The following is a 163,589-nucleotide window of genomic DNA, read 5'->3' as shown; positions in this document are numbered from 1 at the left end:
TGGGGATCAAACAGGATTAGATACCCTGGTAGTCCACGCCCTAAACGATGGATACTCGACATACGCGATATACAGTGTGTGTTTGAGCGAAAGCATTAAGTATCCCACCTGGGAAGTACGACCGCAAGGTTGAAACTCAAAGGAATTGACGGGGGTCCGCACAAGCGGTGGAGCATGTGGTTTAATTCGATGATACGCGAGGAACCTTACCTGGGCTAGAATGCAGTCTGACCGTGGGTGAAAGCTCATTTAGTAGCAATACACAGATTGTAAGGTGATGCATGGCCGTCACTCATATAATATACTGATACACATATATTTATACAAGATTAGTGAGGTTTGATGTTATAAAAAAGTTTTAAAAATAGTATGGTTTGCATAATTACTGACTTACAGATTATTTTATGGCATAAAATGCCACAATATAAGTTATTCATATAATCTCATTCTAAATTATGTTACTTTAATTGGTCGTATATTAAGAATAAATGTACATTTTAAGGATAGCTGCTTATATTTACATTTAAAATTTATATCTTTGCATCAAATATAAAATAATATCATGTCTTTATTAACAATAACCATTTGTATCGTTTTCGTATTCGGTTATCTTTGCATAGCATTAGAAAGCGAAATAAAAATCAACAAAGCAGCTATTGCTCTACTTATGTGTGTTGCTTGCTGGAGTCTATATATGGTAAATCCTTTAGGATATATAGCTATGTCCGGAGCGACAGACATTACCAAAGCGACAAACGTTTTCGACAAAGTAGGTGAAATACTAAGGTCGCATCTGGGAGATACAGCAGAGACACTTTTCTTCCTTATGGGAGCAATGACAATAGTAGAAATCGTGGACTCAAACGGAGGATTCAACTTTGTTAGAGATTCTATGAAGACAAAAAGCAAGAGAGCCTTGCTTTGGCGAATTACATTTATGACATTCTTCCTTTCTGCTGTACTCGACAATCTTACTACCAGTATTGTAATGATTATGGTTCTGCGCAAATTGGTAAGCGACCATAAAGACCGTATAATATATGCCTCTATCGTAATAATAGCAGCCAACAGCGGTGGTGCCTTCTCGCCCATCGGCGACGTTACTACTATCATGCTCTGGATAGGTAATATGATTACGACTCAAGGTATAATAAAAGAAGTATTCATCCCGTCTGTAATATCGATAGTATTACCGGCGTTTGTATTACAGTACAGTCTTAAAGGAGAATTGCCGGCTATAACAAAAGACTCTGACGTGAAATCTACTGATGCATCTAAGTTACAGCGCCGGGTTATATTCATTCTTGGCGTATGCGGTCTGATGTCTGTTCCTATATTCCGCTATTTTACAAACCTTCCACCTTTCATGGGAATACTTCTTGTGTTAGGTTTGCTTTGGACTGTAACAGAAATTTTCTATCGCGGTGATGAAAGCACATCAAAGAGAGTAGCAAAATTACTATCCAAAATAGACATGACCACAATTCTTTTCTTCCTCGGCATATTAATGGCTGTATCTTGCCTTGAAGAAGTAGGTGTACTAAAAGGCATAGGTGTATGGCTAAATGTAGCTTCGGGTGGCAATCACTACATTGTAACAGGATTTATCGGAGTAGTAAGCAGTATTATTGATAACGTACCTCTTGTTGCAGGTTGTATAGGAATGTACCCTATCTCGCCAATAGGAGACATGGCTACTGACGGCATTTTCTGGCAATTGCTGGCTTATTGCGCAGGTGTTGGCGGATCAATCTTGATTATTGGTAGTGCAGCGGGTGTTGTAGTAATGGGACTTGAACGTATAACCTTTGGATGGTATATGAAACATGTCAGTTGGATAGCTTTATTAGGATACCTTGGAGGCATATTTGCCTACTGGATAGAAAAGACTTTTATATTCTGCTAACAAGCAAAATCACAAATTCCAATATATATTGTTCCGCACATGAGCCATATATATTGGAATTAATTATATGAATAATAAGTAAGAGTATACAGTAACAATAAGAATATAAAAATAGAGTCTTTTATTTTATATTTCGGATTTTATTTGTTACTTTTGCAATCACATAATCAAGAAATAATATAACAATAATGGGAGAATACATTGTTTCAGCCCGTAAGTACCGTCCTAACTCGTTTGATACTGTAGTGGGACAAGGTGCACTTACCACTACACTGAAGAATGCAGTAAAGAGTGGCAAATTAGCTCACGCTTATCTATTCTGCGGACCTAGGGGTGTGGGTAAGACTACATGTGCCCGAATATTTGCAAAGGCAATCAACTGTTCCAGTCCTACGGCCGAAGGTGAGGCTTGCAATGAATGCGAAAGTTGCAAAGCTTTTAATGAACAGCGTTCTTATAACATATTCGAACTGGATGCGGCTAGCCACAATTCGGTTGAGGACATCAAGAACCTGATGGAACAGACTCGAATTCCTCCACAGGTTGGTAAATACAAGGTGTTCATTATTGACGAGGTACACATGTTGTCTACTTCGGCTTTCAATTCGTTTCTCAAAACTCTTGAGGAACCACCAGCCCATGTGATATTTATTCTAGCCACCACAGAGAAGAACAAAATATTGCCAACCATCCTTTCTCGCTGCCAGATATATGACTTCGAGCGAATGACTGTGGCAAATACCATAAATCATCTTAAAAAGGTAGCAGAAAAAGAAGGTATCAAATATGAGGAAGAGGCGCTTAATGTTATGGCCGAAAAGGCTGATGGAGGAATGCGTGATGCCTTATCAATATTCGACCAGGCTGCCAGTTTCTGTCAAGGTAACATAACATACAAGAAAGTGATAGAGGATCTTAATGTACTTGATTCTGATTATTACTTCCGTATAATAGACTTCAGCCTTGAGAATAAGGTAAGTGAAATAATGCTTCTTCTTAATGATATTCTGAATAAAGGTTTTGATGGTGGTAATATGATGTTAGGACTTGCTAAACATGTAAGAAACCTCATGATGGCTAAAGACGAATCTACCATCAAGTTATTGGAAGTAAGCGAAACGCTGAAGCAGAAATTTACCGAACAGGCTAAGAAATGCGATACCAAGTTCCTCTATCAAGCCTTGAAAATATTAAATTCATGTGACATCAATTATCGTCAGAGCAGTAACAAACGTCTACTTGTGGAGATCACACTAATACAGGTAGCTCAAATTACACAGGCTGATGACGATGAGGCAAGTGCGGGGCGCAGCCCCAAAAGATTAAAATCCCTGTTCAAACAAATAATAGTCAACACCGCTAACAGCAAGGCTCAGCAGGTAGCCACAGGCGGTAACAGTATGCAGCGTCAGGCACAGGCGCAGCAGTCTGAGACTATGCACGTGCAACAAAGACAGACACAACAGCCTAAAGATACAAATTCGGCATCTACTTCTCGTATTAGTTTTGCAAATGGAAGACCTAAAATAAAATCAGGAATGACCTTCTCGGAGTTACGCAACAGTGGTAAACCGAAGAACAAAACTAACGAAGAGGAATCTGTGGTTATAGATGAGAAGAAGTTATTCACTCAAGAAGATCTTTCTTTTCAGTGGATGCTGATGTGCAACCGAATGCCGAAGCAATATATAGCAATCGCATCTAGAATGAAAAATCTAATGCCGCGTATTTCCGAATTTCCTAAAATTGATATTATCGTAGACAGTCAGGATATGCTATATAATATAAATATATTGCAGGGGCGTATAAGAAGTACATTACAGAGAGGACTGCATAATGGACAGATCACTCTAAGCATACGTCTGGCTAAGGCTGAAGAATTCAAAAAGATTCCATCAAGAGCAGAACAATTGGCTAATTTATCTGAGACATATCCGGCTTTCGGGAAACTTCGGGATGCTTTGGGACTAGAATTGGCATAAAATAAAAAAGGCAAGTTCACATATTGTGAGAACTTGCCTTTTATATTTTTATATTATTGCACTAAATAAGTGGCATGCCCAACTTTTCACATTCATTTATCATATCTTCAGGCCATATAGAAGCCTGTATCTCGCCAATATGTGCCTTATGAAGCAAAACCATACACAAACGGCTCTGTCCTATACCACCACCTATGCTAAGAGGCAATTTACCTTCTAGCAAATGTTTGTGAAAAAAGAGCTTTTTTCGATCTTCCTTGCCTTCTAATGCAAGCTGTCGCAATAAAGAATCTTTGTCTACACGTATCCCCATTGAAGACAACTCAAAAGCACGGTTTAGAGTGGGATACCATATCAAAATATCTCCATTGAGACCTGTCTGGCCATTTTCAGCCACCGTAGACCAGTCATCATAATCAGGAGCACGTCCATCATGTTTTTCGCCATTACTCAGTTTTCCACCTATGCCCATAATGAACACAGCTCCATACTTCTTACATATCTCATCCTCACGTTCTTTAGGTGATAGATTAGGATACATCTGGAGTAAGTCTTCGCTATGAATGAAATGTATATTCTCAGGCAAAAACGGTTTTATCTCCGGATATGTTTCGCAAGTAAGATATTCAGTACGCAGAATAGCGGCATATATTCGCTTAACAATATCTTTCAGAAAAGAAATTGTACGCTGCTGTCTTACGATTACAGCCTCCCAGTCCCACTGATCTACATACAGAGAGTGAAGATTATCAAGTTCTTCGTCAGCACGTATAGCATTCATATCTGTATAAATTCCGTATCCCGGTTCAATCTTGTATTCTGCCAATGTAAGTCTTTTCCATTTTGCAAGAGAATGAACTACCTCAGCCTGAGCCTCATTAAGATCCTTTATTGGGAATGCAACTGGTCGCTCCACTCCATTAAGATCATCATTAATACCAAGTCCTTTAAGAACGAAAAGCGGTGCTGTAACACGACGCAGACGAAGTTCTGTTGAAAGATTCTGTTGAAAAAAATCCTTTATCAGTTTAATACCCTGTTCGGTCTGCTTCATATCTAGCAGAGCTTTATAGTTTTCGGGTTTTATTAGATTACTCATAATTATATTATTACCTTTATTAAATACTCTTTGTCATTTGATATTAAGTGCAAAGGTAGACAATAAATATTCATTTGCAAGAAAAACAGTTATAAATTTTACAAAATGTAATATTTTTGCACGTTTTAATATCATTTTGAATAATAATTCGCAATTATAAAACAATTTATTTACAGAATTCTATTTATATGTATATTCACAACATAGCGAATACCTATAGTGTCACATATATTAAAAAGAATGAATTCTTTTTGTATTGTATCTTATTTGCAGTACCTTTGCAAAAATTTTGATACGATATGATTTCATTTGAATGTGATTACAATAATGGTGCACATCCTGAAGTATTAAAGCGACTCATCGAGACTAATAATGAGCAGACACTGTGCTACGATAAGGACTGTTATACAAAAAGTGCAAAGGATAAAATAAAATTAGCTTGTGATGACGACCAAGCTGATGTTTTCTTTCTTACTAGTGGAACTCAGACAAATGCGACAGTAATTAGTTCATTACTAAAATCTTATGAGGGCGTAATAGCTATCAATTCAGGGCACATCAATGTACATGAATCGGGTGCCGTAGAATATACAGGTCACAAGGTTATCGCTATTGAGGGCAAAAATGGCAAGATGGAGGCTAAGGCCCTTCGTTCATACATGGAAGATTTCACAGCTAATTACAATGACGGACATAGTGTTTATCCCGGTATGGTCTACATTTCCTTGCCTACAGAATTAGGCACAATATATAATGCTAAAGAATTAGAATTATTATATAATGTTTGCCGTGAATATGATCTTATCTTATATGTAGACGGTGCTCGCCTTGGCTATGGTATGATGTCTCAAGAATGTGATATTACATTACCATTCCTCTCAAAACATTGCGACGTTTTCTATATCGGAGGTACAAAACAAGGCGCCTTATGCGGCGAAGCTGTTGTCTTTACTCATAATAATGCACCAAAAAATTTCATTGCTATACAGAAGCAACATGGAGCATTGCTGGCTAAAGGAAGACTTATCGGAATACAGTTTGACACACTATTTACCGACAATCTTTATTTTGACCTATCACGTCACGCTATAAATATGGCTATGAAAATGAAGAAAATGTTTGCAGAAAAGGGATATAAGTTTTTTATAGATTCTCCTACCAATCAGCAGTTTATTATAATAAACAACGATGAAGTGGAAAGAATATCACAAAAGGTTATTTTCACCCATTGGGGCCCTGCGGATCAGAATAATACTATATGTAGATTTGTAACCAGTTGGGCTACAACAGAAGAGAGCCTTAAAGAATTGGAGAAAATATGGGAATAGAAAAAGGTATCTTTAGACGCACAGAATTGCTGCTAGGCAATGATGCACTTACTGAAATAGAAAAGAAGAGAGTTATAGTTTTCGGCGTCGGTGGCGTTGGGTCATGGTGCGCAGAAAGTCTAGTACGCTCAGGAATAATGCATATTACCATTGTAGATTCTGACCGTATTTGTATCACGAACATTAACAGACAGTTGATGGCTACAACCAAGACTGTAGGTCAGGTAAAAGTTGATGCTCTTAAAGAACGTCTTCTCGAAATAAATCCTACCGCAGAAGTCAATGCCATGCAGGAAATTTATACTGAAGAAACCGCTGAATCTTTCCATATAGAAGAATACGACTATATAGTTGATGCAATAGATAGTTTGAAGGATAAAGTCTTGCTCATACTCAATGCCACTAATACTGATGCGGTATTGATTTCGGCTATGGGTGCAGCTCTTAAACTAGACCCTACAAAAATAAAGGTAGCCGAATTCTGGAAAGTCAGAGGATGCCCTTTAGCGGCAGCTTTAAGAAGGAAATTCAAACATAGCAAGACGTTTCCGAAGAAGAAATTCAAATGTATATTCAGTGAGGAGTTGATTAAGAACAGAGGCGTAAACAAATCATGTGGTACTGAGAAATGCCTATGTCCAAAAGCTGCGGGAGGTCCTGGTCGTGAAGATTTGCTTAACCACGAATGGTGCTCTACAAAAGCCCAAATTAACGGAACACTTGCACATATCACTGCTATATATGGTTTTATGATATCAGGACTAATTATACAAGACATCTGTGAAAAAGTGTCTGAATGACTTTTATGTAGGCATAATTTTATATCTCTAAAATATTATTTGAATTTTAAAGCAATGGTTTTTCTTTGTTTTAATTTATTTTTTGTATATTTGCAACACAAAAGGCCTCGTAGTTCAGCTGAATAGAATGTCAGATTCCGGTTCTGAAGATCATGGGTTTGAATCCCATCGGGGTCACTTTATTTTCATATAAATCTAAAATTTTATTCTTATTATGGAAATTGCAGAAAGATTTTTAAATTACACTAAGTTTGATACCCAATCATCAGAGGAAAGCGAAAGTGTACCAAGTACGGCAAAACAACTAATATTTGCCGCATTTTTAAAGAAAGAACTTGAAAACGAGGGTTTTGATGATGTAGAACTCGATGATATGGGATATCTGTATGCAACGCTGAAGGCTAATACAAAAAAAGATATACCAACAATAGGTTTTATATCTCATTACGATACAAGTCCGGACTGTAGTGGAGCAAATATTAAACCACGAATAGTTCATAATTATTATGGTGGTGATATACAACTGTCTGATGACGTAATATCTTCTCCTGAAAAATTTCCAGAACTCCTCGAACATAAGGGAGAAGACCTTATTGTAACAGATGGCCATACGCTGCTTGGCGCAGACGACAAAGCTGGTATTGCTGAAATAATACAGGCTATGTGCTGGATACGTGACCATAAAGAGATGGAGCATGGAAATATACGTATAGCATTTAATCCCGACGAAGAAATAGGCATGGGTGCTCATCATTTTGATGTGAAAAAATTCGGATGCGAATGGGCTTACACTATGGATGGAGGTGATCTTGGCAACTTGGAATATGAAAATTTCAATGCTGCATCTGCAAAAATCAATATAAAGGGAATGAGTGTACATCCGGGATATGCTAAAGGTAAAATGATCAACGCAAATCGTGTTGCCACAGAATTTATCAACATGATTCCTGCAAGCGAGACTCCTGAGGAGACTGAAGAATATGAAGGATTTTATCACCTGATTGGCATTAAGGGTAATATAGAAAACGCTACTCTATCGTATATAATACGTGACCACAATAGAGAGAAATTCGAGAAGAGAAAGAATTTTATAGAGAATTGCGCCAAAAAAATTAATGAGAAATATGGTGACGGAACAGCTACAGCAGTTGTAAATGACCAATATTATAATATGAAGGAGAAAATTGACCCTGTAATGCATGTCATTGATATCGTATTGAGAGCTATGCAAGAATGTGGTGTTCCTCCTAAAGTAGAACCAATAAGAGGTGGTACTGATGGTGCACAACTGTCGTTCAAGGGTTTGCCTTGTCCTAATATATTTGCAGGTGGTGTAAACTTCCATGGACCATATGAGTTTATCTCAATACAGACAATGGAAAAAGCAAAAGAGGTTATAGTAAAAATATGCGAAATCACTGCTAAATATAACGATTAGTAAAAACCAAAAACTTTAGGCTTATGGCGGAACTGCCTCATCTCATAAAAGACCTAGCACTGATATTAGTTGTAGCAAGCATTGTAACACTGATATTCAAAAAACTAAAGCAACCATTAGTTTTGGGGTACGTTGTAGCCGGGTTCCTTGTTAGTCCACAAATGCCTTATACTATGTCTGTATACGATAAGGCTGACATTCAGACATGGGCCGACATAGGCATTATGTTCTTGCTTTTTGCGCTGGGATTGGATTTTTCTTTTAAGAAGATACTTAAGATGGGGGCGTCGCCTATTATAGCGACAGTCACCATCGTATTTTTTATGATGACTCTTGGCATAATTGTCGGCAATGCTTTCGGATGGAATAAGATGGACTGCATCTTCCTAGGAGGAATGCTGGCAATGAGTTCTACAACAATTATTTATAAGGCATTTGACGACATGGGTCTCAGACAACAGAGATTTGCAGGTCTGGTAATGAGTGTTCTTATACTAGAGGATATACTTGCTATAGTTATGATGGTAATGCTTTCTACTATCGCAAATGGAAACAACCCTGACGGTGGTCAAATGCTGCAAAGTGTGTTAAGAATTGCATTCTTCCTTATTCTGTGGTTCGTTATAGGAATATTTCTTATACCATGGATTTTAAGATCTTCGCGTAAACTTATTAACAATGAGACTTTACTGATTGTATCATTAGGTTTGTGCTGTATGATGGCTGTCATTTCGACTCAAGCAGGATTTAGTAGTGCATTTGGGGCTTTCGTTATGGGATCTATTCTGGCTGAAACTATCGAAGCTGAAAAGATTATAAAGTTGGTCGAACCTGTAAAAAACCTTTTTGGAGCCATATTTTTTGTTTCGGTAGGCATGCTCGTTGATATCAACGTGCTTTTTGAATATGCTTTACCTATTGTTATACTTGTTCTGACAATAATATTCGGACAAGCAATTTTCGGTACAGTAGGATTCATGCTAAGCGGTCAACCACTTAAGACAGCTATGAAATGTGGATTTTCAATGGCACAAATTGGTGAATTTTCTTTTATCATCGCCTCTTTGGGACTGTCATTAGGTGTTATCGGCAATTTTGTTTATCCTGTGATAGTTGCAGTATCAGTAATAACGACATTTTTAACTCCATATATGATAAAGGCTGCAACACCATGTTATGTTGTAATGGAACGACATTTACCTCGAAAGTGGATACGTGCACTTAATAACATTACGATTAGTCAGCCTTCTTCAAACAAGAGTAAATGGAAAAGCCTCATCAGACAGTTGATTAGGCAGACGGTAATCTATTCAATACTATCATCTGCTACAATAGCAATTATGTTTACATTCTTTCTACCATTTGTCAGACAAATATTGCCACATTATTGGGCTAATGCAGTATGCGGACTTATTACTATTCTTATAATATCACCTTTCTTAAGAGCTATGGTAATGAAGAAGAACCACAGTGAAGAACTTAAGGCACTATGGAGTGAGAGTAGGCTTAATCGCCTGCCGCTTGTGTTCACAATGCTCTTAAGGCTCGTTATTGCGGTATCATTTATATTCTATATATGCAATTATCTTACACGCTTCAAGGATGCTTTAATTATAAGCATCGCTATTGCAGTGGTAGTACTTATGTTGCTATCAAGAAGACTAAAAAGAAATAGTATAATGATGGAAAGATTGTTTGTACAAAACTTACGTTCACGTGATATTGAAGCTCAAGTACTTGGAAGAAAAAAGCCTCTTTATGAGAGACATTTACTAGACAGAGATATCCATATAACAGATTTTACGATTCTAGATGATTCAAAATGGGCTGGTAAACAACTAAAAGAATTAGAACTAAGACAAAAATTCGGTGTTCACGTAAGTAGTATTCTACGAGGGAAAAGACGATTGAACATACCAAACGGCCATGATGTTGTTTTTCCTGGCGACGTTATACAAGTAATCGGAAGCGATGAGCAACTTACGTCTTTTAAGAACTCTCTTGATAACGAAACTTATGAAGAAGATCACAAAATAGAAGAACGGGAAATGAAACTGCGACAAATAATCGTAACCGGAAAATGCAAATTTATTGGTAAGACTATAAAAGAGAGTGGCATACGCGACGAATACAACTGTATGGTTATTGGTATAGAAGAAGGCAAAGAAAACCTTTCTGCAATAGACCCTTTACGTGAATTTCAAAAAGGTGATATAATATGGGTAGTTGGTGAGATTGCTGATTTGGAAAGACTTACAAATTAATACCACTGTATTGCATTTGAATAACTGCTACGCTTATCATATTTCAGAGCATCTGTAAGTGTAGCTGCATTGCAACGGAAAGAGAAGTTATAACTTGTATATGGACGGAGGACAACCGAACAGCTCATATTAAAGCAATGTAAATCGCGTTGTAAAGAAGCGGTAGTCATACTCATATCATGATTTTCGAAATCATAACCTGATGAAAAACTTATATTCCAACCATCACTAATACGTATATTTCCACTAAAATTAAGCGTCTGTGAAAATTTATATGGATAACGCATTGTATTCGTGTTGAATGTGCCTTGAGTATTCTCACGCATTACAATACCATAACCTACACTCACAGACCATGGTATAGAGAACTTCATAAAACCATCGGCATCAGTTTCTGCCTTACCTGCATTCTTTTTCGAAGCTCCATGCTGACCTTTCATCATAGTTTCATCTACATTTGTTTCTACACCAGAATCACTATCATCATTTGAGGCTTTCTTATCATTATTCTTTTTGTTATCATCCTTGTCTTCAGGATGAAACAGATTATGTATTTTTGTTAGTATTGTATTATCGAATGTGAATGAGAGGTTCTGAGACATGCCTTGGAATCTACCAAAACGCCCTTTACTGTACTCCGTATGGGTACCTACATAAGGTTTACCGTCAGCATCCAACTCGTATGCGTATGTTGCAAAAGTAGCAGCCATATTAAATGTATAGTGTTTCCACCATTTCAATCTTAATGTAGTATTCAAATCACTCCATGGACGAGTCTGTGCAGCCATATTATAACTCATGCTGGCGCCTAATTCGTCTATTATGCTTATTTTCTTAAATCCGGTAGAGTCATTATCTGAACGGAATTTAGCTTCTATATTATTGGAGACACTCATAGAAATACTTCCAGTTTTCCCCTTACCTGGAACGCCATAAAGCCCTGTTGAATAAGGTGAATATTCAACAACAGAAACATTTCCTTTATCGTCAGTTTTCTGATATGTTTCATAATAACCATAACGAGATGATCCGAAATCTGGAGCATAGCTAAAACTTACTGTTGGTGTAAACACGTGGCGGATAGCAACCATTTTTCCATTGAATAAGGCCTTATTAAAAGCTTTCGCCGGTACCCAGAATCCATATAGTTTTGTGCTAGCACCTACACTTAAATCCCAATTGTAGACATTATGAAATCCATAAGTTGTATCAGAGACTTCCTTCTGCGCATTAGTATCCCAAGAATGCATTATCTTATTAGAATACATACGGTCTGTAAAGTTGAATGATGGATTAACATTAATATATTTGAAAAGCGTAAAATTACCACTGATAGGGATTCTATGATTCATACCATTACGCCAGTCCTTTATCAAACTTGAATGCATCAATTTATCTTCTTTAGTAGAAATTGAATTGCTCAACTGACCAGTATAACTCATTGATATTTTTTCATACCAACGTTCTTTACCAACCGCCTTCTTACGTTTAAACGGATAAAAACGACTCAATGATACATTAAGGTCAGGCATCGTCATCGCGATAGTAGAATCACTCATATTCTGAGACAAGTTCATTGTTGAACTCAGTGACAATCCAATACTTGAAAACTGTGTACCCCAACTTACTGAAGATGTACGTGTGGTCTGAGTAAGACTTTGCGGATTATACATACTAGTAAGGTTGTTGCGCTCATAACTACTTGTTGCAAAATTGACACTAGCAGACAAAGAGCTAAACGGATTTGCCTTCGAATCCTGCCTATGGCTCCATTGTATCTTGAAACTTGTTGTTTTAGAATAATCAGGCATATTTTCTTCACCGCTCCTAGTATCCTGATAACTGAAATAGAAACTTCCACTGTAACGGTATCGCTTTCGATAATTGCTAGCTGCCGAGATACCCCACGAACCTTTTGTGTAAATTTCGCCAAGGAGCTTTAAGTCTATTTTATCGTTTATAGCAAAATAATATCCTCCGTCGCGCAAATAAAAACCGCGGTCGCTCTCATCTCCATAAGTAGGCATTATAAATCCACTTGAGTAACTCTTCGTAAAAGGAAAGAAACCGTAAGGTATTGCAAAAGGAAGTGGCACATCAGCTACAACGAGATATGCAGGGCCAAAAATGACATCTTTACCTGGACGAACTTTAGCACGTGAAAGGGCAAGATAAAAGTCAGGATGTGGCTCGTCACATGTAGTATAACGTCCATGCTGCAGGAACATGTCTCCATTTTTACTTCTTTTTGACTTAGCACTAGTAAGAAATCCATCTTGCTGTGCTGTATATACGTTATTTATAAGTCCTTTTTTTGTCTTAAAATTAAATGCCATGGTATCACTCTCATACTTATCCTCCCCCATCGTGAATACAGGCTTACCTTTAAGTACACCAGCAGTGTCCTTAGAACCTGTAGCATGAACGAGACTACTATCCATCGACATACGTATTTTATCACTCAGAAGATCCATATTTTCATATTTTACTTCAGAACCTCCATAAAGATGAGCCAGTTTACTTTTAGCATCGTAAACAATAGAATCTTTTGCTGAATAATCTACCGGGGCATCTATGCCATTTTTCTTTTTGCGATTAGTACTGTCAAGAGAAAGGGAGTCGTCTATAGCCTTATTATGATGGTATATAGCCAATTGCATTGAATCCATCTTAGTAGTATCATTACGTGCTATTGAATCCATGCGATTTTCTTCAGCCAATTCAACAGAATCATTGGCTACACCTTGCTTATTCTTCTTTTTGAAAAAAGGAATATTACTACTGGCCATCATAAAAATGAAGGCAAACAATAAAAAAAATATGACGGTTCTTTTTCTCACGGATGCAAAATTAGTGATAATATGCATAAAATCGGCCTATTCTCAAGAATTTATGCGTTTTTTTAACTAATTATTCGAACAATTTTATCCATTCCATAAATCTAAGCTTGCCATCTTCTCCGAATCGTGATATACTTTTAAGAGCCTGGTCTACTGTTTTTTCTCTATCCAGATGTGTTTTAGAGTAAAATTTATCTGCATAACATATAAGTTTTTCCTCCATTGTTTCTGGCAGAAAATCATGATGCGGAAGAGGTAGATTGTTTTTTTCTATCCCTTCAAGTGATATTCCTGCTCCTGTATGGCGCTCACATACACGTGCATGGGCCGTAAAACCTTCATTGCGTAAAATTTCCGCACCAATAATACCATGACGAATATAATGTTCTGTACCGAAACACTTTATTCCAGGTGCATTAGTATATATTATGCCTATATCATGAAGCATAGAAGCTTCTTTAATAAAATTTACATCCAAATGCAGTTCAGGATGAAAAGAAACAATCTGTAGCGCCTTTTGCGCTACAGATTGACTATGTGTTAGTAGGATACGCTTTAATTCATTATCCTCTTTATAATACTTATCAATAATTGCTTTCCAATCCATTATTCGTGGTTTCTTTCTATATAAGCAATAACTTGACCTTTCTGAACTTTAGAACCTTGTTTTGCATTAATCTCAACCAATTTGCCGCCAAGATCAGCTTTAACAGAAACAAATTCACCCCATGGTGCCTGAATATAACAGAAGTTATCACCTTCTTTGTACTCCTGACCAATATATGGCTCTACGCTTGCGGCACACTCACCGTCTCCATTAAATTCCCAATATATCTGACCTTTAACATGAGCGACAATAGCATCAGCTTTAGCATGTTTAAATTCAGTTAGTTGCTGAGGTGTGAGAGATGTTCCAAGTTTTGCATCTTTTGCTTTCTGCAAGTCCGAAAGGAAACGCTTTTTAGCAGCTCCACTCTTATAGTCACGATACTGTTCCGGGTGCATTGCAAGTTCAAACAGTTCTTCATCATCCTGACCAAAATCCCAATTATTCTTTTTCATCTCTTCTTTGAAACTATCAAGTGCATCGGGATAATAGCTCTGAGGATCTGCATCAACAAATTTACGGCCCTGTTTTTCAGCCAGTGCAACAAGTACCGGATCTATTGTTCCTGGTATGCGCCCACTCTTGCCAAGAATCATTCCCCACATAGAGTCGTCCATCATTACGAAACGTCCTTTGCCTTGAGCTAATGTAAGAAGGTTCATCAATGAAATATTCTTAACATATTGAGAAAATGGAGTAACCAATGGAGGGAAACCTACTCTTGGCCATACGTAAGCTACCTCGTCAAACAACTTTACAAGCATATCGTCAATAGAAAGTTCTGCTTCTCCCTTGCCTTTAAGAATAGAATTGATTGAACGCTGTATGCCACCTAGGTCGGCCATCATAGAGCCCATCATTCCACCAGGAAGTCCACAACCAAGAAGCAAAGAACTCATGTGTTTGTTTGCCGGATTTATAAAATATCCTAACCATTCGTCAATGAATCCCTGAGTTAGAGAACGGGCTTTCATGTATGCATTCATATTGATTTCAGGAACATCAAAACCTTCATTCTTAAGCATACTTTGTACAGAGATAATATCTGGATGAACCTTACCCCATGATAATGGTTCGATAGCTGTATCTATTATGTCAGCACCATTATTACAAACTTCAAGTATTGAAGCCATTGACAGACCTGGACCTGAATGACCATGATACTCTATTATAACCTCAGGATGACGCTCCTTTATCGCTTTGGTCAATTTTCCAAGGAATGCAGGCTGCCCTATTCCGGCCATATCCTTAAGGCATATTTCAGGTGCACCAGCTTCAACAAACTTATCAGCTATAGCAGTATAATACTCAACAGTGTGTACAGGAGAATTAGTGATACAAAGGGTTGCCTGTGGAATCATTCCACCTTCCTTTGCCCATTTAATACTTGGTACTATATTTCGAACATCATTCAGTCCACAGAAAATGCGGGTTATATCAACACCCTGAGCATGTTTTACCTTATACATCAAACGTCGCACATCTGATGGAACAGGATACATACGCAATGCATTAAGACCACGATCGAGCATGTGCGTCTTGATACCAACCTCATTGAAAGGCTTACAGAAAGCGCGAACAGCATCGTTCGGGTTTTCACCGGCAAGAAGATTTACTTGTTCAAAAGCTCCTCCGTTAGTTTCAACTCTAGAGAAGCATCCCATTTCGATAATTACAGGTGCGATGCACGCTAACTGATCTTTACGTGGCTGGTATTTACCAGAAGACTGCCACATATCTCTGTAAACGAGACTGAACTGAATTTTCTTTTTCATTTCTTTTTATATTAATTCTAAAATTAATTTTAAACAACAAACGCCTACTGCTTCTTGTACCGTAGAAACAGTTGGCGATGTTATATTGTTTATTCTTTCCTAAGTCGCAAAATTAACTAAAAAAATTCAATTATGTAGATTTAAGTATATATTTTTTGCAAAAAATCACTATATTTATAATCTTAATATATATTGATCAAATAAACTGAGAATATAAAACTTTATATTACCTGCTCTAATAGTATTTAAATAGAATTCAGAATTATAGAATGACACTTATTAACGGTATATACTGATTATTTAAAACATGCTTATAAGAGCCACACTTATATGTCTAAAACGCTGTAAATGAATAACATTCGTATATATGCGGCATGATCTACGCAATTAGACAAAATAATTCTACCAATTTATGAAAGAACTTTACTTTTGATATAAAATACGGTTAAATGACATTTATTTATGATGTCTTTTGAAGTATAATAGCATGACTAACGAATGTAAAAACGATAATAAACAGTAAAAGTGCGAGAATAAGTTGTAAAATAAAACAAATACCAGAGTATACTAATAATCAAAATCAGATCTATTGAGTATCAAAGATGAGCGTCTTAAAAGACATATCCAAGATTAATATAAAAATATGGTTCATTAGTGCGACTTGAATAACCAAGACTAGCCCCTAAAGGCCCAAAAAGACTATTATAGGCATAATCAATCCGGTAGCCATGTATAAAAGAATCAAACACACTACCTAATTTGTCTCCATTAGTAGCAAATGTGCCTGTAAAAATGACATAGTTATTATCTGCTATCCTCTGTTGAACTTTTATACTCGCAGCTATAAAATCATTCCTTACGTATTCCATATTCCCGATCCCAACAAATGGCATCTGCTGGTCCATATAATGTCCGAACCATTCACCTCCAATCACATTATAATAACAAAAGGGTATATCTTTTCCAAAAATCATGCGTCCATATAAACTCGGCTGCAATACAAGTTTACTATTCAATCTAACTGAATATCTCCAACTAGCACTGGCTATATTGAATGGTGATTCATTCTTGTATTTGACAAAATTATCAGTATACAATCCATACTCAGCAAGGAAACGCGCGCCTCTGGTACTAAAGTACGGGTTGTCTTCTGAGTCGTAATGCATCTTAAAATGATAACTATAATAGTGCTCATGCTTATCATTTGCAAGAACTATATTTTTCCCAGTCAATATATCATTGTAATCGAAATATTCCCAGCGTGCAGTAAAATCCACAAAATAGTTTTTACCACTTATATTTAGTAATGAGAGATCAACATCATGGTAATTGAATGTAAAATTGAAATCTCTATTCCCTTTGTTATAAACATTGATATCATTTCTTTTGAACATGTACGACAATGTAAACTTTTTAAAACGTGAAGGATTGAAATTTGCATCAATACGTGCCATCATACGTTTACCCAAACGTCCTGTAAATTCAATATTTATAGGCAACTTGGTATGCAATTTAAACATAGCATTTGCCTGCATTGCTACAGTCTCTTCGGTATCAAAACGGACTCCAAGATTTATTTGACTTAACTTTTTTTCTTTAGCCCCTATCTTTAACCAATATCCACCAGGCATTTGACGTAACACATATTCAGCATCTGCATAAAACAGATCACCACGCAATGCAGTAATAGCCTGTTCTATCTGGTCAGAACTTATACTGTCACCTTCATTCAATCTATATCTACGTATAAGAAATTTTTGATCATTTGGAGATATATTACTAAAATCCAATGCAAGTAATTTTATTTTTTCATTAAGTCCAGATGAATGCCAACGCAGAATTTTTTTGGGTCGGAAAGTAGAATCCAAGCCTATCTTTTGCTTTAAGGCAATAAGATCATTCCATTTGACCATTGCGGCTCTCTCTCCTCTCAAAATAAGGGTATCGATAGCTTCATGTGCAAAACTTGTAGACGAATAGCCTTTCACATTAACACGTATAGGAATATCTGTGATATACATATTCTCATCATATTTGTTTTTGCAGTTCACATCAACAAGTTGCCCGATAATATCTCTGCTTGAGTGCAACTGATTAGCTGTTTTGGCTTCACTCTGCACCACTACACCTATTATAATATCAGCACCCATTTTCTTAGCTATATCTGCAGGGTAATTATTACGTAAGCCACCATCTACGAGAACCATCGAATCCATACGGACAGGAGTAAAGAATGCAGGTATCGACATACTGGCACGCATCGCCGTTGTCAACCATCCCCCATGAAAGTCAACTTCACTGTTGTCTACTATATTGGTAGCAACACATGCAAAAGGTATAGGTAAGGTATTAAAATCTATAGAATCATGATATCCTACCGTCAATTTAGAAAATAGGTTCGTCAAATTCTGACCATAAATAAGTCCACCGGCCTGTTCACTTCTCATTTTGCTTATTGCCAATGGTTTTGATATAATATATGTATTTTGTTTTTGTCTCTCCTCCAGACTCTGATGACGTGTGTCTATCCTATCTGAAAGTAAAAAGCCCCAATCCTGAAAACGGACCATTGAATCAAGAGCTGCCGCATCATATCCTATTGAATATAAACCACCAACAATAGCCCCCATGCTTGTACCTACTACGTAATCAATCGGAATACCGGCTTTTTCCAAAACTTTAAGGACCCCTATATGCGCCATGCCTTTTGCACCTCCACCTGAAAGTACTACTGCTACTTTCTTACGATGCAACGATTGTTGTTGAGCTGACAACGTAAGAGTAAACAACAGACATACTATAATAAGAATCCTTCTTTTCATAAATTATATAATTTTATAATATCTGATGTTGCGAAAAACGAGCCTCAGCCATATGATCATATTTTGTACCTGGCATACCATAATTTGCATATGGGAATATACTAATACCTCCTCTTGGAGTAAATAGCCCAACAACCTCTATATATTTGGGATGCATCAACCTTACCAAATCTTTCATTATAATATTTACACAATCTTCATGAAAATCACCATGATTGCGAAAACTAAATAGATACAACTTCAGACTTTTGCTTTCGACCATCTTTTCAGCAGGTATATACATTATTTTTATCTCTGCAAAATCAGGTTGACCAGTTATTGGACAAAGGGATGTAAATTCTGGACAATTGAACTGTACCCAATAATCATTATCAGGATGCTTATTATTGAATGTTTCCAATACTTCAGGAGCATAATCCATACAATATTTAGTTTTAGCCCCAAGAGATTTCAAACCTTCTTCTTTTCTTGTATCTGCCATATCGTTTTTTATTGAGAATTAAGTTTAAATATATTGTAACTTATATCTTTATCATAGACATCTTCACCTTCTATTTTTTTAGTCTTTTCAACTACTTTTATTGTAACAGGAAGAATTAACACCTCATACAACGTCTTAAGTATCACTTGTGATATTATCAGCGGCAGCATCTCATGCGTCGGTATTACCCCAAAGAGTGCCAACGGGAAAAATATAATCGAATCAGCTGATTCACCAAAGACTGTGCTAAGTATAGCTCTCAACGAAAAGTTTTTACCCTTAGATTGAATCTTCATTTTGCTCATTACATAAGCATTTATAAAAGAACCAGCCAAAAATGCCAAAAATGATGCGAATGCTATTCGAGGTGCGAGACCAAACACCGCATGAAATCCTTGTTGATTATGCCAATATGGGGCTCCTGGTATTAGATCTGCTATTGACCCAAACATTACGAACAAAAAATTCATTGTGAATCCCGTCCAAATAATGAGTCTTGCTTTACGATATCCCCAAACCTCACATACACAGTCATTAATGATGTAAGAAATAGGAAATACAATTAACCCACCCGTCAAACTAATTGGTCCAACTGAAATTTGCTTTGTTTCCAGAACATTCGCCGAAATAAGACAAACGCAAAATAGTATGCAGAAAAGCATAAACAGCACACTAACTTTGTTGTTTTTAACTTCCATTTTCTTGTTTTTTAAGAGGTTTACCAAGCACTCTATTTCAAATCTGGTGCAAATTTAGCAATATTTTTTTAACTTTTATGCATATAATTATAAAAACATATATTTTTAACTCATTATGTCATTATAAGAGTGATAGTCATATTAATCATACTATTTGTTATCTAAATACAAAAGACCCTGAATACATCACGCATTCAGAGTCTAAAACTAACAATCACACAATTAATATCTATAACAAACCTATTGATTTTTGAGCTATAATATAGGTTTATCGCCTATACTATTGCAATCTGTCGTGCAACTTTTGACTGTGCCTTCTCCATTTTTGGTAATACGATAGTTAAAACACCATCATTTACTTTTGCTTCAATTTTGTCTTTTTCAACATCATCAGGCAGAATTAAAGTTTGTTCAAATTTTGAGTAAGAAAACTCGCGACGCAGATAATGAGACTTCTTATCTTCTTCCTTTTTGTTTTGTTTTGTCTCCATTTTGATCATTAAGTCGCCATCGTCATTAAGATTAATTTCGAAGTCTTCTTTTTTCATTCCAGGAGCCGCAAGTTCCACTTCATAATCTTTTTCAGATTCTTTTACATTGATCGCCGGTGCCGTTGCATTTGCTTTAGGCATGAAGTCTGTATCAAAAAAGTCATTGAACACTTCTGGTAACCATGAATTTCTACGTGCTGTTGGTAACATAATCATAATCTCCTATTTTTAAATTGTTTATTTAATGTTTTTTTGATTGCCTCTGTTTTCGCTTTGGCTTTCAATTAAGATAATGCAAGTTGTATACCAACAAAAGAATAATGCCATTCTGACATTATTCATGTCAGAATGGCATTACGATAAAATTAAAGATTGTGTTTTTAATCTTCTATTCGATCATCAACATTATCACCTTCAGTAGGTTTCATGTCTTTTTCAAAATCAGTAATTTCATTTTTGATAAGAACATTATACCATGAGAAAAGTTTCTTAATATCACTATCGTGCACACGGTCTTCGTCAAAATTAGGCAAGACCTCTCCGAAATATGCACGCAATTCTTTGCTGCTGCATTTTTTAAAATTCAACGAGCATTCCTTTCCAGCTTCTTTATCACGTATTGAAGCAAGGATAGTCATCAAAGGTACATCTTCTGCATCTGTATACATAGCTATATCTGCGAGACTAGTTACGCGATCTGTTGCAAAAGCAGGTATGCGACGATGTGTTTCGTCTAATGCTTCCACGATTAGGTTCATTTTCCCTCTTGAGACGAGTTTGTAAAGTCCGGGCTTACCGGAAATTGATAAAATTGTCTGTAACATAGTTTTTACTGATTATTTTTAATTTTAAGTAATATTTTTTTTAGTTGAGTATCTATCCCAACTGTTCCATCATTAATTATTTCATAGTCTGACATCTTTAGCACACTATCTTGTGGAAATTGCTTTGACATCCACTGCAAAACCTGTTCACGTGATATTCCATCACGTTTCATAACTCTCGACACCCGAAGTTCTTCCGGTGCAACTACACAAACGACTTTATCTACAAGCATGTTAAAACCACTCTCAAATATTATTGCGCACTCCATCCATTGGCATCCGCTAGCCTTGTAATCCTGAGCAACTACAGGATGAACTATAGCATCTATTTTCCCGGCATTCTCTTCTGAAGCCAAAAGAAAATCAGCAACAACCTTTTTATTTAAAATGCCATTCTCATCATAAGTTTCATTGCCAATTAAACTGCACATTTGTTTTTTCAGAGAATAGGATGTACGAAGTAGTCTTTTTGCTGCCTCATCGCAGTCATATACATCTATCCCCATGAGTTTAAGTTGCGAACAAACATAGCTTTTACCGCTACCTATACCGCCAGTAATCCCAATCTTCATATCATTCTTCTTCAATAAGATAATCCACGCTGTTGGCACTAAGTTTTACACGACTTATTCCATGAGGAACACTACGCAAGTGCAAAGAACACTTATCTGACGGATGCTCTTGCAAATCATTGTAGTCTGCAACTACTGAAAAATTCTCAGGACGCAAACGCCTATAATTGGCTACACCGGTTATAAAACTTACTGTAACATGAGAAGGGAAAGTACGCAAGACCTTACCCATTGGGAGATTTTCACCGGTTATCGGTACATCAAGACTTTCTTCTGTAAGTATATCCGTAAACAAAGTAATCTTAACAGCAGATGGATTAATCTTTGCCCCACGAATTTTTTGCAGATGCGCATTCACTGTTATAGTATCAGCAAAATGTGAGTAATGCAACTCTTCTGTACTTACATAATGAATTTTATCTAATATCTCGGGCGAAGCAAAAACTGTTACACTATCAGGCTGTATTAACATCCTGGCCAAATAATAAGTCTCATCTGGAGTAACCTTTCCGATAAACTTTACGGGAACGCGTTTTGATTCACCATAACTGAAAAAGAATTCGATTTTATCTGGTTTTGCTGCTGTAATACGAGCTGAGCCAGACAACATCTGTACGACCTGCTTGATTAAATCTAACGTCGGAACAGAACATTCACCATTACTATTTTTTGAATATGTGGTGAAATCAATGTAAACAGGACGAACACGATTGCCATAAATCAGGGCAGCAATAAACCATCCCTTGTCTCTGACTGTCACACGCATTGTGTCAACAGCATCGCTGACTACTACATTTTTAGGCACATTAACAATACGCACAGGTATTTTTATCTCTTTCTCGTATGTCTCATTAAGAGCCATCAACAACCAGAAGACTCCTGAAAGAGCAAGGAAAAATAAAAAAATCAGAAATTCTCTATTCACCGAACTGAACAGAAAATTCCTGACTAAGCGTATTGTCCGCTGCATTTCTCTCATTTACTTATTCTGTACAGCCTGCATAGAAGAAGCATCATTGAATACATAAGACTTGTCCACACGTATTACTACACCATGAGCTACTTCAATTTCTACTAGGTTTTTTTCAAGATCAATACGTTTTACTGTTCCATATACACCACCACCAGTTACTATATTAGAACCTTCTTTAAGTGAATTCTGGAAGTTACGTATTGCCTTCTGCTTTTTCTGCTGAGGGCGAATCATGAAAAACCACATGATAGCAAAGATTGCCACCATAATTATTATAAAACTCATATTTCCGCCTGCACCTTGTGCCTGAGCGGCCAAAATCAAATTCTGCATAATTTTCTAAATTTAATGTATCTATTATTGTTATTCTTTTATTTTTTTATCCGCTGTTCGCGATCCGGGATTGTCTTCAAAAGTTTTCCCGTTTGGATAAGATTTCTTGCAATATTATCAAGCATGCCATTAATATAACTACCGCTCCTTGATGTGCTATACAATTTTGCCATATTAACATACTCATTAATAGTAACGTTAACAGGTATATTAGGGAATGTCATCATTTCTGCAAGTGCAATCTGCATAATGACAATATCCATATATGCAAGACGTCCAAAATCCCAGTTACGGCTAGCTTCGCTCATATATTTCTGATAGATATCTGCATTAATTATAGTTGCTCTAAAAAGCTTACAAGCGAAATCTCGGTCCTCTATGTCATCATATTCCGGCAACAATTCTTCTTTCGACTTTGAGGCAGCTTCAAAACGCTTTATTGTCTTAATAACAAACGTATCAACAACTTCCTTATCATCATTCCAATACAAGCTCTGTTCTTCTAAAACAGCATCAAGATCTTCATTATACTGAACAAATGTTTTATACAATTTACGCCACAATTCCTTGTCTACATCGTAATTATCCACAAGATCTGCCATATAATCAGCATATATTGGTGACGCTACTATCATATCATAAAGTTTGCTTACGAATTCAGGCTCGCTATCCCATGTTTTTTTCTGTGTTTCCAAAAAAGAAAGTAACATTTTATTTTCTTCTAGTTGCACAGCAAACCTATTATACGCAAATCTTTGCGAAGGCATTTCAGAGCCTTCACGTTGAGCACGCGCCGTCTCAACATCTAGATGCTTTCTTGCTTCGTTTGTAACCGCTACTATTAGCGCAAGCATATAATTATATAAATCATAAGCTTTTGAAAGGCTGAAGAGCAGTTCCTTCTCGGCAGCATCTAAATTCTTATTTCCGTTCTGATAGTACGCATAGGTTAACTGAACTATCTTTATTCTTATTATTTCTCTGTTTATCATCAGCTGTTGACAATGTTTTGTTTATCCTCTCGGTATGTTTACTCTGCAAAGATAGCTAAAAATACTCTACTGAACAAGAAAACGAGCAATTTTATAAGTTTTTTTTAATAAACTATTGTTTGTTTAGAGAAAAAGCCTTACCTTTGCACAGCAATTTTAAGCACATCGATGAAGAATATTCTCGTGTGATGGCGAATTAAGCAAAATTCAAATTAACAACTTAATTTAGAGTAACACATTATGAAAGAGATTAATGTTTCAGGTAAGAAGCGTACAGACCTTGGAAAAAAAGCTTCTAAAGCGTTGAGAAAAGAAGGAATGATTCCTTGTAATATCTACGGCGAGAAAAAAGACGAAAATGGTAATCCAATAGCCCTTTCTTTTATTTCTCCAATGAGTGAACTTCGTAAGATTGTTTATACACCTCATATCTATGTGGTAAATATTAACATTGACGGAGAAAGCCACACAGCAATTCTCAAAGAATTACAGTTCCACCCAGTTACAGATGCTTTATTACATGTTGACTTCTTTGAGGTTAACGATCAGAAGCCTATCACTATTGGTATTCCTGTAAAATTAAACGGTCTTGCACAAGGTGTACGCGATGGTGGTCGTATGAACCTTTCTATCCGCAAAATAAACATAAAAGCTTCATACCAGCAGATTCCGGAACATTTGGATATAGATGTTACAAGTTTGAAACTCGGAAAGAGCATTAAAGTTGGAATGTTAAAATTCGAAGGTCTTGAAATAGTTACAGGCAAAGATGTTGTCGTATGTTCTATTAAGTCAACACGTCAGGCTACAGCATCTTCTAGTGATGAAGACGAAGCAACAACAGAATCTTCTGCAGCAGAATAAAGCAACAATATTTTTCTAATTATATAAATGGATAAATATTTGATTGTCGGTTTGGGCAACGTCGGTGATGAATACGACGGAACCCGCCACAACACAGGATTCATGGTATTGGACGCTTTTGCAAAAGCGTCCAATATTGTTTTTGACGACAAACGTTACGGATTCGTTAGCGAGACAAGTATAAAAGGACGTAAAGTGATTCTATTAAAGCCTAGTACGTACATGAATCTGAGTGGTAATGCTGTGCGTTACTGGATTAACAAAGAAAATATATCGATTGAGCATCTACTTGTTATCGTTGATGATTTGTCGTTACCGCTTGGTTCTCTTCGACTAAAGCCAAACGGCAGCAACGGTGGGCATAATGGTCTTGGCAATATACAGTCTGTATTAGGAACTCAGCAATATGCTCGACTTCGTGTCGGCATTGGCAACGAATTCCCTAGAGGAGGACAAGTAGATTGGGTATTAGGAAAATACAATGCTAAAGATATGGATATACTTAAACCTAATATCGATAATGCTACAGAAATTATAAAAAGTTTTGTTCTGACTGGAATTGATATAACTATGAATGCTTTTAATAAGAAGCATTAGTAATAATAATTATGGAAGAAGCAAGAATTGACAAATGGTTGTGGGCTTCCCGCATATTTAAGACGCGTTCGATAGCTGCAGATGCATGCAAGAATGGACGTGTCACTATTGCCGGTGTTAATGTAAAACCGTCTCGTAATATAAAGGTAGGCGAAACAATTAGCGTAAAGAGATCTCCTATTACATATTCTTTTCGCGTTTTGCAATGCATTGAACAAAGGGTTGGTGCTAAATTAGTACCTCAAGTATATGATAATGTGACAGACCAAAAACAATACGAGCTATTGGAAATGAGCCGAATTAGTGGCTTCGTAGACAGAGCAAGAGGAACAGGTAGACCAACGAAGAAGGAAAGGCGAAGCCTTGACTCTTTTACTGAGCCTGCTGAATTCGGATTTAATTTTGATGATACAGACTTTGACGAAAATGATTAATATAACCACATAAACTCTAAATATCATAATGACTAACATCGCAATTTTTGTTTCAGGTCAAGGCTCCAACTGCGAAAACATCATAAAGCACTTTTCCAAATCAAAAGACATAAAAATATCATTAGTTCTTAGCAACCGAGCAGATGCTTACGCTCTAGTACGTGCTAAAAAATACAATGTACCTACAGAAGTTGTTTCAAAAGATGAATTTAAGAATGAGAATACCTTGATGGCTATAATGAAGAAATATGAGATTGATTTCATTGTGCTTGCAGGGTTTCTTCTTATGGTTCCAGATTTTCTTATTAATAGATACCATCATAAAATCATAAATATCCATCCTGCCCTACTTCCAAAGTATGGTGGTAAAGGCATGTATGGTCATCGTGTACACGAGGCGATAAAGGCTAACAGGGAAAAAGAAACAGGAATGACTGTACATTATGTAAGTAATGTATGTGACGGTGGTGATATTATAGCTCAATACCGCACATCCATTAATCCAGAAGACACTCCATATGATATTGCAGCAAAAGAAATGTTACTAGAACAGAAATATTTTCCTTCTGTAATTGAAAAACTTATAAAAGAAGACAAGAATAAAAGATCTTTATAAAAATAATTTGAATAGAGAATACTTCAACGCCAAAAGTGTTTTAATATAAATTATATAAAGAAATTCACCATACACTAAGTAGAAAAACAAATTTCTAAACCTAGTATATGGTGAATTTTTGCATTCCCTATAGTAGTTTATTACATCATAGGACCGCCGAAGCCTCCGCCGCCATGATGACCTCCACCATAACCGCCTCCAGGTCTGCCGCCGCCGAAGCCACCTCTATTACCGAAACCTTGTCTACCGTCAGGACCGCTATTCATTCCATTATGCATTCCTTTACCGCCAAACATATTCATACGATATATAACATGTACCATTGCATAACTGTTTACACTATTATACTCAGTATCACTACGCATCATTGAAGATATTGTACGGCTGAAGTTACTCTGTTTCTTCAGTATATCATACAATTGTACAGAAACGGTAAGTGGTTTACCTCTTAAGAAACTCTGGCTCAATTGTGCATTCCATACCAGTTCATTAGTATTCATTGACGCCTCATTATATCCCCTTCTACTATTCTGATGAATGTCTGTACTTAGTGATGCTCCCCAAGGAGTATAAAAATTCAGATTCATACCATAAGAAAACTGCCATGTATCCAAATTGCTTGTGCTTTGCAAGTCATTACGAGCATGAGTATAGTTAACACTACCATTCGGTTCTATCTCTATCCAATCGTTACGGTAACTAGCCGCAAGTCTTTCCGACACAGAAGTGCTGAGAGTCGTCATCTCTGTTGATGATTTTAAGGCCTGCTGATAAAGATATCCTACATAATGATTATAGTTAAGTGTCGTGAATGTATTGACATTCCAATAGCCCGTACTGTCAATGGATGTATTATACATTAACATACCCATTGCCGTCCAGTTTCCATTTATATTCTGAGGTTGGCTTATTCTTCCACCTGTTGTCTCATTATATGTAACCATATTACTAATACTGTTACGTGTTGAAGTAAAGTCCAGATTCGCCATAATAGCCCTCTGATGACTTTGAATATAATTATTATAGAAGAATCTCAGTTCATTAGTAAACGAAGGCTTTAATCCAGGGTTACCTTTGGTGATATTCAATGGGTCACTATCATCAGTAATATCAAGAAGGTCAGACATTCCTGGCTGAGTAGAACTTCCACGATAATTAATTCTCAGTTGACTGACATCAGAAAATTTATATCTGAAATCAAATGTTGGTGTTATATTAGTCACTGTACGAGTTGTATCAGTCTGTACGCCCTGATATTTCTGGATAAACTTATTATTCTGAGGTTCAACCTGAACGCCTATATTGAAATTATATTTTTGTTTTATAACACGTAGCATCAACTCTATATCCTGTATATAATTCTTATATTCAGAATATCTACTTAGATTTTTATCCTCATAATTTTCTATTGGATTAGAAGTAGTTACAAAACGATTGAAATAGCTGTCCCAACCGCCATAAGATGGAATTATATCTTGGAAAGATATACCATTCAGATGACTAAAGTCGTAAGTTGCTCGATCACTTTTACTATATTTATATTGAAACTGGTAACTCATCTGCAAGAATATAGACTTTGCAATCGGCTCACTGTAAGTTCCCTGTACACTATAATTCCAATTCTTCGATGGAGTTACATTATATCTATTTGTTTGATATAATGAATCAAGACCTAAAGAATTCTTCAACTGATACAAGGTCACATTAGATGAAGATATTGATTTGCTGTCTGATGTTGAATAACCACCAGATGTAACAAGAGTAATACTTCTACCTTTATCATTAAGTCTTCTGTTTATCTGTAAAGTACCACTTACATTTTTGCTATTACTGTTGCTCACCGAATTATTAAATCGGGTATTGACCATCATACTGTCAGAAGCTAACTTTTGTATTGACTCCAAAGCGAGAGGGTCTGTAACATAAAGATATGGATCTACATTGTATGAAGCAGAACTACTGACAGACCTACTATCACTTGTAGTATAACTAAAAGTTGGTCTGAACAATATATCTGTCATCGAATCAGGTTTCCATTCTAAACGTGCATTACCATTCCAAGTGTCGCTTCTTGAATATTGTTGAGACAAACTATTGGAGAAAGCTCCATTAGCGGTCACAAAGTTTTCAGTAGACTGCCTTATTCTTTGATCACCATCGCTATGATTCCATCTGATGCCTCCATTAAGAGAAAATGTTTTTCCATTATCGTAATTTATATTAAGTCCTAACATTTTAGAAGAGTTTAGACCTTGCTGATTTCCACCACCAAAAGCACCTCCTCGACCACCGCCAGGGAATCCCATATCGTTTGTATTGTTAGCATTAGAAAACATCATATATCGCATATCGTCCTGCATTTTTGCACCCATTACTCTACCAGAATAACGATCATGAGTTCCATCAGCAACATCAGCATTCATAAAAAATCCTTTCTTCATGCCTCTTTTTACACCAAAGTCAAGAACAGTCTGATCATTGCCATCATCTATTCCAGTAGCTTTAGCTAAATCACTCTTTTCATCGTACGCTTTTATTTTCTCAATAATAGAAGTAGGAAGATTCTTAAGAGCTGTTTTGGTATCACCTGTGAAAAATTCTTTTCCGTCGACCAGTATTTTTTTGACTTCTTTACCATTAATTGTTATTTTCCCGTTATCGTCAATCTGAGCACCTGGCAATTTTTTAACCAATTCTTCTATAGCAGAACCTTCTGGCGTACGGTATGCATCTGCGTTATACATGAAAGTATCTTTCTTAACTTGTACCTTTGCCATATGTGCCGTAACAACAGCCCCCTTAAGCATTATCGTTTTAGCCTTATACACAATAGTCCCCATATCTATATTTTTATCACCAGCCATGGTTATCTTCTTATATATAGTAGGATATCCAACATTAGATATTTTAATAAGATACCTTCCATTAGAAGGTGCTGCGACATTGAATATTCCGTCATCTGATGTCACACTGCCACCAATAAACGTACTGTCAGATTTAAGCAGCTGTATTGTCGTCTGCATTATTGCTTCATTTGTATCCGCATCTATCAACTTTCCGGATATTTTACGCTGTTGAGCGGATGTATAGGCCGACGAGATAAAGACTATCACAATCAGCAAAAGGATTCTTCTCATATTTATATAATTATTTGATTTTCTCTTTTATGACGCAAAATTAATCAAATGGTTTAACACAGCAAATAAGAATAAGTGGCAAAAATACATTTTTTATCTTTTTTGTTCATACACATATATCATTCAATGGATGTATCATCTCCTTATAACATATTTTAGGAAATATAATAATTATTGCGAAGAATATTATTACACAAAAAATAGTGACTTTATCAAATATAGTATAAAAAATTTGGTGTTACATTGTAAAATAAGTACTTTTGCATAACAGCAATTATGAAAACAATATGAAAAATAATCAAAGAATTATCATCTCTGATAATTTGGAACAAGACTTAACAAACGCCATAAACCAGTGCGAACATGACAAGATTTTTATTCTTATAGACTCTTCTACAGAGCATTTGTGTTTACCATTAATAGAAGGTTACCAATGCCTTAATGGTTATGATACAATAACAATAGGTACATCAGATACCGTAAAAAATCTAGATACGCTTGATAAAGTATGGACAAATCTTGGCAATGGTGGAGCTTCAAGACATTCTCTGCTTATAAATCTTGGTGGTGGAATGGTTACTGACCTAGGTGGATTTGCAGCATCTACATTCAAACGAGGAATTAATTTCATCAATATACCGACAACCTTACTCGCTATGGTTGACGCTTCTGTAGGTGGAAAAACAGGTATAAACTATAATGGTTTAAAAAATGAAATAGGTGTCTTTAACGATTCAAAATTTGTCATTCTCAATACTACATTTCTCAACACTCTTGATAACATGAATATATGCTCAGGATATGCAGAAATGCTAAAACACGGATTAATAAGTAACGAAAAGATGTGGGCCGAGCTTATCAGCTTCGATCTAGTGAATCCTGATTTAGCAAAACTCCAAAGAATGGTTGCCGACAGTGTCAGCGTGAAAGAACAAATTGTCGATAAAGATCCATTAGAACAAGGCATAAGAAAAGCTCTTAATTTTGGTCATACTGCTGGTCATGCTTTCGAATCATTTGCACTTAAACAAGGTAGACCTATACTCCATGGCTATGCTGTTGCTTATGGAATGATTTGTGAGCTATATTTAAGTGCTGCATTGGTAGGATTCCCAACAGACAAGATGCGTCAAACTGTAAAATTTATAAAAGAATATTACGGTCTTTTCGATTTTACTTGTAATGACTACGATCATTTACTAGAACTTATGACACACGATAAAAAAAATACTGCAGGGATTATCAACTTTACTCTACTTAGTGGCATAGGTGATATTAAAATAAATCAGACAGCAACAAAAGAAGAAATTTTTGATTCACTTGACTTTTTCAGAGAAGGATAATACAATTGGAATTCAATATCAATATATCAGAAAAGACCTTGCATTTTAAACAACCTGCAGGTACATCGCGTGGAATTTACACCACACGTCATTCATGGTTTATTACTATAACATCTCCTGAAAAGCCAAATATTAAAGGCATCGGAGAATGTGCACCGTTGCCCAATCTTAGTTGCGATGATATTCCCGAATACGAAAATATTCTTAAGGCACTATGTCAACACTTCTGTCTATCTGGTAATATCAACTATGATATAATGCGTCCTTACCCTTCTATGCTTTTTGGACTAGAATCAGCTCTGCAGCAATTCAACAGAGGTGGTTCAGAATGCCTTTTTGATACTCGTTTTGGGCTAGGAGAAGAAGGCATCCCTATCAATGGACTTGTATGGATGGGATCATTTGATGAAATGCTGGTCAGAATTGAGGATAAAATGAAGTCTGGATTCCGTTGCATCAAACTAAAAATTGGTGCAATCGACTTTGAGAAAGAAATAGGACTGATAAGACACATACGAGAATATTTTACGACTGAACAGATTGAACTACGTGTTGATGCCAATGGTGGTTTTACTCCTGATAATGCAATGAACAGGCTTGAACGTCTAGCGAAATACGACATTCATTCCATCGAGCAACCAATTAAACAGCATCAATGGAAAGAGATGGCTATGCTTTGCAAAGATTCACCATTACCAATAGCATTGGATGAAGAACTTATCGGTATAAATATGCCTACAATGAAAGAAGCACTTCTTGACTCAATACATCCTGCTTATATAATATTGAAACCATCTTTGCATGGAGGCATGAAAGGCTCTAAAGAATGGATAGAACTTGCTAACCAACGAGGCATAGGTTCATGGATAACAAGTGCGCTTGAAAGCAATATTGGCCTTAATGCTATTGCCCATTTTGCAGCAAAGACATATGGCTCCAATATCAAGATGCCTCAAGGACTAGGAACTGGTCAATTATTTACAGATAATATAAAAATGCCAATTGAAATAAGAAAGGATGCTTTATGGTTCTCTCCGAATTCTTAACAGAGTGGAATAATTCAGAAGATAGAATTTTAGTACACACTAGCGGTTCAACAGGGCAGCCCAAACCGTTATTGGTAGAGAAACGTCGTATGGAGGCCAGCGCCAAAGTAACCTGTTCTTTTCTTGGATTAGGAAGTGGAGATACAGCCCTACTATGTATGCCTCTTGATTATATCGCAGGTAAGATGGTTGTTGTTAGGTCTATTGTATGTGGCATGCATCTTATCGAAGTAGAGCCATCTGGCAATCCACTCAAATCATTAGACACAGCCCCATCATTTGCCGCGATGGTACCTATGCAGGTTTTCAATAGTCTAAATAATGCTCACGACCGCAAATTACTAATGCAGATTAAGCAACTTATAATAGGTGGAGGTGCTATTGATGACGACATGGCAAAGATCTTAAAAGAATTTCCAAACGCAATATGGAGTACATATGGGATGACCGAAACACTTTCTCATATAGCTCTTCGTCGGTTGAGCGGAAATAATGCTAGTGAATGGTATACGCCATTCGAATCTATCAACATAAGTATTGGCACAGATGGATGCCTTGTTATAAAAGCGCCCGATATCTGCGAAAGTATTCTAAAGACAAATGACCGTGCAGAAATATCAACAGATGGTAAAAAATTTAGAATAATTGGTCGTAAAGATAATGTTATAGACAGCGGAGGAATTAAAATACAGATAGAAGAAGTTGAAAAAAAATTAAGACCTTATATACATATACCTTATATAATAACGAAAAAGACAGATAAAAAATTTGGTGAAATTGTTGTGATGCTTATTGAAACATCAGACTCGAACATTAACAGCATAAAAAAGACATGCAAACAAATATTACCAAAATATTATATGCCAAAACTTTTCATCAATGTTGAACACATTCCTTTGACTGAAACAGGTAAACCAGCTCGTTTAGAAGCCATGAAAATTGCCAAACGAATAAATAAATAATCCATAAAATATTAATATAGGTATTGGTTGTGCATTCTATTGCTGCACAACCAATATTATTTTACGGCAATTTGGGATATTTTTTAAAGTCTGGTTTACGTTTTTCCAAGAAAGCTTTACCTCCCTCTTGTGCCTCATCCAGAAAATAATATAGCATTGTTGCATCTCCGGCCAATTCCTGAATACCAGCCTGTCCATCTAATTCTGCATTAAGGCCAGCTTTAATCATTCTCAATGCCAACGGACTACGCTCCATCATTGTCTCAGCCCACTCCACACAAGTATCTTCAAGCTTATCAAATGGGACAACAGCATTTACCATACCCATTTTTTCAGCTTCTTCTGCAGAGTATTGTCTGCACATAAACCATATCTCGCGAGCCTTCTTCTGTCCTACTATACGAGCTAGATAAGAAGCACCAAAACCAGCATCAAACGATCCAACCTTAGGACCTGTCTGTCCAAATATGGCATTTTCGCTGGCAATAGTAAGGTCACACATAAGATGTAACACATGTCCGCCACCAATAGCATAACCATTAACCATAGCAATGACAGGTTTTGGCAGAGAACGAATTTGTTTCTGTACATCAAGCACATTAAGACGTGGTACTCCATCATCGCCAACATATCCTCCACGCCCTTTAACATGCATATCTCCACCAGAGCAGAAAGCCTTATCACCTGCTCCTGTCAATATTACAATACTTATATTCTGAGCTTCTCTACAATAAGAAAAAGCCTGACTCATTTCCCAAGTTGTCTTAGGAGTAAATGCGTTACGGTATCTAGGACGATTAATCGTAATTTTAGCTATACCGTTATATTCTTCGAACAGGATCTCTTCAAAATCCTTAATCGTTTTCCAAACTCTTTTTTCCATATCCAATTTATTTCAATTTTATATTTTAATAGTTATAGTATTCCTTATAAACTCTAGCATCTTCGTCTGGATCTGTAAAAACTTCAAACAAAAGGGGACGACTACTGCCTGAATTCATAAATTTACACATATTTTCTTGCAACTCTTTTTCATTATGGGCACAAATATAACCGATGTTATTTTCATCACATATACCATGTGCGCTAGTTCTATGACTTGCTGCAACCATTGTTTTACAAACAGGGCTATCAGATAATCCTTTTAAATTTTTAAAAATTCCACCACTATTATTATTTAGAAGTAATATTCTTAAGTTTCCTCCTATATTTTGATTCCACAAAGCGTTTTGGTCATAAAAGAAACTTAAATCACCTATCACGCAAAATACCATATCCTCAGAAACTACCGAAAAACCAGCAGCAGTAGATAAACTCCCTTCAATACCATTAACACCTCTGTTTACATACAGATAATCACTTTCTGAATATATAATACCTAAACGAACAGGCATACTATTAGCATAATGTATCTTATAATCATAATCGACATCTCCCAACTGCATCTCAAACTGATATACAGCCATCATCTCTGAATATCGAGGTATATATTCCATCATATGCTTTACAGCATAATCTATTTGCTCTTGCCACCTTTGTCTGAATGCTAACGGAGAATTCTCTAGTAAATCAGCTGCATCAGTATCATCAGCCATACAACTATTTTTTATACTATTATCCAATATTGTAAGAACATCAAAAGGGTCTGCCTCAATAATTCCTGTAAGGTTCATAAAAGTATCATGTACCTCACCATCTTCAGTAACCTGCCAGCATTCCGCATTTTCAGCTTTACGCAAAAATTTTTTTATACGTTTGCTTACAAGAGTACCTCCAATATACAAGATAAAATCTGGCATATAATCTTCATTAGCTCCAATTTTATGTAATACCTCATCAAATGGCAAATTAGATTGGAATGGAGACAATGGTTCCCTTATTACCATTGCATATTGTTCTATATTGGCAAGCTGTATTCCCTTACCATTGCAATAAGGCAACTGCCCAATCACGACCATCGGGCTCCTTGCCTCAAAAAAGTCAGTTATCATATCTCTAGACACTATCTGTGTGTCTACGATAGAAGGTATATATGATATTTTTCTTTCTTCTGACAATTTATCTGTATTAAAAGAAAACAAAGGTTCTGTTATCGGAACATTAATATGTACTGGGCCACCACCTTTCATTTTCATTTTAATTAAGGCCTCATTCACTAATCTGTTACAGTACCAATGTTCCTCTTTGTTATGCGGTTCTGGTAATGATACGCACCCAATTACAAAATGGCCAAACGCACCAGGTTGAGGCAATGTCTGTCCATCCAGTTGTCCTATCCAAGCCTTTGGACGATCTGCTGAGATTACAATAAGAGGCAAATGCTGATAATAAGCTTCAGCTACAGCAGGGGCGAGATTAAGCAACGCCGTACCGGATGTAACACAAACAGCCACAGGTTCTGCAGAAGCCAAAATCATGCCCAAAGCATAAAATCCGGCACTTCTTTCGTCCGTAACCGGATAGCATACAATTCCGTCACATTCATTTAGATTATGAACAATTGCAGCATTTCTTGATCCAGGGCATACTACAGCCCTTTTTACTCCGTGCGCTTTCAGTAGCGACGTAAGTATGTTTATATTTTCTTTGTCACTAAACATTTTCCCATTGTTTCAATTTTATCTTCTGTTTCCTTCCATTCCATAGCCTCTTCACTATTCTTTACAAGACCTCCTCCTGCATGCAATTTATAAGTACGTCCCTCTATATTCATACATCTTAAAGATACGTATAGATGAGTTCCATACTGAGTGTTCAGAGGTCCCATAAATCCACTATAATAATGTCTAGGAACACTTTCATTTTTAAGTATAAACCTACGTGCTGTATCTTTAGGTAGTCCGCATACAGCAGGAGTTGGATGTAGAGAATTTATAAGTTCACCAATATTATCAGAGGTCTGCAAAGTAAAATCAAAATTACTTCTCAGATGCACTAAATTACCGGCACGTACTGTAAAAGGACCTTCCTCCACAACATTATTAGAGAACTTGTCAAGACATTCCTTGATATATTTAGCCACGTATCCTTGTTCCTGTATGTTTTTATCACTCCATTTTATCATGTCAGAGTCACACATTTCATTAGATGCATCGAAATTGAGCTGACAACCTTCCAATTTCATTGTTCCTGCCAAAGCAATTGTACGCCAATTTCTTTCATGTCCTTCCAACAGAATCTCAGGCGACGCAGTTAACCATGTTCCACTGCGTTCAGTATGTACAAGAGCAATAAACATACGCGGGTATAGCTTGCATGCTCTTTTGAAAAGCTCCTCAGGGGCTATTTCCAATTTACTTTTAACTACCTTACGACGTGCTAAAACTATTTTACTAAACTTTCCACTTGCAATCTGCGAAGAGAAATTCTCATAGTCGACCGTATATTTCAGTCTTTCAGCCCCTTCGTATACTGCATCAAAATAGTTTTCGCTATCAGAGTTACTATTCTTAAAAGTATAATCAAAATCGCTTAACAGAATTTTTTTAGTCTTTTCTGATTCGAGCAACAATATTGGTTCATCCTTTGATGCATTAAAAGGTGCTATAACGAACCCCTCTTTTCCACTTAAATCAGAGTATGACAACAACTCAATAGGCTGTCGCATTTTCTGACTCAGCAATGTGCAGTAGTTTTCATGTGGAAAACGATATAAAGCAAATGACGACATTATTTGTTCTTATTAATTATATAATTAGTAACACTAACAGTAGAGATTAGTTCACCGGCCGAATTTTTTACTTCCACATCCCATACATGAATAGTGTTCCCCTTGTGTTTAAGAGTAGCCTTCGCTATAACGGTATCACCCTCAACAGCAGCTTTTAAATGCTGTCCACTTACATTTATGCCCATAGATATCTGATCAGGACAAAGGCACGTAGATCCAAATCCAGCCAAAGTTTCAGCCAAAGCCAAAGTAGCTCCTCCACTTAAGAAGCCAAAAGGTTGACGGTTACGTTCATCCACATGCATACGCGCCATACAAATATCGTCCTCGGAAGTTGGAACAAATTCCATTCCGAGGGCGCTAGACAAATCAGGCTTTTCAGCCATTTGCTTTAATAAATTATCTATCTTCAATTATTTTTATTTCTTAATTAGTTAATTACTTAAATAAAGAATACTCCTTTACATTCCAAGCAAGGGCACTAGCACCAAGAACATCCCTCTCCCGGTCATTCAAAGCCGAACGTATCAATTTAACTTTACCCCTTATATTATGGAACAAATGTTCCTGAAAACTCTGATAAGTAGGTTCTACCAACCATTTACCGGCATGAACGATACCACCAGCCAGTATTATTGCTTCAGGGTCTATTATTGCGGCAAGATTAGCAAGAGAAATACCAAGGATATATCCTGTTTTACGGTATACCTCTTTAGCCATCTCATCACCCTTGTTACAACAATCTGTTATCTCCTTAGGCGTAAGTTTTGTTATACTGTAGTTCCTCATCAATGAAGGTCTGTCACTCCCCTCCATAAGTTCACGGGCAGTTCTTAATATACCTTTTTCAGCCACATAAGTTTCAAGACATCCTTTCAGTCCACATTCGCATTTTCTTCCGTTGTCTACCACACACGTATGTCCCAATTCGCCGGCAAAACCATTATTACCACCTACCAGTCTTCGTTCACTGAATATAGAGCATCCAAGACCATGACCAATAGTGACAATTGCAAAATTAGTCAATCCATGAGCACTTCCAAACGACAATTCACCGAAAGCTATTGCCACACTATCATTTGTTATAGCTACAGCTAGTCCTAGTCGGTCCCTCACCATTGCGGCTATTGGTATTGACCCTTTCCATGGCATATTAGGAGAATTCTCAACACTACCTGTTTTGAAATTTCCGCTAGGACAACTCATACCGACAGATCTTACCGTTTCGAAACCACCATTATCATCTACAAGTTTGGTAATCGCATCACAAAGTGCAACTATAAAACCATCTATTTCAGGATAATCCTGAGTACATATATCAGAACTGGCTATGACATGACCCCTAACATCGACAATCGCGAAAGACGTGCGTTCCAGACTTATGTCTACCCCTATTACACGTGTCTTATTTGTATATAAATCCATAGCTTATAGTATTTTATAAATCCAGTAACTTATTTTCCTCTCGTAACATTTTTATTACATCACAAATATAATATATTTTCTTTATCCGCATGTCTTTTTTAGCTAATTTTAACAAAAACAATAATAATACATTTACATTTAAAATATGTGTTTGTAGAGCATCGTAATATAAAAAAGCAAAAATAGTATGTCCTTTCAAAATTATTTATTAATTTTGCACCCATCAAAGTGAATATATTCAATAAAAATGAACGTTTTAGAATTAAGTGAACAGGAAATTGTAAGACGCCAAAGTCTTCAAGAACTGCGCAATATGGGTATTGACCCGTATCCTGCTGCTGAGTATCCAACCAATGCTTTTTCTACGGATATAAAAGCAGACTTCAAGAATGACGAGAAACGCGAAGTATGCATAGCCGGACGACTCATGAGCCGCCGTGTAATGGGAAAGGCATCTTTTGCTGAAATCCAGGATTCAAAAGGTAGAATTCAAGTTTATGTTACCCGTGATGACATTTGTCCAGACGATAACAAAGATCTATATAATGCAGTATTCAAACGTCTGCTTGATATTGGTGACTTCATAGGTATCAAAGGTTTCGTATTCAAAACACAGACAGGTGAGATTTCTATACATGCACAAAGCCTTACGCTATTATCAAAGAGTCTTAAACCATTGCCAATTGTAAAATACAAAGATGGCGTGGCATATGATAAATTTGACGATCCTGAGCTCCGTTTCCGTCAGCGCTATGTAGACCTGATTGTAAACGAAGGTGTAAAGGATACATTCATGAAACGCGCAAAGGTATTAGAAACTATGCGCAACTATTTTAACGAAGCAGGCTATACAGAGGTAGAGACACCTACTCTTCAGTCTATCCCAGGCGGTGCCAGTGCACGTCCATTCATAACGCATCACAATTCTCTTGATATTGACCTATATCTCCGAATAGCAACAGAGCTATACCTCAAGCGCCTTATCGTAGGCGGATTTGAGGGAGTATACGAAATAGGAAAGAACTTCCGTAACGAAGGAATGGACAGATTCCACAATCCTGAATTTACGTGTATGGAACTTTACGTCCAGTATAAGGATTACAATTGGATGATGTCCTTCACTGAAAAGTTACTTGAGACTATATGTATCGCTGTAAACGGCAAAGATGAAAGCGTATTTGACGGTAAGACGATAAGTTTCAAAGCCCCATTCCGCCGTTTGCCTATTCTTGACGCAATAAAGGAAAAGACAGGCTATGACCTTAATGGCATGGAAGAATCTGAAATCCGCGAAGTATGCAAAAAGCTGAATATGGAGATTGACGACACCATGGGCAAAGGAAAGCTTATTGATGAGATCTTCGGTGAGTTCTGCGAAGGAACCTACGTACAGCCAACCTTCATAATAGATTATCCTGTTGAGATGTCTCCACTAACAAAGATGCACCGTTCTAAACCGGGACTTACAGAACGTTTTGAACTTATGGTAAACGGTAAAGAACTTGCCAACGCATACTCAGAGCTTAACGACCCAATTGATCAGGAAGAGCGTTTCAAAGAGCAGATGGCCCTTGCAGACAAAGGCGATGACGAAGCAATGCTCATTGATCAGGACTTTTTACGTGCTTTGCAGTATGGTATGCCTCCTACTAGCGGTATAGGTATTGGTATAGACCGCCTTGTAATGCTAATGACCGGTAAATCTACAATTCAGGAGGTTCTTCTGTTCCCACAGATGCGCCCTGAGAAGAAGATGCCCAAAAGCAGCATTGCAGAATGGGCCAAAATCGGTGTATCAGAAGATTGGGTAGCTGTATTAAACAAAAGCGGTTACAATCTCATATCAGATATTAAAGATGTCAATCCACAGAAACTGCAGATGGATGTCTGCGGCATCAACAAAAAATATAAATTGGGCTACGACAATCCTAAAGTTGACGAAGTAGCTCTTTGGATAGAGAATTCTAAACTCTAAAACAAAAGAAGTGTACGATTGCGGTAAAATAGCGATAATCGGAGGAGGTAGCTGGGCAACAGCAATTGCAAAGATTGTAGTTCAGCATACGCACCAATTGGGTTGGTATATGCGTAGGGAAGACCGTATAGACGATTTCAGACGTCTTGGTCACAACCCGGCATATCTTATTGGTGTACATTTCGATGTCAACGAACTCTCTTTCTCAACGGATATTAATAAGATAGTAGATACTTACGACACACTGGTGTTCGTAACACCTTCACCATATCTAAAAAATCATCTAAAAAAACTAAAGACCCGCATAAAGGACAAATTTATCATTACAGCTATCAAGGGTATTGTCCCTGACGAAAATCTAGTCTGTAGTGAATATTTTCATCAAGTATACGATGTGCCTTACAGCAATCTAGCTTGCCTTGGAGGTCCATCTCATGCAGAAGAGGTAGCCCTTGAACGCCTCTCCTATCTTACAGTGGGATGTTCTGACAATGAAAAGGCTCAAGCATTTGCAGACATATTGACCAGCGATTATATAAAGACAAAGACAAGCAGCGATGTTGTCGGAATTGAATACGCATCCGTATTAAAGAATGTGTATGCAATAGCCGCAGGTATATGCAGTGGACTGAAGTATGGAGACAATTTCCAGTCCGTCCTTATGTCTAACTCTATACAAGAGATGTCAAGATTTCTACGTACAGTGCATCCAATAGACCGAAATGTAGACGATAGTGTATATCTTGGCGACCTTTTAGTAACAGGGTATTCCAATTTTTCACGAAACCGTGTATTTGGAACGATGATAGGCAAAGGCTATAGCGTAAAGAGTGCACAGATAGAAATGGAGATGATAGCAGAGGGGTTCTTTGGTACTAAATGTATGAAAGAGATCAACCGCCACTGCCATGTCAATATGCCTATATTAGATGCGATATACAACATATTGTATGAGCGTATATCACCACAGGTAGAGATAAAACTCCTCACCGACTCTTTTAGATAAAACATTACAATACTCTAAATAGTAAACATTATGAAAAGTATCAGCTTAGACATTACTAAAGCCGCCCAATTTCTAAACGAGGGCGCTATCAAATCGTATGAGCCACATGTTAAAGCCGCTCAAGAAGCTCTTGAGAACGGTACATGCCCAGGCAACGACTTTCTGGGATGGCTTCATTTGCCATCATCAATAACTTCTTCGTTCTTAAAAGAAATACAGGATTGTGCCAACGTACTGAGAGCAAACTGCGAAGTTATAGTTGTAGCAGGCATTGGTGGCAGCTACCTTGGAGCCAGAGCCGTTATTGAGGCATTAGGAAACTCTTTCTCATGGCTCGTCGGTGACAAGAAAAATCCAACTATTGTTTTTGCAGGCAACAATATAGGCGAAGACTATCTCTTTGAACTGACTACATACCTTGCCGGAAAGAAATTCGGTGTGATAAACATATCCAAATCAGGTACAACAACAGAGACTGCTCTTACATTCCGCCTACTTAAGAAGCAGTGCGAGGCACAGAGAGGAAAAGAAGAAGCTAAAAAAGTTATCGTAGCAGTCACAGATGCACATAAAGGTGCTGCACGTGCTGCTGCCGACAAAGAAGGATACACTACATTTATAATTCCAGACAATATAGGAGGCCGTTTCTCTGTTCTTACTCCGGTAGGTCTGCTCCCTATTGCATGTGCAGGTTTTGACATTACAAGCCTGGTAAGTGGTGCTACTGGTATGGAGAAAGCATGTGGCAAAGATGTTCCTTTCGCAGAAAATCCAGCAGCAATCTATGCAGCTGTTCGCAACGGTCTGTATTCTCAGGCAGGCAAGAAAATTGAGATTATGGTCAACTTCCAGCCTAAACTCCACTTCATCAGTGAGTGGTGGAAACAGCTTTTTGGCGAAAGTGAAGGAAAAGAGAATAAAGGTATCTTCCCTGCATCATGCGATTTTACTACTGATCTTCACTCTATGGGTCAATGGATACAAGAAGGCGAACGCACTATATACGAAACTGTTATTAGTGTAGAAGAGACCAATGAAAGACTTCTATTCCCGAAAGATGAGGAAAACCTTGACGGCCTTAACTTCCTTTCAGGGAAGCGTGTTGATGAAGTCAATAAAATGGCAGAATTAGGTACTCGTCTTGCTCATGTAGACGGTGGTGTACCAAACATCCGTGTATCTGTTCCTAAGTTGAATGAGTATTATATCGGTCAGTTGATTTACTTCTTCGAAATAGCATGTGGTATCAGTGGTAATCTCCTAGGCGTTAACCCATTCAATCAACCTGGAGTAGAGGCATACAAAAAGAATATGTTTGCCCTTCTCGACAAACCTGGTTATGAGGCAGACAGCAAAGCGATAAAAGAACGCCTCTCTAAAGAAGCATAACAATATTATAAGATAATAGGAATGCCAAAGGCATATCTTTAAACGTTTATTATAAATCCCGGACTAGACACAGCCCGGGATTTATTTCATTATGCAAGGCTGTATATTACCTTATAAATTAATAATCTGGTCAAAATAAGATGACAGTCCCTTATGGTGTGTAACAAAAACGATTGTAACATCATGTTTCAAACGTGAAAGACAATTCATAATTATCATTTCATTATTAGTATCTAAAGCAGATGTAGCCTCATCAAGTAATAGTAATTTAGGGTATCGAAGCAATGTTCGCGCCAAAGCTAATCGCTGTCTCTCACCACCCGAAAAATGATATTGATAATTTATTATCTCAGTATCAAGGCCCTTTTCTTCAGATTTTACTAGATCATAAGCATTTACAGATTTTAAAATGTCCCAAACAACCTGATCGTCAATATTTTGTTTCGAATCCATTATCAAATTATCACGAATGGTTCCATCTAAGAAAAAAGAATCTTGAGGAAGATAACCAATCATGCTTCTCCATGCAGGCATAAAATATTCTGTTATCTTCTTCCCATCTACCAGCAATTCACCGGAAAAAGGCTGTTGTAAACCTGATAGGATATCAATAAATGTTGTTTTTCCACAACCCGACCGTCCAACTATTCCTGTTATTTGATTAGCTTTAATAGAGACAGAAAAATCAGAAAACAAGTTGTGACCTTTATGATAACCAAAACTAATATGACTTAATTCTATTGTTTGTTTAAAATTAATAGAGGAAGGAACATTCTCAATTGAAAATTCTTTCTCATCCATCTCTCCATCTAAATCAAGTACTAACTTTGCAGAACTTGATAAAGAGTACACCATATTTACATCTCCATTAATGCCAATGAACTGAGGAAAGATACGTGCAAAAAGTAAAATCAAGATAAACAAAGATTGAAATGGTAAATGAACCTGTCCATAAGCGATATAAATTATCATTACCAACGCTATAACTCCAGTACATGTAAATATGAAAACAGGTGCAGCACTATTCTTTGATTGTTTATTTTGATAGTGCAACATTTGAGTATTTGACTCTGCAAACTTCTGATAGAAGAATGATTCTGAGTTATGAACTTTTGCTAGTTTTACAGTTGTCCAGAAATCATCAATACGCTTTAGCATATTACGGAATGCCTGTACATTTATACTACCATATTTTCTGGCATTTAGCAAGTATCTGCGAAGTATAAAAAGTAAAGCCACTCCAATAAATGTTACATATAGCGTAAACTGTACAGAAATAGACAACGCAACAATAATATGAGCTACAATAAAAAGAGCTTTAGATGACAATCCTAGATAATAGTAATAATATGTCGTCATCTTTGGTATTTCAGTTGTTAGTATCTGTATATGATTATGTTTACTTTTACCATTAAGAAATTGCCAATCACTCATAATTATTTTTTTAAAAAGCTTTTTTCTCATTTCATAAGAAAATCCTTGCTGGTATGTTGATTGCAAAACAGATTGTAAATAATTTAGTAATGCCACAAAGAAAAGGCACAAAACAAAGAAAATGATAACTACAGTCATATTAAGGTTAACGCCAAAAGTTTGCAAAAACTTTTTCAAAAATTTTGTCCACCCGTTTCCATTTCCTGCTGATGGATCAAGCATACCCATTAATGGTATAAGAAGCACAATAGATATACCTTGAGTAAAACCCTGCAAAATAGTAATAGAAAAAAGCGTAACCATTTTCAAAGGGTTATAACTCCAGAATAGTCTGAAACTATGAGCTATGAAATGTTTATCAGACATGTAGTATCCTCCTTCTAATTAAACTGACAGGTCGATATAGATAATATGCCAACTGTGATGAGAATTTGAAATTTGCCACATCATTCATACTTAAAAATATAGCTTTGACACACTTCAACTTATATGATACCTCCGGAAATAAGAAAAATAGATATCTAAAATGTTTATAAGATTGAAATAAAGACTCAGGTTCTACATTTTTTCTATTTATTGAATATTCGGCATATTTAAATATATATCCAAGAGGCTTATTACTTGTCTTAAATGGCAGATGACGATGAAAATGCAAATTAAGCAACTGATCTGTCTGTTTTACAACTTTATCAGCAGAAAATCGATTTACCAACGTATAGAATAAGTCCATATTCAAATCATCCATAGGATAATAAGCAATATCGATTAACCATTTAAGCCTACACCACCCATGCCTTGCTCCATGTAGAATCAGATAAACCAACTCCATCTCTTTATTAAGCACTACAAATAAACGCCCTGCAAAGTTTATCTGGATTAGATTTTTATGAACGATATCCATAAGTTCATCATTACTTATAGGAGTCATACAAGTCAGCGTCCAATGCACTTCCACACAAAATTGCAATTTATCATTATAAAAAGCCATATGATGTGAATTCTTTATAATCAGCTTTCGGCGAAAATCGTCTGCTGTACAAGAACAGTCAATTATACGGAAGCCACGACCCAGCAACAAATCAAGGACTTTTGTTAAGTCATCCAATAAAATAAGCAAATCTATATCATGAGAGAAACGCACTGCCGGATCATTGTAAATTCGGTATGACAGTATCGGACCTTTTATCGGCACAAAAGGTATTAACTCTTTTCTAAAAAGATCTGTTACAGTTATAAAGTTTTTTACATTCCGTAATATTTTCATTTTATCATCCGCAAAACTAGAAGAATTATTTTCTCCTAAAAGCATATCAATTTGCTGATGACTCAGTCTATGGCGATAGTATAACGTTTCACGATTTAGATTCATAATATAATTTAGTTTAAAGAAATCGTTATTTATTTTCACAAAAATAAGTTCAATTTGCAGTAAAATTGTTATATAATCAGATAATAATAGTTAAAATTAACATTAAATACATAAAATAAGAAAACAAAAGCAACAACTCATTGGAAAATAAAATATATTTACGGTGTAAACCAAACGTTTACATATATCATTATCCCATAATAAGCCAAACGACTATAACCATGATAAAATACTTAGGATTTGGACTTAATATTAATTCAGAAATTGAATTTCCTGAATTATTGGAGGCTGATTTTATGACTCCGGATATAGAAATTTTATTGGGAAAGGTACCTGAAATAAAAGATTCTATCAACTTTTCATCGCCGAATTTTGAATATAACATAAACGATAATGAGTTTGCCTTCAAAGTTAAAAATACAGCTTTTTACTATGCAACATCAGGAAGGAAAATCATTGTTGAGCCTATCGGTGAAATAAAAAAGATGAGAGATATCCGACTCTATATTCTAGCCACTGTAATGGCTGCTATATTACTGCAAAGAAGATTAATGCCGCTACACTCTTCTGCCATATCATACCACGGCGAGCTATACTGTATATGCGGAGATTCGGGGGCAGGAAAGACTACTACCGTCTCTTATTTATCAAATAAAGGGTATGACATATTCAGCGATGATATATTAGTGCTAAATAAAGATAAATCAAATAGCATCACAGCTTGCGCTTCTTATCCGATGATCAAATTATGGAGCGACACATTAGACGACATGCATTGTTCAAAATATAGCGAAAAATCTTTTCCTATAATGTCAGGTATGGACAAATACGGATTTTTCTTTCATAAAAGATTCAATACAAATAGACTCATGATTAAAAAGATTTTTATTATAAAGAGACAAGAATGTCATGATATTCTAATTAAAGAAATCAAAGGATTTGAGGCATTCACCTCTTTGATGAAACAAATTTACCGACCGATGCTCATACAAAGCAATTCTCTTAAGCAATTATGTTTTATGATAATTAGTAATTTGGCAAAAGACAGCAAGATATACGAAATAAGTAGACCTATAAACTGCGTACCCAAAACATTATCGAATCAAATCGAAAGCATAATATTAAATTAAACCAAAAATGTAATAATATGAAACGGGATATACGCACAAAAGATTACATTTTATTTATTGAAGCTTGGTGCTTACTTGCATTGGCAAGATTCTTTATATATTCGTTCCCTTTTAAATATATTGTAATAATACTTGAGAGGAAACCTAATAACAGTAAAGCTAATAAAAATGTGAATCCTTTAATTTTAGATGAAATAAGCAATGCTATAAGAAGAGCATGTAACCATAGTTTTTGGAAAACCAAATGCTTTGAACAGGCACTTGCGGGGAAAATCATGCTAAATCATAGACAAATCAATAGTTCTGTATATTTCGGAGTTGCTGATAACGGTGTATTTATGGCACATGCATGGCTTGAATGCGAAGGACGAACCATAACAGGAGGTAGAGGAAAGGATAAATTTGCTGTAATAAATAAATTTCAATGAATTATGAGTGCAATATTCGGAATCATAAATAAGAAGCAGGAATATGTAGACAGTTCCTTAGTCGGTAAAATGCTTGAAGCACTCAATCATAGAGCTCCCGACGGAAGTCAAATCGTTGTAAATAAAAATATGGGAATGGGCAATTGTCGTTTAAACGTATATCCGCAACAAATATACGAAAAACAGCCATTAAAAATTGGACAGTTCACCATTACCGCAGATGCAAGAATAGATAACAGGCATGAACTAGCCAGACACTTCAACATAGATAATGATATGCTAAGTGTGACACCCGACTCCACACTAATTCTTATGGCTTATCAGGAATGGGAAGACATGTGTATAAATCACCTAGAAGGTGAATTTGCCTTTGCCATTTGGGATGAAAAATCTGAAAAACTATTTGCAGCTACAGACCATATTGGATTTCGCCCACTATATTATTATGATACTCCCGACGCATTCATATTCTGCAGTGAAATAAAAGGAATCACAGCAATAAAAGCGACACCCAACTATTTCAATGAAGAATACCTGATTGAATATTTCTATAAGCATGGTAACTTTCAACAAACATTCAACAAAGAAATACTTGCTCTATATGGGGGAAACGTAATGATTATGAAGGATGGAAAATTATCCATAAAGAAATATTGGACATTGGAACCAGCCAATCGTTATCATTTTACAAAAAATGAAGAATGGTATGAATGCCTCAAAGAATTAATGTACAAAGCTGTTGAGAAAAGATTGAACTATGACGTACCAATTGGGTTGACACTTAGCGGAGGGTTGGATTCTGGAAGTATCGCATGTATCTTGTCTGAATTGCTCATGAAAAAGAACAAACCCCTATACACTTTTTCTTCGGTATTGCAAAATGATTATAATGGAACTGAAAAGGATGAACGCGAATATATTGAAATAATCGGCAAACATTGCCCGAACATCATACAAACATATGAAAGTGGACCGGGATTAAACTCTTTCACAAATTTAGAGGAATCATTCAACCGATATGAATCATTCCCAAGTTCAACATCGTATATGGACATCGCTTTATTGAAAGCTGCTCAAAAAAAAGACGTCAAAATATTATTTTCTGGATTCGGGGGTGATTATTGGGTATCATGGAGCGGAAATAGTGTAATTTATGAATTAATAAAACGAGGAAACTTACAGACAGCCTTCAAATTGATTAAACAATTTATGAAAAACGATAACAAGTCATTTACACAAGTATTTCGTGAAATGTACGCCTCGAGAACATCATTATATAAAACTGCCAGATCTATAATTAAAGGAAACAATAACGACAAAGAGAGTGAGGTGAATCTTCTTAATGAAAAATTCATTGAAAAATATGTTTTTTTTCGTAAAGAACAAGAATTAAATGAAACGGTTGTAATGAGAAAGTTAACAAATAATGGATCAATAAGTCAAATGTCAAATATAATACTTACGATGAACGAAACGATGGGTATGACATCAGCCCTTCCTTTATTTGATAAAAATATCTTTGAGTTACTCAACGAGTTACCTATACATTTATTCGTTAATGGAGGATGGAAGAGAGCTTTGATAAGAAATGCAATGAAAGATGTCAATCCTTCTGAAATAAATGAAAGAAAGAATAAATTACCATTTTCACCCGAATGTATTAAACGAGCTTATGATTGCAAAGAACATATACAAAATCTAATAAATGATCCAGATTCTCTATTTATTCTAGATAAATATATTGATAAAAACAAAATGATCCACTACATGGAAAAAATGTCCTTGACATATTCTTCCACGAATACTTCAATAATACCATTAAGAATCTTACAAGCCGGAATAGTGACCGAAATAATATTATATCTAAAAGATAATAATTATATCTTTAATTAATGTTTAACTTTTAAATTAACTAAAATGGAAAAAGGAAAAAAAAGACAAGAAAAGTGGAGTACGCCAAAAGTGGAAATTATCTCTATTAAAGAACAGACCTTAGGTGCTATCGGCACAAATTGGGATCAGCAGGACAATACTCTAAGTTAAATAGAAGTGTAAAAAACAAAGAGGTTATTCTAACGAATAACCTCTTTATTTATGTCCAAATTAAGTTATGCTCGTTCATTCTATCCAAGCAAGATAGAGTTTCATTTTGGCATTGATCTTCATTTACAAGGAATCGAGTTTCTAAATATTTTATTAACTGGTTAACTGAAAGAGGTTCTTTTATTTGTTCCCAAATAATATTTGCCATTTTATTCAGTTTAATATAATTACCGTTTTGAATATCCATCATCACTAATTCATCATCAATCTGTGTGGAAACAAAACGCTCATCATTACGTTTAATAGTAGTGTTAACTGTTATTTTAGACATATTTATTTTGTTAAAAATTATTTACCAATTATAATACCTTTAACTATCCCATAATAACGGCAGTTATATGAAGGTACATAACTGTCACTATAGAAAATCATATTCACATTAATATTAAGATTATCACATGTTCTTATTGTCAATAATTCATTATCTCCAACAATTTCACCAGCAACAGCCTCATCCTTAGGTTTGTTAATGCTGATTATAGCATCAAGGAGTTTTATTTCGTGTCCATTTAAACATGTAATAGCTCCTCTATTCCAAGGATTACAAGCCCTAACCAAATCACATATTTCTTTTGCGCCCATTTTATCCCACTGAATAAAGATATCATTTAAAATAGGCTTATGGTAGTATGCTTGATGCTGTGAATTCATTTTTTTTCCAACAACAGGTATATGATTAGCCAATAAATTCAGAATAAAAAAGACCCCTTCAATACAAACGTTGCTCAGATATTGATTAGCTGTTTCACAATTAAAATAATCTTTATTCTGGATTTCTTTATTCCAAATAACAGGTCCATCATCGAACTTAGGCGAAAGCTGATGAATAGAAACCCCTAGATGTTCTACACCTTTCTTCAACTGCCAGAACACAGGAGAAGGACCTCTATAATCTGGCAAAAGGCCAAAATGTATATTAAATATTATCGGCAGCAAGCTACCCAACTTATCAGTATTCAACAAATGGCCATAACCAAGAATAAAACAAGCATCAAAGTGATGATTATCAAGCCACTTATATACATCTACATTTACATTTTTCTCTTCAGTATAAGGAATCTTTACATGCGATAAGAATCCCATCACACGCTGATTAACATTTTGATCATGACTCAGCGAATAAAAAACCTCAACTTGCAGTCGATTGGCTGCAAGTTGATATATCAGAGGAAACATTGAAGCAGAGTTTGCAATTATACCAATATTCATATTGCTTATTGTGGAGAAGGGTAAATTCCCTCTAATGCTATAATATAATTCATGACAGTATATGGCATCATGTTGTTATGCGGCATGCTGTTCCCTTGCGCTTGAATGGCGTTAGCATTCAATGGAGAATCAGGTTCAGTTGTACCAGAAGGCAGCGTATCGTAATTTTTCACGTTTGCATATACTGTATTGTCTTTAAGTACAGATTTTGCTAGAACTTTATTACCTGTTGGATCGCTGGTAGTGCCATTCACTTGAACAGCATTCAACAAATGAGTATGTGGTGGATTGTTAGTAGCATTCAATTGAACTTGAGAAGTTCCACCTTTAGCAGCTAACACATAATTAGCTCCACCAAGTAGTTGCCCTTTTCCAACCGGCACTTTACCACGCAAATCAGGCAAGTTAAAATTCACTGAGTCTCCACCATAAGTTGTCCCAATAAGTGAATACAAAGCTTCGTTTTGAGAAATAGGCAGCGAACTGCCATCACAGATATGCCAACCTTGAGGAGCATAGTTACCTGCGAATAATCTAATTTCACCTAAAAATGGATCCATATTATTATCTATTTATGTTTATGATTTATGATCTTGGCGGATAATATCCAGTCGTTGCAATGCAATATGACAAAACGAGATAAGGCATTCTATTTTCATGAGGTACAGAACCTCCAGAAGATCCAATACTTGACGGATTCATGTTAACAAGAGCAGCAGCGTCAGAAGGAGCATATCCATAAGATGGTGCAGCATTATTCGCAGTTTGACTACTGTTAGTTTTCACATTAGGATTTCCTAAATAATCAGCTTTTGGAAGAATCGCATCATAAGAATTCACGACATTCATATTATGAGAATGACAAGGCAAATTAGTAGTCAAAAGTGTCACAAACTCACTACCGCCTGCAGTCCCAACACCAGAAGATCCAGGATAAATTCCCAACAAAGTACGACCATTCATATTTGGAATACAAAATGTAGTACTCCCGTTTCCTCCGAATTTTATTCCCAAAAGAGAATATAAAGCAGTAAATTCACGAATATTTAAAGTTCGTCCATCACACGGTACCCAACCAGAAGGAATTAGATTGTAAGGAAATAACCTTATTTCACCTAAATAACTATCCATAATATCATATTTTATATTAAACATTTTAATTTCTAACCGGATATGTTCCATAGCAGCAAATGCAAAAACGAAAGGCCAAATATGGCATCATATTATTGTGTGGAACAGGTGAATCAACACCACAATTGGAACTAATTAGAGCCGTATTGATAAAAGGTTGCCCAACAGAAGAATATGCATATAGTCCGACTGGTTTACCCGAAGATGGAGTAGCAAGAGAATTAGAAATAAATACATTATTACCTGGAGTATCCGTTCCTAAAGCGACATCAGCACCATATCTTAAATCACCATAAAGTTGATGATTATGTTGTCCTAACTGGGCTATTGATATCGGTTCTTGAGTTGTTCCACCGGTTTTTCCTACTTGAAATAAAGAGTTTCTCGAATCAGCACATACAGGAACTCTTTGACGCAGATCTGGAAGGGTAAAATAAGTATTACTATACCCACCATAAAGACCACAAATAACACTATAAAGAGCCTGGTACTGAGTAGCAGAAACCTGTGATCCATCACAAAATAGCCAGCATTCTGGCACAAAGTCATAAGGGAATGCTTTAATTTCACCAACAAAAGGATCCATAATAAAAAGATTAAGTTAATTATTAAAGTTAATTATAACATTTTGTAAAAATAGATAATAGTATTAGACATTATTCTCGCAAAGGCCTTTTTAACAAAATATTTAACATTCCAAATAATATTATACTAATAAATATATGCTATTTTATTATTTATATCGATGTTACACATAAATTTCACACATAAAACAGGCATTTAATATTTATTTCTATTATTTTTTCATAACTTTGCAGCCAACATTCAGGTGTATGACAGCCTTGCACAAAGTTATAAAAGGAAGAAAGTTTAAAACTTTATGTGGACTATTTCTAATAGCCCTCTTTATCAACTATTATGCATGCTCCACCTTATTTCTTCATACCCATTATACACGTTATGGTATAATAGTGCATTCACATCCTTACAAAGGAGCACATACACATACATCAGCTCAATACGAGACAATTGCTATTCTTACTAATTTATTATTCTGCACAACTTTCACATTCTGGAAATGCTTTATTACAAAGATAACAAGAATAATACAATTTAGTTTACATTTAATACATTCCACAAAACTTTCACAGTTCATTTTTTTACGTGCACCACCAACTATCTATTTGTAAACATACATCATAAACACACAAATAGATAAATTATAATAAGCATCAAAACGTAAAAGATGAAAAGATATTATTACATAATAATAGCTGGTGCTATAGCTATGTCTTCATGTAAAGGTACAAACAATTCTGCAAAAGAGCAAGATCATACCACCAATGGAGATACAGTAAGCATCTCAGCCCATTCACCACTGACTAACAAGATAAGAACGTCAGCAGCTACTCTAAAAGACTATCAGCAGATATTTACAGCATCTGGTGTAGTCAAAGCCATACCTAACAAGTACGCAGAAGTGGCATCACCTTTTGCCGGACGTATCATCAAATCTTATGTACATTTAGGACAAAAGGTATGTGCAGGCAGCCCTATTTTTGAAATAAGCTCTGCGGACTTTTTTGAGTCAGTAAAGAATTTCTATCAAGCAAGACAAGAAATGAATGCCGCATACATAAGGTTGAAAAGACAGAAAGACTTATTTAAGAATAAAGTAGGCGCAAAAAAAGAGGAAGAAGATGCCCAACTGGAGTATATGCTGAAAAAGAAAGAAGTTGAAAATGCAAAAGCGGCATTAGCAGTTTATCATATCTCACCCTCACAGATATCACTAAGAAGACCACTCATTGTCCGTTCTCCTATATCCGGTGATGTTGTAAAGAGCGACATTGTAACAGGCCAGTATCTTAAAGACGACGCCAGTCCTGTAGTAACGATAGCCAATCTGGAAAAGGTATGGATGGTAGCCCATGTTAAAGAGAAGGATATACATCTTATCAATAATCTTTCAACAGTAGGGATATCACTTATATCTATGCCCGATAAAGATATAAGAGGCAAAATATACTATATCAGTCAGATGATGGACGAAGATACACACTCTGTAGAAGTAATCATCGAATGTAGTAATGCCAGTCGTATGATGAGACCTGGTATGTATGGCTATGTTAAACTGGCTGACAAACCGATTAAAAAGATAATGATACCCTCATCTGCTGTTTTGCAAGAAGAGACCTCACAGTATGTATTTGTAAAAATAGGCAAAAACAAATATATAAAACGTGAAGTCAAAGCTTCGTCAGCGCCCCATAACATGTCAGTTATTCTCTCAGGTCTAAACCCAGGTGAAGAAATAATAACGCAAGGAGCTTTTTATTTAAATAATATCCTCTGACACCTATGAAAAAGATTATAGATTTTGCTTTCCATCGGCGAGGGCTGATGATTGTAGCATTTTGCTTTATTGCAGTCATAGGATATTACTCATGGAAACAACTGTCAATAGATGCTTATCCTGATATTGCAGATGTTACTGTCGAGGTCTCCACACAGGTTCCGGGACTGGCTTCCGAAGAGATAGAACAGCAGATTACCATACCTATCGAACGTTCTTTGAATGGGCTACCCGGTACAACTGTAATGCGTAGCCGAAGTTCGTTCGGTATCTCGACCATTACTCTTGTGTTCGAAGATGGTGTAGACGATTATTGGGCACGTCAAAGAGTACAGGAGAGATTATCAGATGTAGAACTACCATATAATGCAATTCCAGAATTAGAACCGCTTACATCACCTATAGGCGAGATATATCGCTATGTGATCGAAAGCAAGACTCACAGCCTGCGCGAACTTACAGACATCAATAAATGGGTCGTAATTCCTCGTCTGAAACAAGTTGTAGGAGTAGCAGATGTAAGCAACTTCGGAGGCATTACCACCCAATATCAGATAGAAATCGACCCACATAAGATGGAACAATACGATGTTACACTATCTGATATAAAAGATAAGATAGAAAAGAACAATGTCAATGCAGGCGGAAGTCTGCTCAAGCAAGGCGATCTCAGCTATGTTATTAGAGGTATAGGATTGATAAAAAACATCGATGACCTTGGTAAGATAGTGATTAGTTCTAAAGATGGCGTACCGATATATCTTAATGATATAGGAACATTAAAATATGGCAATTTAGAGCGAAAAGGAGTCTTCGGCTTCTGTGATAATTCGGCTAATATATCAGATGGAGTTGAAGGTAGTGTACAAATGTTGAGGTTCCAAAATCCATCAAAAGTATTAGACGGCATACATCAAGCTGTCGACGAGCTCAACAAGGGTGCTCTTCCTCCCGGCGTAACTATACATCCATTTATGGACCGCACCCAGTTGGTTGATACTACCCTTAACACCGTATCCCATACACTTTTTGAAGGTATGCTACTTGTACTCGCGGTTCTATTCATATATCTTGGCAACTGGAAGGGAGCTTCAATTGTAGCGTTGACCATTCCTCTGTCACTTCTCATATCGTTTATACTGATGCACCTGACAGGCATTCCGGCCAACCTACTGTCTCTTGGTGCTGTCGATTTTGGTATATTAGTAGACGGTTCGATAGTGATTATGGAAACAATCTTGAAGAAAAGGGAGAGTAATCCTCTGGCCAGACTTGAAGAAGAATCTATTCTCAAGCGAACACTTGAAGTTGTACGCCCGATCCTCTTCTCCACACTTATAATCATCACGGCATATCTACCGCTTTTCACTTTCGAGCATATAGAGAAAAAGCTATTCACCCCAATGGCATATACTGTAGGTTATGCCCTGATTGGTGCCATGTGCGTTTCTTTCTTCCTCACACCGGGGCTGTCATATATGATATACCGTAAGCCATTCAAAATATACAAAAACAAATGGCTAGAAAGACTGTCAGATAGCTATCACCATCAAATTATAAAGATATTAGGCAAACCTAAAAAAGTACTGATACCACTAGTTGCAATCCTCATTATGGCTGTAGGACTAAGTTGGATGATAGGAAAAGACTTCCTTCCACCTCTCGACGAAGGTTCTATATGGGTGCAGATGGAACTTCCCCCGGGAATATCCATGGAGAAATCCAAACAGATGTCTGTCGACTTCAGAAAAGAAATAAAGAAATTCGATGAAGTGTCGTATGTAATGACTCAAGTTGGCCGAGACGATCAGGGAACAGATGCTTTCTCACTCTCGCATGTAGAATGCTGTATCGGACTTAAACCTTATAGTACATGGAAAAGCGGACTTACTAAAGCCCAACTTATAGAAAAGATGTCTGAATCCATAAAGAAGATGCCTGGTTACACCATCGGATTTTCACAACCTATATTGGATATGGTAATGGATCAGGTAGCAGGAGCACACAGTGATCTCGCATTGAAAATATACGGAGATGACCTTGGCGAGATACGCCATGTGGGAGAGCAGGTAGTTAAGAACCTACAACAGGTGAAAGGAGCTAAAGACGTAACCATAGATGAGGAGCCGCCTCTACCACAATTGCAAATCATTGCCAACAGAAACAAGATTGCGATGTACGGATTAAATATATCAGACGTAGCAGACGTTATAGAAATGGCCATCGGAGGAGCGCCTATCTCTGAGATTTTCAAAGGCAGCAAATCATATGATGTTACATGCAAATACAATGAAGCTAGCAGAGACACCCCTGAGAAGATAGGCAATCTAATGCTGACTACAAATACAGGTGTGAAGATTCCGTTATCACAAGTAGCAACAATCAAACTTACATCAGGTGCCAGTTGCATATCACGAGAGATGAATAAGAGACACCTTACCGTAAGAGTAAACTTGCGTGGAGTAGACTTGACGACATTCCTTCGTAATGCCAATCATCGTATAAACAAAAATATCTGTTACAACCGCCAGAAGATAAATCTACAATGGGGAGGGCAATTCCAAAACCAGCAAAGAGCATACTCCAAACTCGCTGTTGTTATCCCTCTCACATTAGGAATCATGCTATTACTGCTGTTTATCGCATTTGGTAAATTCCGCCAGGCCATATTACAGATGAGCGTCATACCGTTAGCCCTGTTTGGAGGAATGCTTGCACTCAACTTGCGTGGAATGACATTCAATGTCTCTTCTGCCGTAGGTTTTATTGCATTAATAGGTGTAGCTATACAGAACGGAGTGATTATGGTATCGCACATCAACGACTTGAGAAAAAAAGGCAAAAATCTGCACGATGCAGTAGCAGAAGGCTGTATGCATCGTTTCCGTCCTATCATCATGACCGCAACCGTTGCTGTTCTAGGTCTTTTCCCGGCCTCTATCACAACAGGTATTGGTTCTGATGTACAGCGCCCCCTTGCCACAGTCATTGTATATGGACTGTTGTTCTCTACCATAATAACACTGTATATGCTCCCTGCATTATACTTTATGATGGAAAAGAGACATGAGAAGAGTGATTTTAACAACAATATTCAACAATTGCCAAATGATGAAAAATCAGATAAATAGACTTTTACTATTAGTAATTCTAATCATAGCATTAGTACAGTCGGGATATTCTCAGACAGTAATTAGCCCTATAACATACTCACGTTTCATCAACAAAGTTGACTCCGGTAATTTGGATTTTGCAGCTCAGAAATTGAATGTGAGCATTGCAGAGGCACAAGTTATAGCAGCAAAAGTAAGAAACGACCCACAATTAGGCATTAATTACTTTAATAATGAACAACCGTCAAAACAGATGGGTTATGGCGGTTCGGTATCAATATCCCAGACTGTCACCTTTGGAAAGAGATCAGCAGCCATAAAACTGGCAAAGAGTGAGAATCAACTGTCCCAATCTCTTTTGGCCGATTACCTAAGAAATCTACATGCAGATGCCGCCATATCTTTCTATAGTGCGCTGAAGCAAAAGATGTTGTATCAAGTCAAGCAGCATGCATATCAAAGCATTCTAAGTCTGGCAAAATCGGATAGCATACGTTATGCTAAGGGTGAGATAATGGAGATAGATGCCATTCAGAGCAAAGTAGAAGCGGGCGTAGAATATACCGATTTACTTCAAGCAGCTACAGACAGAGACAAGGCGTATTCAGACCTGTCACTTTATACAGGTACAAAAAAGGTATCTCTTATTTATCAACCCGATGCAGACTTGCGGTTGCCATACAATAGTTTCAATTTGTCAGATCTCATACAACGGGGTATCACCGAGAGAGCTGACCTTGTAGCAGCCATGCAAAATGTTGATGTAGCAGGCAAAGCACTCGTTGTAGCCAAAAGAGAGAAGAACATCGATCTTACAGTATCTCTTGAAGTGCAGCATAGTGCCGAAGTAAAAAACGAGATAGCTCCTGCCCCTTCATACAACAGTTATAATGCAGGTTTATCTATACCTATCCCGTTTTCGAAATTGAATAAGGGTAATATAATGGCTGCTCAGAGACGTGTAGAACAGGCATCTCTGCAATACGATCAGGCTGTACTTCAGGTTCAGAATGATATATTAAAATCATATACTCAATACGAATCGGCCGCCAAACAAGTACGTCATTTCGAAGATGGACTATTAAAGCAGGCTAAAGATGTATTAGATGGCAAGATATACAGTTATAAAAGAGGAGATATATCTCTTCTTGAGGTACTTAATGCGCGTAGAACTTACGATGATGTACAAAGTAAATATATCGAGACCCTTTTTGATTACGATTCTGCATTAGTAGAGTTGCAAAGGAGTGTAGGCAGTGAGAATCTGAAATAAGCAATTAATAAAAAAGGGGATACTTCAATACTTGGAATTGAATATCCCCTTTTTTAATAGAAAGTTAAAATCAAAAGTGGACAATTAAGATCACACGATCTCCAACTTAAAATATCGTTTTCTGATAATCCATATTCTTAGCAGCCAGATAGCAAAAAAACCATTACTGACTATTTCATAAATGCTATCAAAAGGATTTGGAATAGTAATAAACCTTTTAAGAATCCAAAGAACAAGATCGATATTGAACAGCCAGTTCCAGAATTTTTCACGATCAGAGAAAACTACTTTCTTAGATTCCTCATTACCAATATGAACTGTAATCTTGCTCTCAATAAACTTATAGGTACTTCGTATTGTGATTTGATAAATACCGGCTTGCAGTTGTATATCTACCGGTTCATCTTTTATAAACCCCAATAATTGTCCGTTAATATACAGATAGTGGGGAATCTTTATAATTTGTTTCCTTTTTGGAGATATTGTAAGAATTGACATTTACTATTCTTTAGTAGGTTTTAACCCTAACACTTTGTCTTTACAAAGTTATTTTATTTGCTTGTTTACGATAAGTGCAAAAATAAAATTAATATATAACATAAACAAACTTTCAATAGAATAGATAATGATTTTAACATTGATTGCAATAATGTCAAATCGAGCAAATTCAGCATCTAAACAGCATACATGTTATTAATAATGAGCCCTACAAGATACAGGACTCATACAAATACGAATAATTGATCGTTCAATATTCCGTGTTCTCTTTATTTAGCCATATTATAGACCATTCTATATAACGAGTGAATAGTTAGTGCTTCGTCCCCCCTCTTCATTTTTGACAAGAATGCCTTTTGCCAATAAATCTTTTAGATCATTTAGGGCTGTATCATTAGAACATTTAGCGATCTTAGCCCATTTACCAGATGTAAGCTTTCCAAAGAAATCATCAAATAGCATATTGATTATTTTTCGTTGCCGTTCATTAAATTGAACGTCCTTATTTCGCTCCCAGAATCTATTTTTTTCGAGAACAGATGAAATAGAGGATTCTGTCGACGCTAGAGCTTTCTCAAAACATCTCAAAAACCACAATAGCCACTCTGTTATATCACCGTTACCCCTTTGAGTGCGTTCAAGAACTTCGTAATATTCTTTTTGCATCAGTTTTATTTCAGTAGACATACTGTAAAAACGACGATTAGAGTTTTCCGAACGAGCTAATAGCATATCAGTTATAGCCCTGGCAATTCTTCCATTACCATCGTCAAAAGGGTGGATAGAAACGAACCAAAGGTGAGCTATCGCAGCTTTAATCACGGCATCAAGTTCTATATTTTCATTGAACCACTTTATAAAAATGCCCATTTCTTCTGCCAGTCGTTCCGGTTTGGGAGCCTGATAATGCACCTGCTCTTTACCCATAGCTCCAGAAATCACCTGCATCTCACCGGTCCTATATTTACCAACTTCTATTTCATATAAGCCACTTCTTCCTGTTGGAAAAAGGACATTATGCCAACCAAAAAGCCTCTCATCCGATAAAGGCTTATTATAATTTTGTGTAGCATCAAGAAGCATTTCAACGACACCTTCAACATAACGAGAAGAAGGAACCAACCCAGCTGCATTAATGCCCAGACGACGTGCAATTGACGAACGCACCTCAGAGAGATTCAAGATTTCGCCCTCTATCTCCGAAGAGCGTACAAGTTCCAACGACATGGTGGTTAACATAGCATCATCTTGAAAGTCAAATCCTATAGAGGTCATGCGGCCAAGCATTAGGCCTTGTTGAGCTCTAACTTTTCCAAGAAGATTTAATATCTTTTCATTATCGTATTGAAATCTCCACCAATTTTTTCTTTCGTGCAAATACATAACTATGTTTTTTGCAAAAATACAACTTTTCGGCGAATAAACAATCTATTCGCCGTTTTTTTTCGGCGAATAGATTTATTAATTACCGAACAGACATGCAATTGTTCAGTTTTCTACGTAAATCTTTTATTCCCTTTCACAGAGGCTCCCTCCCCTACGAAGAGAATGAGCTGCCGGTGATCACACCGAGCACGGCTGTTGCCACGGTGATCACGATCTTCAAAATAAGGCTCCAGGTGGAGGTTAGAATCTTACTCATATTTGTTCCTCCTTTAAGATGCAACAAGTCAACATTCTTCACCTGAAAAAGTAAAGAGCCGCAGGTTATTCTTCTTCACCTGCGGCTCTCTTCTCCTTCTATATCCTCTTACGGATTAGTCGTTTTCTCTGCTACAACTGCGTTTTTTGGAGCTTCGGTGACAGTCGCACCCTCAAGGAATTTCTTGTTACGGGTACCGTTGCTGTCGGTAGAACGTTCCGGTTGGAAGTTCACGCGAAGGCCTTTCACGTTCTTTGCTACCGAGTAATCCTTCACAGTTGCACTGCCCGTGCCCTTGATTCCTATCTTGAAGCTGCCGAAACCGTCCAGTTTCACACGAGCTGACTGCTGAAGCTGGTCGGTCATGGTCTCTACAAGCTCTGCAAGTACCGCTAGGATATCACTTTTCTTCACCGTACAGTTACGCTGCATGATCTCTGCAAGGCCGTTAGTGTCGATCATGTTCGTTACGATTGAACGACCGAACCACTTCCCTTTAGTTGCACTTGTCAAACGCTTATCCTGAGATAATTTGTAAAATATTGGCATGTTACATACATCATTTTTAAATTGTTAAACACTCACGGATTACTAGCTTCGCCCACTCACGGTTTCGGTCGTACGCCCGGCTTCGCCGAGGCTCTGCCTTCCATGGCTCAGGACTTTCCTGAACACTCTTTTGCAATTCCTGATTGGAACGCCATATACAATGGCAGCGTAAGCAAGACGCCTGTCCTACCCACATTATAATCACTCAATTTAATGGCATGATAGACATGATATTTATCAGAAAATTTCAAAATAGTATTGGTACTCTTGGTATTTCCTTATTTGGCTTTTACTTCCAGCAACACATATCCATCCTTATAGCGTATCACAAAGTCAACTTCTAGGCCGGAATCTTTGTTTGATCATTTTTTGATGGCAACTTTTGTTAATTCATTTATTTTCAACATGTTAATTAATTATTAAACGATGGACTGTGATTAACTACTAAACATAAAATACTCCGCTAACTTTAAAGAAGATCCCCAAAAGTGTAATTTTTCTGATTTAGCTTGTTTCCTTTCATTTTTTTTCTTATTTTTGCATCAAACAAAGTTAATTAGTAATATGGTGATGGACAATAAATATATTTTCGGAAGACTAGGATTTTCCGATACAGATCTAGACGAGAGAGAGCTTTCTTTCTCTTCTGAAAAATTTTTGTCCAAAAAAGAAAAGAAAAGAGTTTTTTATTATGGCAAGGGAAAAACTGAGCAAGTAAAAACTCGTTTTTATTGGGTTGAGACAAATGGTATGTCAACCGAAGATATTAAAGCTATTCATGAGAGGATTTGGAATGAAAACAAAGCAGATTTACTTATCTTAGAGACAGCTAATTCTATTGACATTAAATATGTTAGTACTTCCCCCAAAGAGGATTTATTGAATATCGTCAATATCCCTAAAAATATAGAAGATTCTGCTCTTCTTAATAAAATTAGCAAGGAACATATTACAACAGGTGCATTTTGGATTGAATATAGTGATGCCCTTGAAAGGATAAAACGGCAACACAAAACTGTAGATCAGGCTCTTGTGGAAAGCCTTAGTATTCTGCGAAAAAGATTGGAGGAAATTTATTCAATGACTGTTGTAGATAAAACTTCAAGTGGAAGAATTGTGCAAGCTCTGATTGACAGAACTCTCTTCATTAAATTTCTAGAAGATAAAAAAATCATAAATTCTGTATTTTATCAGAAATATTTTGGCGATAAAAATATTCATTATAAGAACCTACTATTAAAACAAAATGCCAAATTTGTCAACGAACTATTCTGTCGAATTAATGAGGTCTTTAAAAACAAATTGTTCGAAACACCTGAAATAAGAGAACAAGATTTATTAGCTACTGCTATGACAGCCATTGCACATACAATTGATGGTACAACTCAGAATGGTCAATTAAGCCTTTTTGATTTCCAGTTTGATATTATTCCCATCGAATTCATCAGCCATATATACCAAATTTTTCTCGATGACAAGAAAGCAAAACAGGGCATTTTTTATACTCCAGAAGGACTGGCTAAACTATTACTTGAGAATGTAATAACAGACACAGGAACGATTCTCGATCCTTCTTGTGGATCAGGGATTTTCTTGGTTCTTGCCTTCCGTAATATGTATAAAGCCCCAAATGTAGAGATGTCCACATATGATAAGATTCAGCATCGTCTTAATTTTATAAAGGACCATATCTTTGGTATAGAAATTGAAAATACGGCAGCAAGACTTGCTGTCTTTTCTCTTTATTTGGAAGTACTAAATGGCATTACTGCGGAAGACTTAAATACTTTGATTACGAGTATAATCCGAGATGAGAACGGAAAATCTTTATTCTCTATTGACTTTAGCGATAATATACAGGAAAAGAATGCATTAATAGAAGGAAAAGGAAGCCCTTTTTATGGTAAACATTTTAAATATATTGTAGGTAATCCGCCTTGGTTCCTTATCAAAAAAGGAAATTTAGATGTAGATTACAAGAATAATGACTTTTATTGGAATAAATACAAATTGTTTTTTTCAAAAGAACGACAAATTTCCCAATGTTTTTTACATAGAATTATTGCATGGAGCTCTAAAGAAACTCGTTTTGGATTTATAGTAAATAGCAGTAATTTTATTAATGAGTCAGATAATTTTCAGAAATTCATATTATCGACCTATAAGATAGAAAAGATTTTTGAATTATATCACATAAGAGAAATTCTATTTGATTATGCAACAGAACCTGCTTGTCTTCTCGTTTTTAATCGAAATAACTCCATAAAAGGTGCGATAGAATACTATTTACCTAAATTAAATAGCTTTGCAAAAACATTCAGAACCATTCTCCTAAACACCAGTGATGCCATAACCATAAAGCAAGAAGATCTTCAAGAAGGAAAAATCCGACTAAGAGATTTTCTTATTGGAAACCAGAATGAAATTTCTTTGGCTGACAAGATAGAGAAAAACACTATACCTATAGAGAAAATCATGCTTAAAGATAGGAGGCCTAGTTTTCGTGGATTTGAAGATTGGGGATCAGATGCTTTAAAAAAAGAATTCGGAAAGGATAAAAGTACACTTTCTGATGAAGAGTACAAAAGGTATGAGGAAACCTTTCGTAACAGATATTATAGCAATTCAAGAGATACTAATCACCCTATTCCCTTCTTAAAATCAGCTCAAATAAGTAGATTTAGAATTGAGAAAGTAAGTTCTTACTGTAGAGAAAACATATCTTCATTTCATAGACCAAGAGCATCTCATATTTATGAAGGAGAAAAAATTTTATGTTCTCGGATAGGAGATGAAATTTGTACTTTACTTTCCAATAGTAAGTTATATTTCGGATCCGATGTTTACTCTATAAAACTTCAAAAAACAGAATTATATAATGTGATAAACTGTTGTCTTAATTCTGATTTAATAAACTTTTTCTCCCAAGTGAAACTAAGGAAGCGTATTGGGGGATCCCTATCCCGTCTAGATTCTCCCGATTTAAAAAGGCTCCCTGTCCCCAAAAGGTTTGATAAAAATATTATTGAAAAGTTAGATATATTATCAAGAAACATAACAAATGGTATTTATTCTTTCGAAGAAAAAAGGAAAGAAATGAATAATTTAGTCTTCGATCTATATGATATGAACTATATTGAAAGACAACGCATCTCTGATTTCTTTATCAGAAACATAAATACGGAAATCACGATGAAGATGTTTGAAGATTATTGCATTACTTTCCTTAAAACCATTAAAAGGGTCATTAAGACAGGAATAGTCAAAATTGAATATACCTATAATTTAAAAACCCCGTTTGATATTGCTGGCGTAAGAATCACTTTTGGAAATAAACCAACAGAATTACCAACAATAGACAAAGTTCAGCTTTCTATCAATTATGAAATGTTGAAAAGAGTAGGAAACTCTCTCTTAATTTCTTTGAAAGAAAGAATTTACACAGAAGACAGTATTTTTATTATAAAGGACAGAAATCCCCAAAATTGGACAAAATCAGCAGCATATGATGATGCCACAATTGAAATTTGCAAACTACTACAGAAATGAGTGATATAAAATTTCAATACATATCGACTTCTAACAATGAAACAGAAGCATTCCAATGTATGCGTAAAAAACATATACTGGAAGCGTCTTCGTTTACAGACAATTTTTTTTTGACACATATATTTGACTATCTGGCAAAGGCATATGATAGTTTTTCTCTTTCCATAAAAGTGGGTCTAAGATCAAAAAAAGAAGAGGAAATTACAGATCGTATTCGTAGAAGTCTTCAATGTGATGAAGATTTCATATTGGAAGGATTTAAGGTAAATTCAGAGCCAAGGAACCAAGATATTGCAATAGGATATTATGACTTAAAATTTGAGCATAGCGATTGGCTAAATGAATATTTTGTATTAGAATGCAAACCTATAAATACGACGAAAAGCAAGATAGATGCTTATATTCATAAAAAAATAAAAAGTGGAGATGATGGTGGAATCTACCGTTTCCTAATTAATAAGTATGCAACAAACAAAAGTTTTGGAGGAATGTTAGGATATATAATCTCAGATAAACCAGAAGATGTTTTGACTAAATTAAAAGTAAATATCTCATCATTAAAAATTTCTACAAGTAATTTAATTTTTGGAACTTTAGAGGATGAACAGTTGCTCGAACAACCTATCAGTCAGTTTAAATATAGCTTTCAATCAAAACATACGCGAATATATCAAAATCATTTGATAACACCTATTCATATTTTTCATCTTTTTATGGATTTTACATAATAATATAATACTGCTTTATTTCATTAGAAATACGTTGATTGGAACATTGTATAATCTTATAAATATCTTTATTTTTTGTTTTTGATTTTTTTTCATCAAAGCAAGACCTAAGATCATTTATATTTTTCTTTTTCAAATCATCCTTTTGCGTCGTATATTCAATAAATACGATCCTATTTTTATCATCTATTATAAGAGTATCTGGAGTTCCTTTTTTTGTTTTAATTTTATTTACTACGCTCCCTCTAGATTCTATTTCATTAGGTCTTAATTCATAATTGAAGAACAAATCACCCATTTCTTGAAATAGAACTTCATTCATATTGAGGATCTTGTTCCTTATCTCAGATAATATTATATTATCACTCATATCTATTATTCATTTTTGTTTATATATCAGATTTCTCTTTAAAAAACAAGCAAAAATAATAAAATTAAATTATGAGCGCTAATAATTGTACATTATTCTTCACTTTAAAGATAAAATTATCCATTAAAATTATTACCTTTGTACCTTTATTATCTTTTAATTCAGATGAAATCCAGCAACAGCATACTAAAGTTAAAGATTTTGCCGCTAAAAACTTTTCAATATCCGACAAGTGTGACGATACTGATGAATATGAAGAGACGAGCTCTTTATAGTATCTAGTTTAAATACAAAACAAAGAATGTCAGAAGACCTAATAAAACAAGCCACAACAGTTGACGAACAAATAGAAAAATTAAAGTCACGAGGAATGACAATCGAAGATGAAGAGAAAGCTAAAGAGAATCTGATGGATATTGGCTACTTCAGATTAGGATTCTACGCATTTCCTTTCGAAAAGACATATCCAAGAATAACAAAAAGAAACCATGAATACGCAAAAGAATCCAAATTTGAATATATCATTCAGTTGTACTATTTTGATTTTGACTTACGTAATATCTTTCTAAGATATATTAGTCGAATAGAAATCAACCTTAGAACGACATTAATATACTTAGCCTCTAACAAATATAAAGATGATCCTTTTTGGTATGTGAATTCAAAAGTCGTAAAGTCTAGTTTCATCCATAACGACAAGTACAAGCAAGCTATTGCCGATACGAAAAAAGAACGTGTAGTAAAAGAAGATCTTAAAAATCATGATAACAGAGAATATGCACCGGCATGGAAAGTTATAGAATTCTTCAGCTTCGGTATTATCATAAAACTCTACGAAAATCTGATTGACTGGAATTTAAAGGTAAATATTGCCCAGGTGTATGGAACAAGTCCAAGTCAATTCTTAGATTATATCAATGTAATTAGACAATTACGAAATTATAGTGCACACGGAAAGGTGCTTTTTGACATGAACTTCCCAAAGCCTATAGGTAATGGACCTGCAGGAGAAATGGGAGCAAGAAAGAGCATGTTATCAGGAGCATATATGGTATTTAAATATTTTCTTGGACGAGTCTCCAGCAATAGGGTTGACGAAATGATTGAACTACTCAAAGCCGCTTTCAATAAAGTATCATGCAAATGTGTAAAAGAAAAGATTGAAAGTAATTCAGGATTTAGATTAAATGATTTATAAGCTAATCAATAAAAAGTAAATAATTTATAAATAATCTATTATATAATACTGTTATTCCAATTATTGTGTTACCTTTGTAACCGCTTTAAGCTAGTGCACTTGCGGACTATATGTCTTCATACTGCACTTTAAAAGGAACATATAAGGTCTGCCTCTAATGAGACAGACCTTTTTCATTGGTTCACCTTTCGAAATCATTGGGGAGAGGATTCTCCTCCCCCTTTCACTCTCACAAATTCCAGATCCTTATACAGATCCTTCTGTCCGTCAGTGACGTGGACGGTCGGCGAGAATATGTAACAAATACGCTCCAAAAATTGTAAAATTCGCTAGTTATTCATATCTTCGCAGCATCAAACTTAATTATAGCATGAAACTTAAACACATATTAATTACAATAACGCTGTTAATGGCTGGCAATTCCTTGCCCGCCCAGTCTCAAAAACAACTCTTCGACGATGGTTGGACGTTCACCCGCAACGGCAAATCCACCCTTGTTAACCTGCCACACGACTGGGATATCTATGAAGGCCCCAATCCTAAGACAGGTGCGACAGGCACTGGTGGAGGATGGTTTCAAGGTGGAAAAGGCGAATACCGAAAAACGTTCGCCACCCCTAAGAGCGAACTGGTAAAAATCCATTTCGAGGGCGTATATCAGAAGGCCGAGGTATTTGTCAATGGCAAAAAGGCAGGTCAGCATGCGTATGGCTACACCCCTTTCACTGTAGACGTCACGCCTTTTCTCGTCAAAAAAGGCAAAAATGAACTTTTGGTCAAAGTGAACAACAGTGAGCAACCCAACTGCCGTTGGTATTCCGGTTCGGGAATTTATCGCCATGTGTGGCTACAGACCATGCCTAAAGTACATGTGGCCGAAAACGGCATTTACGTCACCACCCCTAAAGTATCTCCTCAAGAAGCTACCGTACGTGTGGAAGTGACTGTGCAGAACGAATCAGACAAACCACAGCAAGCACATATTGAATATCAAAAAGAACAGCAGACAATAGACTTGAAGGCTGGCGAAAGTCGGCAAGCCGTCTTCACCTTTACCGTTCAGAATCCCAAGCTCTGGTCACTCCGCGACTCTGGCATCACTAGATCATACCTGACGGTGAATGGTGTAAAAAGCAGTTTTGAATACGGTATTCGCTCTATCTCGTTCGATGCTGAAAAGGGTTTCCTGCTCAACGGCGAGGCGATGAAAATCAATGGTGCATGCATGCATCACGACAATGGCATACTGGGAGCTATGGCCTTCGATGCTGCTGAGGAGCGCAAGGTGCAACTTATGAAAGATGCGGGATTCAACCTTATCCGCACCTCCCACAATCCTCCATCTGAAGCTTTTCTACGCGCCTGTGATCAATTAGGTATGTTAGTCATCGACGAGTCATTTGATGGATGGCGTCAATCCAAGACTCCACACGATTACTCCACCCTCATCGACTCTTGCTATGAGGAGGATATCCGTGCTATGGTGATGCGCGACCGCAATCACCCCTGTGTCATCGCTTGGAGTATCGGCAATGAGGTGATGGAGCGCAAGGATATTCGTGTAATCACCACTGCCCGCCAACTCAAGCAGGCCATTATGAAATATGATACGACTCGTCCTGTAACCGAAGCACTCTGCTCCTGGGACCACGATTGGGAAATCTACGATCCTCATGCCGAAGTACTGGATATTGTGGGCTACAACTATATGATCTTCAAGCATAAGAGCGACCACCAGCGCGACCCTAAGCGCATCATGTGGCAGACAGAGAGTTACCCTCGCGATGCATTCCGCAACTGGGCCGTGGTCAACGACTATCCATATATCATTGGCGACATCGTGTGGACCGGATTAGACTATCTGGGCGAATCGGGCATCGGAAAATATTATTACGAAGGACAGGAAAAACCGGGCGAGAGTTACGTCAGTGGTGGTCAGCCCGAATGGCATGGAGCCTATTGTGGCGATGTCGATGTGACAGGATGGCGCAAGCCTATATCTCATTATCGAGAGATACTTTGGGCAAATCCAGGTCACCGACGGATCATTCCGGACAGTCTCTATATGGCGGTACGTGAGCCAGATGGATACAAAGGAACCATCAAAGAAACATCATGGAGCGTATGGCCCACCTGGGAATCGTGGACATGGCCAGGATGGGAAGGAAAAGACATACAGGTGGAAGTATATACCCGCCAGCCGGAAGTAAAACTGTTCCTCAATGACCGCCTTGTGGGAACTAAGACCGTTGACCGCTCCACTGAGTTCAAGGCCGTCTTCACCATTCCTTATTCCCCAGGTAAATTGCGCGCTGAAGCTGGAGGCAAATCTGTACGTCTCGCCACTGCCGGGGTTCCGCATCACCTCTCAATAACCTCTGAAGAAAATCTCCATTTTCTCCAATATGACGGACAGGATCTGGCCTTTTTCATACTCGAAGTGCGCGATGCAAATGGCAACATTGTTCCTGATGCCGAGGTGCCTTGCGAAGTCAACGTGAAAGGCGATGCCCAACTGCTGGCTGCAGCCAGTGCCAACATGAAGGATCCAGAGCCTACCACCTCTCCTAAGTTCACCACCTGGAAAGGTCGTGCTCTCATCGTTGCTCGTACTTTGAAGAAAAGTTCAAAGGGTAGTTTCAGCCTTAAAGTCACCTCTTCCGGCCTTCCTCGTTGTATCTACAACGTAAAAAAATAGAAATCTGAAAATATCAATTATTGGGCGTTTATCCAAGCTGATAGACGCCCTGATTTGATTGATAAATGGTCATTTCAGAGGAAAAACACATGTGGCCAGTTCCCAAACTGCTTGTCTAAACCTTTTTATAGCAGTGCTCGAGAGCACTAAAGCCGATGACATACTTAAGACATCAATGGCTGTTCCGTCAGACTTTGATTATATAAAACGAAAAGAACTATTTAATGATTATCGCAGAGTATGAAGCAGCCGCAAACAATTCTAATGCATAGGAGAGTATAGACGATGTACTTACATTGCGTCCGCAATGCAACTCAGCAAATCATAGATTTCGACGATTGACACCTTATATGATAGACGTCATAGAGATTATCTCAAACGAAATGAGATAAAACGAGCTACAGGCTTGAAAAAGCAATGTATGATGAAGTGCGATATTCACTCGCTTCTTCTGCATAAAGACTACAAAATCAACTATTCGACCATATACAAGTATATTACTGATAAAAATAAACCTAACACGGAAGCCTTTATACGCCAATCATATGCCCACAGTTATGGAGTAGAGTTCGATTGGGGTGAAGTGAAACTCTATATCAGAGGCAAACTGACTCGTTTTTATATTGCCGTTTTTACTTTCCTATGAATATTTGAATAAGTTCCATTTTTACTATTTCCCAAAAATAGCAAAGGGATTTGTTCAATAGGATGATTCTCGCATAATTTTCATTACCCTAATAGTTTTAAAACCACTTTGCAATGACAATTCTGCACCTGTTAAGGAATATAATTTTCTTCATCGCGAAGAAACTCTATAATTTATATTATGCAAATATACATATTTCTTTGTATTAAATTATTTAAATATAAAATTGTCATTTAATCAATAGTAATTATTGCACTGATATTTGAAACGCAAGTCTTTCTGTTCCGTTATGTGTATGTATTATTCCGCAATATTCAAATCCAGTCTTGTCTAGCAAACTTTGCATTATTTTATTGTCAGCATGAGTATCTATTCGAATATTTTGAATTTGTTTTAAGCACCATTTAATACAATTTTTTGTAATACCATGAGTAGTTCCATCTGATACAAGTCTGTGAATTACGCCGTAAGGTTTATCATTTAACCATTGCCCTTTATATATTTTCCCATAAGTAGGGTCTTCGCCTATCATAAAAGTAAATGCACCGATAATACTTCCCTCTTCATTTTTGCAGATAAAACAATTACCATTACTTATGTCTTTTGCAATAATTTCACGTGAAGGATAACCATCAATCCATTGATTTGGATTTCCATTATCTGCCATAAATTTCCGTGCGTAGTCATATATTGGAACTAGCAGTTCTATATCATCGTATAATGCTTTTTTTATAATCATAGTATTATAGAAAACATGCAAATACAGAGGCCCCTATAACTGTCAGTATACCGCATACCACAATAGAGAGTCCACTCATGGCACCCTCTACAGATCCCATCTCCATTGCTTTTGCCGTACCTATGGCATGAGACGAACTGCCTATGGCAACCCCCTTCGCTATGGGTTCTTCTATTTTTAGTATCTTAAGAAATTTCTCGGCGAAAATATTGCCCAATACACCCGTGACAACAATTACAACAACAGTAACTGATACAAATCCTCCAAGTTCCTCACTCACACTGATGCCGATAGCTGTTGTGATAGATTTTGGTAGGAATGTTACATAAGCCCCATGGCCGAATCCGAACAGCAGAGCCAACAGCAATACCGACAGAAGACTTGAGAGCACTCCTGCAGAGATGCCCGCTATCACTGCCTTGTAGTTTTTCTTAAGCAGTTCCACTTGTTGGTAGAGTGGCACAGCCAGGCAGATGGTGGCAGGAGTGAGCAGATAGCTTAGACAATTGGCTCCTGTGTTGTACGACTTGTAGCTAACCCCTGAAATCAGAAGGAAGCAGATGATGAGAATTATAGACACCAATAGCGGATTCATCACCGCCCATCCGGTCTTCTTCTTCAGCCACATACCGAAGAAGTAAGCCCCTAAACTAATGAGCACACCAAAAAACACTGAATTCTGAAACATCTCTTTCATTCCCTTTTCCCCTTTCCTTTACGAATCACATATTGAGTTACTAACCCAGCCGATGCCATAACCACAAATGTTGTCACCACGGTAATAATAATATATGCCAACCAGTTGTTACCAATGCTACCCCATGAGTCGACAAGTCCTACAGCAGAAGGAATAAACATGACTGGCATGATAACTATTAAAAACGAACTTGCCTCAAAGATGTCCTTCACCTTAATCCATTTCAGTTCTAAAGCCGTAAAAAGCAGTACAATACCATAAATGCTCGCCGGAATAGGCAATGGCAGTAAGTGATGAATCGCCTCACCTAAGAAAGAGAATGTTATAATAATGAGAAATTGTATCAGATATTTCATAGATGTGAAGCCTTTTTACTACCGGTGATGTCAATATACCGTTCTATCATTTCCGCAGTCTGCTCAGTACCCAGTCGGCAGCTGTCTAAACAGATGTCGTAGTCAGAGGCATTTCCCCAACTCAATCCCGTATAAAATTTATGGTATCTCACGCGGCAATCATCGGCATCCTCTACAAATTCCCTTGCATCTGTCAATGACAGGTTCTTTTCCTTCTGTATATTCTCAATACGTGTGCCCAGATCACCTTTCAGAAAAACAGATATGAGGTCTGTACGATTACGGAAGATATAATTGCCGCATCGTCCGATGATTATACAATCTTTGGTTCCAATCAAGTCTAAAAGAATCTTTAGCGGTTTTTCAGTTGTGCCTGTTCGAGCGTCTGACAACTCAGATGAGATGGCAACAAGCAATTCGTTAACCGGCCTTTCCTCAAAGAAATCATCCATTTCTGTGAGCATACCTTTGTCCCGGGCAAGCTGCATCAGCGTCTGTCTGGTATAAAATGGTATCCCATAGTGTTTTGCGAGATTTTCGCCCACGTGGAGCGCCCCACAACCACATAGTCGAGCAATTGTTATTATCATCAGAACCTATTTGTTATTTATGAATACGGGTGCAAAGGTAGCTATTTTTTCTGGAAACAAAAACTTCGGTCTCAAAATAAATGCCCAAGGGTCATTCCTTAATATAAATGCGAATCTCTGTTTATGTAATCTATTTTTCTAAAATAGCAAAGTATTATAACACTTCCAATGGCAATAATAATGTTGTATCTAAAATATATACAAAGATTATTATCCACTAATAAAAAATCCCCACTAAATTTCTAGTAAGCCTTTATAGGCAAAGAAGGACACGCCTTTTTTTTAAAAAGAAATGCCACTTTACCACTACTTATGGTAAATGATTCATTATAAGGTATATAACGTCTCACAAAGATGCACTTTACTACCACAAAATGCCACTATAATACCACCATTATTTAATACAGAAAAGTGTACTATAATTTTAAAGTTAACCATCCTATGATGATAATAAAATAAAAAAGGATGTGCCTGATACAGCTTTGTTATCACAACAAGACTAAATCAAGGCACATCAAAAATGACATTATGTTATTTTGAAAGAGGTGTCTCTGAATTCTTATCCATCTTAATACCGGCATAACCTTCTATGCCCATTTCAGGAACATCAAGTCCACCAAGTTCGGCATCAACGTCTACTCTCATTCCATGAGTAATGAGTCCAATAATCTTAAAGACAACCCATCCTATGGCAGCGACATAGATAAAATTGGTGATGACACCTATAAGCTGTGCAAAAAATTGACTCGGGTCTCCATAAAAAAGCCCTGTTACAGTGCCTTTTACACCGTTCCAACCACTGCCATATGAACCATCAGCAAAGAGACCTAATGATAATACTCCCCAGGCTCCGTTCACACCATGTACAGAAATTGCTCCTACAGGATCGTCAATCTTTAGTTTTCGCTCAAAGAAAAATGAGGCTTCAATTACTAATACGCCCGAAATAAGGCCAATTATAGCAGCACTTCCGACATTGACAAAAGCACAGGGAGCTGTAATTGCCACAAGGCCGGCTAACATACCATTGATCATCATTGTTGGATCCGGTTTCTTGGTCTTAAACCACCACATATACGCCATGGATGAGAAAGCTCCGGTTGCTGATGCTATCATCGTATTAACGGCAACAACACTGATTCTCAAATCACCACCGGCCAATGATGAACCCGGATTGAATCCGAACCATCCGAAAGCCAAGATGAAACAGCCGACAATCGCCATCGGTATGTTATGACCTGGAATAGCATTAGGTGAACCGTCTTTATTATATTTTCCAACACGCGGACCAAGCATTGCCGCACCAACCAATGCTAACACGCCACCGGTCATGTGGACCACTGAAGAACCAGCAAAGTCGACTACACCATGTCCAAGTCCGAACATACTTCCAAGTTGTGAAAGCCAGCCTCCACCCCACACCCAGTTTCCGAAAATAGGGTAGATTAAGGCACCGACAACAACACCATAGATAGCAAACGAAGAGAATTTCCAACGTTCAGCCATTGATCCGGTAGGGATAGTGGCCGTTGTATCCATGAAGACCATCTCAAATAAGAAAAGGGCAAATACAGCAACATCGTAATTTCCTCCACTTAGGAAAAATCCACTTGTTCCGAAAAGTCCAAAAGTATGACCGAACAAATTGATTGAGAATTCGTGGGCTAAACCTCCGAATCCACCTAATGTGCCAAGGCTTCCAATGCCACCAAACATTAGGGCAAATCCACTCATAAAGAATCCCAACATACCTAAGGCATAAACCATAAAGTTCATAGCCATCGTATGGTTGGCATTCTTTGCCCTTGTAAGTCCTGTCTCAACCATTGCGAAACCGGCCTGCATAAACATTACTAAGAATCCTGTTATAAGTGTCCATACCATATTGATGGCCACTTTATTATGACCTACCTGATCTTCAAGTTCACCCTGTGTAGGTTTTCCTTGTTTCACGGCTGTGATATCATTTACAGTTCCTGTGGCCGTTCCGGCCGGATCCGCGGCTTTTACCGTACCCGCATACGCATAATCCGTTACTGAAACTGTGAGTATCATCAGTAACACTAATAAAAACTTTTTCATAACATTAATCGTTTATTATTTATTATACAATGAGTCATCTCCCTCTTCACCTGTCCGTATACGATAAGACTCTTCTAACGTAGAGACAAAGATCTTGCCGTCGCCGATAACCCCTGTCTTTGCAGATTTTAATACAGCCTCAACGGTCTTCTTCGCATTGATATCACGAACTACTATTGTCAACAACTGTCGCGGAATATAGCTGGTATCATACACTGTACCACGGTATGATAATTCACCTTTTCTAATTTCATTCCCTACTCCTGTTACATCTGAGTAAGAAAAAAATTCAATACCAGCCTGCCGTAAGGCTTCTTTCACCTCTTCAAATTTTGAGGTTCGGATAATTGCTTCAATTTTTTTCATAACAACTTACAATTAAATGAATAAAAATATATTACGAATATTATAGTATAATATCTATTTTACATGTTATGACTCTTATATATGATAGTATATGAAAAACTTCTTTGCGAATTCAATCAAATTGTTTAAATATCGATGCAAAAATATACAATATGACAGTATATCCTGCATTATTATGACATTTTGTTTGTTATTTTTTAGTTAATGTATCATTTTGTCATAAAAGATGTCTTATTACATATCAATGTGAAATGTTTTTTTTAATAATAGTATCAAATTGAAAGTTTACTCCCATATAATAAAAAATGGTATATATGTACTTAAAAACACATGCCATATTTAGAAATAAAAAGAAGTCATTTTGGATTTTCACTATCTTTGAAGACTTTACATCTATAACAGCTTAACAAACTATTCTTGTCTTTTTCATTGGTTTCTTATATATAAGGTATTATATTAAACTGTGCAAACATAAAAATACCTTCAGAATAATATGTAAAATATCTTTTCTGTGTTAAGCAAATCAGGAATGATTTTATGTTTCTGTAAAGTGTTTCAGTAAAGTTATCAATAATTTGTATAGTAAATCAGTAAGTATAACAAAAAAGATGTATGCAAAACCCAATTCATAGTCAAATATCTAACAGATAAAGTCAAAGAATAGCTTTTACCTTGCCGGAGCTATGCTTTAGAAGGGTAAAAGCATAGGTTTTACTAGACTAATGCATACCTTTTACGGAGCTAAAGCATACCTTTTACACTAAATGTAGGGCTACTTTTTTGTCTAAAGCATAGCTTTTCTACATTAAAAGCTATGCTTCAGAGTGGTATTATAGTGGCGTTTTGTGGTAGTAAAGTGCATTATTAAGATGCGGTAAATATTTTATTATCAATCAGTTATCACTGATAGTGGTAAAGTGGTATTATTTTAAATAAATAATAAAGAGATGTACTGATTTATCCGTAAAAAATATCAGTATTAGTTAATAATAGTTACAAAAAGTATTAAACAACAGTTTTAATATTCATGATATAAAAAAGAATGGTACTTTTGCCGCCCACAAAAAATTGAATAGATAATAAAATTAACAAACAAAAGGTATGAGTTACAATTTACTAAAAGGAAAAAAAGGAATAATATTCGGCGCATTGAATGAGCAATCTATTGCTTGGAAAACAGCTGAACATGCTGCTGCTGAAGGAGCAGAATTTGTACTTACCAATACTCCTGCAAGTATGAGATTTGGTACTATTGATGCTCTTGCAGAGAAATATAATACGATTGTAATACCCGCAGATGCTACTAATATTGAGGATCTCGAAAACTTGATATCAAAGACAATGGAGCATTTCGGCGGTAAAATAGACTTCGTATTGCACTCTATAGGTATGTCTCCTAACGTAAGAAAAGAGAATGCTTATAATGATATCAACTATAACTTGTATCATCAGACTCTGGATATTTCGGCTATATCGTTCCATAAAATATTGCAGGCTTGCTACAAAATGGATGCTATCAACGAATGGGGCTCTGTTGTAGCGCTGAGCTATATAGCAGCTGAACGTACCTTCTGCAACTATAATGACATGGCTGACGCTAAGTCTATGCTTGAGTCTATAGCCAGAAGCTTCGGTTATATTTACGGACAGGAAAAGCATGTACGTATCAACACTATATCACAGTCGCCAACCAAGACAACAGCAGGAAGCGGAATTACCGGATTTAATAATCTTGTAGATTATGCTGAAATGATGTCCCCGTTAGGAAATGCTTCTGCTGACGATTGTGCTGACTATATCATAACTCTCTTCAGCGACCTTACTCGTAAGGTTACTATGCAGAATCTTTTCCACGATGGTGGATTCTCTAATATGGGAATGAGCATCAAGGGTATGGAAGCTATCTCTAAAGGGCTGTCTGAAAAGAAATAAAAACAATTCAAGGTGTTAACTTTGAAATCAAATGGAGCAGGAATATTTAATATATATTCTGCTCCATTTTTTTTGCGATAAGGCGTACGCTTAATATCACCTATTCAGTTATAATATTTAATTGTCTATTTTAAAGACTACTGATGTGGAATATGGCATCTTTGAAGGACAATTTATAATCAGACCGTTTGCTGTCTGCTCCCATTTGATTTTACCTTTGTATCCCAATAAGCTAACTTTTTTAATTGGATTACTCATATAGCCTGATTTCTCCCCAAGCGATTTGATGATGACTTGACTGTTTGGCTTAGGAACAATCATTGTAAAGGCATACAGAGAGCCATTGTCACCTACAGTGAATCTGATATCATGAGAATTGAAATTAAAGTCTCTATGAACCTTGGTTAATGCTCCGCCGGGAAGCATCTTAAGTTTGCCATTTATAATCTCTCCTTCTCCGGGAATTTTCCATGCGTAGCTTCCATATACAGCTTCACCATTTCTCTTCATCCACACTCCTACTTCATTTAGCATCTTGACACAGCCTTCGTCTATTGACCCGTCGGGATGCAATGCTATGTTTAGAGCGGCATTACCATCACGAGCAATGGCTTCTATTATATAATGTATCATCATGCCCGAATCGTATGTGAAATTCGGAGCATAGAACCAGTCTCCAACAGGAGCTTCGGCTATCCATGGCTGGTCACTGATAGTTTCATCCGGAATGGCGAACTCTCGGGTGGTTACTGTTCCATTTGTTTTATTCTTGAACTTCACAATGCTAAAGGTATTTACCTTTCCACGTCTACTTAGAGTTCTATTATAATAGTCGGCTATTACGGTTTGCATAGCATCACACTTATATCCTGTGCCTGTACCATTTCCTGTAAAAGGCCCCTGCGCAGTTCCGTCGGTGTATATAAAGTCTGGATCATAATTGTTTACCACATCCATCATGCGCAAAGCCCATTGGGTGGCATACCACCTACAATAATCGAGGTGACGAGAAAAGATACCGGCCTTTGGCGGTGACCATCCTGTATGGGCCATAGAATCTACTGTCTGATATTCACGCAAGTCTATTCCATATAGTCTTCTAGGGTCATAGCCTTCCCACCATTTACCCTTGCCATCAGCAAGTGTGAGATTACCGTCGTAAGGCACACCTGCATATTTGCCTGTTTTATCACTTCCGAATGCAGTCTGCCACCACCACCATGTGTATTCATGATGAAATGTAAAGCCATAGTGCATATGATTTTTATGGCAGGCATTTACCCACTCCCTTAGTAGATCACGTTTTGGACCTATATTTACAGAGTTCCAGGGCTGATACTTAGAATTCCAAAGGTCGTAGTTATCATGGTGCACTCCCTGTATCATAAGAAACCTGGCACCGGCTTTCTTGTAGAGTTCTGTAAGCTTTACCGGGTCAAGTTTAGTGGGATTCCAGCTTTTAAGTACATCTTTATATCCTACTTCTGATGGGTGTCCAAAATTTTTAAGGTGGTTCTTGTATGCACGCGTACCTTCCTTATAAAGATTACGGGCATACCAGTCGCCACTTTCACCGGCAGCCTGAGGACCAAAGTGAACCCAAATTCCAAATTTTGCCTGACGAAACCATTTAGGCTCGCCTGGATAGTTTGCCTCTATAGACTTCCATGTAGGTTTAAAAGGACCTTTTGCAATAGGTATATCCAATTTTACTTCTTCAAAACTATCGCTTTTACCCATTGGGACACTGTTTATTGGCAACGGTTTCGGAATTTCGGGCATTGGCGGCAATGCAGGTAATTCATTTTGTGCTACTATACTACATGATGAAAGCATCATTGCAAATAATAGATAGTTTTTTATATTCATAGTCTTTAAAAGTTATCAGATATAGTATATTAAATAATGATACAAAGATATACAAATTACCGGTTATGTACGATAAATTATATCGGGATATTTATTGTACAATATCGACATTCTATGTTTTTATAATGACTTTATATCAAAAATAAATAAAAAACATTGATCATTAGTTGTTGCTTATCAAAAAAAACATTTTCTTTGCAGAAAAATAAAGAATGAATTACGCTGAAAACGAATTCAATTTACTTACTATAAATATTGGATTTGCACACCATCAGGCTGATTGGAATTGGAAAAATGTGAGAAGTCCTTTTGCAAGAATCTATTTAGTAACAGAAGGAGAGGCTCAAGTAATAATTGAAGATAGGTGCATTCTACTAACTCCAGGGCATCTCTACTTTATTCCTGCATACACTACCCATAGCTATGTATGCACAGGACTATTCTGTCACTATTACTTACATATATATGAAGATAATATTTCGGATACAAACGCCGTTGAAGAATGGATTTTTCCAACTGAGATTGACTCTGCACAAATGGACGAAGCTCTATTGAAACGGCTTTGTGACATAAATCCGTTACTGAAATTACCTGAATCTAATCCGGATAGCTATGATAATCATCAGACACTGATTAACAATATACAATTAAATAAGCAACAACCATTATGTTACAAGATAGAATCAAATGGTATCATAACCATTCTCTTTTCAAAATTTATAAGATTTGCTAAACCCAAGAACTATGTGGATGATGCAAGAATACAGCGAGCAATAAGCTACATATGCAATCACCTGAATGAAAAGATACAACTGTCAACATTGATAGATAAGGCGTGTATGTCTAAAGATCACTTTATCAGAATATTCAAAAATGAAATGGGGACAACACCTAATGCCTATATTATAAAGAGAAAAATAGAAAAAGCAGAACTATTGTTGGTCACAACTAAGTTGCCAATTAATATTATCGCAAAATCATTGGGATATGAAGACTATCCCTACTTCAACCACACATTCAAGAAAACTACAGGTGCCACACCAAATCAATATAGAAAAAATCATTTTTAATAAATGTTTTGGACATTTTTAGCAGATATCAATAAGAATGTAATAAAAGGAATCAGCTATATATCGCTTACGCAATATATAGCTGATATTGTAAATAGAAGGCTCTACGCCTTGATTATTCTTAATCGTCTTGATCTTTAAATAGATCCTCACCTAAATGGGTGATTGCTTCGCGTGCTTCACGGTCACGTACCTCTTTGGCTTTCTTAGGATAGAAAATCATACGAAGAGACTGGTTATAGTTGAAGTAATTCCATATCCAGTTGAGTAAAACAATAACCTTGTTACGCACACCTAGAATAGAGCGTAGATGAACTACGAGCCATAGCACCCATGCGATGAAGCCTTGTATTTTGATTTTGCTGAATTCGGCTACTGCTTTGTTTCGTCCTATGGTAGCCATAGAACCGAGATTCTTATATGAGAATGGTTTCAAGCTCTTGCCCTTTACCAAACGACGAAGGTTCTTAGACAATAGTTTGCCTTGCTGTATGGATACCTGCGCGAGCTGTGGATGACCGTTAGGATAGTTTTTATCCCCTGTCATGATGCATTGGTCGCCAATGGCGAAGACACCATCCATATCAGGTACACGGTTATACTCGTCTACCTTGATACGTCCGCCTCTGCCAAGGAACGATTTGTCCATATTACCAATGTTAACTCCTGCTATACCGCTCACCCATATGAATGTACGGGTGGCAATCTCGCTTCCGTCGGCTAATACTACCTTATGGTCGCGATAGTCGGTTACCTTCTTATTCAACAGAATATTAACGCCCATCTTGCGCAAGAACTCTTCTGCCTTGGCAGATGACTCCGGCGACATGGCTGCAAGAAGACGGTTGCCTGCCTCAATAAGGTATATGTTCATCATACTAGGATCCAAATCCGGATAGTCGTGAGGCAGTATGGTACGTTTCATCTCTGAAAGCACTCCTGCTACTTCTACACCGGTTGCTCCACCGCCTACAATGACGACATTAAGCAACTCCTGGCGCTCTACATTATTAGCACATGTTATTGAGCGCTCCAGATTGGAGAGGATAGCATTCTGAAGGCCCATAGCCTCAGCTACGTTCTTCATTGGCATAGCCTCTTCTTCAATGTGCTTGTTACCATAAAAGTTGGTTGTGGCCCCTGCGGCAAATACAATATAATCGTATTCTACCTTGCCTATGGATGTCTGTATAATCTTCTTTTCAGGGAATACAGCTCTGACTTCGGCCATACGAAAATAGAAATCCTTGCGATTCTGAAAGATTTTTCTGAATGGGAAGGATATTGAACTTGGCTCCATTCCGGCTGATGCTACCTGATAAATAAGTGGTGGGAACTGATGGTAATTATTCTTGTCAATCAAGATAATTTGCATACCTGAATTACACAGGCTTGTGGCTAGTTTTAAACCACCGAAACCTCCGCCAACAATTACTACTCTTTTCTTGTTACCTTTTTCAATGTTTAAACTCATAAGGAATAATGATAATAAAATGAACTCTTAAAAAAACGTATAAGTTATGAAACTTCTGCAAAGGTAACATTTTTATATTAAACATGCAATAGGCATTACGTTAATATAAAAAAGATTTTTGTATTATATGCCTTATATCAATTATTCTTTTTGTAACTAACCACAGCCCATATATTAATGAATGCGGCAAAACCCGTAAGAGCATACAGTTGTGTGGCTATACCTGAGATACCGGCTCCACGAACAAAGACTGTACGCATGCCGTCTATAAAATATTTTAGAGGATCAACGATAGTTATGGCACGAGCCCAGTCGGGCATACTGCGTACAGGTGTGAACAGTCCGCTTAGCAAGAGTACACAAACCATAATAAACCACATCACGAACATAGCCTGCTGCATTGTGTCGCTATAATTTGATACAATAAGTCCGATACCGCTGAACGTCAGTGCAAGAAGCATAGCAAGACAATATAGGAGTGCTACATTTCCGGCGGGACTTATACCGTATATAGCCCATGACAGGATAAAGCATATTGTCATCACTAGCATTCCTATCACCCAATATGGAATCAATTTTGCCAATATAAATGAGCCTTTGCTTACGGGAGTGACATTTATCTGTTCGATAGTTCCTTTTTCTTTCTCACCGACGATATTAAGAGCCGGCATAAAACCGCATAACATGACTATGAGGATGGCCATAAGTGCCGGTATCATATATACTTTATAATTCTGGTGTGGATTATAAAGATTAAGGGTATACAGCTTTACGGCCTGAACTTTAGCTGATGTGGATATATTAGTTTCTGATATATTATCGTTTACTATATTTGCCATGTATGATGCACCCATGCCTCCTTTTGTTCCATTAACAGCATTGGCAGCAATAAGTATCTGTGGATTTTTGCCATTTACGAGGTTACGCTCATAATGATACGGTATTTCAAGAATTATATCGGTATTACCTTTTTCCACTTCACTCAAGGCATCACTATACGAATACGAAATGCCCTTGAATACAAAATAGTTAGACGCTTCTACACGATGCACAAGTCTACCGGATATAACAGAGTGATCATTATCTACCACCCTTACATTGATGTTTCGCACTTCAAGATTGGTTACCCATGGCAGTATGCACATTATCATCAGTGGGAACATTATTATCATCTTGGGCAGAAACGCGTTGCGGCGTATCTGGATGAATTCTTTCTGTATGAGGTATTTTATTGTCATATTATTCTAAACGTTTTTTGAATTTCTTAAGTGACACTACAAGGAGCAGAACCGTCATTATTGTCATGACTGCTACTTCTTTGCCTACTTTGTCTATGCTTACTCCCATTATCATCAGTTTTCGCATAGCTGATATATACCATCGGGCGGGTACTATATCGGCTACATACTGTAATGCCTGTGGCATACTCTCTACCGGATATATCATACCTGAAAGCATTATACTGGGCATAAGCAATATCATACCGGATATGAGCATGGCTGCGAGTTGGGTCTGTGATGCCACACTGATCAATAGACCTAGCGAGAGAGCCAGCAATATGTACAGCAGAGACACGGCAAAGATGGCAATAAGGCTGCCAGCTACAGGTACGGCCAATACAAATCTTGATATCAGTAGAATACTTGTAAGAATTATTATTGAGAGTACCAAATAGGGTATGGCTTTAGCCACAATTATCATCAGAGGGCGTACAGGCGATACAAGCAGTACTTCCATTGTACCTCTTTCTTTCTCGCGCACAATACTTACAGATGTCATCATGGCGCAAATTATCAACAATAGCATGCCCATAATACCGGGCACAAAATTGTAGGCGCTCTTCATCTGGGGGTTATATAGCAATTTAGTGTTAATATTAGATGGTGAAATATTTACGCCCATACTTGATATTATAATCTGTGCGGCATAAGTGACCTGCTGTATTGATGTATTGGGGTCGGTAGCATCCGCTATCAACTGTACTGCTGCGCTGCCGTCATAGCGATGGTTGGCAAAATTAGGCGAGAAAACTATAGCCATGTCTGCCTTTTGGTTGCGCATAAGTAGTTCAGCCTCTTTTGAGGAACTGACCACATCTGTTACATTGAAGTACTCGGATGCGTCGAGACGATCTACTATCTTATGAGTGAGGTCGTCTGTAGATGAAGACACTGCTACAAGACGTACATTCTTGACATCTGTAGAGATGGCAAAGCCAAACAGGAACATCATTACTACAGGCATACCGAAGAGTATCATCATGGTACGACTGTCACGCAATATGTGACGTGACTCTTTTAATATAAATGATATAAATGTCTTCATTGTTCTAATCGTTTCTTGTGGCTTTGCGAGCCAATAGTGTAAACACCTGATCCATATCCTTGCAGCCATACTGAACTTTAAGTTCGTCGGGCGAGGCAAGGGCTTTTATCTCGCCATCTACCATTATGGAAATTCTGTCGCAATATTCAGCCTCATCCATATAATGGGTTGTAACAAATACGGTGATGCCTCTTGAGGCCGCATCGTATATCAGTTGCCAGAACTGTCGACGGGTGGCAGGGTCTACTCCGCCTGTTGGTTCATCGAGGAAGACAACTTCGGGTTCATGGAATATGCTGACAGAGAACGCGAGTTTCTGTTTCCAACCCAAAGGGAGGTCGCGCACCATCGTATTCTTGTGTTCAGAGAAATTGAGTGTATGCAGAACTTCATCTGTCTTACGTGCAATCTCAGAGTCTGCCATGCCATATATACCGGCGAAAAGACGGATATTCTCTTTTACAGTCATATCTTCGTATAGTGAGAACTTCTGACTCATATAACCGATGTGCTTCTTAATCTGTTCGTATTCTGTAGATACATCATAGCCTGCGACAGTGGCTTTGCCGCTAGTGGGCTGGTTTAGGCCTGAGAGTATGTGCATGGCGGTTGTCTTGCCTGCTCCGTTGGCTCCAAGGAATCCGAATATTTCACCCCTGTGTACACTGAATGATATATTATTAACAGCACGGAATGTACCGAAAGCCTTAACCATATTCTCTACAACAATAACATCATCAGGAGTACCGCTCTCTGTCTTTTCCTGCTCAGCAGATATGTGATGATGCAATGACGGAGGGTTAAAAATATCAGCGAACTGATTTAGTATAGTATCAGGCTTGCCTATTCCTTTTATTTGTCCGTTGTTCAGAAAGGCAATGCGATTACAGTGATTTATCTCGTCTATATATGGAGTTGAAGCTATAATGGTGATGCCTCTCTCTTCAAGGCTGTCGAGCATCTGCCAGAATTCTTTACGGGATACAGGATCTACACCGGTTGTGGGTTCGTCGAGGAAAAGTACACTTGGCGAATGAACAAGTGAACAGCATAATGCCAGTTTCTGTTTCATTCCTCCGGAGAGGGCTCCTGCCTTGCGGTCTTTGAAACGTTCGATCTGACTGTATATATCTTTTATGCTGTCGTAACCTTCTTCTATAGTTGTGCCAAATAGTGTGGCAAAGAACTTGAGGTTTTCTAATACAGTAAGATCTTGATACAGGGAGAACTTGCCCGGCATATACCCTACCCTGCGACGAATGTCTTTCATCTGACTTACCGTGTCAAAACCATCGACGGTGGCTTTGCCTGTTTCGGGTATCAGTAGTGTTGTGAGAATGCGGAACATCGTGGTCTTTCCGGCGCCATCAGGACCGATAAGTCCAAATAGTTCGCCTTTGCCAACACTAAACGAGACATCGTCAAGAGCGCAAACTTCACCATAATGTTTGGAGACATTATCTACAACAACAGAATATTCCTTTTCCATCAGTTTAACTTTACTCTACCGTACATTCCTATTTTAACATATCCATCATTCTTGACTGCTATTTTCACTGCATATACAAGGTCGGCACGTTCGTCTTCATTAAGGATGGTCTTAGGGGTAAACTCTGAGCGTGAGGATATCCATGTTACAGTTCCCTGATATTGTCTGCCTTTGTTATCTCCATAGTCACTGTACACTTTAACATGTTGTCCGAGTTTGACCATTGATAGTTGTGCGGATGTAATATAGGCACGCAAAAACATATTATCGGTATCTGCTACTTTAAATAATGGCTTACCTGTGGTGACAAATTCGCCTTGTTCTACATACTTGTCTAATACAACACCAGTGATAGGTGTGGTGATATGGCACTTCGACAATTGGTCTAGTACTTGATACTTCTGTATCTCTGTAGCACTCATCTGGCTGTTAAGGCTTTGCGTACTGTTACCTAGACTTGATACTTGCGCTTCCAACTGTCTCTGAAGCACGCGTACATTACTTAGCGCATCGTCGAGTTGTTTGCGATTAGCGGCATCGTCTTTAACCAATGATTCAAAACGGTGCTGTTCTTGTATGGCTTTGGCTAACTGTTGGCGGGTAGCAGCTATCTGTGCCTGAGTATTGGGACGCTGCGATGCAAAGCTCTGTCGGGTAGCGCCCAACTGACGTGCTTTCAACTGCAGTTGAACAGTGTCTATCAGTCCCACCTGATTGCCTACAGACACTTTTGATCCCTCATCAATATTGAAAGACAGCAAGCATCCGTTTTCCTGAGCAGATACAGTAACTTCGGTAGCTTCGAAAGTGCCGGTGGCATCAAACTTATTTTCTTTATCTGAGCATGCAGTCATTATCAATGCTGCTGCTAAAATTATCAAACAGTTGGTTTTCATATTCTTATATTTTCAATTTTTCAATAAATTCTTTAATCTGTATACTTCATTAAGCAGTTGAATCTCATGATTAGCCTTTGTCTGCCTGGCTTCACTAACAGCATTTATATCGCGTAGCATCTCATTCACAGTCTCTGTACCATTCTGAACTTTCTTCTCTGATTTACTGCGAATATTGTCTCTCAAGGTTATTATATCGTCATCTTGTGATATCTGCTGTTTGAGATTTTCTATATTACCGTTATACTGTTGATTTTGAAGCTGTATATTAAATAAGAAAGTATTACGGTCGTTTTCTATCTGCTGATGCTCAATATCCAGTTTTCGTATATCATTCTTGCGTGTATACAACGAACCTATACTCCAGCTCATAGTTATGCCTGCACCAAAAATTGCATTATTTACTAATGATGTCATTTGATGACTATAAAGGCCAACTGCAAATGCGCTGAACTTAGGCATTAAGGCTACGTCAAGAGCTTTACGCTTAGCGTTCAACAGAGAATTCTGTGATGAATAGAAATCCAGTTCAGGACGGTGATTCTCGGCACTTACAGAGACCAATTCAGGTCTTTCCAATTCTGTTTTTTCATCTATTTGCGAACCTATGAATGTGGCTAACATTGAAAGATATGTGCGCCGTGATACGCGCAAACTACTTTCTTGTTGCTGGGCTTTTATCTCTTCTACTTTTATAACGTCTGCATCTGTCTGATTAGCCATACCGCCCTTTATCATACTCGCAATTGTCTTTGAACTTATGCCAAGGTCTTTCTGCAGAAGCATGTTCTGCTTGATCTGTTCGTCTATTATAAGTACGCCAAAATATATCTGGTCTATTCGCTCGTTTATATCATACATATTGACATCAAGTTGCTTATTCTGTACTTCAGACTGCGCTCTTGCAATCCTTTTATTAGATGATATGTAGCCGCCATCATATATCGTCTGGTTGACTTGTACATTAACACCGTACATGTTATGTCCCATATCAAATGCTCCCGACTTGAGATTGGCAGGTAAATCAACGACATCACTTATATAAATGGAATTAGCGCCTAACTTGATTTGAGGCAAATAGCCTGTTGTGGCATTTGAAAGTGTAAAATCACGACTCTGTTCTACAAGTTTATACCTACGTATCAAAGGATAGTTGTCGTGAGCCATCTGATGACACTTCTCTAACGTGAGTTGAGCACTGCTAATAATTGCAATCTGCACAAATGCTAATAAAAATAGTAATCGTTTCATGTAATACTTCTTTTTGTTTTATTTCTGGCGGCAAAGATATAACTTTTATACATTCCAACTGTTATCTTCTTTTGGCCATTAATGTTCTTTTTGTACTTTTTTCGTAAAAAAAGGACATCTGATTAATTTATTTATTACCTTTGCAGGAAATTTATGTAGAATAATGAAAAAAAAAGAGCCTATAAAACTTAACTTCCCGCGACTCAGTGACATAATATCAGAAGGTCTGCTACTAAGTACCAAAATCACTTATATTACATCTGAATTCGCAATGATGTATTTACTACATCCGGAAGAGGACAAATTGTTTTCACTTAACCAACCATACAGGTTGGCTGAACCAAGAGTAGGACTTGTATTAAACGGTAATGCGAAAATGCAACTCAATCTGATTGATCACCAACTGGAAAAGGGCATGATGATATATCTGGGAAGTAATACCATTATGCAACCTTACTCTTTCTCACCAGATCTGAATATGATTGGCATAGCTATTACAGAAGAGTTTATGCAAATGATATTCAACGGACGCATACCACAGACATTTATCGGTGACTTTTCTTACAGACTGTTGTTTCCTACAGAAGAAGAACACGGCATGATGTTCAGAATGATGAAAATATTATGGGACTTTGTACATTGTGGTGAATACAGCAAAGAAGTAACAGAAAATATCATAGCTGCAATTTATTCTGAACTAGACTATGTGTCAAGAAAGAATGCAGAAGAAACTAAAACAAAAACAACAAGAGAAAGGGAAATATTTAACAACTTCATGGTTCTATTACACAAATATAGTAAAAAAGAGCGCAACATAAGTTTTTATGCTGATAAGATGTGCCTTTCAGAGAGATATATTGGTAGTCTGATAAAAGAGGCAAGCGGCAAAACAGCAAAAGAATGGATAGAACAATCGGTGATAGCTGAAGCAAAGGTTATGCTTAAGCATACAGACATGCAAGTAACACAGATAACTGACGAGCTCAATTTTCCAAGCGCAAGCTTCTTCTGCAAGTTTTTTAAGAGACTTACATCAATGACACCTCAAGAATACAGAAATAAATAAGAATATAACTAATTATCGTTATTGGGAGTGATGACATCTGTTGGAATCCATGCCCAGAACGTGCTGCCTTTTCCTTTTTCAGAATCAACACCTATTCGGCCATCCATATGTTCAACAATGGCCTTGCATATTGAAAGTCCTAAACCAGTACCTTGCTTATGACTGCCCAACTTCTCAAATCGGGTAAAGACACTGTCCTTTGTATTTTCCGGAAGCCCTTTACCGGTATCCTCTACATATAACCTTATGCCATTTTTCTCTTTTTCATAGCCGATTAGAATGTGCCCCTCTTCGGTATACTTGAATGCGTTTGTAACAAAATTAGTAAGAATCTGCAATACTCGTCTGCGATCTGTACTGACAATACATATGCTATAAGGTAGAGACATTCTGAAATCGACCTTGGAATCATCGGTATGAGTGCTTTTTATTGATAGGTAAAGTCCCCTTACTGCATCGGTTAGATCAAACTCTGTATTTTCAATATCTAACTCGCCACTCTCTATACGTGACAAATCAAGAATGTCATTAATAAGATTAAGAAGCATGTCGCTATTCTTATGTATAAGGGCGCTACACTCTTCAATATCCTTCTCACTGACTATTTTCTGACTTATCACATCAGAGAATCCAATAATAGCATTTAGCGGAGTCCTTATCTCATGACTCATATTGGCAAGAAACTCAGACTTTAGATAATCGGCTCTTTGAGCTTTCTCTTTCTCAACCTTTAATGCCATACTAGACAATACACGATCAGTTATATCCATATGTGTACCAATAGTCCTAACTATGCCACCATGGGAATCTCTTATATTTGTAAGGTAAATCTGTATATACCGCCACTGATTCCTTACCGCTATATTGAAACGGAATACCAGAGGATCTTTAGGAACCAAACCCCTTTGTACATTTTCCATCAGTCTGGAGAATCGTTCTTTATCATCTGGATGTACATGATTGATGATATAATCTACTGTCATAACAGTTTTTTCGCTGTAGTCACCTTCAAGTACGGTACACTTATTTGTTTTCCTGTTATATTCCGTAATCCGTATTCCACCAACCTTCAAAGCCAGTTTTATACGGCGGTCTTTCTCTAATAACCGTGCATTAGCCTTCCTTATCTTATTGGTTAAGATACGAACTACTATAACAGAAACCACAGCTATTATTAGAAGGCATATTAGCACTGCATAAAGAGGAGTTGGTATATTGACACCCTGATAAACATAAAACCACTTCTTTGATAGATTTGTATAAGTACCGTCTACAGACATCTTGAAAAGCATATCAGATATGGTAAGTACAAGATTCTCATTATTACCAACAATACGATTTTCCTGCTGTATAAGTCTTACTGGTCTGCATTCAAGATTATCAAGTTTTAAATTCTTTATATAATATTCTAATGTAAGTTTGTTAGCGAAACAAGCATCATATTGACCTTCATTGAGTTTGACAAGGTTTCTTGATATTGTAGTATCGCCTATGATATTACATGATATGTTCTTTTTTTTCAGGATGCCATTAATTATACTACCTTTCCTAACTATAACATTCTTGCCGTTGAGGTCTTCTATATTATGTATGTCGCGATTATTCTTACGACAGACTATATAAAAAGGAAGCTGTTTGATGTTTTCACCAAAGAATAACTTTTTATTCTGATTGGATGTGTCAAACGAACAGGTAACATCGGCTTTACCAGACTCCAAATCTGCAAGACTTTTATCCCAACTTTCTACTTTAACAACATATTTTACCCCAAGTTTGTCCAAGGCAGTAGTAAGTAAATCAAGACAATATCCTTTAGGAGTACCATTTTTTTGGTCGATAAAGAAAAAAGGAGGTTGGTTCCAATCAGCAACAATAACTATTGGACGTCCTTTGGGAATTCCTAAATCTAAACTTTTGTTTTTTGCTGATAAGCAAACACTTATCAAAAATATGGCTGCCAGAGCAATAAAATGCTTCATCCCTTGCATAACGTAATCTTCAATGATGATATAAGGTGCAAATATAGATAAAAAATCAACAACTATAAAGATTTTATCAAATAGTTAATAATCTTTAACATCGCAATTTTACTATAGACTTAGGTAAAGTGGAATAAAATCAGTAACTTCGCAGCTCTGTAATAAAGCTGAAATATGTACGAAAAGAATATCAAGCAATATCTTATTGAAAACGGGTTTAATAAATTTGAGCCAAAAGCAGTCCTCTTTGACATGGACGGTGTGTTATATGATTCAATGCCAAATCACGCTCAAAGTTGGCATAAGTCAATGGCCAAATTCGGTATCGAGATGTCGCCAGAAGAAGCTTATCAATACGAAGGTATGAGAGGTGTTGAAACAATAAAGCACATAGCCGGCAAACAATGGGGAAGAGCTCTTACTGACGCTGAAGCAGATAAAATATATGCTGAAAAATGCCATTTCTTCAGTACTTGTCCTAAAGCCCATAAAATGGAAGGCGTTGAGGAGCTGATGAGAAAGATTAAAGCCACTGGAATGAAAATAGTAGTTGTGACAGGCAGTGGACAAAAATCACTATTAGGGAAACTAGAAGAAGAATTTCCGGAACTTATCAGAGAAGACCTAATGGTAACAAGTTTTGATGTAAAAAGAGGAAAACCAAATCCAGAACCTTATCTTAAGGGACTAATGAAGGCTGGAGTAGAACCATACGAAGGCATAGTAGTTGAAAACGCACCTCTAGGTGTCCGAGCTGCTGTTGCTGCAAAAATATTTACCGTAGCTGTTAATACAGGTCCCCTACCCGACAGTATGTTGGCAAAAGAGGGAGCGGATATTATCTTTGATAAGATGACAGAATTAAGAGATGCTTGGGAACTGTTCTCTTCTAATTGGATGAACTATTAGTTAGAATCATCCTGTTCGTCAGTTGCAATATCGCTTCCTGTATCGAGGTCTGTATCTTTCGATATAGATAATGTACCTGTCTTTGAAAGTTTTACAACCAGTGGAATAAATTCGTCACTTATTTTATCCGGTGAACCAATACTAGCACCAAAAATCAAATTCTGTCCGTCAACTCTATCGAAAACGACCCCAAGCAAAGCACCCTTTTTGCTTACGCCGTCATCTATATATTGTTTAAAATCTGTTTTATAAAAAGTCTTTTTGAAAAAAACGCTGCCATCACTTCTAGATACTACCAAATCTATTTTATTATCATAATACTTTTGGCCATTTTCATCCTCAGCAGTAGATAGCGATTTATCAACAGTTCTGCTAAGTGATACTATATATGTAGAACCGGCCCAATTCTGATTGGTCGTATTCTTATAATTTTGCATCATAAGAATTTTATCTGAATGCTTCTCTATAGGTTTCGGAGCTATTATATCCCCATTATTTTTTTTGCTTCCGCATGATGCCAACATCAAAACACCAATCATCAGCAGTCCAAGTACATTAGTATTTGCCATCACATAAGTGGTTTTATATTTGAGCTACAAACTTACACAAAATATTTGAACTATGAGCAAATCTAGTGAAAAAAGTATAAAAAAACAGTCATTTAGTGCTTGCTAAATGACTGTCTGGTGTTATCCGTTTTACGTATCTTTTTACTCTACAGAATGCTGTTTAAAATTTCCATGCATCTTAATTTTAGAGTCTTGATAAGCCTTAAACTGATCAGCAGTTAAAATTCCCTGTAAAGCTGTTTCATAAGATTTATTATTTGCTTCAACCTCTTCACGCCATTTGTTCATTCTAGCTTTCTGTTCTTCAGTAAGTTCTGGGCGATTCATGCGTGCCTTTGTTGAATCAGGACCGAATTTATTATTTCCACCCTGAGGACCACGACCAAATCCGGGTCTTCCAAAAGGACTCATCATATGAGGGCCTACCAATTTATCAGCATAAGCAGTATTCAGTTCCAGTAGTTTTTTTGCCTGATTATTATCAAGTCCAAACTCTTGAACCATATGCTCAGTACGTCTCTGTATCATCTCTTTTTTATCAAATCTTCCATGTTGTGCATTATTGTAATTTTCATCTTGTGCATAAGTTGCAGAAGAGATCATCAATGCGGCTGCGATAGCTATAAATAATTTTTTCATTTTACAGTTTTTTTAGTTGATATTATTGTTTTAATTTTGTGTTGCAACTATCAATATGACGTAAACAGCAGCTAAAAGTTTAACTAAAATCGAAAAAATAAATACACTAACCAACAATACGGCATTTTTTTACTATCTTTGCCATAAATATCAAGCGAAATGAAAAAGGTAATACTATTTTTAACTTTTGCAGCACTCGCATTAGGTTCCTGCTCAGAAAAGAAAACCTCTGCAGATATACATAAGCAGCAAGACACGATACCGATGATGATAATGCAGATACAAAAATGTTCAAAATTGTATACTGCAGAATACCATATACACAAGATTATTACCCACGATGATATAATGAAACTAAAAGGTTCGTTTCTGAGCCACGACTTCAATATTAATCTTCCTCTGGGGAAACGAAAAATAGCAATACCAATGGATGCTACGTTAAAAGCGTATATTGATTTCGGTAAATTTTCAGAATCAAACATAAAAAAAAGTGGCAATAAAATTGAGATTATACTGCCAGATCCAAAGGTTATTCTCACAAGTAGTAAAATAGACCACAAAAATGTAAAAAAGTTTGTAGCTATAACCCGCAGCAACTTCAGTGATGAGGAGATGACAAACTATGAGAAACAGGGACGTGCCTCAATAATACAAAGTATACCTTATCTTGGAATTATAGAATTGGCACGGGATAATGCTGCCAGAATATTAATACCGATGTGCAGACAGATGGGATATAAAGAACAAGACATAACGATCACTTTCCGTAAGGAATTTAAAATAAATGACCTTCCTGGACTGTTAGATAAAACGACTATAGGAAATGAGAATACCCAAAATTAGTACCTTAAGATGGATGGCTGTGGTATGTGCTCTTGTCATTACCATTATAATACTTGTATACTTTATAAGTTGTTCGCACCACAACTCAGTTAAGATCAGTACTGACGATAAAATAAACATAACGCCTGAACAAATAGCTGCCATAAAGAATATCGGACAGTGGGAATTTCTTGCTGTAAGTGATGAAGAAATGGTGGATACCATAAGGAAAGGTATATTTAGTGATGACGAACTGATAAGAATATATTACGGAACACTACGCATGGGGATTGATATGCATAAGGTTGGACCGCATTGGATAAAAATAAAGGATAAAGATATTGAAGTGATTTTGCCACCAATTACATTACTAGACAATGATTTTATTGATGAAGCAAGAACGATATCGTTCTTCGAAAGTGGAAGATGGACTGAGAATGATAAGCAGGATATGTATAATAGGGCTTACCTCCTGATGAAGGAAAAATGTCTTACGCATGAAAATAAAAAAAGTGCGGAATATAACGCCGGCAGACAATTATACAGTCTATTTAAAAACATGAGATATGAAAATATAAAAATTAGATTTTCAGATAAATAGATAATCTTGCTTATAGGCACACTCATGTTTTTCTTATTAATCCGAATAAATTATCCCAAGAAGTTGTTTACAGCTATCAAATTGACTTTGAATAAAATAAAAATCTACCATATAAGTTTCACTGTTTGAAGATTATATGGTAGAATCAAGTGCTCTTAATACATTAACACTAGTTATTTTACTCTATTATAATCTTGACATTATTCTGTTTTATATTATTAGTATAAGTTTCGGTATAACCTTTCTTCGCGGTAATAGTAATATTAGAAAACGTTACATCCTCAATTGGCATCTCTGGTAATCCGGCCAACCTTATCGCTTGTTTGGCACCGTTGCAGAATACGTTTTCTATTTTAAACTTACAGAAATGTGGCGTCTTATCAGTAACAGTCTTAATTTCAGGTTTTCCTATCTCCTTATTCTCATAATATGTATCGAAGAGTATAGCCTCATTCTGAATATCCTTCATATATATTCCGTTAACAAATATATTATCAACCAATCCACCACGGTCGCGAGCACTCTTGAAACGTAGACCGACATCGGTATACATAAAGTTGCAGTTGCTTACATAGATATTATGCATACCTCCATCTGTATTACTTCCTATTACGAATCCTCCATGAGCATGGTATACAGTACAATCTGTTATAACAACGTTTTGCAATGCAGGTTGAATACTTTTTCCACTAGATTTCATACAAATACCGTCATCACCAACATTGAGTATACAGTTGGTTATGTTTACGTTCTTACATGAGCATATATCTATGCCATCACCATTCTGAGCAGACCATTCATTAAGAACCTTACAATTACGAATAGTAAGATCTTCGCATGTACGTGGAACGATAACAAACTTAGGAGAATTCTGGAATGTAGGTCCATCAAAGAGCACTTTTTTACACTTATTAAGTAATACCATATATGGACGTAGATCCTTTTGTGGGTCTACACCATTTGGCCATAATATTCCATTATTATCCAAAGTACCAGTAGCAGTCATTTCTTTCCACTGACTGTCTGTATACTTGTCCCTCTTTGCTGGTCGCCATGTATCTCCTACTCCATCATATATACCTTCACCAGTAAAGGCTATATTAGTAAGTTCGTTCCCATTTATTGGTGAAACCGCATTACGTGCATTATCGCCAATGAAATAATCAGAATGGTTCTTACTAAATATTATCAATGCACCCTTGTCAGCGTGCAGATTTATATTGCTCTTCATTGTGATAGGGCCTGTAAGCCATAAGCCACGTGGCATAACAACAGTTCCACCACCATCGGCAGCACATTTATCTATAGCATCACGTATTGCACCGGTATTAAGTGTCACTCCATCGCCAACAGCTCCGAAGTCTTTAATATTAACAATGCGCTGAGAAAAAGCAGGCAATTGGACATCGGGCATATCAAAAGGCAATTTTTCTTGTGCCATAACAGAAATGGAAATGGATACCGCAAATAAAAGTACGGTCATTCTTAATTTTTCTAATTTTTTCATTGTTAGTTTATTAGTTATTATATAGTATTTTGATTTATTATTCTAATCAAATGTATAACATAAAAGACATAAATGGATGATATTGCAATTCACAAAAATAATAATAAAATATGATGATTCAATCGCTTTGCAGATAAAGTTTAACATATTTTCCATATGTCAACTATACAATGTTACATAAAAAGCCCTGATAACTACCACAGCCACCAGGGTTTTATCGAAATCTCTCGTAAAATAAATCTAATAGATAATTAATCATTTTAAAAATTATATTTATCTCGTTTTGTATGTGGCAAATATATGGATAATAAAAATAACCAACAAATATTTAGGCAAAAAAAATCTCAAAACTTTAATGCAAACGTTTGCATTGAAGCTTTTATTTGGATTTTGCGCGAAATCGGCACAAGAAACCGATATTTAGCACAATGGCACAATGTTAAAAAAGCAGTTTTGCTTAATATTTATCTTATAACTGTCTTTACATATTTATCACCTGGTTTATAGATCAGCCCTGTACACTTGGTAGCTGATGCTTTATATTCTTTCATTTCTACTTTAGTCCAATCTATCTGGTCAGTGCTTTGAGCTAAAGGAACATGTGGAATAAGACTTCCATCCCTTACAAGTATCACTGCTGGTATTTTCCCTACTTTTATAGTTTGATATCCGCCATCATATACGGTTCCATTCTGATAGTCTATCCACTTACCCTTTGGTAGATAGCAAATTCTTGAATCACCACTCTCTAAAAGAGGAGCTACTAATATTTGACTACCGAACAGATATTCATCTTCGACAAGCCATGCGCCCGGATCATCTGGAAACTCAACAAACAAAGCGCGAACCATAGGGAGGCCTTTCTCAGTACAGTCCTTTGCCTGAGCATAAACATAAGGCATAAGTTTATATTTCATCTCTGCACAATCACGGAAAGCATCTGTAAAACTATCGCTTATCAACCAGGGTTCTTTAGGAGGTGCACCATGGGCACGTGTATGGGATGACAAAAATCCAAAAGGCAACCATCTACGGTATATATCTTCTGGGGATGCGGTAACAAAGCCGCCCATATCATGACTCCAAAATGAGAATCCGCTAAGGCCAATACTTAATCCTCCATGCAAGTCACCAATAAGCCCTGTATTTGTAGTAGCTGCATCACCTCCCCAATGAATGGGATAACGTTGAGAACCGGCCCATGCACTTCTTGCCCATATTACGCCATCACCTGAATACTGCTTAACAGCTTCCCATAGTGCTTTGTTATATCTTAAAGGATAAAGGTTATGCTCGTATAGTCCACCTTTACCACTATAGTATATCCCATTTAATGGAGCTGCTTCTCCGAAATCACATTTTATAGCACTCACCCCTTGTTTGATAAGACCGGCGATCTTATCCTGATACCATTTTACAGTAGAAGGGTTTGACAGATCAAGCACAGCATCTTCGTAAGGCATCCCTCCTGCGGCATTTTTAACTTCCATATTATTATCTACTAATTCTTTAAAGAATTTATTTTTGGGAGTAAAATATGGTAGTTGCCAGAGATCAACATGGAATCCCATTTCTTTCATCTGCTTCAACATCAATACAGGATTTGGGAACCGGTCTTTTGCAAACTGATAGTCGCATTGCCAATCTGTACCAAACCATCCTGTATCAAAATGGATTACGTCTGCCGGAATTCGGTGAGACCGCAGGTTTTCTGCTACATCTAATCCCTCTTTTTGTGAGAAATATGTGATCCTGCTCATCCATGTACCAAATGTCCATAATGGTAACATTGGACTTTTACCTGTTATATCAGTATACTCGTTAAGAATATCTTTAGGTTTGCCAAAGAAAATAAAAAGATCCATTTTCTCATCACCCATAAACAGTCGATCGGCCCCTATATAACTGGAACCAAAATCACACGTTACAGGTGCAGATGTATGCATGAATATACCATACCCTCTATTACTGAAGAAGAATGGTACTGGTTTGTATTGTCCATCAGATTCAGGACCTTGAGGATCAGTAACAAACAGTTGAACTTTCTGACCTACTTTATTTAAGGATGTAAATGATTCGCCACAACCAAAAATCTTTTCCTCAGGTGACAATGTGAAAACTGGATTAATGCTTCTGGAATTATCAGAGCCTCTCTTTATAAAATTGAAAGGAAGAAGTTTAATCTGTGAAGAGTCGTCATCTGCATAAGTTCTAGTCTGGGTCAATACTTTCCCAGTACTATCTTTTAAGACAATTCGCCATGGGTATTTATTTATTTCAATTGTACCGTACTGACTGCTGTATATTATAGTCTTTTCTGTCTGTGACATTTTCCATGTGTGGTCTACTGTAGGCACCTTACAGAGCATCAAGTCATTAGCATCATCATCTTTCGGTTCAACTGGTGTTGTCAGCATCTTTATTCTGACTGTGCGTGGCGTGACAAACTCTATAGAGAACTTAAGTTTTGGGTCGTTGTCATATGCCGTATTGGGGAAATCTAGCATCTGTAGACGTTGCGGCCAATAAACATTAGTATTGAATGCCTGACGTGGTACAAGACGATAGCGTTTCCATTTCACAGTACCATTCGCTGTTGTTGGATTGAATTGAGAAAGGCTGTCTGCAAAGAAATAGGTATTGGATAGATCACAAAAATCAGTACTCATATCTTTAGGCTGTGACAAAAGATATTGAACACCATTATTGGTTTGTATCTGTGCATTAGTAAGACAGCAGTAAAATAACAATAATGAAGACAATAATATGTTTTTTCTCATGGTATATGGTATTTAAAAATGGGTAGGCATGATATGCCCACCCATATAATTCTTATTTAAAACTGAATTCAGAAATACCTCTTATATCTGTTTCAGATGCACAAACATAAGCTTTGAATTTACCCGGTTCAACTGTCCATGAATGCTTTTTTGCACTGAAAAACTGCAGATCTTCTGGAGTAATATCAAATGTAACAGTTTTTGTCTCACCAGGATTTAATGATATTTTCTTAAATCCCTTAAGTTCTTTCAAAGGACGTTCCTCACTACATTTTTCTTGTCCGATATACAACTCTACGATTTCTTTTCCAAATCGTTTTCCTGTATTAGTAACCGTTGTGGTCAATGTTATCTTACCATCATTGGATATCTCGGCAGATGAAAGTGAAGGTTTTCCATACTTGAATGTCGTGTAACTAAGTCCATATCCAAATGGGAAACGTGGTTTTACATTTTTAGTATCAAACCATCGGTAACCTACAAAAATACCTTCTTTATAATATACCTGTTTGTTAACTCCAGGATATGACTCTTTACCAAACTGAAAACATGGATAATCTTTCTGATTAACAGCAAACGTTACAGGTAATTTACCACTGGGATTTGTCTTACCTGAAATTATATCTGCAAGAGTTTCACCAGCCATTGAACCTAGGTACCAACAGTGCACGAGAGCCTTAACATTACTGACCCAAGGTGTAGCATAAGCGTTTCCACCAAATGTAACTACTACAATATTTTTCTGAATCTTCGCAAGATCAGCAATGAGTTGATTCTGACCATATGAAAGATTATAGTCAAGACGATCACCGTCTTCACAATCTTGATTGGTATTTTTATTCATACCACCAATATATATTATAAGATCCGCTTTACGTGCTTTTGCTAAAGCCTCGTTACGTAGCAAGGCCAAAGTATCTGCAGATAAAGGATCGACTCTGTCATAAAGAGCACGGCCTGAGTAATATCCTTTTGCAAATTCTATATTGTCTCCATATATAGCCTTTAATCCTTGTAATGGAGATATATCAAATTTGGTTTTAAGCTCTGAAGATCCTCCACCTTCGGTAAGACTGCGAGTTGCATTTTCTCCAACTATAAGTATGTGTTTATATTTACCTTTGACAATCGGAAGTATATTGCTATTCTTTAATAAAACAACGCCTTCCTCTCCAATCTGTTTACATGCTTCATAATGAGCTTCTGAACATTGAGAACCGATAACTTTATCAGGATTCATAGATGTACGGAATATTGTTCTTAATACTCTTGAAGCCTTATCATTGAGAACACTCATCGGTATGCGACCTTCATTGATTAGCTCTTCGAATGGGTCAGCAAGATAATAATTATTATATCCAAATTTTGACTCTTTTGTTTTACCATTTGTATATGATCCCATCTCAATGTCCATTCCTCCTGTTGCAGCCTGCCATGTATCAGTTACGCCACCCCAGTCACTAACTACAGCACCATCAAAACCCCATTGCTTTTTTAATATCTTATTAAGTAATGAATCATTCTGACAACAATGTACATTATTCCAAAGTGGGTATGATCCCATTATAGTCCATAATCCACCTTTCTGCACACATTTTTTAAATGCGGGTAGATATATCTCGTTTATGGCACGCTCATCTACATTGACATTTACAGCAAATCTATCTATCTCTTGATTATTCAAAAAGAAGTGTTTAAGACAACAGGCTACACCATTTTTCTGAGCACTCTGTATATAAGGTGTTGCCATCTCTCCAGCCAAATATGGATCTTCACCCATATATTCAAAGTTACGGCCATTTAATGGTACACGTGCTATTGTAGTACCGGGACCTAACATTACATCTTTATTGCGAAAAGCGAATTCTTCACTTACTGCATTACCATAGAGATGACTGATATCTGTATTCCATGTTGAAGCAAGACATGTCAATGATGGAAACGCAACTATGGAATCGTTATTCCAATTAGCGACATTCCATGAATTCCAATCAACTTCGGCACGTACTCCGTGAGGGCCATCACTATAATGCAACTCACGAATTCCTAAGCGAGGAACACCTGGGGTTGTAAACTTGCTCTGAGCATGTAAAATAAGGATTTTCTCGTGTGTTGTCATTCTAGACAATGCATCTTGAACTCTCTGCTCTAATGGTGCTTTTGCATCTAGATAAACAGCTTTTTGAGCTTTAGATGCAGTAAACGCAGACATAAGTGCGAATGCTAATAATGTTAATTTCTTCATTTGTATATGTACTATCTTATTTGTTAGTTAATGTTATCATCCCATCCTTAAGATCTACGCTTTTAGCTGTTAGTTGTATCGTGCCTGAAGTACTAGTAGACTGTAAAACAACAAGACATTTTCCAAAAAAGGCTTTACGATTATTCGCCTTAAATCTTTCCATTGATGTTTGGTTTCCGTTATCAACTCCTGCTATTTTTGCAGAACCTTGTACAGTAAAGAATACTTGATTGTCGGCATTAGGACAAACATTACCATCTTTATCTACAATCTCTACTGTAACAAAAGCTAAACTTTTACCATCAGCTTTCAATGAACTTCGGTCGCTTATAAGACGTATATGATCAGGAGCACCTGCTGTATTTATAGTCTGACGACCGATTTCCTTTCCTAATTTTCGTGCCACAACTGTAACGTTGCCAGGTTGGAATATGACTGGCCACATTACATGATATTGATGATCTGTATCTTTTCGGCGTATGCCTTGTGATATTCCATTTATATATAATTCAACTTCATCTGCATTATTATAATAACACCACATATCTATTTTCTGACCCGGAATCCAATTCCAATGAGGGAACAAATGCAAAACTTGTTTGTTGGTCCATTCACTCTGATACATATAATATATATCTTTAGGAAAACCTGCCAAATCTATTATTCCAAAATAACTGCTACGTGCAGGAAATCCATACGGTGTTGGCTCACCAATATAGTCAAATCCGGTCCATATATATTCTCCACTTATAAATGGAGTATGCTTTATTAAGTCCCATGTTTCTTCATGAAGATTTCCCCATGAAGCACGACAATTATCATAGCTGCTACACATAAAAGATGGATCCGTATAAGGAAGCCACCATTGTTTTGGCGCTTTTATGACCGAATCACTCGGCATCTGATAGTAATCTCTTGTAGCAAAAGCAGAAACTGATTCAGTGAAAATAAAAGGTTTGCCAGGAAAGTTGACAGGAACATCTTTTGCATTCTGATTATGATAGTTGTATCCTATTAAATCCAATGCCCCACTCTTGAAAAGATGATTATTGGGACTTGATTCATTACATGCTGCCGTAACCGGACGAGAATCATCAAGACTTTTTACTATATCAGCCAACCGTTTAGTAAGCATTGAATTGACACTCATTTCTCTATTTTGAGAGAGCGTTGATGATGAATGACCAAAATTAAGTATAAGATTAGCCTGTTCTATACTCAATGTATCTGAACTAGCATCAGACCATTGCTCAAGTACTTCATTTCCTATACTCCAAATAAATACTGAAGGATGGTTACGGTCACGGATAACCATATCAGTTAAATCTCGTTCAAACCATTTATCAAAATATTGAGAATAATCATATTGTGTCTTTTTTCTATGCCACATATCAAAAGCCTCATCCATGACTATAAATCCCATTGTATCACACATATTAAGCAATTCTGGCGCAGGCGGATTATGTGAACAACGTATTGAATTACATCCCATGTTCTTAAGCATCAGCAATTGTCTATGAAGTGCATCTTCATTAATGGCAGCTCCAAGACATCCTAAATCATGGTGATTACATACGCCTTTTATTTTCATAGGTTTGCCATTCAAATAAAAGCCGGTATGAACATCAAACTTAAATGAACGTATGCCTATTGTTGTAATATATGAATCTATTTGTTTATGACCATCTGTTATATCTGTTTTTATTTTGTAAGTATAAGGATTATCAACGTACCATAGTTTAGGATTTTCGAGCGTTATCGTTTGTTGATTCAACACCTTGTCGGAAGAACCAGGAACCATTACAGTTTGAGAGCTCTTCGCAAGGGTTTTTCCATCTGCGCCAAGCAATGAATTCGTTACTTGTACACGAACAGACTTTCTAATACTATTACTCAATCTTACATCAACTTTTAGAATAGCTTTTTTATCTGTCACAGATTCTGTTTTCACGAATGTTCCCCAATTGGATATACGTAAACTATTGGTTTTAAGCAGATAAACATGTCTATATATTCCACTACCACTATACCAACGACAATTAGGCTGCTTACTGTTATCTACTCTAACTGCAATAATATTCTCTCCATTGACTTTAAGAAAAGGAGTAATATCATATTCAAAAGAGCTGAAACCGTAAGGTCTATTACCAAGCTTATGACCATTGATATAGACGGTTGAATTCATATAAACGCCATCAAAATGAACATAAAAACGAGAAGACTTATCTTTTTCATTTATCTCGAAATGCTTTCTATACCATCCGACACCTCCGGGTAAAGCACCGCCTCCGGCACCAGAAGGGTTGTTTTCATTGAAGTCGCCCTCTATAGACCAATCATGTGGCAAATTCAACTTTCGCCATCTGCCGTCATTATATTGGGGTGAAGACATTTGTACACTATCTGCCAAAACAAAGCTCCAATCTGCATCAAAATTTTGTTTTTGGCGTGCTTCTGCACTCGTAAAGAAACAGATGAATATAAAAAAAATAAATATCTTTTTCATTTTCCTATAGCTTTATAGTTATCTTATTCCCCGTATATTTAATCATCTTACCATCAGGATTTACAAGGTTTAATGATTTTTGCCTATCTTTTGAAACAACAACGACATTGAACCTTCGTTTGTTTAACATTCCATCAAAAGAACCATTACGTTTACCTATTGTAAGAGTCTTATTACTCTCTATATATTTGATATCTATAGTAGAGTACTTTCCTTTCTCGTAATTATAATTTACACCTTCATCTTCATACAGTAGAAAATCAGCATCCGCACCTTCATATACATAAAGATTTATAAGTTCAGGCTTCTTCTGATCACTCCATTCCATATCAGGACCAAATGGAATAATAGAACCTTCACGTACAAATATAGGTATACGTTCATAAGGGGCATCAACTATTAGATTTTGTCCTCCACTGATATAACGACCTGTGTACAAATCATACCATCCACACTGTTTAGGAAAGTAAACATTGCGATTACGGGCTTTATAATATCCTACCGGACAGGCCATAAAAGCAGGTCCAAACATCCATTGGTTGCCTATATTATTGACATTTGCATCATTAGAGAAATCCATTACCAAACCACGTAACATAGTATAGTCTTTAATGTTAACCCAACCTGTCATTGAATATAGGTATGGTATAAGATTATAACGCAGTTTGTCATAATAAAGAATACTCTTATATGCAGGATGATCATCAGGTGCTATATTCCATAATTCACGTAATGGCCATTGTCCATGTGTACGATAAAGAGGTATGAAACATCCAAATTGATTCCAGCGTGTCTGCAACTCACGCCATTCTTTTAAGTCATCATTTTCGATCCCTGTCTTATCATATAACTTTTGTGCTGCAACATATCTATTTTCAACACAGAATCCACCTTGGTCCATTCCCCAAAAAGGCAGACCACACATAGAATAATTGAGTCCGGCTGTCATCTGAGCGCGCATATCCTCCCAACGTGTTCCGATATCTCCACTCCATGTAGCTGTACTATAACGTTGCTCTCCTGCGAATCCGCTACGAGTAAGAAGGAATACACGTTTGTTAGGTTGAACAGAGCGTTGTCCGTTATATATAGCATCAGCATTTACAAGAGAATAGGCATTAAAATATTCAGTACTGGAACCAAGAGCCGTTGGACCGCTAAGCGCCTTACGGTATCCAATAGGAGTACAGTCACGAACATTGGGTTCACTGGCATCCATCCACCATGAATCTATTCCACAATTGTATTTCTTATACATATTCTCATTCATCTGTTTCCAAAACATTTTACGGGCTCCTGCAGAATATGCATCATAAAAAGAACCCATATATCCTAGCCAGTCATAAATAGAATCCTTTACAGCTTGGTGATACATCCACCCATTACAATCTAGTTCTTTATAGTTTTCTGTATTACAATAGAATTTAGGCCATACCGAAATCATAAATTTTCCATGCATAGCATGCACACTATCTAGCATTGCCTCCGGATTGGGATAACGCGTTTCGTCAAACTGATGGCTACCCCATTGATCATTCTTCCAATAATTCCAATCTTGTACTATATTGTCAATTGGTATATGACGCTTACGAAATTCAGAGAGTGTACTTTCTACTTCTTCAGATGTTTTATATCGTTCACGACTCTGCCAAAATCCGAGAGCCCACTTTGGATATACAGGGGCTTTACCTGTCAATGTACGATAGCCACTTATTACTTGATCCATGTTATTACCTGCAATAAAGTAATAATCCATATCACGATTCATTTCGCTCCATATTGAAAGCATATTCTGTTCATCATCTTTCATTGGTTTAGCTACACGCAATCCACAATAAGAAACCCCACCATCAGGTTGCCACTCTATTCGGACTTGTGTTTTAACACCTTTATCAAGATGGTAGACAAACTTATATGCATTAGGATTCCAAGCTGTACGCCAACGTTCTGGAACAACTTCTTTTCCTCCAATATAGACTTTTGTATATCCTGCGTAATAAAGAATGAAATGATAATCACTACTTTGTGATGCTTCTAGATAACCTTCATAAACAACGTTAGATCCGTTTAAGGGGAACCCTTTTGGGAGATTTCCAATAACTGAAGAATTCTCAAAATATAAAGAATCTTCACCCCTTAAAAGTTGGTTGCCATCTGCTGCTGTATATATACCAGTCAAATTACCAGGATTTCCATTTTTGTCATATAGTCTGAAAGCGTGGTTGAGTTGCTCATAATCATCAGGATTTCCCCAGCGGCAAAGAGAATAACTATCCCACAAAAGACCGTAGTTCTTATTACTCATTACAAATGGTACAGATACTTTTGTGTTATATTGAAAAAGTTCCTCATTTTTTCCTTTGTAATTAAACTCTTCAGACTGGTGCTGTCCAAGTCCATAAAAGGCTTCATCAGAAGGACTCTCAAAAAGAGCTCTCCATGACCATCCCTTCTTTTGGTTATCTGTCAGAGTGCCAATACCGATATTAGACTGTGGTACAGTATACGGTTTAAAAGTTTTACCGTTAACAGCTTCTTTAAGCAGCAATTTACCTGTACTATCAAAGAAGGTTATACGACCAGAAAGTTTATCTATATCTGCTTCAACATTTTTAGCCTTTATTTTGATAACAGAACGATCTTCGTTAACAAAGAACTGCGGTTTGGCTGTTTGTGGAACTATTATAAGACTGGTTTTAACTGGAAATTGGTTTTCAGCTGTAGCCTCTACACGTATGATGTTGTCGTTTACGACCTGCAAGCGTAATAGTTTTGCTCCATTTCCATTTACGTTAATATTTACGGTAACCACATTACCATTCTTAATAAAATCAGCTGCGGTTGCAATCGATGTTGTACAAGCAAGCAGAATAGTTGAAATTAGTATTTTTGCGCTCTTCATAAAATTTTATATTATTCACAATGCAAAGATACTATTTCTATCCAAATATAATAATATAAAATGTTACTAAGATGTGTATTATTTGTTATATATTATGTTATTTACCATTTTTCTCCTTATAATGAGAAGGCATATCACCATACATTTCTTTAAAGTACTTCGAGAAATAGCGAGGATTGTTAAACCCGACTTGATAAGAAATTTCACTTACACTCAATTGACTTTCACAGAGTAGGCGTTCTGCATATCTTAGTCTTATAGTTCGAATGAATTCAGAAGGTGTATTTCCTGTTATTGAAAGCATTTTTTTGTATAAATGCACACGTGACATATTTAAGATACTGCTAAGTTGCTCAACAGTAAGGTCTGTGTCTGATAAATTCTGTTCTACATAATCAGTCGCCTTCTGTATCAGTTTTTCATCAAGAGATGTGATATGTACATCCTTAATATGAGGTTGCAGATGCGCCCTATTATGGTTAGAAGAATTATGCCATTTAATAAGATTATTTATTCTTAAATTCAATAGATCAAGATTAAAAGGCTTTGTAATATAATCATCAGCTCCACTCTCCATACCTTGAACTTTATGCTCATCTGCAAGGCGAGCTGTAAGCATCATAAATGGTATGCCTTCTGTATCAGGATCAGCCTTTAGCATCCTACACAATTCATTTCCATTTATCTCTGGCATCATTACATCACTAAGAATTATATCCGGTTTTTTAACTTTAATCATTTCATACGCTTCTCTACCATCACGTGCTAGTCTCACTTTATAGTAACGACTTAATTCTTCGTTCATAAACTCCAAAAAATCATCGCTATCATCAGCAATAAGTACTTCATATTCTTTATTTACTTGCGAAACTTCCTCTTTTGCCTTATTTATATCATTATCATCAAGCTTGTTCTTAATAGATATTAAAGGAGTATCATTGATAATCTCTTTGAGTGAAGAATCATGCCTTATAGGAATCTCGACAAAGAACAAACAACCTCCACCAGGATTATCTTCTACATGCACACTACCACCATGCATTTCAACAAAGTCTTTTACAAGATTCAAGCCTACCCCACTACCACCGAAAGAATTCTCATGGTTACCATCTACTTGATAGAATCTGTCGAAGATATGCTGTTTATCATTATCACTAACGCCAATGCCTGTATCCATAATCTTTATTACAAGAATACCAGCCTGCTCTTTTTGAGTATCAGAAAGAGTTTTTATATTAACAGTCACTGAAACAGAACCACCTTCAGGAGTAAATTTGAAAGCATTAGACAATAAATTATTCATTATCTTACTTATCTTATCGTCATCAAAAGACATCCTTAGAGATGGTATGGAAGACTTGAATGAAAAATGTATCTTTTTCTCTGCCAGCAACAAAAAGGAGTTGCAAATATTGCTTAAGAAATTTATTATATCGCCAGTTAGTAAATTAAGTTGCAGTTTGTTCATATCAGCACGTCTGAAATCAAGCAATTGGTTAACTAATGTAAGCAATCTCTCTGAATTTCGATGAATCATCATCAATTTTCTTCGTTTATCATCGTCTGTTTCATCCTTTATCATTGATATTATAGGTGAGATAATTAACGTTAGAGGTGTCCGTAGTTCATGACTTACATTTGTAAAGAAACGAAGTTTCATATCATCTATTTCATGTTTTTTTTCAGACTCAATACGGACTTGGCGTATTTTATCTTCAGCCTCTTGTCTACGCATTCTAAACCGTCTTATATACCATAGTATTATAGCTATTAATATTGCATAAAGCATATAAGCCCATATCGTACTGTAAAAAGGAGACCTTATGGTTATATCTAGAGAACTTACTTCTTTATTGACATATCCATCACCATTAACAACCTTTACAAGCAACTTATAAACACCTGGCGAAAGATTTGTGAATGAAATACCAGCCTGAGATGGAACAGTTTGCATCCATTTATCATTGAAACCTTCTAATTTATAAAGGAATCTTGTATTTTCCGGTAAGGTGCAATTATTTGATGCCATTTGTATTGTAAATGCTTTGTCATCGTAGTTTAATACAAGTTTTTTACTTTCATTCAACGCTTCTTTTAGAATGACATGACCATTGAACTTTTCATTTACATTGATTAGATGATCAAAGACTACTAATCCGCTGAAGACAGCCCTACTAGGAGTTTTACCCAGGTGCAGAATATTGGGTGATACAACATTCACTCCATCCTGACCACCAATATAAATATCTCCATTTTTTGCCTGCAATATAGAACGCTGATTAAATTGTCTATTCTGTAATCCATCTATTTCATTAAAACTATACACAGTAAAATCCCATTTACCTTCATTTCTGTATACTTTAATATTAGAAACGCCCTTATCTGTTGATAACCAAATATTGTGATTTACGTCTTCCGTTACTGAACATATTTCTGATCCGCTTAATCCTGAGGTTCTATCCAAAATAGTAAGTTGGTCTGTACGAAGATCGTAAACATTCATACCAGATGATGTACCATTCCATATCAAGCCACGACTGTCAACAAATATCTGGTTTACAAACCCACTTGAGAACTCCTCATTACCTCTCGTTGAAGAATAATTTTTTATCTTATGAGTATTAAGATCCATTATTGAAAAATTAACAGAATGACCTATAACAATATCATGGTTTTTACCAATCGAGAGTGATGACAAATAATCAGAAGCTAAACCTGAATTATGACTATTATAAGTTGTAAACGTTCCTGTTTTAGGATTAAGACATTGAAGTCCTGAACCTAAAGTACCTATCCATATATTTCCTTGGCTGTCTTCCTCTAATGACCAAACACTTTTGTTAGCCAGTCCATTTGTTTTACCGGTATACCTATATGGAGTAAATTCACCATTTTTATAACGCGTTAGACCTCCATTATAGCTGCCGAACCAAATAGAACCATCGCTTGTTGCCTTGCAACATACTATAATATCCGACTGCAACTTATTTTCTTTCCGTCCATAGTGTTTTGTCTCATTTGTGATCGGATTATAAGACAATATGCCATTATCATTACTTCCACACCAGATAAGTCCACTCTTATCTTGAGACATTGATGTTATATCTCCCAGTGCAAGTAGCTGGAACTTCTTTATGTAATCTGAATAATATGCTACACCGTTTTTATATGTTCCAATCCACACAGTATAATTGTTATCTATGAATATAGACTGTTGGGTATTGTCCGGAATACTATTTATATTATCCTTATCATAATAATATGACTTCAAATATCGACGTTTAAGATTAACAACTATTACTCCTTTATGATCAGTTGCAATCCATAAATTACCATATTTATCCTGCTTTACATTCTTTACCAAAATATTTTCAGATGGAGGAATAATATCAAAATTCCTTAACATATCAGACAAGGAGCTGTACCATTTGCGGGTTTTCTGCATATAAACATAAAAATTCCCATTAGTACATATATAATAATTACAGTCTCGATCAGTAAAAATATTATATCCCTGGGTTATACCAACTTTTTTGCTTATATATGTATCAGTCCACTGCCTTCTATGTTCATGTCCATTCAGACTTATAAATTTACCATCATTATAACTCATCAACACGCTATTTCTAAATTCTGTGATAGAATTAATATTCCCCTCTGGTATCGTTTTTGCTCCATTCTTACCATATTTGAACAAAAATACAGATTGATCTCTTTTTGATATGAAATAACAGCCCTGGCCATATATTATGATCCATATATTTTTAAACTTGTCTATATATACGTTATTAATATTGCCATGAATATTATACTTTTTAAGCCAAACATTCATATCTCTCTCAAAAGTTTCAGTTCTTGGATTAAATACGCAATAGCCCCGTGATGTATGTATCCACAAATAACCTTCAGCATCCTCACAAATATTATCAACATTATTATCTAATATTGATTTTAGATTTTTATGCTGAGAATAAAACGTTTTAAATCTAAAACCATCATAACGGTCCAATCCTGAAGCTGTAGCAAACCACATAAAGCCATGAGAATCTTTAAATACATAATTTACTTGACTATTTGACAAGCCATCAGTAGTATCAAGTCTCCTGAATTTAATATCTCCGATATTTGCATTCGCATCACATCCAAAGACTATAATAAATATTATTGTCAATATATATATTTGTTTTCTCATATATCTATTTGTAGGAATAACATTTGCAAATATAGTACAAAAGTGTGATTTAAGGAAAAAACATGTCGTTTTTTTATAAATATTCAATCCAAAAAGAGCCGCCTTTTTATATGGCAGCTCTTTTATCACATATCAAACAATCATTATCACTACTTACTTGATACCCCTAGAAGAGCATCTACTATTTCACTCTCATACCAAGTATTCTTATTACGATCATAAAGTCCCATCCACCAAAGGCCTGTTGTATCTTTTGCGCGCATCTGAGTAATCGCATATTTTGCGTATTTAATACGTTCACTCATGCTCTTTTTTTCGTCTATTGCTCCGAACTCTCCAAAAAAGAATGGAATGCCAAGATCATCAAAACGATTAGAGGTACGTGTTATAACATCTGAGACTTCTTTTTCACAGGATGAATCAAATACTGAAATATTATTTGTGCCTGCATCATTGCAGAAGTTATAAGGATCATAAGAATGAATAGAAGCTACTATATGATTAGGATGCTTATCGTTTGGAACAGCAAAACCTTTCAATTTAGGAATAGTACTACCCGCACCATATGGATTACAAACAAGATTTCTATATTCATTTTTACTACCTGTAGCTCTTACTGCATCAACAAAATCCTGCTCTAGCTTATTCACTATCATGCAAGCATTTGCATCTGTAGGATCACCCCACTCGTATTTCGAATCAAGGATTTCATTAAAGGCCTCGAAAATCAGTTTTTCATCATAATCTTTAAAACGAGTTGCAATCTGTTTCCAAAGTGATTTTAACCTTGTACTTATAGCACTATATCTGTTGGCATCACACACGAGCCACCCTGCGTCATCTTTACGACTCGCATCCTTTGCTCCGCAATCATGTTGAACATTCAATATACAATATGCACCTGATTTTAAGACATACTTTACAACATCTTCAACGCGGTTCATCCAAGCCTCATCTACATTGCCATCTGTATCAATATGTGGATACCATGTTACAGGAACACGAATAATATTAAATCCTTTAGTTGTTATCGCATCGATCATTGCCTGTGTTGTTATTGGCTGTCCCCATGATGTTTCCCAATCGTACACCGTTTTTGGATTAAACCATGACTGGTTAATATCAGGATTTGCATCAAGTGTATTACCTAAATTATAACCAAGTTTGATGTTACTTACAAGCGAGTATGCACTTTCAAAAGGATCTCCTGAATCCATAGTTGCTCCATTTTGGTTTATTTTTACGACTTTAGATAAATTACCTGAACTAATTATCAGTTGAGTTGAACGTTTTGTTGTTGCATTTCGAGATACTGCTACTTTTATATAAGACCATTTGTCTGCATATCCATAACCGGCATGGTTAGATATATTAACCCATGATGTATCAAGAACCTCTGCATTCCAATCTGCGTCGCATTTTATTCCTACAACTGCAGATCCTGATGATATTGGGAAATCAAGGGTATTTATAGATACACTATCCTTGTAAACGTCAAGTTCAGATGCAGTAACAGTATCATTGCTAGTGCTACAACTCTGAATGGTCATAGCTTCAAGCAATATTAGAATAATTGAAAAAACACTCCTAATTTTCATAATTCATTATTTTTTATAATATATTCGGATATTGTCAAAGCAGACATCAATATTACCCTTCTTTGTTCCTTGATTATAATCCATAAGTCGTATCTGATTAATTCCTGTAGCAACAATATCTTTATATGTTTTATCTTTAAAACATGCAAAATTGCTAAGTTTAATAACATGACGGTACCACTTACCTTTTACGTTATTACCATCAATATCACCAATAACTGGCTGTGAAAAGGAGAAAGTTCCCTGATCTGTATTTATCCAGGCAAATCCATTATCATAATAATTTTCTGCATCTCCCACAGTTTGTATCAGATATCTCAAATATCCTGTATAACCAGCAGTGTTATAAGCAGAGTTATTGTCATAGACTTCCATAGCAAGATATATATCGTCTGCTGATGCATTTGAAGGAATAACATCATAACCAGGAAGAGGAAATGGTCCACTCCAGTCTTTACGGAAATATATCATAGTACCCCACCAATTTGAGCCATTGTCCATGACATTAATACGAGCATAAGATCCATCACTTGAATAAGGAGCTGCACCACTTGTAGCTGACTCATAAATGGCATTAGGTCCCCACCCATTATCTGTAGCATTTCCATCAAAATTAATAAGAACAGAAGCAGGGTTGAAGAAATTTTCATAATTTACCTGTCCACCTGGTGTTGTTATAGTCAATGTAGTTCCACTACCTGTTGCTGGTTTTTTATTAAATACGAACGATAACTCATCTTCCGAACTAGCTACTTTTAAATCTTTACTCGTCAAAGTTACATCGCCATAAGTAATACTTCCAACCTGAACAAATTCAGAACCTTTAATTGTTACCGTTTCACCTATTTCAGGATATTCACTACTTACTGATTTTATTTTCGGTATTCCAGGCTTCTTAGAATAAGCAATATATGAATATCCCGTTGCTGTTTTCACTACTAATGTACCTGATTCGTAAGGTATATCAGGCAATACTAATCCTAATTCAGATGAAGTAACATAAGAATTTGTTTGGGGATCAAGGTAATGATCTTTAACAAGACTTGAATACTTTGTAACATCAACAATACTACCAGTTATATCTTTCCATTTAGTTGTATCAAGCTTAGCAGCAGGGATATCAGTAAAATATATTTTTTCTATGTCAATAAGATTCTTACCATATACGTAAAGTGAATCACCCGCATCACGTGGATATAATCCCTGTATGCGACCAATAGAAGGATTTGGTGCTAAAATTTTGAATGCAAAAGTAGCCGTACCATGACTTGTCTCCAATCTTATTTCATCTTTTAATGTACTGTCAAAAGCTGTAAGTTTAAAGCCATTTTCCTCTTTTGGTATTGTGCACATAACACTATGGTCTGTATTCATAGTAGAGTTAAACGAGACTTGCTGATCATTAATATATATTTTGAGTACATTACTTAGATTTGTACCTGTAATCGCTATAAGTTGACCTGTACTGGATTTTGTAAATAAGCTGTCAGCATAAACAGGGTCAGGAACTCTAACACCAGTAATTTCTGGCGTCCCATAACCTTCTTTATTATCTTCACTGCATGAGATTAAGGACAATTGCATAAATGCGATAGTCGATAACACAAGAAGATAAAATATATTGATTTTATTTTTTTTCATAAGTCATAATATTGTTTAGTTATTTATCATTTCCAAAATTATAAGCCTGTGGAGACTCTTTTAGATAATGGTTCTGTAAAACGTCTGCTTCTGGATAAGGCATAAAAATATTTGTTTCGGTCAATTTAATAGGTAATAAATTAGATTGTGCACGTACTAATGAGTCTACATTATACACATAGCCATGTGCTTTATCCATTTTTATTCCATTAACGACAGCAGTAGAATTATCAGTTTCAGAAACAGCAAGGTGATCATTCCAATATACGTGGTTGGCTGCATCTTTAAAGTACCAGCAATTTGTACCATTATTCAAAAAAGCACGGTAACTTATAGTTCCATCATTATTCATCAAAACATCTCCTTCACGGTACTCAAATGCACGATGCTGCTTGTTATTGAATATGTCTAACATATACTGAGGTTTCCATCTGTACCAAGTAACCATATCAAACCAATTCTTATACTCCATGCAGAATTCTATTCTGTGTTCTCGAATTAACGTAGCCAGATCATATGTGTTTAGCAGACTAACATGTGCACGTGCTCTCACAGCATTTATTGCTGATAAACCTTCTGCATCTGTACTATTCGTATTATTGCCAAGTATAGCTTCTGCCTTAATCAGATATACTTCAGCAAGGCGTATAATGTATGTATTCAATGGAGAAGCCATTTGAGCAAGATGTCCACCTGCATCTGCTTTCGTTCCAAGAACACCTTTTTTGCATTGCATCCATTTGTGTTTATACGTATAGCCTCCATCAGCCTGAAGTATATATTTATAATATCTTTGTGGAGTAAAGAATGTACCACGAATACGGAATGTATCAGCAGGCTCTTGGTTATAGAGGTCTATCATATCAACAGAAGCAATAAGACTTCCACCCCATACGTTAACATCAGTTACTTCTGGAAATGCCAAATCTGAATATAACGCATTAATAGCCCCCCAACCTGAAGATGTTCCAAGATTGGCATCAGCCCAACGCATGGCTAAAACAGTTTCTGAGTTATCATTATTCTGAGCCTTAAATAAATCTTCATAATTACTCATTAGAGAATATGGTCCTTTATTTATGACATCATCACACAGACTTATTACTTCTTTAAGCGTTGCTTCATCTCTTGTAGCCTTATTCCATCCACTTTGTGCCAATAAAGCCTTGGCTAGAAGAGCCTTGGCTGCATAACTTGATGGATGACCTTTACCTGGGTTGTCAGACATCAAACTAACCGAACGCCTATAGTCACGAATAATAAACTTTAGTACATCATCTTCAGTATTTAAAGGCTTTACAGGATTATTAATCATATCCTGATTATCCTCATATAAAATATTAGCGCCCCATCCACGAAGTAGATAAAAATATGCTGTAGCACGCATAAGATAACATTCACCAAGAGCCTGATTCTTTACAGATTCAGAAACTGCATCTGAACAATACTTATTAATATTATCTATAGTTGCATTTGCCATTGTCACTACATTGTAAAGTGATGACCAGGCAAGACTCATGTCTTCTGTAAGACTTGTTATCTGAAAACGTGCAAACTCAGCACTGACATAAGGGTTCCAGGCATCATTGGCACGATAAGATCCCATACCTACTATAGCACGGCGGTTAAAATCGAACCATGCACGGTTATATAATGGTTCTACTCCTTTCATTACAGCATCATCAGAAGAGTAGAATGTCTTTGATGTATAATTGCCTTGAGGAGACTTATCCAGAAAGCTATCACTACAACTACTTAAAGCTAATAAGATCAGTAAAACTGATAAGATGCAACTAGTAAAAGCTTTTAAGTTGACCATATTATTATGAATATTTATTTTTTCCATTTCTTTTAAATTTTAAAAGCGTACTTTTATTCCAAAATTATAAATGCGCTGTGATGGATAACGATAATTATCTATACCATGAAGGATAACACTCTGGCCTATTGATCCTACTTCCGGATCATAACCATCATAGCCTGTAATAGTAAATAGATTCTGAGCATTAGCATATATCTGCACCCACTCAAGTTTTAATGGTTGAAGCCATTTATCAGGTAGATTCCATGCAAACGATAACGATTTTAATCTAATATAACTACCGTCCTCTACAAAACGGCTGCTTATACGATTGTTGTCATTCATACTTCCTCCGCTTACATATATACGGGGATAAGAAGCCGTTTCTGCATTTGTGATATATACATTTGAAATATCTAAAGCAGAACCATTCGGATTAATTAGACCTATTTTAGCATAGTTGGTAGCTTCTTTCAAAAGATTGCTATACTTTGAAAAATTTGTGGAATTTTGTTTTACTATATTATAAATATCATTACCGACACTACCATTTAGGAAGAAAGATAATTCAAAATTTTTATATGTAATTGTATTACTTATACCAAATGTATAGTCTGGGTTAGGATCTCCAATATACTTACGGTCTGCTTCTGTTATTTTTCCATCACCGTTTACATCCTCAAATATATAATCTCCAACCCAAATACCTGTCTTAGAAATATCATATAGATTACCGGATGAATCAACAGGTCTAGCCACAGGTATTTTGTTTCCATTGTGGTCTAAAAGGAATTCTCCTAGTTTATTTTTCTGATAGAAGTCAGACTCTTTAGTATACATACCTATTACGTTATATCCATAAAATCGGCCTACTGCATCCCCAACCTCTGACATTGTATATGTCTGAGAACCAATAGTGCCAGACAAGGCAGAAGAACTGCTGTTTGTCTTCGTTAGTTTATTGCGGTTGAACGAAATAGTAATACCTGTGCGCCATTGCCAACCATGAGTATTTATGTTTATCGTGTTTAGTGTAAATTCAATACCTTTATTTTCCATCGAACCTGCATTTACCCATGGAGACGACATACCCATATAGTCGTTGTTGATAACGTATGAAGGCAACTGTGCCTGCATAAGCAAATTCTTAGTTTTCTTATAATAAGCGTCTGCAATAAATTCTATTCGGTTATTAAACAAATTAAGGTCTAATCCTATATTCAATGAATTAGTACTTTCCCACTTTAGGTCTTGATTTGAGAAGTTGCCTGGATAATAGCCTGTGCCCCAAGCTGTAGGAGTATTAGCCATTGTTGCTCCATAGGCATAACTTCCTGCACTTTGATTACCTACAAGACCCCATCCTAAACGAATTTTCATATTATCTATCCAATGAATACTTTTCATAAATTTTTCATTGCTTATACGCCATGCTATAGCAGCAGAAGGAAACCATCCCCAGCGGTTGTTCTCACCAAAACTAGAAGAACCATCTGTACGTACAGTAGCTGTCAACATATATCTATCCAGGATATTATAGTTTAGACGTCCATAGTATGATTCAATACTCCATGGCGTTCCGCCATCACCTGTATTTGTAGCCGTAGAAGAATCGCCTACATTAAGACTATGCAAAGCATCTGAGATATAACCTTTACGTGAAGCGGAAAGATTCTGCCATTTGCCCCATTGTGCTTCATGTCCAAGCATTATCTGCATATGTTGATTCTTAAATGGATCTATATCATATGTTGCGTATTGCTTGAACGAGTTATACTCATTCTTAGAACTGCCACGTGTTGATAATGACTCTACTCTTACTGTTCCATAAGAATATGATGGCTGAAAATAATAGGTATTGCCCCATCCATAACTTCCGCCATATTCAACGCGTAAAGTCAAACCTTTGATGGGTGTTATATTGGCAAAGAAATTATAATCTAATGAAGAGTTTTTACTATTATTTTCTCTCATCTGTGCTTCAAAAAGAGGGTTTGAATAGTATGTTGCAAAGTCATTAACTTGAGGGAACCCATAAGTACCATCCGGATTGACAGGAGCTACATCCGGAAATTGATTTAAGGCTGTTTGTATAGCATTTGATTGATCAAATGTTGTAACTTGTTTTGTGTTTGCAAAGTAACCGTTCATACCTAACTTTATATATTTATTTACATCAATATCAAAGTTCGCACGAAATGATGCTCTATTGAATGACGATCCGACTCCTACGCCATCCTGATCCAGATATCCTCCTGAAAGCGAATATGCAATATCTTTTGCTCCACCACTTACATTTACTTGATGGTTATCCATGAATGCCGTCCTAAATAAAACATTCTGCCAATCTGTACCATTCGTAAGCAAACTAGGATCTTTGTAATCAGATCTAACACCCCAACCGAGAATGTTCGCACGTTCATTATAAAATGATGCATAATCTTTCAGATTCATCATATCAAGAGTTTTGGGCAACTGCTGCCAACCTATATAACCTTCATACTGTATCTTTGCTTTTCCATCATGGCCTCGTTTGGTAGTAATTAACACGACACCATTTGATGCTCTGGAACCATAGATAGCAGTTGCAGATGCATCCTTCAATACTTCTATATTTGTTATATCAGATGGGTTAATAGATGATAGAGCACTTGTATTATCCGAGGAGCTTCCTGACATTGCTATGCCATCTATTACATATAAAGGCTCGTTACTGCTCAAAGAATTTACACCACGAATCTGAACAGAGATACCTCCACCCGGTGCACCTGAGTTTTGTGTAACAGCAACACCGGCAATTCTTCCTTGCATTGCCTGCTCAATAGTAGTGTTTACTCCTTGCTTGATTGCCTTCTCATCAATAGATGATACAGAACCTGTGAGGTCACTGCGTTTCATTACGCCATAGCCTACTACGACCACTTCATCTAGCGATTTGTGGTCTTCTTTTAGTACAACATTGATGTTATTTTCAATACCGACTTTAACAGTTTTAGACAAATAGCCTACATAAGAGAACTGAAGTATCTGTCCTGACTCAACATTGATAGAATATTTTCCGTCCACATCGGTTACAGAACCATTAGGAACGCCCAATACTTTGACGGTGACGCCAACAAGTGGTTCGTGGTCAATAGCAGACGTAACAGTACCTGTAACGGTCTTTGCATCCAGCGAACTCGCCTCAAGAACATTCATTGCAGTGAATAGCAGAAATGCTATTAAAGTGACATTGCAGAGTAATGAACTCTTGCATAACCTAAGAAGTGTTTTTCTCATAGTTACATTGTATTAAATTTATTAAGGTAAATTACTATTCATGAAATTTAAATAAATATTTGTTCATGCTTTATAGATGGCAAAGATATTAAATAAAAAAACAAGTAATGTTAGTTAAATGTTATCTTATTATGTCGCAAATGTTATCAACTTTAAAAACATAGCAAGACGTATGTATGAAATGTTTCATACAAATGTATTTTTTGATAACAAAAAAAATATCAATCGATAAAATGTTTATGAAAGCAACTCATAAACAATAAAAAACTATCTGTATTATTATTTTGTAAATAATCAATTAATAATTTGCAAAATAAATAGCCTATTTGTTTTTTACACTACTTTCGTTTATTTGCAGTATCATTGGTACAACTTCGTGATAAATATGCTTATCACCTTTAATATTCTTTAGTAAAAGTTTGCAGGATAAGGCACCTGTCTCATGTGCTTGATCTTTAATAACAGAAAGCCTTGGAGTCATAAACCTATCATATTCAGCATCAGTAAATCCTATTAAGGCTACATCACTAGGGATATCCAAACCCACATTACGTATTGCATCAAAAGATGCATAAGTAATGATATCATTAAATGCAATTATTGCGTCTGGGCGATCTGGTCTTTTTAATATTTCAATGACATTATTACGAGCCATCTCATAATCTATTCGTTGACAAGAAACGAGAGTGCGATCTATCGGTATACCGTTAATTCTCAAAGCCTCAAGATATCCATGCTTACGCCTGCGTACCATATCCAAATGGTTTGGACCACCAATAAAAGCGATCCTCCGACTTCCTGTATCTATAAGATGTTGAGTTGCTTCTTGGGCAGCCTCATCACCATTTGCGGTAACAGTAGAAAATATATCAGGCAAACAAGTACGGGCAAAAAACACCAATGGGATACCCATATTATTAATTTCCTGAAAGTGAGCATAATCCTCAGTATCTTGAGCCAGACAGGCAATAATACCTTCAACATGCATATTGATGAAATTGTCTATGACACGAGTTTCTATAATATGATTTTCATGACTATTCGCACTTATTACCGAATATCCTTCACGAGCTGCAAAATCTTCTATCCCTTCTAACACAGAAGCATAATAATGAGCTACAATGTTCGGAACTACTACACCAATTACACGAGGAGCCTCCCTCCTTAAACTCTGTGCAAATGGATTTGGACGGTAATTTAATTGCTTAGCTAATGCTTTTACACGTACTTGCATCTCTTTTCCTATTTCAGGGCTTTCTCTGAGCGCACGAGAAACAGTCGCAATACTCACTCCAAGTTCACGAGCAAGATCTTTAAGGGATGTACGATGTTGTTTTTCCATTGTAAGCAATAAATAGTATATACAGTTTCAGCAATGCCGAAATTATGGCAAAGTTATAAAAAACTAATGAATTCGCAAACGTTTACGTACATTTTTTGAATAAATTTGATATCGTCTGCACAAAAATAACGTATCTTTGCAATACGAATAAAAGAATGAGTAATGAATAGTTGATAATAAGTTAGTTAGAAACTACGGATTAAGACAGTCGAGAGACCCTCTTAATCCTTTTTTTATAAATATATATTAAATATAATATTCAGCAGAATCTATAAGACCAGCTCGCAAGGCATATTTTGTAGCTTCGTGCACATTATTTACTGACAATTTTCTGAATATATTTTTTCTATGCGTATTAATAGTATGGAAACTGGAGAATCTCTTATCTGCAATTTCTTTTGTTGTCATCCCCAATGCTATATCTTTAAGAATATCTGTTTCTGTTGGCGTTAATTTAACTCTTTCGGTCTGTTCTGATGAGGGAGCAAGCAACTGTTCTGTAATACGCTGGCAAATATATCTGTGTCCTTGCATTGCAAATGCTATTGACTCTTTTATTTCAGGCAAAGGCGATTCTTTAAGAACAATACTAACACATGGACATAATGCGATGACCTGATGTACCATATCTATACTCAAATCTTCACTAAAAAGTATCCAATGCACATTACTGAATCTCAATGTTAATATCTGTAATTCTTCAACATCATTTATATCAAAAAGAGTATAGTCCATAATTACAACTGATTCAGGAAACAATTTAAGTTGTTCCATCATTTCACTTTTGTCTTCTACAGACTTATATTCTGCTCCATCAAAAGTCTGGCATATATACATTAGTCCAGCTCTCGTTATGTCTTGTTTGTCTGCGAAACAAAAATGTAATTTCATATTTTCAGTCGTTTTTGTTTATGACGCAAAGTTAAACATTTTATGGAAAAATCAAAAAAATATCTCTTTTTATATCGTTTAATTTATATTTTTTGTATCTTAGCTGAATAATAATATAATACAACTATGGAAATAAACAGTAAAGCTAAAAAAATAAGAATATACGTCAGCAATACGGATATGTACAAACATGAGCCTTTATTCCAATATCTTGCTCGTACAGCACGAGAGTTAGGTCTGGCTGGCGCTACTATATATAAAGGTATAATGGGATATGGAACTAGTAGCGATCTTATTCCGCCTTCTTTCTGGGAATTCGCAGAGAAAGTTCCTGTCACTGTAGAGATTATTGACGATGAAGAACCTATTAATGATTATTTATCAACAATAAAGCCTCTTCTTGAGAAACAGCCTAAAGGGTGTCTTATTACGATTCAAGATGTGGATGTGAAATTCATAAAACACGGAGAGGAACATTAAATGTTCCCCTTCTTTCTTTCTACTTTTCCATAAATTTTTTAGCCGCACGCAACTGATGTCTCATTATGCTAAGAAATTCTTGGCTCTCTTGCAGTATATTTAAATAGACCAATGATACTTCAAGTTTGCTGTCATCACCATCATTCTGCATACGGTCTATATGATGTTTACGAAGTGCCGACATTTGGTTTTTAAGATTGTCAGCTTCTGCCAGTACCTGGTCATATTGATCATAGCGGTTCGTACTAATCATATGTTCACTATTTTTCATTAAGCCCTCTATTTCACGACGAATCGGTTCAAACTCTTCAGAGTATTCTATAGGTAAAGGGGTAAAATTATTATCGATATGCTCCTTTACAGGTTCAAGCATACGTGTAAGGCAATATATAAACTGTTGGTCGCTGTTTGCACCGAGGTGAAACCAAGTATTTCTTTCCAATGCTATTTTTTTGGGAGTACGACGCAATGCTAATAGCTCTTTACGACGGAACTTTTTAAGTTTGTCTCTTTCATCCTTTAGTTCTCTACTGCAGCGCCGTAAATCTCGCAAATTCTCATCACGTAATCCTCCTAATATTGAATTATACTGGTCAAGTGCAAAACGGGCTACAAAACTCTGTGTACGTGAAACATACTTAGTAAGCAAATCCCATACTATTTCAGGATCACGTGTACGCATCATAAGTCTGAATATATCGTCCTTTTTTTCTTCTTTTACCTTTTTACCATATTTGATATTACTATGCAACAACAAAAAGACATCAAGAGCCATAAATAAGAACATTGCAACAAAACCTCCAAAATGCATTAGTATACATACAATTGCACATATTGCAAACGCTACACCTGCTGTAATAAACCATCCTCCTATTACAGATATGACTCCTGTAACCCTGAATACAGCACTTTCCCGACTCCATGCATGGTCGGCCAACGATGCACCCATAGCCACCATAAAGGTTACATATGTAGTAGATAATGGCATTTTATAGTTTGTACCAATAATTATAAGTATACTGGACAATACCAAGTTGACGGCAGCCCTTATCATATCAAACGCAGCACCATGAGCAATTATAGCGTCATCTTTATTAAAACGACTCTCTATCCAGTCTTGTGCTTTTTTGGGTATCACTCCTGCCACTGATTCACCAATATCTTGTGCGGCACGCACGATGCTCCTTGCTGCACGTGATGAACCGAACATTTCTTCACCCTCATCCTGACGCGAGAGATCTACACTCGTCTTCACTACATTTTGGGCCTTCTTTGATGTTGCCATTGAAATGATCATAATAATACCTGCCATCATAAGATATGGAGCAGGAGTCTTGGCCGATTCCATAAGTGATGTCATCATAAATGTTTTATCATGACCAAGACCATTTGCAATGAAATCCTGAAAAGAAGATAGGCCCGCTAGTGGCACACCTATAAAATTGACAAGATCATTTCCTGAAAATGCCATAGCTAATGCAAAGGTTCCAACAAGGACTATTATTTTAAATACATTTACTTTAAGAAGATGCAAGACTTCTACAAAGATAGAGGACCCCAAAAAGATGCCCAACATGATGACCGTCGTATTATTTTTTATCCATTGCTTATAAAACTCGCTGATATAAGGGGATTTGGCAAGCCCTTGTATGAAAATAAAATAAGCAAGAGTTGTAAATGCGATGGCTCCAAAGACTGCTACTGTATACCGAAGGTGCTTTGTATAATTGAATGTAAAGATTAAACGTGAAATCCATTGAACTATAGTTCCAAAAAAGAAGGCAATAGCAACACTTACAAAAATAGCTATAATAACACTTAGCGCCTTATCACTATTAAGTAAATCATTAAAACCTAAATTGGGATTTGCACCCATCTTAAGTAACGCAAGTACAAATGTGCCCCCAAGAAGTTCGAATACCAATGATACTGTTGTTGATGTTGGAAGCCCAAGTGTATTGAACACATCCAATACAATAACATCCGTTATCATAACAGCAAGAAAGATTGTCATACATTCATTGAAAGAAAAATTTGATGGATTTATTATTCCATGCCTAGCAACATCCATCATTCCGGCACTCATCACCGCACCTATCACGACACCAAATGAAGCAACTATCAACACAGTCCTGAATTTAGCAACTTTGGCACCTATTGCAGAATTCAGGAAGTTTACGGCATCATTACTGACTCCCACAAAAAGGTCAAACACAGCCAAGATAAGCAAGAAAACGACAATAACCAGATAAATTGATTCCATATAATGATTGTTACATCTTAATTTAGGATGCAAAATTAATATATATATATTACAGGACTTTTAAACAGATGTTTCATTTTTGTTACAAAGACAAGAAATGCATATAAAATCTGATATTTTTATCTATTTATATTACGAATATCATTCTATGGGTATATTTATGTCAACAAAGGGAATATGAAATACTGAAAATCAGAAACAACAAAATGCAATATATGTAATATTAAAGACTCATAATTATGAGTCACCCCCTAACCATTTACAGCATTAGTTTTTAAGTTTACGACTGAGGGTGACTGCAAAGTCGTTATAGGTTCTTTGTTTTCAAAAAAAAACGTTTTCAAACCTCAACCTCACTAATACTGTGTAAATATATACATATCAACATATTAGATGAGTGAGGTCTGTTTTTAAAACCTCACTAAACCTCACTATGTCTTTTTCCAAAGGTGGTTGACTGTTTAATTGTTAATTGACAATATAAGTTGTCTTAAATAATTACTTTTTTAAAATTATTATTTCAGGTTGACTGCGGAACTTATTTCCGCACAAGAGATGGATAATCTTATTTTGTATATTCTATAATATTGCAGATAAAAAACGGTATAATTTCCCCTTTATTTTCGAAACGTATTCAAGTAAATATTTTAATAATTTGTATATATAGAAAGTCATTTCTGCAACAAATATATAAATTAAATTCATCATATTAAAAGCATAAATGCAACGACACAAATCAACTTATTTTGTTAGACAAATCAACTTATTTTGTTGAGTAAAACAAGTTGATTTGCATATTGAAATAAGTTAATTTTTAAGGGTATATATGTATGATTTAATCGTTAAATATTAAGGTTTGAGGTTAGTGAGGTTTGAAAAACAAACCTCACTCGTCTAATATGTTGATATGTATATATTTACACAGTATTAGTGAGGTTGAGGTTTGAAAACTTTTTTTTGAAATAACGATTAGTTAAACTGCTTTTTACAAGTTTTTCTGTGATATACACAACGTTTATTTAATTCCGCCAACGATAAACACAATTAGTATACCCAATAAAACTATAACATTAACTATACAAAGACTGACACCAATTTATCTTATATTAAAAAATGAGTATATTAAAACATACTCTGTTAACTAAAAAGCCGTTTTAATTTACGCTGAGTTACATAAAAAAACGAAAGTGCAAAGAAATAATCAGGAATATTTGTGATTTTAATCAGGATTTATTGTATATTTGCAACCTAAAATATTGATACTTTTCTAAATGGACAATATTGATACGACCCACGTTCTTACACAAACTGTAGACGAATTGTCTTCTAAAGAATCGTTAAAGGGCCTCTTTCATCAACATAGGGAAGGTTACCCATTACCTTCAAGCAAAGCTCTAGAAGAAATTATAGAGTTAGCTCGTGCTATCCTTTTTCCTGGATATTTCGGCAAGTCAACAGTTAACATAAGAACAATACGCTACCACATAGGTGTAAATGTTGAAAGGTTACATAAATTGCTTACTGATCAAATATTAGCAGGACTGTGTTTTCAGAATACAGAGAATTCTGAAGATTGTGAATCAACATTCAAGTCAAAGAGTAATAACGCTGAGTTTATAGCTACAGAACTAATAGGCAAATTACCACAAATAAGAAAAATACTTGCTACAGATGTAACCGCAGCATATAATGGAGATCCTGCAGCTAACAATTTCAGCGAAATAATAAGTTGTTATCCTGTAATAAAAGCTCTTACCAACTACAGACTTGCTCACGAGTTAGTCTTAATGGGTGTACCTCTTATACCTAGAATAATGACAGAGATGGCTCATTCAGAGACTGGCATTGATATCAATCCTGAAGCTAAGATAGGACATCATTTCACAATAGACCATGGCACAGGTGTTGTAATCGGTGCTACATGTATTATCGGGAATAATGTCAAATTATATCAGGGCGTCACTCTAGGAGCTAAAAGTTTTCCATTGGATGATAAAGGCAATCCTATAAAGGGAATTCCACGCCACCCAATATTAGAAGATGATGTTGTAGTTTATTCTAACGCTACAATTTTAGGGCGCATAACTATAGGTAAGGGCTCTATCGTAGGAGCAAACATCTGGGTAACAGAAGATATGAAACCACAAACAAAAAAATACAAGAAATTATAACCACAAGATGGAACAAGAATTTGAATTGATTGCCAAAACATTCATGGGACTGGAACCTGTATTGGCAAAGGAATTAACAGAAATGGGTGCCAACGCTATTCATATAGGACGGCGTATGGTTTCGTTTAAAGGAAACAAAGAGATGATGTACCGTGCAAACTTCCAATTGCATACGGCGATCCGTATTTTAAAACCTATCAGGAATTTCAAGGCAAATACAGCCGATGACGTTTATGATGAAATAAAAAAGATAGACTGGGATGAATATCTGACACTGGACAAAACATTTTCTGTTGATTCAGTTGTCTTCTCAGAAGAATTCAGACATTCTAAGTTTGTGGCATACAAAGTTAAGGATGCGATTGTCGACCAATTTAGAGAAAAGACAGGTAAACGCCCCAATATTAGTATTACCAATCCTGATATAAGACTCAATATTCATATTGCAGATGATAAATGTACACTAAGTCTAGACTCAAGTGGAGAAAGCCTGCACAGAAGAGGCTACAGGCAAGAGTCTGTAGAGGCACCACTAAACGAGGTTTTGGCTGCAGGCATGATTCTTCAAACAGGATGGAAGGGTGAGACAGATTTCATAGACCCGATGTGTGGTTCTGGAACTCTGCTTATCGAGGCTGCGCTTATTGCTCACAACATGAATCCAGGTGTATTCAGAAAAGAATATGCTTTTGAAAAATGGCCTGATTTCGATAAAGACCTTTTCGACAGTATTTATAATGACGATTCGCACGAACGAGAGTTTGAACACCATATTTATGGCTACGATATTGATATGAAGGCTGTAAATACAGCTAGAATAAATATTAAAGCAGCAGGTTTGTCTAACGACATAACTGTTGAGATGGCAGATTTCAAGGATTTCAAACAGCCTGCTAACAAGAGTATCCTAATTATGAACCCTCCTTATGGTGAACGTATTTCTACACCAGATCTTCTTGGTACTTACAAGATGATAGGAGAACGCCTTAAACATCAATTTATGAATAATGATGCTTGGGTTCTTAGTTATAGAGAAGAGTGTTTTGAACAGATTGGATTAAAACCCTCAATAAAAATACCTGTATACAATGGTTCTTTAGAATGTGAATTCCGCAAATATCAGATATTTGACGGTAAATTCAAAGAGTTTAGAAGCGAAGGAAATATTCTTAAGACAGATGAGGAAAAGAGGGCCATGGCTGAGGCTCACCGTTTTAAGAAAAATCGTGAATTCAAAAAGCGTATCGGAGAAGAGGAAGAAAACGAGGAGGGCGATATTCGCTCATTCAAGTTCCATCATTCTTTTGAAGATGCAAGAGATGATAGAAGGTTTGGCGGTAGAGATGAACACAGGTTCGGTGATAGACGCGAAAGAAGATTTGGAGATAGAGGTCCTAGAAAATTTGGAGACAATGTTAAAAGTAAATTCGACGCAGATAAAGGCAGCAGCAAGTTTGGTGCTAAACGTAAACGTTTTAACAACAATGGCAAAGATTAAAATTTTAATTTTATTATTGCTATCAACCATAACTATGAGTGCTCAGAAGCATTTTACCCTAGAAGATCTTAACTTTGGAGGTAACAATTTTCACAACATGCGCCCTGAAAACCGTTTCAGCACGTGGTGGGGTGATGAATTGGTAAGGACTGATGTCGAAAAATGCTACATAATAGACAAAGATAACGGCAAGGAAAAAGAACTACTTTCTTTAAACGATGTAAATAGATGGATTGGAATTAAAGACAGTTCAAATATAGTACGTTCTCTATTATATGCATCCTTTCCATATCCTAACAAAGATCTATTACTTGTTAAGAACGAGAATAGCCGGTTCCTTATCGACTTCAAGAGGCACAAACTTGTATGGCAACAGTCATGCAAAGATGAAAGTAACACTGACTGGAACTCGAATAGTCGTGCTACAGCTTTTGTAAAAAACAATAATCTTTTTGTTAATGATTGTAATGGAAAGACGGCACAGATTTCTACAGACGGAAGCTATGATATAGTGTACGGACAAAGTGTCCATCGTGATGAGTTCGGAATATATAAAGGTACTTTCTGGAATAAAGCCGGTAATAAATTGGCTTTTTATAGAATGGACCAAAGTATGGTCACTGATTACCCACTTGTAGACATAAATACGCGTATTAGTACAGAGACGCCGATTAAGTATCCGATGGCGGGTGAAAAAAGTCATAAAGTAACCGTAGGTGTTTATGACCTTAAGACTGGCAATATAGTTTACCTTGATGCAGGCGACCCTACAGACAGATATTTTACGAATATAGCCTGGGGACCTGACGACAAGACTATATATATGATAGAACTGAACCGTGACCAAACAGATATGGCCTTAACCTGCTATAATGCTGAAAACGGTAAAAAGACAGGCGTATTATATACAGAACACGACGATAAGTACGTACATCCTATGAATCCTATTGTCTTTCTGCCATGGGATAATAGCAAGTTCTTGATAAGAAGTCAAAAAGATGGATATGACCATCTTTATATATTTGATACTGCAACTAAGGAATTAAGACAGTTGACAAAAGGGAAATGGGTAGTAATGGATTTGCTTGGCTTTGATTCTAAAAACAAGAATGCAATAATACTATCAAGAGAAAAGAGTGCTATTCAGGTAAATGTTTTTGCTGTTAATATCAAAAGTGGTAAAAGAACATTACTTGATAACGGACGTGGATACCATTGTACAAATACAGATGAAGGTGGTCACCACTCAATCAACCTAAGTTATAGTGGAAGATACGTTTGGGACAATTTTTCGGAACCTAATGTTCCACGCCAAATCAATATTATTAATACAGAAAGTGGTAAGAACACTGTATACCTTAAAGCTGCAGATCCATGGAAAGGCTATAATGTACCTGACATAACTTGCGGCACTATAAAAGCAGCTGATGGTCGTACAGACTTATTTTACAGAATGGTAAAACCCATTGGGTTTGATTCAAAAAAGAAATATCCTACTATAGTATATGTATATGGTGGTCCGGGTATCCGCAATGTAGATGCTACATGGCACTACAACACACGTGGATGGGAAACGTATATGGCTCAAAAAGGTTATTTGCTATTCATATTAGACAACCGCGGTAGTTGTGACCGAGGCCGAGATTTCGAACAAGCAACGTTCCGCCACCTTGGTGTAGAGGAGATGAAAGACCAAATAAAAGGTGTAGAATTTCTAAAGAGCTTAAGTTATGTAGACTCAACAAGAATGGGAGTACACGGCTGGAGTTTCGGAGGGTTCATGACAACATCACTTATGACAACATATCCAGATGTCTTCAAAGTCGGTGTAGCAGGAGGCCCTGTAATAGACTGGAAATGGTATGAGGTAATGTATGGTGAGCGTTATATGGATACTCCTAAGACAAATCCTGATGGATACGCAGAAACAAGTCTTCTTCATAAAGCAAAAAATCTTAAGGGTAAGTTGCAGATTATTATAGGTCTGAACGATCCAACCGTTGTACCACAACATGCCCTTTCATTTATAGAGGCATGCATAGAAGCCGGAACACAACCGGATTTCTTCGTATATCCAGGAGAACCACATAATATGCGAGGCCATAAAAGTGTACATCTACACGAAAGAATTTCACAATATTTCGATGATTACTTAAAATAGGAATTAATTAAAATATAAATAAGGATGAAAATACTATTGTTAGGAGGCGGCGGAAGAGAACACGCCTTAGCTTGGAAAATAGCACAAAGCAAAAAAATAGAGAAATTATACATTGCTCCAGGAAATGCAGGTACAGTAAACCTAGGGGAAAATGTAAATATCAAAGCCGATGACTTTGAAAAATTAAAAGACTTTGCCGTTGACAATAATATAGATATGGTCATAGTAGGACCAGAAGATCCTTTAGTGAAAGGTATTTATGACGATTTCAAAAATGATGAACGAACAAAAAACATTCCTGTAATAGGACCATCAAAGCAAGGTGCTGTTTTAGAGGGATCCAAAGATTTTGCAAAGAGTTTCATGCAACGCCATAATATCCCTACAGCAAAATATCACACTTTCAATGGAACAAGCATAGACGAAGGACTGGCATTTCTAGAAACATTAGAACCTCCATACGTATTAAAAGCTGATGGACTATGTGCCGGTAAGGGTGTACTTATATTACCTACTCTAGATGAAGCCAAGAAAGAGTTTAAAGACATGCTTGGCGGTATGTTTGGCAATGCTTCTGCATCTGTAGTAATCGAAGAATTCCTAAGTGGAATAGAATGTTCTGTCTTTGTACTTACAGACGGAAAGAATTATAAGATTTTACCTGAAGCTAAAGACTACAAACGTATAGGAGAACATGATACAGGTCTCAATACCGGAGGTATGGGTAGCGTAACCCCTGTACCATTTGCTACTAAAGAATGGATGCAGAAAGTTGATGAAAGAATCATACGCCCAACTGTAGAAGGACTTGCTGAAGAAAATATTGATTATAAAGGATTTATATTCTTCGGACTTATCAATGTAAAAGGCGAACCTATGGTAATTGAATATAACTGCCGCATGGGTGATCCTGAAACAGAAAGTGTAATGCTTCGTCTCAAAAGTGACATAGTAGACCTCTTTGAAGGTGTTGCCAAAGGTGACCTAGACAAACGTTCAATCGAATTTGATAAACGGGCAGCCGTATGCGTCATGCTGGTAAGTGGAGGCTATCCGCAGGAATATGTAAAGGGATATACAATAAAAGGCATCGACCAAGTTGAAGGCAGTATTGTATTCCATTCAGGTACTGCAACAAAAGACGGACAAATAGTAACCAACGGCGGACGTGTGATAGCAGTAAGCAGTTACGGAGATAATAAAGAAGATGCCTTAAAAAAATCTTTTGAGGAAGCTCAAAAAATACAATTCAAGGACAAATACTTCAGGAGTGATATAGGACAAGATTTATAATGGTAGTAAAAAGATTACAAAATAGAGTTGCAGAGAGCCGTTTAGCGCTCCCTGCAATTGCAGTTTATGCAATAATAATGTGGATAACATCAGGATTATTCACCAAAGGACTATGGTTGCAATTTGCTCTATTCGTAATATCAACATATCTTATTGTTGAGATGAACAATAAGTATGCACTAATACGTACATATAGTCGTATGGTTTCTTGTTCTTTTCTTGTTATGACCCTTGCAGCTTCAGGACTATTATATTCTGTAAGTGGAAATATTGTACAGTTGTGCTTTGTTGCATTCTATACCCTACTATTTAATTGCTATCAAAATAAGAAGTCGGCAGGATGGACATTCTATGCATTCTCATGCTTAGGTTTGGCCAGTCTATTGTTTGTACAAATACTATACTTTATACCTGTGTTATGGTTAGTAATGTTGTTTAATATTCAATCACTGAGTTTCCGCACCTTTTGGGCATCTATATTTGGAATTATTGTCCCATATTGGATTCTTGGTTGTTATTATCTTGTAAATGGGGATTTGGCAAACATAGCTACTCACTTTGCAGCGCTGGAACAATTCGGAACCTTTGCACAATTCACCAGTCTTACTGTAAATAAAATTGCAACATTCGGATATGTCTTAATATTGGCCCTTATCGGTAGCATACATTTCATGCGCAAAAATTACAACGACAAGATTCGTATCAGAATGATTTTCAATACATTCATAGTGATGGATCTACTGTCTGTAGTATTCATCATACTACAACCACAGCACTACGATATGCTCATCCGGCTGATGATTATCAATACATGCCCACTTATAGGACATTTCATAACACTTACAAAAACATGGATAACCAACATCGGATTCTACATTATCCTAATTTCTTCTATTCTCCTAACTATATTTAACATATGGGCTCCATCATTCAGTTTTTAACAGAATATGGATATACTGGCATGTTCGTTGCGGCTTTTCTAGCAGGTAGTTTTGTCCCATTCAGCAGCGAAGCTGTTATGCTTGTTCTATATGCGACAGGGTTACATCCATGGACTCTTATAATCAGTGGTACGATAGGCAATGTGGCCGGTAGCATGTTCAATTACAGTATAGCCCGCTTCGGTAATATAGACTGGATATCCGAACATCTACATGTAAAACAGGAAAAATTGGACAGAGCAAAACAAATTATGTCTGGCCGTGGAGCATGGATGGGGTTCTTTGCATTTTTACCAATAGTTGGACGTCCTATTACAATTGTACTAGGACTTATGCGCTCTAACATTATAATATCAATAACTAGTATATCAATCGGAAAGATACTGAGATACATTATACTTATTTTTGGTGCTACCTTAATTTTCGGTTAAAAAAACCTATTAGTTTTGGTATGTTTTATAAAAAGACTATCTTTGCAGCATAGTATCAAAACAATAATACATAATTAATTCTTATAATGAAAAAGTTTAAATTGGTGGACAATACACTGGGATGGGTTGTATTTATTATTGCAGCATTCGTTTATTGCTCCACGATTGAACCGACAGCCAGTTTCTGGGACTGTCCTGAGTTTATTTCTACAGGGTATAAGATGGAAATAGGTCACCCACCTGGCGCACCATTCTTTATGCTTACAGCAAATCTATTTTCACATTTTGCAAGCGACCCTTCACAGGTTGCGCGAATGGTGAATACGATGAGTGCACTACTCAGTGCTACCTGTATAATGTTCTTGTTCTGGACTATCACACATCTAACACGTAAACTGATTCTGAATGACTGGAGCGAAATCACTACAGCCAAAACGATAGCAATAGAAGCATCTGGACTTGTTGGTGCTCTTATATATACATTCAGTGATACATTCTGGTTCAGCGCAGTAGAGGGTGAAGTTTATGCTTACTCTTCTGCGTTCACAGCAATAGTGTTCTGGCTTATTCTTAAATGGGAAGATCATGCCGACGAACCTCACAGTGACCGTTGGCTAATTCTCATAATGTATATGACCGGTCTATCTATCGGTGTACACTTGCTCAACCTGCTATGCGTACCAGCTATAGTGCTTGTTTTCTATTATAAGAAATTCCCTAATGCGAACCTTAAAGGTTCTCTTATAGCATTAGCTATTTCTATAGTTATATTAGCATCTGTACTTTACGGCATTGTGCCTGGAATTATAACAGTAGGCGGATGGTTCGAATTGTTCTTTGTAAACGTATTAGGTTGTCCATTCAACACCGGTGAGATAATATACATACTATTACTTATTGGCATCGTAATATGGGCTATATATGAGACTTATAAAGATAGCAGTAACAAACGCCAGAACATAGCATTCATACTCTCAGTGGGTATGTTAGGTATACCATTCTACGGCTTTGGCACATCATGCGTCATCATCGGTATCGTAATTCTTGCTGCACTATGGTTCTTATTAGGTCGCAAACGTAATCAGCAACCATTGATAAGTGCCCGTATCAAAAATACCGCACTCCTATGCATGTTGATGTTAATGGTAGGATATTCAAGTTATGCACTAATCGTTATCCGCTCTGCAGCCAATCCTCCTATGGATCAGAATTCTCCTGAGGATATATTCACATTAGGAAGTTACCTTAGTCGTGACCAATACGGAAGTCGACCATTACTATACGGACAGGCTTACACCTCACAGGTAGCCCTCACAAAAGACGGCGACATGTGTAAACCGGAAATGACAAAAGGCGCTCCCGTATATAACAGAAAAGAGAAATCATCAAAGGATGAAAAAGACTCTTACTTCGTAGTACGTACAGATGATCAATACAAATATGCGCAGAACATGATTTTCCCGCGTATGTACGACCAGTCGCACGCACAATCTTATGAAGACTGGATGGGTGGAGTTGACGGAACAGAAGAGCATTACGACCGTTGCGGTGAAGATGTTACTGTAAAGGTTCCTACACAAATTGAGAACATCCGCTTCTTCCTGTCGTATCAGTGTAACTTCATGTACTGGCGATATTTCATGTGGAACTTTGCCGGTCGTCAGAATGACTTGCAGGGCAATGGTGAACTAGAGCACGGTAACTGGATAACAGGTATACCGTTCTTCGACAACTGGCGCCTTGGTGACCAAAGCAAACTACCTGACGAACTACAACAGAACAAGGGACATAACGTATTCTATTGTATGCCTCTTATACTGGGTATTATAGGACTTTTCTGGCAAGCATACCGCGGGCAGCGCGGCATAAGACAGTTCTGGGTTGTGTTCTTCTTGTTCTTCATGACAGGTCTTGCTATTGTATTGTATCTTAACCAGACACCTATGCAGCCACGAGAACGAGACTACGCATATGCGGGATCATTCTATGCCTATGCAATATGGTGCGGTATAGGTGTGGCGGCTATAATAGATTTATTGAAAAAGTATAAACTGAAAGGAACAACCGTTGCGGCAATAGTAAGCATTTTATGTCTTCTTGTTCCTATCCAGATGGCATCACAGACATGGAACGATCACGATCGCAGCAATAGATACACTTGCCGTGACTTCGGTCAGAACTATCTGATGTCTCTACAGACTAAAAATAGCCCTATTATATTTACAAACGGAGATAATGACACATTCCCATTATGGTATAATCAGGATGTAGAAGGTGTACGAACAGATGCTCGCGTATGTAATTTGAGTTATTTGCAGACTGACTGGTACATAGACCAGATGAAACGCCCTGCATACAATTCACCATCTGTACCTATATCATGGCCAAGGCTGGATTATTGTGCTGGTACAAATGAGTACGTGGAAGTTCACCCTGAAGCTAAAAAGACAGTACTTGACTTCTATAAGCAAAATCCGGCACAGGCTAAAGCTACTTATGGTGACAATCCATTCGAATTGAAGAACGTTCTAAAGTATTGGGTAAGAAGCAAAAATGCTGACATGCATATTATTCCTACAGATACAGTGTATGTAACTATAGATAAAAATGCTGTTAGACGCAGTGGCATGATGATGGCTAGCGATACTATACCTGACAGAATGGTAATCTCTCTAAAAGGTAAGAATGCTCTTTATAAGGGAGACCTCATGATGCTTGAAATGATTGCTCAGTGTAATTGGACAAGGCCACTTTACGTAGCACTTACAGTAGGTCAGGAGAACTATATGAACCTTGGCGACAACTTCATACAAGAAGGACTCGTAAATCGTATTACTCCATTCACTACGAATGCAAATGGTGCGAAGAACTTTGATACTGAGAAAGTATATAATAACTTGATGCACAGATTCAAATTTGGAGACATTAATAGAAAAGGTATATACATAGACGAAACAGTTATGCGCATGTGCTTTACACACCGCCGCCTGTTTACTCAACTAGCTCTAGGACTTATCAACGAGAAGAAGTTTGCAAAAGCTGCACAAGTATTGGCATACTGCGACAAAATGATACCTTCTTATAACGTACCCGTAGACTATCAGTCCGGTTCAATAGACGAAGCTAAGGCTTATGCCGCATTAGGTAACAAAGCTAAATCTAAAGCGCTTTTCAATGCACTATGGACAAAGTCTCAACAATACCTTAACTGGTATACGTCTCTAAACGGTTCACGTTTTGAACAAGCACAGCAAGACTGTCTGTTACATTTCTACATCATGCAACAAATTGTACAATATGGACAACTTGTAGATAAAGGATGGGCCACTCAGAAACAAAACAATCTAAGTATGTTGCTTTCACGCTATCAAGCAAAAGGCGGGCGACTTCCAAAACAGCAATAAGACAGAGATGATAATAGAGCAACCTGCAATGTGGTTGCGCTGGTTATATCCCAGAGCGACTTGGAGAATGGACCGACACGAAAAGTCAGTATATCTGACTTTCGACGATGGTCCGATCCCCGAGTCGACTCCATTTATACTAAAAATACTTGCCGAATATAATGTTCATGCTACATTTTTCATGGTTGGCGACAATGTGAGGAAGCATCCTGAACTATACCGGGAAATTGTAGATGCCGGTCACAAAGTAGGCAATCATACATTCAACCATCTTGGGGGGCTGAAACATTCTATTAAGATGTACAGTTACAACACAGAAAAAGCGAATGCACTTATACACTCGCATCTATTTCGCCCTCCACACGGATGGATGCGTCATGACCAATACATATGGTTGGGTAGAAAATATAAAATAGTAATGTGGGATCTTGTTACGCGCGACTATAGTAAATGGATGACATCCGTTGGAATATTAAACAATGTAAAACGTTACACTAGAAACGGAAGTATCATAACTTTTCATGATTCACTTAAGAGTATTGACAAATTGCACTACGCATTGCCAGAGTCTATAAAGTGGTTAAAGCAGCAAGGATATGAATTCAAAACTTTCGAATAATACAATTTCCGAACGTTCGGAACTATCGCAAAAAATAAAAGCCGAGGCGTTAAGTCTCGGCTTTTCTGCTTGTGGAATAGCAAAAGCAGAACCTGTATCAGCAGATGTTGCGGATCATCTAAAAAAATGGTTGTATAACAAGTACAACGCTGATATGGACTACATGAACAATTATACAGACAAACGTCTTGACCCACGCCTTCTGATGGACCGACTGAAAAGTATTGTATGTGTAGCATTGAATTATTATCCACAAAAACGTATACCAGACAATGAATTACAATTTGCAGCCTACGCTTATGGCAATGACTACCACGACATTGTAAAATCCAAACTGAAATTACTAGCTAAAAAATTAGGAGTCACTAACTATAGAGCTTTCTGTGATAGCGCACCTGTATTGGAAAGATACTGGGCTGTACAATCAGGGATAGGTTGGACAGGGCGTAATCACCAACTTATTATACCAAAAGCAGGGAGTATGTTCTTCCTTGGAGAATTGTTTCTTGATATAGAACTAGATTACGATAAGCCACAAATAAATAGATGTGGAAAATGCAAAGCTTGTATAGAAGTATGCCCTACTCATGCTATTACTGCGGATAAAGAAATTGATGCTAATCTATGTTTATCATATCAGACAATTGAGAATCGTGGACCAATACCACAGAATATTACCACAGCCATGGGAGATACAATATATGGATGCGACAAATGCCAAAAGGTTTGCCCATGGAACAGATTTGCGGTGCCTACAAAAGAACCGGAACTGCAACCCAAAGAAGAACTTATGGCAATGACCAAAGACAAATGGTATAGTTTATCAGAAGATGACTATAAACGCCTTTTCAAAGGAAGTGCCGTAAAGAGAGTAAAATATACGGGATTAATGCGGAATATACAAGCTGTAAAAGATAAATAATTACAACGTTATCTCGCCACTGCCAAAGCAACGATGATGATTATCATCATATACTACACAAAACTGCCCAGGAGCAACACCTTGTATCAAATCTTCTGCATGCACCATATATGATCCCTCACCTGTTGGTTCTATTACAGCCTTATGATACTCAGGTGTATGACGTATCTTAAATGTAACATTCACCGGATTTTCGCCCCATTGTTTTTCTGTTAGAAAATGGAAATCATGTATTGGAAAATCTTTCTTATATGCAGTAAGTGGTTCATAACCTTTACTCACATATAATATATTACTACTTACATCCTTCTTTACAGCATACCATGGTCCACCTCCGAAACCAAGACCATGACGTTGCCCAATGGTATGAAACCACAGACCTTTATGCGTCCCTATCTTTTTACCGGTTTCAAGCTCCAATACATCACCTGGATTTTCACCAAGATACCTGCGTATATAGTCGTTATAATTTATCTTGCCCAAAAAACAAATACCCTGACTATCTTTCCGCTTAGCATTAATAAGATGTTCGCGCTCTGCTATTTGCCGAACCTCATCCTTAACATAATGACCTATTGGGAACAGAGCCTTATTCAACTGCCAATCGTATATCTGAGCAAGAAAATCAGTTTGGTCCTTTACAGGGTCAGGACTTGTTGTGAGCCATTTTTTACCATCTATAATTTCAGTTTGAGCATAATGACCTGTAGCAATCAAATCATATTCATGCCCCATTTTTTCATCAAAAGCGCCAAACTTGATTAAGCGGTTGCACATAACATCTGGATTTGGCGTAAATCCTGCACGCACTTTATCCATTGTATACTTAGTTACCTCGTTCCAATATTCGTGATGACAATCTATGACCTGTAATTTGCAACCGTACTTTGCAGCAACAGTTGTAGCCATCTCCAGATCCTCCTCAGAAGAACAGTCCCATTCTTCTTTTTCTTCCGGACCTATTTTAATATAAAAACAATCCGGATGCAAACCTTTACTGGCCAGTTCATAAACGACTACCGAACTGTCTACTCCTCCTGAGAGTAAAACAGCTATTCTCTTATCACAAATATTTTCAATCATGGGTGCAAAGATAGTGCAAATCAGAAACACTACAAAACAAAAGACACATAAAATATATTTGTCTTATCATATTTGGATTATAACAGACTAGTAGGCTTCTCTGTATTTACATTCATCTTTATCATGCAACATACTAAGATATGACTGATACCTGCTCTCTGAAATATAATGATCTTCCAAAGCTTTCAACACTGCGCATCCCGGCTCATGTGTATGTGTACAATTACTAAACTTACAACCTTTAGAAAATTCAAATATCTCTTTAAAATAGCTACAGACCTCCTCTGGTTCTATATCGAACGTACCAAAGCCCTTTATTCCGGGGGTGTCAATAACATAGCCGCCACCCTCTAAAGGTAACATTTCACTAAAAGTTGTAGTATGCATACCTGTGTTGTGAGCATCAGATATTTCTGAAGTGCGCAAATTAGCATCAGGTATAATAAGATTAATTAGCGTACTCTTCCCTACTCCGCTGTTGCCACTCAGAAGAGTTATTTTCCCATTCAGCATTGGACGCAGTTTTTCTATTCCATCGCCAGTAGCAGCCGAAACAGTAACACACTTGTATCCTATCTGAGTATACAGAGTACACATCATTTCCTGATAACGAAGTTCCTCGTCAGAATACACATCATTCTTGTTGAACACCAGAACTACAGGAACTCTGTAAGCCTCTGCCGAAGCCAGAAAACGGTCAATAAACGTAGTAGAAGTATGGGGATAGTTCACAGTAACTATCAGAAATGCCTGATCTACGTTAGCTGCGATGATATGACTCTGTTTAGAAAGATTCTGCGATTTACGTATAATATAGTTACGGCGATCATCAATTGCAGTGATGAACGCCGTACCTTCCTGATTCTCGATAATATCCACACGGTCACCCACAGCTACAGGATTTGTGCTACGGATACCTTTAAGGCGGAAATTACCTTTTATTTTACTCTCAATAGTTTTGTCATCATCAGTCTTGACGGTGTACCAACTACCTGTATTTTTTATTACAAGTCCTTTCACGCTCGTTATACGGTCATGATTTCCTTATTCTTATCAGCCAGCGTGGCGTCAAGCTTTTTCATAAACTTGTCGTGCAAATTCTGCAGTTCATCCTCGGCATCCTTTTCGTTATCCTCAGACAGACCGTCCTTAATTGCCTTTTTCAGTTTTTCCTTATAGTCAGCACGCACATTGCGTATTTCGACTTTAGCTTTTTCTGCTATTTTATTACACTGCTTTACCAGTTCCTTACGTCTTTCCTCTGTAGGTTGCGGTATACCAAGACGTATTATCTCTCCATTATTTTCTGGTGTAATACCTACATCAGAATCCATAATTGCTTTTTCTATATCTTTTATCTGCTTTTTATCCCACGGACGGATGGCAATAGTACGCGCATCAGGGGTGGAAATATTTGCTACTTGGTTTAGCGGAACTCTTGATCCGTAAGATTCCACTTTCACTCCATCGAGGATAGCCACGTTAGCACGCCCGGCACGGATATGAGACAGCTGGTCTTCAAAATACATAGCTGCCATCTCCATCTTCTCCTCACTTGCATTTAATGTTGCTTTTACGTCTATCATAGTTAATATTTTATATTCTGCTTACAAAATTAGGTATTAAATTCGGAATACACAATATTTTAATGATTTTTTTAATGTCAAGAATGTATTAGATAATGCATATACTCACAATAAATGAGTATCTTTGCACAGAATTTCACAAATAATAAAATACAAAATGGAAAAATTAATTATCAATTCTTACGATGATTTCGCATCACATCTAGGTCAGGAGCTCGGTACATCCGAATGGTTGCAGATTAACCAAGACCGCATCAATATGTTTGCAGACGCCACGCTTGATCACCAATGGATTCATGTAGATACTGCTAAAGCAAAAAAAGAAAGCCCTTACAAGAGTACAATTGCTCATGGTTACCTTACATTATCACTTTTGCCATATATGTGGGATCAGATAATCGAAGTAAGAAATTTAAAGATGCTTGTCAACTACGGTATGGACAAAATGCGTTTTGAGCAACCAGTAATTACGGACAGTCGTATTAGGTTAGTAACAAAACTTTATGCCATAGCTAATCTACGTGGCATATGTAAAAGCGAAATAGAATTTAAGATAGAGATAGAAGGTCAGCGTAAACCTGCTTTACAAGGCATAGCTTCTTTTCTATATTATTTTAACTAACATAAAAGAAGTTTGCTTTCAGCCGGCACTTAACCTGCTGGTTATCAACATGTTTGGCTGAAGGCAACTTTGATACGGATACAATTATTAGCTATCGCCCATAATTATATCCAAACAATTTTACAAGTTATCTTTAAACATCTATATTGTAATAATAATTAGTTATTACAATAAGATAATAAATACTTTGCATTAGTGGTCATTTTAATGTATAAAAGCAATTGTATCTTCTTCTAATAACAACTCTTTACAAACTTTCGACCTTGGTCAAACGATCATTCGACGTAGGTCGCACGATCGTTTGACCAAGGTCGAAAGTTATAAGAGGATCGTTTATACTATTTATTAGTTATGCATTTAGTAATGATTTGCATAGCTATTCTGGTTAATTTGTAGTAAATATTTTTCCACGGTCATTGATTTGCTGTTCAGAATTTAATTGTTATCATTAATCAGACATGCATATATTAAGTAAGCATGCACAAAGTATAAAAGTTGCCTTCAGTCGAACAGACTGAAAATCAGCATATTAAGTTGTGGCTGAAAGCAAAACGAAATTTTACTTACATATTATTATTAAGATTGTCCTCCCTAAAAATAAAACATAATATAAAGACATATTATATTTATCTAAATTTCATGGCATATTATAGTTTAATTTAAGACCTATTAGATTATGTAAATTGCTTGAAATTTTAGAATGTAAAAGTAGAAATTATACGCTTAATTTATTCAATAATGTGCAATCTGAACTTTGTCTTATACAATAACTTCTAGATTATCAAAAGTATAATTATCAAATTAATAATTTTGATTTAATGATAGAGAAACTTTCATAACAAATATTTGTGGAATTAGAAAGATATATGTAAATTTGTTCCATAAAATATCTTAACCATGAAAACTTTATTATTAGCAAAACGATATAATCGCATAATCACATGGAGTGTTGTTTTCATGCTATTATTTGTTTTCTTACAGATAATGGCTCAATACCATTTTTTCTATATGGAACAATGGCAGACATTCTTTTATGAATCATCTTTTATAAAGGGCGTGTTACTGCAACCTGGCGGATTTGCTTTTTTATCTGCAGACTTCCTTATTCAATTTTTCTGCATCCCATATTGTGGCGCACTCTTATTAGCCTTGGTTCTTTTAATAATAGCTTTTTTCACAGGCAAGATTATAGATAACATTATTCCAAATCTACATATCTCTTATTTGGGTATAATTCCGGCAATATCATTATTATTCATACAAATAACTAATGTGAATTATCATATGGCTGGAACTATTGCATTTATGTTTATGATATTAGCTCTATACTATTATACGCGAATTAAGTCATTAAAAGCTCAGATTGTTTATTGCATAATACTCTCTGTTGCATTATTTATATTAGCAGGTCCCATCGCTACTCTTTTTTCGATTAATGTTCTTTTATTTGGTTTATTCCGGACTACACGTCGTTCTTATTATTTCATATTGCCAATATTACTTGTCTGTATGATGGCTCAGATAAGTGCTCATCTTGGTTTTTCAGGCGATTATATTAATTTTATTTTGCAAGACTATTATTTTAATCAGTCAGGAAATGCTCCATCTTTTGCTTATCAGTCTTGGATAATTCTAATAATAATATTTACTATATGTCTTTTGTTCAGAAATAATAAAAGCCTTAACTCAAAAACCTTTAAAACAATTCAAATATTGCAGATTATATTAATCTTCGTTTTTGGTTGTTCAACTTACAAGCTGGTATATAGGCCAAAAGATGAGACTTTTAAACAATTTACATATTACCTTAGAATGCACAAATGGGATAATATTATACAGTTAAGTAATAATGTTGAGATGTCAAACTATATTTATCAGATATGTCTGAATATAGCTTTAGCAGAGAAAGGTGAATTGGCAGAACATTTACTCGACTATCATGAAGAAGGATTGGCTAGCATATACCTCTCAGATGAAATCACTAGTCCGACCGTAGCAATGATTGTAAGCGACGAATACTTCTCTATGGGATGTATTGCTATGTCCCAACGTTGGGCTTTCGAAGCTAATGAAAGTATGGATAATAATAGTACATACGCATTTCAAAGACTTGCTCAGACAAATATACTTTTTGGAGCATACAAAGTAGCCGATAAGTATTTATCAATTCTTGATAACACTTTATTCTATAGAAATTGGGCTGAGTCGCAACGTCAGTTTTTATATAACGACAAGGCTGTAGAAAAAGATGCTTTTATGGGATTAAAAAGAAAATGTATTTTTCCGGAGAACTGTTTCGGTGGACAATATGGGATAGATAATGATCTTAAACATATAATAGATCACAATCCAGAGCATAAAACGACTATACAGTATCTTGGTTCTATGTACATACTAATCAATGATATTGATAAATTTAATTCAATGATAAAGCGATATTATAGAACAAAAGCCTTACCATCATTGCCTAAATCATTTAAGTTGATAGTCGATAAATATAATATTAATAAAAAGGATTGTATTAATAATTAAAATAAGAAGGTCTGTCATCACGACAGACCTTTCCATTAACCTAATTTTCCTAATGTATGAACTTAAATTTATATAGTCATAATATAGGTCGAACTATTATTAGATAAAAAGGGTGCATTATTACAACACACCCTTTCTTTCTAATTTAATCAATACCCCACTTTAATATGTATTCATACATATTTATTTTAAATAAGAGTTATTTTAATACCCAGGGTTCTGGTCACAGAGTTTATTCTTTATTATCTCTTCTGAAGGTATAGGCATATCCATCTTACTATCTTGATAATCGAAAGTACGGTTTGACCAAGGTGTATTTGTCAAATCAGATTCGTTGCGTTTGGGATAGTTATGTTCAATATGATCAGCCATATAACCTGAACGTTGCATATCAGGACGTAAACACCATTCGCAGTTGAATTCTTTACGACGTTCCTCATTTACAGCTACCTTCCAAACTTCAGATGCAAATCCCTTTTTAGCCTTCAACGCTGTGTAGTAATCCTTAGCCGGAGTTACATTTACTAAAGTTGTATCAAAAGGAATAGGGTATGCAGTCGGGATTTTTGTATCAGCTTGGCCTTTATCAGCGTAGAATTTTATAGTAGATTGAATACCCGGCAGGTACTTAGCTTTCAATTCATCTGCATGGCCAACCTCAAGATTACCGAATGCACGGTTACGTAACTGATCAATCAAACCCCATGCAGTAGCATCATCACCTCCGTTGAGGATAAACAGACATTCAGCATAGTCAAGCATTACGTTAGGAAGACGTTTCCAATAAATCTGAGTTGGGCACCACGTATCTCCATCCCATCCTGCACGTGCATTACGCCAGAACTTTATACTCCAAATTGAAGGAGCATACTCACCATTATAGAAATGGAAGTTTAATGTCTTGCTATCAGCTGTTCCATTACCTACATTCTGCTGAGTATAAGGATTACGACCATAAGTCGGGCTTTGGGTGATACCTGGGAAATAGCTCTCATAATCTGCTGCATTATGAATTTTACCTGTACAGCAAGAACCGTCACGGCGCTTATCACCCTTTTCATAGCTTGAATACCATTCCCAAGAGAGGAATAATGATCCCCAGCCACCATTTTCAGGACATGCAGAATAGTATTTTGTAAACATGGTTGATGTGCGTTTAGAGTTATCATTTGTACCCCAATCAGACCCTGCATCAAGAACTTCTTCCCAAATAGCTTCCTTATCCCAAACTCCATTTACATCCCATAGAGTTGTAAAAGAACGGTTCAGCTGATATGGGCCTTTATCAAGAACTTGCTTATAAGCGGCAGCAGCTTTTGTGATTGATTCTTTCTGAGTTTCAGGACAACGATATGCCTTCCACATGTATGCATCGCCTAAGTATGTCAGAGCCATGCCTTTAGTGCAACGTCCGTATTGACTATTTAGAGGAGTCCAATCTAGCAATGGAACTGCAGCCTCAAGGTCAGCAATGATAAAGTCCCACATATCCTGATATGTCTTTGCACGTGCCTTCTGTGGAGTATTTTGATATGTTTCACCAGTAGCTAACATAGGAACACGCCCAAACGTTGTAGCCAACCAGTTATAGAAAAAAGCACGAGCTGCTCTACCTTCGCCTTCAAGAGTCGTTTTAACACTAGGAGTCAATTTATCAGCTGTCTCCAAACCGGCTAGGAAGTCGTTGGCACGTGAGATACCCATATAACACTGCTTCCAACCATCAAGTAACTCTTTGCTATCTGGACCCCATTTCTGGATGTTCCAGTTTTTATCCCAAGCAGTAGCTTGTGTATCCATTGTTGGATGGCAACCTGTAAATAAGTTTGGTTTGAAGCCCCAGTCTCCATCACCGTTACCATCTTCATCAGGTTGCATCAAATCATACACGCCATTCATACCAGATATAGCATTGGCATCAGTTTCGTACAGAATGTGACTTGGATCCTTATCGTACTGCGTAACATCCAAAAAATTGTCATTGTTACAAGAGGTAAATGCAAAAATAGCAAATGAACCTGCAACTATATATGCTTTATTTAAGTTTTTCATATTGTCTTTAATTAATAATTAGAATGTAACATTTAAGCCAAACATAAATATACGTGGCATTGGATAACGACCTGAGTCAAGACCAGAGAAAAGCACGCTGTTCTGGCCACACTCAGGGTCTCCATACTTGTTATAACCAGAGATTGTTAATAGGTTCTGAACTGCTGCATAAACACGGGCTTTTGTAATACCGATTTTATTTATAATCATATTAGGTAATGTGTAGCCAATCTGAAAATTACTTAATCTTAAGAAATCACCATTTTTAACCCATGCATCACTACAACGTACATTGTGGTTGTTATCAAGTACTGTTAGACGAGGAAGTGTCGCATTAGCTTCATTGCCACTGCGCCAAACCCTATCATAACTGTCTTTTAATATATTAGGGAATGTTTGGTCATCTGCAGAGAAAACAGTAGAAAGACGCATTGCTGAATATGATAGTATCTGCTGGCCTAGTACACCATACATATACATACTGAAATCCCAATTTTTGTATGTAGCACCAAGTGAAATGCCATAATTTAATTTTGGAATACCATTGCCTAAGATTACCCTATCGTTTGCATCAACATGACCATCACCGTTGACATCCTCATATTTGAAGTCTCCAGGAGCGTAAGAAGCTGATATGGCATCGTATGCATTAAAATTTTTTGCTTTTGCTGCTGCATTAGCTGCATCAATTTCAGCTTGATTTTTCCAAATGCCCGCTACTTTATATCCATAGAATGAACCTACAGCTTCACCATTCATACAGATTGAGTGACCACCCCAATAGAATGAAGCAGCAGCACCTACTGCACCTACGTTACCATTACCAGTGCCACCATCATTAGTAGAATATAATGGATAACCCATATTTTTAACTTTGTTCTTCAAAGATGAACCATTCAATGTTGCATTGATTGACCAATCTTTGTTTAGACGCTTGTTGTATGTCAGGTTAAACTCCAAGCCGTGGTTGTCTATTTCACCATAGTTAGTATAAATAGATGTGTAACCTGTGGAAGGACGTATCTGTTGGTCAATAAGAAGGTTCTTAGACTTACGGATAAAGTAATCAAGAGTAATATTCAAATCTCCATTCAAAATTCCGAAATCAACACCTATATTAGTCTGCTCATTAGTTTCCCACTTTAAGTTTGTATCTACGAGAAGTTGCTTAAAGCCAGATGATACAGTACGATTACCACTTATGCCCATTGTACCTCCTTGTGAATAAACATTATAGTTAACGTCGCTAGTGCTTAAAGCTGGTACAGCTCTACCTGCCATGTTACCGGCGTTACCAGTCTGACCCCAACCAATACGGAGTTTCAAGTTGTTTATTATCTTAACGTCTTTCATAAATGGCTCTTCAGAAATACGCCAAGCCAAAGCTGCAGATGGAAAAGTACCCCAACGGTTGCCGGCACCAAAGTTAGAAGAACCATCACGACGGACAGTACCTGTGAAAATGTAACGATCAAAGAGATTGTAAATAGCACGACCATAGTATGAAATAGTACGAGAGTCTGCATTGAATCCGCCATTACCCTCACGAGAAGATGGATTTATAGAAAGACTCATCACGCGGTTATCTGGTGAAGCGAATGTATTAGCATTTGCGCTAACATAAGAACCATAGTATTTGCTTACTGAGTTACCTACCATCAAAGTTAAATCGTTGAAACTTGTTTTCCAATTATATGTAAGATAGGTCTCAATTCCGAGATTGTTGCCATGATTCTGATTCAAACTGAAAGAATAACGATTATCAACACCTGCAGCAGAAAGGTCCATTTCTGTTAGATTACCATTTATATAGTTATAGCGCTTAGAACCACCGGTGAAGTCTCCTCCTTCAAATGTATTTACAGTGTAAGATGCGATAGAGTGCAAATTTAATCCTTTCATGAATTCGATATCAAAAAATGCACTGAGGAACATCCTGTTTCCGCGGTTTATCTGGTTCGTTTTCTCCATCTGAGATGCGTATGGGTTAGCAGAATTTTTTGTCATACCTTCCCAACCATCTGATGTTCCAAGATAGCCACAACCATAAGATCCATCAGGGTTAACCAAGTTGACACCTACATAAGTACCGTTAGCTGCATTGTTAACAAGATAATCAAGTGTAGGAGTCCAGTAAGCCAAATCACGAAGTGAAGATAGGTTACCGTTGTTATTGAAACCTGCATTTGAACCATGTGCCTCTGTATGAACAAAGTTCATATCTCCGCCAAATTTCAACCACTTAACAGGCTGAACATTTACGTTAGCGCGAGCTGATAGACGATTGTAGTTTGAGTTAACGACCAAACCGTCGTTGTCTAGGTAACCTAAAGAAAAGTTATACTGACTCTTATCGTTACCACCAGATGCTGTAATACCATACTGCTGTTTGACAGCTGCATGTGTCATTTCTTTCTGCCAGTCAATATAATTACGTTTGCCATCATACTTCTGATCCCATATGTTATTATAGATACCTGCACCATCATTAGCTTTTGCCTCACGAACTGAAGAAGCGAACTCATCAATGCCAAGAGTCTTTAATTCATTAGGCAGAGTCTGAACACCAAAGTCTGCTGTTACTTGTATTTGTGTATGGCCCTTAGTTCCTTGACGTGTCGTAACCATAATCACACCATTAGCACCAGCAGAACCATAAATAGCAGTTGCAGAAGCATCCTTTAGAACCTCGATCTTCTCGATATCAGCTGGATTAAGGAAACTAGCATCTGTACCAACCTGTACACCATCTACCACATAGAGAGGGTCTGCAGAACCATTAATAGTTCCGATACCACGGATACGTACTGCTGCGAAACCATCAGGAGTACCGTCATTCTGTGTAACCAGCACACCTGCTGCTGCACCCTGAAGAGCCTGACCAATATTCGTTGGAGCCTTCTTCAGCATAGCGTCACGGTCGACTGTAGCAACAGAACCAGATATGTCACTTTTCCTCATTGTACCATAACCTACAACTACCAATTCATCCAATGTCTTACTGTCTTCTTTTAAGATAACATTTATTTTGGATTTACCTCCGACAGAAATTGTTTCTGGTCGGTAGCCTATAAAAGAGAATACAAGTTTTGCATTTGGTGGAACTGTAATTTTATAATTACCGTCAAGATCGGTAATAGTTCCATTTGATGTTCCAACTTGCTTGATACTTACTCCCGGAAGAGCGTCACCGCCAGCTTCATTTACACTACCCATAACTGTGACGTTTTGGGACATTGCCCATAGAGGTATCATCATAAAAATTAACAATAGCCCCATAGACTTTTTTAAATTAATGCATTTCATAGATAAAAATTAAAATTAATTTTAAACGTTATTTTGTTAAATAGGAACTTTTAATTCGGTATTAGATCGGTTAATTAGTGTTACACGGTTGCAAATTTATAATTTATCTCAAAATATTTGCAACGATAATGTAACATATACTTTATCCTATGTAACAACTTGTTAAAATTAGTTACTTTTTGTGTTAAATTGTAGGTTTAGAGGGCTTTTACGCTTATTAAGTTTCCGTATCGGGCCTCTTTCATTATTAGATATGAATTTATTTTTACAGATCCTTTTACAAACTCGGGTATATTATATGATTTCTGTAATAAATTATAATAATTAATATCATCTTGTGGAAGTAAGAATGGCTTCGAAACCTTACCATTGTTATTAATATGAGCTATAAATGGACGAGTATAAAGACCGTCAATTCTTCTGCTGCTGAATATGACCCAGCGACTATTACTACTCCACGAATGATAACTTTCTGCTTCATTACTGTTCAGAGCATCTATGTTAATGTCCTTGCCTGTACGCAGATCTATCATACATAAGTTTGCCTCTCTATGCCATATAGAGAAGTTTCCATAATTGGAAAGTGTAAACATCAGAAATCTGCCATCAGGTGATACTCTAGGGAATGAAGCACTTTTATTTTTAGTTTTTGCATTAAAAATTGTATCTATTCTATTCCCGAATTGCCTTGTTTTCTGATTAAATGATATTGAACAGATACTATATTTAACTTTGTCATAATCAGCAGGAATATTCATGCTGTCAGCAGTACAGAAATATAAGGTATTGCCATCTGCAGAGAATGTTGGAAATGTTTCAAAAGATGTCTTGGATGATAATAAAGGAGATGTAACAATCTCATGCTTATTGACATCATAAACAACAACATCTGATGCGCAATCAAAAACTTCAACGCGATTCCGATTAGTTGTATGGAACATTTGTTTTGTAGTATTAACCGAGAAAGCTACATAATTGCCCGATGGATGCCAAGATGGATATACCAATGGTGAAATTGTCTTATTTGTCTTCGTGTTAAGTTTTTCTATATCATTGCCATTAATAATATAAGTACCACCAAAATCTTTACGCATGTGAAATAACATTCTATCTGGCGATTGCTTGCAGAACGAATGACAATTCATACAATTGTGCCCCGTCGCTTTGTTTGTTATTATTGCTTTCTCATCATAATTTCTAAGGCATCTTTGGTATATTCCCATTTCAGACCATCTTTCATAACCAGGCTCTATCAAACGGTATGCTATATATCCATCAATAGCATCCTTTGATATAAAGAAATGAAATGGAGCGTATGCAATCCATTTATTTGCTTTCTTTACGGCTATTATTACAGATATTGTCTTGCTTTGTTTTTGAAGTTTATTCCATTTGGTTTTGCTGATCTTAAACTGTTTTCCTTCTTCGCTTACTGTTATTTCAATATTCCCGGCTTTAAATATAGCACATGCATCATCATATTTCGAATTATCAAGTAATTCAAAGTGTAATGGAGCTAAATCAGGTGGTATAGTTACATTTTTATAATCAGGGAATATTGGGGGTAATTCCGTCAGAGTATTATCAATATGAACAGTCTTCTTACAGGATGTAAATAGTATTGCTGTAATAAGGATGAATACAAATTTAAGGTAATGTCTTATTTTCATGATTAATAATTATTTTGTTGTTGAAAAGCGTTATCGCATGATTATATTCTTTTCTTAAATATGACCATTATCCATACAAAACAAACGCCATATTTACAGCAGAAATCTATGATGATTGTAAAATACAAATAAGTAGTAATAAGTCTTTGATTTTAATTTGATTATATCTGAATAATATCTGTTGTTTCATTTTAATATCTGTATTGGTTATTTACTCTGGCAAAACTAATAATTTATATTCAATTTTCATAATTATTTTGTTTGTTTTTTTCACCAAAAAGTCATTAACATGATATTATTTCAACTTATACTAGTCATCAGTAAAATAAAAAGGATACTTATCATTATAAGTATATTGATATCACGCTTACTTATCATAATATCAGAAAAGTTCACAATGATAACAACAATGAATAGTTACCTTAAATAAGTAATAAAAAAAGACATCCGTTAAATACGGATGTCTTAATAAATAGTTTATTTTTCCCCTTTAAATATATTGCAAACAAATTGCTTAAGGCATCTGCGCCATGTAAGCCATTCGTGAGCAGTTCCCGGTGAAACGAAATAATGATATTTGATACCAGCTTTCTTTAAATTTTCTGCTAAAGCTGCTGTACCAATATTTTCTTCACTTCCACAACCTAGGAATAAGTAATGTACCTTATTATTGAATTCTGCTGAGCGAGATAATATACCATCATAGCTCTTGTTTACATCCAAACCAAAGATAGCTCCACTGAAAGCTCCTATGTATGAGAACTTATCAAGATGATTAAGAGTTACATCAAATGTCTGATGTCCACCCCAAGAAAGTCCGGCCATTGCTCTATGATTACGATCAGTCTGAGTGCGGAAAGTCTTTTCTATTGTTGGGATAAGATCATTAAGCATAACTTTGTAGAATGAAGCGCCATATGAACTTTGACCAACATTGTTACTACCACCTCGTGCATAATTAAAAGGTTGTTTAACATCGCCGCTCTCCATAACCACGATCATAGGCACAGCTTTACCTTCTGATATCATGTTGTCCATAATATTCTGCATAAAGCCTTGTTTTGACCATCCTGTTTCGTCTTCGCCCATACCATGCTGAAGATAGAGTACAGGATAGCGTTTGGTATTATTAGTTTCGTATTCTGCAGGTGTGTATACCATTGCACGGCGCCACTCACCTTTTGCTTTAGAATAATACTGAACTGAGCGTACTTGTCCGTGTGCAACGCCTTGCTGTGGACGATAATAATTGCCTTCAACACCCTCAGGTATCTCAATACCACTAGACTGGCGACAGCAACCAAAATACGTATCAGTAGCAGGATCGGTTACCTGTACTCCGTCTACAAAGAAAAAGTAATAATGGAAACCTACAACTAGAGGATTGGTCTTAACAGTCCATAGTCCTGTGCTGTCTCTTAGCATGTCATACTTTTTACCACAGCAATCAACAACGACTTTATTAGCTTCTGGTGCACGCAGACTAAAATAAGCACAATTGTTTTTGTCTATTCGTGGAAAATCATTTCCAGGTTCTGCTGTTATAGACAGTTGTGTGTCGGCCGGTATTTGGGCGCACATAGTCATCGGAATAAAAGTGATGGCCAATAATGATAAAACGATTTTTTTCATGTTATTTGTTATTTTAAATCTTTAAAGCATTTTCTAATTTATCAACTATAGAATTTTCAAATATAGCTCCAGTTTGACTATAGATGTATTTTCCGGTTTTGTCTTTTATAATATATGATGGCCAGCCAAAAAACTTAAACTTTTCAAAGATTTCATGTGTTTGTTTACTGCTCAAACGGTAATGTTCACCACTGATACCACCACACATATTGTGCCATGCCCCTTCAGGAGATTTATCGTCTGTTACATAAACAAATACGACACCTTTTTTATTCAATTCTGATTTATATGGCTCAAAGTATTTTATTGAGCTACGACAAGCTCCACACCATGTTCCCCATAGGTCAATCATCACAACCTTACCTTCATAAGTCTTTTCAATTTGGGCAAGGAAATCTTCTCCACTATTATATTTTTCAGTATGTATAATATAATTTTTATTATTCTTTCTCTTTTCGAGAAGTACCTTTAATTCATTATTCTTTTTAAGAAAATAGTTCTTTATCACATCGTTGTCCATAGAGTTCAGCTCAACTAACTGCTTATCATTGAATGGGCTATACGAATCTAGTATATCTGAGAAATATTGTCCTTCTATTACATCGAAAACAGGTCCTGAAGAAGTGCCAAGAATGCTAGCAGCATATTCTTTTCTATATTTTCTTTTATATTCATTTATTTGTTCGAAAGTTGAGCCATTTTCTTCCATCTTTTTTGAGCTAAAATTAAACGTTTTTACAGCAACAGTGTCTAGTCCAATAGCACAATCCACATAATTTGAAAGAGTACTAAACCTCCCGGTATACGCCAACATCATATTATTCAAGTAAAGTTTACTAATACTCTTCATTACGTCATTACTACGATGAGCCATACGATCATTTGGATTTATTTTTATATAAGACCATGAAGGATACAGAATATTAATTGCTGTGTTGCTCTTTATTAAAGATGTCATATATTGGCGTGCAGATGTGATGAGATGAAGAGAATCCAATGTACATAGATTTTTCTCCATACATTTAAATATAACATCACGATATTCCTCTGATGTAAGATTATCCCTTTCGGGCTTTGGCATATTACGAGATAAAGATTTCAAATCACAAACATCTGGTTTTGTTATCTGATTATTAACATCTGACATTGCGCCTGAGAAATATATAAAAGCACACTCATTTTCATCTCTATAACTATCAACTTCTTTAATTCGGTCTGTAATATAATGACTGCTTTTCACCAAATCGACATATAAGTCACATTCTTTACCATTTTCCAATATTATTGAAACAGAATAGTCACCTATCTGAATATATACTGCCTGATGAGATGCATATAGAGGAACAACAGCTGAAAATGAACCGTCATCAGAAATTGTTGATTTTATAGATGCAGTATTTAAGTCGAGCGGACATTCCGGAAAAATCTCTATTTTCGACCTCATATGAGGATTGTAGCCAACAAGTTTACCCCTAACAGTTGCAGAACCATTTTCCCATTTAGGCATTGGTAACAGTTTGTTATCATCTAATGGATGCATCGCTGCCTTACGTACCATTTCAGGTATCGCTTTACTGTCATAAAGCAGTTTTTTATTTTTGAGATTAATACCAAAGATCTGAAATGCACCATCAAAATCTCCTTCTAAAAAATCTATACTATTTGTTTTTGCAGAAATGGCGGGAAATATAAGGGAATAACGACATTGCCTTGTAGAATCAACGGTAATATTGGTATCCATCTTTATACCTTCTGCGCTATTAACTTTTATTTTTTTACCATCAGCCAAAAGATAACTACTAGAAGCGATCTTAAACCACCATCCTGGATGATTATAAGAAACACAATGTAATACAGTAGACTCCTTCTTGATGTCGACCTTTTCTATTTGAAACATATACGTAGAACTAACGGTAAACGAAGGATTATTTATCGTTCTAATATTTTTAGCTCCAACAACAGTCAGCATCGTAAGAAACACTAATAATATCGTGATCTTTTTCATTAGATTCAATTTAATTAACTCTATAGAAACAGTACATAATGTTTTGATTTCAGCAATACATCAATCAGACAAGAATAGTTATACGAATAACGTAAACATTTTACTGTTTACATTATTCGTATTTTTCCTATTTAAAAATCTTCTGTGCAAAAAGGTATAAGTCCTCTCTCCATACAGGCCAAGTATGTCCACCTGCTTTTGAATCAAAGTATTCAAACTTAATACCGGCCTTGTTTAGATGTTGCATCATTATCTGGCAATTTCCATAAGCAATGTCTTCTTTACCTCCTATGGTTATAAAGAAATTCTTAAGATTATTATTCATTAATGATGAGTTATTATCCATATACGAATAGTTAGCATCGCGTTCTTTATCAGCACTCATAAATGATGTTCTCTGGGCAAACCAACCAGAACTGAATACTCCTAAATGATGGAATTTATCTGTATTGGGTACTCCTACATACAGAGTATACATGCCTCCCATTGATAAACCGGCCAGAGCTCTGCTGTCTGCAGAAGCATCTGCCTTGAAATTATTTTCAACAAATGGGATTACATTATCAAGTATTTCTGATTTTACATTATCAAATCCCCCAACATTAGCATCAAAGCTTACAAGCATCATCGGTTTCGCCTTGCCTTCTGCAATAAGATTATCAAGTATGATATCAGAACGTCCTTGTTGAACCCATCCACGGGCATCCTCACCTCCTCCATGCATTATATAGATTACAGGATATTTCTTATCCATATTCTTATCATATCCTGCAGGGGTATATATATACATTACTCTCCAGCTCTTAGTCACATTAGAATAGTATCTTACAATACGTATATCTCCATGTGCCACATTTTGAACCTGAAAACGTGTATCTTGTTTCACATAAGGAATTTCTATACAACTCATCATACGACCACACCCGTAAAAAGATTCGCTTGAAGGATCGGCAACAGACAGACCGTCTACGATAAGACTGTAATAATGTATGCTTGGACTTTGAGGTGTAGTGGTAACAGTCCAAATGCCATCAGCACTCTTAACCATGTCAAACTTTTGTCCCAAATCCACTTGAATTTTATGAGCTTCAGGTGCTTTAATACTAAATTCGACACTGTTGTCGGGCATAATCTTTGGATAGCCCGATTTGTTAATATTAGTTTCTGCTGGTGTCTGTGAAAACGTTGCGGCAGAAAACAGAATACATAAATTAAATAATAAATACTTTTTCATGTCTTTTGATTATTAATTGTTTGTAACAAATGCGTTTTTAATTGCTTCGATAAGAGCTGGACGCCAATAATCCCAATTATGATTACCTTCTTTTACTCTAAACTGATACTTTATACCATGGCTGCGAAAGGCTTTTATAAGATCCATATTGGCCTCTAAAGTAAAATCATCATCACCACAGTCTACAAACCAACGAACAGTATTATACCTTTTGGCATCGTATTCAGAACAATTTGATACTGTCTTTATGGGATTGTTGTCTTCAACAATCTTTTGACGCCATTCACCGGACGGATCATTCTTTAGGAAATCTAAAGGTTGACGCCTTAAATAACAGCTCATTCCATATACCATGTTAAACAGTTCCGGATGATGCACTCCATATACTATCGAGGCTCCCCCTCCCATCGAGAAACCGGCTACAGACCTACATGCCTTATCGGTGTAGGTTCTGTAATGAGACTCAATATAAGGGATAAACTCTTTGAAGAAAAAGTCTTCGTATGTCCAATTGGGAGCGTTAAACCATATCATATTATTTTTATTGGCTTCTGGACATACTATTATCATTGGCAGTATGATATCATTATTTATCAAACTGTCTGCTACATTACCTAAACGTCCCTCTGTAGCCCAGTCTGTATTGCTGCACCCGCCACCATGAAGAAGATACAGAACAGGATATTTGGCCGTATTATTATTGTAGCCCGGAGGCAGATATAATGTGTAATCACGTTCTGATATTCCTTTAAGCATAGTACATGGCATCTTTGTAAATAGCACTTTGCCTTTAGGCTGACTGCAAACCAAGCAGCATATAAGTAGAAACAGTAATGATAATGTATATTTTTTCATCTCATTATTTATTTTCGCGCGTTTCAATATCCTTTATAACAAATCCGCCATTACAAGGTATTGATATTGTGAGTTTTTTAAGACCTTTTCGGTTAAAGGTTTTTACACTGCCTTTTAATGAAGCATCATCAGTATACATCATAAAAGATTTGGCATTAGATAGCATTGGAACATTCAATGTCAATTTAAGTGTTTTATTCTCTGCATTTACGCCTGCCAGAAACCATTGATTTCCGTGTCTTCTTGCCAATACAATATATTTGCCTGGATAACCATCTATATATTTAACTTCATCCCATGTTGATGGAACGTTCTTCATAAAGTCTATTGCCCATGCAGGTGCATCAGTGATATTATTAGGAGCCAGAGCAAAATGTTGAACTGCACTTTGGAATAAAACAGCTGTAGCCAAAGCATATACATCCGAAGTTACTCTGTGAGTACCACTCTTGTTGTCTGAACTATAATGCTTATTAAGTGCACTTCCACCAAAATCCATGCTACCTATTGTATTACGTATAAATGGATATAGACAAGCATTTACGGCTTCATGATTACAGAAATCTTGAGAGAAATGAAGATTTTCACTGGCCAATACAGCTTCACTCGCTACATAATTAGGATACATGCGCTCCCACCCTCTAGGAATAGTACAACCATGGAATATAACTTCTAGCCCATAATCATTGGCATCACATAATATTGACTCATAAAGATGCATCATTATCTGTTTGTCTCCAGCAAAGAAATCTACTTTTATTCCTTTTATACCTATAGATTGCATCCACTTCATCTCTTTACGTCTCAATATAGGATCGTTCATAATACCACGTGGTGACTGCGGTGCATCGTTCCAATATCCATTGGAATTATACCAAAGATATAATGAGACTCCTTTTTCTGCACCATATTTTGCCAGATCTGCTATTTTGTCTCTTCCTATCTGAGTATCCCAAAGTGCATCAATTAGTACTGACTGATATCCCATAGCTGCAGAAAAATCAATATAACGTTTCTGCTCGTTATAATTGCAACTTGGATCCATTCCAATAATCCAACTCCAAGAACCTTTGCCATATGTATAAGACTTAGATGGCTCATATTTCTGACTAACGAGGTCAAATGGTACTGTAGTTTCTACTATATTTGAAAGTGTTGAACCTAGGGTTATTGTTCTCCATGGAGTTGCTCCTGGAAGTGCCATTCCCGGCGAAACCATTCCGTTACCATTACATTCACCACTCTGTGGAAAACCTATATTATAGGTTCCATCAGTCTGTCCTATTAGTCTACTTGCGCAATAGCCGCCATCAACACCAGTCTCTGATATTAGCATCCAACCGGCATTATTATTCTTAAAGAGACAGGGGAATGTATATCCTTCTCCCCAGCCGTTCTTTCCCATAGCTTCATCAACAGTATATGATGTCTCATAACTTGGTGATGTACCTGCAAAGCCACCCATCGGTTTTGCCTGTGGGCATAAGAATGTAGTAGTACCGTCAACAGGTTTAAACTGTGTTGTCTCTTTCGTTATTGTGCAACTCAATCTGGCACCGGCCTGATGTAATATATATCTGAAAGCTACATCACGATTACTTACCCGGAATACGATATCCAATACATTTGTAGAATCACGGTAATACTTATAGACAGCTTCGCTTGCTAAATAATGAACATGGCTTTGCTTAATATTAGCCACAGAATAATCATCTTCGACTTGTCTGGTAGTAACATCTTTAAGATGAAGATCCTTTGAATAATCACCATAGTTAGTAACTATTCCCAATTGTGACGGTTGAATAAACTCTTTATCACCATACATAACCGAATATTGTGGTTTTCCATTATCATCAGTTACAGTAACGCTTATTTTTCCATCTGGGCTTTTTATAACGTTATCATTACCATAAGCAGAAACTGTTCCTAAAGAGAAGAGGACATAACCTATAAAGAGAATCGTCTTTTTCATATATATCTTATTTATTATTATACTATTAAAATCTAACTGTTATTTTTTTCCCTTCATACATAACAGTTTTTGCATTTTGTAAATTACTGTCTTTGCCATTTATACATACCAGTTTCAATTTACGATTTTGGCACATACCTTTAAAATAGCCTTTGCGTGGACCTATAATCAAAGTATGCTGTTTATCATTCCATGATATACCATATGTAGAATAGGCACCTTTTTCGTAATTATAAGTTGTTCCATCGTCTTCGTATACTTTAAAAATGCCGTCAGCTCCTACAAAGATACGTATTTCCCATGAAGAATGCAAGGATAATTTAGAATCTTTTTCGGCTAAACACAATGGAATAATAGAACCTGCTTTTGCATATACAGGAATTTTCTTTGTATCAGTTTTTACTAAATAAGTTTTTCCTCCTATATATGGTTCATTTGTCCAAAAGTCATACCACTTTTCTTTCGAAGGAAGATATACAGACCATTCTTTGACACCTTGTTCCAAGATAGGTGCAATCAATAATGACTTACCGAACATATATTCGTATTTCTGACTCAAAGCTAATTTATCATAATAGAAGTCCATAACCAAAGGTCTCATTAGAGTTGATCCTTGCATAGACACTGCAGCTGCATTTGAATATATGTATGGAAGTAAACGATAACGCATATCAAGACACATGTGTGCATCATCCACTACCTGTTTACTGTAGTTCCAGAATTCTGTATTCGTCATGTATCCATGTACACGCATTAAAGGAAGAAAGACTGATGTCTGCATCCAACGCATAAAACGTTCTTGATAAAGTGTATCTGTATATTGATTAGAAGGCCGGAAAAATCCTCCTGCATCATAAGTCCACCATGGAAGTCCTGCTGACATTTGCCCAAGTCCTGCTGTTATTTGCCTGCGCAAAGTCTCAAAATCATTGCCAATATCTCCAGACCATGTTGCTACTCCATAGCGCTGTATACCAGGGAAAGCACAACGTGTAAGAATCATGGTACGCTTATCCGGTTCATCTTTTCGACAACCTTCATATACAGTTTTATTTACCAATAATGGATACACATTTCTAAAGTACTCGCCTGGATATTTACCATTCATAACTTTACGACCGGCTAAATCGTCATTCTCGGGTTCTGTGGCATCCTGCCACCATGCATCAATACCATATGGCTTCAACAATTTATTACTGAAATTAGTCCAATAAAATGATGCTGCATCCGGATTAAAGAAGTCAACCCAAGTAGTATTTGGTATGAAATATCCTTTTTTTTGCATTTCAGTTCCAACAACAGTAGATGGGTCTACTTTAGACCATACAGAAAGCATAAATTTAATATCCATTCTGTGAAGACTATCAACCATCACTTTAGGATTAGGATAAAACTCTTCATCAAACTTCATGGCATTCCATCCATATTTACCCCAATATTGCCAGTCTTGAACGATCACATCAATTGGAAATTTTTCTTTATGAAAACGGTTTGCTGTTTGGAGTATCTCATCCTGCGAATGGAAACGTTCACGACAATGAATGTATCCTAAAGACCAAAGTGGCATCATTGGAGATTCACCTGTTTGCTTACGATATGATGATATAACATCATCTGGTTTTCCGACAAACACCGTATAATCGACTGATTGCGCAACAGGAGAACGGAAAGTAGTAGTATTGTCTACAATTCTGTAGTAAACTTTAGGCTGGTCATTATTTGAAAGTATGGCATGTAATTTATGTTTACCTGCATTAAGAGAAACAATTACAGATGCTGTAGGAGGTAACCAAAAGTTTTGGAAGTCGATAACTTTTTTACCATCAATAACTAAGGAATGTTTCCTAGCCATTTTCTGACCTACATCAAGCATCAATGCATACTTACCAGATTGTTTTATATCCAGAACAGCATCGAATTCATTACTTTGACGTATTTCTCGACCATTACCTTCTGCTGTTGTTATATTAACAGCCTGACTATCACCTGAAACAGCTGTTTTCTGAAGAGTCACACAACTATCTGCAGGGTTGAAATCTGTTAGTCCATAATTATTCCAAAGAATTCCGTAACCTTTATTCGAAATAATAAGAGGTAATGATATCTGAGTATTAACCTGTGTTAGGCGACGAGTTAGTCCTTTAACATTAAGATAGCCATCCTGAAATTGACCAAGTCCATAAATAAATTCATCTGGAGATGACACAAAACTTCCTTTAGCAACATAATTATTAAAACCATAACAAGCACTTGGAGTAAGCGTCCGGTCTGACTCTGCTAATAAATTATGACCATTCTTATCAAAGAAAGAAATTTTTCCCGTGCCTTTTTGCACTTTTAGTGATAAATCTTTTAGATTTACAATAAGGCTATTGTTACTTTCTTCAATTTGATATTTTGGAATATTAGATGATTCAGTTGTATAAACCCAGTCTGGTAAAGACTGAGATTCTTTATACATATAACGAACTCTTACTGCATTATCTGAAAGTAACTTTAGATATAAGTCGCCTCCACTCAAATGATATACTAACGTATTACCTTTGCACGTGTAAACAGTTGAGGAACTGGCATTAAGAGAGAACAACATAGAGACAACTATACAGAAGGCCCTTATTATATTTATGCAGTACGACTTATTAATAGTTTTCATACTATGATCTAAATATATTACTATTTATTAATTTTCCAATAGTCTAAGCTGAACAATTCTTTATTATCAACACCTTTGAATATAAGGTATAAATTATGCACTGAAAAGCACTTCTTTATTTGAGTCTGGTATATCTTCCAATGATTATCATTTTTTGATATATTACAGTTTCCAAGTATTGTTCCATTCAGACTATCAACTCGTAATTCAATTGAGCCACCTTCTATTGCATTGGCTGCTATCTGGAATGTTTTTCCACCTTTACTGAAATTTACACCTTTAACTAAAATATAATCTCCATTATTGATGTTATTTACAACTATTCCTCTACCATTCTCATTACAGGTCTTTACACCATGACCCCATGCCATAGTCTCAGCCTCAACCCTTTTATAAGGATTCAAATATTGTACTTGTTTTACTCCTTCTTTTGACCAATATGGAACTTCCTCTATTGTTCCGTCCGGTCTATAATTCATTTGTGCTACAGAAACAGAACGACGTTCATGATGCTCCATTGTAGTCGTAATATGCATTAGATCATAATTAAGTCCAAATACATATGATTTTCCTTTGTAATCCATAATGCCAGGATGATTACCCCTACTCTTATCTGTTGGAGCCATTATATATCCTTTTGTTGTCCAAGGTCCTTCCGGTCCTTTACTCATTGCATATCCAATACCTTCAGGACAGCAAGTTGATGCAAATGCAAGATAGTACTTGCCTTTACGCTTATAGAACCAAGGACCTTCCTGATAATGTTCAGGACGAGCCACCTTATGTATTTCTCCTGAATATGAAATCATATCTTTATTAAGTTTTACATAATATGGATCTGGATTTCCCCAATACATATATGCTTGACCATCGTCATCAATATATACAGTAGGATCTATATCGTTCCAATTCTCTTTCTGCCATACTAAAGGTTTTCCTATTGGGTCTTTGAATGGTCCATATGGTGTATTAGCAACTAGTACGCCTATTCCATTTCCATGAATAGGACAATACATATAAAACTTACCATTCCTTTCCACAACCTGTTCTGCCCAGGCTCCATTATCTTTAGTAACCCAACTAAAACTTTTTAAAGAGGCTACAGCTCCATGATCTGTCCAGTTTACCATATCAGTTGAACTATAAAGCAACCAGTCTTTCATCAAAAAATTGTCTGCGTTATCCTCATCATGTGTAGTATAAAGATATACAGTATCTTTATAAACCATTGGGGCAGGATCTGCCGTATACTTTGTTGTTATTATTGGATGCTGAGCACAGATATCTGCACTGATCATTGAACAAACAGAAAATATTAGTAATGCTTTTTTCATTGTCTTAATTATAAATAATATTAATTATCTTTGTACGGTGATTCATTCATAATATTCACATTAACAAATTATTTTAATATGCTAACTGTTACTGAAATTGCCACCAATCAAAATTAAATAATTTTGCGCCTTGATTTCCGCGGAAAAGGAAATACAAATTATGAACACCTTCAATCTTTTGGTTAAGATCTACATTCACAGTCTGCCACTTTTCCCAACCACCTGTATGAGGAACAGTAACTGTACACAGTAATGGACCATTAGGGGCATCTGAATGCACCTCCATTTTTCCACCTTGCAATGCGCTTGCCACTCTTGCTGAAAAAGAAGTTGGAGATACTGTACCAAAATCTAAGACTCTTACTACGATAGAGTCGCCACTATGAATATCACTAACATAAACTCCTGTTTCATCGTTTGATTCTACTTTAACACCTTTTGAAAAAGCCATAGTCTCTGCTTCAACCCTCTCTTTTGGATTAAGTGTAGCTATTGGATCTGCACCTTTATCTGTTGGTAATATTGTAGGAAATGTTCCATCTGGGTTATATTTAAATTCCTCTATGGCTACACTTCTATCAAATCCGCCTCCATTAGGAAGTTTTCCTGTATGATAAAAAAAATAAGAATGTCCTTTGAAATCTGCCACGCCGCAATGATTAGTAAAACTATTAGTATTAGACAAAGGCATTACCTCTCCCATATACTTCCATGGACCACGTGGCTTTTTAGCTATCGAATATGATATATGCTCAGGAACTCCGCCTGCTGCATATAATAAATAATAACGTTTGTTGCGTTTCATAATCCAAGGTCCTTCCACATAAGAATCCTTATATTTCACACCTTTCTGTCTTTCACGGAATGTTGGACCACCAAAACCTTCGGTTGTCATCGGAATGTTTTCAACTTGTCCATCAATACTTATCATATCTTTATTAAGTTTACAGAAATATACCCTTGGATTTCCCCAATAAAGATAAGCCTGACCGTCATCATCTATCATTACAGTAGGATCTATATAATCCCAGTTGCCATCCGCTAGAGGTTTGCCTATAGCATCTTTGAAAGGGCCAACTGGACTATCTCCTACAGCTACGCCAATAGCCATTGCATTACTTAATTTAGAATGTGCACATACATACCAATAATATTTGCCATTGCGTTTTATTGTCTGTGCTGCCCATGCACGGCCATCTGCCCAAGCAAATGAAGACTGTGACAATGGACTGCCATGATCTGTCCAGTTAACCATATCTGCACTTGAATAAACGCGCCATTCATCCATCCAGAAAAAACTGGCGTGGTCCTCATCATGGCCCGTATAAACATACATTCTATCTCCATCTACCATTGGAGCCGGATCTGTAGTATAATTAGTTTGTACTATCGGATTTTGTGAAAAGCATGCAGCTGAAGCTGTTGCCATTAGCATAGATAAAAGTGTTCTTTTCATTTAAAAATATAGTATTAATAAAACATTTGCAAAATAACATAAAATATTTTAGAAACAAAAGTCACTATGTTTCTAAAACTTTACATCTTGTATCATTTATTGCATTTATTGTCCTAATACGGTAAATTTTGAAATTTTAATGCCATTTTTACAACTTATCTTTATAAATCTAGCTGTTAATGGTTTTCCATCAAAGACGTTCCATTCCTCACCATTTAGAGAGGTCTCTACTTTATAATCTTTTACTTCTGATTCAGATACCAACTTTATATTAACGTCAGTTCGATTAATTTTAATTAAATGATTCTTCGGAAAATAAATATATTTATTGTACCTTTGAAAAATAAAAAAGCGCAAAAGAGAGAAATGACTAATAATAATTTTACATGGATATTACTCAAATGGTTTGAGGAGAACGGGCGCGACTTACCGTGGCGTGAAACGAAAGATCCGTATGCTATATGGTTGAGCGAGGTTATTCTGCAACAGACACGCATTCAGCAGGGTTATGCTTATTGGGAAAGGTTTATGCAACGCTTTCCGACGGTGAACGACCTTGCAGAGGCGACAGAAGACGAAGTGCTACGCTATTGGCAGGGATTAGGTTACTATAGCAGGGCACGTAATCTACACACTGCCGCCCAGCAGATTGTAGCGTTAGGTCATTTCCCTAACACTTTTGAGGACCTCCGGAAACTAAAGGGGGTGGGCGACTATACAGCTGCGGCCATTGGCTCCATAGCTTTCGGCCTGCCCGTTGCCGTAGTGGATGGAAATGTATACCGTGTATTGTCACGTCATTATGGAATTGAAACACCTATCAATTCGACCGAAGGGAAAAAAGAGTTTGCTGCGTTGGCGCAATCACTATTGCCAATAGACCAACCTGCGGCTTT

The 163,589-nt window shown here is 36.5% G+C and carries 122 protein-coding genes, 1 tRNA gene, 1 pseudogene and 1 other annotated feature (1 of these 125 running past the window's edge); of the genes and pseudogenes, 50 read left to right on the top strand and 74 right to left on the bottom strand.

Going from position 1 to position 163,589, the window contains the following annotated elements; all coding sequences use genetic code 11:
- Positions 1 to 105 (top strand) — a sequence feature (16S ribosomal RNA rRNA prediction is too short).
- Between the two features lie 457 nt (positions 106 to 562).
- Positions 563 to 1,906 (top strand): sodium:proton antiporter NhaD, encoded by a 1,344-nt coding sequence (nhaD, locus tag XYLOR_RS01205; RefSeq protein WP_036876246.1) that lies wholly within the window; start codon positions 563 to 565, stop codon positions 1,904 to 1,906.
- 188 nt (positions 1,907 to 2,094) lie between these two features.
- Positions 2,095 to 3,888, top strand: a complete 1,794-nt coding sequence (locus XYLOR_RS01200) for a DNA polymerase III subunit gamma/tau (RefSeq protein WP_036876244.1) — start codon at positions 2,095 to 2,097, stop codon at positions 3,886 to 3,888.
- Between the two features lie 61 nt (positions 3,889 to 3,949).
- On the opposite strand, the gene asnA is transcribed toward XYLOR_RS01200, so the two are convergent.
- Complete coding sequence (asnA, locus tag XYLOR_RS01195; protein ID WP_036876242.1) at positions 3,950 to 4,987, bottom strand: aspartate--ammonia ligase; 1,038 nt, start codon at positions 4,985 to 4,987, stop codon at positions 3,950 to 3,952.
- A gap of 299 nt (positions 4,988 to 5,286) precedes the next feature.
- Between asnA and XYLOR_RS01190 the strand changes: the two genes are divergently transcribed.
- The 5 genes from XYLOR_RS01190 (at position 5,287) to XYLOR_RS01170 (ending at position 10,817) form a co-directional block, all read left to right on the top strand.
- Positions 5,287 to 6,315: a threonine aldolase family protein gene (locus XYLOR_RS01190; protein ID WP_036876241.1), complete on the top strand. Its 1,029-nt coding sequence runs from the start codon at positions 5,287 to 5,289 to the stop codon at positions 6,313 to 6,315.
- Positions 6,306 to 7,115, top strand: a complete 810-nt coding sequence (locus XYLOR_RS01185) for a tRNA threonylcarbamoyladenosine dehydratase (protein WP_036876240.1) — start codon at positions 6,306 to 6,308, stop codon at positions 7,113 to 7,115. Before XYLOR_RS01190 ends, XYLOR_RS01185 begins: the two co-directional genes overlap by 10 nt.
- 103 nt (positions 7,116 to 7,218) lie before the next feature.
- A tRNA-Arg gene (locus tag XYLOR_RS01180) sits at positions 7,219 to 7,292 on the top strand.
- 37 nt (positions 7,293 to 7,329) lie between these two features.
- Entirely contained in the window at positions 7,330 to 8,553 is a 1,224-nt protein-coding gene (gene pepT / locus XYLOR_RS01175; RefSeq protein ID WP_036876238.1) for a peptidase T, read from the top strand.
- Positions 8,554 to 8,576: 23 nt separating this feature from the next.
- A complete protein-coding gene (locus XYLOR_RS01170) occupies positions 8,577 to 10,817 on the top strand; it encodes a cation:proton antiporter (RefSeq protein ID WP_036876237.1) in 2,241 nt (746 codons plus the stop codon).
- Here XYLOR_RS01170 and XYLOR_RS01165 read toward each other — a convergent pair.
- The 12 genes from XYLOR_RS01165 to nusB form a co-directional block, all read right to left on the bottom strand.
- Positions 10,814 to 13,609 carry a putative LPS assembly protein LptD gene (locus XYLOR_RS01165; protein ID WP_245601931.1) on the bottom strand — a complete coding sequence of 932 codons (2,796 nt, stop codon included), beginning with the start codon at positions 13,607 to 13,609 and terminating at the stop codon, positions 10,814 to 10,816. The two genes, XYLOR_RS01170 and XYLOR_RS01165, sit on opposite strands and share 4 nt — an antisense overlap.
- A gap of 118 nt (positions 13,610 to 13,727) precedes the next feature.
- Positions 13,728 to 14,264, bottom strand: coding sequence for an HDIG domain-containing metalloprotein (locus XYLOR_RS01160; protein WP_036876231.1), 537 nt, complete (start codon positions 14,262 to 14,264; stop codon positions 13,728 to 13,730).
- Positions 14,264 to 16,039: a hydroxymethylglutaryl-CoA lyase-like TIM-barrel protein gene (locus XYLOR_RS01155; RefSeq protein WP_036876229.1), complete on the bottom strand. Its 1,776-nt coding sequence runs from the start codon at positions 16,037 to 16,039 to the stop codon at positions 14,264 to 14,266. Before XYLOR_RS01155 ends, XYLOR_RS01160 begins: the two co-directional genes overlap by 1 nt.
- Before the next feature lie 611 nt (positions 16,040 to 16,650).
- On the bottom strand, positions 16,651 to 18,861 hold the full coding sequence (locus tag XYLOR_RS01150; protein WP_036876227.1) for a patatin-like phospholipase family protein: 2,211 nt from the start codon (positions 18,859 to 18,861) through the stop codon (positions 16,651 to 16,653).
- A gap of 13 nt (positions 18,862 to 18,874) precedes the next feature.
- Entirely contained in the window at positions 18,875 to 19,342 is a 468-nt protein-coding gene (gene queF, locus XYLOR_RS01145) for a preQ(1) synthase (RefSeq protein WP_036876225.1), read from the bottom strand.
- An 8-nt stretch (positions 19,343 to 19,350) separates the two neighbouring features.
- Positions 19,351 to 20,040: a queuosine precursor transporter gene (locus XYLOR_RS01140; RefSeq protein ID WP_036880462.1), complete on the bottom strand. Its 690-nt coding sequence runs from the start codon at positions 20,038 to 20,040 to the stop codon at positions 19,351 to 19,353.
- A gap of 275 nt (positions 20,041 to 20,315) precedes the next feature.
- Positions 20,316 to 20,747 carry an Hsp20/alpha crystallin family protein gene (locus XYLOR_RS01135; protein ID WP_084608502.1) on the bottom strand — a complete coding sequence of 144 codons (432 nt, stop codon included), beginning with the start codon at positions 20,745 to 20,747 and terminating at the stop codon, positions 20,316 to 20,318.
- A gap of 164 nt (positions 20,748 to 20,911) precedes the next feature.
- Positions 20,912 to 21,355, bottom strand: coding sequence for a DUF5606 family protein (locus XYLOR_RS01130; RefSeq protein ID WP_036876222.1), 444 nt, complete (start codon positions 21,353 to 21,355; stop codon positions 20,912 to 20,914).
- Positions 21,356 to 21,360: 5 nt separating this feature from the next.
- Complete coding sequence (gene coaE, locus XYLOR_RS01125; protein WP_036880460.1) at positions 21,361 to 21,927, bottom strand: dephospho-CoA kinase; 567 nt, start codon at positions 21,925 to 21,927, stop codon at positions 21,361 to 21,363.
- Between the two features lies 1 nt (position 21,928).
- Positions 21,929 to 22,906, bottom strand: coding sequence for a CdaR family protein (locus XYLOR_RS01120; protein WP_036876220.1), 978 nt, complete (start codon positions 22,904 to 22,906; stop codon positions 21,929 to 21,931).
- Entirely contained in the window at positions 22,907 to 23,233 is a 327-nt protein-coding gene (yajC, locus tag XYLOR_RS01115) for a preprotein translocase subunit YajC (protein ID WP_036876219.1), read from the bottom strand.
- A 38-nt stretch (positions 23,234 to 23,271) separates the two neighbouring features.
- Positions 23,272 to 24,225, bottom strand: a complete 954-nt coding sequence (gene nusB, locus XYLOR_RS01110) for a transcription antitermination factor NusB (protein WP_036876217.1) — start codon at positions 24,223 to 24,225, stop codon at positions 23,272 to 23,274.
- Positions 24,226 to 24,465: 240 nt separating this feature from the next.
- Between nusB and XYLOR_RS01105 the strand changes: the two genes are divergently transcribed.
- From XYLOR_RS01105 to purN, 4 genes are read left to right on the top strand one after another with little or no spacing between them, the layout of a single operon-like run.
- A complete protein-coding gene (locus XYLOR_RS01105; protein WP_036876215.1) occupies positions 24,466 to 25,089 on the top strand; it encodes a 50S ribosomal protein L25/general stress protein Ctc in 624 nt (207 codons plus the stop codon).
- A gap of 27 nt (positions 25,090 to 25,116) precedes the next feature.
- Positions 25,117 to 25,686, top strand: coding sequence for an aminoacyl-tRNA hydrolase (gene pth / locus XYLOR_RS01100; RefSeq protein WP_036876213.1), 570 nt, complete (start codon positions 25,117 to 25,119; stop codon positions 25,684 to 25,686).
- A gap of 8 nt (positions 25,687 to 25,694) precedes the next feature.
- Positions 25,695 to 26,120, top strand: a complete 426-nt coding sequence (locus XYLOR_RS01095) for an RNA-binding S4 domain-containing protein (protein WP_036876212.1) — start codon at positions 25,695 to 25,697, stop codon at positions 26,118 to 26,120.
- 28 nt (positions 26,121 to 26,148) lie between these two features.
- A complete protein-coding gene (gene purN, locus XYLOR_RS01090; RefSeq protein WP_036876210.1) occupies positions 26,149 to 26,736 on the top strand; it encodes a phosphoribosylglycinamide formyltransferase in 588 nt (195 codons plus the stop codon).
- Between the two features lie 140 nt (positions 26,737 to 26,876).
- On the opposite strand, the gene XYLOR_RS01085 is transcribed toward purN, so the two are convergent.
- Positions 26,877 to 29,873 carry an outer membrane beta-barrel protein gene (locus XYLOR_RS01085; protein WP_036876208.1) on the bottom strand — a complete coding sequence of 999 codons (2,997 nt, stop codon included), beginning with the start codon at positions 29,871 to 29,873 and terminating at the stop codon, positions 26,877 to 26,879.
- A 287-nt stretch (positions 29,874 to 30,160) separates the two neighbouring features.
- Between XYLOR_RS01085 and aroB the strand changes: the two genes are divergently transcribed.
- Genes aroB through XYLOR_RS01070 form a run of 3 tightly spaced genes read left to right on the top strand, consistent with a single transcriptional unit; the run spans position 30,161 to position 33,224 of the window.
- A complete protein-coding gene (gene aroB / locus XYLOR_RS01080; protein WP_036876207.1) occupies positions 30,161 to 31,216 on the top strand; it encodes a 3-dehydroquinate synthase in 1,056 nt (351 codons plus the stop codon).
- A 5-nt stretch (positions 31,217 to 31,221) separates the two neighbouring features.
- Positions 31,222 to 32,262: an o-succinylbenzoate synthase gene (locus XYLOR_RS01075; RefSeq protein WP_036876206.1), complete on the top strand. Its 1,041-nt coding sequence runs from the start codon at positions 31,222 to 31,224 to the stop codon at positions 32,260 to 32,262.
- Positions 32,241 to 33,224, top strand: coding sequence for an AMP-binding protein (locus XYLOR_RS01070; RefSeq protein WP_036876204.1), 984 nt, complete (start codon positions 32,241 to 32,243; stop codon positions 33,222 to 33,224). Before XYLOR_RS01075 ends, XYLOR_RS01070 begins: the two co-directional genes overlap by 22 nt.
- Positions 33,225 to 33,285: 61 nt before the next feature.
- Here XYLOR_RS01070 and menB read toward each other — a convergent pair whose 3' ends face one another.
- From menB to XYLOR_RS01045, 5 genes are read right to left on the bottom strand one after another with little or no spacing between them, the layout of a single operon-like run.
- Complete coding sequence (gene menB, locus XYLOR_RS01065) at positions 33,286 to 34,107, bottom strand: 1,4-dihydroxy-2-naphthoyl-CoA synthase (protein WP_036876203.1); 822 nt, start codon at positions 34,105 to 34,107, stop codon at positions 33,286 to 33,288.
- Between the two features lie 25 nt (positions 34,108 to 34,132).
- A complete protein-coding gene (menD, locus tag XYLOR_RS01060; RefSeq protein ID WP_036876202.1) occupies positions 34,133 to 35,824 on the bottom strand; it encodes a 2-succinyl-5-enolpyruvyl-6-hydroxy-3-cyclohexene-1-carboxylic-acid synthase in 1,692 nt (563 codons plus the stop codon).
- Positions 35,800 to 36,894: an isochorismate synthase gene (locus XYLOR_RS01055; protein ID WP_036876201.1), complete on the bottom strand. Its 1,095-nt coding sequence runs from the start codon at positions 36,892 to 36,894 to the stop codon at positions 35,800 to 35,802. The genes menD and XYLOR_RS01055 overlap by 25 nt, the downstream gene beginning before the upstream one ends.
- Positions 36,894 to 37,280: a PaaI family thioesterase gene (locus tag XYLOR_RS01050; protein ID WP_154655642.1), complete on the bottom strand. Its 387-nt coding sequence runs from the start codon at positions 37,278 to 37,280 to the stop codon at positions 36,894 to 36,896. Before XYLOR_RS01050 ends, XYLOR_RS01055 begins: the two co-directional genes overlap by 1 nt.
- A 52-nt stretch (positions 37,281 to 37,332) precedes the next feature.
- A complete protein-coding gene (locus XYLOR_RS01045; RefSeq protein WP_036876199.1) occupies positions 37,333 to 38,319 on the bottom strand; it encodes an ROK family protein in 987 nt (328 codons plus the stop codon).
- A 247-nt stretch (positions 38,320 to 38,566) separates the two neighbouring features.
- Here XYLOR_RS01045 and lysS point away from each other — a divergent pair, with 247 nt between their 5' ends.
- Genes lysS through XYLOR_RS01030 form a run of 3 tightly spaced genes read left to right on the top strand, consistent with a single transcriptional unit; the run spans position 38,567 to position 42,689 of the window.
- Entirely contained in the window at positions 38,567 to 40,294 is a 1,728-nt protein-coding gene (lysS, locus tag XYLOR_RS01040) for a lysine--tRNA ligase (protein WP_036876197.1), read from the top strand.
- 10 nt (positions 40,295 to 40,304) lie between these two features.
- Entirely contained in the window at positions 40,305 to 41,300 is a 996-nt protein-coding gene (locus XYLOR_RS01035) for an NAD(P)H-dependent glycerol-3-phosphate dehydrogenase (protein WP_036876195.1), read from the top strand.
- Positions 41,301 to 41,330: 30 nt separating this feature from the next.
- Positions 41,331 to 42,689 carry a glucose-6-phosphate isomerase gene (locus XYLOR_RS01030; RefSeq protein ID WP_036876193.1) on the top strand — a complete coding sequence of 453 codons (1,359 nt, stop codon included), beginning with the start codon at positions 41,331 to 41,333 and terminating at the stop codon, positions 42,687 to 42,689.
- 111 nt (positions 42,690 to 42,800) lie between these two features.
- On the opposite strand, the gene XYLOR_RS01025 is transcribed toward XYLOR_RS01030, so the two are convergent.
- A complete protein-coding gene (locus tag XYLOR_RS01025) occupies positions 42,801 to 44,489 on the bottom strand; it encodes an ATP-binding cassette domain-containing protein (RefSeq protein WP_036876191.1) in 1,689 nt (562 codons plus the stop codon).
- Positions 44,482 to 45,492, bottom strand: a complete 1,011-nt coding sequence (locus tag XYLOR_RS01020; RefSeq protein ID WP_154655641.1) for a nucleotidyltransferase family protein — start codon at positions 45,490 to 45,492, stop codon at positions 44,482 to 44,484. Before XYLOR_RS01020 ends, XYLOR_RS01025 begins: the two co-directional genes overlap by 8 nt.
- Before the next feature lie 221 nt (positions 45,493 to 45,713).
- Here XYLOR_RS01020 and XYLOR_RS01015 point away from each other — a divergent pair, with 221 nt between their 5' ends.
- Genes XYLOR_RS01015 through XYLOR_RS14085 form a run of 4 tightly spaced genes read left to right on the top strand, consistent with a single transcriptional unit; the run spans position 45,714 to position 49,093 of the window.
- Entirely contained in the window at positions 45,714 to 46,622 is a 909-nt protein-coding gene (locus XYLOR_RS01015; protein WP_051508811.1) for a hypothetical protein, read from the top strand.
- 17 nt (positions 46,623 to 46,639) lie between these two features.
- Positions 46,640 to 47,050, top strand: a complete 411-nt coding sequence (locus tag XYLOR_RS01010) for a lasso peptide biosynthesis B2 protein (protein WP_051508810.1) — start codon at positions 46,640 to 46,642, stop codon at positions 47,048 to 47,050.
- A gap of 3 nt (positions 47,051 to 47,053) precedes the next feature.
- Positions 47,054 to 48,943, top strand: a complete 1,890-nt coding sequence (locus tag XYLOR_RS01005; RefSeq protein WP_036876188.1) for an asparagine synthase-related protein — start codon at positions 47,054 to 47,056, stop codon at positions 48,941 to 48,943.
- Positions 48,944 to 48,967: 24 nt separating this feature from the next.
- Positions 48,968 to 49,093, top strand: a complete 126-nt coding sequence (locus XYLOR_RS14085) for a hypothetical protein (RefSeq protein WP_258575512.1) — start codon at positions 48,968 to 48,970, stop codon at positions 49,091 to 49,093.
- 49 nt (positions 49,094 to 49,142) lie between these two features.
- On the opposite strand, the gene XYLOR_RS01000 is transcribed toward XYLOR_RS14085, so the two are convergent.
- From XYLOR_RS01000 to XYLOR_RS00980, 5 genes are read right to left on the bottom strand one after another with little or no spacing between them, the layout of a single operon-like run.
- Positions 49,143 to 49,424: a PqqD family peptide modification chaperone gene (locus XYLOR_RS01000; RefSeq protein WP_036876187.1), complete on the bottom strand. Its 282-nt coding sequence runs from the start codon at positions 49,422 to 49,424 to the stop codon at positions 49,143 to 49,145.
- A gap of 17 nt (positions 49,425 to 49,441) precedes the next feature.
- Positions 49,442 to 50,362 carry a formyltransferase family protein gene (locus XYLOR_RS00995; RefSeq protein ID WP_036876186.1) on the bottom strand — a complete coding sequence of 307 codons (921 nt, stop codon included), beginning with the start codon at positions 50,360 to 50,362 and terminating at the stop codon, positions 49,442 to 49,444.
- Positions 50,363 to 50,367: 5 nt separating this feature from the next.
- Complete coding sequence (locus XYLOR_RS00990) at positions 50,368 to 50,922, bottom strand: phage tail protein (protein ID WP_036876185.1); 555 nt, start codon at positions 50,920 to 50,922, stop codon at positions 50,368 to 50,370.
- A 25-nt stretch (positions 50,923 to 50,947) separates the two neighbouring features.
- Entirely contained in the window at positions 50,948 to 51,544 is a 597-nt protein-coding gene (locus XYLOR_RS00985) for a phage tail protein (protein WP_084608500.1), read from the bottom strand.
- The gene (locus XYLOR_RS00980) at positions 51,519 to 52,079 is read right to left on the bottom strand and encodes a phage tail protein (RefSeq protein WP_036876183.1); all 561 of its coding nucleotides are present in this window, start codon (positions 52,077 to 52,079) and stop codon (positions 51,519 to 51,521) included. The genes XYLOR_RS00985 and XYLOR_RS00980 overlap by 26 nt, the downstream gene beginning before the upstream one ends.
- A 247-nt stretch (positions 52,080 to 52,326) precedes the next feature.
- Between XYLOR_RS00980 and XYLOR_RS14215 the strand changes: the two genes are divergently transcribed.
- The 4 genes from XYLOR_RS14215 to XYLOR_RS00960 are packed head-to-tail and all read left to right on the top strand — an operon-like array spanning position 52,327 to position 58,235.
- Positions 52,327 to 52,683 carry a DUF8478 family putative metalloprotein gene (locus XYLOR_RS14215; protein ID WP_036876181.1) on the top strand — a complete coding sequence of 119 codons (357 nt, stop codon included), beginning with the start codon at positions 52,327 to 52,329 and terminating at the stop codon, positions 52,681 to 52,683.
- Positions 52,684 to 52,739: 56 nt separating this feature from the next.
- Complete coding sequence (locus XYLOR_RS00970; protein ID WP_036876176.1) at positions 52,740 to 53,849, top strand: efflux RND transporter periplasmic adaptor subunit; 1,110 nt, start codon at positions 52,740 to 52,742, stop codon at positions 53,847 to 53,849.
- A gap of 5 nt (positions 53,850 to 53,854) precedes the next feature.
- The gene (locus XYLOR_RS00965; RefSeq protein WP_036876174.1) at positions 53,855 to 56,980 is read left to right on the top strand and encodes an efflux RND transporter permease subunit; all 3,126 of its coding nucleotides are present in this window, start codon (positions 53,855 to 53,857) and stop codon (positions 56,978 to 56,980) included.
- Positions 56,958 to 58,235 (top strand): TolC family protein, encoded by a 1,278-nt coding sequence (locus tag XYLOR_RS00960; protein WP_245601930.1) that lies wholly within the window; start codon positions 56,958 to 56,960, stop codon positions 58,233 to 58,235. The genes XYLOR_RS00965 and XYLOR_RS00960 overlap by 23 nt, the downstream gene beginning before the upstream one ends.
- A 90-nt stretch (positions 58,236 to 58,325) precedes the next feature.
- Here the strand turns inward: XYLOR_RS00960 and XYLOR_RS00955 are convergent, their stop codons facing one another.
- The 4 genes from XYLOR_RS00955 to XYLOR_RS00945 all read right to left on the bottom strand — a co-directional run bounded on the left by XYLOR_RS00955 (position 58,326) and on the right by XYLOR_RS00945 (position 60,924).
- Entirely contained in the window at positions 58,326 to 58,733 is a 408-nt protein-coding gene (locus tag XYLOR_RS00955) for a hypothetical protein (protein ID WP_036876171.1), read from the bottom strand.
- Between the two features lie 294 nt (positions 58,734 to 59,027).
- Positions 59,028 to 60,116: a Fic family protein gene (locus XYLOR_RS00950; RefSeq protein ID WP_036876168.1), complete on the bottom strand. Its 1,089-nt coding sequence runs from the start codon at positions 60,114 to 60,116 to the stop codon at positions 59,028 to 59,030.
- Between the two features lie 154 nt (positions 60,117 to 60,270).
- Positions 60,271 to 60,375, bottom strand: a complete 105-nt coding sequence (locus tag XYLOR_RS13735; RefSeq protein ID WP_154655640.1) for a smalltalk protein — start codon at positions 60,373 to 60,375, stop codon at positions 60,271 to 60,273.
- A gap of 108 nt (positions 60,376 to 60,483) precedes the next feature.
- A complete protein-coding gene (locus XYLOR_RS00945; protein ID WP_036876165.1) occupies positions 60,484 to 60,924 on the bottom strand; it encodes an HU family DNA-binding protein in 441 nt (146 codons plus the stop codon).
- A gap of 21 nt (positions 60,925 to 60,945) precedes the next feature.
- Here XYLOR_RS00945 and XYLOR_RS13730 point away from each other — a divergent pair, with 21 nt between their 5' ends.
- The 3 genes from XYLOR_RS13730 to XYLOR_RS00935 all read left to right on the top strand — a co-directional run bounded on the left by XYLOR_RS13730 (position 60,946) and on the right by XYLOR_RS00935 (position 65,201).
- Positions 60,946 to 61,125, top strand: coding sequence for a hypothetical protein (locus XYLOR_RS13730; RefSeq protein ID WP_154655639.1), 180 nt, complete (start codon positions 60,946 to 60,948; stop codon positions 61,123 to 61,125).
- A gap of 369 nt (positions 61,126 to 61,494) precedes the next feature.
- Positions 61,495 to 64,473, top strand: a complete 2,979-nt coding sequence (locus tag XYLOR_RS00940) for an N-6 DNA methylase family protein (protein WP_169730541.1) — start codon at positions 61,495 to 61,497, stop codon at positions 64,471 to 64,473.
- A complete protein-coding gene (locus XYLOR_RS00935; RefSeq protein ID WP_036876157.1) occupies positions 64,470 to 65,201 on the top strand; it encodes a hypothetical protein in 732 nt (243 codons plus the stop codon). Before XYLOR_RS00940 ends, XYLOR_RS00935 begins: the two co-directional genes overlap by 4 nt.
- On the opposite strand, the gene XYLOR_RS00930 is transcribed toward XYLOR_RS00935, so the two are convergent.
- Complete coding sequence (locus tag XYLOR_RS00930) at positions 65,194 to 65,571, bottom strand: hypothetical protein (RefSeq protein WP_036876154.1); 378 nt, start codon at positions 65,569 to 65,571, stop codon at positions 65,194 to 65,196. The two genes, XYLOR_RS00935 and XYLOR_RS00930, sit on opposite strands and share 8 nt — an antisense overlap.
- 301 nt (positions 65,572 to 65,872) lie before the next feature.
- Here XYLOR_RS00930 and XYLOR_RS00925 point away from each other — a divergent pair, with 301 nt between their 5' ends.
- The 3 genes from XYLOR_RS00925 (at position 65,873) to XYLOR_RS13725 (ending at position 70,113) form a co-directional block, all read left to right on the top strand.
- Positions 65,873 to 66,769, top strand: coding sequence for an Abi family protein (locus XYLOR_RS00925; protein ID WP_036876152.1), 897 nt, complete (start codon positions 65,873 to 65,875; stop codon positions 66,767 to 66,769).
- A 370-nt stretch (positions 66,770 to 67,139) separates the two neighbouring features.
- Entirely contained in the window at positions 67,140 to 69,467 is a 2,328-nt protein-coding gene (locus XYLOR_RS00920; protein WP_036876150.1) for a glycoside hydrolase family 2 TIM barrel-domain containing protein, read from the top strand.
- Between the two features lie 328 nt (positions 69,468 to 69,795).
- Positions 69,796 to 70,113 (top strand): hypothetical protein, encoded by a 318-nt coding sequence (locus XYLOR_RS13725; protein ID WP_502636787.1) that lies wholly within the window; start codon positions 69,796 to 69,798, stop codon positions 70,111 to 70,113.
- Positions 70,114 to 70,360: 247 nt separating this feature from the next.
- Here XYLOR_RS13725 and XYLOR_RS00915 read toward each other — a convergent pair whose 3' ends face one another.
- From XYLOR_RS00915 to XYLOR_RS00890, 6 genes are all read right to left on the bottom strand, one after another.
- Complete coding sequence (locus XYLOR_RS00915) at positions 70,361 to 70,852, bottom strand: acetyltransferase (protein WP_036876147.1); 492 nt, start codon at positions 70,850 to 70,852, stop codon at positions 70,361 to 70,363.
- 4 nt (positions 70,853 to 70,856) lie between these two features.
- Entirely contained in the window at positions 70,857 to 71,540 is a 684-nt protein-coding gene (locus XYLOR_RS00910) for an LrgB family protein (protein WP_258575516.1), read from the bottom strand.
- Positions 71,541 to 71,545: 5 nt separating this feature from the next.
- A complete protein-coding gene (locus XYLOR_RS00905; RefSeq protein ID WP_036876142.1) occupies positions 71,546 to 71,905 on the bottom strand; it encodes a CidA/LrgA family protein in 360 nt (119 codons plus the stop codon).
- Positions 71,902 to 72,495: a cytidylate kinase-like family protein gene (locus XYLOR_RS00900; protein WP_036876140.1), complete on the bottom strand. Its 594-nt coding sequence runs from the start codon at positions 72,493 to 72,495 to the stop codon at positions 71,902 to 71,904. The genes XYLOR_RS00905 and XYLOR_RS00900 overlap by 4 nt, the downstream gene beginning before the upstream one ends.
- A 531-nt stretch (positions 72,496 to 73,026) precedes the next feature.
- Positions 73,027 to 74,577: an ammonium transporter gene (locus tag XYLOR_RS00895; RefSeq protein ID WP_036876137.1), complete on the bottom strand. Its 1,551-nt coding sequence runs from the start codon at positions 74,575 to 74,577 to the stop codon at positions 73,027 to 73,029.
- 15 nt (positions 74,578 to 74,592) lie between these two features.
- A complete protein-coding gene (locus XYLOR_RS00890; RefSeq protein WP_036876134.1) occupies positions 74,593 to 74,943 on the bottom strand; it encodes a P-II family nitrogen regulator in 351 nt (116 codons plus the stop codon).
- A 1,101-nt stretch (positions 74,944 to 76,044) separates the two neighbouring features.
- Here XYLOR_RS00890 and XYLOR_RS00885 point away from each other — a divergent pair.
- The gene (locus XYLOR_RS00885) at positions 76,045 to 76,875 is read left to right on the top strand and encodes an enoyl-ACP reductase FabI (protein WP_036876132.1); all 831 of its coding nucleotides are present in this window, start codon (positions 76,045 to 76,047) and stop codon (positions 76,873 to 76,875) included.
- Positions 76,876 to 76,992: 117 nt separating this feature from the next.
- Here the strand turns inward: XYLOR_RS00885 and XYLOR_RS00880 are convergent, their stop codons facing one another.
- Complete coding sequence (locus XYLOR_RS00880) at positions 76,993 to 78,744, bottom strand: alpha-L-fucosidase (RefSeq protein ID WP_036876130.1); 1,752 nt, start codon at positions 78,742 to 78,744, stop codon at positions 76,993 to 76,995.
- Positions 78,745 to 78,956: 212 nt separating this feature from the next.
- Here XYLOR_RS00880 and XYLOR_RS00875 point away from each other — a divergent pair, with 212 nt between their 5' ends.
- Positions 78,957 to 79,814, top strand: a complete 858-nt coding sequence (locus tag XYLOR_RS00875) for an AraC family transcriptional regulator (RefSeq protein WP_036876127.1) — start codon at positions 78,957 to 78,959, stop codon at positions 79,812 to 79,814.
- Between the two features lie 121 nt (positions 79,815 to 79,935).
- On the opposite strand, the gene XYLOR_RS00870 is transcribed toward XYLOR_RS00875, so the two are convergent.
- From XYLOR_RS00870 to XYLOR_RS00845, 6 genes are all read right to left on the bottom strand, one after another.
- Positions 79,936 to 81,288, bottom strand: coding sequence for an NAD(P)/FAD-dependent oxidoreductase (locus XYLOR_RS00870; protein WP_036876124.1), 1,353 nt, complete (start codon positions 81,286 to 81,288; stop codon positions 79,936 to 79,938).
- 137 nt (positions 81,289 to 81,425) lie between these two features.
- Complete coding sequence (locus tag XYLOR_RS00865) at positions 81,426 to 82,526, bottom strand: ABC transporter permease (RefSeq protein ID WP_036876122.1); 1,101 nt, start codon at positions 82,524 to 82,526, stop codon at positions 81,426 to 81,428.
- 1 nt (position 82,527) lies between these two features.
- On the bottom strand, positions 82,528 to 83,613 hold the full coding sequence (locus tag XYLOR_RS00860; RefSeq protein ID WP_036876120.1) for an ABC transporter permease: 1,086 nt from the start codon (positions 83,611 to 83,613) through the stop codon (positions 82,528 to 82,530).
- A gap of 4 nt (positions 83,614 to 83,617) precedes the next feature.
- Entirely contained in the window at positions 83,618 to 85,102 is a 1,485-nt protein-coding gene (locus tag XYLOR_RS00855; protein ID WP_036876119.1) for an ATP-binding cassette domain-containing protein, read from the bottom strand.
- On the bottom strand, positions 85,102 to 85,998 hold the full coding sequence (locus XYLOR_RS00850; RefSeq protein WP_036876117.1) for an HlyD family secretion protein: 897 nt from the start codon (positions 85,996 to 85,998) through the stop codon (positions 85,102 to 85,104). Before XYLOR_RS00850 ends, XYLOR_RS00855 begins: the two co-directional genes overlap by 1 nt.
- A gap of 12 nt (positions 85,999 to 86,010) precedes the next feature.
- Positions 86,011 to 87,249 carry a TolC family protein gene (locus XYLOR_RS00845; RefSeq protein WP_036876116.1) on the bottom strand — a complete coding sequence of 413 codons (1,239 nt, stop codon included), beginning with the start codon at positions 87,247 to 87,249 and terminating at the stop codon, positions 86,011 to 86,013.
- A 163-nt stretch (positions 87,250 to 87,412) separates the two neighbouring features.
- On the opposite strand from XYLOR_RS00845, the gene XYLOR_RS00840 reads away from it, so the two are divergent.
- Positions 87,413 to 88,315, top strand: coding sequence for a helix-turn-helix domain-containing protein (locus XYLOR_RS00840; RefSeq protein ID WP_036876114.1), 903 nt, complete (start codon positions 87,413 to 87,415; stop codon positions 88,313 to 88,315).
- Positions 88,316 to 88,323: 8 nt separating this feature from the next.
- On the opposite strand, the gene XYLOR_RS13190 is transcribed toward XYLOR_RS00840, so the two are convergent.
- A complete protein-coding gene (locus XYLOR_RS13190; RefSeq protein WP_169730540.1) occupies positions 88,324 to 90,294 on the bottom strand; it encodes an ATP-binding protein in 1,971 nt (656 codons plus the stop codon).
- 174 nt (positions 90,295 to 90,468) lie between these two features.
- Here XYLOR_RS13190 and XYLOR_RS00830 point away from each other — a divergent pair, with 174 nt between their 5' ends.
- Positions 90,469 to 91,203, top strand: a complete 735-nt coding sequence (locus XYLOR_RS00830) for an inorganic diphosphatase (protein ID WP_036876112.1) — start codon at positions 90,469 to 90,471, stop codon at positions 91,201 to 91,203.
- Here the strand turns inward: XYLOR_RS00830 and XYLOR_RS00825 are convergent.
- Both XYLOR_RS00825 and XYLOR_RS00820 read right to left on the bottom strand, forming a co-directional pair.
- Positions 91,200 to 91,772, bottom strand: coding sequence for a DUF4738 domain-containing protein (locus XYLOR_RS00825; RefSeq protein ID WP_036876109.1), 573 nt, complete (start codon positions 91,770 to 91,772; stop codon positions 91,200 to 91,202). The genes XYLOR_RS00830 and XYLOR_RS00825 overlap by 4 nt on opposite strands.
- Before the next feature lie 141 nt (positions 91,773 to 91,913).
- The gene (locus tag XYLOR_RS00820; protein WP_084608499.1) at positions 91,914 to 92,411 is read right to left on the bottom strand and encodes a DUF4890 domain-containing protein; all 498 of its coding nucleotides are present in this window, start codon (positions 92,409 to 92,411) and stop codon (positions 91,914 to 91,916) included.
- Between the two features lie 159 nt (positions 92,412 to 92,570).
- Here XYLOR_RS00820 and XYLOR_RS00815 point away from each other — a divergent pair, with 159 nt between their 5' ends.
- Both XYLOR_RS00815 and XYLOR_RS00810 read left to right on the top strand, forming a co-directional pair.
- Positions 92,571 to 93,254 carry a DUF4230 domain-containing protein gene (locus XYLOR_RS00815; RefSeq protein ID WP_036876107.1) on the top strand — a complete coding sequence of 228 codons (684 nt, stop codon included), beginning with the start codon at positions 92,571 to 92,573 and terminating at the stop codon, positions 93,252 to 93,254.
- Entirely contained in the window at positions 93,235 to 93,834 is a 600-nt protein-coding gene (locus XYLOR_RS00810; protein ID WP_051508807.1) for a DUF4230 domain-containing protein, read from the top strand. The genes XYLOR_RS00815 and XYLOR_RS00810 overlap by 20 nt, the downstream gene beginning before the upstream one ends.
- Before the next feature lie 178 nt (positions 93,835 to 94,012).
- Here XYLOR_RS00810 and XYLOR_RS00805 read toward each other — a convergent pair whose 3' ends face one another.
- From XYLOR_RS00805 to XYLOR_RS00750, 12 genes are all read right to left on the bottom strand, one after another.
- Positions 94,013 to 95,341, bottom strand: coding sequence for a glycoside hydrolase family 28 protein (locus XYLOR_RS00805; protein WP_084608498.1), 1,329 nt, complete (start codon positions 95,339 to 95,341; stop codon positions 94,013 to 94,015).
- Between the two features lie 464 nt (positions 95,342 to 95,805).
- Positions 95,806 to 98,121 carry a glycoside hydrolase family 31 protein gene (locus XYLOR_RS00800; RefSeq protein WP_084608497.1) on the bottom strand — a complete coding sequence of 772 codons (2,316 nt, stop codon included), beginning with the start codon at positions 98,119 to 98,121 and terminating at the stop codon, positions 95,806 to 95,808.
- A 52-nt stretch (positions 98,122 to 98,173) separates the two neighbouring features.
- Positions 98,174 to 100,366 (bottom strand): glycoside hydrolase family 3 C-terminal domain-containing protein, encoded by a 2,193-nt coding sequence (locus tag XYLOR_RS00795; protein ID WP_036876106.1) that lies wholly within the window; start codon positions 100,364 to 100,366, stop codon positions 98,174 to 98,176.
- 16 nt (positions 100,367 to 100,382) lie between these two features.
- A complete protein-coding gene (locus XYLOR_RS00790) occupies positions 100,383 to 102,872 on the bottom strand; it encodes a glycoside hydrolase family 2 TIM barrel-domain containing protein (protein ID WP_036876105.1) in 2,490 nt (829 codons plus the stop codon).
- A gap of 4 nt (positions 102,873 to 102,876) precedes the next feature.
- Positions 102,877 to 105,774 (bottom strand): glycoside hydrolase family 31 protein, encoded by a 2,898-nt coding sequence (locus tag XYLOR_RS00785; protein ID WP_036876103.1) that lies wholly within the window; start codon positions 105,772 to 105,774, stop codon positions 102,877 to 102,879.
- Positions 105,775 to 105,871: 97 nt separating this feature from the next.
- Positions 105,872 to 109,966 carry a hybrid sensor histidine kinase/response regulator transcription factor gene (locus XYLOR_RS00780; RefSeq protein ID WP_051508806.1) on the bottom strand — a complete coding sequence of 1,365 codons (4,095 nt, stop codon included), beginning with the start codon at positions 109,964 to 109,966 and terminating at the stop codon, positions 105,872 to 105,874.
- Positions 109,967 to 110,115: 149 nt separating this feature from the next.
- The gene (locus tag XYLOR_RS00775; protein ID WP_036876102.1) at positions 110,116 to 111,564 is read right to left on the bottom strand and encodes a cellulase family glycosylhydrolase; all 1,449 of its coding nucleotides are present in this window, start codon (positions 111,562 to 111,564) and stop codon (positions 110,116 to 110,118) included.
- Between the two features lie 6 nt (positions 111,565 to 111,570).
- Positions 111,571 to 113,205, bottom strand: a complete 1,635-nt coding sequence (locus XYLOR_RS00770; RefSeq protein ID WP_036876100.1) for a glycan-binding surface protein — start codon at positions 113,203 to 113,205, stop codon at positions 111,571 to 111,573.
- Positions 113,206 to 113,224: 19 nt separating this feature from the next.
- On the bottom strand, positions 113,225 to 115,051 hold the full coding sequence (locus tag XYLOR_RS00765) for a RagB/SusD family nutrient uptake outer membrane protein (RefSeq protein WP_245601929.1): 1,827 nt from the start codon (positions 115,049 to 115,051) through the stop codon (positions 113,225 to 113,227).
- Positions 115,052 to 115,063: 12 nt separating this feature from the next.
- Positions 115,064 to 118,285, bottom strand: a complete 3,222-nt coding sequence (locus XYLOR_RS00760) for a SusC/RagA family TonB-linked outer membrane protein (RefSeq protein WP_036876099.1) — start codon at positions 118,283 to 118,285, stop codon at positions 115,064 to 115,066.
- A gap of 322 nt (positions 118,286 to 118,607) precedes the next feature.
- Positions 118,608 to 119,627: a LacI family DNA-binding transcriptional regulator gene (locus XYLOR_RS00755; protein WP_036876098.1), complete on the bottom strand. Its 1,020-nt coding sequence runs from the start codon at positions 119,625 to 119,627 to the stop codon at positions 118,608 to 118,610.
- A gap of 246 nt (positions 119,628 to 119,873) precedes the next feature.
- Positions 119,874 to 120,518 carry a helix-turn-helix transcriptional regulator gene (locus XYLOR_RS00750; protein ID WP_036876096.1) on the bottom strand — a complete coding sequence of 215 codons (645 nt, stop codon included), beginning with the start codon at positions 120,516 to 120,518 and terminating at the stop codon, positions 119,874 to 119,876.
- Positions 120,519 to 120,644: 126 nt separating this feature from the next.
- Here XYLOR_RS00750 and XYLOR_RS00745 point away from each other — a divergent pair, with 126 nt between their 5' ends.
- The gene (locus tag XYLOR_RS00745; protein WP_245601928.1) at positions 120,645 to 120,998 is read left to right on the top strand and encodes a DUF190 domain-containing protein; all 354 of its coding nucleotides are present in this window, start codon (positions 120,645 to 120,647) and stop codon (positions 120,996 to 120,998) included.
- Between the two features lie 19 nt (positions 120,999 to 121,017).
- Here XYLOR_RS00745 and XYLOR_RS00740 read toward each other — a convergent pair whose 3' ends face one another.
- Positions 121,018 to 123,261, bottom strand: coding sequence for an inorganic phosphate transporter (locus XYLOR_RS00740; protein ID WP_036876095.1), 2,244 nt, complete (start codon positions 123,259 to 123,261; stop codon positions 121,018 to 121,020).
- A 1,271-nt stretch (positions 123,262 to 124,532) separates the two neighbouring features.
- Here XYLOR_RS00740 and XYLOR_RS00735 point away from each other — a divergent pair.
- The 9 genes from XYLOR_RS00735 (at position 124,533) to queG (ending at position 136,701) form a co-directional block, all read left to right on the top strand.
- Positions 124,533 to 125,432 (top strand): serine O-acetyltransferase, encoded by a 900-nt coding sequence (locus XYLOR_RS00735; protein ID WP_036876094.1) that lies wholly within the window; start codon positions 124,533 to 124,535, stop codon positions 125,430 to 125,432.
- A gap of 7 nt (positions 125,433 to 125,439) precedes the next feature.
- Entirely contained in the window at positions 125,440 to 126,930 is a 1,491-nt protein-coding gene (locus tag XYLOR_RS00730; RefSeq protein ID WP_036876092.1) for a THUMP domain-containing class I SAM-dependent RNA methyltransferase, read from the top strand.
- Entirely contained in the window at positions 126,917 to 129,091 is a 2,175-nt protein-coding gene (locus tag XYLOR_RS00725) for a S9 family peptidase (RefSeq protein ID WP_036876089.1), read from the top strand. The genes XYLOR_RS00730 and XYLOR_RS00725 overlap by 14 nt, the downstream gene beginning before the upstream one ends.
- Positions 129,092 to 129,115: 24 nt before the next feature.
- Complete coding sequence (purD, locus tag XYLOR_RS00720) at positions 129,116 to 130,384, top strand: phosphoribosylamine--glycine ligase (RefSeq protein ID WP_036876087.1); 1,269 nt, start codon at positions 129,116 to 129,118, stop codon at positions 130,382 to 130,384.
- Entirely contained in the window at positions 130,384 to 131,325 is a 942-nt protein-coding gene (locus XYLOR_RS00715; protein WP_036876085.1) for a hypothetical protein, read from the top strand. The genes purD and XYLOR_RS00715 overlap by 1 nt, the downstream gene beginning before the upstream one ends.
- On the top strand, positions 131,301 to 131,756 hold the full coding sequence (locus tag XYLOR_RS00710) for a YqaA family protein (protein ID WP_036876082.1): 456 nt from the start codon (positions 131,301 to 131,303) through the stop codon (positions 131,754 to 131,756). Before XYLOR_RS00715 ends, XYLOR_RS00710 begins: the two co-directional genes overlap by 25 nt.
- Positions 131,757 to 131,842: 86 nt before the next feature.
- The gene (locus XYLOR_RS00705) at positions 131,843 to 135,160 is read left to right on the top strand and encodes a glycosyltransferase family 117 protein (protein WP_036876080.1); all 3,318 of its coding nucleotides are present in this window, start codon (positions 131,843 to 131,845) and stop codon (positions 135,158 to 135,160) included.
- Between the two features lie 7 nt (positions 135,161 to 135,167).
- Positions 135,168 to 135,779: a polysaccharide deacetylase family protein gene (locus tag XYLOR_RS00700; RefSeq protein ID WP_036876079.1), complete on the top strand. Its 612-nt coding sequence runs from the start codon at positions 135,168 to 135,170 to the stop codon at positions 135,777 to 135,779.
- Positions 135,757 to 136,701, top strand: coding sequence for a tRNA epoxyqueuosine(34) reductase QueG (gene queG, locus XYLOR_RS00695; protein WP_051508805.1), 945 nt, complete (start codon positions 135,757 to 135,759; stop codon positions 136,699 to 136,701). Before XYLOR_RS00700 ends, queG begins: the two co-directional genes overlap by 23 nt.
- On the opposite strand, the gene mnmA is transcribed toward queG, so the two are convergent.
- The 3 genes from mnmA to frr all read right to left on the bottom strand — a co-directional run bounded on the left by mnmA (position 136,702) and on the right by frr (position 139,370).
- The gene (gene mnmA / locus XYLOR_RS00690) at positions 136,702 to 137,784 is read right to left on the bottom strand and encodes a tRNA 2-thiouridine(34) synthase MnmA (protein ID WP_036876078.1); all 1,083 of its coding nucleotides are present in this window, start codon (positions 137,782 to 137,784) and stop codon (positions 136,702 to 136,704) included.
- Positions 137,785 to 137,871: 87 nt separating this feature from the next.
- The gene (rsgA, locus tag XYLOR_RS00685; RefSeq protein WP_036876077.1) at positions 137,872 to 138,804 is read right to left on the bottom strand and encodes a ribosome small subunit-dependent GTPase A; all 933 of its coding nucleotides are present in this window, start codon (positions 138,802 to 138,804) and stop codon (positions 137,872 to 137,874) included.
- Positions 138,805 to 138,809: 5 nt separating this feature from the next.
- Complete coding sequence (frr, locus tag XYLOR_RS00680) at positions 138,810 to 139,370, bottom strand: ribosome recycling factor (protein ID WP_036876076.1); 561 nt, start codon at positions 139,368 to 139,370, stop codon at positions 138,810 to 138,812.
- Between the two features lie 157 nt (positions 139,371 to 139,527).
- On the opposite strand from frr, the gene XYLOR_RS00675 reads away from it, so the two are divergent.
- Positions 139,528 to 139,992 (top strand): MaoC family dehydratase, encoded by a 465-nt coding sequence (locus XYLOR_RS00675; protein WP_036876075.1) that lies wholly within the window; start codon positions 139,528 to 139,530, stop codon positions 139,990 to 139,992.
- Between the two features lie 897 nt (positions 139,993 to 140,889).
- Positions 140,890 to 142,524: a DUF6057 family protein gene (locus tag XYLOR_RS00670; protein WP_036876074.1), complete on the top strand. Its 1,635-nt coding sequence runs from the start codon at positions 140,890 to 140,892 to the stop codon at positions 142,522 to 142,524.
- A 204-nt stretch (positions 142,525 to 142,728) separates the two neighbouring features.
- Here the strand turns inward: XYLOR_RS00670 and XYLOR_RS00665 are convergent, their stop codons facing one another.
- From XYLOR_RS00665 to XYLOR_RS00615, 11 genes and pseudogenes are all read right to left on the bottom strand, one after another.
- The gene (locus XYLOR_RS00665; protein WP_036876073.1) at positions 142,729 to 144,576 is read right to left on the bottom strand and encodes a RagB/SusD family nutrient uptake outer membrane protein; all 1,848 of its coding nucleotides are present in this window, start codon (positions 144,574 to 144,576) and stop codon (positions 142,729 to 142,731) included.
- Between the two features lie 18 nt (positions 144,577 to 144,594).
- Entirely contained in the window at positions 144,595 to 147,834 is a 3,240-nt protein-coding gene (locus tag XYLOR_RS00660; protein ID WP_245601927.1) for a SusC/RagA family TonB-linked outer membrane protein, read from the bottom strand.
- Between the two features lie 245 nt (positions 147,835 to 148,079).
- Positions 148,080 to 149,552, bottom strand: coding sequence for a TolB family protein (locus tag XYLOR_RS00655; RefSeq protein WP_036876071.1), 1,473 nt, complete (start codon positions 149,550 to 149,552; stop codon positions 148,080 to 148,082).
- 477 nt (positions 149,553 to 150,029) lie between these two features.
- Positions 150,030 to 151,181: pseudogene (locus XYLOR_RS00650) on the bottom strand (alpha/beta hydrolase-fold protein); the annotation flags it as partial.
- 16 nt (positions 151,182 to 151,197) lie between these two features.
- Positions 151,198 to 153,189 (bottom strand): TlpA family protein disulfide reductase, encoded by a 1,992-nt coding sequence (locus tag XYLOR_RS00645; RefSeq protein ID WP_084608495.1) that lies wholly within the window; start codon positions 153,187 to 153,189, stop codon positions 151,198 to 151,200.
- Between the two features lie 127 nt (positions 153,190 to 153,316).
- Positions 153,317 to 154,423, bottom strand: a complete 1,107-nt coding sequence (locus tag XYLOR_RS00640; RefSeq protein ID WP_036876068.1) for an alpha/beta hydrolase-fold protein — start codon at positions 154,421 to 154,423, stop codon at positions 153,317 to 153,319.
- A 12-nt stretch (positions 154,424 to 154,435) separates the two neighbouring features.
- Positions 154,436 to 155,278 carry an alpha/beta hydrolase gene (locus XYLOR_RS00635; RefSeq protein WP_051509024.1) on the bottom strand — a complete coding sequence of 281 codons (843 nt, stop codon included), beginning with the start codon at positions 155,276 to 155,278 and terminating at the stop codon, positions 154,436 to 154,438.
- Positions 155,279 to 155,282: 4 nt separating this feature from the next.
- The gene (locus XYLOR_RS00630) at positions 155,283 to 157,250 is read right to left on the bottom strand and encodes a glycoside hydrolase family 97 protein (protein WP_051508804.1); all 1,968 of its coding nucleotides are present in this window, start codon (positions 157,248 to 157,250) and stop codon (positions 155,283 to 155,285) included.
- 25 nt (positions 157,251 to 157,275) lie between these two features.
- Positions 157,276 to 159,903: a glycoside hydrolase family 31 protein gene (locus XYLOR_RS00625; protein ID WP_036876067.1), complete on the bottom strand. Its 2,628-nt coding sequence runs from the start codon at positions 159,901 to 159,903 to the stop codon at positions 157,276 to 157,278.
- A 20-nt stretch (positions 159,904 to 159,923) separates the two neighbouring features.
- Positions 159,924 to 161,237: a glycoside hydrolase family 43 protein gene (locus XYLOR_RS00620; protein ID WP_036876066.1), complete on the bottom strand. Its 1,314-nt coding sequence runs from the start codon at positions 161,235 to 161,237 to the stop codon at positions 159,924 to 159,926.
- A gap of 88 nt (positions 161,238 to 161,325) precedes the next feature.
- On the bottom strand, positions 161,326 to 162,693 hold the full coding sequence (locus XYLOR_RS00615) for a glycoside hydrolase family 43 protein (RefSeq protein ID WP_036876064.1): 1,368 nt from the start codon (positions 162,691 to 162,693) through the stop codon (positions 161,326 to 161,328).
- Positions 162,694 to 163,059: 366 nt separating this feature from the next.
- Here XYLOR_RS00615 and mutY point away from each other — a divergent pair, with 366 nt between their 5' ends.
- Positions 163,060 to 163,589, top strand: partial view of an A/G-specific adenine glycosylase gene (gene mutY / locus XYLOR_RS00610; RefSeq protein ID WP_036880415.1) — the 5' portion only. 487 nt of this gene lie beyond the right edge of the window; the window shows 530 of its 1,017 coding nt (coding positions 1–530); the start codon lies at positions 163,060 to 163,062; its stop codon lies beyond the right edge, outside the window.

The sequence above is a fragment of the Xylanibacter oryzae DSM 17970 genome, assembly GCF_000585355.1.
Taxonomy (GTDB): domain Bacteria; phylum Bacteroidota; class Bacteroidia; order Bacteroidales; family Bacteroidaceae; genus Prevotella; species Prevotella oryzae.
The sequence above is the reverse complement of the archived record's forward strand: the minus strand, read 5'-3'. Positions and strand labels throughout refer to the sequence as shown.

Bases quoted from the DNA above. Each gene is read 5' to 3' on its own strand.
- XYLOR_RS00660 (WP_245601927.1), bottom strand. From the start codon at position 147,834: ATGATGATACCTCTATGGGCAATGTCCCAAAACGTCACAGTTATGGGT.
- XYLOR_RS00905 (WP_036876142.1), bottom strand. From the start codon at position 71,905: ATGAAATATCTGATACAATTTCTCATTATTATAACATTCTCTTTCTTA.
- XYLOR_RS01155 (WP_036876229.1), bottom strand. From the start codon at position 16,039: ATGAAAAAGAAAATTCAGTTCAGTCTCGTTTACAGAGATATGTGGCAG.
- XYLOR_RS01055 (WP_036876201.1), bottom strand. From the start codon at position 36,894: ATGTCGTCATTTGCTTTATATCGTTTTCCACATGAAAACTACTGCACA.
- XYLOR_RS00925 (WP_036876152.1), top strand. From the start codon at position 65,873: ATGTCAGAAGACCTAATAAAACAAGCCACAACAGTTGACGAACAAATA.
- XYLOR_RS00980 (WP_036876183.1), bottom strand. From the start codon at position 52,079: ATGGATCCTTTTGTTGGTGAAATTAAAGCATTCCCTTATGACTTTGTG.
- XYLOR_RS13735 (WP_154655640.1), bottom strand. From the start codon at position 60,375: ATGAGTAAGATTCTAACCTCCACCTGGAGCCTTATTTTGAAGATCGTG.
- XYLOR_RS01185 (WP_036876240.1), top strand. From the start codon at position 6,306: ATGGGAATAGAAAAAGGTATCTTTAGACGCACAGAATTGCTGCTAGGC.
- XYLOR_RS01005 (WP_036876188.1), top strand. From the start codon at position 47,054: ATGAGTGCAATATTCGGAATCATAAATAAGAAGCAGGAATATGTAGAC.
- nhaD (WP_036876246.1), top strand. From the start codon at position 563: ATGTCTTTATTAACAATAACCATTTGTATCGTTTTCGTATTCGGTTAT.
- XYLOR_RS00865 (WP_036876122.1), bottom strand. From the start codon at position 82,526: ATGACAATAAAATACCTCATACAGAAAGAATTCATCCAGATACGCCGC.
- XYLOR_RS00795 (WP_036876106.1), bottom strand. From the start codon at position 100,366: ATGAAGAAATTAACATTATTAGCATTCGCACTTATGTCTGCGTTTACT.
- XYLOR_RS00805 (WP_084608498.1), bottom strand. From the start codon at position 95,341: ATGAAAAAATTAGAAAAATTAAGAATGACCGTACTTTTATTTGCGGTA.
- XYLOR_RS01020 (WP_154655641.1), bottom strand. From the start codon at position 45,492: ATGAATCTAAATCGTGAAACGTTATACTATCGCCATAGACTGAGTCAT.
- menB (WP_036876203.1), bottom strand. From the start codon at position 34,107: ATGGAAAAAAGAGTTTGGAAAACGATTAAGGATTTTGAAGAGATCCTG.
- XYLOR_RS01140 (WP_036880462.1), bottom strand. From the start codon at position 20,040: ATGGAAGTTAAAAACAACAAAGTTAGTGTGCTGTTTATGCTTTTCTGC.
- XYLOR_RS00815 (WP_036876107.1), top strand. From the start codon at position 92,571: ATGAAAAAGGTAATACTATTTTTAACTTTTGCAGCACTCGCATTAGGT.
- XYLOR_RS01070 (WP_036876204.1), top strand. From the start codon at position 32,241: ATGGTTCTCTCCGAATTCTTAACAGAGTGGAATAATTCAGAAGATAGA.
- XYLOR_RS00670 (WP_036876074.1), top strand. From the start codon at position 140,890: ATGAAAACTTTATTATTAGCAAAACGATATAATCGCATAATCACATGG.
- XYLOR_RS01130 (WP_036876222.1), bottom strand. From the start codon at position 21,355: ATGTTACAGACAATTTTATCAATTTCCGGTAAGCCCGGACTTTACAAA.
- XYLOR_RS00645 (WP_084608495.1), bottom strand. From the start codon at position 153,189: ATGAAAAAGATCACGATATTATTAGTGTTTCTTACGATGCTGACTGTT.
- XYLOR_RS00730 (WP_036876092.1), top strand. From the start codon at position 125,440: ATGGAACAAGAATTTGAATTGATTGCCAAAACATTCATGGGACTGGAA.
- aroB (WP_036876207.1), top strand. From the start codon at position 30,161: ATGAAAAATAATCAAAGAATTATCATCTCTGATAATTTGGAACAAGAC.
- XYLOR_RS00785 (WP_036876103.1), bottom strand. From the start codon at position 105,774: ATGAAGAGCGCAAAAATACTAATTTCAACTATTCTGCTTGCTTGTACA.
- XYLOR_RS01120 (WP_036876220.1), bottom strand. From the start codon at position 22,906: ATGAGAGAAATGCAGCGGACAATACGCTTAGTCAGGAATTTTCTGTTC.
- XYLOR_RS00840 (WP_036876114.1), top strand. From the start codon at position 87,413: ATGAAAAAAAAAGAGCCTATAAAACTTAACTTCCCGCGACTCAGTGAC.
- XYLOR_RS14215 (WP_036876181.1), top strand. From the start codon at position 52,327: ATGACAGCCTTGCACAAAGTTATAAAAGGAAGAAAGTTTAAAACTTTA.
- XYLOR_RS00630 (WP_051508804.1), bottom strand. From the start codon at position 157,250: ATGAAAAAGACGATTCTCTTTATAGGTTATGTCCTCTTCTCTTTAGGA.
- XYLOR_RS00855 (WP_036876119.1), bottom strand. From the start codon at position 85,102: ATGGAAAAGGAATATTCTGTTGTTGTAGATAATGTCTCCAAACATTAT.
- XYLOR_RS00985 (WP_084608500.1), bottom strand. From the start codon at position 51,544: ATGGAACATATCCGGTTAGAAATTAAAATGTTTAATATAAAATATGAT.
- XYLOR_RS00990 (WP_036876185.1), bottom strand. From the start codon at position 50,922: ATGGATCCATTTTTAGGTGAAATTAGATTATTCGCAGGTAACTATGCT.
- purD (WP_036876087.1), top strand. From the start codon at position 129,116: ATGAAAATACTATTGTTAGGAGGCGGCGGAAGAGAACACGCCTTAGCT.
- XYLOR_RS00890 (WP_036876134.1), bottom strand. From the start codon at position 74,943: ATGAAAAAAATTGAAGCAATTATCCGAACCTCAAAATTTGAAGAGGTG.
- XYLOR_RS01030 (WP_036876193.1), top strand. From the start codon at position 41,331: ATGAAAAGTATCAGCTTAGACATTACTAAAGCCGCCCAATTTCTAAAC.
- XYLOR_RS00900 (WP_036876140.1), bottom strand. From the start codon at position 72,495: ATGATAATAACAATTGCTCGACTATGTGGTTGTGGGGCGCTCCACGTG.
- XYLOR_RS00665 (WP_036876073.1), bottom strand. From the start codon at position 144,576: ATGAAAAACTTAAATAAAGCATATATAGTTGCAGGTTCATTTGCTATT.
- XYLOR_RS00770 (WP_036876100.1), bottom strand. From the start codon at position 113,205: ATGAAAAAAAATAAAATCAATATATTTTATCTTCTTGTGTTATCGACT.
- XYLOR_RS00800 (WP_084608497.1), bottom strand. From the start codon at position 98,121: ATGAGAAAAAACATATTATTGTCTTCATTATTGTTATTTTACTGCTGT.
- XYLOR_RS00915 (WP_036876147.1), bottom strand. From the start codon at position 70,852: ATGATTATAAAAAAAGCATTATACGATGATATAGAACTGCTAGTTCCA.
- XYLOR_RS00810 (WP_051508807.1), top strand. From the start codon at position 93,235: ATGAGAATACCCAAAATTAGTACCTTAAGATGGATGGCTGTGGTATGT.
- yajC (WP_036876219.1), bottom strand. From the start codon at position 23,233: ATGCAGAATTTGATTTTGGCCGCTCAGGCACAAGGTGCAGGCGGAAAT.
- XYLOR_RS00780 (WP_051508806.1), bottom strand. From the start codon at position 109,966: ATGAGAAAACAAATATATATATTGACAATAATATTTATTATAGTCTTT.
- XYLOR_RS00710 (WP_036876082.1), top strand. From the start codon at position 131,301: ATGGGCTCCATCATTCAGTTTTTAACAGAATATGGATATACTGGCATG.
- XYLOR_RS00920 (WP_036876150.1), top strand. From the start codon at position 67,140: ATGAAACTTAAACACATATTAATTACAATAACGCTGTTAATGGCTGGC.
- XYLOR_RS00930 (WP_036876154.1), bottom strand. From the start codon at position 65,571: ATGAGTGATAATATAATATTATCTGAGATAAGGAACAAGATCCTCAAT.
- XYLOR_RS14085 (WP_258575512.1), top strand. From the start codon at position 48,968: ATGGAAAAAGGAAAAAAAAGACAAGAAAAGTGGAGTACGCCAAAAGTG.
- XYLOR_RS01190 (WP_036876241.1), top strand. From the start codon at position 5,287: ATGATTTCATTTGAATGTGATTACAATAATGGTGCACATCCTGAAGTA.
- XYLOR_RS00735 (WP_036876094.1), top strand. From the start codon at position 124,533: ATGGACAATATTGATACGACCCACGTTCTTACACAAACTGTAGACGAA.
- XYLOR_RS00755 (WP_036876098.1), bottom strand. From the start codon at position 119,627: ATGGAAAAACAACATCGTACATCCCTTAAAGATCTTGCTCGTGAACTT.
- XYLOR_RS00715 (WP_036876085.1), top strand. From the start codon at position 130,384: ATGGTAGTAAAAAGATTACAAAATAGAGTTGCAGAGAGCCGTTTAGCG.
- XYLOR_RS00940 (WP_169730541.1), top strand. From the start codon at position 61,495: ATGGACAATAAATATATTTTCGGAAGACTAGGATTTTCCGATACAGAT.
- XYLOR_RS00705 (WP_036876080.1), top strand. From the start codon at position 131,843: ATGAAAAAGTTTAAATTGGTGGACAATACACTGGGATGGGTTGTATTT.
- XYLOR_RS00965 (WP_036876174.1), top strand. From the start codon at position 53,855: ATGAAAAAGATTATAGATTTTGCTTTCCATCGGCGAGGGCTGATGATT.
- XYLOR_RS00745 (WP_245601928.1), top strand. From the start codon at position 120,645: ATGGAAATAAACAGTAAAGCTAAAAAAATAAGAATATACGTCAGCAAT.
- XYLOR_RS00970 (WP_036876176.1), top strand. From the start codon at position 52,740: ATGAAAAGATATTATTACATAATAATAGCTGGTGCTATAGCTATGTCT.
- mnmA (WP_036876078.1), bottom strand. From the start codon at position 137,784: ATGATTGAAAATATTTGTGATAAGAGAATAGCTGTTTTACTCTCAGGA.
- pth (WP_036876213.1), top strand. From the start codon at position 25,117: ATGGATAAATATTTGATTGTCGGTTTGGGCAACGTCGGTGATGAATAC.
- XYLOR_RS01135 (WP_084608502.1), bottom strand. From the start codon at position 20,747: ATGATTATGTTACCAACAGCACGTAGAAATTCATGGTTACCAGAAGTG.
- XYLOR_RS00960 (WP_245601930.1), top strand. From the start codon at position 56,958: ATGATGAAAAATCAGATAAATAGACTTTTACTATTAGTAATTCTAATC.
- XYLOR_RS01165 (WP_245601931.1), bottom strand. From the start codon at position 13,609: ATGATGGCCAGTAGTAATATTCCTTTTTTCAAAAAGAAGAATAAGCAA.
- XYLOR_RS01000 (WP_036876187.1), bottom strand. From the start codon at position 49,424: ATGTCTAAAATAACAGTTAACACTACTATTAAACGTAATGATGAGCGT.
- XYLOR_RS00860 (WP_036876120.1), bottom strand. From the start codon at position 83,613: ATGAAGACATTTATATCATTTATATTAAAAGAGTCACGTCACATATTG.
- coaE (WP_036880460.1), bottom strand. From the start codon at position 21,927: ATGAAGATTGGGATTACTGGCGGTATAGGTAGCGGTAAAAGCTATGTT.
- XYLOR_RS00870 (WP_036876124.1), bottom strand. From the start codon at position 81,288: ATGAGTTTAAACATTGAAAAAGGTAACAAGAAAAGAGTAGTAATTGTT.
- queG (WP_051508805.1), top strand. From the start codon at position 135,757: ATGAATTCAAAACTTTCGAATAATACAATTTCCGAACGTTCGGAACTA.
- XYLOR_RS00760 (WP_036876099.1), bottom strand. From the start codon at position 118,285: ATGAGAAAAACACTTCTTAGGTTATGCAAGAGTTCATTACTCTGCAAT.
- XYLOR_RS01200 (WP_036876244.1), top strand. From the start codon at position 2,095: ATGGGAGAATACATTGTTTCAGCCCGTAAGTACCGTCCTAACTCGTTT.
- XYLOR_RS00725 (WP_036876089.1), top strand. From the start codon at position 126,917: ATGGCAAAGATTAAAATTTTAATTTTATTATTGCTATCAACCATAACT.
- XYLOR_RS00655 (WP_036876071.1), bottom strand. From the start codon at position 149,552: ATGAAAATAAGACATTACCTTAAATTTGTATTCATCCTTATTACAGCA.
- XYLOR_RS00825 (WP_036876109.1), bottom strand. From the start codon at position 91,772: ATGGCAAATACTAATGTACTTGGACTGCTGATGATTGGTGTTTTGATG.
- XYLOR_RS01085 (WP_036876208.1), bottom strand. From the start codon at position 29,873: ATGAGAAGAATCCTTTTGCTGATTGTGATAGTCTTTATCTCGTCGGCC.
- XYLOR_RS00875 (WP_036876127.1), top strand. From the start codon at position 78,957: ATGAATTACGCTGAAAACGAATTCAATTTACTTACTATAAATATTGGA.
- XYLOR_RS00945 (WP_036876165.1), bottom strand. From the start codon at position 60,924: ATGCCAATATTTTACAAATTATCTCAGGATAAGCGTTTGACAAGTGCA.
- purN (WP_036876210.1), top strand. From the start codon at position 26,149: ATGACTAACATCGCAATTTTTGTTTCAGGTCAAGGCTCCAACTGCGAA.
- XYLOR_RS00955 (WP_036876171.1), bottom strand. From the start codon at position 58,733: ATGTCAATTCTTACAATATCTCCAAAAAGGAAACAAATTATAAAGATT.
- nusB (WP_036876217.1), bottom strand. From the start codon at position 24,225: ATGATAAACAGAGAAATAATAAGAATAAAGATAGTTCAGTTAACCTAT.
- XYLOR_RS01160 (WP_036876231.1), bottom strand. From the start codon at position 14,264: ATGGATTGGAAAGCAATTATTGATAAGTATTATAAAGAGGATAATGAA.
- asnA (WP_036876242.1), bottom strand. From the start codon at position 4,987: ATGAGTAATCTAATAAAACCCGAAAACTATAAAGCTCTGCTAGATATG.
- XYLOR_RS00635 (WP_051509024.1), bottom strand. From the start codon at position 155,278: ATGAAAAAATATACATTATCATTACTGTTTCTACTTATATGCTGCTTG.
- XYLOR_RS01150 (WP_036876227.1), bottom strand. From the start codon at position 18,861: ATGAAAAGAAGGATTCTTATTATAGTATGTCTGTTGTTTACTCTTACG.
- queF (WP_036876225.1), bottom strand. From the start codon at position 19,342: ATGGCAGATACAAGAAAAGAAGAAGGTTTGAAATCTCTTGGGGCTAAA.
- pepT (WP_036876238.1), top strand. From the start codon at position 7,330: ATGGAAATTGCAGAAAGATTTTTAAATTACACTAAGTTTGATACCCAA.
- XYLOR_RS00995 (WP_036876186.1), bottom strand. From the start codon at position 50,362: ATGAATATTGGTATAATTGCAAACTCTGCTTCAATGTTTCCTCTGATA.
- XYLOR_RS00625 (WP_036876067.1), bottom strand. From the start codon at position 159,903: ATGAAAACTATTAATAAGTCGTACTGCATAAATATAATAAGGGCCTTC.
- XYLOR_RS00885 (WP_036876132.1), top strand. From the start codon at position 76,045: ATGAGTTACAATTTACTAAAAGGAAAAAAAGGAATAATATTCGGCGCA.
- XYLOR_RS01025 (WP_036876191.1), bottom strand. From the start codon at position 44,489: ATGTCTGATAAACATTTCATAGCTCATAGTTTCAGACTATTCTGGAGT.
- XYLOR_RS00790 (WP_036876105.1), bottom strand. From the start codon at position 102,872: ATGAAAAAGATATTTATTTTTTTTATATTCATCTGTTTCTTTACGAGT.
- lysS (WP_036876197.1), top strand. From the start codon at position 38,567: ATGAACGTTTTAGAATTAAGTGAACAGGAAATTGTAAGACGCCAAAGT.
- XYLOR_RS00675 (WP_036876075.1), top strand. From the start codon at position 139,528: ATGGAAAAATTAATTATCAATTCTTACGATGATTTCGCATCACATCTA.
- XYLOR_RS00820 (WP_084608499.1), bottom strand. From the start codon at position 92,411: ATGAAAAAATTATTTATAGCTATCGCAGCCGCATTGATGATCTCTTCT.
- XYLOR_RS00765 (WP_245601929.1), bottom strand. From the start codon at position 115,051: ATGGAAAAAATAAATATTCATAATAATATGGTCAACTTAAAAGCTTTT.
- XYLOR_RS00845 (WP_036876116.1), bottom strand. From the start codon at position 87,249: ATGAAACGATTACTATTTTTATTAGCATTTGTGCAGATTGCAATTATT.
- XYLOR_RS01010 (WP_051508810.1), top strand. From the start codon at position 46,640: ATGAAACGGGATATACGCACAAAAGATTACATTTTATTTATTGAAGCT.
- XYLOR_RS00750 (WP_036876096.1), bottom strand. From the start codon at position 120,518: ATGAAATTACATTTTTGTTTCGCAGACAAACAAGACATAACGAGAGCT.
- menD (WP_036876202.1), bottom strand. From the start codon at position 35,824: ATGTTTAGTGACAAAGAAAATATAAACATACTTACGTCGCTACTGAAA.
- XYLOR_RS00880 (WP_036876130.1), bottom strand. From the start codon at position 78,744: ATGAATATAAAAAACTATCTATTATTTGCAATGATGCTTTCATCATGT.
- XYLOR_RS01015 (WP_051508811.1), top strand. From the start codon at position 45,714: ATGATAAAATACTTAGGATTTGGACTTAATATTAATTCAGAAATTGAA.
- XYLOR_RS01050 (WP_154655642.1), bottom strand. From the start codon at position 37,280: ATGGCTGAAAAGCCTGATTTGTCTAGCGCCCTCGGAATGGAATTTGTT.
- XYLOR_RS00700 (WP_036876079.1), top strand. From the start codon at position 135,168: ATGATAATAGAGCAACCTGCAATGTGGTTGCGCTGGTTATATCCCAGA.
- XYLOR_RS00850 (WP_036876117.1), bottom strand. From the start codon at position 85,998: ATGAAAACCAACTGTTTGATAATTTTAGCAGCAGCATTGATAATGACT.
- XYLOR_RS00620 (WP_036876066.1), bottom strand. From the start codon at position 161,237: ATGAAAAAAGCATTACTAATATTTTCTGTTTGTTCAATGATCAGTGCA.
- XYLOR_RS01105 (WP_036876215.1), top strand. From the start codon at position 24,466: ATGAAAGAGATTAATGTTTCAGGTAAGAAGCGTACAGACCTTGGAAAA.
- XYLOR_RS00830 (WP_036876112.1), top strand. From the start codon at position 90,469: ATGTACGAAAAGAATATCAAGCAATATCTTATTGAAAACGGGTTTAAT.
- XYLOR_RS00740 (WP_036876095.1), bottom strand. From the start codon at position 123,261: ATGGAATCAATTTATCTGGTTATTGTCGTTTTCTTGCTTATCTTGGCT.
- XYLOR_RS01170 (WP_036876237.1), top strand. From the start codon at position 8,577: ATGGCGGAACTGCCTCATCTCATAAAAGACCTAGCACTGATATTAGTT.
- XYLOR_RS00935 (WP_036876157.1), top strand. From the start codon at position 64,470: ATGAGTGATATAAAATTTCAATACATATCGACTTCTAACAATGAAACA.
- XYLOR_RS00775 (WP_036876102.1), bottom strand. From the start codon at position 111,564: ATGAAAATTAGGAGTGTTTTTTCAATTATTCTAATATTGCTTGAAGCT.
- XYLOR_RS00615 (WP_036876064.1), bottom strand. From the start codon at position 162,693: ATGAAAAGAACACTTTTATCTATGCTAATGGCAACAGCTTCAGCTGCA.
- frr (WP_036876076.1), bottom strand. From the start codon at position 139,370: ATGATAGACGTAAAAGCAACATTAAATGCAAGTGAGGAGAAGATGGAG.
- XYLOR_RS01045 (WP_036876199.1), bottom strand. From the start codon at position 38,319: ATGGATTTATATACAAATAAGACACGTGTAATAGGGGTAGACATAAGT.
- XYLOR_RS00910 (WP_258575516.1), bottom strand. From the start codon at position 71,540: ATGTTTCAGAATTCAGTGTTTTTTGGTGTGCTCATTAGTTTAGGGGCT.
- XYLOR_RS13190 (WP_169730540.1), bottom strand. From the start codon at position 90,294: ATGAAGCATTTTATTGCTCTGGCAGCCATATTTTTGATAAGTGTTTGC.
- XYLOR_RS00640 (WP_036876068.1), bottom strand. From the start codon at position 154,423: ATGAAAAAGTATTTATTATTTAATTTATGTATTCTGTTTTCTGCCGCA.
- XYLOR_RS00895 (WP_036876137.1), bottom strand. From the start codon at position 74,577: ATGAAAAAGTTTTTATTAGTGTTACTGATGATACTCACAGTTTCAGTA.
- XYLOR_RS00950 (WP_036876168.1), bottom strand. From the start codon at position 60,116: ATGTATTTGCACGAAAGAAAAAATTGGTGGAGATTTCAATACGATAAT.